181 protein-coding genes, 1 tRNA gene, 1 rRNA gene and 1 other annotated feature (2 of these 184 only partly in view) are annotated in these 230,568 nt (G+C 38.6%); of the genes, 164 read left to right on the top strand and 19 right to left on the bottom strand.

The features are described from left to right. The 6 genes from bsdcttw_RS16945 to bsdcttw_RS16920 all read left to right on the top strand — a co-directional run. Positions 1 to 1,783 (top strand): 23S ribosomal RNA (locus bsdcttw_RS16945); it begins 1,132 nt to the left of the window's first position. A gap of 218 nt (positions 1,784 to 2,001) precedes the next feature. Next, positions 2,002 to 2,892, top strand: coding sequence for a chemotaxis protein (locus bsdcttw_RS16940; protein ID WP_185256017.1), 891 nt, complete (start codon positions 2,002 to 2,004; stop codon positions 2,890 to 2,892). 109 nt (positions 2,893 to 3,001) lie between these two features. Continuing rightward, positions 3,002 to 4,474 carry a hypothetical protein gene (locus bsdcttw_RS16935; RefSeq protein WP_207726424.1) on the top strand — a complete coding sequence of 491 codons (1,473 nt, stop codon included), beginning with the start codon at positions 3,002 to 3,004 and terminating at the stop codon, positions 4,472 to 4,474. A 533-nt stretch (positions 4,475 to 5,007) separates the two neighbouring features. Beyond that, positions 5,008 to 5,613, top strand: a complete 606-nt coding sequence (hisH, locus tag bsdcttw_RS16930; RefSeq protein WP_185256015.1) for an imidazole glycerol phosphate synthase subunit HisH — start codon at positions 5,008 to 5,010, stop codon at positions 5,611 to 5,613. Positions 5,614 to 5,623: 10 nt separating this feature from the next. Further along, positions 5,624 to 6,403: an imidazole glycerol phosphate synthase subunit HisF gene (gene hisF, locus bsdcttw_RS16925; protein ID WP_185256014.1), complete on the top strand. Its 780-nt coding sequence runs from the start codon at positions 5,624 to 5,626 to the stop codon at positions 6,401 to 6,403. A gap of 79 nt (positions 6,404 to 6,482) precedes the next feature. Continuing rightward, the gene (locus bsdcttw_RS16920; protein ID WP_185256013.1) at positions 6,483 to 7,157 is read left to right on the top strand and encodes a uracil-DNA glycosylase; all 675 of its coding nucleotides are present in this window, start codon (positions 6,483 to 6,485) and stop codon (positions 7,155 to 7,157) included. A 33-nt stretch (positions 7,158 to 7,190) separates the two neighbouring features. Here bsdcttw_RS16920 and bsdcttw_RS16915 read toward each other — a convergent pair whose 3' ends face one another. The 4 genes from bsdcttw_RS16915 to bsdcttw_RS16900 form a co-directional block, all read right to left on the bottom strand. After that, complete coding sequence (locus tag bsdcttw_RS16915; protein ID WP_185256012.1) at positions 7,191 to 7,982, bottom strand: ABC transporter permease subunit; 792 nt, start codon at positions 7,980 to 7,982, stop codon at positions 7,191 to 7,193. Between the two features lie 78 nt (positions 7,983 to 8,060). After that, positions 8,061 to 8,864: an ABC transporter permease subunit gene (locus bsdcttw_RS16910; RefSeq protein WP_185256011.1), complete on the bottom strand. Its 804-nt coding sequence runs from the start codon at positions 8,862 to 8,864 to the stop codon at positions 8,061 to 8,063. 5 nt (positions 8,865 to 8,869) lie between these two features. Beyond that, on the bottom strand, positions 8,870 to 9,751 hold the full coding sequence (locus bsdcttw_RS16905; protein WP_185256010.1) for an ABC transporter ATP-binding protein: 882 nt from the start codon (positions 9,749 to 9,751) through the stop codon (positions 8,870 to 8,872). Positions 9,752 to 9,850: 99 nt separating this feature from the next. Beyond that, positions 9,851 to 10,459: a TetR/AcrR family transcriptional regulator gene (locus bsdcttw_RS16900; RefSeq protein ID WP_185256009.1), complete on the bottom strand. Its 609-nt coding sequence runs from the start codon at positions 10,457 to 10,459 to the stop codon at positions 9,851 to 9,853. 144 nt (positions 10,460 to 10,603) lie between these two features. Then, positions 10,604 to 10,861 (top strand) — a binding site (T-box leader). Positions 10,862 to 11,060: 199 nt separating this feature from the next. On the opposite strand from bsdcttw_RS16900, the gene bsdcttw_RS16895 reads away from it, so the two are divergent. Together bsdcttw_RS16895 and tyrS are read left to right on the top strand one after the other, a co-directional pair. After that, entirely contained in the window at positions 11,061 to 11,213 is a 153-nt protein-coding gene (locus tag bsdcttw_RS16895; RefSeq protein WP_185256008.1) for a hypothetical protein, read from the top strand. Positions 11,214 to 11,447: 234 nt separating this feature from the next. After that, positions 11,448 to 12,656 (top strand): tyrosine--tRNA ligase, encoded by a 1,209-nt coding sequence (tyrS, locus tag bsdcttw_RS16890; protein ID WP_185256007.1) that lies wholly within the window; start codon positions 11,448 to 11,450, stop codon positions 12,654 to 12,656. 230 nt (positions 12,657 to 12,886) lie between these two features. On the opposite strand, the gene bsdcttw_RS16885 is transcribed toward tyrS, so the two are convergent. Then, entirely contained in the window at positions 12,887 to 17,206 is a 4,320-nt protein-coding gene (locus bsdcttw_RS16885) for a 2-hydroxyacyl-CoA dehydratase (protein ID WP_185256006.1), read from the bottom strand. 393 nt (positions 17,207 to 17,599) lie between these two features. Here bsdcttw_RS16885 and bsdcttw_RS16880 point away from each other — a divergent pair, with 393 nt between their 5' ends. The 10 genes from bsdcttw_RS16880 (at position 17,600) to bsdcttw_RS16835 (ending at position 35,826) form a co-directional block, all read left to right on the top strand. Continuing rightward, positions 17,600 to 17,941: a lytic transglycosylase gene (locus tag bsdcttw_RS16880; RefSeq protein ID WP_185256005.1), complete on the top strand. Its 342-nt coding sequence runs from the start codon at positions 17,600 to 17,602 to the stop codon at positions 17,939 to 17,941. A 324-nt stretch (positions 17,942 to 18,265) separates the two neighbouring features. After that, the gene (locus bsdcttw_RS16875) at positions 18,266 to 19,201 is read left to right on the top strand and encodes a magnesium transporter CorA family protein (RefSeq protein ID WP_185256004.1); all 936 of its coding nucleotides are present in this window, start codon (positions 18,266 to 18,268) and stop codon (positions 19,199 to 19,201) included. 24 nt (positions 19,202 to 19,225) lie between these two features. Further along, positions 19,226 to 20,089, top strand: a complete 864-nt coding sequence (locus bsdcttw_RS16870; protein ID WP_185256003.1) for a rhomboid family intramembrane serine protease — start codon at positions 19,226 to 19,228, stop codon at positions 20,087 to 20,089. Between the two features lie 319 nt (positions 20,090 to 20,408). Beyond that, positions 20,409 to 21,209 carry an alpha/beta hydrolase gene (locus bsdcttw_RS16865; RefSeq protein WP_185256002.1) on the top strand — a complete coding sequence of 267 codons (801 nt, stop codon included), beginning with the start codon at positions 20,409 to 20,411 and terminating at the stop codon, positions 21,207 to 21,209. A 14-nt stretch (positions 21,210 to 21,223) separates the two neighbouring features. After that, positions 21,224 to 22,675, top strand: coding sequence for a hypothetical protein (locus tag bsdcttw_RS16860; RefSeq protein WP_185256001.1), 1,452 nt, complete (start codon positions 21,224 to 21,226; stop codon positions 22,673 to 22,675). Positions 22,676 to 22,788: 113 nt separating this feature from the next. Then, the gene (locus bsdcttw_RS16855; protein ID WP_185256000.1) at positions 22,789 to 23,094 is read left to right on the top strand and encodes a hypothetical protein; all 306 of its coding nucleotides are present in this window, start codon (positions 22,789 to 22,791) and stop codon (positions 23,092 to 23,094) included. A 45-nt stretch (positions 23,095 to 23,139) separates the two neighbouring features. Continuing rightward, positions 23,140 to 24,315, top strand: a complete 1,176-nt coding sequence (locus bsdcttw_RS16850; RefSeq protein WP_185255999.1) for a DUF2953 domain-containing protein — start codon at positions 23,140 to 23,142, stop codon at positions 24,313 to 24,315. Beyond that, positions 24,315 to 24,731: a GerW family sporulation protein gene (locus bsdcttw_RS16845; protein WP_185255998.1), complete on the top strand. Its 417-nt coding sequence runs from the start codon at positions 24,315 to 24,317 to the stop codon at positions 24,729 to 24,731. The genes bsdcttw_RS16850 and bsdcttw_RS16845 overlap by 1 nt, the downstream gene beginning before the upstream one ends. A gap of 343 nt (positions 24,732 to 25,074) precedes the next feature. Next, a complete protein-coding gene (locus bsdcttw_RS16840; protein ID WP_185255997.1) occupies positions 25,075 to 33,558 on the top strand; it encodes an immunoglobulin-like domain-containing protein in 8,484 nt (2,827 codons plus the stop codon). Between the two features lie 147 nt (positions 33,559 to 33,705). Then, positions 33,706 to 35,826, top strand: a complete 2,121-nt coding sequence (locus bsdcttw_RS16835) for a glycoside hydrolase family 3 C-terminal domain-containing protein (protein ID WP_185255996.1) — start codon at positions 33,706 to 33,708, stop codon at positions 35,824 to 35,826. Positions 35,827 to 35,919: 93 nt separating this feature from the next. Here the strand turns inward: bsdcttw_RS16835 and bsdcttw_RS16830 are convergent, their stop codons facing one another. Next, positions 35,920 to 37,104: a substrate-binding domain-containing protein gene (locus bsdcttw_RS16830; RefSeq protein ID WP_225903690.1), complete on the bottom strand. Its 1,185-nt coding sequence runs from the start codon at positions 37,102 to 37,104 to the stop codon at positions 35,920 to 35,922. A gap of 319 nt (positions 37,105 to 37,423) precedes the next feature. Here bsdcttw_RS16830 and bsdcttw_RS16825 point away from each other — a divergent pair, with 319 nt between their 5' ends. The 7 genes from bsdcttw_RS16825 (at position 37,424) to rpmB (ending at position 50,095) form a co-directional block, all read left to right on the top strand. Next, a complete protein-coding gene (locus bsdcttw_RS16825; RefSeq protein ID WP_225903689.1) occupies positions 37,424 to 38,395 on the top strand; it encodes an ABC transporter permease in 972 nt (323 codons plus the stop codon). A gap of 126 nt (positions 38,396 to 38,521) precedes the next feature. Beyond that, a complete protein-coding gene (locus tag bsdcttw_RS16820) occupies positions 38,522 to 39,409 on the top strand; it encodes a carbohydrate ABC transporter permease (RefSeq protein WP_185255993.1) in 888 nt (295 codons plus the stop codon). Between the two features lie 74 nt (positions 39,410 to 39,483). Then, a complete protein-coding gene (locus tag bsdcttw_RS16815; protein ID WP_185255992.1) occupies positions 39,484 to 41,010 on the top strand; it encodes a DUF3502 domain-containing protein in 1,527 nt (508 codons plus the stop codon). 92 nt (positions 41,011 to 41,102) lie between these two features. After that, complete coding sequence (locus bsdcttw_RS16810) at positions 41,103 to 43,808, top strand: alpha-mannosidase (RefSeq protein WP_185255991.1); 2,706 nt, start codon at positions 41,103 to 41,105, stop codon at positions 43,806 to 43,808. A 93-nt stretch (positions 43,809 to 43,901) separates the two neighbouring features. Beyond that, positions 43,902 to 46,520 carry a glycoside hydrolase family 3 C-terminal domain-containing protein gene (locus tag bsdcttw_RS16805; protein ID WP_185255990.1) on the top strand — a complete coding sequence of 873 codons (2,619 nt, stop codon included), beginning with the start codon at positions 43,902 to 43,904 and terminating at the stop codon, positions 46,518 to 46,520. A 61-nt stretch (positions 46,521 to 46,581) separates the two neighbouring features. Next, positions 46,582 to 49,785: a family 43 glycosylhydrolase gene (locus bsdcttw_RS16800; protein ID WP_185255989.1), complete on the top strand. Its 3,204-nt coding sequence runs from the start codon at positions 46,582 to 46,584 to the stop codon at positions 49,783 to 49,785. A 124-nt stretch (positions 49,786 to 49,909) separates the two neighbouring features. Beyond that, on the top strand, positions 49,910 to 50,095 hold the full coding sequence (gene rpmB, locus bsdcttw_RS16795) for a 50S ribosomal protein L28 (RefSeq protein WP_033166847.1): 186 nt from the start codon (positions 49,910 to 49,912) through the stop codon (positions 50,093 to 50,095). A gap of 131 nt (positions 50,096 to 50,226) precedes the next feature. Here rpmB and bsdcttw_RS16790 read toward each other — a convergent pair whose 3' ends face one another. After that, entirely contained in the window at positions 50,227 to 50,364 is a 138-nt protein-coding gene (locus bsdcttw_RS16790; RefSeq protein WP_185255988.1) for a hypothetical protein, read from the bottom strand. A 303-nt stretch (positions 50,365 to 50,667) separates the two neighbouring features. On the opposite strand from bsdcttw_RS16790, the gene bsdcttw_RS16785 reads away from it, so the two are divergent. From bsdcttw_RS16785 to bsdcttw_RS16735, 11 genes are all read left to right on the top strand, one after another. Further along, the gene (locus bsdcttw_RS16785) at positions 50,668 to 51,024 is read left to right on the top strand and encodes an Asp23/Gls24 family envelope stress response protein (protein ID WP_185255987.1); all 357 of its coding nucleotides are present in this window, start codon (positions 50,668 to 50,670) and stop codon (positions 51,022 to 51,024) included. Between the two features lie 32 nt (positions 51,025 to 51,056). Further along, entirely contained in the window at positions 51,057 to 52,763 is a 1,707-nt protein-coding gene (locus bsdcttw_RS16780; RefSeq protein ID WP_185255986.1) for a DAK2 domain-containing protein, read from the top strand. A gap of 155 nt (positions 52,764 to 52,918) precedes the next feature. Continuing rightward, positions 52,919 to 54,961 carry an ATP-dependent DNA helicase RecG gene (recG, locus tag bsdcttw_RS16775; RefSeq protein WP_185255985.1) on the top strand — a complete coding sequence of 681 codons (2,043 nt, stop codon included), beginning with the start codon at positions 52,919 to 52,921 and terminating at the stop codon, positions 54,959 to 54,961. A gap of 106 nt (positions 54,962 to 55,067) precedes the next feature. Then, a complete protein-coding gene (locus bsdcttw_RS16770) occupies positions 55,068 to 56,633 on the top strand; it encodes an AAA family ATPase (RefSeq protein ID WP_185255984.1) in 1,566 nt (521 codons plus the stop codon). A gap of 83 nt (positions 56,634 to 56,716) precedes the next feature. Further along, on the top strand, positions 56,717 to 57,811 hold the full coding sequence (gene glf / locus bsdcttw_RS16765) for a UDP-galactopyranose mutase (RefSeq protein ID WP_185255983.1): 1,095 nt from the start codon (positions 56,717 to 56,719) through the stop codon (positions 57,809 to 57,811). Further along, on the top strand, positions 57,804 to 58,511 hold the full coding sequence (locus bsdcttw_RS16760) for a glycosyltransferase family 2 protein (protein ID WP_225903688.1): 708 nt from the start codon (positions 57,804 to 57,806) through the stop codon (positions 58,509 to 58,511). The genes glf and bsdcttw_RS16760 overlap by 8 nt, the downstream gene beginning before the upstream one ends. A 31-nt stretch (positions 58,512 to 58,542) precedes the next feature. Then, a complete protein-coding gene (locus bsdcttw_RS16755) occupies positions 58,543 to 60,885 on the top strand; it encodes a DUF2298 domain-containing protein (RefSeq protein ID WP_185255981.1) in 2,343 nt (780 codons plus the stop codon). Between the two features lie 301 nt (positions 60,886 to 61,186). Next, entirely contained in the window at positions 61,187 to 61,390 is a 204-nt protein-coding gene (locus bsdcttw_RS16750) for an alpha/beta-type small acid-soluble spore protein (protein WP_185255980.1), read from the top strand. A 310-nt stretch (positions 61,391 to 61,700) separates the two neighbouring features. Further along, on the top strand, positions 61,701 to 62,273 hold the full coding sequence (gene rsmD / locus bsdcttw_RS16745; protein ID WP_185255979.1) for a 16S rRNA (guanine(966)-N(2))-methyltransferase RsmD: 573 nt from the start codon (positions 61,701 to 61,703) through the stop codon (positions 62,271 to 62,273). Further along, positions 62,273 to 62,764: a pantetheine-phosphate adenylyltransferase gene (gene coaD, locus bsdcttw_RS16740; protein ID WP_185255978.1), complete on the top strand. Its 492-nt coding sequence runs from the start codon at positions 62,273 to 62,275 to the stop codon at positions 62,762 to 62,764. Before rsmD ends, coaD begins: the two co-directional genes overlap by 1 nt. A 1-nt stretch (position 62,765) precedes the next feature. After that, on the top strand, positions 62,766 to 63,449 hold the full coding sequence (locus bsdcttw_RS16735; protein ID WP_185255977.1) for a FliH/SctL family protein: 684 nt from the start codon (positions 62,766 to 62,768) through the stop codon (positions 63,447 to 63,449). Here bsdcttw_RS16735 and bsdcttw_RS16730 read toward each other — a convergent pair. Beyond that, positions 63,446 to 64,336: a hypothetical protein gene (locus bsdcttw_RS16730; protein WP_207726423.1), complete on the bottom strand. Its 891-nt coding sequence runs from the start codon at positions 64,334 to 64,336 to the stop codon at positions 63,446 to 63,448. The two genes, bsdcttw_RS16735 and bsdcttw_RS16730, sit on opposite strands and share 4 nt — an antisense overlap. A 384-nt stretch (positions 64,337 to 64,720) precedes the next feature. Here bsdcttw_RS16730 and pepF point away from each other — a divergent pair, with 384 nt between their 5' ends. Beyond that, on the top strand, positions 64,721 to 66,526 hold the full coding sequence (gene pepF, locus bsdcttw_RS16725) for an oligoendopeptidase F (RefSeq protein WP_185255975.1): 1,806 nt from the start codon (positions 64,721 to 64,723) through the stop codon (positions 66,524 to 66,526). A 70-nt stretch (positions 66,527 to 66,596) separates the two neighbouring features. Here pepF and bsdcttw_RS16720 read toward each other — a convergent pair whose 3' ends face one another. Continuing rightward, a complete protein-coding gene (locus tag bsdcttw_RS16720; protein WP_185255974.1) occupies positions 66,597 to 67,841 on the bottom strand; it encodes a nucleotidyltransferase in 1,245 nt (414 codons plus the stop codon). Positions 67,842 to 68,122: 281 nt separating this feature from the next. Between bsdcttw_RS16720 and bsdcttw_RS16715 the strand changes: the two genes are divergently transcribed. The 9 genes from bsdcttw_RS16715 to bsdcttw_RS16675 all read left to right on the top strand — a co-directional run bounded on the left by bsdcttw_RS16715 (position 68,123) and on the right by bsdcttw_RS16675 (position 75,555). Continuing rightward, positions 68,123 to 68,860, top strand: coding sequence for a LytR/AlgR family response regulator transcription factor (locus tag bsdcttw_RS16715; RefSeq protein ID WP_185255973.1), 738 nt, complete (start codon positions 68,123 to 68,125; stop codon positions 68,858 to 68,860). An 81-nt stretch (positions 68,861 to 68,941) separates the two neighbouring features. Further along, positions 68,942 to 70,267, top strand: coding sequence for a sensor histidine kinase (locus tag bsdcttw_RS16710; RefSeq protein WP_185255972.1), 1,326 nt, complete (start codon positions 68,942 to 68,944; stop codon positions 70,265 to 70,267). 98 nt (positions 70,268 to 70,365) lie between these two features. Continuing rightward, positions 70,366 to 70,947, top strand: coding sequence for an accessory gene regulator ArgB-like protein (locus bsdcttw_RS16705; RefSeq protein WP_185255971.1), 582 nt, complete (start codon positions 70,366 to 70,368; stop codon positions 70,945 to 70,947). A gap of 188 nt (positions 70,948 to 71,135) precedes the next feature. After that, a complete protein-coding gene (locus bsdcttw_RS16700) occupies positions 71,136 to 71,282 on the top strand; it encodes a cyclic lactone autoinducer peptide (protein ID WP_185255970.1) in 147 nt (48 codons plus the stop codon). 399 nt (positions 71,283 to 71,681) lie between these two features. Continuing rightward, positions 71,682 to 72,677: a phosphate acetyltransferase gene (gene pta, locus bsdcttw_RS16695; RefSeq protein WP_185255969.1), complete on the top strand. Its 996-nt coding sequence runs from the start codon at positions 71,682 to 71,684 to the stop codon at positions 72,675 to 72,677. Positions 72,678 to 72,735: 58 nt separating this feature from the next. Then, positions 72,736 to 73,926, top strand: a complete 1,191-nt coding sequence (locus bsdcttw_RS16690; RefSeq protein ID WP_185255968.1) for an acetate/propionate family kinase — start codon at positions 72,736 to 72,738, stop codon at positions 73,924 to 73,926. 111 nt (positions 73,927 to 74,037) lie between these two features. Continuing rightward, positions 74,038 to 74,565 (top strand): YceD family protein, encoded by a 528-nt coding sequence (locus tag bsdcttw_RS16685; RefSeq protein ID WP_185255967.1) that lies wholly within the window; start codon positions 74,038 to 74,040, stop codon positions 74,563 to 74,565. A gap of 2 nt (positions 74,566 to 74,567) precedes the next feature. Next, positions 74,568 to 74,753 (top strand): 50S ribosomal protein L32, encoded by a 186-nt coding sequence (gene rpmF, locus bsdcttw_RS16680; protein WP_185255966.1) that lies wholly within the window; start codon positions 74,568 to 74,570, stop codon positions 74,751 to 74,753. 136 nt (positions 74,754 to 74,889) lie between these two features. Next, a complete protein-coding gene (locus tag bsdcttw_RS16675; RefSeq protein WP_225903687.1) occupies positions 74,890 to 75,555 on the top strand; it encodes a hypothetical protein in 666 nt (221 codons plus the stop codon). A 170-nt stretch (positions 75,556 to 75,725) separates the two neighbouring features. Here bsdcttw_RS16675 and bsdcttw_RS16670 read toward each other — a convergent pair whose 3' ends face one another. Together bsdcttw_RS16670 and bsdcttw_RS16665 are read right to left on the bottom strand one after the other, a co-directional pair. Next, a complete protein-coding gene (locus bsdcttw_RS16670) occupies positions 75,726 to 75,917 on the bottom strand; it encodes a hypothetical protein (RefSeq protein WP_185255965.1) in 192 nt (63 codons plus the stop codon). Positions 75,918 to 76,088: 171 nt separating this feature from the next. Further along, positions 76,089 to 77,306, bottom strand: a complete 1,218-nt coding sequence (locus tag bsdcttw_RS16665; RefSeq protein WP_185255964.1) for a ribonuclease H-like domain-containing protein — start codon at positions 77,304 to 77,306, stop codon at positions 76,089 to 76,091. A 243-nt stretch (positions 77,307 to 77,549) separates the two neighbouring features. Between bsdcttw_RS16665 and cls the strand changes: the two genes are divergently transcribed. The 13 genes from cls (at position 77,550) to ytvI (ending at position 96,874) form a co-directional block, all read left to right on the top strand. After that, positions 77,550 to 80,072: a cardiolipin synthase gene (gene cls / locus bsdcttw_RS16660; RefSeq protein WP_185255963.1), complete on the top strand. Its 2,523-nt coding sequence runs from the start codon at positions 77,550 to 77,552 to the stop codon at positions 80,070 to 80,072. 15 nt (positions 80,073 to 80,087) lie between these two features. Beyond that, positions 80,088 to 82,547 carry a beta-mannosidase gene (locus bsdcttw_RS16655; protein WP_185255962.1) on the top strand — a complete coding sequence of 820 codons (2,460 nt, stop codon included), beginning with the start codon at positions 80,088 to 80,090 and terminating at the stop codon, positions 82,545 to 82,547. A 155-nt stretch (positions 82,548 to 82,702) separates the two neighbouring features. Beyond that, positions 82,703 to 83,332, top strand: coding sequence for a Holliday junction branch migration protein RuvA (ruvA, locus tag bsdcttw_RS16650; RefSeq protein ID WP_185255961.1), 630 nt, complete (start codon positions 82,703 to 82,705; stop codon positions 83,330 to 83,332). A 20-nt stretch (positions 83,333 to 83,352) separates the two neighbouring features. Further along, positions 83,353 to 84,363: a Holliday junction branch migration DNA helicase RuvB gene (ruvB, locus tag bsdcttw_RS16645; RefSeq protein WP_185255960.1), complete on the top strand. Its 1,011-nt coding sequence runs from the start codon at positions 83,353 to 83,355 to the stop codon at positions 84,361 to 84,363. A 911-nt stretch (positions 84,364 to 85,274) separates the two neighbouring features. Beyond that, positions 85,275 to 85,688, top strand: coding sequence for a cell division protein ZapA (zapA, locus tag bsdcttw_RS16640; RefSeq protein ID WP_185255959.1), 414 nt, complete (start codon positions 85,275 to 85,277; stop codon positions 85,686 to 85,688). Positions 85,689 to 85,794: 106 nt separating this feature from the next. Continuing rightward, positions 85,795 to 88,239 (top strand): U32 family peptidase, encoded by a 2,445-nt coding sequence (locus tag bsdcttw_RS16635; RefSeq protein ID WP_185255958.1) that lies wholly within the window; start codon positions 85,795 to 85,797, stop codon positions 88,237 to 88,239. A 238-nt stretch (positions 88,240 to 88,477) separates the two neighbouring features. Continuing rightward, the gene (locus bsdcttw_RS16630; RefSeq protein ID WP_207726422.1) at positions 88,478 to 89,857 is read left to right on the top strand and encodes an FtsW/RodA/SpoVE family cell cycle protein; all 1,380 of its coding nucleotides are present in this window, start codon (positions 88,478 to 88,480) and stop codon (positions 89,855 to 89,857) included. Further along, entirely contained in the window at positions 89,796 to 91,343 is a 1,548-nt protein-coding gene (locus bsdcttw_RS16625) for a peptidoglycan D,D-transpeptidase FtsI family protein (RefSeq protein ID WP_185255956.1), read from the top strand. The genes bsdcttw_RS16630 and bsdcttw_RS16625 overlap by 62 nt, the downstream gene beginning before the upstream one ends. 249 nt (positions 91,344 to 91,592) lie before the next feature. Further along, complete coding sequence (locus bsdcttw_RS16620; protein ID WP_073274341.1) at positions 91,593 to 92,045, top strand: NUDIX hydrolase; 453 nt, start codon at positions 91,593 to 91,595, stop codon at positions 92,043 to 92,045. 364 nt (positions 92,046 to 92,409) lie between these two features. Beyond that, on the top strand, positions 92,410 to 93,420 hold the full coding sequence (locus bsdcttw_RS16615) for a DUF4349 domain-containing protein (RefSeq protein ID WP_185255955.1): 1,011 nt from the start codon (positions 92,410 to 92,412) through the stop codon (positions 93,418 to 93,420). A gap of 225 nt (positions 93,421 to 93,645) precedes the next feature. Next, positions 93,646 to 94,413 (top strand): 30S ribosomal protein S2, encoded by a 768-nt coding sequence (gene rpsB, locus bsdcttw_RS16610; protein ID WP_185255954.1) that lies wholly within the window; start codon positions 93,646 to 93,648, stop codon positions 94,411 to 94,413. A 72-nt stretch (positions 94,414 to 94,485) separates the two neighbouring features. After that, the gene (gene tsf, locus bsdcttw_RS16605) at positions 94,486 to 95,412 is read left to right on the top strand and encodes a translation elongation factor Ts (RefSeq protein ID WP_185255953.1); all 927 of its coding nucleotides are present in this window, start codon (positions 94,486 to 94,488) and stop codon (positions 95,410 to 95,412) included. Between the two features lie 397 nt (positions 95,413 to 95,809). After that, complete coding sequence (gene ytvI, locus bsdcttw_RS16600) at positions 95,810 to 96,874, top strand: sporulation integral membrane protein YtvI (RefSeq protein ID WP_185255952.1); 1,065 nt, start codon at positions 95,810 to 95,812, stop codon at positions 96,872 to 96,874. Between the two features lie 238 nt (positions 96,875 to 97,112). On the opposite strand, the gene bsdcttw_RS16595 is transcribed toward ytvI, so the two are convergent. Then, the gene (locus bsdcttw_RS16595; protein WP_185255951.1) at positions 97,113 to 97,706 is read right to left on the bottom strand and encodes a hypothetical protein; all 594 of its coding nucleotides are present in this window, start codon (positions 97,704 to 97,706) and stop codon (positions 97,113 to 97,115) included. Positions 97,707 to 98,039: 333 nt separating this feature from the next. Here bsdcttw_RS16595 and bsdcttw_RS16590 point away from each other — a divergent pair, with 333 nt between their 5' ends. The 14 genes from bsdcttw_RS16590 to bsdcttw_RS16525 all read left to right on the top strand — a co-directional run bounded on the left by bsdcttw_RS16590 (position 98,040) and on the right by bsdcttw_RS16525 (position 121,643). Next, complete coding sequence (locus bsdcttw_RS16590) at positions 98,040 to 99,263, top strand: polysaccharide deacetylase family protein (protein WP_185255950.1); 1,224 nt, start codon at positions 98,040 to 98,042, stop codon at positions 99,261 to 99,263. Positions 99,264 to 99,283: 20 nt separating this feature from the next. After that, the gene (locus tag bsdcttw_RS16585; protein WP_185255949.1) at positions 99,284 to 100,084 is read left to right on the top strand and encodes a bactofilin family protein; all 801 of its coding nucleotides are present in this window, start codon (positions 99,284 to 99,286) and stop codon (positions 100,082 to 100,084) included. 93 nt (positions 100,085 to 100,177) lie between these two features. Continuing rightward, positions 100,178 to 100,882, top strand: coding sequence for a UMP kinase (gene pyrH / locus bsdcttw_RS16580; RefSeq protein WP_185255948.1), 705 nt, complete (start codon positions 100,178 to 100,180; stop codon positions 100,880 to 100,882). A gap of 147 nt (positions 100,883 to 101,029) precedes the next feature. Then, a complete protein-coding gene (gene frr / locus bsdcttw_RS16575; protein ID WP_185255947.1) occupies positions 101,030 to 101,584 on the top strand; it encodes a ribosome recycling factor in 555 nt (184 codons plus the stop codon). A 57-nt stretch (positions 101,585 to 101,641) separates the two neighbouring features. Continuing rightward, complete coding sequence (locus bsdcttw_RS16570) at positions 101,642 to 102,394, top strand: isoprenyl transferase (RefSeq protein WP_225903686.1); 753 nt, start codon at positions 101,642 to 101,644, stop codon at positions 102,392 to 102,394. A 26-nt stretch (positions 102,395 to 102,420) separates the two neighbouring features. After that, positions 102,421 to 103,218 carry a phosphatidate cytidylyltransferase gene (locus bsdcttw_RS16565; RefSeq protein ID WP_185255946.1) on the top strand — a complete coding sequence of 266 codons (798 nt, stop codon included), beginning with the start codon at positions 102,421 to 102,423 and terminating at the stop codon, positions 103,216 to 103,218. Positions 103,219 to 103,268: 50 nt separating this feature from the next. Further along, entirely contained in the window at positions 103,269 to 104,408 is a 1,140-nt protein-coding gene (locus bsdcttw_RS16560) for a 1-deoxy-D-xylulose-5-phosphate reductoisomerase (protein WP_185255945.1), read from the top strand. A gap of 127 nt (positions 104,409 to 104,535) precedes the next feature. Beyond that, positions 104,536 to 105,885 carry an RIP metalloprotease RseP gene (gene rseP, locus bsdcttw_RS16555; protein ID WP_185255944.1) on the top strand — a complete coding sequence of 450 codons (1,350 nt, stop codon included), beginning with the start codon at positions 104,536 to 104,538 and terminating at the stop codon, positions 105,883 to 105,885. Positions 105,886 to 106,627: 742 nt separating this feature from the next. Further along, on the top strand, positions 106,628 to 106,828 hold the full coding sequence (locus bsdcttw_RS16550) for a hypothetical protein (RefSeq protein ID WP_185255943.1): 201 nt from the start codon (positions 106,628 to 106,630) through the stop codon (positions 106,826 to 106,828). A gap of 265 nt (positions 106,829 to 107,093) precedes the next feature. Next, positions 107,094 to 108,149 (top strand): flavodoxin-dependent (E)-4-hydroxy-3-methylbut-2-enyl-diphosphate synthase, encoded by a 1,056-nt coding sequence (gene ispG / locus bsdcttw_RS16545; RefSeq protein ID WP_185255942.1) that lies wholly within the window; start codon positions 107,094 to 107,096, stop codon positions 108,147 to 108,149. A 23-nt stretch (positions 108,150 to 108,172) separates the two neighbouring features. Beyond that, on the top strand, positions 108,173 to 112,651 hold the full coding sequence (locus bsdcttw_RS16540) for a PolC-type DNA polymerase III (RefSeq protein WP_185255941.1): 4,479 nt from the start codon (positions 108,173 to 108,175) through the stop codon (positions 112,649 to 112,651). Positions 112,652 to 113,214: 563 nt separating this feature from the next. Continuing rightward, the gene (locus bsdcttw_RS16535) at positions 113,215 to 119,919 is read left to right on the top strand and encodes a family 43 glycosylhydrolase (RefSeq protein WP_185255940.1); all 6,705 of its coding nucleotides are present in this window, start codon (positions 113,215 to 113,217) and stop codon (positions 119,917 to 119,919) included. 234 nt (positions 119,920 to 120,153) lie between these two features. Further along, a complete protein-coding gene (locus tag bsdcttw_RS16530; protein WP_185255939.1) occupies positions 120,154 to 120,516 on the top strand; it encodes a GNAT family N-acetyltransferase in 363 nt (120 codons plus the stop codon). A 47-nt stretch (positions 120,517 to 120,563) separates the two neighbouring features. Further along, on the top strand, positions 120,564 to 121,643 hold the full coding sequence (locus bsdcttw_RS16525; protein ID WP_185255938.1) for a serine hydrolase domain-containing protein: 1,080 nt from the start codon (positions 120,564 to 120,566) through the stop codon (positions 121,641 to 121,643). 66 nt (positions 121,644 to 121,709) lie between these two features. On the opposite strand, the gene bsdcttw_RS16520 is transcribed toward bsdcttw_RS16525, so the two are convergent. Continuing rightward, a tRNA-Glu gene (locus bsdcttw_RS16520) sits at positions 121,710 to 121,781 on the bottom strand. 305 nt (positions 121,782 to 122,086) lie between these two features. Here bsdcttw_RS16520 and bsdcttw_RS16515 point away from each other — a divergent pair. From bsdcttw_RS16515 to bsdcttw_RS16460, 12 genes are all read left to right on the top strand, one after another. Continuing rightward, positions 122,087 to 125,368 carry a leucine-rich repeat domain-containing protein gene (locus bsdcttw_RS16515; RefSeq protein ID WP_185255937.1) on the top strand — a complete coding sequence of 1,094 codons (3,282 nt, stop codon included), beginning with the start codon at positions 122,087 to 122,089 and terminating at the stop codon, positions 125,366 to 125,368. 176 nt (positions 125,369 to 125,544) lie between these two features. Next, on the top strand, positions 125,545 to 128,184 hold the full coding sequence (gene alaS / locus bsdcttw_RS16510) for an alanine--tRNA ligase (RefSeq protein WP_185255936.1): 2,640 nt from the start codon (positions 125,545 to 125,547) through the stop codon (positions 128,182 to 128,184). Positions 128,185 to 128,723: 539 nt separating this feature from the next. Further along, positions 128,724 to 130,217 (top strand): methyl-accepting chemotaxis protein, encoded by a 1,494-nt coding sequence (locus tag bsdcttw_RS16505; RefSeq protein ID WP_185255935.1) that lies wholly within the window; start codon positions 128,724 to 128,726, stop codon positions 130,215 to 130,217. Between the two features lie 158 nt (positions 130,218 to 130,375). After that, entirely contained in the window at positions 130,376 to 130,552 is a 177-nt protein-coding gene (gene rpsU / locus bsdcttw_RS16500) for a 30S ribosomal protein S21 (protein ID WP_033166800.1), read from the top strand. 139 nt (positions 130,553 to 130,691) lie between these two features. Then, a complete protein-coding gene (locus tag bsdcttw_RS16495) occupies positions 130,692 to 131,069 on the top strand; it encodes a YabP/YqfC family sporulation protein (protein ID WP_225903685.1) in 378 nt (125 codons plus the stop codon). 17 nt (positions 131,070 to 131,086) lie between these two features. After that, a complete protein-coding gene (yqfD, locus tag bsdcttw_RS16490) occupies positions 131,087 to 132,328 on the top strand; it encodes a sporulation protein YqfD (protein WP_185255934.1) in 1,242 nt (413 codons plus the stop codon). Continuing rightward, complete coding sequence (locus bsdcttw_RS16485; RefSeq protein WP_185255933.1) at positions 132,303 to 133,361, top strand: PhoH family protein; 1,059 nt, start codon at positions 132,303 to 132,305, stop codon at positions 133,359 to 133,361. Before yqfD ends, bsdcttw_RS16485 begins: the two co-directional genes overlap by 26 nt. Positions 133,362 to 133,376: 15 nt before the next feature. Next, positions 133,377 to 134,462 carry an HDIG domain-containing metalloprotein gene (locus bsdcttw_RS16480; RefSeq protein ID WP_185255932.1) on the top strand — a complete coding sequence of 362 codons (1,086 nt, stop codon included), beginning with the start codon at positions 133,377 to 133,379 and terminating at the stop codon, positions 134,460 to 134,462. Position 134,463: 1 nt separating this feature from the next. Further along, positions 134,464 to 134,964 (top strand): rRNA maturation RNase YbeY, encoded by a 501-nt coding sequence (gene ybeY / locus bsdcttw_RS16475; protein WP_185255931.1) that lies wholly within the window; start codon positions 134,464 to 134,466, stop codon positions 134,962 to 134,964. Between the two features lie 41 nt (positions 134,965 to 135,005). Further along, on the top strand, positions 135,006 to 136,100 hold the full coding sequence (locus bsdcttw_RS16470) for a DUF3048 domain-containing protein (RefSeq protein WP_185255930.1): 1,095 nt from the start codon (positions 135,006 to 135,008) through the stop codon (positions 136,098 to 136,100). 16 nt (positions 136,101 to 136,116) lie between these two features. After that, positions 136,117 to 137,778 carry a putative polysaccharide biosynthesis protein gene (locus tag bsdcttw_RS16465; protein ID WP_185255929.1) on the top strand — a complete coding sequence of 554 codons (1,662 nt, stop codon included), beginning with the start codon at positions 136,117 to 136,119 and terminating at the stop codon, positions 137,776 to 137,778. A 142-nt stretch (positions 137,779 to 137,920) separates the two neighbouring features. Next, positions 137,921 to 138,634 carry a BofC C-terminal domain-containing protein gene (locus bsdcttw_RS16460; RefSeq protein ID WP_185255928.1) on the top strand — a complete coding sequence of 238 codons (714 nt, stop codon included), beginning with the start codon at positions 137,921 to 137,923 and terminating at the stop codon, positions 138,632 to 138,634. 192 nt (positions 138,635 to 138,826) lie between these two features. Here the strand turns inward: bsdcttw_RS16460 and bsdcttw_RS16455 are convergent, their stop codons facing one another. Then, the gene (locus bsdcttw_RS16455) at positions 138,827 to 139,951 is read right to left on the bottom strand and encodes a tetratricopeptide repeat-containing glycosyltransferase family 2 protein (protein ID WP_185255927.1); all 1,125 of its coding nucleotides are present in this window, start codon (positions 139,949 to 139,951) and stop codon (positions 138,827 to 138,829) included. Between the two features lie 232 nt (positions 139,952 to 140,183). Here bsdcttw_RS16455 and leuS point away from each other — a divergent pair, with 232 nt between their 5' ends. Together leuS and bsdcttw_RS16445 are read left to right on the top strand one after the other, a co-directional pair. Beyond that, positions 140,184 to 142,595: a leucine--tRNA ligase gene (gene leuS, locus bsdcttw_RS16450; RefSeq protein ID WP_185255926.1), complete on the top strand. Its 2,412-nt coding sequence runs from the start codon at positions 140,184 to 140,186 to the stop codon at positions 142,593 to 142,595. A 141-nt stretch (positions 142,596 to 142,736) separates the two neighbouring features. Beyond that, entirely contained in the window at positions 142,737 to 143,099 is a 363-nt protein-coding gene (locus tag bsdcttw_RS16445) for a response regulator (protein WP_185255925.1), read from the top strand. Positions 143,100 to 143,236: 137 nt separating this feature from the next. Here bsdcttw_RS16445 and bsdcttw_RS16440 read toward each other — a convergent pair whose 3' ends face one another. Beyond that, complete coding sequence (locus bsdcttw_RS16440; RefSeq protein ID WP_185255924.1) at positions 143,237 to 143,716, bottom strand: flavodoxin family protein; 480 nt, start codon at positions 143,714 to 143,716, stop codon at positions 143,237 to 143,239. Between the two features lie 227 nt (positions 143,717 to 143,943). Here bsdcttw_RS16440 and bsdcttw_RS16435 point away from each other — a divergent pair, with 227 nt between their 5' ends. From bsdcttw_RS16435 to bsdcttw_RS16370, 14 genes are all read left to right on the top strand, one after another. After that, positions 143,944 to 145,146 carry a BaiN/RdsA family NAD(P)/FAD-dependent oxidoreductase gene (locus bsdcttw_RS16435; protein ID WP_185255923.1) on the top strand — a complete coding sequence of 401 codons (1,203 nt, stop codon included), beginning with the start codon at positions 143,944 to 143,946 and terminating at the stop codon, positions 145,144 to 145,146. A 17-nt stretch (positions 145,147 to 145,163) separates the two neighbouring features. Next, positions 145,164 to 146,783 carry an NAD(P)/FAD-dependent oxidoreductase gene (locus tag bsdcttw_RS16430; RefSeq protein ID WP_185255922.1) on the top strand — a complete coding sequence of 540 codons (1,620 nt, stop codon included), beginning with the start codon at positions 145,164 to 145,166 and terminating at the stop codon, positions 146,781 to 146,783. 141 nt (positions 146,784 to 146,924) lie between these two features. After that, the gene (gene proB / locus bsdcttw_RS16425) at positions 146,925 to 147,782 is read left to right on the top strand and encodes a glutamate 5-kinase (protein WP_185255921.1); all 858 of its coding nucleotides are present in this window, start codon (positions 146,925 to 146,927) and stop codon (positions 147,780 to 147,782) included. Between the two features lie 14 nt (positions 147,783 to 147,796). Next, positions 147,797 to 148,006: a DUF896 domain-containing protein gene (locus tag bsdcttw_RS16420; protein ID WP_185255920.1), complete on the top strand. Its 210-nt coding sequence runs from the start codon at positions 147,797 to 147,799 to the stop codon at positions 148,004 to 148,006. After that, complete coding sequence (locus tag bsdcttw_RS16415; RefSeq protein WP_185255919.1) at positions 148,006 to 148,575, top strand: 5-formyltetrahydrofolate cyclo-ligase; 570 nt, start codon at positions 148,006 to 148,008, stop codon at positions 148,573 to 148,575. The genes bsdcttw_RS16420 and bsdcttw_RS16415 overlap by 1 nt, the downstream gene beginning before the upstream one ends. A gap of 81 nt (positions 148,576 to 148,656) precedes the next feature. After that, a complete protein-coding gene (locus tag bsdcttw_RS16410) occupies positions 148,657 to 149,901 on the top strand; it encodes a glutamate-5-semialdehyde dehydrogenase (protein ID WP_185255918.1) in 1,245 nt (414 codons plus the stop codon). Between the two features lie 29 nt (positions 149,902 to 149,930). After that, entirely contained in the window at positions 149,931 to 150,437 is a 507-nt protein-coding gene (locus bsdcttw_RS16405) for a hypothetical protein (RefSeq protein WP_207726421.1), read from the top strand. 118 nt (positions 150,438 to 150,555) lie between these two features. Further along, positions 150,556 to 152,004, top strand: a complete 1,449-nt coding sequence (gene miaB, locus bsdcttw_RS16400) for a tRNA (N6-isopentenyl adenosine(37)-C2)-methylthiotransferase MiaB (RefSeq protein WP_185255916.1) — start codon at positions 150,556 to 150,558, stop codon at positions 152,002 to 152,004. A 226-nt stretch (positions 152,005 to 152,230) separates the two neighbouring features. Next, positions 152,231 to 153,745, top strand: a complete 1,515-nt coding sequence (gene rny / locus bsdcttw_RS16395; protein WP_225903875.1) for a ribonuclease Y — start codon at positions 152,231 to 152,233, stop codon at positions 153,743 to 153,745. Positions 153,746 to 154,218: 473 nt separating this feature from the next. Then, the gene (gene proC, locus bsdcttw_RS16390) at positions 154,219 to 155,019 is read left to right on the top strand and encodes a pyrroline-5-carboxylate reductase (RefSeq protein ID WP_185255914.1); all 801 of its coding nucleotides are present in this window, start codon (positions 154,219 to 154,221) and stop codon (positions 155,017 to 155,019) included. A 122-nt stretch (positions 155,020 to 155,141) separates the two neighbouring features. Continuing rightward, positions 155,142 to 155,684, top strand: coding sequence for an NUDIX hydrolase (locus bsdcttw_RS16385; RefSeq protein WP_185255913.1), 543 nt, complete (start codon positions 155,142 to 155,144; stop codon positions 155,682 to 155,684). 84 nt (positions 155,685 to 155,768) lie between these two features. Then, on the top strand, positions 155,769 to 156,377 hold the full coding sequence (locus tag bsdcttw_RS16380) for a stage II sporulation protein M (RefSeq protein WP_185255912.1): 609 nt from the start codon (positions 155,769 to 155,771) through the stop codon (positions 156,375 to 156,377). 97 nt (positions 156,378 to 156,474) lie between these two features. Beyond that, a complete protein-coding gene (locus tag bsdcttw_RS16375; protein ID WP_185255911.1) occupies positions 156,475 to 157,359 on the top strand; it encodes a tyrosine recombinase in 885 nt (294 codons plus the stop codon). A gap of 352 nt (positions 157,360 to 157,711) precedes the next feature. Next, the gene (locus bsdcttw_RS16370; RefSeq protein ID WP_185255910.1) at positions 157,712 to 160,036 is read left to right on the top strand and encodes a fibronectin type III domain-containing protein; all 2,325 of its coding nucleotides are present in this window, start codon (positions 157,712 to 157,714) and stop codon (positions 160,034 to 160,036) included. Positions 160,037 to 160,170: 134 nt separating this feature from the next. On the opposite strand, the gene bsdcttw_RS16365 is transcribed toward bsdcttw_RS16370, so the two are convergent. Further along, positions 160,171 to 161,199 carry a 3-deoxy-7-phosphoheptulonate synthase gene (locus tag bsdcttw_RS16365; RefSeq protein WP_185255909.1) on the bottom strand — a complete coding sequence of 343 codons (1,029 nt, stop codon included), beginning with the start codon at positions 161,197 to 161,199 and terminating at the stop codon, positions 160,171 to 160,173. 246 nt (positions 161,200 to 161,445) lie between these two features. Between bsdcttw_RS16365 and bsdcttw_RS16360 the strand changes: the two genes are divergently transcribed. Both bsdcttw_RS16360 and bsdcttw_RS16355 read left to right on the top strand, forming a co-directional pair. Further along, positions 161,446 to 162,051, top strand: a complete 606-nt coding sequence (locus bsdcttw_RS16360) for a hypothetical protein (RefSeq protein WP_185255908.1) — start codon at positions 161,446 to 161,448, stop codon at positions 162,049 to 162,051. Between the two features lie 177 nt (positions 162,052 to 162,228). Further along, entirely contained in the window at positions 162,229 to 162,495 is a 267-nt protein-coding gene (locus bsdcttw_RS16355) for a YmaF family protein (protein WP_185255907.1), read from the top strand. Between the two features lie 71 nt (positions 162,496 to 162,566). Here bsdcttw_RS16355 and bsdcttw_RS16350 read toward each other — a convergent pair whose 3' ends face one another. Further along, positions 162,567 to 163,484, bottom strand: a complete 918-nt coding sequence (locus bsdcttw_RS16350) for a winged helix-turn-helix transcriptional regulator (protein WP_185255906.1) — start codon at positions 163,482 to 163,484, stop codon at positions 162,567 to 162,569. A 93-nt stretch (positions 163,485 to 163,577) separates the two neighbouring features. Beyond that, the gene (locus bsdcttw_RS16345) at positions 163,578 to 163,952 is read right to left on the bottom strand and encodes a zinc ribbon domain-containing protein (protein WP_185255905.1); all 375 of its coding nucleotides are present in this window, start codon (positions 163,950 to 163,952) and stop codon (positions 163,578 to 163,580) included. A gap of 229 nt (positions 163,953 to 164,181) precedes the next feature. Here bsdcttw_RS16345 and bsdcttw_RS16340 point away from each other — a divergent pair, with 229 nt between their 5' ends. The 30 genes from bsdcttw_RS16340 to bsdcttw_RS16195 all read left to right on the top strand — a co-directional run bounded on the left by bsdcttw_RS16340 (position 164,182) and on the right by bsdcttw_RS16195 (position 199,847). Continuing rightward, positions 164,182 to 165,666: a UDP-N-acetylmuramoyl-L-alanyl-D-glutamate--2,6-diaminopimelate ligase gene (locus bsdcttw_RS16340; protein WP_185255904.1), complete on the top strand. Its 1,485-nt coding sequence runs from the start codon at positions 164,182 to 164,184 to the stop codon at positions 165,664 to 165,666. Positions 165,667 to 165,750: 84 nt separating this feature from the next. After that, positions 165,751 to 167,232 carry a UDP-N-acetylmuramoyl-tripeptide--D-alanyl-D-alanine ligase gene (locus tag bsdcttw_RS16335; RefSeq protein WP_185255903.1) on the top strand — a complete coding sequence of 494 codons (1,482 nt, stop codon included), beginning with the start codon at positions 165,751 to 165,753 and terminating at the stop codon, positions 167,230 to 167,232. Positions 167,233 to 167,253: 21 nt separating this feature from the next. Next, a complete protein-coding gene (gene priA, locus bsdcttw_RS16330; RefSeq protein ID WP_185255902.1) occupies positions 167,254 to 169,494 on the top strand; it encodes a replication restart helicase PriA in 2,241 nt (746 codons plus the stop codon). 119 nt (positions 169,495 to 169,613) lie between these two features. Beyond that, positions 169,614 to 170,087, top strand: a complete 474-nt coding sequence (def, locus tag bsdcttw_RS16325) for a peptide deformylase (RefSeq protein WP_185255901.1) — start codon at positions 169,614 to 169,616, stop codon at positions 170,085 to 170,087. 15 nt (positions 170,088 to 170,102) lie between these two features. Beyond that, positions 170,103 to 171,056 (top strand): methionyl-tRNA formyltransferase, encoded by a 954-nt coding sequence (fmt, locus tag bsdcttw_RS16320; RefSeq protein ID WP_185255900.1) that lies wholly within the window; start codon positions 170,103 to 170,105, stop codon positions 171,054 to 171,056. Between the two features lie 15 nt (positions 171,057 to 171,071). After that, positions 171,072 to 171,776 (top strand): zinc metallopeptidase, encoded by a 705-nt coding sequence (locus tag bsdcttw_RS16315; protein ID WP_185255899.1) that lies wholly within the window; start codon positions 171,072 to 171,074, stop codon positions 171,774 to 171,776. Then, a complete protein-coding gene (rsmB, locus tag bsdcttw_RS16310) occupies positions 171,769 to 173,181 on the top strand; it encodes a 16S rRNA (cytosine(967)-C(5))-methyltransferase RsmB (protein WP_185255898.1) in 1,413 nt (470 codons plus the stop codon). The genes bsdcttw_RS16315 and rsmB overlap by 8 nt, the downstream gene beginning before the upstream one ends. Positions 173,182 to 173,257: 76 nt before the next feature. After that, positions 173,258 to 174,298 carry a 23S rRNA (adenine(2503)-C(2))-methyltransferase RlmN gene (gene rlmN, locus bsdcttw_RS16305; RefSeq protein WP_225903684.1) on the top strand — a complete coding sequence of 347 codons (1,041 nt, stop codon included), beginning with the start codon at positions 173,258 to 173,260 and terminating at the stop codon, positions 174,296 to 174,298. A 49-nt stretch (positions 174,299 to 174,347) separates the two neighbouring features. Further along, positions 174,348 to 175,073 carry a Stp1/IreP family PP2C-type Ser/Thr phosphatase gene (locus tag bsdcttw_RS16300; protein ID WP_185255896.1) on the top strand — a complete coding sequence of 242 codons (726 nt, stop codon included), beginning with the start codon at positions 174,348 to 174,350 and terminating at the stop codon, positions 175,071 to 175,073. A gap of 14 nt (positions 175,074 to 175,087) precedes the next feature. Next, complete coding sequence (gene pknB, locus bsdcttw_RS16295; protein WP_185255895.1) at positions 175,088 to 177,241, top strand: Stk1 family PASTA domain-containing Ser/Thr kinase; 2,154 nt, start codon at positions 175,088 to 175,090, stop codon at positions 177,239 to 177,241. Positions 177,242 to 177,297: 56 nt separating this feature from the next. Further along, entirely contained in the window at positions 177,298 to 178,179 is an 882-nt protein-coding gene (rsgA, locus tag bsdcttw_RS16290; protein ID WP_185259847.1) for a ribosome small subunit-dependent GTPase A, read from the top strand. A 12-nt stretch (positions 178,180 to 178,191) separates the two neighbouring features. Continuing rightward, entirely contained in the window at positions 178,192 to 178,872 is a 681-nt protein-coding gene (gene rpe, locus bsdcttw_RS16285; protein ID WP_330602227.1) for a ribulose-phosphate 3-epimerase, read from the top strand. Beyond that, the gene (locus bsdcttw_RS16280; protein ID WP_185255894.1) at positions 178,869 to 179,525 is read left to right on the top strand and encodes a thiamine diphosphokinase; all 657 of its coding nucleotides are present in this window, start codon (positions 178,869 to 178,871) and stop codon (positions 179,523 to 179,525) included. Before rpe ends, bsdcttw_RS16280 begins: the two co-directional genes overlap by 4 nt. A 13-nt stretch (positions 179,526 to 179,538) precedes the next feature. Continuing rightward, positions 179,539 to 180,636 (top strand): redox-regulated ATPase YchF, encoded by a 1,098-nt coding sequence (ychF, locus tag bsdcttw_RS16275; protein ID WP_185255893.1) that lies wholly within the window; start codon positions 179,539 to 179,541, stop codon positions 180,634 to 180,636. Between the two features lie 17 nt (positions 180,637 to 180,653). Further along, positions 180,654 to 181,586, top strand: coding sequence for a prolipoprotein diacylglyceryl transferase (gene lgt, locus bsdcttw_RS16270; protein ID WP_185255892.1), 933 nt, complete (start codon positions 180,654 to 180,656; stop codon positions 181,584 to 181,586). Between the two features lie 343 nt (positions 181,587 to 181,929). Continuing rightward, positions 181,930 to 182,358: a division/cell wall cluster transcriptional repressor MraZ gene (gene mraZ / locus bsdcttw_RS16265; protein WP_185255891.1), complete on the top strand. Its 429-nt coding sequence runs from the start codon at positions 181,930 to 181,932 to the stop codon at positions 182,356 to 182,358. Positions 182,359 to 182,412: 54 nt separating this feature from the next. Further along, the gene (gene rsmH, locus bsdcttw_RS16260; protein ID WP_185259845.1) at positions 182,413 to 183,348 is read left to right on the top strand and encodes a 16S rRNA (cytosine(1402)-N(4))-methyltransferase RsmH; all 936 of its coding nucleotides are present in this window, start codon (positions 182,413 to 182,415) and stop codon (positions 183,346 to 183,348) included. A gap of 35 nt (positions 183,349 to 183,383) precedes the next feature. Further along, positions 183,384 to 183,947: a septum formation initiator family protein gene (locus tag bsdcttw_RS16255; RefSeq protein WP_185255890.1), complete on the top strand. Its 564-nt coding sequence runs from the start codon at positions 183,384 to 183,386 to the stop codon at positions 183,945 to 183,947. A gap of 83 nt (positions 183,948 to 184,030) precedes the next feature. Continuing rightward, positions 184,031 to 186,082, top strand: a complete 2,052-nt coding sequence (locus bsdcttw_RS16250; protein ID WP_225903683.1) for a peptidoglycan D,D-transpeptidase FtsI family protein — start codon at positions 184,031 to 184,033, stop codon at positions 186,080 to 186,082. Between the two features lie 71 nt (positions 186,083 to 186,153). Then, a complete protein-coding gene (locus bsdcttw_RS16245) occupies positions 186,154 to 188,103 on the top strand; it encodes a penicillin-binding transpeptidase domain-containing protein (RefSeq protein WP_185255889.1) in 1,950 nt (649 codons plus the stop codon). A 163-nt stretch (positions 188,104 to 188,266) separates the two neighbouring features. Continuing rightward, positions 188,267 to 189,235: a phospho-N-acetylmuramoyl-pentapeptide-transferase gene (gene mraY, locus bsdcttw_RS16240; protein ID WP_185255888.1), complete on the top strand. Its 969-nt coding sequence runs from the start codon at positions 188,267 to 188,269 to the stop codon at positions 189,233 to 189,235. Between the two features lie 153 nt (positions 189,236 to 189,388). After that, positions 189,389 to 190,744, top strand: coding sequence for a UDP-N-acetylmuramoyl-L-alanine--D-glutamate ligase (gene murD / locus bsdcttw_RS16235; RefSeq protein WP_185255887.1), 1,356 nt, complete (start codon positions 189,389 to 189,391; stop codon positions 190,742 to 190,744). 114 nt (positions 190,745 to 190,858) lie between these two features. Further along, positions 190,859 to 192,004 (top strand): FtsW/RodA/SpoVE family cell cycle protein, encoded by a 1,146-nt coding sequence (locus bsdcttw_RS16230; protein WP_185255886.1) that lies wholly within the window; start codon positions 190,859 to 190,861, stop codon positions 192,002 to 192,004. A gap of 179 nt (positions 192,005 to 192,183) precedes the next feature. Next, positions 192,184 to 193,440 (top strand): UDP-N-acetylglucosamine 1-carboxyvinyltransferase, encoded by a 1,257-nt coding sequence (gene murA, locus bsdcttw_RS16225; RefSeq protein WP_185255885.1) that lies wholly within the window; start codon positions 192,184 to 192,186, stop codon positions 193,438 to 193,440. Between the two features lie 27 nt (positions 193,441 to 193,467). Then, positions 193,468 to 194,190: a cell division protein FtsQ/DivIB gene (locus tag bsdcttw_RS16220; protein WP_185255884.1), complete on the top strand. Its 723-nt coding sequence runs from the start codon at positions 193,468 to 193,470 to the stop codon at positions 194,188 to 194,190. 151 nt (positions 194,191 to 194,341) lie between these two features. Further along, positions 194,342 to 195,544, top strand: coding sequence for a cell division protein FtsZ (gene ftsZ, locus bsdcttw_RS16215; RefSeq protein ID WP_185255883.1), 1,203 nt, complete (start codon positions 194,342 to 194,344; stop codon positions 195,542 to 195,544). 267 nt (positions 195,545 to 195,811) lie between these two features. After that, positions 195,812 to 196,735, top strand: a complete 924-nt coding sequence (locus tag bsdcttw_RS16210) for a sigma-E processing peptidase SpoIIGA (protein WP_185255882.1) — start codon at positions 195,812 to 195,814, stop codon at positions 196,733 to 196,735. A gap of 166 nt (positions 196,736 to 196,901) precedes the next feature. Continuing rightward, positions 196,902 to 197,642 (top strand): RNA polymerase sporulation sigma factor SigE, encoded by a 741-nt coding sequence (gene sigE, locus bsdcttw_RS16205; RefSeq protein WP_185255881.1) that lies wholly within the window; start codon positions 196,902 to 196,904, stop codon positions 197,640 to 197,642. A gap of 156 nt (positions 197,643 to 197,798) precedes the next feature. After that, on the top strand, positions 197,799 to 198,578 hold the full coding sequence (sigG, locus tag bsdcttw_RS16200) for an RNA polymerase sporulation sigma factor SigG (protein ID WP_185255880.1): 780 nt from the start codon (positions 197,799 to 197,801) through the stop codon (positions 198,576 to 198,578). Positions 198,579 to 198,785: 207 nt separating this feature from the next. Next, positions 198,786 to 199,847 (top strand): ComEC/Rec2 family competence protein, encoded by a 1,062-nt coding sequence (locus tag bsdcttw_RS16195; RefSeq protein ID WP_185255879.1) that lies wholly within the window; start codon positions 198,786 to 198,788, stop codon positions 199,845 to 199,847. 1 nt (position 199,848) lies between these two features. Here bsdcttw_RS16195 and bsdcttw_RS16190 read toward each other — a convergent pair whose 3' ends face one another. Continuing rightward, positions 199,849 to 200,112, bottom strand: coding sequence for a YlmC/YmxH family sporulation protein (locus tag bsdcttw_RS16190; protein WP_185255878.1), 264 nt, complete (start codon positions 200,110 to 200,112; stop codon positions 199,849 to 199,851). A 231-nt stretch (positions 200,113 to 200,343) separates the two neighbouring features. Between bsdcttw_RS16190 and nrdR the strand changes: the two genes are divergently transcribed. From nrdR to bsdcttw_RS16035, 31 genes are all read left to right on the top strand, one after another. Beyond that, positions 200,344 to 200,802: a transcriptional regulator NrdR gene (gene nrdR / locus bsdcttw_RS16185; protein ID WP_185255877.1), complete on the top strand. Its 459-nt coding sequence runs from the start codon at positions 200,344 to 200,346 to the stop codon at positions 200,800 to 200,802. Positions 200,803 to 201,719: 917 nt separating this feature from the next. Continuing rightward, the gene (locus tag bsdcttw_RS16180) at positions 201,720 to 203,294 is read left to right on the top strand and encodes a YifB family Mg chelatase-like AAA ATPase (RefSeq protein ID WP_185255876.1); all 1,575 of its coding nucleotides are present in this window, start codon (positions 201,720 to 201,722) and stop codon (positions 203,292 to 203,294) included. A gap of 11 nt (positions 203,295 to 203,305) precedes the next feature. Beyond that, a complete protein-coding gene (gene dprA, locus bsdcttw_RS16175; RefSeq protein WP_185255875.1) occupies positions 203,306 to 204,397 on the top strand; it encodes a DNA-processing protein DprA in 1,092 nt (363 codons plus the stop codon). A 59-nt stretch (positions 204,398 to 204,456) separates the two neighbouring features. Then, a complete protein-coding gene (gene topA / locus bsdcttw_RS16170; protein ID WP_185259843.1) occupies positions 204,457 to 206,517 on the top strand; it encodes a type I DNA topoisomerase in 2,061 nt (686 codons plus the stop codon). Between the two features lie 181 nt (positions 206,518 to 206,698). After that, the gene (gene codY, locus bsdcttw_RS16165) at positions 206,699 to 207,469 is read left to right on the top strand and encodes a GTP-sensing pleiotropic transcriptional regulator CodY (RefSeq protein WP_185255874.1); all 771 of its coding nucleotides are present in this window, start codon (positions 206,699 to 206,701) and stop codon (positions 207,467 to 207,469) included. Between the two features lie 309 nt (positions 207,470 to 207,778). Then, positions 207,779 to 208,171 (top strand): flagellar basal body rod protein FlgB, encoded by a 393-nt coding sequence (gene flgB / locus bsdcttw_RS16160; RefSeq protein WP_185255873.1) that lies wholly within the window; start codon positions 207,779 to 207,781, stop codon positions 208,169 to 208,171. Positions 208,172 to 208,412: 241 nt separating this feature from the next. Next, positions 208,413 to 208,853, top strand: coding sequence for a flagellar basal body rod protein FlgC (gene flgC, locus bsdcttw_RS16155; protein WP_185255872.1), 441 nt, complete (start codon positions 208,413 to 208,415; stop codon positions 208,851 to 208,853). Positions 208,854 to 208,867: 14 nt separating this feature from the next. Beyond that, positions 208,868 to 209,179 carry a flagellar hook-basal body complex protein FliE gene (gene fliE, locus bsdcttw_RS16150; protein ID WP_185255871.1) on the top strand — a complete coding sequence of 104 codons (312 nt, stop codon included), beginning with the start codon at positions 208,868 to 208,870 and terminating at the stop codon, positions 209,177 to 209,179. Positions 209,180 to 209,203: 24 nt separating this feature from the next. After that, a complete protein-coding gene (locus tag bsdcttw_RS16145) occupies positions 209,204 to 210,799 on the top strand; it encodes a flagellar M-ring protein FliF C-terminal domain-containing protein (RefSeq protein WP_185255870.1) in 1,596 nt (531 codons plus the stop codon). Between the two features lie 13 nt (positions 210,800 to 210,812). Continuing rightward, positions 210,813 to 211,823, top strand: coding sequence for a flagellar motor switch protein FliG (fliG, locus tag bsdcttw_RS16140; RefSeq protein ID WP_185255869.1), 1,011 nt, complete (start codon positions 210,813 to 210,815; stop codon positions 211,821 to 211,823). Further along, positions 211,807 to 212,631, top strand: coding sequence for a FliH/SctL family protein (locus bsdcttw_RS16135; protein ID WP_185255868.1), 825 nt, complete (start codon positions 211,807 to 211,809; stop codon positions 212,629 to 212,631). Before fliG ends, bsdcttw_RS16135 begins: the two co-directional genes overlap by 17 nt. 82 nt (positions 212,632 to 212,713) lie before the next feature. Beyond that, entirely contained in the window at positions 212,714 to 214,018 is a 1,305-nt protein-coding gene (gene fliI, locus bsdcttw_RS16130; RefSeq protein ID WP_185255867.1) for a flagellar protein export ATPase FliI, read from the top strand. Between the two features lie 40 nt (positions 214,019 to 214,058). Then, positions 214,059 to 214,505 carry a flagellar export protein FliJ gene (locus tag bsdcttw_RS16125; RefSeq protein ID WP_185255866.1) on the top strand — a complete coding sequence of 149 codons (447 nt, stop codon included), beginning with the start codon at positions 214,059 to 214,061 and terminating at the stop codon, positions 214,503 to 214,505. A gap of 11 nt (positions 214,506 to 214,516) precedes the next feature. Beyond that, positions 214,517 to 215,299, top strand: coding sequence for a MotE family protein (locus bsdcttw_RS16120; RefSeq protein ID WP_225903682.1), 783 nt, complete (start codon positions 214,517 to 214,519; stop codon positions 215,297 to 215,299). An 84-nt stretch (positions 215,300 to 215,383) separates the two neighbouring features. Beyond that, on the top strand, positions 215,384 to 216,808 hold the full coding sequence (locus bsdcttw_RS16115; RefSeq protein ID WP_185255865.1) for a flagellar hook-length control protein FliK: 1,425 nt from the start codon (positions 215,384 to 215,386) through the stop codon (positions 216,806 to 216,808). A gap of 93 nt (positions 216,809 to 216,901) precedes the next feature. Continuing rightward, complete coding sequence (locus bsdcttw_RS16110) at positions 216,902 to 217,654, top strand: flagellar hook capping FlgD N-terminal domain-containing protein (protein WP_185255864.1); 753 nt, start codon at positions 216,902 to 216,904, stop codon at positions 217,652 to 217,654. Positions 217,655 to 217,811: 157 nt separating this feature from the next. Then, a complete protein-coding gene (locus tag bsdcttw_RS16105) occupies positions 217,812 to 218,204 on the top strand; it encodes a TIGR02530 family flagellar biosynthesis protein (RefSeq protein WP_185255863.1) in 393 nt (130 codons plus the stop codon). Between the two features lie 85 nt (positions 218,205 to 218,289). Further along, complete coding sequence (locus bsdcttw_RS16100) at positions 218,290 to 219,726, top strand: flagellar hook protein FlgE (protein ID WP_185255862.1); 1,437 nt, start codon at positions 218,290 to 218,292, stop codon at positions 219,724 to 219,726. A 113-nt stretch (positions 219,727 to 219,839) separates the two neighbouring features. Then, complete coding sequence (locus bsdcttw_RS16095) at positions 219,840 to 220,040, top strand: flagellar FlbD family protein (protein WP_185255861.1); 201 nt, start codon at positions 219,840 to 219,842, stop codon at positions 220,038 to 220,040. Between the two features lie 102 nt (positions 220,041 to 220,142). Beyond that, the gene (locus bsdcttw_RS16090) at positions 220,143 to 220,646 is read left to right on the top strand and encodes a flagellar basal body-associated FliL family protein (RefSeq protein ID WP_185255860.1); all 504 of its coding nucleotides are present in this window, start codon (positions 220,143 to 220,145) and stop codon (positions 220,644 to 220,646) included. A gap of 70 nt (positions 220,647 to 220,716) precedes the next feature. Continuing rightward, positions 220,717 to 221,694 carry a flagellar motor switch protein FliM gene (gene fliM / locus bsdcttw_RS16085; RefSeq protein ID WP_185255859.1) on the top strand — a complete coding sequence of 326 codons (978 nt, stop codon included), beginning with the start codon at positions 220,717 to 220,719 and terminating at the stop codon, positions 221,692 to 221,694. Between the two features lie 4 nt (positions 221,695 to 221,698). After that, positions 221,699 to 222,814, top strand: a complete 1,116-nt coding sequence (fliY, locus tag bsdcttw_RS16080) for a flagellar motor switch phosphatase FliY (protein ID WP_185255858.1) — start codon at positions 221,699 to 221,701, stop codon at positions 222,812 to 222,814. Between the two features lie 142 nt (positions 222,815 to 222,956). Beyond that, positions 222,957 to 223,319 carry a response regulator gene (locus tag bsdcttw_RS16075; RefSeq protein ID WP_185255857.1) on the top strand — a complete coding sequence of 121 codons (363 nt, stop codon included), beginning with the start codon at positions 222,957 to 222,959 and terminating at the stop codon, positions 223,317 to 223,319. Beyond that, positions 223,319 to 223,756 carry a flagellar biosynthetic protein FliO gene (locus bsdcttw_RS16070; RefSeq protein WP_185255856.1) on the top strand — a complete coding sequence of 146 codons (438 nt, stop codon included), beginning with the start codon at positions 223,319 to 223,321 and terminating at the stop codon, positions 223,754 to 223,756. The genes bsdcttw_RS16075 and bsdcttw_RS16070 overlap by 1 nt, the downstream gene beginning before the upstream one ends. 11 nt (positions 223,757 to 223,767) lie before the next feature. Next, positions 223,768 to 224,688 (top strand): flagellar type III secretion system pore protein FliP, encoded by a 921-nt coding sequence (gene fliP, locus bsdcttw_RS16065; RefSeq protein ID WP_185255855.1) that lies wholly within the window; start codon positions 223,768 to 223,770, stop codon positions 224,686 to 224,688. 220 nt (positions 224,689 to 224,908) lie between these two features. Beyond that, positions 224,909 to 225,184, top strand: coding sequence for a flagellar biosynthesis protein FliQ (fliQ, locus tag bsdcttw_RS16060; RefSeq protein WP_185255854.1), 276 nt, complete (start codon positions 224,909 to 224,911; stop codon positions 225,182 to 225,184). Continuing rightward, positions 225,181 to 225,945: a flagellar biosynthetic protein FliR gene (gene fliR, locus bsdcttw_RS16055; protein ID WP_185255853.1), complete on the top strand. Its 765-nt coding sequence runs from the start codon at positions 225,181 to 225,183 to the stop codon at positions 225,943 to 225,945. The genes fliQ and fliR overlap by 4 nt, the downstream gene beginning before the upstream one ends. A gap of 22 nt (positions 225,946 to 225,967) precedes the next feature. After that, a complete protein-coding gene (flhB, locus tag bsdcttw_RS16050) occupies positions 225,968 to 227,068 on the top strand; it encodes a flagellar biosynthesis protein FlhB (RefSeq protein WP_185255852.1) in 1,101 nt (366 codons plus the stop codon). A gap of 29 nt (positions 227,069 to 227,097) precedes the next feature. Continuing rightward, a complete protein-coding gene (gene flhA, locus bsdcttw_RS16045) occupies positions 227,098 to 229,131 on the top strand; it encodes a flagellar biosynthesis protein FlhA (protein WP_185255851.1) in 2,034 nt (677 codons plus the stop codon). Next, positions 229,131 to 230,414 (top strand): flagellar biosynthesis protein FlhF, encoded by a 1,284-nt coding sequence (gene flhF, locus bsdcttw_RS16040; RefSeq protein ID WP_185255850.1) that lies wholly within the window; start codon positions 229,131 to 229,133, stop codon positions 230,412 to 230,414. Before flhA ends, flhF begins: the two co-directional genes overlap by 1 nt. Beyond that, positions 230,414 to 230,568, top strand: partial view of a MinD/ParA family protein gene (locus bsdcttw_RS16035; RefSeq protein WP_185255849.1) — the 5' end (the start) only. The gene runs 727 nt beyond the window's last position; only the first 155 of its 882 coding nucleotides appear in the window; its start codon is at positions 230,414 to 230,416; the stop codon falls past the right edge of the window. The genes flhF and bsdcttw_RS16035 overlap by 1 nt, the downstream gene beginning before the upstream one ends.

Below are 230,568 nucleotides of genomic sequence, written 5' to 3'. Positions count from 1 at the left end.
AAAGAGTGCGTAATAGCTCACTAGTCGAGAGGTCCTGCGCCGAAAATGTCCGGGGCTAAAACACGACACCGAAGCTGTGGATTGCAGTTGAACTGCAGTGGTAGAGGAGCATTCTTAAGACTGATGAAGCGGTACCGTAAGGAGCCGTGGAGGGATAAGAAGAGAGAATGCCGGAATGAGTAGCGAGATGAAAGTGAGAATCTTTCAGGCCGAATATCCAAGGTTTCCAGAGTAAAGCTGATCTGCTCTGGGTAAGTCGGGACCTAAGGCGAGGTCGAAAGACGTAGTCGATGGACAACAGGTTGAAATTCCTGTACCTTATAAAAACAGAACTGTGGGGACGCAGAGACGAAGTCAGAGCCGGGAGAGGAAGACCCGGTACAAGCGAGGTACCAGTGTGGCAGGAAAATCCGTCATGCAATGGGAAGACGTGATGTGGACCGAAATTTAAAGTAGGGAAGCTGATGAAGGCACTGCCAAGAAAAGCCGCTATTGCTTTTTATAAGCCCGTACCGTAAACCGACACAGGTGGATGAGGAGAGAATCCTAAGGCCGACGGGAGAAGCATTGTTAAGGAACTCGGCAAAATAACCCCGTAACTTCGGGAGAAGGGGTGCCTGTAGAAATACAGGCCGCAGAGAATTGGCCCAAGCAACTGTTTAGCAAAAACACAGGTCTATGCAAAACCGTAAGGTGAAGTATATGGGCTGACGCCTGCCCGGTGCTGGAAGGTTAAGGGGAGATGTTAGGAGCAATCCGAAGCGTTGAACTTAAGCCCCAGTAAACGGCGGCCGTAACTATAACGGTCCTAAGGTAGCGAAATTCCTTGTCGGGTAAGTTCCGACCCGCACGAAAGGCGTAATGATTTGGGCACTGTCTCGACAATGCACCCGGTGAAATTGAAGTACCAGTGAAGATGCTGGTTACCTGCGCCAGGACGGAAAGACCCCATGGAGCTTTACTCTAGCTTGATACTGGGATTCGGTATTGCATGCACAGGATAGGTGGGAGGCTATGAAGCGGTAACTCCGGTTGCCGTGGAGCCGATGTTGGGATACCACCCTTGCAGTATTGGGTTTCTAACATGCAGCCATTAGCTGGCTGGTGGACAATGTCAGGTGGGGAGTTTGACTGGGGCGGTCGCCTCCGAAAGGGTATCGGAGGCGCTCAAAGGTCCTCTCAGGATGGACGGAAACCATCCGAAGAGTGCAAAGGCATAAGAGGGCTTGACTGCGACACCGACGGGTGGAGCAGGTACGAAAGTAGGACTTAGTGATCCGGTGGTATAAAGTGGGATTGCCATCGCTCAACGGATAAAAGCTACCCTGGGGATAACAGGCTTATCACTCCCAAGAGTTCACATCGACGGAGTGGTTTGGCACCTCGATGTCGGCTCATCGCATCCTGGGGCTGTATTAGGTCCCAAGGGTTGGGCTGTTCGCCCATTAAAGCGGTACGCGAGCTGGGTTCAGAACGTCGTGAGACAGTTCGGTCCCTATCCGGCGCGGGCGTAGGATATTTGAGAGGAGCTGACCTTAGTACGAGAGGACCGGGTTGGACTGACCTCTGGTGTATCGGTTGCACTGCCAAGTGCACGGCCGAGTAGCCAAGTCGGGAAGGGATAAACGCTGAAGGCATCTAAGCGTGAAGCCCCCCTCAAGATGAGATATCCCATAGCATAAGCTAGTAAGACCCCTGGAAGACTACCAGGTGGATAGGTTAGAGGTGGAAGTGCAGTAATGCATGTAGCTGACTAATACTAATAGGTCGAGGGCTTGACCTAGAAATTAGATGAAATCAAGGAAATGTGTATGTTGAATCAATGGTATATAAGACTCTAAGTATCGTATAAGATATTTGGGGTCTTTTTTATATGTGTAATTGTTTATTGGATTTGTATAATAAGTTTGAAATTTGTAGAATTATATACTATAATATTAATAATTAAAGAAAAATATTTCGTCCATGCTATTTAAGGGAAGATGCAAAGGGAGGATAAATATGGAAAATGGTGTATTATTAGAAAGCGGAACGAATGAATTGGAAATATTAGAATTTAAGATTGGTGAGAATTTTTATGGAATAAATGTGGCAAAGGTAAGAGAAATACTGCCTTATCAGAAACCTACACCCATTCCTAATGCGCATCCCTATATAGAAGGTATCTTTATGCCCAGAGAAGATATCATAACATTAATTAACTTATCAAAAGCACTTCATGTGACCGAGAACAATGATAGTTTTGGGCATATGAATATTGTGACTAATTTTAATAAGTCGAATATTGCGTTTCATGTCGACGGTGTTGTTGGAATACATCGTGTTTCCTGGGAAGATATCAATAAACCTGATAAAACGATAAATGCATCAGCTACCGGTATTTTAAAGTTGAACAATAAATTAATTGTAATATTGGATTTTGAAAGAATAATAACGGATATAAATCCTGAGACTGGTCTTAAAATGTCTGATTTAAGCCATTTGCATAATAGGATAAATAATAACATGCCTATTCTAATTGCTGAGGATTCTCCTATGTTAAGCAAATTAATCAGAGATTTCCTTGAAAAGGCAGGTTATACTAACTTGATAATGACTGAAAATGGTGCTGAAGCATGGGAAATCATACAGAAATTTACCAATGAAGGTACTGTCTTTGATAAAATAAAATGCGTCATAACTGATATTGAAATGCCTCAAATGGATGGGCATCATTTAACTAAGCTGATTAAATCTGATAAAGAGTTAAAAGCGATACCTGTAATAATTTTTTCATCATTAATCAATGCAGAGATGAGAATAAAAGGTAAGTCAATCGGAGCGGATGCTCAGATAACAAAACCTGAGATTGGTACTTTAATTGAAGTAATGGATAGTCTGGTAAATGCATAAGTGGGGTTTAGAAAGGTACGGTTATTGCCGATATCTTATATATGAGTAATTATTATTGCTTTGTAAAATACGCAATAGAAAAGATAGTAAGAGAAAGGCTATAAACCATATGATGGATGAGAAAGATATATTTAACAATAATGGGGATACCAAAGATAATAATTTGAGACGGGATGATATCTATAGTCGCTTAGATGAATCTTCTGATATGGAGGATGCTGATGAAGATCTTTTAGCTTTATTAGATATGATATCAGCTCAGGATGAAAAGCAAAAAAGTGATATAAGTGGTGTACAGAATTCAGTTAATACATCCAGAAAGGATGATACACCGGCGGAAGTGACAAACGATATTTTCTCAATTGATGATTTTACCTTGGAGAATGAGGAGAGACAGCAAGAGGAAATACAACACGAAGAAAGCTTTCAGCAGGAAGAGGCAGTCGATAGCTTTGTGGCTGAACAGATACTTGAAGTAGATCAAAAAGCTTCTGCTCCTAAATTGAAGAGCCCGGATAATCTCGGAGATATTTTTTCAGATGCACTTAGTGCGATGGATAGTCTTGAAGATGTTAATGATGAACTGCTAGGAGACGTTAAAGCAGCACCTGAAAAGAAATTAGGTTTTTTTCAGAAATTATTATCGAGATTCAGCAAAAAAGATAAGAAAGAAGAAAAGAATAATTCTAATAAAAAAGCCTCAGAAAGTAAAGGTAAGGAAGAGGATAAAAAGCAGAATAAAAAGGAAAGTAAAAATACGAAAGCAGAAAAGGCCAAAAACAATGCTGGTAAAACGGCAAAGGCTAAGCCAAGTAAAAATACTAAAGATAAGAAAAAGGCTGCTGAAGATTCACTTACTGAGGAAGAAAAGCTAAAGTTAGCCAAGAAAAAGGAAGATAAAGCTAAAAAGGCTGCAGTAAAAGCAGAGAAGAAAAAAGCAGCAGATGCTAAGAAAAGTGAAAAAAAGAAAGCAGCAGCTGATAAGGCAGCAATAAAGAAACAAAAGAAGCAGGAAAAGAAAGACCTGACCCCGCCGGATCCTGATGACAATATTAAGCTTAATCCCCTTGGAGTTGTATTTATTCTTACCTTTTTTATATTGATTGCAGGAGTAATTATTGTAGGTACGAAAACCTATTCCTATGGACTTGATGTAAGAACTGCCAGTATTGAGTATTCAAGAGGAAGATATACGGAAGCTTATTATAGTATATATGGCATCAGTGTTAAGAAACAGGATTACAAGACTTATGATAAAATAATGACTACCATGTATGTGAATAAAGAATTAAATTCTTATTATAATTATATGGAAGTCAGCAAATATTCGGAAGCTTTAGATTCGCTTCTCAAAGGATTAGACCGTTATGATATACATATCGCTCATGCAAAAGAACTTGGTATTGAGAAAAATCTGAAAACTATTAAGAAACAGATATTAAAGGAATTAAAGGATACGTATGGACTTACTGAAAAGCAGGCGGATGCTATAAATGCTATAGAAGACCGTGCAAAGTATAGTGTAAAGGTTATCAATATCGCAAGTGAAAAAGAAAAAGAGAAAGAGCTAAGCAAAAAGTAAAAGGGTTAGAGGTTCGTAAATTACGAGAAAAGTAATATAAGAAAAAAGCAATATAAGAGAAAATGCAGTTGTAAGAATGGTAAAATGCTTACAACTGCATTTTAATTATGTATAATGTTTGAAGCAATTAAATAACACCAGCACTTAGTTGCATAAAGTTTCTTTTTGACTTGTTTTTATAAATAACCTATTATACAATAAGGATGTAAACAGTACTTGTAATGTAAACAGTACTTGTAATGTAAACAGTACTTGTAATATAAGCAGTACTTGTAATATAAGCAGTACTTATGATATAAGCAGTACTTATCATATAAATACTTATAATATCATTACAAATAAATAGGAAGAAGTTAGAGTATTTATATATATCTCCAATATGAATATATAAATTAAGTAAAAATTAAGATGCCACATAAAAGGAAGAAGTTAGAGTATTTATATATATCTCCAATATGAATATATAAATTAAGTAAAAATTGAGATGCCACATAAGGGAACGAAGTGGGATGACATTTCAGGAAGGACAGTACATGATAGCGATAATTGATTATGATGCAGGAAATCTAAAGAGTGTTGAGAAGGCTTTAAACTTTCTGGGAGAAGATACAATAGTAACCAGAGACCGAGCAGAAATATTGTCCGCAGATAAAGTGATTTTGCCTGGTGTTGGGGCCTTTGGAGAGGCTATGAAAAGACTTGAGAACTACCGGCTGATTGAAGTAATTCAGGAAGTAACAGACAGTGGGAAACCTTTTCTTGGTATTTGCCTTGGACTTCAACTTATGTTTGAATCCAGCGATGAAGCGCCAGGTGTTGCAGGTCTTGGTATTTTAAGAGGCAGAATACTTCGAATACCGGATAACGGAGAATTAAAGATTCCTCACATGGGATGGAACTCCCTCCAATTTATGAAGGATACCAGGCTATTCTCATCCATTCCTGAAGGCTCCTATGTCTATTTTGTTCATTCCTATTACCTAGAGGCTGAAAAGGAAGAGGAAGTTGCAGCCGTGACGGAATATGGAATTACTATACATGCAGCTGTGGAAAAGAATAATATCTATGCCTGTCAGTTTCATCCGGAGAAAAGCGGAGAAATTGGGCTTAAAATATTAAAGAATTTTGCTGAAATTTAGGAGGCAGGTAATGTTTACGAAAAGAATTATACCATGTCTGGATGTCCATAACGGACGTGTTGTGAAAGGAATAAATTTTGTTAATTTAAGAGATGCCGGCGATCCTGTTGAAGTCGGTAAAGAATATGATAAAGCAGGCGCAGATGAACTGGTATTCTTAGATATAACAGCTTCTTCTGATGCAAGAGCTATTAAGCTTGAGATGGTAAGAAGAGTAGCTGAGACCGTTTTTATACCATTTACAGTAGGTGGTGGGATCAGAACGATTGAGGACTTCAAAGTTATATTAAGAGAAGGTGCGGATAAGATTGCTGTAAATACGGCTGCTATTTTAAATCCTGAATTAATATCTGAAGCAGCGGATAAGTTCGGGCGTCAGTGTGTGGTAGTTGCAATTGATGCCAAAAAAAGAGAAGATGGTTCAGGTTGGAATATCTATAAAAACGGCGGTCGTGTAGATATGGGAATAGATGCAATTGAATGGGCTATGAAGGCAGACAAGCTTGGTGCCGGTGAGATTTTGATTACCAGTATGGACTGTGATGGGACTAAGGATGGTTATGATCTGGAGCTTACCAGGATGATTTCTGAAAATGTATCGATACCGGTTATTGCTTCTGGCGGCGCAGGTAAGAAGGAGCATTTTTTGGATGCATTCACAAAAGGGAAAGCGGATGCAGTGCTTGCAGCCTCTCTTTTTCATTATAAAGAACTTGAAATCAGAGAGCTAAAGGATTATCTTAGAAGTAACGGAGTTAGTGTAAATTATAGAAAAGAATTAATTTTATAAGCCTATGACAGTAAAGGCCGCGGTTAAAGCCGCGGTCATTAAACAGGCATAGCAGTTGAGTAAGAAAGGATTATTTGATATGAGTGCTATTACAAATGATTGGCTGGAAGCGATAGGAGATGAGTTTCGCAAGCCCTATTATTCAAAATTATATCGTTTTATTAAAGAGGAATATAGTAACTATGTGGTGTATCCTAATACCGATGATATATTTAATGCCTTCCATTTGACACCGCTGAATGAAGTTAAGGTGGTTATAATTGGACAGGATCCTTATCATAATGTTGGACAGGCACATGGATTGTGTTTCTCTGTAAAACCGGAGGTAGAGATTCCTCCTTCTCTCTTGAATATTTATAAGGAATTGAATGAGGATTTAGGACTTCGGATTCCCAACAACGGTTACTTGGTAAGTTGGGCTAAACAAGGAGTCCTTCTCTTAAATACTGTTCTGACCGTACGGGCACATCAGGCTAATTCCCATCAGGGACACGGTTGGGAAGAATTTACCGATGCTGTGATACATGCGGTGAATGCCATCGATAGACCCATAGTATTTTTATTATGGGGAAGACCTGCCGGACTTAAGAGACCGATGCTAACAAATCCCAAGCATCTTATTTTAGAGGCACCACATCCAAGTCCTCTGTCAGCCTATAGGGGATTCTTTGGCTGTAAACACTTTAGTAAGACAAATGAATTTCTAAAGGCTAACGGACTTACCCCTATTGACTGGCAGATTGAGGATGTTTAAAGTAAGCTTTAAATACATAATTATTTCGATAGTTTAGATACTGAATTCTCTTCTTTCATAGAAACGATAGGTAAATACTGCGAATGCAGCACTTAGGAGAAGAGAGAGTAATACAATTAGAAGATTTAATCCATCTTTATCCAAAATTCTTCCGTAATCAAAGTATTTAAAGGGAGATAGGATATTAAATACATTCAGTTTACTGGTGAAGTCAGTTAATCTGGCTATAAAGTAGGCAGCAAGCAGTATACTGGTAACAATTCCGGATGAAGCTTTTGGCTTTTTAAGCAAAGAAGCAAATAAGGTGCCAAGGGTAAAGAAAATGAGTTGAACAAGGAATTGACTGACCATAAATAGTAATATTGTCATATGAATATCCTTTCCACCTTTAAAATTGTCTACTGCGAGGATGGAAGATATTAATGTCACTAAATTAACGATAATCAGATTTGTAATTGCAGCAGCATATTTAGCTGTCAGTATGGCCCTTCTGGAGATTGGTTTAGCCATAAGGAATTCTGTGGTTTTATCTCTTTCTTCTTTGGATATGATACCACAGCCTAGAAGTGCCGCATGAATAGCTACGGTAAGGCAGATATAAACGAATAACAGGGCGTAGAAGCCATCAATTGCAGTTACATTAAAGTCTGAAAAACCTAACAATGCCTTGACAGAATGAGGCATTTGGTTAAATACCTCATTGTTATTACCGGAAGTATAGGCGCTGAATTTGCCCATTCCGCTGATTACAAGCAGAAAAATACAGATGCTCCATATCAATAGAGCTTTACTATTTGCTTTTAGCTCGCGAAAGAAAACATTCATAATTACCTCTTTTCTGAATATAAAAGTAAGATTATATTCTTTTCAATAGTTAATATTCATTACTTACGTTACTGCTTGTTAGCTGACAGCGTGAATGTCTTTTTTATTATATATGATATAGCTTACAGCTATTGATAAAACAGATACAGTCAATCCAGTTAGAAGATAAGATATTTCATATCTTCCGTGAGTAATGATATAAATGATGTCAAAATACTTAAATGGTGAAAAATAACGTACAATATCTGCATCATCTCCGGTGGCAAGCAATGAACCAATCATATAAAGACCAAATACAACGCCTAAAGACAGCGGCAGTACATTTTTTAATGTTTTAAAAAATACTGAGATTACCAAACCCAGAGAAAAGAATATTATCTGGATAAATAACAGAATAACATTTACCATTAGAAATAATTTGAAATCCAGGCTCTCAGTTTTTACTGCATTCGCGAGGAGAAAGGATGCAAGAAAAAACACCACATTTGTGAACACTAACGAGGTAAAGGAAGCTAAAAGCTTGTAGGTTGTTATGGACGTTCTTGATATAGGTTTTACGAGGAGAAAGTCCGCAGTTCTCTCTCTGGATTCCTTTGACAGCATGGATAACCCAAGATTCATAGCCTGAATGGAACCTCCTAATAGGATAAAAGCAAAAATCATGGAGTAAAATCCAAGAAGAGTTGAGATGTAGTCAAGCTGTATACCGAGCATATCTCTGACGGCCTGGGGGTAACCGCTGAGAAGATTTTTAAAATCTGTAGCATCTTTTGCAATACTTGGATACAGGGATAAATAAAGGGCCGCCAGTGCAAACAGGGAACAAGTCCATATGATGGTGTTCTTTCGCAGGCTTTTTAATTCAAAGCGATAGATATTCATAGCACTTAATCCTCCTTTGCGTAGTAATGTAAAAAGATTTCTTCCAAGTCCGGCTCGGTAATAGAGATATTTCGCAAGTCAATTTCTGATACTTTCTTCAGAATTTCATTAATATTCCCCTTGAATATAAAGTCTGCATTTCCCTGCTCCAGCTTTAGAGCACTGATTCCGGGTACATTAAAAACAGCATCTGAAATTTTTGCTTTGGATTCTAAGTGTATTTTCTTGTAACTGTTTTCTGAAAGGGTGCTCATTTTCTCCAGTTTTATAATTCTGCCTTCTTTTATAAATGCAACACGAGTACACATTCTTTGAACTTCACTCAGAATATGGGAGGAGAAGAATACGGTAGCTCCTTTTTTATTTTCATTTTCAATTAATTCAAAGAATTTTTGCTGCATCAGAGGGTCAAGGCCGCTGGTGGGCTCATCCAGTATTATGAGTTTGGGCTCATGAAGAAGTCCTTGTACGATACCTACTTTTTTCTTATTACCAAAGGAAAGGTCCTCTATTTTTTTCTTTAAGTCCAGATCCATAACTTCAGCAAGCTCTTTAATTCGAGTTGTACAATCTTTTCCATAAAAGCTGGCTGAATATTTCAAGAGGTCAATAACCTTCATATTATCATAATAAAACACTTCAGAGGGCAGATAACCAAGTTCTTTTCTAACACTGGGGTCTTCGATGCAGTTCTTGCCAAAAATTGTGGCAGTACCTCCAGTAGGATGAATAAGACCAAGAAGTGTACGGATGGTTGTGGATTTTCCGGCACCGTTAGGCCCGATAAAACCAAAGACTTCACCCTGTTCTACTGATAGGGTAACATCTGTAATTCCTCTGGAACTTCCATAGCTTTTAGTCAGATTTTTAATTTCAATAACGTTCATAATAGTTCCTCCCACATTTCATTTTAATTTATATAACAGTCGGATAGAAGTTGCTGTCACTGACTTGCATCTATCTGTACAAGGCAGCAGACTGACCGTTTACGGAGTTTTATATAAGTTTTCTTTTAATAAGTCTAAGCATTTGTAGAATTCTTTACACATCGTATCAAGATCAAATTCTCCCTTGAGATTTAAATCGTTGCTGAAACCCTCAGCCATCCATACCAACATTTTCATAACCAGATTCACATCAATATTCTCTTTGAATTTGGATGTGTCAAGATCGTCTAAAGCAAGATGGTTTCTGAATTCTTCCCCTTCTGCCAGCATAACCTCAATATCCTTTCTGACTTCCTCATCTGTTTCAAAGTAAATGCTAGTCAGGAAAGCAAGAATAGCCGTATGTTTTTTCATAGCAGCTATTTTAATATCGGAAGCTAAAGTAATGCGCTCAAAAAAGTCAGTTATGTTACGATTAAAATTTTCATTAATTTCATTTGTGATAATACTGTAGCATAACCGTATTAAGTACAAATATAATTCTTTTTTTGTGCCGAAATAATGAAAAACCATCGCTTTAGAGATACCGGCTTTTGTGGCAATATCGCTAATGGAAGCTTTTTTGTAGCCATTAGTGGCAAAAATTTTAAGTGCGGCGTCTATGATAGTGTTTTGTTTTTCATCTGGCAGATTTTCGAACTTTTCCAAAAGTTCACCTCCTGTTAACAGCATAAACCGAATCGGTCGATGTTATTATAACTCCATCGACCGATTCGGTCAATAGAAATATAAAATATATTTAACTTGACAAACTGAAAAAACCTTCCTATAATGTATACAATTTAATAAGTCTTAAAAGCTATGATAAGAAGAAGTAATAATCGGTAATCCAAACAGAAAGCAGCCGGTAGATGAGAGGCGCATGGCAGTCTGATTATGAATACATCTTTGAGCCGCGCACCGAACAATATAAGTAGGCTGCGACGTAACCTGCACACGTTATAGTGCTAGAGTATAACCCACTTAAAGTGGAGTACTTGAAGAGGTAAGCAATGTGAATTGTTTATAAAGAAATGGTGGTAACACGGAGTATATGCTCTCGTCCTTTCGTAAGAAGGATGAGAGCTTTTTTAATTTTGTAAATCAAATTGCTTTGGCTAAGAAGTTACTTAATATAACAAAGCTAAAGTATTATGGGATTTATGATTTTAAATATTACTTATCCTCTAACGTGTAATTAAAGGATGCTTAAATAAACTCTTGAACCATACAAGCTTATCTCAAAATCATTCACGAGATCTCAAAAGATATGGGACTTAACAGACATGGACTCCATGACGGTATGGAGTCAACAGGCGTGGAAACTAGGATGAGACGAAGCGCAGCCAGACGTGGAATCGGGATGAGACGAAGCGCAGCCAGACGAGAAATCCAGGATGAGACGAAGCGCAGTCAGACGTAGAACCCAGGATGAGACGAAGCGCAGCCAGACGAGGAATCCAGGATGAGATAGAGCTCAGTTAGGCGTGGAATACTGGATGACACAATCTCAGCAGACGTAGACTCCAAGAAGAGACAGAGCTCAGCAGATGCTTGATTTCAAGAATGGATGGAGTTCAAGTGATACATGGCCAATGTAAAACATGAGGTCTAGTGGAAGATAGGAAACTTAAAAAATGAGAAAGGACTGAAAGTAATGAAATCCGTAGAAGAGCAGATGAAGATAATTGCTAAGGGGGCAAAGGAAATCGTTGGAGAGGAGGAATTAAGAAACAAGCTTGCAAGAGCGGTTACAGAAGAAAGAGGGCTTATTATCAAGTTAGGACTTGATCCAAGTGCGCCGGATATTCATTTAGGGCACAGTGTTGTGTTGCGTAAAATCAGGCAAATGCAGGAACTAGGTCATAGAGCAGTTATTGTTATTGGTGATTTTACAGGGAAAATTGGAGATCCAACCGGTAAATCAAAAGGAAGAGTTGCCCTTAGTGATGAGCAGGTAAAAGAGAATGCAAAAACCTATACCGATCAGATTTTTGAAATTGTAGATAAGGAGAAGACGGAGGTCGTATTTAACAGCAGCTGGCTTAAGAAGTTGGATTTTGAAGAGGTTATACGATTAGCGGCTTCCGTAACCGTAGCAAGAATTCTGGAAAGAGATGATTTTTCCGAAAGATACAAGAACAATGTACCCATTGGTTTACATGAATTCTTTTATCCTCTTATGCAGGCTTATGATTCAGTTGCTCTGAAAGCAGATATCGAGATTGGAGGAACAGATCAAACATTTAATATTCTCATGGGAAGAAGTCTTCAGAAATGGATGGGGCTGGAACCTCAGGCAGCAGTATTTATGCCAATCTTAGAGGGATTAGATGGAGTGGAGAAGATGAGTAAGAGCCTTGGTAATTATATTGGTATTCATGAACCAGCCAGTATAATGTTTAAAAAGGTAATGGAAGTCCAGGATTCTCTCATTATCAGATACTACGAACTTGTAACCGATGAACATCCAGATAAGGTGATAGAAATAAAAAAAGAACTGGAGAAAGGGAAGAATCCCCGAGATGTCAAATATGAGTTAGCCAGAATTATTACAAGCTTATACCACAAAGAAGAAGTTGAGGAAGCCGAGAAATACTACCGGGAGGCTTTTATAAACAAAGGGATACCAGAGGATATACCGGAGCTTATAATAGATCTGGAGAAGGATAATCTCGCAGGGATTATCCCAAGATTAACGGAGGAAAAATATATTAGCAGCGGAAGTGACTTTAGGAGACTGCTTGCACAGGGCGGGATATCTCTTAACGGGGAAGTGCTTACTCAAGGAGATTTGGACCAGGTCTTAATATGCGGTGATGTATTAAAAATTGGAAAAAAGAAGTTTGCCAGAATCATTAAGTAGCTATGAGAAACTTCTATCTAAAGTGGTTAGATAATACCATGAGTTTATTTATAATAAGGTTCAGTTATTGAAACAAGACATAGTTATGAAACAGGACCATAATTATGAAGCAGGGCTATAATCCTAAAATAGAACCATAATAAAAGAGAAGCTATCTGTATCTTTTAAATTGATATACCAGATAGCTTCTCTTTATATAGTTTTATAGTCAGTGTTACAATACTGCAGTATTACATTCCTGTCTCCAAGCTGGTCTTTGAGGTAACAGGAAGGGTATGGTAGCTGTCCTTTACATCCATTGCATGAAGCTGTTGTTTATCCATATTTTTCACAGCGGTTGCCAGCATAAGCTTAATTCTGTTTAATTGGTTTACTTCACTGGCACCGGGATCATAATCTACAGCCACAATGTTAGAGTCAGGATATCTTAAGCGAAGTTCCTTGATAACACCTTTGCCTACAATATGATTAGGCAGGCAGGCAAAAGGTTGGGTACACACAATGTTGCTTACGCCGGAGTGTATTAATTCAACCATTTCACCGGTTAAGAACCATCCCTCGCCAGTCTGATTACCCACGGATACTATAGGTGATGCATAGTCAGCAAGGGTCTTAATGGGAACCGGTGGGGTAAATCGTTTACTCTTTTCAAAGGCAACTTTTGCTTCCTTTCTGCAGAGCTCCAACGCTTGAATTAAGACATTGCTTATTCTTGCTGAGGATTTTTTAAAGCCTAAATATTCAGCTTTAAAACTAGCGTTGTGGAAGGAATACATAAAGAAGTCCAATAAATCAGGAACCACTGCTTCAGCTCCTTCAGCCTCCAGGAGTTCGACTAGATAATTATTGGCGGCAGGAAGGAATTTTACCAGAATCTCACCAACAATACCGACTCTTGGTTTCTTGATATCTTTTAAAGGCAGATTGTCAAAATCCTCAATTATTCCTCTGATATTCTTCTTGAATTCTCCCCACTTGGCATTTGTAACTGAAGCCTTGCACTTCTCATTCCATTTCTGGTGGAGGGCATTTGCAGAGCCGGAAACCTCTTCATAAGGTCTTGTTCGGTAGAGGACTCTCATGAACACATCTCCGTATACCAAGGCCTGAATAGCACTCATAATCAGCTTAGGTGTGTACTTCATACCGGGATTCTTTTCGATTCCGGTAGCACTTAAGGAGATAACCGGAATCTGGCTCATACCGGCTTTTTCAAGGGCTCTTCGGATAAAGTTAATATAGTTTGTGGCACGGCAGCCGCCGCCTGTTTGAGTAATCATAACAGCAACTTTATTTAGATTATATTTTCCTGAAAGCAGAGCATCCATAATCTGTCCGACTACCATTAGGGATGGGTAGCAGGCATCGTTATTCACATATTTTAAGCCTACGTCTACGGCTGAACGGTTATCATTGGGCAGAATCTCCACATTATAACCTCCGGACTTTAAGGCACTCTGCAGGATGTCAAAGTGAATAGGAGACATTTGAGGGCAGAGCAGGGTGTAATCCTTACGCATTTCCTCCGTAAATACAACTCTGTTGTGTGCATCGGATACAATGGGAACTTCACAGGAAGTCTTCTTTCTATCCCTGTCTCTGACAGCAGAAAGGAGAGAGCGGATACGTATCCTAGCAGCACCTAAATTATTTACTTCATCTATCTTCAAAACGGTATAAACCTTACCGGATTTGGTTAGAATATCATTAACCATATCTGTGGTTACAGCATCCAGACCGCAGCCAAAAGAATTCAACTGAATTAGTTCAAGATTCGGCATGGTTTTGGTATAAGATGCAGCAGCATAGAGTCTGGAGTGGTACATCCATTGATCAACTGCTACAAGTGGTCTGTCAACTTTACCTAAATGGGAAATGGAATCTTCAGTTAATACAGCCACACCATAAGAATTAATCAGCTCAGGGATACCATGATTGATTTCGGGATCGATATGGTAAGGCCGGCCGGCTAGGACTATACCTTTTCTACCGGTTTCAACCAGATAGGCAAGGGTCTCTTCACCTTTCCTCTTGATGTCTTCCCTTTTCGCTTCAAGTTCAGCCCAAGCTTTGTGAGCAGCAGCTTTTACTTCCTTAGAGGAAGCATCATTTATGCCTTTCATAACTGCAACCAGACGAGTGGTCAGAATTTCTTCATTTTCAAAGGACATAAATGGATTTTCATAACGTATATTACCGCTTCTAAGCTCTTCCACATTGTTTTTGATGTTTTCACTGTAGGAAGCTACTATGGGGCAATTGTAATGGTTATTGGCACCTGGTACTTCACAGCGTTCATAAGGCACGCTTGGATAGAATATAAAGTCAATACCCTGTTTGATAAGCCACATGATATGCCCATGGGCAAGCTTTGCAGGATAGCATTCGGATTCACTTGGAATGGATTCAATACCCATCTCGTATATTTTTCTGGTGGATTCGGGTGAAAGTATAACCCGGTAGCCAAGTTCTGTAAAGAAGGTATACCAGAAAGGGTAGTTTTCATACATATTAAGTACTCTCGGAATTCCTATGGTACCTCTTTTTGCTTTGTCTTCTGACAGAGGTTCATAGGAGAAGAGGGCTTTTAATTTGTAATCAAATAGGTTAGGTACATTTTCAGCATTTTTAACTTTGCCAAGGCCTTTTTCACAGCGATTACCGCTGATAAATTGTCTTCCCCCATTAAAACGGTTGATAGTAAGGCGGCAGTTGTTGGTACATTGTTTACATCTTCCCATGGAGGATTCTATGGTTAACCCATTGATATCTTCAAGGGACAGGAGAGTAGTTTCTTCGCCCTGATAATGCTCTCTGGCAATCAGAGCTGCTCCGAAGGCACCCATTATACCTGAGATATCCGGTCTAACTGCTTCACAGCCGGTAAGTAGTTCAAAGCTTCTTAAAACAGCTTCGTTATAAAAAGTACCGCCCTGAACAACGACATGTTCGCCCAGGTCCTTTGGATCTGTTATTTTTATAACCTTAAAAATTGCATTCTTAATAACGGAGTATGCTAACCCGGAAGAGATATCTGCAACCTGTGCACCTTCCTTTTGGGCCTGCTTAACCTTGGAATTCATAAATACCGTACATCTGGAGCCTAAGTCCACAGGATTCTTAGCAAAAAGAGCTACATTCGCAAAATCAGCAACTTCATAATTTAAAGACTTCGCAAAGGTTTCGATAAAGGAACCGCAGCCGGAGGAGCAAGCTTCATTTAACTGTACACTGTCAACGGTTTGATTTTTAATCTTAATGCACTTCATATCCTGACCGCCGATATCCAGGATACAATCTACTTTTGGTTCAAAAAAGGCAGCTGCATAGTAATGGGCAACGGTTTCAACTTCTCCTTCATCCAGCATGAGAGCTGATTTTAAGAGAGCTTCACCATAACCGGTAGAGCAGGAGCGAACAATCTTAGCATCCTCTGGCAGCAGAGAATAGATTTCTTTTACTGACTTTATTGCAGTCTTTAAAGGGCTCCCGTTGTTATTACTGTAGAAAGAATATAGAAGTTCGCCATTTTCGCCGACAAGGGCAATCTTTGTTGTGGTAGACCCTGCATCAATGCCCAGATAACAATTGCCGCTATAAGTTTTCAGGTCACCTTTTTTAACAGCTTGTCTTGAATGGCGTTCCTTAAAAGTATCATATTCATTTTGATCTTTGAAGAGGGGAGTCATGCGGTTTACTTCAAAATCCATGGTGATTCCCTCTGCTAATTTTTGAATAACATCATCTACAGCGATTATGGTATCATATTTGCTGTTCATAGCAGCACCTATGGCAGCAAATAAATGAGAGTGTTCAGGAGCTATAATACTTTCATCTGTAAGGTTAAGGGTACGGATAAAGGCATTTTTCAATTCCGTCAGGAAATGAAGAGGTCCACCAAGAAAGGCAACATTTCCTCGAATCGGTTTACCACAGGCAAGACCGCTGATTGTCTGATTTACAACTGCCTGAAAAATAGAAGCAGATAAATCGGGCTTTGTAGCACCTTCATTAATTAAGGGTTGAATATCTGACTTTGCGAACACACCGCATCTGGCAGCTATGGGATAGATTGCCTTATACTCTTTCGCATATTCGTTGAGCCCGGATGCATCGGTATTAAGCAGGGTGGCCATCTGGTCAATAAAAGAGCCGGTACCCCCGGCACAGATTCCGTTCATCCTTTGCTCGATTCCGCCTGTAAAATATATAATTTTAGCATCTTCGCCGCCAAGCTCGATAGCTACGTCTGTTTTAGGAGCATAATCCTGCAGGGAAGTAGATACAGCGACAACCTCCTGCACGAATGGAATACCAAGATGTTTTGAAATGGTAAGACCACCGGAACCGGTTATTACTGGTGCTATTTTTATATTACCTAATTGCTCCTTTGCGTTTCCGAGCAGCTTCGCCAGTGTTTCCTGAATATTTGCGAAATGTCTTTCATACTCAGAGTAAAGGATTTTATTTTCTGTATTTAATACCGCAATTTTAACGGTAGTAGAGCCAATATCGATTCCCAAAGTGTATGGTTTTTTATAATCGCTCAAACGGTTTACCTCCTTACAAGAATTGTAACACTATAATATATGAGAGGAATAATAAATGATTACAACTCATACTTTTGTATGCATATTTTAACCTGTAACCCGCAGTACGCCCAACGCGGGGGAATATTGCCAGCGGAAATTAATTATTTTACTTCCATATTATAGCGTAATTCCGATAACCTATATTATACGACACAAAAATGGGAAGTTCAACACCGGAATTTAACTGTTACCTTATATTTGGAAATATATAGAACGATGAACATGGTATAAAGGAATATTTGGAACAATGACAGCTCCTTGATAATATAATATAGGGAAACGAAACATAAGCACACTCTAACCTGCTGTTAATATACAGACAATCAGGTATAGAAGGTGGAAGGATGGTAAATGAACTTTCAGGAATATCGATGCAGGAATTATGTAATCGGAAACGGGGATACCCTCTATAGCATCAGTAGGGAATACAATGTTCCGCTGCCCTTGATTTTAAGACTGAATCCCTTTGTGGATATATATAATCTTCAGGTTGGAGATGAAATCTGTATTCCGGTTATTGAAGGAGCAAGTCAGGATCAGGTAAGCGAGTATGTGGTAGCAGAAGGAGACTCTGTACAGACGGTTCTGGATAAGTACGCCATTGATATGGAGGATTTGATTCGGAATAACAGTCTGAGTGCTATGATGCTTCTCCCGGGGATTAAGCTTAACATTCCAAATAACAATGATTAAGCGGTCGGTTTATCTGTAATAAGGCGGGCTGCTTCGAAACGTTTATACAGAAGGAAGAGCAGCCCCACAATTTTCCGAAAATTTTCACGATTTTTTTAAAGATTTTTATTTGACATTAAATATGATAAAACATATAATGTAGTGGACACCAAATGACGATAAAAAAAGATGCCAATGGTATCAATTATGAAGAAAGGACGTATACACCGTATGGAAGCGGGACCCAGTTGTGAGTATCGACGATTAAAACAAAATAACGCACTGTACGGGGCAGTTTAGGTCTGAAACTTCTTCTGCTTTGCCGTGCAGTAGAAGGAGTGAATCATGATAGAGATTTTAAAGACATTTGAGGACGGAACACATTATCTTGATGCTATTGAGGCAGGATGCTGGGTGGTTATGACAGACCCCTCGGCTACAGAATTACTTGAAATATCTGAACGCTGCCACATTGATATTGACCATTTAAGAGCTCCTTTGGATGAAGAGGAACGCTCAAGAATTGAAGTAGAGGATGATTATACCCTGATTTTAGTGGACATCCCTACGATGGAAGAAAGAAATGATAAGGACAGGTATGTTACGATACCACTTGCTATAATTGTGGCAAAAGACCTGATTGTTACAGTCTGCCTGGAAGAGACCAAGGTTTTAAAAGGTTTTATGGATGGCAGAGTAAGAGATTTCTACACATATAAGAAGACAAGATTTATCTTGCAGATTCTTTATAAAAATGCCACGGTATTCTTACAGTACTTACGTATTATTGACAGAAGAAGTGAACAGATAGAACATAAATTACACATATCAACAAAGAACAGTGAACTGATTGACCTTTTGGAGCTGGAAAAGAGCCTTGTATACTTTACCACATCACTAAGGGCCAATGAAGTGGTACTGGAGAAGATGTTGAAGATTGATAGTATTAAACAATATCCAGAGGATACAGAACTCCTTGAGGATGTTATTATCGAAAATAAACAGGCCATTGAGATGGCTAATATATACAGCGGAATCTTAAGCGGAACAATGGATGCTTTTGCCTCTGTTATATCAAATAATTTAAATATTGTTATGAAGTTTTTAGCTACCGTTACTATTGTTATGTCTATTCCTACCATGATAGCAAGCTTTTTCGGCATGAATGTGGGAGGAATTCCTTTTGCAAATACTGGTTACGGATTTGTTGTAATAATTCTTATTACTTTACTTGTAAGTTCAGTTATTGCTATGGTATTTCGTAAGAAAGATTTGTTTTAGGATAAAATAAAGGGATGTGAATGAATGAGTTTCTTGAATAAACTGGAACGAAAGTTCGGCAGATATGCAATCCACAATTTAATGCTTTATGTATCAATCCTTTATGCAACTGGTTTTATTATTAATCAGATAAATCCTCAGTTTTACGATGAGTATTTAATGCTTGATATTGGGAAACTGTTGGAGGGACAGGTATGGAGAATTATTACCTTTCTAATTCAGCCGCAGTTTAGCAATCTCTTATTTGCCGCTATCGGTATCTACTTTTATTATATGATTGGCTCGGCTTTAGAGAATGCATGGGGAGCTTTTCGCTTTAACCTGTATTATCTGAGTGGCTTACTGCTGAATGTATTAGCAATGCTGGTATTCTACTTGGTTAAGGGTTACAGCCAGCCTCTTGGTATGGAGTATATTAATTATGCTATGTTCTTAGCTTTTGCCACTTTGTATCCGAATACCCAGATTCTCTTTTTCTTTATCATACCTATAAAGATTAAATATCTGGCTTATCTGGATGCCGTTTTTATCATGATACAGTTAGTACAGGCTATTCTTTCTGGACAGTATTTTCTGGCCATCGCCATTGTATTAGCTCTTGGTAATTTTCTGCTGTATTTCTTCTCCAGCAGAAATTATAGAAGGTTCTCACCTGGTGAGGTTAAGCGTAAAAGGCAGTTTAAGAGCCAGGTAAGAAGTGGTGAAAAAGGCAATAATGTTGTGGATTTTAATGGAAGAAGGCAGATAACCCGTCATAAGTGTGCTGTCTGCGGAAGAACTGAACTGGACGATGAGAACCTGGAGTTCAGGTTCTGCTCCAAGTGTGATGGAAACTATGAATATTGCATGGATCATTTATTTACGCATGAACATGTAAAAAAACCCTAAAAAATATTTCGTAATTTGAGCGTCAAAAAGTCAATTTTTCACAATGGGACGGCAATTTACACAAAGCAGAAAGACTCACACGCTGGTTCCAAGGCGCATCCGTTCTTTCTGCTTTGTGCAAATTGCCTGTAAGCATATTGAAACAGAGATTTTGATGTTCATTCATTTTATACTTTAAAAAGAAGAACAGGCAGATATGAGGTGGTGACAAACATATCTGTCTGTTTTCATAGTAAGATTGTAGATAACATGAGCAAAATCTCAGAGTGGGATTGCTCTTAAAATTTGAACTGCCAAAGGGCAGAAAATGGAGGATTTTATGGCTTTATTACATGTTGATTTTTTTTCAGGTGTATTAGGTATGAGTATGCAGATGGATGTAATTCTACCCCAGCAGACAAACGGGCAGATTGGTATGGAGGAAAAAGGGGTACAAGGCAAGATTCCTACTCTTTATCTTCTTCACGGAATGAGTGATGACCATACTATCTGGCAGAGAAGAACTTCAATAGAACGTTATGTCAGCGACTTAGGGATAGCTGTTGTTATGCCTACCACCCATCTTGGCTGGTATACAGATATGGCCTGGGGCAACCGTTACTGGACTTTTATATCAAAGGAGCTGCCGGAAATCTGCCGGTCTTTTTTTGCGAATCTGTCTGATAGAAGAGAAGATACATATGCAGCGGGATTGTCCATGGGTGGTTATGGTGCGTTAAAACTTGGACTTTCTGCTTCAGAGACTTTTGGTATGGCGGCCTCTCTTTCCGGCGCAATGGATGTCAGAGAAATTGGAAAATCTCTAGATGATGAAGATGGCAAACATTATTGGCAGAGTATCTTTGGTCCTGCTGATATGGTGGTTAACAGCAGTAATGATTTATTTGCAGAGGCTGTCAGATTAAAAGAATCCGGTAAACCACTTCCGAAGCTTTATATGTGGTGCGGTACGGAAGATTTCCTATATGAGCAGAATGTAGACATGAAAGAGCACCTTACAAAGCTAGGATACGACCTGACCTATGAAGAATCACCGGGAGATCATCAGTGGAAGTACTGGGATGAGAAGATTCAAAGTGTTTTAGATTGGATTATGAAAAACAGAAATAGCGGACTTTAGGAGGAACTATTGTTATGAATAAGCATTTAAGGGCGGTATGTGCTGACATAGAAAAGGGAAAAGAACTTGAGAAGAACCTGCCGGTCTTTATAAACCAACTGATTAACTTATACAGTCAGTATGCAGAGATTAAGTTTACGATACATTACTATACATTTTATGAGTATTTTACAGAGACCTTTCCCAGTGGATTTGAAGAAGAGGAACTTCTGATGGAATTCAATAGGCTGTTAAAGGAGTATTTTCTGGATGGTGAAGCCGGAAGAAAGACGGAAGAAGGAATCGCTAAATTAAATACTCTTCGTAATAACTGCATTAAAAAGATGCAAGTCCTTACTGCATATACAGATGTTTTCCAGGTGTATGAATATGTATTGAACCGTATTGAATACCGTTTTAAAGAAGAGATGGAAGAACTTTCGGAGGAGGTATTCATACAAAAAGCACTTGCCTATATCTTCGATACACAGGATAATGTGGTGGTAAATAGTAAAATCAAAGAAGTACTTGGTCAGCTTCCAATCAGAATGACGAAACAGAAATATTTTGAACTGTTAAAGAGCAGCCTCTCTCTTTATAAAGATGGGGATATGAGTTCTCTGGAAAGCTTTTTGTATATGATAAGAACCTGCTCTATGTTATATGATACGGAAGAAATGAAGAGTTACCCTTATTTATTAAACCTTAGAGAGGAATTTAGTAAAGAGAATTATAAAGATATATCCCAGGATCGTTATGAGGAACTTACAAAACTTTTAGAGGTTTCCTCTGTTTATATAAATACAAGAGTGGACTTTTATTTTGGTTTGCAGGAATGCATAAACAATATGTATGTAATGCTCTTATCCTCACCTTATATCTATATGGAAGGCGGATATAAGCTGGAGAATCTGAAAGGAGAAATGAAATACCTGATTCTCCCTCAGGATATGGATAAGTTAAGAGAAATTATCAGCGAGATAAATACAGGTTTTCTTAAGGGAGAACTTCTGCCCCTTGATAAAAAAGTTGAAGAGAAGATGTCCTACACGGAAGGAAAGCAGGAAATTCTAATCGAAGAGGTAAGCAAGATGGAAGCGTACCTTCCTGAAATCAAAGGCCGTTATAGGGATTTAATAGACAGCCTTATGTTAGGTTCGGTATTTAACAGTGTGTTGTTATCGGAAAAGCTCCTCTCCAGCAGTTTATTTGTTGATCTTGATAAACTGGAATCAAAAGATATGGTAGGAGAAGATGACATCATAAAAGCACAGGAGGAAGTACTTAGCGAACTTGCCGGCTTATTTTCACAAAATGAAAGAGCTGTCACACGTGCTGTTATGGCAAATACTCTAAGTAAGTTACCGGTTTTCTTTAAAAATCAATCAGAAATAAAAGATTTTATTGAAAGCAGTTTGGACCAGTGCCAGGATAAAGCGGAAAAAACCGCCTGTATTCGTATTGTACAGTCTTTTTTTGAGAATTAGTCTGTATTTTTCTATTCTATGTGTGGTATAATGTACACGTTAGGCGAATTATTCCAATAAAAGCCAATCAGGAATATCAAATCCAGGATTTCATATTCACGAAAGGGGTCATTATGATAAAGTGGGCAGACAAGCTTTATTTGGGAGATAGCATAAAGGGCAGAAAAACAAAGGTTATGAGAGCTGTTGAAGCTAATAAATTAGCCTTTTCTGTCTTTTGCATCACTTATGCCGTTAATCCGGGTAATCTGTTGGATATTATAAATGCCAATGAGCTTAGTTTCTCCTATTATCAAAAACAAGAAATTTATGTTATCGGTCTGGCAGGCTCGAAAAGTGAAGCTTTGGAGTTGGTTCGTAAAATGATAGAAGATATGTATAGAGAAACAGAAGGCTTTTTGGTTAGGGAATATTTTTAAATGTAAAGTGTTTATGAGTTTTTTCACAGGAGGATCCGGGAATATATGATCCATATTGTCTTACTGGTTTTAAAAATAATAGGGATAATTCTTGCTTCTGTCTTGGGATTACTGATAGCACTCTTATTAATAGTATTGTTTGCACCCATTCGGTACAAGTTGAAGGCAGAATATGAAGAGGCTTTTGAAGCTTCGGCAAAAATTACCTGGCTTTTACGGATAATAAGTTTTACAGCTGAATATGGTAATGATAGTGTAGCAGCTTCCGAATCGGAGACGTCTTACGAAGAAACAGACGGAAGTACAAATTTCCGAATGAGATTAAAGATTTTTGGAAGAATAATATTTGATAGTTCAAAAGTAAAAGAAGATTCAGAAGAAAAAAAAGGATTGTTTGCAGGAAGAGGTAAGAAACGCAGAAAATCCAAGGAACAAGCCCAAGAGAACAAAGTATCAGTATTAACGGCAGAACCTGCCAGCGTAGACAGTAAGAAGGTTCAGGTTGAAGAAAAGTCTGTAACAAATGAAAGAACAGAGACAGCCAGAATTGCGAAATCTGAGGCAGAAGCAGTGCCGGGCCTAGAAGAAGGAAGTAATAGTACAACTATAGAACAGCAGGTAAAAACTGAGATTCAAGTGAAAAGTGAAGTAATTGGAGAACTTGACATTTCGAAAGCTACTGAAAGTTCAACAAAGGCTGAAGAACCTATAGAAAAGAAAAAAGGGCTCTTTCATTTTATTCGTAAGGCTGGAGATTCCATCAGAAATTTCTGGGGTAAAATGAAGGCTTTTGTTTCTAACTTAAAAGAAAAAATAGAAGGTTTGACCTCTAATGTATCTAAACTTTACAGTAAATATCAGTTGATTCGATTGTTCTTCCAGGATGATAAGAATAAACTTGGATTTCAATATGGTTTTCGCAGTATAAAAGGAATATTAAGGCATGTAAGACCAAAAAAAGTGCAGGCTTATATTGAGTTTGGTACCGGAGACCCTTGTTCAACCGGACAGATTCTTGGTGTGGCGGCAGCCTTTATGGGATTATACAAAAATTCGGTTCAGATAATCCCGGATTTTGAAGAAGAAGTAATAAAGGGTAATTTTTATTGCAGAGGAAGAATTCAGACATTCATTTTTCTTATAATAGGAGTTAAATTAATACTTAACCGGGATATTAAGAATCTGATTAAAAACTTTCAAACATTGAAGGAGGAGTTCTAATGGCGGATAATAATTTTAATAACACTGTAGAGTCATTATTTAAGGGTATGGACAGTTTTATTACTACGAAAACAGTAGTTGGCGATGCTGTAAAGTTTGAAGATGGTACGGTCATTCTGCCTTTGGTTGATGTAAGCTTTGGCGTAGCCGCAGGTGCGTTTGCAAAGGACAATACGATAAATAATGCCGGCGGAGGTATGGGAGGTAAGATAACTCCCAGTGCAGTACTGGTGATTCAAAATGGATCTGCCCGCCTGGTAAATGTAAAGAACCAGGACAGTGTAACTAAGATTCTGGATATGGTACCGGATGTCATAAATAAGTTCAAAAAAGATAAGGATAAGACAGAGAAGCCGGAAGATGTGTCTGATAAGGTGGAGGAAGCCTTAAAGAGACAATCAAGTCACGTAGAGTAAATGAATAACAATAGACAGCCTGAGAGGCAGTTGTCCCGATTTATGGGGCAGCTGCTTTTTTTTACTCACATAATCCTTGTCAAAATACATATTTAATACTTTACTCTGTTTGATATATAGTCAATTTTAATATGATACATCAAACTAAGCCCATAATATGGCTAAAAATAAGGTAAAATGCTGAATAAATACTAATATAAACATTTAAATATATATAAAATTAATAAAAACAGATTGACATATCAAACGTCATATGATATATATGGTATAGCGGAGGAGTTGGGATGGTTAAGGATGCTCCCAATCAAATATGTTTCAAAAATATTTTTAAGGAGGGTAATTTATGATACGGAAAAGAAAAAGACGGATAACTGCAATCTTACTTATGGTATCAATGCTTTTTTCCTTGATTGATCCAAGTATGGCAGCCGGTGCAGCAGAGGAAGGGATTGTACAGCTTTTAAATGTAAATGAGGGTTCAGACGGAAACACAGCGACATTAGCCACTGCACCGGACGGACAAACAGCGTGGAGTTTAAACACCGGTACATCAAAAGCCGGAGGGCCTTGGGATAATCTCTTCACGCCCAGTGTGGCACCCAAAAAAGATTTATCATCCTATAAAGATGGTTATTTTGTTTTCGAGATGTATATTCCTAATGAAAATTTTAAAAAAATGACAGGGAATAACTGGTTGGTAATTGTGAGTGACAGCAACCCCTCCGGTGATAAATTCAATACAGATTCACGTCTCCAGCTTGATTTAAGCGGAGTCACGAATGCAGCAGTAGGTACATGGGCAACGGTCTATGTGAAACTGTCCTCTGCCAGTACTGTAGCTGGTAATTTTAATGATGCCTGGCTTGATCAGGTGACCAGACTTGCAATGCACCTGCAATGGGATACCTCAGTTCCGCCGACTGGTGTTTTTATTAAAAATCCGCGTTTACAGAAAAGTATTCTAGGTACTCCAGCTTCACCGTCAGTGGTTCCTTCATTTGATATAGCGACGAAAACAGCGACAGCGAATGCTCCGGCTACCGGACAAAGTGTGGAATTTGCAATAAGCGAAGATGGAACTGTTCCTGCTTCTGGCTGGGCTGAAGGAATTATTAAAGGTGGCAGTTATAGCTATACGTTTGACCAGTTGCCTTTGTCAGATACCTTTTATGTCTTTACCCGGGCGACGGCAAGTCTAGACTATCCATTTACAGGTGCGTCTTCGAGAATTACTGTTACAACAATTGGTGATCAGGCACTGGTTGATGCAGCATCGGAGTCTTTGACATGGGATACAATAAAAGGTGCCAATACTTCTAAGGATGATGTAAAATCACAGCTTTCTCTTCTGACAGCTATAGGTACAACAAATGTATCATGGTCTTCGAACAACCAGGCAGCCATAAACAATTCAGGAACTGTAGACCGTTTATTTGACAGGGAAAATGAAAAACAAGTAACCCTTACGGCAACAGTTACCAAGGGCAGTGCAAGTGCGACAAAAGATATTATTGTGATGGTGAAAGCTGCTCCGGCAGCTGAAGACGCCTGTACAGCGGAATATTTCCCGAATTCAAATGAGGGAACAGTCACAGCCGCACCAGACGGAAACATCGCATTGAAGCTGGGTGCGGGAAGAATAGGTGCTGGCGCTGAACGCATTTGGGACACCCGCTTTATCAGCAGCAGCGGCAATCAGGATTTGATTTCTTACGCTAATCAATATTTTGTCTTCGATATGTATGTTACACATGCTGATCTATTAAATTTGAGCGGCAACAATTGGCTTGCAATGGCTGTAGGCGGTAACAACATTGACACCAATTCCCGGCTTAACCTTAATGTCAGTGACATCAGAAATGCAAAAGCCAACGAATGGATAACTGTTTATGCCCAGTTATCAACATCAAATTCTTCGAATAACTTCAATCCTGCTAATTTGGATACGACAGAGGCAGGAAGACTGCAAATGCAGTGGGCTTCCAATCCACAGGGGGATATTTATATAAAGAACCCTCGTTTTCAGAGCAGTAATGTTTCGGTCAGACCTGTTCCTGCTATTGCTTCCACCAACGGAACAGGCATTATTGTTTCGGCAGCAGCTCCCTCTAATGGTCAGGCTGTGGAATTTGCAGTAAACACCACCGGCAGTGCACCTGCAGAAAGTGATTGGGTAACGGGTGCATTGAAGGAAGGGATTTATACCGCGTTATTGACAAAAACCGGCACAGACGAATATTACATATTTGCGCGTGCCGCAAAAAATGTACAATACCCTTTTGTGGGAACTCATACAAGAGTGAAAGTAGTGTATCTTAACGACAGTCAATCGGTAGCGGATGCAGCGGCTAAACTGACCTGGGACTCGATCAGAGGTATGAATACCTTGCAGACCGAGGTGAGAACGGATTTGAATCTGCCGACAGCAGGTGCGAACGATACTGTTATCAAGTGGTCAGTTGCGGCAGAGGCAGAGGGCATTATAAGTCCTGCTACAGGCAAGGTAACTCGTGACCCGGCTGAGGATAAAGATGTGACCCTTACGGCGACTATATCAAAAGGTACTGCAGCACCTGTTAAGGTTAACTTCAACCTGACTATAGCCGCAAAGACGAATGAACAAGCGGCTGTTTTCATTGATTTCAACGATCCTGCCACCTATGAGAAAACTGAAAAAATTGGAAGCGGATTCGGTGACGGTGGAGACCCGTTGGGTCCATACCCGGGACTTCAGGGCAATGGAATAGGGATTAGCCTCGTTGGTGACAGCAATACCCAAGTGACCGAAAACACACCGGCGCAAGGCGGCGGAGTAAAAGGCATGAAGATTGGAAACTATATGTATGTAATTGTAGATGACTCTAATCTCAAGCGGACAAACAAGGTCGAATTGGAAGTTACATATTGGAGACCAAGTGCAACAAACGGCATTTCCTTGCAATACAATACTATATATGCGGGTAATATTTCCGGATTGGAAGCCTATAGATCAGCCAGCATTCCTGCGACGGGAAGCGGCAGCAACTGGGTAACGTCGAAAACTACGCTTAGCGGTGCCAATTTTGCAATAGGGGCGCAAAACCAAGGTGCTCATATTCGTTTTAGCACCGCTGATGCGATTATCCGCAGTATACGTATAACAGAAATCTCTCCGACGAATGAAGAAGCGGTACAGCTTGCTTCGGACTCGCTGACGTGGGATGCTATTAAGGGAACAAACGCCAAGCAAAATCTGGTTGAGACGGATTTGACCCTTGCTAAAACCGGTTGGTATAGAACGAATATCAACTGGACCTCCACTGATGATACGGTAATAGACAGTGATACCGGTAAGGTAACCCGCAAAGAACTTAATGCGAATGTAACTCTAAAGGCTATAATTAGCAAAGGCTCAGTACAACCTGCGGAGAAAACATTCAATATCGTTGTCCGCGGAACCGGAACCGGAACTGACGAGAATGCGGTAGATACTACTCTTAGCAAGCTGACATGGGACTCCATAAAAGGTGTAAATGCTTCTGAAGCCAATGGTGGCATGAGTAACGTAACGACAAACCTAGTTCTTCCTTCCGTGGGTGAAAACATGACGGATATTTCCTGGGACACCAGTGATGCCACTCTCGTGACAGCTACAGGCATTATACCCACAAGTCGTCCGGACAATGGTGGTGTTGTAAAACTTACAGCGACAGTTAAAAGAGGCCCGTTGGCCAATCCGGTAGTCAAGACAAAAACATTTACGCTGACTATTCCGGACAGATACGATTATGCCAAGCATATAAGAAAAGCAATCGATTATAAGAATTCCAAGGATGGGGCAATATCTGATTTTAACGTACTTGCTTTCGGTGCAAAAACCGAAGCTATGGCAGAAGCTGAAGGGCTAAGTGACTTCTGTAATAGGGAAGCTTTCCAGGCTGCAATTGACGCAGCATATTCCGACGGTGGCGGAGTGGTATATATCCCGGCAGGAACATATGCGTTCCGTACTGAAATTGCAAGTACAATAAGTGTTCAAAATGCCAATGGGAATAAGACTTATGAGTATAAGCAAGTTTTGAATTTGAGAGCCGGAGTACAGCTTCGCGGAGAATGGGATAACCCGGATGCAGCAGACTATGACGGTAAAATCGACGGAACTATTCTTGCAGTTTATGCTGGGAAAAACTCGCCAAATTATGATACTTATGTTGATTCAGATGCAAGGGAAGCTCAAACCGGCGGTAAAAAAGTTGCCAATGTATCGGATAGATTTATCGCCATGGAGCAGGGTACTGGCGTAACGAATCTTTCTGTATGGTATCCTGAGCAGGATATTACAGCGAAAACCCGTGTTGAAAAAAGAGGTGAGGACGGGCAGAAGACCGGAGAATATGAGATAATCAACGGAATACCATATCCGTGGACCTTCTTCCAGAGAGAGGGAAACAGTGCAACCCTTGATAATGTCACTCTTGTAAATGCCTGGGGCGGGTTCATTTCACTTCCCAGCGAGATGCACTATGTATTAAACAGTAATATGACGGCTTTGTATAAAGGTATTGTGGTACATACCTGCACGGATATCGGACGCATTGAGAACGTCAATATAAACCCGAAATACTGGGCTGATTCAGGTCTGCCTGGCGCACCAAAACCCGCAGATGCAAAAGCATATACAAGATTAAATGCCGTAGGGTTTATGATGCACCGCTCTGACTGGGAATATGTGTCGGGTTTACATGTTTCAGGTTATAAGATGGGCATGTGGATAGGCAGAGAACCCGGTGGTGACGAAGCTCCAAATGCACAATTCTATGGGCTAAAGACAGAGGACTGCGGAACAGGTATATATGTTGATAATGTTAACAATTTTGGTCTGCTCTTCTCGAATTCCCAATTTGCAGGTGACAAAGCAGTAGAAGTCGGCGAACGCTTTAATGCATCCATTCAGTTCAATGGAGTCCAATTTGCAGGTCCGATCGTAAGCAATGCCAGGGGAGGAGTTATTTCCTTTGAGGATTGTACCTTTGATAAAGGCGGCAGCAGCTACGCGTTGAATTTCCTTAACAAAGGAACTGCGCTAGTCACTCAGAGCAATTTTATACAGCAAAACAAACATGTAAAACTTGCAGAGGGCTTCGGAACATTCAAATCTGTAAATTCCGGTTATAATCTGAACATAAACACTGATAACCTTGCCGCTCACCTTGACAGTTTACCTCTTGATATTGATAGAGGCGGAACCAATACTGTGGTGCAGATAGTGAATGACCCGGGATATCTATTTGATCCAATTCCGAAAGATGTAAAAACTGATATTGATTTACACCCGAAAGCAGCTACCGATGTTGTGCTAAGACTTGACTTCCCTCGTTCGCTGACTGGAAATGTACCTACTGCGGATATATCTGCAAGGCTGCAGGACGCACTTAATTATGTAAAGGAAAATTACGGAGGCGGTACGGTATATTTGCCTGGAGGACGATATAGGCTTAATAATCCTGTCATAATCCCTGAAGGGGTTGAACTTAGAGGTACTTGGGATGTGCAGCACCATACCCAGGGTGGCGGTACCGCAATCTTCACCTCTTACACCGGCGGTTCCCAGGGAAAAGACGGCGCGTCTCTTATACAGCTTAATGCAAACGCAGGAATCAGAGGACTTAGCATCGCGCAGCTGAACCTAAATGTTTCTTCTACCCCTACGGAAATCCCGTTCTTGGTGCAAGGACAAGGTACAGGCGTGTATGTTATCAATTTGACGATCCCGATTGGAGACAAAGGAATAGATCTTGCTTCTTATAAAACCGATCGCCATTATGTGGATTATTTGGGCGGTACACTCTTGCGAGCCGGTATTTGGGTAGGGGGCGGTGCTGTGGGCGGTTTTATAAGAAATATGCAATTTAATCCGCATTATGCATTAAGACGTCCTGCCGGACAGGGTTATCCGGAACCTAGCGGTGATTTGTATGCATATGTGCAGGGCAATTGTAGTGCTCTTAAATTTGCTGACGTGGAAGATGAGACGATCTTCAACAATTTCGTCTATGGTTCTGTATATGGAATACATTTCTTAAAGAGGGATCTGGGTAATGGCCAATATGCATATCCTGGAAAAATAACGATGATAGGTCACGGTTCTGACGGCTGCACATATGCCTTATATGTTGAGGACGCAGATGAGAAAACCAAAATTATGGCTATTAACTCTGAATTAGTTAATACAAACATCTCTACACAGCCTGATAGAGCTTATGTAAGAATGGGTGATGCAGCAGGTACTGCTAAAATAGACGCCAATTCTGAGCTGGTATTATATAATAGTGCATTCTGGGGAAGTCCTACTACAGCTGGGGCATTGGTAAACAAAGGTATTGTCCGTTTCCAGCAGGCAAACTTTACTCAGTTGCCAGGCAATAACCCGGGCATAGATGTTTATGGTGGTAAAGCATATGTATTCTCTTCTTACTTCCAACCGACTAAGAACGGACAGAACAACAATGTATACGCAATGCTGCGTGACGAAGGTACATCAATAGAACTAAGCAACAATTATTACTCCTCCAGCCTCATGACCAAAGCACCGGATAGCAATCCATACGGAATTTACGGAGCAGATTTGATGGCGGCACCCTTTGTGTTCAACTTTAACAAAACTGATGTAGGTTATAAGCTTGAATTCAAATATAATGTGGTAGGGAAAAAATCCGCACCGGGAAAAATGACGATATCATCACCTTCGAAATATGCAGGGATTTTCTCTCCAATAGCCTTTGATGCCCTTGCGACAGGACAATCCGTAACTGTAGATTTACCGAAATATGTTGCGGGTCTGATAACTTTCGAAATCCGCCTTGATAACGGAATGGCGTACACTTATACTACAAAAATAGATGAGGCATATGCAGAAAAGGTAAGCTCAAACGATGGTAATAATCCGGCTAAGAACTCATCAACTCCGGCATTTGTGATGGATACAAAGGACTATGTGACAATGGGAACAGTAGATGGTCCGCAGGATCTTAGTGCAGAAGCTCGCTATGCCTGGGATGATCAGAATTTATACGCATATATAACGGTTAGTGATGATGTTCATAATAATAGCCAGACAGGCGGAGATATATGGAAAGAAGATTGTCTGCAGTTTGGAGTTGATCTGACTAATCCGGCAACCAACAGCAATACCCGTAATGAGCTGGGATTCGCCCTTAATAACGCAGGAAAGACTGTAGTATATGCTTGGGCACGTCCTACAGGCAATAGCGCACCAACTGCTCCGATAACGGACATCAAGGCAAAGATCACCAGGGATGAAAAGGCTAAAACAACTACCTACGACTTAACAATACCGTTTAATACCGTTATGAAGGAACCTTCGGCAGCGATTGGAAAAGGAAGAATCGGCGTATCGATTATGCTTAATGAGTCTGACAGTCCAGCTGAATCCGATGGCGGGAGATCTACCTTTGAGGTTGAAAGCGGACAATTAAAGAATTCAACTTTATTCACAAACTTGTATTTGATGAAGAAAGGTGAATATAGCGAGATAATTGAAACTGCTGCCCGGGCAGCTGTTAAGAAAGCTCTTGAGACAAAAACGTCTGCAGATATCGCCGTAGCACGCAATTATGTTTCTATAATGACTGAAGGCCAAGCCAAGAATGAACTGGCTGCATTGTTAGGGCCTGTAGATTCTACACCACCAACTACGCCGCCGACTACACCAACAACTACGCCAATACCTGCACCTATTCCAGTGATTACATATAATGAGGATTTGTCAACTGTATCCACAGAAGTAACAGCAACAGGTGAAACAGCTCGGGTGGATGCTGCTACAATCGCTGCATTATGTAGTAATGCAGTTCAGAAAAAGGCTAAAGTAATAGAGCTTAATGTGAATGCTCCTGATGGTGTGAAGGAAGTTAAGGTTGAATTCAATCGTGATGCTTTCAAACAGTTAGCGAGCTCTTCGAAGGCAGGTGTAAAGATTGATGCCAAAATTGCTTCGGTAGCTTTTGATGATAAAGCGGTGGATTCCATTAGCAGCGCTGCTACCTCGGGAGATATTATAGTAGCTGTAAAAGAAGTAGATAAGTCAACACTGACAGCAGCAGCTCGAAGCAAGATTGGTAATCACCCGGTATATAATTTTACTGTTACAGCGGGCAATAAGATAATATCAGCTTTTGGCAGCGGCAAAGCAGAATGCAGAATACCGTATACCTTAAAGTCAGGAGAGAATAAGAATTCTATTGTTGTATATTACATCGATAATTCCGGAAAACTCATCACAGTAAATGGGAAATACGATGAGGCAACCGGAACTGTGAAGTTTACAGTAAAGCATTTCTCCAACTATGCAATTGCATATAATAAAGTGAATATCAATGATATCGATAGTAATAACAGCTATTACAATGCAGCCGAATACTTATCTGCAAGAGGTGTAATGAATGTAACAAACGGTAAGTTCTCGCCAGGGAAGAAATTAAGCAAGGCAGATTTTGTCATGGTAGTGATGAAGGCTTACGGAATTATACCGGATACTAAGATAACCAATAACTTTAGCGATGCAGGCAATAAGTATTACTCTTCTTATCTTGCAACAGCCAGGAGGTTAGGATTTATTAAAGGTTCCAGCAATAATACCTTCCAGCCGGAAGCAGTGATTACAAAGAAGGAAATGTTGGTTATTATCAACCGTGTGCTCAAATATCAAGGAGAAGCTGCAATTGGAAATCCTGAGATATTGTCTGCACATGGAAAGAAGCTGAATGACAAATCAAGTATAACCAGAGGGGATGCTGCGAAGCTGCTCTATGGGTTATTAACAAAATAGTATAATGGAATAGTTCATGTTATAGTAATAGTAAAGGAACTGTTGCAAAACTAACTAGACACTAGTGGGGCAGCAGTTTCTTCTTTACTGTAAAAATATTGATATATTAAATGTACTGTAATAGAAAGAAAAAAGAGGTGTTAAGGGATGAAAAAGTATTATGAAAGACTAGATGAATTCAGAGAAAAGGCAGAAAAATTAACAAAGCAGATGACATTGGAAGAGAAAGTGTTTCAAACTCTACATACAGCTCCAGCAATTGACCATTTGGGAGTGAAGGCTTATAACTGGTGGAACGAAGCTCTTCATGGAGTTGCCAGAGCCGGAGTTGCTACGGTTTTTCCCCAGGCTATCGGACTTGCTGCATCCTTTGATGAGGACTTAATATATGAGGTAGCAGAAGCAATATCTACTGAAGGCCGCGCCAAATTCAACATGCAGCAGAAACATAATGATAGGGATATTTACAAAGGTCTGACATTTTGGGCACCGAATGTCAATATATTCCGTGATCCAAGATGGGGAAGGGGGCATGAGACCTTTGGTGAAGATCCTTATCTGACCTCCAGGTTAGCTGTAAGGTATATAGAAGGGATACAAGGAAATGGCGAATTCATGAAGGCAGCTGCTTGCGCCAAACATTTTGCGGTACACTCCGGTCCTGAAAATCTTCGGCATGAATTTAATGCAGAAATTTCCGAACAGGATTTGAGGGAGACTTACCTGCCTGCTTTTCAGGCTTGTGTAGAAGAAGCACATGTAGAAGCGGTGATGGGAGCATATAACCGTGTCAATGGTGAACCATGCTGCGGCAGTAACCGTCTGCTGAATGATATATTAAGGGGAGAATGGAATTTTGCCGGCCATGTGACATCGGACTGCGGCGCAATAGAGGATTTTCACGAAAGGCATAAGGTGACTGACGGGCCGGTGGAGTCAGCTGCGATGGCTATGAAGAATGGTTGTGATTTAAACTGCGGAAAGATGTTTCTATATCTTATTAAAGCTGTGAAAGAGGGAATGTTAGAAGAAGAGCGCCTTAATGAAGCAGTAACAAGGCTGCTGATGACAAGAATGAAACTTGGACTGTTTAATGAGAAGGATATGCCCTATACTTCTCTGAATTACAGTTTGGTAGACTCAAAAGCAATGAAAATGCTGAATCAGAAGGCTGCTGAAAAAACGCTGGTATTATTAAAGAATCAGAATAATATTCTGCCCCTTGATAAGAAGAAGTTGAAAACGGTTGGTGTAATTGGACCCAATGCCAATAGCCGCAATGCCTTGGTGGGAAATTATGAAGGTACCGCCTCCAGATATATAACCCTACTGGAAGGTATACAGGAGTACCTGGGAGAAGAAGTTACTGTCCGATATTCGGAAGGCTGCCATCTGTATATGGAGCATGTCAGTGACTTTGGCCTTACCAATGACCGCATTTCAGAGGTGAAGGAAGTATGTGAGGAAAGTGATCTTATTATTGCATGTTTTGGTCTGGACGCAGGAATTGAGGGAGAAGAAGGGGATGGGAATAACAAATATGCCAGCGGAGATAAAACCAGTCTTGATCTGCCGGGAATCCAAAAGCAGGTATTAAGCACTATCTGTGACAGCGGCAAGCCGGTGGTGCTTGTGTTGTTATCTGGCAGCGCGCTTAGCTTGGGAAAAGATGAAGAGAGGATTCCGGCTGTTCTACAGGGATGGTATCCGGGAGCACAGGGAGGAGCTGCAATAGCAAAGATCTTGTTTGGAGAAAAAACACCGGAAGGGAAGCTGCCGGTAACCTTTTATCGCTCTCTGGAGGACCTGCCAGACTTCACTAATTATGCTATGAAAAATAGAACATACCGTTATATGGAAAAGCCTGCACTGTATCCATTTGGTTATGGACTTTCCTACACGAAATTCTCTTTAGAAGAGGTGGAACTTATCAAGAATAAGGGAAAGGCAAATGCTCTGATTCAGGTGAAAATCACCAATACAGGGAGTATGCCTGGGTCAGAAACTATACAGGTCTATGTAAAAGCACCTTATAAGACAGCGCCTATACATCAGTTAAAGGGATTGAAGAAAGTAAAACTACTGCCGGGAGAATCGAAAAAGATAGAGATAACACTGAAGGAAGAGGCCTTTCAAGTTTATGATGAAGGCGGCAAGAGCATTCTTTGCAAAGGAGAATATCTCGTATATATTGGTATTTGCCAGCCTGATGAAAGAAGCGTTGAACTGACCGGACAACATCCTGTATGCAAAAAGATTGTTTTTTAAAGGATAAGGCTAATTAAAAGAGGAAAGGGGGTGCCTTCGATATCATCGGAAGCACCCCTCTTATTAACATGTACTTTATAAAATATTATTTCATTACATTCCCTTTGGCGGTTGAGTGGAACCACGGGGGATTAATTTTACAGGAACAATTACTTTTTGGGGAGGATAGGAAGGGTCTTTTAGGGAAGATAATAAAATCTGGCTTACCTGCCTTCCAATCTCGGGAAAATCCTGGCTCACTGTAGTAATACCGATATCGGTTTTCTGAGCCCAAGCGGTATTGTCAAAACCGCATATGCTTATATCTTTGGGTACATTCAAACCGAGTTCCCTGCAAGATAAGATAACAGAGTAGGCAACCTGGTCATTTTCTGCTTCAATGGCGGTAACACCGCTGTCATATAAACCTTTGATTACTGCGTTTAACTGAGGATTGCTTGCTTGTGAAACAGCAGCGGACTCTGTTAAAAACCCCAGCCCATTTACAATATTCTCTGCGTTCGTCGAAATACCATATTTGCGAAGAGTATGTATATAGCCGCCAAAACGGTCACGGACAGAAGAAGTTTCATCGATAGAAGCATTTGATAAGAAGGTGATTTTTTTATGACCAAGGGAAATCAAATGTTCGGTGAGCAGTTTACCACCTTCAAAGTTATCGGATACTACATTGTGGATGTAAGAGCAATCCGTAGTTTTATCAATGATAATGACCGGTTTTCCGTTTATAACAAAATTATTTAATAAATCCAAATAAATTTTGTTGCTTTTTGGATAATAGACAATACCGGCGGTGTTTTGTTCCAGAAGTTGCCGGATTGTATATTTTTCTTTGGATGCGTTATCGCCTGTGATATACATTCCTATAAAATATCCAAAAGTATTCAGTTTTGCACTTATCTCAGTCACGGTATCAATCAGACCGCCTTTTGCAACATCGAAAGGAAGCAGGAAGGTAAAGGAATTGGAAGGCTGAGAGGCTGCAGGTGTATTTGGCCTTTTTACGGCAGAATCCCGTGCAACAAAACTTCCGACACCTCTTTTTCGGTAAAGGATACCTTGATGTTCCAAATCTGTAATGGCTCTTTTAGCAGTTATACGGCTTACATTGTACTGCAGAGATAACTGTTTTTCTGTGCAGATTGGTTCATCGTAGGAAAAGTCGCCTTTTTGAATTCTGGAATAAATGTCATCTATAATAATTTCGTATAAATTTTTTTTAGTTGTTTGGGTAATATTGCTGGGAGTGGTTTCGGTTTTCATAGTTGAATCCATCATACCGCCTTTTTTCTAATTTGATTTAGTAACTATAATTATAGTATATCAAAGTTACAATATTGTCAAACATTAGATAAAAATTTATAAAAATAATTCATATAAGAAAAAAATAGAAAAAATGAAATATGGTATATCAATGAATAGCACAAAATAATACAAGGAAATGAGAATGAAAGTTAAATTAAGTATAAAAATAGTAAATAAAAATAAGTTAATACATACAAAATATATAATAAAAAACAAAAAAATAAAAAAATCAATTGACATATCATGCATCATATGAGATAATATGATATATCAAAAGCGAGGAGGAAGCGGTTTGAGTAATTTTAAATCAAATGCACGTAAAAACGGAACTATCAGTAAAAGGCGTAAGTTATTTGTGGACATTAAGAATGGGTGGCAGCTTTATGTTATGGGATTGCCGGCAATGTTACTGCTCTTTCTTTTTGCCTATATGCCTATGGGGGGACTGGTTATTGCGTTTAAACAATATAACTTTAGAAAGGGTATATGGGGGAGTGACTGGGTACATCCCATTTTTAAGAACTTCGAAATCTTATTTAAGAATAATGCGGCTGCTATGCAGGCTATTCGCAATACACTGTTTTTGAATTTTCTTTTTATCATTGTGGGGACGGTATTTGCATTGGTGCTGGCACTCTCTTTGAATGAGCTGGCTAATAAATATATTAAGAAGCTTACACAGTCATTAACCTTTCTTCCGTATTTTATATCTACTGTAGTGGTAGGTATTTTCGTAAGCGGATTGTTGAGCTATGATAACGGAACCTTGAATAAGCTCATAACGAATCTGGGTGGAGAAAAAGTTGCTTTTTATATGCACCCCAGCTATTGGCCTATCATTTTACTTGTAGTTAATATCTGGAAAGGGGCAGGTTACAGTGCGGTAATTTATCTGTCAACCCTAAGTGGTATTGATGATTCCTATTATGAAGCAGCTCAGCTTGATGGAGCGTCCAGATGGCAGCAGATTGTAAATATCAGCCTTCCCTTAATGAGGCCGACAATTATTGTTATGACCTTATTGGCAGTGGGTAAGATTATGAACGCGGATTTTGGACTCTTCTATAATATTACCGGTTCTATGCCAACTCTCTATAGCACTACCGATGTTTTGGATACATATATCTTTAGAGCACTTAGACAGACAGGTGATATAGCTATCTCTTCTGCAACAGGCTTCTTCCAGTCCGTCATCTCCTTTATTCTTGTTGTAGTTTGTAACCAGCTGGCAAGGCGTTATGAAAAAGATGCGGCATTATTTTAATGAATACCAAATATGGACTTGGATTCGCCAAAATTTTATTTGAAAGGATGCCGCAAACAAATTTTTCGCTCCTATTTATTTGTGGCAGTATCGCAGGCTAGCCTGTGATATGCAATGGGTGTAAATATGAAAAAAAGTAAACTGACTATCGGCAAAGTATTAGTGTATCTGTTTGTCATCCTATTCTCACTTGCATGTCTGTATCCTTTTCTGATGGTTATCGGAGGATCACTGACAACAGATGCGGAGGCTGCGGCTTATGGTTTTAGTATAATACCAAAAAATCCGACCCTTGCAGCATATAAGATGTTATTTGCCAATAAAAGCACAATATTAAACGGATACAAAATAACCCTGTTTGTGACAATCGTGGGTACAGCGGTTTCCGTGATCGTAAATGCTATGATGGGATATGTTCTATCCAGGAAAGCCCTGCGTTTCCGAAGTTTTATAAATTTGTATGTGTTACTGACCATGCTCTTTAATGGCGGTATGGTACCTTGGTATATTGTCTGTACCAAATATCTGCACTTGAAGAATAATATCTGGGCCTTAATCGTTCCGAGTCTGGTAAGTGCCTGGTACATATTCCTTATCCGCAATTATTTCACCTCCGTTCCGGATGAGATGTGGGAGTCAGCTAAATTGGACGGAGCAGGTGAATTTATTATATTCAGAAAGATCTATTTAGCCTTGGCGAAACCGGTAATTGCAACAGTGGTTTTGTTTTCTGCATTGGGCTTTTGGAATGACTGGTGGCTGGGGCTTATGCTAATAGACAGCTCAGAAAAACAGCCTTTGCAGATGCTGCTGCGTACAATTGTTGCAAATATTCAATTTTTGCAGACCATGGGAAATAAATCTGCCGAAGCCCAGGCTTTGCTGGCTTCTGTCCCCAGTGACGGGGTAAAGATGGCAATGGTAATTATTACAACCGGCCCAATTCTGTTGCTGTATCCTTTCCTTCAAAAATATTTTATCAAAGGTATTATGGTTGGAGCGGTTAAGGGTTAAGAGGTTGTACTAACAGGATTACAACGGAAGATAATCATCTTCCTGTAATAAATTAAAAAAAGGAGAGAAGAGTTATGAGAAAACAAAAAAGTAAGATGCTCCAATGTTTATTGTGCATGTTACTGATTGTTTCAATGCTTGCCGGGTGCAGTAAAGAAACAAAGAGTACGGGCGAAACTGGGGGGAGTACGTCAGGCAGTTCTGATTTAAAACCGGTTACGCTGCACTTTATTTTCTACGGAGATAAGAAGGCTGCTACAGATGAGGTTTGGGATAAAATAGCAGAGTATACCAAGGATAAGTTAAATGCCAAATTCGATGTGCAGTTTATAGCAGGTACTGATTTTACACAGAAATTATTAGTAAAGGCAGCTGCCGGGGATGCATGGGATATGAACTTTGATAGTGACTGGACTTGTTATTATCAGATGATAGCCAATGATTCTTATATGGCACTGGATGATCTGCTACCGAAATATGCACCTGATTTATATAAGATATATCAGGATAAAGGTATTTTGGATGCGGCAAGATCGAAAGGAAAAGTAGTATCACTTCCCTGGACAATGTCTATGAATAATAGAACCTTCTTCCAGTGGAGAGGGGATCTTACTGAAAAAGCAGGCATAACAGTGGATAAAGCAAGCCTTAAAAACTGGGAGGGTGTGGATGCCTTCTTACAACAGTTAAAAACAGCGTATCCGGATAAATATATAATTGAAAATGCAGGTACAATCGGTTCCCAGGAAGGTTTGATGGAGCTTGGTCATGGTCTTGCCATCAATTTAAACGACCCAACCTGTAAAGTGGTAACAATGGAATCTACACAATCTTATATGGACAAAGCAAAATATGCTGAGAAGTGGCAGAAGGAAGGAATCATCTGGAAGGATATTCTGACGGATACCACAGACCACAACACTTATATCAATGAAGGCAAACTGATTACAAAATGGGGAACTCATGAATTCAGTAATCAGAAGAGAGCATGGCTGGAAGAAGGAGCACGTTGGGATTACACAGAAGTTTACCCTGATGGTTTATATGCAAACAGATCACCTTTGTCAAACCTGGTAGCAATACCGGCAACCAGCGAGAATCCTGAAAGAACGTTAATGTTCTTAAATCTCCTGGAAAAAGACCAAACCCTCTATGACATGGTGCAATACGGTATTCAGGGAAAGACCTATAATTTAAACGGTAAGGAAGCTGTATATCCTGAGGGTATGAATGCAGAAAGTTCTAATTATATGGATTGGGGCGGACGTTGGGCACTTTGGAAGCCGCAGTTTATGCGTCCGGATGCATCCTATGGTGAAGGTTTCTGGCAAGCAGAGGCTGACTATGCAGCATCCCTTCCTCAGAATGTAAACAGTCCTTTAAATGGTTTCAATTTTGATGTTACAAATGTTAAGACACAGGTTGCACAAAGAGATCAGATTTATGCTGATGCGAATAAACTGATTGAAGTAGGTCTTGCCGGAGATGCCGGGAAAGCGGTTAATAAATTAATCAGCGATGCAGATGCAGCAGGAACAAAAGATATACTTGCAGAATGCCAGAAACAGATTGATGCATTTTTAGCAGCAAAACAGAAATAACAAAACCGAAAACTCCTGGAAGCTTAAAGTCGTTGGCAAAATCGCCTCAGTTTCTCAGGCTTTCAGGAGTTTTTGATATAAGGGGTAGATCAATGAGAAAAAAAACAGTACATATAATATCCCATTCCCATTGGGATAGAGAGTGGTATATGCCATTTGAAAAACATCGCTTAAAGTTAATTGACCTTATTGATGATTGTTTGGAGTTGTTTGAGCATTCGGAAGGATTTAAGAGCTTCCATCTGGATGGACAGTGTATTGTGTTGGATGATTATCTGGAAATTAAACCGGAAATGAAAGACTTAATTACGAAAAATATTAAAGAAGGCAAATTTCATATTGGTCCTTGGTATATCCTGCAAGATGAATTTCTGACCAGCGGTGAGTCCAATGTGAGAAATCTTCTTGTTGGAATAGAAGAAGCAAAAGAATACGGCGGTTTAGCGAGGATTGGATATTTCCCGGATGCATTTGGCAATGCCGGGCAGATGCCTCAGCTGTTAAAGCAGGCCGGTATGGAAGCTGTAGTATTTGGCAGAGGAGTAAAGCCGGTAGGCTTTAATAATTTGGTGGAGAAGACCGGGGATTATGAGTCACTCTATTCTGAAATGCAGTGGAATTCTCCGGATGGCAGCGGACTATTAGGAGTACTTTTTGCCAACTGGTATAATAATGGTGCCGAGATTCCTGCAGAAGAGGAGGAGGCAAAAGTATTCTGGGATAATCGGCTGGAAGATGTAATACGTTATGCTTCGACAGAACATTTGCTGTTTATGAATGGCTGCGATCACCAGCCGGTACAAAAGGACCTGGAAAGAGCCATTGCTACTGCAAACCGTTTATATCCGGATTATGAGTTCGTACATTCTGATTTTGAGCATTATGTTCAATGTATTAAGGAAGTGCAGGATAATAATCTGTCAGTGGTAACCGGAGAATTGACCAGTCAAATGACGGATGGCTGGACCACTCTGGTAAATACCACTTCCTCCAGAAATTATATCAAACAGCTAAATCGTGAGAATGAAGTTCTTCTCCAGAATTTATCGGAACCTTTAGCGGTTTTTGCGGCACAAAGCGGAAAGGCTTATCCTCATGCAGTGTTAAAGTATGCGTGGAAAACACTGATGCAGAACCATCCTCATGATAGTATCTGTGGATGCAGCCTGGATGAGGTCCACAGGGAAATGGAAGGCCGTTATTATAAAAGTATGCAGGTAGCAGAAGAATTGATAAAGGAAAGTATGAGGCACGTAGGCTCTGATATTAATACCATAGCATTGGAAGGCCAGGAAGCTTATCCTTTTATGGTATTTAACACAACAGGCTGGAGCCGGAATTCGGTTATATCGGTTATACTTGATATAGAAAGAAAATACGACCAGAGTCTTAATGAAGCCTACGATGACATGAAGGCACTGAAAATAAAACAGTTTGTGCTTGTAGACAATAATGGAATAGAAATACCCTGTCGAATGGAAGATGCGGGAGTTCGCTTCGGTTATGATCTGCCGGAGGATAAATTCCGGCAGCCCTATATGGCAAGAAGCGTAAAGGTTAGTTTTGAAGCTTGTAAAGTTCCGGCTATGGGATATAAAGTCTATACGCTGGTCTCTAAAAAAACTCCGGTTATACAGCGGGAAACTCTGGTTATCCCTAACGGCATGGAGAACGAATATTTAAAGGTTACATTGAATGAAGATGGTACGATAGATCTTCTTGAGAAGTCCAGCGGAAAATCATATGGGCATATCTGCTATTATGAGGATACCGGTGATATTGGCAACGAATATATATATCGTCAGCCTAATGGTGATAAGGCGATTGTATCCAAAGACTATAGCTGTACAGTAGAACTGATAGAAGATGAACCTTACAGAGCAGGTTATAAGGTTACTCAGATCATAAATATTCCTGAGGCTGCGACAGAAACACTTCAGGAAGAGATACAGAGTATGGCAGATGTTAAGATAAGAAGGGCACAGCGAAACAGTAGAATTATGCCTTTGGAGATTACAACTTATTTGTCCCTTGAGAAACATGGACGCGGAGTAAAGGTGCGGACTGAATTCGATAACCGGATGAAAGACCACAGACTTCGTGTTATTATCCCTACCGGTATCGAAGCAGATTACCATTTTGCTGATTCTGTATTTGAAATAGTTGAAAGGCCGAACAAACATTACCAAGGCTGGACGAACCCAAGCGGCTGTGAGCATCAGCAATGCTTTGCCGGTATAAAAGATGAAAAGGCAGGCGTCCTTGCAGCAAATAACGGTCTGTATGAATATGAAATACTGCCGGAGCAAAATAACGCGATTGCGCTTACCCTTCTACGTGCCGTAGGGGAATTGGGGGACTGGGGTGTATTTCTTACTCCCGACGCACAGGTTCAAAGAAAATGCAGCGCTTCATTTGAAATTATACCTTTTAATGTTACTGACATTGAAAGTGATCCGGCAGCAGAGGCATACCAATTTCAGGTACCGATGCTGACTTGCCAGATTTCTGTCCAGGAGGGCAGCCTGCCGCTTCAGTACAGCTATCTGGAATGGGAAGGCAAAGGAATATATCTTACGGGATTGAAAAGGAAGAATGGCGGAGAAGATACAATTATCCGCTGGTTTAATGGCACCGGAAGGGATTCACACTTAATGTTTAGAGCATCAAAGAAATTCAAATATTATAAGAGCAATATAGTGGAAGAGCATCTTGAGGAATTAACGGGGGAGGAAGAAATTATCAAACTCAAGGTAAGACCTTATGAAATCGTAACAATAGGTATGGAAGAAATATAAAATCATGAACCGCGCAGTCCGGGAGAAAACTGGATTGCGCGGTAATTGGTATGAGGACATAAAAGATAACTAGGAATGAGAAGGAGAGAAAAAATGAAATATAAAGACAGCACACTTACTCCCAGACAACGAGCAGAGGATTTACTTAGCAGGATGACCTTGGAAGAAAAAGCTGCCCAGATGGATATGATTCGAGGTGTGGAATTGGCAACCAAAGTGCATGAAGCACACTTTTGCTCGGTGGATGAAAATTCGGATTTTGATTGGCAGAAAGTTGAAAAGAGTATTGGGAAAAAAGGAATGGGATTCGTGCATGATGTATACTCCGTACCTGCAGTATTAAATAAGCTGCAGCGGTTTATGGTGGAAGAAACCCGGCTTGGGATTCCCTGCATTTTTACGGGAGAAGCTCTTCATGGACTTTCTTATCCCGGAGCCACTATATTTCCCATGCCTATAAATCTAGGAGCAGCTTTTCATCCGGAACTTACAAACAAGGTAGGTGCTGCCATTGCGGCAGAGACCAGAAGTCTTGGAATACATGAGATACTTGCTCCCAATCTTGACCTTGCCAGAGAACCCAGATGGGGAAGAGTGGAAGAAACCTTTGGAGAAGATACCTATCTTTCTTCGGAAATGGCCTATGCTATCATTACGGGGGAACAGGGAGAAGATATCAGCCGTCCCGATAAGGTTATCTGTGAACCGAAGCATTACTGCGTTCATGGAATTCCGGAGGGAGGAACTAATTGTTCACCTGCCAGGGCAGGCGTCAGAGAGATTGAGACCTCCTATCTTCCGGTATTTGAAGCAGGTATTAAAAAGGCCGGTGCCTATAATGCCATGGCTTCTTATAATTGCATAGATGGTGAGGCGGTGATTGCCTCTGATTATTACTTAAGAAAGATTTTAAAAGAACGTTTTGGTTTAAAAGGATATGTGAGAGCAGATTTTGGAGCGGTAAGCCGTTTGAAAGGTTCTCACCATATGACGACGGATAATAAGGATAGTATCTGTATGGCAGTGAATGCCGGACTTGATGTACAGGGCTTTGATTTTTCCAATCAATACTGGGAAGAAACCCTCGTAGAATTGGTGAAGGAAGGCAGAATATCCATGGAAACCATTGACGAAGCAGTACTTCGCATTCTGCAGGTAAAATTCGAACTAGGTTTATTTGAACATCCCTACACAGAGGAAACTCGTTACAAAGAAGTAGTACGATGTGAGGAGCACCTTCAGATTAGTTATGAAGCTGCCAGAGAATCTATCGTAATGCTGCAGAATAAGAATAATCTGCTGCCGCTAAAAAAAGATATTGCATCCATTGCTCTTATCGGTCCCAGTTCCGGAAAGCAGCGTGTCGGCAGTTATTCCTCGGAACCCTATGGGTATCAGGTGGAATCTCTTACGGAAGCATGTAGAAGAAAAGTAGGAAAAGATACAGTTATTTACCAGCAGGATGGCTGCTCCATATCGGACAGGGATATTGCTCTTGTGCCCAAGGAGTGGTTTGTAGATGGAGTTACCCTTACCTACTACAATAACAGCAGTTTCGCCGGTAATCCGGTAGGGTCAGACAGAATGAACAGTATTAATTTTAACTGGATTCTTGCAAAGCCTCACAGGGACCTGGAATTTAAAGGGTATTCCATTCGAATGAGCGGAACTTTAAGAGTTAATACAAAGGATTTCACAGAAGCGGATGAAATTCACGGCAGGCTAGTGTTTACAACCGATGATAGTGTAAGAGTTTATATTGATGATAACTGTGTTATAGATAGTTTTGGAGAAAGAAAACAGAAGCTGCCTCAGTGTGAATTTACCTTCATGAATGGTGCAGAACACAAGCTTTTAATAGAATACCTTTGTGATGTGAATGGAAATAATGTTACTTTAAGCATGGATTTTCATGACAATTCCCTGGAAGGAGCTCTAGCGGCTGCCCGAAAATCCGAGGTGGTTATTTTGGTATGCGGGGATGATAAAGTAACCAGCGGTGAAGGAATGGACCGCAGTGAATTATGTCTGTATGGAAAGCAGAAAGAACTGATACGCCGTGTATGTGAGCTGCAAAAACCTACCATTTTGGTATTGGAGAATGGAAAGCCTGTTGATTTAAGCTATGAGACTACTCAGATTGATGCTATTTTAACTGCCTGGTTTGGAGGGGAAAGGGGAGCAAAAGCCATAGCGGATATTCTTTTTGGAGATGAGTGCCCTTCTGGTAAACTTCCTATCTCCTTTCCAAAGAATGTGGGTCAGGTACCCTGTTATTACAGCATGCTGCCAGGGGGAAGTACGGAATATCTGGAAGGCAGCAGGAAACCGCTCTTCTCCTTTGGACATGGACTGAGTTACTGTGAATTCCGGTATGAGAACTTATTGGTCAAAGCAGGAGATAATAAGTATGAGTATGAAGTCATACTGGAGGTCACAAATCTTGGCACAAGGACAGCGGAAGAAGTTGTACAAATATACGTGGAAGACCTACAAAGCACAATTGTAACTCCCGATAAGCTGTTAAAAGCCTTCAAGCGAATTAAGCTGCTGTCTGGAGAAAAGAAAGTTGTTAAGCTGAAGCTTGATTTTGATAGCTTTAAGCTTTTGGACAGGAATTATAACTGGATAGCAGAGCCGGGTGATTTTTGTATCATGGCTGGAAGCTCCAGCGATGATATTCGCTTATCACAGATAATATCCATTCAATAAAATATAGAAGAACAGCGTTTAATGTAATTACAATGTCAGAGGTTTGAGAGGAGAAGTTCCTATGGGTGAAATAGTTGTTTGTGGAATTCCATTTGAGAAGGGAGAAGCAGAAGCAAGAAAGGGATTAAATTTTGTAAAGGAAAATGGGTTTACCTCCGTACAGATTTATGTATATTGGAGAGAATTCGAACCCCTTAAGCGCTCTGGTTTTCAGTGGGAGCACTATGACGGTCAGGTGAGGCTTATTAAAGAAGCGGGGCTTAAATTTGTACCTTTTCTTCTGATGGGGCCGAAATATGCGGCTCCGGACTGGTGGCTAAAAAGTGAAGAGCATATGGGGCTTAAATGTTTGGAACACGACAAGGATAACCCTATTGAATCGGTTTGGAATCAGAAGTTCAGGACAGAAATATCCCGCGTCGTGAAGGCCTTTGCGGAACATTATAATCCTATGGAAGTACTTGAGAGTGTACAGCCAGGTATCTGCGGGGATTATGGTGAGGCAATCTTTCCGGTGGTAGGAAACTGGCCGGGGGATTATCACACTCACAGAGGCTTTTGGTGCGGAGGAGAGGATGCTATTGCAGACCTTCAATATTCCATGAAGGTAAAATATACAGATATTCAAGCGTTCAATAAAGCCTGGCGAACAGAATACCAAAGTTTCTCAGAGATAAAACCTTTTCTGAGAGCACATCAGCCAAGCCGGACTGCTTATATGGACCTGCTTCTCTGGTATCATAACTCTATGACGGAATACGCAGACTTCTGGATGGAGACCTGCAGAAAATATTTCCCTCAGATACCGGTATATTTATGTACCGGCGGAGTAGAAGAACCACAGCATGGTTCCGCCTTTTCAGATCAAGCTAGGATTGCTGCGAAACATCAGGGTGGAATCCGCTTAACCAACGAAGGAAATAATTATTATGAGAATTTATATCTAACATTACATATGTACAGTGCCTGTGAATTTTATGGAGCCTATCTTGGACTTGAGCCGGTTGGTCCCATCTTGCCTTCAGGAGTTGCAGTAAGAATGTATGGCAGTATTGTTTACGGGAATCGTCAGGTATTCCATTATTATGGGAATCTGCTGAACCAAAAGGGTGAAGCCATGGCCGAAGTTGCAGAAAAGGTAAAGAACTACGGCAGTTTTATAGAGGAAAGGAAGAACACGGCAGGTATAACTTTCTTTTGGCCTTTGGATGAAGCACTGCTTAACGGAACGCCGGTTCCTGAGAGTATCAGAGATTCTGTCTGTGCTATCCGTAAAAGTTATGAAGTAAATGCAGCAGATGAGCAGATGATACTGGATGGGGCACTAAAGAATAGTAAAGTGTTAATTATGCTTGATACCGCTGTAACTAGAAAAGAAGTTCTCTTAAAGGTGGCAGAGTGGGTGAAAGAAGGCGGTGTACTGCTGGCTAATTGCCATCCCCATGACTGGGAGGATGCTCCTGTCTACGAATTTGAAAAGGTATTTGGAATGAAGGAAGATTCCGAGGAAGTATGGGGACACTGTGAGTATTCCCTCTTTCCTCTGCCCTGGACGAAAAGGCTTGCTTCTCTAACCCGCCAGCATTCTATGATTGCATGGAATAAGCTTTTCGAGGACGTAATACCGATTATGAAGAATAAGGAACATATACAGGGAGCAGTTACTATCAGAGAAGCTTATTGTGCTTTTTTGTATAATTTAGGTAAGGGTAAGGGAATCTATTTTGCCGCTCCTCTTGATTTAGACGGCAAGGCCGATGCTATCTGGACACCTTCACCGGCTTTTTCTTATCTTCTGGAGGACTGCTGCAGGGAGTTTGGGGGGATAGAACCAATGGAACTTGAAGAGGGGGAGGAAGTAAAGAGTGTAATTGATGAAACAGAATGGACACTTATGAAAAATGGAGAAATAATAAAAAGGGATTTAACACGAAGCAAGGATAGTGCCAGCAAAGAGTATGCGTCAAATCCCGTTATTACCAGTATCTTTACAGCAGATCCTTCCGCACATGTATGGGAAGACGGCAGAATATATATCTACTCTTCCCATGATATGGACCCGCCAAGAGGCTGTGACCTTATGGATCATTACCATGTTTTTTCTTCCGAGGATATGGTGAACTGGAGGGATGAAGGGGAAATTTTAAGTTCAGCGGAGGTATCCTGGGGCAGAACAGAGGGTGGATTTATGTGGGCTCCTGACTGTGCTTTTAAAAACGGAACCTATTATTTTTATTATCCTCATCCTACCGGTGAATGGAACGAGACCTGGAAAGTTGGTGTAGCCACCAGTAACAGTCCTGCCGCTAATTTTAAAGACCAGGGCTATATAGAAGGCCTGGGTGGATTTGCCATGATAGATCCCTGTGTATTTGTGGATGAGGACGGCCGGAGTTATATCTACTACGGCGGTGGCGGAAGATGCCAGGGCGGAGAATTAAATGACGATATGATGTCATTAAAAGGAGAAATGCTGGATATGGAAGGTCTTGAGGACTTTCACGAAGCGACCTGGGTGTTTAAAGAAAAAGGAATTTATTATCTTACTTATGCAGACAATAATAACGGGGCCAATCAGATGAGGTATGCCATGAGTAAGAATCCTCTTGGCCCTTGGGAATATAAAGGTATATTTTTAGAACCTACCGGTTGTGATACTACCCATGGCTCCGTTGTAAAATATAAAGGACAATGGTATTTATTCTACCATGACCAGTCCTTGTCCGGACAGGGGAATTTAAGGACGGTATGCATTGATTATCTGAATTTTAATGAGGACGGAACGATTAAAACCGTAATTCAAACCAAAGAAGGAGTTAAAAAATTAGTAAAAGATACTTCTAATATGAGAGAAAAAAATAATAATAGAATTTCATCTGGGACAGTGAACATTTATAAAGCAGCAGATGCTGTACTTTCAGGGAATGCAGTTATAAATGTAACAGAACAGGGAAAAGCAATTGTTCTTATGAACGGAGAAGATGCATCTATAGAATTTAATCAGGTAGACGGTGTTAAAGGACAGAGAGCAGCTCTTAAGATTCATTATTTTACCCAAGAAAATCTGGCAAAAATTCAGTTGGAGGTAAATGGAATAAATCACTCTCTAATAAATGCCAAATATACCGGAGGCTTACAGGAAAATGCTGGAGTTACCTTCTTTACGGTTAAACTTAAGGCTGGTAAGACAAATAAAATAAGGCTCATAAATACAAAGGGGAAGATTCTGGTAGACGAACTTGAGGTGGAATTGCTGGATTATTGATAAAATAACGCTTTATTAATAGGACGACCTGATAAAATTTTTCTTGCAATATAAAATATCTTCTGCTATAATAGTTTTGTTTGCAGGTCGAAAGACTTAGAATATACCTAGGGAGGTGCTTTTAATGGCTAAATGTGCAATTTGTGAAAAAAGTGCTCACTTTGGAAATGCTGTGAGTCATTCTCATAGAAGATCAAACAAGATGTGGAAGGCAAATGTGAAGTCTGTTAAGATTTTGGTTAACGGTGCAGCAAAGAAAACTTATGTGTGTACTTCATGTCTTAGATCAGGTAAAGTGGAACGTGCATAATATTTTATAATCAAGACCATCGGCAAACCGGTGGTCCTGATTTTTTATGCAAAGATACATAAGCATCAGTAAAAGAAGCCTGCTGGAGACAGCGGGCTTGTTTTATGTCTATCGTCAGGTCTGCAAAACAGCTAGCAGGCAAATAAATTATATCCAAGGACAAGCAGCAGGATAATAATACATACAGCAAGAATACCATTGGTAATGAAAAGCATAATAGTCATACCAATTGCTATCCAGAAAAGGATAAAACCAATCATTCTTTTCATAGTAACCCCTTTCGTTAATCAGCAGCTGAAAAACTGTTGTACGCTCTGGCATACATGGAAATCCAGTTTTGAAAATGAAGAATTGAGAAAAAATGGTTAAAAAGTCTCTTACACACAATATATGCAGATAATTTTTTCTTTATATTAAAATAGGGATTATAAATAAAAAATTTATGGAATAATAAATAGAAGGATACATAATGCCTTACGAATAAAATTAGTATTCCATTTTATATAAAAAAAGGTTATAATAGAAACGAATGGAAACCTAGGTAGTTAATATAAATAGAATGGAGGATTCCTATGAAGGGACACATGAATACAAATATCGGTGAAGTATCAATAGATAATGATGTGCTGGCCAAATACGCAGGTTCATCAGCAGTTGAGTGTTTTGGCGTGGTAGGCATGGCATCAGTCAATATGAAAGATGGTCTTGTAAAACTTCTAATGCGGGAAAGTCTGAAGCATGGTGTTAATATTTTGCTGGAAGATAATAAGATAATCATTGATTTGCATATCATCGTATCTTACGGAGTAAGCATCTCAGCCGTTGCTGAGAACTTAATCAGTAACGTAAAGTATAAGGTAGAAGAATTTACTGGTATGGAAGTCATTAAGATCAATATTTTTGTCGAAGGCGTAAGAGTCATAGACTAGCGGAAGAATTACTGTTAAGGAGGAATAGATTTGTGGTTATAAATACTATAGATGCTGCAATGCTTCGTAAGATGTTTTTATCGGGAGCAAAAAGCATCGAATCCCAAAAAGAATATATTAATGAATTGAATGTTTTCCCTGTACCCGACGGTGATACAGGTACGAATATGACACTGACCATTATGTCCGCTGCTCGTGAAGTCAGCCAGATGGAGAATCCTACCATGGAAGGGCTTTCAAAAGCGATATCCGGTGGTTCATTAAGAGGTGCCAGAGGTAATTCCGGTGTTATCCTTTCCCAGCTCTTAAGAGGATTTTGCAAGGAAATTAAGGATTACCAGAAGCTTGATACCATAGCTTTATCCGCCGCTTTTCAAAAAGCTGTAGAAACGGCTTACAAGGCTGTCATGAAGCCGAAGGAAGGAACAATTCTTACTGTTGCAAGAGGCGGTGCAGAAAAAGCTGCAGAGCTTGCCACTGAGACAAAGGATCTTGTTTATTTCTGTGAGGAAATAATAAAGCATATGGAGGAAGTATTAGCCCAAACACCAGAGCTTCTTCCGGTATTAAAAGAAGCTGGAGTCGTGGATTCCGGCGGTCAGGGTCTTCTTGAGATTGTAAAAGGTGCTTTTGATGCACTTCTTGGCAAAGAGGTTGATTTTGATAAGGCAGTAGAAGGAACTACAGCAAAGGGAAGCCAGTCATCTGAAACTGTAGTCAACAGAGAGAATATTGATACCGCTAATATTAAGTTCGGTTACTGTACTGAATTTATTATTATGCTGGAGAAGGAATACAACGAAAAGACAGATGCTGAGTTTAAGGCATACCTGGAATCTATCGGAGATTCCCTGGTAGTAGTATCAGATGATGACATTGTCAAGGTTCATGTACATACCAATGACCCTGGACTTGCCATTCAAAGAGCTTTAACCTATGGTTCACTTTCCAGAATGAAGATTGATAACATGAGGGAAGAACATCATGAGCGTCTGATAAAAGATGCTGAGAATCTTGCGAAGCAACAGTCGGAAGATAGAAAGAGCAAAGAGCAGGAAAGCCAGAAGGATAAACCGAAAAAAGATGTGGGTTTTATCTCCGTCTCCATTGGTAAAGGCATAAATGAAATATTTAAAGGACTGGGTGTTGATTATATCATAGCCGGAGGGCAGACAATGAACCCCAGCACGGAGGATATGTTAAATGCAATTGAGGAAGTCAATGCAGATACTATCTTTATCCTTCCAAATAACAGTAATATTGTATTGGCCGCAAATCAGGCAAAAGAGCTTACACAGGATAAGAATATTATAGTAATCCCTACAAAGACAGTTCCTCAGGGAATTACAGCTATTATTAACTATGTTCATGACAAGACAGCGGAAGAGAACGAAGCACGTATGACTGCTGAGATGAAGAAAGTTAAGAGCGGTCAGGTTACCTATGCGGTTAGAGATACGAATATAGACGGTAAGGAAATCAAGCAGGGTAATATTATGGGTCTGGATGAGAAGACCATTCTTTCTGTTGGCTCAGATATTGAACAAACAACCTATGAGCTGGTATGCAGCCTAACAGATGAGAATTCTGAATTAATCAGTTTATATTACGGTGAAGAAATAGCAGAGGAGACTGCCGAAGCTTTAGCAGATCGTGTCAGAGAAGAATTCCCTGAAGTGGAAGTTGAAGTACATTTTGGCGGACAGCCGATATACTATTATGTTCTGTCAGTAGAATAAGGCGCTTCACCCTCTGATTCATAATAGAAAAACAAGGTTCTTGAAGCTGAATGAGAAAGTTTTCCTTTCTTATCTGTGGATAGGACCTTTTTTAGTTTGCGTCTTCAAAATTCACGGTACAACTTAAGGCGCAATGGAAAGGGCATGGTTACAGTATGAAGGAACTAAGGATTACAGATTCTGTTACGAAGATTAAGGGTATCGGTGAGAAAACGGAAAAGTCCTTGAATAAATTAGCCATCTTTACCGTATCGGATTTAATCCGACACTATCCAAGGGGGTATGATGCTTTTGAGCCGCCGATTCCTATTTCTTCTATAAGGGAAGGAGAAAAAGCAGCGATTGAGGCGTCTGTTATCACTTCCCCACTTGTAAAACAGGTAAGGAACTTAAAAATTATTTCTATCAGGGTGAAAGATGCCAGCGGTAGCCTGGTCCTTAGCTGGTTTAATATGCCCTTTCTAAAGAATAGGTTAATGTCAGGCTATCACTATATTTTCCGAGGAAAAGCCGTGTATAAGAACGGTGTGCTGGTAATTGAACAGCCGGATATTTATACCAGAGAAGAATATCAAAGAAAAATGAATATATTGCAGCCTCTTTATCCTTTAACAGATGGAATTACTAATAATCTCCTTACGAAAGCAATCAGGACAGCCCTTGACGAAGTGGAGTTAAATAATGAGTATCTGCCGAAGAGTATTTTGAAAGAGTACAAACTTATGAGCAGTAAGAATGCTCTTCTGGAACTGCATTTCCCAAAGGATAAGGAGTTGCTTTCTGAGGCGAGAAGAAGACTTATCTTTGATGAATTCTTCCAGTTTACTCTGGCTTTATCTTATTTAAAGGAAAGTAAGAAGGAATGGACAAATAACTTTGTGCTAGAGGAAAGGCAAGAATGCCTGGATTATGAGAAGAATCTACCTTATCAATTAACAGGAGCACAAAAAAGAGCTTGGGACGAGATAAAGAAGGATATAAAGTCAGGACATACCATGAACCGCCTGATACAGGGAGATGTAGGCTCCGGTAAGACTGTCCTTGCGGCTCTTTCGTTGTTGTTAGCAGCTGTTAATGGATATCAGGGTTCCCTTATGGTTCCAACAGAAGTTCTTGCCAGACAGCATTTTGAAACAATAAATAATGAATTTCTTAAATACGGTATCAGAACGGCACTCCTTACCGGCTCTATGACGGCAGCTTCTAAAAGGGATGTCTATGAGAAGATTAAGAACGGGGAAGTACAGATTATAATTGGTACCCATGCTCTTATCCAGGAGAAGGTGGAATATCAGAAGCTTGCCCTTGTGGTTACCGATGAACAGCACCGTTTTGGGGTAAGACAAAGGGAAATGCTATCGGGTAAAGGGGAACATCCCCATGTTCTTGTAATGAGTGCAACTCCGATACCCAGAACCCTTGCAATCATATTATATGGAGATCTTGATATCTCCCTGGTGGACGAACTTCCGGTGGGAAGACTGCCTATAAAGAATTGTGTAGTTAATACCGGATACCGAAGTACTGCCTACCGTTTTATTGGTAAGCAGATAGAAGAGGGACGTCAGGCATACATCATCTGCCCCATGGTTGAAGAAAGTGAAGTTATCGAAGCAGAAAATGTCATCGAGTACACGGAAAAAATCAAAGAAGCGCTGCCACATGCAGCAGTGGAATATCTTCACGGTAAGATGAAAGCCCAGGAAAAGAATGATATCATGGAGCATTTCTCAAGAGGGGATATACAGATATTAGTTTCTACTACGGTAGTAGAAGTTGGTGTTAATGTTCCCAATGCCACTGTTATGATGATTGAGAATGCAGAGCGTTTCGGATTGGCACAGCTTCATCAGTTAAGAGGAAGGGTCGGAAGAGGAAAACACCAGTCTTATTGCATATTAGTCTGTGGCAGAGAAGGGAAGGATATTAAAAAACGACTTGAAATAATGAATCAGTCCAACGATGGTTTTTACATTGCAGGAGAAGATCTAAAACTTAGGGGGCCCGGAGATATGTTTGGCATCAGACAAAGCGGAGATATGGAATTCAAGCTGGGTGATATTTATCAGGATGCCAAGGTGTTAATGGAAGCCAATGAAGCTGCTGCCAGATTATCAAAAGAAGAATTAGAAGAAGCATTCCTAAAATCACCTGAGCTCAAAATGAAAATAATTGAATTTAAAGGTGGGACTTTATGATTATTTTACCAAAGCCTGTTACTTTTCTCTTTTTATTTTAATTGGTATATTGTATAATATTTCTAGCATTTACCTGGACAGATTCAGAAAGCATGAGGGAGGTCATATGCAAAGCTGCTATTCGAAAGAAACCTTATACCGTATCGGACATGAAAGTTTTGACAAACTGAACCGCCTGTCCTCTGTTCTTTTAGAAGAGGGTTATTGGGAGACCCCCCAAAGTGTCCTCCATAGAAATATAGAGGATATGCTTATCCTGTATGTTCAGGCTGTATGTGTGTCGCTTAGCTTATCCTGCAAACTTCAACTGGAAGAAAGTATAAAATATATACTGACTATTACAAAAAAGGACATGCTTGGTATAGAGGGAGATGATGTCAGTCACCTTAAGAGTAGTGTAAAGGAAGCTGTGGGCAGAATGATTAATTCACCGCCTATCCTTATTCAGCTATGCAATCTTTATGACCGGGAGAAGAAGGAATGTATGGGAGCAGATTTTCTGGATGCTCTGTTTAACATTCTTCTAAGTCTTACGGACCTCTGTCAGGCCAGGAATAGGGAAAGTGCTTCTTATCTTATGTCCTTTTACAAAAAGGTCAATGTCTTTTATGACAGCAATAATACCTGTATATATCATATGAGCGAAAGAGAAGTCTTTCGTAAGATTAACAGTGAAGAATTTGGTTCGGCTTTTCTTTTTCTAAAGACCTCACAGAGAATGACACGAGAAGATAAACTCACTGACGGACGTATTAATTCAGGAGATACTCATATAGCGGACAGGAAGAAAGAGATAGGAACGGCAAAAGAGAATAGTCAAGAAATTTCCTGCGAGGCAGACTTTATAGCCGAAGAGGATAAGCTGAAGGAACTTTTGGCGGAGTTAGATGGTCTAATAGGACTTGAGCAGGTAAAGGAAGAGATTAATTCCCTTATTAATTTGATTAAAGTTAAGAAAATAAGAGAAGAATACGGTATGCCTGCTATGAATATATCATACCACATGGTATATACCGGTAATCCCGGCACTGGCAAGACAACAGTAGCAAGACTTGTAGCAGCCATCTATAAAGAGCTTGGAATCTTATCCAAGGGAAATCTTGTGGAGACGGACAGAAGCGGACTGGTGGCAGGTTATGTGGGCCAGACGGCACTTAAGGTAAAAGAAGTGGTAGAAGAAGCCTTAGGAGGTGTACTTTTTATCGATGAGGCTTATTCCCTTGCGGGAGATAATCTTCCCGGTGATTTTGGTAAGGAAGCAATTGATGCCCTGGTTAAACTGATGGAAGATAACAGGGACAATCTGGTAGTAATAGTGGCCGGATATCACGAGGAAATGAAGAGCTTCTTAAAGTCCAATACCGGACTGATATCAAGATTCAACCGTTTTATAGAATTTCCGGATTATACAGTGAAAGAATTAACGGATATCCTTATAAGTATGGCAGAAAAGACCGGACTTACCATGGAAGATGAGGCACTTACGAGTATCAGGAGCTTTTTAGAGGATATGGATAGGATAAAGATAAAAGAATTTGGTAATGCCAGAGGTATACGAAATATTTATGAAAAGATATTGATTAACCAGGCAAATCGTTTGGCGGCCTGCGATAAACCGACGAAGGAGCAGGTATCCGTGATTTGCAGGGAAGATATATATAAGCTGAATTAAAGTTTAAACCGGAATTATTATGAAGAATTAGGATAAACGAAGAGAAAAGCTTATCAAAAAACAGTAGAATAAAGGAGAAGCGTATGAAATACAAATACGTCGTAGTAGGAGCCGGATTGGCAGGACTGACAGCCGCAGAAAGAATAGCAGAAGTACTTGATGAAGAGGTTTTAGTAATTGAGAAAAGAAGTCATATCGGTGGAAATGTTTATGATTCTTATAATGAAGACGGTATCCTAATCCATAATTATGGCCCTCATATCTTTCACACCAATGATAAGGAAGTTTATGAATATTTAAGCCAGTTTACTCCCTGGTATCATTTTTGGCACAGAGTTTTAACCTATGTAGATGGTAATCTGATTCCCATGCCTATTACTGTTGAGACTATCAATAAAATGTATAACCTGAATTTGAGCTGTTTTGAGGTGGAGGAATTCCTAGAGAAACAAGCCGTAGCCGTAGATGAAGTGCGTACCAGTAAGGATGTGGCCTTAAGTAAGGTTGGAGAAGATATTTATAAAAAAATATTTGAGAATTATACGAGAAAGCAATGGGGCGTTGACCCAGCTGAGTTGGATACGGCTGTTATATCCAGAATTCCTATCAGAGCAAACAGGGATACCAGATATTTCAGTGACAAATATCAGGGTATGCCAAAATACGGCTATACTAAGATGTGCGAGAATATGATCCGCAATAAGAATATCAAGATCCTATTAAATACAGACTATAAAGAAATAATTGGTGATTTGGAATATGATAAACTCATCTATACCGGCCCGACAGATTATTTCTATGATTATAAACACGGAAAGATGGCTTACAGAAGCTTAGAGTTCCAGTTTGAGACCTATTCCAAAGACGAATACCAGGAAGCTCCCGTTGTAAATTACCCAAATGATTATGATTTTACTAGAATTACAGAATTTAAGAAGCTTACAGGACAAGAGCATACAAAGACCACTATCTTGAAGGAATTTCCTACCGGAGAGGGAGAGCCTTATTATCCTTTTCCTACGAAGGAATACCAGCAGCAGTTTAAGCTCTATCAGACAGAGATGGAAAAGGAAGAAAAGACGGTCTTTCTTGGAAGACTTGCAGAGTATCGCTATTATAACATGGATGGAGTGGTAAGGCGTGCATTAAATGCCTTCAGAGGAGGCTTCCGTGGATAAACTCTATATTGTAATTCCTGCTTATAATGAAGAGGAAACTATCGTAAGTGTAATTGATGAATGGTATCAGGTGGTAGAAAAAGTCGGTAACGGCAGCCGTCTGGTGATTATTGATGATGGCAGCAAGGATAAGACTTTTCAGATTATGAAAGATGCAGCAGCAGGAAGAGAAGCTTTTCTACCTCTTACCAAACCCAACGGAGGTCATGGCGCCACCATCCTTTATGGATATAATTATGCGATAAAAGAAGGCGCTGATTATATATTTCAAACAGATTCAGACGGACAGACACTCCCGGAAGAATTCTGGGAATTCTGGAAGAACAGAAAAAATTATGATATGATAATCGGTCACAGGAAAGGCAGACAGGATGGTTTTTCCAGGGTCTTTGTAACGAAGACCTTAAAATTCGTGCTCCAGCTGGTGTTCCATGTGTCTGTCAGAGATGCCAATACCCCTTTCCGTCTGATGGAGAGTAAAGTCCTAAAGGATAACATTAAATTGATACCAGAGAACTATAACCTTTCCAATGTTATAATATCTGTTATCTATGCAAAAAAACATAAAAAAGTAAAGTATATTCCTATTACTTTCCGGCCACGGCAGGGAGGAGTAAATTCAATTAATATGAAGAAGATATTCCGTATCGGCAAACAGGCTCTGAAGGACTTTTCGGCCATCAACCGGTATATTGGCTAATAGCAAAATTGTGGGAAGGACAGGCGTGCAGATGGATACAAAAAAGAACATGGTAGGAAATATCCTTCAAATGACTTTGACCATAATATTAATAATAGCTTTATTTCTTTGCGGCTTTTTTCTGCTTGGGAAGGACTTCACACCCTTTTTCAGATGGTGGGGAGTGCTGTTGTTATTAGGGTTTGCATTTTTACCGATTACAGGTATACTGTTTGAGAGTTTTCATGATAAAGGATATTTATTCGCTAAAACCATAGGAATTGCTATTACCGGATATTTAGTATGGCTGCTGTCATCTCTTAGAATATTGAAATTTACCGGTATTTCCTGTGTCGTGATTTTTATTCTCTTATTAGGTGTCAATATTTTGATGCTTAAGGTATGGAAGAAGAAAAAGATTACCTTTACGAAGTTGAATTTGAAAGCCGTATTGACAGAAGAACTTTTGTTTCTGTTTATCTTTCTGGTATGGACTTATATCAGAGGTTTTAAACCGGAAGCTCATGGGACTGAGAAGTTTATGGATTACGGCTTTATGGCTGCCATGATGAGAGCGGATTATATGCCGCCAAAGGATATGTGGTTTGCCGGAGGTACTATAAATTATTATTATGTGGGACAATTCCTGGCGACCTTTTTGACAAAGCTTTCATTTATCAAAGCCAATGAAGGTTATAACCTAATGCTTATGACGCTGGCTGCTTTTGGATTTGTACTGCCATACGCAATTGTATACAATGTGACCTTAAGATATCTAAAAGATAAAGGGGCGGCAAGCAGATGGAAGGCTCCATTTGCTGGTGTTCTATCCGGTGCCGGAGTATCTTTGGCAGGTAATATACACTTTGTAATATTCTATTGGGTAGTACCGGGGATTCGTTCTTTTCTTGGCATAACCGGAGATTTTAAGGATTATTGGTTTCCGAATTCCACAAGATATATCGGATATAACCCGGATACCCATGATAAGACCATACATGAATATCCAAGTTATTCTTTTGTATTAGGAGACCTTCATGCCCATGTATTAAACATTATGTTGGTATTGACAGTGACAGCGGTTCTTTTCGCCTGGCTGCTAAAGCGCAGGAAGCTCATGGATGAGGGTTATGGGGAAGAAAAGTATCCCAAGCTGTTGAAGGAAATCTTTGATCCCCATATTTTACTGGTAGGATTTTTTATTGGTGTATTTCATACTACGAACTTTTGGGATTATCCCATATATTTTGTAGTAGCAGGGGCAGTGATATTATTTTTCAATCTAATATTCTATGGGTTTCATATAAGAGCCTATGGAGTGACTGCGCTGCAAGGAGCGGTAGTGCTGGTACTGTCTGAAATTACGGCACTTCCTTTTACCTTGAATTTTGATCAGATATCGACGGAAATTAACATTGCCCAGACCCATACACCTCTATACCAGCTCATTATACTTTGGGGGCTTCCGGTTGCGGTTGTGCTTGGATTACTGATTGAACTTATAATGCTTCAAAGAAGAAGGGATAAAGGATTAAACCTTCAGATTTCAGAAAATAGTGAAATAATCTATCAAGAAGAGGTAAATAAGAATAAATATACCGGCATAAAAGGTTTTATGTATCACCTTACAATTTCGGAATTATTTATTCTGACTATTGGCCTTTGTGCTATTGGGTTGGTACTGATTCCGGAAATTATTTATGTAAAGGATATTTATACCGGAGATTATAAAAGAGCGAATACGATGTTTAAGTTAACTTATCAGGCGTTTATTCTCTTTGGTACCAGCAGCGGATTTATTTTTGCAAAATTTATTCATAAACCTGTTTTCACCTGGCAGAAGAAGTTTACTGTTATCACGTTGATTTTATTCTTATGTACTTTGTGGTACAGCGAAGTATCCATAAAAGCCTGGTATGGCAATATTTTTGCAGTGAAAAACTATAAGGGACTTGATGCTATTGCCTTTATGGAAAAAACAATGCCGGATGATTATGAGACAGTGAAATGGCTTAATGAAAATATATCCGGTACTCCTGTGGTGCTAGAAGCAAACGGTGACAGTTATACGGATAATGAACGCATATCCATGGCAACGGGACTTCCGACAGTTCTTGGCTGGTATGTTCATGAGTGGCTCTGGCGTGGCGATACGGCTGTTTTAAACGAGAGAATTGATGATATCAAGAATCTATATACAGCAACAGACAGAAGTATTGCGCAGGACATTATTGAAAAGTATCATATTCAATATATTTATGTAGGAAAGCTGGAGCAGGATAAGTTCCCTGAGATGAACCAAAGTTTCATAAAAAGTCTTGGCAGTATAGTTCTTGACTATGCTGAAACCTCGGATAAGAGTTATGAATCATTTTTAATTAAAGTTTCTGACTAAAGTAAAATTTATTTTTTATAGTTTTTAGATAAAAGAAAATCCAGGCAGTATTGTAGGTTCGCTTATGATTCTGCCTGGATTTTATGTTAATTTAAGACTTATTTTTATTGATAAAACAATATTAATAAGGAAAACAAAGCGTTATCATCCATAAAAAACATACTCTTAAAGAAACAACTAACATAAATTTCCTGAGTATTTCAAGATTTACGGAACATAATAATAGTGTAACAAACAACAACAAAGAATTATTTAAGCCGAAACAAAAGACGGCAAGAATAAGTAAATGGAGGAGTTTATTATGTCAAGTAGAAACAGAGCAGAAGTACCTCAGGCTAAAGAAGCCTTAAACAGATTTAAGTATGAAGTAGCAAGTGAAATCGGTGTACCTTTAAAACAGGGATACAACGGAGACTTAACTTCTTACCAAAACGGCAGCGTCGGTGGAATGATGGTTAAAAAGATGATAGCCGAACAGGAAAAGAAGATGTCCGGCCAGCAGTAATATAGAGGGATGAAAGTTGGGTTCTAAACCAAAGGCTCTAGACCATTGGTTTAGAGCCCTTCTTTCTTTTGCACAGAGTTTACGTGATTCATTATAATTCTAATTTATTCAAATACTGCCAATGTTTGGTTTTTTAACAGATTGATTGAATATTTTGCATTTGTGGAGTAGAATAGTATTCATATATAAACTAGGAAACTTGTACTAGGCCGTAAAATTGGGTTGACAAACCAAGAGAATAATATACAATATTATTAGATATTTTAGTGAAATCAAGCGCATCAGAAGTGCATTTGTAACAGGAGTTTATATGAGAGTAATTGCAGGAACAGCTAAGAGAATACCATTAAGAACAGTGGAAGGGTTAGAGACAAGACCGACTACGGACAGAATTAAAGAGACTCTGTTCAATATGGTCAATAACAGGCTGACTGACTGCGATTTTTTAGATTTATTCAGCGGGAGCGGAGCCATTGGGATTGAAGCATTAAGCAGAGGCGCGGGTTCCGCTGTTTTTGTTGAAAACAATAAACATGCCATGGAGTGCATAAAATATAATTTGAATGCAACCAGGCTTGACGAAAAGGGACAAAGGCTTTTAATGGATGCTGTTTCAGCCATCCGTGCTCTCGAGATTCAAGGGAAGGTATTTGATATTATATTTATGGATCCTCCCTATAACCATCTCTATGAGCAGCAGGTTTTAAATGCTTTGAAGAATTCAGGAATTGTCTACTGTGATACCTTAATCATCGTAGAGGCTTCTAAGGAGACAAGCTTTGATTATCTCTTAGAAACACCTTTTCGTATCACAAAAGAAAAAGTATATAAGACAAATAAACATGTTTTTATAGAGCCAGTGCAGCTTGGAAAGGAAATATAATGAGAATCGGGATATATCCGGGAAGTTTTGACCCGGTAACCTTTGGGCATATTGATATTATCAAACGTGCTTCCAGGCTGGTGGATATCTTAATTATAGGTGTTCTGACTAACAGCAGCAAGGCCCCTTTATTTACAACAAAAGAACGGGCAGAGTTTCTAAAGATTGCAACAGCAGATATCAGTAATGTAAAGATAGAAGAGTATCAGGGACTTTTGGTGGATTATGCCAGAGAAAAGCAGGCAAATGTTATATTCAGAGGTTTGAGAGCAGTGACAGATTTTGAATATGAACTGCAGCTGGCACAAACGAATCATATACTGAATGCGGCTGTGGATACGGTTTTCCTTACAACCAGCATGGAATATGCTTATCTTAGCTCCAGTACTGTAAAGGAAATAGCAAGCTATGGGGGGAATATTGAGAAATTTGTTCCGGCTCCTATTGTCCAGGCGATTTATGATAAATATCAAGAGTTAAGGAGAGTTTAGGATGGGTGCTAGTAGAATAGAACAATTAATTGAAGATATTTACGAATTTGTAGAAAGCTGCAGGATGCAGCCCTTATCATCCACAAAAGTAATCGTTCCAAAAGATGAACTCTATGATTTATTGGATGAATTACGTCTTCGTACACCGGATGAGATAAAAAGGTATCAGAAAATTATAGCAAACAGAGATGCGATTATCGCTGATGCAGAAGAAAAGGCAGCTGCTATTCTGGCCGAAGCCGGAGAGAGAGCAAATGCCCTTTTAGAAGAAAGTGAAATTATGCAGCAAGCCTACTACCACGCAGAGGTTTTGGCAAAGAATGCGGAAGAAGAGGCTGAGCGTCTTGTAAATGAAGCCAATGAAGATGCGGTTCAGATACGCCAGAGTGCTCTATCCTATACCTCCGATATGTTGACGGATGCTGAACAGATACTGGAGAATGCTTATCAGAGCAGCAAATCTAAATATGACAGCCTATTGACTACCCTGAAGGGAAATCTTGAAATTATTGCAAGTAACAAAAGAGAACTGGTAAATGAATCTGCCAGAAATGAAAGTCCCTATGAGCAAAGTGCCGCAGCGTCAGAAGCCGGTAGAGCATCACAGAGCAGAGAAGGTGTGACACAGGAGGAATTCGAAGAATTCGGCTTTGATGAAAACACTTTCTTAAATGGTATTGATTAAGTAATATATACATAAATGGCTGCTAATAGGAATGCTACAGTCATATGAAGCAGCTTTTGTATAATATATGTATGTATAGATAGCCTTGTATCATTGATTACACTTTTGGTCTGAGCCAGACCGGATAGACCGCCGAATGCTGTAATCATTGTAATCAGGGCTATTTTTATGTCCATGGGAAAGGCTGCGTTACTGATTTTGTTAATTCCCGTTGTAATCTCGATAAACCCTAATACTATAATCTTCAATGTACTGTTTGAGGAACCGATATCTGAGATAATCTGTGCACTGATGGAAAAGAGGATAACATAACCACCAACACGGGTTATGATATCAAAAGCATCCATAATGCTTTTATCCAGTTTCTTAAAATCAAAACGGCTGTTATCCTCTTGTGGGTTCACAAATCCGGCTAAATCCGCAGATTTCCTTGCCTGTATATTGAGGGCTGTGAGCTTTTTCCTATAATGAGACAGCTGCTTTTTTCGAATAGCACTCCAGAGGAAGGTGGAGAAAAGTGCAGAAGAATATAGTATCACGAGGAGAGCTATTCGGATATCCGGCCTGTTAAGCTGAGTAAGTGAGATATAGCTCATAATAAACATTGGGCTCGCATTGTTGCATAAACCTAAGAGATATTGTCCTTCTTCTACACTAAGCTCTCCTCTTTTTATCATATCGGAAGTTGTTTTGGCACCTACCGGAATTCCTGAAAGAAAGCCAATTAATACCGGATAACAGCCGTTTTTTGATACCCGGAATATTCGGTGAAAGATGGGATACAATATTCTGCTTAACAGCACAGAGATTTTCATCTGTACAATCAGGTTGGATAAGATCATAAAGGGCAGCAGAGTAGGAAGTAATGTATTAAACCATAGCAGCAACCCTTTTTTTGCTCCCTGGAAGGAAGAGATGGGATAGATCAGTATGATAGCTAGAAAAAATAAAACGATGGCTCTGGGGATATTTCTTTTTAATGTATTTTTAAGCTGCATGATAGGTTGATAAGAAATATATCTATCTCCTCCTTGTATTACTATAATCTATTTTAGAAAGATATAGGATATACCTTAAAAGCAATTTCTTTCATTTTGAAAAACAGGTATAATTTTCCGGAGGATTCATGATATAATGAAAGAGCAGTATGGAATTTGAAGTATACTAAAAATTCTGAGGGGATTGAAGAACATGAACATCTCTTAGGTTCATGAATGAATCATGGACGGGCTGTGAAATACTAAGAAATATGAAGCAGAAAGGAAAAACAGATGGAACAGGTTACGCTTAAAAAACGAAGTGAAGTGAATTCAGAAAACAAATGGTCCATAGAAGATTTATTTGCCAATGACGAATTATGGAAAGAAGAATATAGCAAAACCAAGGAAGAAATAGAAAAAGTAAAAAATTACAGAGGAAAATTATCTGAGTCCGGCAAAATCATGCTTGACTTTCTAAAACTTCAGGATAATATAAACTTTCATCTGCAGCGGGTATATGTGTATGCAAATGAAAAATACCATGAAGATACAAGTAATAGCTTATACCAGGGATTTTCCGAGCAGGCAGGAAATCTGGCGGTAGAGTATGATGCAGCAGTATCCTTTGCCAATGCAGAAATTCTATCTATGCCGGAAGAAATATTATTTAATTTTATTAAAAATACACCGGGACTTTCAGCATATGACTTCGCGTTAAAGGAAATCCTTCGCAATAAGCCTTATACCTTAAATGGTGAGATGGAAGAACTCTTAGCTATGGCCGGAGATATGGCATCCTCTGCTCAGACGATTTTTTCAATGTTTAACAATGCTGATATCAAGTTCCCATCCATTAAGAATGAAAACGGGGAGCTAACAGAACTTACCCATGGCAGATTTATTCTGTTTCTTGAAAGTTCAGACAGAAACGTTCGCAGAGAGGCTTTCCAGAGCATTTATTCTTCTTATATGAAGTTTAAGAATACATTAGCGGCAGTTTATAGCGCGAATGTTAAGAAAGAAGCCTTTTATTCCAAAGCCAGAAAATTTCCTTCCACTATGGCTATGAAATTATACGGAAGTAATATACCGGTAGAGGTGTATAAGAATCTGATTGAGACAGTACATGAAAAGATGTCACTTATGCACCGTTATGTGGCCTTAAGAAAGAAATTGATGGGCTTGGAAGAGCTTCATGTATATGATTTGTATACACCTATTGTAAAGGATGTAGACATAAAATATAGTTTTGAAGAGGCAAAAGACCTTGTGGTGAAAGCATTGGCTCCTATGGGCGAGGGTTATTTAAAAATCTTGCAGGAAGGCTTTGAGAACAGGTGGATTGATGTGTATGAAAACCAGGGAAAGCGAAGCGGCGCTTATTCCTGGGGAGCCTATGGAACTCATCCGTATGTATTGTTAAACTATAATAATAGTCTGGATAATGTATTTACCCTGGCACATGAGATGGGGCATGCTATGCACAGCTACTACTCATTTAATCACCAGCCGATTACTTATTCGGATTATAAAATATTTGTTGCAGAGGTTGCTTCTACCTGCAATGAGGCTTTGTTGATGGAATACATGCTTTCTTCCACAGAGGATAAGAAGGAGAAAGCATATCTGATCAATCATTTCCTGGAGCAGTTCCGTACAACCCTTTACAGGCAGACAATGTTTGCAGAATTTGAAATGCTTACCCATGGAATGGCACAGAGAGGTGAAGCATTAACTGCGGAGACTTTAAGTGCCAAGTATAAAGAACTGGTAGGCTTGTACTATGGGGAAGAACTTGTTCTGGATGAAGAAATTGCTTATGAATGGTCCAGAATACCTCACTTTTATACACCTTTCTATGTTTATCAATATGCTACCGGTTACTCTGCAGCCATTGCACTTTCCAGAAAGATATTAAATGAAGGGGAGAGTGCTGTAAAAGACTATATCGGTAAGTTCTTGCAGGGCGGCAGCTCTGATTACCCTATAGAGCTTCTTAAAAAAGCCGGTGTTGATATGAGCAGTAAAGAACCTATCAGGCAGGCCTTGGATCTGTTTGAGGAACTTCTTGATAAGATGGAAGAATTGCAGGGTTAGTAAAATCGGGCTATAGAAGAACCAAGACAGAATTAGAATATAAATAAAACAGGGAATCATCCTGCAGATATTAGTCCTGCAGGATGATTCCCTGTTTATATTCATCCTTTGGCATTACGCCAAATTTATGATATACCACCTCATTATAGAGGGCGGTTGAGAAAAATTCTTCTTTTAACATAGACTCAGCAGATTTTGGCAGTTTGTGCTCCATACCTCCGACTTTTGTAATTAGAGGAAGTCTGCTCTTTTTTGCTACCGTTCGAAGGAGAGGAGATGAATTTTTTTTAATTCCCAGGATTCGTGCGTACTGTGAATAGCCATTTACTTTATAATGATTCATGGAATCCTCTGTGATATTTAACAGTATATGAAGCAGAGAGCGGTTTATCCGGGTAAGGGTCCATTGCTTTGATTTCATAAGTTTGGCAGCTTCGGCAAAGGATAAACCAGGTTCCATCAGGCTCTTTATCCGGTTAGCGAGATCCGGTGTAACATCTAAATATCTTGAAAGGGATGATTTGGTCTCGTTCATAAGTTTGTATTGCAATAAAAGAGAAAAATCTTCTTCGAAAATCGGCCAAGTCTTTTTGTAAGAAGCACTCAATATATGAAATATTTCCTTTGGTACATGATTAATAAGATCCGTAAGCATCGAGCCGTTACGTACTGCCCCTCTTATAGCGGTAGCACTGCTGATAATGGTACCGTTGCCTTGGTTTAAAGTATCCTTATGATAACCGGAAGAAATCCTTGGAATTGTGATTGGTTCAATGCTGCTGTTTTGTGAAGTAAGAGCTTTTATATACTCCATTCCCAGGATATTGTTAGGAGAAGAAAAAAGGTCATCATCTGCCCCTTTCAGATATACTTTTAAGGCTTCCATACGGGCCTGAGGGAAGGTCTTGCCGGTTTTTAGGGCATCATTAAGAACCTTTTTAAACAGCGGCGGTTCCGCTAAAAGAATTTCAGAGGCTTCTTTCAGCGTCTGGATGTTTCCGCATTCACTTCCAAAGCATAGAGAGTCTACTACGCCGATACCTTCCAGAATGGAAACTGCACCCATAGAAAAATATTCAGCACTGGCACTGGCAAAGCATACAGGAAGTTCTAATACCAAATCGGCTCCGCAAGATAGTGCCATTTTTGTTCGACTGTACTTATCCATGAGAGCAGGAGCGCCTCTTTGTACATAATTACCGCTCATTACTACGATACAGTAATCTGCTCCGGTCAGTTTACGGGCTTCTTTTATATGATGATAATGACCATTGTGAAATGGATTATATTCGGTTATTAATCCTACGACTTTCATACGATTCTCCTTGGGACAGGTAACTTATTGATTATCCCTTTTCATTTATCTATCAATAAATATTACGATATTACACATTTATATTTCCTACTATAGAGGAAAAAACAATAGAAGTAAAGGCACGAATGAAATTTAATCCGAATTCTGCTCAGCTAAGGTTTTTTTAGGATAACTCCTAAGCTGCTTATAAGGAAAACGTAAGAATTTCAGCCTATAAAAGGGATGTACAATCAAGAAGTAATTGGTATAATAGAATTGATAACTAGTTAGGGGGGAACTACATGATTAGGATTGCATTGTGCGATGATGAGAGGGACGAACTTAATTTATTGGAAACAGTCATAAAGCAATATGAAGAAGAGAGAAATCTTTCATTCCGGATAACATCCTATAAAAGAGGGGAAGAACTTATAGGCAATTGGGAGAATTTTGACATTGTTTTTTTGGATATCAGAATGAGTGGAATGGATGGAATGGAGGCAGCAAAAAGCATTCGCAAGAAGGATATGCAGGTAGAAATTATCTTTATTACCAGCCATATAGGATTAACGAGAGAAGCTTTAGCTGTACATGCCTTTGAATATCTTGAAAAGCCTGTCAGTAAAGAAGTTCTTTATCAGCAAATGGATGAGGTTTTAGATAAGATTTCCCGTAACAAGCAGATTGAAGCAAAGCGGAAGGAGATTGTGGAAATTAATGCTGGTAAAAGCGTTATACGAATTGCTGTTGACGATATTTATTATTTTGAAAGAAATGACCGTAAGATTAAAGCAGTTACAAAAAAGGGCAGTTTTATTGTAAATGAGACCATATCTTCCTTAGAACAGAAATTGAAGACTTTTGATTTCGTGATGCCCCACCAAAGCTTTGTAGTAAATATCAACCAGATGCAGGATTATTATAAGGACGAAATTATAATGATGAACAGTGATACCATTCCGGTTGCCCAGAAAAGATCCTCGGAATTTAAAAAGGTAATGCGTGATTTTTTACAGAAGCAAATGAATAAGAGCTTATAGCACGATTCCAAATGAGAATTTGAAATAGAAAAATGAGATTGGAAAGGGCCAGAGAATGTCTTGGCTTATAAAGGTGTTCAAATGAGTGAAGCAATTTATGTGATAGGATTGCTACTGTCGGGGTTTGTTACAGTACATATTACAATGGATTTTTTAAAGACTTGTTTTGAGAGGAAATATACAAAGTGGGTATATGTACTTTATGAAGCTGTCTTTGTTTTGATTTTGGCAGGTGTAAACGCCATAGGAAATGCATGGTTAAATCTTATTACTGTATTTGCTTTTGCAGGATTTCTGGCAGTCAGGATGTACAAGGGGAAGATAATACATAAGCTTTCTTTTATAATCATACTGATTATTGGTATGAGTGCCTGCGAATCGGTCGGCTTAATTCTATTGCACAGTTTTTATCACTGGGCTGATGTTTCCATTGCCTCAGATAAATTGGGTAATTTCTATGATATGACAATAAGCCAGGTGTTTGTTATCCTGGTCAGCCATCTGTTCCTTATCCGGTTGGCCAGAAAAAAAGATATCAGTCATCTGAATTTACAACAATATCTATTTACCTTTATTTATTCCGTATTCAGTATTATGAATATTTATTGCCTTTCTGTTGGTCTGAAAATTACAAACAAAGTGGAATTCATCTGTGCTTTGGTTACCAATGTGGGAATTGTTATCATAAATATTTATTTTCTTAATATTTTGGAATATGAATCAGAAAATAACCGCCTAATATATGAAAACCGGTTATTTGAACAGCAGTCGAAAATGCAGTACCAGTACTATGATGCATTGGAGCTGCAATACCGGGAATCTTTAAGCATTATCCATGATGTAAAACGGCATATCCGCTCCATAGAAGAGCTATATAAGAATCAGGATACGGATGTGGCAAAGGAATATGCTATAACCATTAACAATAGACTGGATTCTTTTCGATTAAATGAATATACCTCCAACCGTATGTTAAATGTTATATTAAATGATAAAATGAAGCTTGCAGAAAGTCATAAAATTGATTTTCAATGCAAGATAGATGAGATTGACCTAAGTTTTATAGATAACATGGATCTTACGACGATATTTGCCAATCTATTGGATAATGCTATAGAGGCCAGTGCCAACGCACCCGGCAGTAAAAGTATTAATCTTAAGGTGGGATCTTTTAATAATTTAATTGGGGTAACTATAAAAAATACAATGGCAGAGACAACGGAACCCTGTGTGGGAGTAAGTGGAATTGAGCATAATATCAGGGCAAAACATAGAGGTATTGGTATCCCGAATGTTGAAGCTGTTATCGCAAAATATAATGGTGACATTGATATGGAAAAAGACGAAGGGGTTTTTACTGTAAGTATAGTTTTATCGAAAACAGGGAAAAGACACGGAGCAATGTAGAATAGACAAAAAACCTGTCGATTATGCATAAGCACTTGATTTTTTAAAGGAGAGAATTCTATAATAAAGCTGTATACATAGAATCAGGGGGGATTCGGGTGTTTAGCAAAGCAGCAGATAACATGGTGAATAAGTTGGTTAAAATGAAAATTATAGAGGCGGAAGACTGTGAACTTTACCGCTTTGGTATTGAAACGGCACTTTTAAAGGGAATTCACCTGATATCCTATCTTATTCTTGGCCTTCTCCTAGGTAAAACAATAGAGCTTATTATATTCCTTATTGCTTTCATACCTCTTAGGGAATATGCCGGAGGATACCATGCTGCAACAAAAAAGGGATGTTACATTATTTCCTGTTTATGCATACTTTCGATGTTGCTTATCCTAAGAGTATTTCCTGCAGCTTATTATTCTAATAGTATGTATCTGGCAGTATTTTCTGGGGTTTTGCTTCTGTTTTTAGTACCCGTGGAATCAAAGAATAAACCCTTGGATGATTCAGAAAGAGCATATTTTAAAAGTAAGGCAGGCTTTATCATAGTACTATTACTGACATTATCCTTATTTCTCTTTATGCTCAATCAGTTCTCTCTTAGCTTTTTGCTGGCATTAGTGTTATTTTACGAGATGATTGCAGCTGTAACTGGTAAGATAATTCTGCAAAAAGGAAAAAATTGACAGAACAATTTGGATATTCGAGCTAATATTCTGACAAAATGAAAAATAATTAGTATTAATTGGTACCTATTTATCGTAGAATAGACAAAAAAAATGTAGAATAGACATGGCATATTGATAAAAAATTCATTATCCTATATAATAACGATTGAAATAGTTATCACAGACAATTTTATAAGGAGGTTTTTGTGAAAAGTCAGCTTGAAAAAAGACTACTAAACGCAGTTTCGAAGATAGCTTTGGATAATGCCAAGAAATCAGCTAATTCTGCATGTGTGTTTGTTGGCTATCAGGCTAAACTTCCGGAGTCAGTGAAAAACTTAAGAAAATTTTAATTTGCTACAAAATTCACTCCTACAATTTTTTAGCAGCAAAAATACTGTTAGGCCATATAGCCTAACAGTATTTTTTTGTAGAAAAACAGCAATATCCCTCCTTGCCAGACTTTTCGTACTGTGTTACTATATGCCTAGCTTTAATCATTATTTTTTCCTGTTATAATACCGGTTAAAAGTGGGAAAAATGAAAGACATACCATAAATAGTACAAAAGTACATTAAAATAAATAATAAAAATGATGGAATTTGTTACTTGTAACGAAAAAAGTTTTAGTCTATAATGTATGCTGAGATATTATCGCTCATTTCCCATGGATTAATATACCTGGCAGGTGTATACATATTGGGCTGAGTATGCAAAGTACATTGTTTGTATTACGAAAGGAGATTTTTGTAATGGGATTCATTGACACTATTAAGGAAAGGGCAAAACAGAATAAAAAAACCATTGTTCTGCCGGAGACAAGTGACAGAAGAACACTGGAGGCTGCTGCCAAAATATTGGAGGAAGGGATTGCTAATATCATTCTTGTAGGTAAAAAAGAAGATATTGAAGCAGGCGCACAGGGCCTTAATATATCCGGGGCTACTATCGTTGATCCTTTTACTACGGAAAAGCTTAGCGGCTATGTTGACCTTTTGGTTGAACTTAGAAAAAGTAAAGGTATGACACCGGAAGCTGCAAAAGATGCACTTACGAAGGATTTTCTAACCTTTGGTGTAACAATGGTTAAAGCCGGTGATGCTGATGGAATGGTAGCAGGTGCTATCAATGCAACCGCTAATGTATTAAGACCGTCACTTCAGATTTTGAAAACAGCACCTGGAACGAAGTTAGTTTCTGCTTTCTTCGTAATGGTTGTACCTGATTGCGAATATGGTGCCAATGGTACCTTCATTTTCTCCGATGCCGGATTAAATCAGAATCCTAATGCAGAAGAGTTAGCTGCTATCGCAGGAAGCTCTGCTAAGAGTTTTCAGCTGTTAGTAGGAGAGGAACCTGTTGTTGCCATGCTTTCACATTCTACAAAGGGAAGTGCAAAGCATGCGGATGTGGACAAGGTTCTGGAAGCAACAAGGCTTGCTAAGGAAGCATATCCGGATGTTAAAATAGATGGTGAATATCAATTAGATGCTGCTATCGTTCCTAGCGTAGGTGCACAAAAAGCACCTGGAAGTGATATTGCAGGAAAAGCTAACGTACTTATTTTCCCTGATTTGGATGCAGGAAATATTGGATACAAACTTACACAAAGACTTGCTAAAGCAGAAGCTTACGGCCCTATTACCCAGGGTATTGCTAAACCGGTTAATGACTTATCAAGAGGCTGTACAGCTGAAGATATCGTAGGTGTTATCGCTATTACTGCAGTTCAGGCTGCTGCAAACTAGATTGGGAAAATTTTGCGAATATCCAATCGAGAATTGGATATTCAGGAAAGAGGTTAAAATGAAAATATTAGTGGTTAATTGTGGTAGCTCATCATTAAAATATCAGTTAATAGATTCAGAAACAGAAAAGGCTTTAGCAGTAGGTATATGTGAGAGAATTGGAATTGACGGAAGATTAGTTCATACACCTGCCGGTGGTGAAAAAATCCGTATGGAAGCAGATATGCCGGATCATAAAGCTGCTATTAAATATGTATTGGATGCTTTAACAAGCAGTGAGTATGGTGTAATTGGACATCTTGATGAAATCGGTGCAGTTGGCCACCGTGTTGTTCATGGCGGTGAGAAATTTGCTTCTTCCATCGTAATTACAGATGATGTTATTGCAGGAATTGAAGAATGCAGCGATCTTGCACCTCTTCACAACCCTGCTAACTTAATTGGTATTCGTGCATGTCAGCATTTAATGCCCGGTGTACCTATGGTTGCCGTGTTTGACACAGCTTTCCATCAGACAATGCCTCAGAAAGCATATTTGTATGGTCTTCCTTACGCATATTATGAAAACTACAAAATCAGAAGATACGGTTTCCACGGAACCAGCCACAGCTTTGTAGCAAAGAGAGCAGTTCAGTTATTAGGACTTGACCCCAATAACTCCAAAGTAATCGTATGCCATCTCGGAAACGGCTCCAGTGTATCTGCAGTATTAAATGGCAAATCTATTGATACCAGCATGGGTCTTACTCCTTTGGAAGGACTTATCATGGGTACCAGAAGCGGAAGCATCGATCCTGCCATTATTGAGTATCTTATGAAAAAAGAAGGCATGACCATTGATGAGGTTATGGATGTTTTAAATAAGAAATCCGGTGTTCTTGGTCTTTCCGGACTGTCCAGTGACTTTAGAGATTTGGAAGATGCTACGGCTGAAGGCAATGAAAAAGCAATAATGGCTGTTGATGTATTCAATTATCATGTTGCAAAAACCATCGGTTCCTATGTAGCAGCTATGAATGGTGTTGATGCCATTGTATTTACAGCAGGTCTTGGTGAGAATGATAAGGCTGTAAGAAAAGGAACTATGAGCTACTTAGGTTATCTGGGTGTTGAAATAAACGAAGCAAACAACAATACCAGAGGTAAGGAAATAGAGCTGTCCACACCTGAATCCAAGGTTAAAGTATATATCATTCCTACTAATGAAGAGCTTGCTATAGCAAGAGAGACTGTTAGTCTCTTAGCATAAAAATCTTGTACTCTGCCAAATATATCAGGAAAAGTTAAAATATACATTGACAAATAATAGACCACTGATTATAATAGTAACAGTGCGAATTTTTGAAGATAGGAGATTGTTATGATTATTAATTTGTCAGAGATTATGTCAGTCAAAGGCAATGTCGTGTCTGTACAAGCTCCCATCGAAGCAGAGAATTTTTGTATGGAAGGCGAATCCTATCCTTTTGTAAAAAAGGAACCGGTAGACTTAAAGATAACCCATTTAGGTGACCGTAAGGTTAAACTGGAAGGCAGAAGTGAAGTCTCTCTGTTAATTCCGTGCAGCAGATGCCTTAAAGACGTAACCATCCCTTTAAATCTTGAATTTTCCAAGGAATTGGATTTTATGAAGGATTCAGAGGAACGTATTAAGGAATTGGATGAAACAAATTATATTAGTGGATATAATCTTGATGTTGATTTACTGGTCTATGACGAAATATTAATAGACTTTCCCATGAAGGTTCTGTGCGACGAGAATTGTAAAGGATTTTGCAAGGTATGCGGGTCTGATTTAAATAAAGGTGAGTGTTCTTGTGAAAAACAGGTCCTCGATCCCAGAATGTCAGTAATCCGAGATATATTCAATAATTTTAAGGAGGTGTAATCATGGGAGCTATCTGTCCGAAGAATAAACATTCCAAAGCGAGAAGAGACAGCCGTAGGGCAAACTGGAAAATGTCTGCACCTAATTTAGTAAAGTGCAGCAAGTGCGGTGAATTAATGATGCCTCACAGAGTGTGCAAAGCTTGTGGTTCTTATAACAAGAAAGAAATCATTTCTACAGAGAAATAATTGAAAATCAAGGCCTCCAGGGATTCCTGGGGGCCTTATTTTTTGTGCACTTGTCTTACTAAATGTCGATAAAAGTCAATATATGGAACGAAAGTCTAGTCTCTTTCATAAATTATAATGAAAGGAGGTAAGGACAATGAGTGAAGAAATAGCTAAAAAAGCTATTATTGAAACAAAAGCTCAAGTATCTGATTTAGATTACGGCAGATATGAACCTACTGCTTTGATGAGAGAATCATCAAGACTATTATTTCGTATTCCGGTATTTTTAAGCCATCCCAGCAGATTGAATTCTGTTCAGCAAATGTTTGTTGATGCCATAATCCTGCAGATTAGGGAAGCTTTATTGTTCCCAAGGACATTACCCATATCGGAACAGTATCCGGAGACACCATTAACCAATATCCGACGGATGATATTATCAAGTTATGGAATGGTATCACTTAATTTACGTCAGCGTGAGGTAGCATTTATACAGAATAATCTGAACCAGCCATTAACAGGAACTATTTGGGAAGGGAGCCCATTTGCCCAGATAGAACCGGCTATGGCTTATCAATATGGTTTGCCGCTGCTGCTGATCAGAGAAACCGGAGTAGAACAGAATGGAATCTGGTCATTTGGGATTGGACCGTTCTTGATTCTAGAGTGGGACTCCACTGCACCGGATCCTATCAATAGCTTTTTTGCAAAGAATGATTGGAAATCTATCTTCCAGAACTGGACCGGACAGGTAAGAAATGGTTACTATATACAGACAGAACCGCCTTTTCAGTATTCCTGTTCAAAAGATTTCGATTAATAAATATTTATAAAAATAGTTTCTATAAAATAGTATCTATAAAAATAGTTTCTATAAAATAGTATCTAGTAAAATAGTTTCTATCAAGAGAAGGAGCTATAAAAAAGTATTAAATATAAATAAGACCTTCAGGTTGCCCTGAAGGTCTTAAATAATACCGGTTTGAAATGTTAATTTCCTCCCGGGCCGTCTCTGCGCTCGGATTCATCTGAAGATATCCCGTATGCCTGTGACACCGTATGCATATCATTCATAGAAGATTCTAAGCTGGTGTTTGATTTGTTGACACTCACATCTTGCATCTTACCAGTTGTCTTATTCTTAGTACTGTTTTTAGAATTACAATTTTTCGTGTTTGCCATCATAAACTCCTTCTGAGACTTTTTTCGTTCTTTTACAAGAACCATTCACCATTAAATGTTTTAGCTATTTTTTTCATTTGCATCGAATATGCCAGTGATTTAATAATAACAATTATGCATTTATTAGTGAACAATGTTAGTATGACCTGAACGCTCTTTTTTATGTATGGATTACAGATGGTAATAATTTTTAATAAATAAAAGTAATTGTTCTCCAAAAGCCGCAAGCTCTTTCTGAGTCATTTCTTTTAACTTTTCAGATTCTATATAAGTGATTTTATCCGAATAATTTTTTTTAAAAATGATTTCTTTTGAAGTCTCACTTGATATGCTGTAAGGAATAAAGCAACCATTCTTTTTAATATAACAGGTCGAAGGTGTCGCTTTTTTCCGGTACTCCTTATCCACATACTGGGACACGCTTTTATGCACTGCCATATCCTCCAGTGGAAGATAATAATAATCCGATGGCGGTGAAAGATAATATTTAAGAGTCCCTGTATATACCGGAATATGAAATATTATTGTATTATCTCTGAAATCAATAACAAGTTCCATGCCTTCTATAATCTCCTGATTGGCTTTTAGGGAGACTTTTTCTTTTAAGGGACAGGTTACAGTAAAGTCCGCCGGGAAGAGAAAGGGTAATTGGCAGAATAACAGAATGTGGTTTTGCTCATTCTTAATTCGGCAGGTGGTTAAGGACTGAGAATTTGTTAATGCATTGTATTCTAAAATATCTTTGTAGTACAGCAAACCGGATATTGCGGGAAGATTCTTAATATCCTCCAGATTATGTAAGAGTAATATGTCTTCCAACTCACCGGCACTTGGGTTACTGCTGTTATTGACAGAGGCAGACTGAAGTGCTAGTCTTTCATAGGTCAATCTTCCTAAATAAGAGGAATAGAGGGAGATTAGTTCTTCACCGGAATAGGTATCTAGTCTTTTCAGATGAAGATAGCTCTCTATTGCTTTCAGGCGTGCACTTTCAAAGGATAATAATTTTTTAAGTGGAAGGATCAGCTTATATAAATCAAGACTTTCTATGAGGGTAAAAGGGTCAGTTAATCCATACATTTCAGCTTTTTTCTGGAGATAAGGAATATCAAATCCACTGCCATTGTAATGGATTAAACGCCGGTAATCCTTTAAAAAGTCAAAGAAAGCAAGGATAAACTCAGACTCCTTTAAAGGTTCCGTGTTCAGCCATTGGATAATTTGCCAGGTTTCCTCCTTGTAGTACATACAGCCAATAAGATAAACATAGGATGTTTTGGCTGAAAAACCTGTGGTTTCTATGTCAAAAAACAAAACTTCTTCCTTACTATAAGGAGCATGAATCGGGTATGTATCTTCTATTTGCAGCAGAGTATTTTTTATTTTCATATTTTCAGCCCTTTTTACATATAATACTTATTTTATCATAAGATAACAGGTTTACAAGTGGGATAATTATCTGAATGGCGTAAGTATAAGGTGTATGCTGTATTACCGATTGTTTTTAGCAGAAGTAAAGGAATTCAGTAAATATCAATAGTAGTTCTCTGGAATAAGAGTAAAATTAGGCTATATTTTCTTATTTGGATATGCTAGAATGTTAACAGTACATTGAGGCAAGGGTGGGTTACCATGTTTGATGTTAAAATTTTCGGGTTAGATTTATTACATATCTTTTATAATTTCTTTTTATATTCTGTATTTGGCTGGGTTTATGAAAGTACGTTAGTATCAGTGAAGAAACGGTCTTTTGTCAACAGAGGGTTTTTAAATGGTCCTGTAATTCCGATTTATGGTTTAGGAGCTACAATTGTTTACATATTTTTCTGGCAGATAAGAAATGTCTTACCAGTTGTTTTTTTTGGTGGTATGGTACTTGCCAGTCTCTTAGAGTATTTCACTTCTTGGATTATGGAAGTGGTTTTTCATGCGAGATGGTGGGACTACAGTGACAATCGGTGGAATATAAAAGGAAGAATATGTCTGCTTTCGGCAACTGTCTGGGGTATTTTGTCGGTTCTTGAAATTTCACTGCTGCAACCTAAGGTAGTAGAGCTTTTTTACATTATTCCAAGAATTGCAGGGATATATGCTGTATCCATCTTGTCTATACTGTTTATAATAGATACATGGATAACGGTGGTTCAGACCTTGAGAATGGATAAGATATTTGCTGAGATGCTACGGCTTAAGGATGAATTTAATGAATACATAGAAAAAACCAGAATCTATGAGACAAAAGAAGAAATCAAGAAAAAACTTACGGGATATAAGATTTTTGAACTTTCAGACAGAATAAGAAAGTTTATGGATGAGAACAAAGAAAAGCTGTTGGAACGCAACCATAATCAGGTGGATTTTGATTTTAAGAGCCTGAGACAGGAAGTTGAACACCATATTGTTGAATATATTACGAAAATTCAAACCATGTCTGGGACGGCTACACATATACAAAGACGTCTATTGGCAGCTTTCCCTAATTTACAGATAATAAGAAGAAATAAGAAAGAAGATAAAAGCTCTTCTGGTGCGGACAGCGTGGTCGAAGCGGCAGAGTATACTATTGGGAAGGAAGAGAGAAACATCAGGTGGGCAGATATGAATACAAATGATAATTTGATAGGAACTACGAAAAGCTATATAAGCGGATTTTTTAGAGTTTCCCTGGTTGGCATCTTGGTTCTAATACAGATGGCAATTATTGTTGTGCTGGGATATTGGCTTAGCGGTTCCGGTGTATATATTTATCTTTTTATTGAAATTGCAAGTATTTTTATAATTGTAGGATTAGTGAATGATAACAGAAATTCATCCTATAAAATAGCCTGGATCTGCATTATATTATTACTGCCGGTAACAGGGCATATTATGTATGCACTATGGGGAAAATCCGGTTCTACAAAAAAAATCGAACGTAAGATATTAGCCTGTATCGAACATGGCAATACCTTTTTAAGCTATGACACTGAGACCGCTGTATCCTATGCGAAGAGATACCCAACCAAGAGCAGAATGTCAAGATACATGGAATCTCAAAGTTTTCCTTTGTATAAAAACAATCAGGTTACTTATTATCCTATGGGGGAAGATACCTTTGAAGCGATATTTAAGGATATAGCCCAGGCGAAGAAGTTCATTTTTCTCAACTTCTTTATTGTTGGAGAAGGGGTTTTATGGGATAGAATGAAAACTGTCCTTTTAAAGAAAAAAAGCGAAGGTGTAGAAATCCGATTTATGTATGATGATTTTGGGGCTTCTCTTCGTACCTCCAATGGTTTCAGAAAGAATCTGGAGGCAGAAGGAATTCAGACAGCGGTTTTTAATCCTATTCATAAATATACGGATAAACTTTATATGAACTACCGCAGTCATCAGAAAATCATTGTAATTGACGGTAACATAGGTTATACAGGCGGTATGAATCTGGCAGATGAATATGTGAATCTCATAGAACGCTTTGGTAAATGGAAGGATAATGCTGTTCGAGTAGAAGGTGATGCTGTATGGGGACTTACAGTTACCTTTTTACAGATGTGGGAGATTTGTAAGAGCGGGGAATGGATGGATTACAATACCTACCGGCCGACAGTAGTATTTCCGGAAAGTGAAGTATATTGCCATGTGATCTCCGATGGTCCAGCGAACAGGCCCAATAATCCTATTGAGAGCATTTATAAGCAGATAATACATTATGCCAAGAAATATGTTTATATCACAACACCTTATCTCGTTATTGAAGACGATATGAAGCAAGCATTGATTGAGGCCGCACAAAGCGGGATTGATGTAAGAATCATAACGCCGAATATTCCCGATAAAAAGAATGTAAAACGTCTTACTAATTATAATTACGGGCAATTATTAGAAGGCGGAGTAAAAATTTATGAATATACTCCCGGTTTTATCCATGCAAAGACCATTATTAATGAAGACTGCGGTATAGTCGGTACAATCAATATGGATTATAGAAGCTTCTTTCTTCATTATGAATGCGGACTTTGGATGTGTAACAGAGAGACAATAGATGTTATAAAGAAGGATCTGCTGCAGACTATGGACATCAGTAAAGAAATTACTCTAGATGAATGGAAACATCGTCCATGGCATTTGAAAGCCTGTCAAAGGGTATTAAATCTTTTTTCAACTTTAATGTAGACAAAGGAGATACAGATGAAGAAAATCAGTCTAAATGGCATGTGGGCTATGAAAATAAACGGAGAAAATGTGTATGGAATCAGCAATGATTATATGCCTGCCAAAGTACCGGGCTCAGTTTATGAAACATTAATGGATTTAGGAAAAATGCCGGATCCGTATTACCGGGATAATGAACTTAATGCTCTTAAACTGATGGAGCAGGATTTTACTTATCAGACGGTTTTTAATCTGACAGAGGATATGCTTGAGCTGGATGGACTTCTTCTTCGCTTTGACGGCATTGATACCTTGGGGGGAGTGTTTTTAAACGGTTCCTCTATTGGAAAAACAGAAAATATGCACCGTATTTGGGAATTTGATATAAAAGACCTTGTAAGAGCAGGGGAAAATGAATTAAGAGTTGTATTATATTCACCAACAAAGTTTATTAAGGAAGAACAGCAAAAATGCTATACCGGCGGCAGTCATGAGTGTATGGATGGTTTTCCTCATATTAGGAAAGCTCATTGTATGTTTGGTTGGGATTGGGGTCCTAGGCTGCCGGATGCGGGAATATTCAGAGATGTAAATGTATTAGGTATTCAAGAATGCCGTTTTGAACAAGTCTATGTAAGACAACAGCATAAGTCGGAAGGTGTGCTGCTTGATATCGATTGGAGTCTGGAGTTATTTGGTGAGGAGACCTTAACTGAGGTAGAATTTCAGGTAATCGGACCAAAGGGTGATATCTATAATCAGACCGAAGACGGTAATGTTCTCATAACGGAGCCTGACCTTTGGTGGCCTAACGGATATGGAAAACAGCCTTTGTATACCGTAAGAGGTGAAGTTAGGAATGAAAAGGGAGAGGTACTTGATCTTTGGGAGAAGAGAATCGGACTTCGCACCCTGACAGTAAAGAGAGAAAAAGATGAATGGGGAGAGAGTTTCTGTCATGTAGTAAATGGTGTACCGGTTTTTGCTATGGGAGCGGATCATATCCCGGAGGATAATATTCTTGGCAGAGTAACAAAAGAACGTACCAGAGCCTTACTTGATGACTGTATAGCCGCTAACTTTAATAGTATCAGAGTATGGGGCGGCGGTTACTATCCGGATGACTTTTTCTTTGATATCTGTGATGAATTGGGACTTATGGTTTGGCTTGATTTTATGTATGCATGTGCTAGCTATGAGCTGGATGATAAGTTTGAAGCAAACATCAGACAGGAAACCATAGATAATGTTCTTCGTATCAGACATCATGCCTGCCTTGCCCTTTGGTGCGGCAATAACGAGATGGAAACACAGGTACAGGATAAAGCCTGGAAGCCGTCTCCCAAACAGGTAATGGACTATATTAAAATATATGAATATATCATACCAAGCATTCTGAAAGAATATGACCCAATGACCTTTTACTGGCCCTCATCACCTTCTTCCGGAGGAAATTATGAGGATTCCTGGAATCCTAACAAGGGGGATACTCACTATTGGGATGTTTGGCATGGTAATAAACCTTTCTCGGAATATCGAAAGTTCCATTTCCGTTATGCTTCGGAGTTTGGTTTTCAGTCCTTCCCCTGCATACAGACAATTGAGAGTTTTACGGAAAAGAAGGATAGAAATATATTCTCCAGGGTTATGGAGATGCACCAGAGAAATACTGCTGCCAATGGAAAGATACTTAACTATATTTCTGATAATTACCTTTATCCTAAAGATTTTGACCATTTAATTTATACTTCACAGCTTCTGCAGGCGGACGCTATCCGTTATGGAGTAGAGCACTGGAGAAGGCATAGAGGCAGATGTATGGGTGCGATAGTATGGCAGTTGAATGATATCTGGCCAGTGGCTTCCTGGGCAAGCATTGATTATTATGGTAGATGGAAGGCTCTGCATTATTCTGAGAAGAGATTTTTTGCACCGATAATGATATCCTGCGAAGAAGAAGGGGAAATGACGAAGAGACCTCACTGTATTGAGGAGCCCCATGATATCGAGAAGTCTGCCAGACTTAACGTAGCCAATGAGACCAGGGAAGATGTAACAGGGACGGTACGTTGGGCATTAAGAAATCCCAAAGCAGAGATTATTTTACAGGGGGAAGAAGAGATAACAGTTCCTGCCCTTACCAGCGTATGGCTTAGGAAGCTTGATTTTAGCAGTTATGATGAACTAAAGGTGTACCTGACTTTTGAATTTATTATGGACAACAAAGTAAGCTCTAAGGGAAGCTGTCTTTTTACTGCTCCAAAGCATTTTGGATTTGAGGACCCGGAACTTAATGTAAGGACAGAAGGAGATAAGCTTTATATCAATTCAAAAGCTTATGCCAGAAGTGTGGAGATTTCCAATATAGCAGGTGATTTAAAGCTCTCTGATAATTATTTTGACGTGAATGGTGAAGAAATCTGTGTGGACATACTTTCCGGCAGTAAGGAAAATATCAGAGTCCGCTCAGTATATGACATTGGCAGTTTTATGTAGGAAGTATTAAAAAGAGATAATTTTTACGCAAACATAAGCTGACGATTATATTTTCAGTGCGTTGGAAGTGGTAGGATAGTAGGAATTATGAAAGGCATAATTCCTACACTGATACCCATAAGTTAGGCTAATGGCAGTATGGAGGTTTTGTAGAAGTGATAGCATATGTGAAGGGAGAGCTTATTCTGGTAGCGGAAGATGGAGTTATAGTTGAGGCGAGCGGCCTTGGTTATGACATTAAGATGCCTCTATCCAGTTTAAGCAATCTTCCCAGAATTGGAAATATAGTAACAATTTATACTTACTTGTATGTAAGAGAAGACAATGTGGGATTATTCGGTTTCCTGACAAGAGAGGACTTGAATATTTTTAAGCTCTTAATTACAGTAAATGGAATCGGTCCTAAAGGTGCACTTGGAATTCTTTCTTCTATTACACCGGATGATTTAAGGTTTGCAGTCCTTTCTGAGGATACCAAGACAATAGCCAAAGCACCTGGAATTGGAGCTAAAACAGCCGGTAAGCTGATAATTGAATTAAAGGACAAGCTAAAATTAAGTGATGCCTTTGAAGAACGGCTGGCAAAGAATCTTGGAGGAGACCTTCCCAATAAAAATGAGGGCAATGCTATTTATGAAATTAGAAAAGAAGGAATTGAAGCTTTAACAGCGCTGGGATATTCTGGGGCAGAAGCTGCGAAAGCCATAGGTGCTGTTGAAATAAAAGAAGATATGACGGTGGAGGATGTGCTTAAGCTGTCCTTAAAGAACTTGAATTTCTTATAGTTTTAAGGGTGGAGGTTTAAATGGAAAAGCGTATTATAAGCACAGAATTGACAGATGAAGATAAGCGAATAGAGAATACACTTAGACCCCAGCTATTAGAGAATTACATAGGGCAGGAAAAGGCTAAGTCAAATCTCAAGATTTATATAGAAGCGGCAAAACAAAGAGGAGAATCTCTGGATCACGTACTTTTCTATGGACCTCCCGGCCTTGGAAAGACAACACTGGCCGGCATTATAGCCAATGAAATGTCTGTAAATATGAAGGTTACCTCCGGTCCTGCTATAGAAAAGCCCGGAGAAATGGCTGCAATATTAAGTAATCTAAAAGAAGGGGATGTACTCTTTGTAGACGAAATCCACCGCTTGAACCGTCAGGTTGAAGAACTATTATATCCAGCCATGGAAGACTTTGCTATAGATATTGTCATCGGTAAGGGAGCGGCAGCCAAATCAATCCGCTTGGATTTACCAAAATTCACATTGGTAGGAGCAACTACCAGAGCGGGAATGTTAACACCTCCTTTAAGAGATCGTTTCGGAGTTGTAAGCCGTCTTGAATTTTACACCAATGAGGAATTAAAAGAAATCATATGCCGCTCGGCGGTTGTCTTAAAAGTGGACATTGACGGTGAAGGAGCCTATGAACTGGCGAGGCGTTCCAGAGGTACCCCAAGGCTTGCCAACCGGCTGCTTAAGAGGGTTAGAGATTTTGCCCAGGTAAAATATGACGGACATATCACGAAAGAAGTAGCCGACTTTGCTTTGGATTTACTGGAAGTAGACAAGCTTGGCCTTGATAATATGGACAGGGCAATCATTCTCGCCATGATTGAGAAATTTAACGGAGGACCCGTAGGTATTGAGACAGTGGCAGCTACCCTGGGTGAAGATCCCGGAACAATAGAAGAGGTGTATGAGCCTTATCTTGTACAGAATGGATTGATACTCCGGACACCCAGAGGACGAATGGTGTCGGGGCTTGGGTACAGGCATTTTGGGCTTGCGGAGAAGTCGGAGGGTATTGTATGACGGAAGTCTTTGGGGGCGGACGATGATTCCGGTTTATATTTTTTCATGTTCTTGTTCAGGACTTTAAATTCCACTAAAACGCCAACAATTGCTCCTGACAGGTGAAAGGATGCCAAACTCGCTTTGGAGGTTATCGCTGGATTAGGCTGTGAGCTCACACAATGGTACCCTTTCACCTAGTCGCAATTGCTGCCGTTTAAGTGTCATTAAAAGCCCTTCAATAGAACATAGAAAAATATAAACAAGAATCATCTGGGTATTTCTGAAAGACTAGTGTCATATTTCTGCACAGAGCTATGGGTACGGTTAATGGGATAAGCTGATTATATTGATGATATAAAAAATTGATAATTTGATAAAAGATAATATGATAAAAAGATAATATAGTAAAAAGATTATATAGATATACAGGGGCTTGAACTGGCTTAATGCTTTGTATTTAGAAAATTTAGCAACAGTTCAGCTTTATTTTACACAAAAGAATTCTATAGCCAAGAACAGATGGTTTCTGAGTCCATTCAGGCATTTTATATTGAGGGGCTGTGTATGACACTTAAATGGCAGCAGTTATGACTAGGTAAAATCACACCATGTCTGAGCTCACAGTGTCACATAGCCAATAACCTTTATGCGAGTTTGGTGTAATTTTACCTTCCAGGAATAGCTGCTGGCATTTTAGTGGAATTCGCAGCACAGAACGAGAAAATGAATGAATGGACTCAGAAACCATCGTCCGCCTTCAAGACACCTTGTATTAAAATATATGCAAAACTGTTACGTTTAAAGCCTTGCGGACAAGAAAAGCTTGCCTTCGTTTCGAGTATATATTATAATGAACAAATAGAAGAAAAACAGGAAATACAAGGAAGGTATGCTGTACCGGACAGGTTCAGATAGAATGAGGCAGCCACATGAATAAGATGAACAATATCGAAGTCATCATAAATAATAAAAAATATACACTGCGTGGTTATGAGAGCGAAGAGTATCTTCAGAGAGTGGCATCTTATATAAATAGTAAAAACAGTGAATTTAAAAAGCAGGATTTTTATAAAATGCTTGATTCCGATATGAAAAGCATCTTGATGGAGATTAATATAGCAGATGACTTTTTTAAGGTTCGGGAGCAGGTTAAAGAAATCGAACTGGAAAATGAAGAAAAAGCCAAAGAAATATTTGAATTAAAGCATGAACTGGTATCTCTTACTACTAAGTTAAATGAGGCGGAAAAAACCATAGCTGCCTTGAAAGAAGAGCTTAATGAGAACCAGAAAAAGATTATTAGGCTTGAAACAGAATTAGGAAATAAACATACAAAAGGTTAATTACAAGGCTGCTGCAATCACCAGGGGAATAACCCATCGTTGCACCAGCCTGTTTCTTATTTCGGATATAAATTACAATAGAAGATTATTTAGATAGGAGCATTAAATGAAAACAGTAGAAATATTGTCTCCAGCAGGTTCATTTGACAGTTTAAAGGCAGCAGTGAATGCTTCCTGTGATGCTGTTTACGTAGGAGGCGTGAAATTCGGAGCAAGGGCTTATGCCGATAACTTTACCCCGGATACCATGAAAGAAGCGATTGACTTTGTACATCTTCATGGAAAGAAGTTATATATGACAGTGAATACACTCCTTAAGAATACGGAGCTTGAAAAAGAGCTCTATGAATATATCAAGAGGTACTATGAATTGGGAGTAGACGCAGTCATTGTACAGGACCTTGGTGTACTTCATTTTCTTCATACTTACTTTCCAAAACTCCCCCTGCATGCCAGTACCCAGATGTCCCTTACCATGGGTGAAGGAGCCAATGTGTTAAAGGATATGGGGGTTACCAGAGTTGTAAATGCTAGAGAGCTGAGTCTTGCAGAAATCAAGGAGATGCGTGACAAAACAGAACTTGAGATTGAATCTTTTGTTCATGGAGCCTTATGTTACTGCTATTCCGGAAAATGTCTTATGAGCAGTATGATTGGAGGGAGAAGCGGCAACAGAGGCAGATGTGCCCAGCCATGCAGGATGCCCTATCAGCTGCAGATTGACGGCGTGAATAAGGGGAATGGTTATTTTCTAAGTCCTAAGGATATAAAAACCTTGGAAATTCTTCCAAAGCTGATTGAGGCCGGCATTGATTCCTTTAAAATCGAAGGCAGGATGAAAAGCCCGGAATACACTGCCGCAGTGACCTCGGCTTACCGAAAATACAGGGATTTATATTATGAGCTTGGAGAAGCTGGTTATGCGGAATATCAAAAGCATCGAAGCGGGGAACTTGAAAAAGATGTAAGAGAGCTTTCTGATATCTACAATAGAGGAGGATTTTCAAGAGGTTATTATGAGATGAGGAATGGTATCTCCATGATGTCTCTTGAACGGCCAAACCATAGCGGCGTACCCGTAGGCAAGGTTGTTAAAAATACCGACTATAATATGATAATTGAATTAACAGAAGACATTAATGCCCAAGATATTCTGGAGGTCAGAAAGGGTAATGAGGTACTCTATGAATATACTGTTAAAACCGGAGAGAGTAAGGGTAAGAAGGTAACAGCAAATTATAAAAAAGGATTAAAAATCCTACCGGGTTTGTCGGTTTACAGAACCAGAAATAATAGTTTATTAAGCAGGCTGAGTGAAAAATATCTGGAGGAGAAGAGCAGAATTCCTATAAAAGGGCACTTTATTGCTGCTGCGGGAGAACCCTTGTGCCTGATCTTAAGTGCTTATGATAAGGAAATAAGAGTGTATGGTGATATACCCGAACTGGCAGAGAATCAGCCAATTACCAAGGAACGACTATATAAGCAGCTAGATAAATTAGGAGATACAGAAGTTTACTTTGATACTCTGACAATAGACATAACAGGTAATCTCTTTATACCGGTAGGCAAGCTTAATGAACTAAGAAGAGAAGGGGTACAGACCTTAATCCGCGAACTAACCGATTACTATCGAAGAGAGGAAGTTACAGAGAAGAGTATATTCACTTATTCTGAAACGAATGAGCAGAAGAGTCTGGCGGTTTCTGTGCTGGTTCAGACAGAGACCCAGTTGGAAGCCGTATGGGACAACCCTCATGTTAAGGAAATTATACTAGAGAGTGATATGAATTCCTTTACAGAACTGACACATTATACCCAAGAAATAAAGAATAGGGGAAAACAAGCTATTATTGCACTTCCCCATGTGTTTAGGAGAAATAGCTATGAGTTGTTTCAAAAGAATAAATCCTATTTGGAAGATAATACTATAGATGGCTATCTTGTCAGAACGCTGGAAGAGTATGAACTACTTCACATGAATTTTCAAACCAAGAAAAGACTGATTGGAGACACCTATCTCTATGCAATGAATCGTCATGGGGCGGCGTATCTGAAAAAATTAGGTTTTCAGGGGATTACAGCACCCTTAGAGTTGAATTTTCAGGAGCTGTCTGAGATTTCGGAGATGTATCAGTATTATACCGTATATTCAAAGCTTCCGGTTATGATATCAGCCCAATGTCTTTATCTGACAGGAGATAACAGGGATAAGAAGCAGATAAATGGAATATCAGCAGAAGCCTGCTGTTTAAGGGATTCTAAAGAAGCTTATCTTTATGACCGTTTCCAAAATGCTTTTCCGGTTATGAGGCATTGCAGGGAATGTTATAATGTGATTTATAACAGCAAGACTTTCTCTTTACTATCTCTGGCAGGAGATGTGAAAAAGCTAAATCCAGCTTATATAAGGCTTGATTTCACCGGTGAAAGCAGAGCAGAAACCAAAAATGTCTTAAATAATTTTATAGATGCTTATATTTTGGATAAACCTTTCAGTGAAAAGGAGACAGATATAACCAGGGGGCATTTTAAGAGGGGCGTAGAATGAATTATAAAAAGCCTAATTCATTCATGAATTATAAAAGGCCTAATTCATTCATGAATTATAAAAAAGCCTAATTCATTCAAAATAAATTATTAGGAAGTATAATTCAATTCCATGTCGGGCCTGGGAAAGCCTTCGCTCAAACAAGAAGGCACATTGAAAGAACAAGCTTGTTAGTAAGAATTATTCGAAAGCATATTAAAAGAAATAGATTACGGGGACAGAAAGAGGGTGATACAAGATGGTTAATCTCTTATCGGAAATGTCAAAATACATTATTATTATTCTGGTAGCTATCTATACTTACCTATCTTACCGGGTGCTTGGCATTTCAGATAAAGTAAGACAAAGTGGAATATATACGAATATGAAGCTATTGATCTTCGTATTTCATTTTATCAGTTATGCAATTCTTTATATTAACATGAAAAGCACTTGGTTGATAGTACTTTATGTAGCTCAGATTATATCACTGTTTATGATTTTAGGCTTCTATCAATGGGTCTATGTAAATCTTTCAAAACCTCTTCTATATAATATGATCATCATGTTGGTCACCGGATATATCATGATAGCCAGACTGTCTGCAAAAACATATTATGAGAAGGCTTTCAAGCATCTGATTATTGCTACAGCAGCTCTACTGTTGTGTCTAGTAGTGCCGATAATCATAGAAAAGCTGGAATATTTAAGGCATTTGGGTTGGATATATGGAATTCTTGGAATTCTAATGTTATTAGCAGTTCTCTTTTGGGGAGTTGAAAATTACGGTGCAACTAATTGGATTAATATCAAGGGGTTTACTTTTCAGCCCTCGGAATTCGTTAAGATATTGTTTGTTTTCTGCTTCGCTTCCCTTCTTTCCAGACGGAAGGATTTTAAGTACATTGTAATTGTAACAGGGCTGGCGGCAGTTCATGTAATCATATTGGTAGCAGAGAAGGATTTGGGAGGCGCTTTTATCTTTTTCATAACGTATCTGATGATGCTTTATACAGCAACGGCGAAACCTCTATACCTTGCTGCCGGTTTCGTAGCGGGAAGTATGGCCTCTGTCCTGGCTTACCACTTCTTTTACCATGTCAGGGTCAGAGTAAAAGCCTGGAAAGACCCCTGGACTTTAATTGATAAAGAAGGCTATCAAGTGGCTCAATCACTTTTTGCCATTGGTACAGGAGGTTGGTTTGGAATGGGACTTACGAAAGGACTTCCAACCAGTATTCCTGTTGCAGACAGTGATTTCATATTTTCTGCCCTGGCAGAAGAAATGGGTGGCTTTTTTGCAGTCTGTCTGGTCTTAATATGCTTGAACTTTTTTATACTTACTATTAATATTGCCATGCATTTTGAAAAGGAATTTTATAAACTCATAGCTCTCGGCTTTGGTGTAATGTATGCAGTTCAGGTATTTCTCTCCCTGGGCGGTGCGATAAAGCTAATTCCCTCCACTGGTGTTACGTTACCCTTTGTCAGCAGCGGAGGAAGTTCGGTATTAAGCAGTGTAATTATGTTTAGTGTGATTCAGGGACTCTATGTTTTGAGTCAGGATAGGAATGAAGATGGAAAAACAAGAAAAAAACAAAAAAGAAAAGAAGTTCCTTCTGCTGCCAGCCAGAGTTAACCAAAGAAAAGGAAGGAAGGAAAACGGTACAAGGGATAAGGATATAAAAGACAGGAATAAAAATGAAAAATCCGTCAACAGAGAGATCATATTAATAACCTATCTATTTGCGGGACTATTTTTATTGATAATAGGATATTATGTGAATTTTATGCTAAGGGACAGTGAAGAAGTCATTAATAACCCTTATAATAAGCGGCAGGATTTATTGGCAGAGCAGATAGTCCGGGGAGATATTCTTTCTGCAGACGGAAAAGTCCTTGCACATACGCTTGTAGATTCTGACGGGAATGAAACCAGGGATTACCCCTTTAAAAATATGTATGCACATGTTGTCGGAAGGTTTTCCAAAGGTAAAACTGGCCTGGAGTCTTCCGAGAATTTTCATCTTTTAACTTCACATATCAACACAATCAGTAAGATTGTGAAAGAACTGTCCGGAGGAAAGAATATCGGTGACAGTGTAGTAACTACTTTGGATACCAGATTGCAAAAAGCAGCATATGATGCCCTTGGTAGCCATAGAGGAGCAGTTGTTGTAATGGATCCCTCCTCCGGTAAGATTCTGGCTATGGTCTCTAAGCCTGATTATAATCCCAATGAAATAAATGATATCTGGGATGAACTTACGAAGGAAGATACAGGGGACACAGATAAAGCATCACCTTTAGTAAATCGTGCCACACAGGGATTGTACCCACCGGGTTCAACTTTCAAAATTTTGACTACACTGGAGTATGTCCGGGAAAATCCAGATTATGAGGATTATCAATATGACTGTACCGGTAAGGGTGTATTTAACAGTGTAACAATCAATTGCTATAATAACAAAGCCCACGGAGAGGTGGATTTGAAGGAATCCTTTGCGAAATCCTGTAATTCCTCCTTTTCCAATATTGGCGTAACTTTAAATATGTCTTCGTTTCGTAAACTTTGTGATGCCTTTCTCTTTAACCAAAGTATTCCTATTGATATGTTATATAATAAAAGCAGTTTTGTATTAAACGGAAAGTCTCCCAAAGACCAGATCCCTCAGACAGCAATAGGGCAGGGACAGACGCAGATAACACCGCTGCATAATGCACTGATTGTATCTGCTGTTGCAAATGGTGGTGTCATGATGAAACCTTATGTAGTGGACCGGATAGAAAGTCAAAGCGGAGAAACAGTTAAAAAGTATTTGCCAGAGATGGTAAAGACCGTTATGACTCCCAAGGAATCCGAGATACTAACCTCCTTTATGACAGAAACCGTAAATAGCGGAACAGCAGTTTCACTAAAGAATAACCATTATACAGTAGCAGGGAAAACCGGATCGGCAGAGTTTATGGAAGGAAAGCCTGCTCATGCCTGGTTTGTTGGATTCGCTCCGGCTGAGAAACCGGAGATAGCTGTAAGCATTGTAGTAGAAGGTGTCGGTACTGGAAGTGATTATGCAGTTCCTATCGCAGATAAGATTTTTAAGACTTATTTTGGAAACAAATAATTGAATCAGCAGGAAATTATGAAGAAAATTTCCTGAATTAGCTAGTAACTGCCATATTTACAGCACAAATGTAAGGTGAAAATAAGATAAAAAGTGAAAAAATTTGTCTAATAAGCAGAAAAATATAGGGAATTTGTCTTTATGGTAAAGAGATTTGTAACTATTGCATAAATATCAGTTGAACAATTATGTAAAATGATGTATACTGAAATTAGTTATTTGACACACCATAATACAGGAGGAATTGCGATGATTGAAGCAACGAGCTGTGGCGGTGTAGTTATTTTCAGAGGAAAGATTTTACTACTGTATAAGAACTATAAAAACAAGTATGAAGGTTGGGTTCTACCGAAAGGAACTGTGGAGGAAGGAGAAGAATTTAAGGAGACGGCCATACGTGAAGTGAAGGAAGAAACAGGCACGGATGCTTCTATAATTAAATATATTGGGAAAAGCCAGTATACATTCAGTACACCACAGAATACAGTAATAAAGGATGTTCATTGGTATTTAATGATGTCTGATAGCTATTACAGCAAACCGCAAAGAGAAGAATATTTTATGGACTCCGGATATTATAAATTCCATGAAGCGTATCATATGTTAAAGTTCTCAAATGAGAAGCAAATACTAGAACGCGCTTATAACGAATATCTGGATTTGAAAAAGAGTAATTTGTGGGGAAATAAAAAGTATTTCTGACGTTTTACATTAATGGTAATAATACGAAATAAAGAAGAAAAGGAACCGGCAGCAGTTTTTCTGTAGCTTACGGTTCCTTTTTATATTGTGCAGAGAATAATTATAAAAAGATGATCTTAGAAAATTAATAAAGTAAAAAAATTATACGAATACAATAATCTGAAAATGCCTAAAATTCCTTACAATTTCCTTAAAACCCCTATTAAATATTGTAAAAGTATAACAATTTAATTATAATATAATATGGGGAAAGAATACTGCTAGTAAATAATTACTTTTAACAATGTAAGGTGATTAATGAGGAGGATAAACTTTCATTTTCACCAGTCTTTACGCGTGCTAAGCACGCAGACAGGAGCTAATTATGAAAAAAAGAAGTATTTGTTATGTACTTATACTGTTGTCAGTGCTGCTGACAGCCTGCAGTGCCGGTAAAAAGGACTCTGGCAGCGTGCGCTATGACTATAGCAGTACCGGGGAGAGTACTGGAATGTCCGCTGATAATGGCAAGGGAAGTGATGTCGGCTATACCAACTCAGTTGATACCACAGCAGCGGAAGAACCGAAGAATGCAGCCTCCGGTGAAATGGATAATCAAAGCACCTCTAATAATTCGGATACCAATAGAAAACGGATACGTAAAATTGATTTGTCGTTAGAAACTCTTGAATTTGATAAGACTCAAAAAGTGATAACAGAACAGATACAAAAGTCCGGCGGTTACGTCGAGAGTTCTTCCATCTATGGAAGCAAAGCGGAGGACAGAGATTCCAGGAGTGCACAATATGTACTTAGAATACCGGCAGACCAAGCTGACAGCTTTGTTGAAATTATGGGCAATAAGATGAATCTGATTCATAAGGAAGAGAGCAGTAAGGATGTTACACTTGATTATATTGACACAGAAAGTAAGATAAAAGCCCTAAAGGTGGAACAGGAAAGATTATTGGTTCTCCTGGAAAAGGCTACTAAATTGGAAGACATTATAACCTTGGAAGATAGAATGAGTACCGTAAGATATCAATTAGAACAGAATGCATCAACCTTACGAACTTATGACAATCTGGTAGAATATGCTACAATCACATTAAATATTGAGGAAGTCCTTAGAATATCACCGCCGGAGAGCAGAAGTAACGGAGACAGAATGAAGACCGGATTTACAAATTCTCTTTTAAATATGCGGGATGGTTTTGTTGAAGTAGTTATTTGGTTTGTAGTGAATCTGCCTTATATCGTGTTCTGGGGAATAATTATTGGTCTCTCCGTGTTTATATCAATAAAGGTATATTATAAAAAGGATAAAAAAGCTTCTCCGATTCAAAAAGTAAATTCAATTTCAAATCCAAAAGAAGAAGAGAAAGAAAATAAGTGAAAATAGAAAATCAATCAGTAAGCTATAAATCCCATGAATAAATAGAGAAAAACAAGGAAACAATGAAAAATAGTCGAAAAGCAGGAAAATTATACTTGCTATTAAAAAAAAGCTGTGGTATAATTCATATGCTAAATTGCACGTATGTTGATTTCTGACCTGGTGCCTACTGGTCTGTCAGAAAGATGATACATACGGAAGAAAACAACCAAATGGAGGTAATTTATGAGCGTTATATCAATGAAGCAGTTATTAGAAGCAGGTGTACATTTCGGACACCAGACAAGAAGATGGAACCCTAAGATGGCTGAGTACATCTACACAGAAAGAAACGGAATCTATATTATTGACTTACAGAAATCTGTAGGCAAAGTAGATGAAGCTTACTATGCAATTAAAGATATCGTTGCTGAAGGCGGAAAGATTCTTTTTGTTGGAACGAAAAAGCAGGCTCAGGATTCTGTTAAGTCCGAAGCAGAACGCAGCGGTATGTTCTATGTAAATGAAAGATGGTTAGGTGGTATGTTAACAAACTTCAAGACCATCCAGAGCAGAATTGCAAGATTAAAATTGATTGAAACAATGTCCCAGGACGGTACTTTCGAAGTTCTTCCCAAGAAAGAAGTTATCGAGTTAAAGAAAGAATGGGAGAAATTAGAAAAGAACCTTGGTGGAATTAAAAATATGAAGAATATTCCTGATGCTATCTTTGTAGTAGATCCTAAAAAGGAAAGAATCTGCGTTCAGGAAGCTCATGCATTAGGTATTCCTTTAATTGGTATTGCAGATACAAACTGTGATCCTGAAGAACTTGATTATGTAATTCCTGGTAATGATGATGCTATCAGAGCAGTTAAATTAATCGTTGCTAAGATGGCAGATGCTGTTATCGAAGCTAACCAGGGTGTTCAGATGACTGACAGTTCCGAAGATACTTCTGAAGCTGGTGTTGAAGCAGCAGAAGAAGCTTCCGAAGAATTCGTAGAGGCATAATAAGAAAGTCGTAAGTCTTGAAAGGCTTATAGCAGAAGAACAATATAATCAAAAAACGGAGGAATACAAACAATGGCTATTACAGCAGCAATGGTTAAAGATTTAAGAGAAATGACCGGAGCCGGCATGATGGATTGTAAGAAAGCACTTGCCGCTACCGATGGAGATATGGATAAGGCAGTTGAGTTCTTAAGAGAGAAAGGACTTGCCGCTGCTGAGAAAAAAGCAGGCAGAATTGCAGCAGAAGGTATTTGTGAAACTGCAGTAAGCGAAGACGGCAAAGTAGCTGCTATCGTTGAAGTTAACAGCGAAACAGACTTCGTTGCAAAGAATGATACATTCAGAAGCTTTGTTAAGGCAGTTGTAAATCAGGCAATGGTAACAGAAAATACTGAGATTGATGCATTTTTAGCTGAGAAATGGTCTCTTGATGCTTCCAAAACAGTAAAAGAGGAATTATCCAGCCAGATAGCAGTAATCGGCGAGAATATGAACATCAGAAGATTCCAGAAAGTAGTTGCTGAGAATGGTTTTGTTGAATCCTATATTCACGGCGGCGGAAGAATCGGCGTTTTAGTTGAATTTGAAACAACCGTATGCAACGATATTGCAAAAGAAGCAGCTAAGAATGTAGCGATGCAGATTGCAGCTATTTCTCCTAAATATGTTCAGAGAACAGAGATTCCTGAAGATTACATCTCTCACGAAAGAGAAATCTTAAAGGCTCAGGCTATGAACGAAAACACCGGAAAACCTGAAAATATCATTGAGAAGATGATTGAAGGCCGTTTAAACAAAGAATTAAAAGAAATCTGCCTTGTAGATCAGGTATATGTTAAAGATGGTGATTTAACTGTTCAGAAATATCTTGAAACAGTAGCAAAAGAAATTGGTGCTCCTATTACTGTAAAGAGCTTTGTTCGTTTTGAAACTGGCGAAGGTATCGAAAAGAAATCCGAAAACTTTGCCGAAGAAGTTGCAAAGCAGATGGGACAGTAATCAAAGTCTGGAGGCAACTTCTTCGAGAGAAGATTGCAAAGCAGATGGGACAGTAATCAAAGTCTAGAAGCAACTTCTTCGAAAGAAGATTGCTATATTTAATAAAATAAAAGAGTGTGTGAATTTATATTTGTTGATTCACACACTCTTTTTTGATGGAAAGGAAATATTTTCTTAACAGTATAAGTTTTTATCTTGTTTCATAAAAATGTGATTTATATTAAGAATTTATGAAATACTTATAAACACGCATGCTAATTGTTTCATATTATAAAAAATAATGATATAATAGCATAGCTGAAGAATAATTTCAGTATTTTTTGGTATAGACTTTAGTTACTAGATGAGTTTACATTACATAAGAAACATTGCGTATGCAGGAAGGGTAAATTGATTTATGAATTTGAACAAACAGAGAGCTTTTATTATCCATTTTTTCTTCTTTTTGATATTGACTTTACTGGTCTATGTTGGGATTAAATATGTATTTCCTTTACTAATGCCCTTTGTTGTCGGTATTGTGATTGCTATGACATTTCGTAATATTATTGACATGATCGAAAAGAAGACACATATAAAACGTGTTTTTGTTTCCTTGTTTATATTACTGGTTTTTTATAGCTTGCTTGGTTTTATTATTAGTATCATCGGAGTTAAGATGATTAATTTTATTAGCTCTTTATTCTATAGCCTGCCTTCCCTTTATAAAGAGACCTTCCTGCCTGCAGTTCAGACCGTAACAGACAACATGATTCAAAAATATCCAAGTACAAAAACATATATAGATAATTTCATGAACAATATTGATCAGTCATTATTTGACAGCCTTTCCAAAATATCAACGAAGGTAGTAGGCATGGCAACTGGCCTTGCCAGTCAGGTACCAACAATATTGATAAAACTGATATTTACTATTGTATCCTCCTTCTTTTTTACAATTGATTATTACAAGATAACCCGTTTTATCATTCGTCAGTTCCGAGAAGAACAGCAGAAAATGATTATAAAACTAAAAGATAACATTATTGGTTCACTTGGTAATTTTATAAAAGCTTACTCTGCAATTATCTCTATAACTTTTGCAGAATTATCGATTGGTTTCTGGATTCTAGGTATTCCAACACCTTTTCTTTTTGGTTTGCTGATAGCAATTATTGATATAATGCCTATCCTTGGAACCGGTGCGATATTACTACCTTGGTCAATTGTAGCGTTGATCATGGGCAATAGTAAGGTAGGAATTGGCATGCTTGTTCTATATATTGTAATAACTGTAGTAAGGCAGATTATCGAACCTAAAATTGTAGGGCAACAGATTGGACTTTATCCGATTGTTACACTGATACTAATGTATGTGGGAGCTCAATTAATGGGAGTTTTAGGACTTTTAATACTTCCTGTAACAGCCACAATTTTAATTAAACTGAATAAAGAGGGAAGTATTCATTTGTTTAAAATATAGTAGAGAATGATATTTAATCGCCAAAATAGAAGCTGATTATTCCTTTAGATGAATTAACACTTTGTGAATTATATCATATGATAAGTGTAAAAGATTAGCAAGGAGACTCTAAGTTGGATGATTATAGCTTCTTCCGTAAGCAAAGTTATGAAGAGGATAAATCCTTAGAAGATAATTATACTGTATCCGGCGAAGAATTTGTACTTCCACCTGGCTCAGACCAAAGACGTAATCCCAATCAAGGACCGGGACCGATGCAGCCGGGACCAGGACCGAGACCACCACAGCCAGGACCGGGACCGGGGCCAGGACCAAGGCCGCCACAACCAGGACCGGGACCAGGACCGAGACCACCACAGCCAGGACCGGGACCGGGGCCAGGACCAAGGCCGCCACAACCAGGACCGGGACCAGGACCAAGACCACCACAGCCAGGACCGGGGCCAGGACCAAGGCCGCCACAACCAGGGCCGGGACCAGGACCAAGGCCACCGTTCCCAGGACCGGGACCAGGACCGAGGCCACCACAGCCAGGACCGGGACCAGGACCAGGACCGAGGCCGCCGTTCCCAGGACCGGGACCGGGGCCAAGACCACCACAGCCAGGACCGGGACCAGGACCGAGGCCGCCATTTCCAGGACCGGGACCGGGGCCAAGACCGCCATTCCCGCCAGGACCACCGTTCCCGCCAGGACCGGGGCCATTTCCACCACCAGGGCCAGGACCAAGGCCGCCGCAGCCCATGACACCACCGCCTAACTTTATACCGGAATTACCTGCCGATATGAGAGGTCCGGATACTTTCAGGATCGGTGGGCAATTTGGTTCCAATAATATATGGACCTGTTTTAATCGTTTTACCTATGTTTGGTTAATCAATGGCAGTAATTTTTGGTTTTTCCCGACATTTATCGGACGAAATCATGTAGAAGGTTTTCGCTGGAGAAGGAATGGTTGGGTTTATGAAAGAATTAATCTTAGATTAATATTTTTCTTCCTATGCTTCTAAATTGTAAAGAGAGTATTGCTATTGCAATACTCTCTTTTGCGTTCTTAACCTGGGTTCATATGGGCCAATAGTACTAAAGAGCTTTCTTTCAATTTTCGATATATTGTGATAGAATATAACAAAGGGGCAATAAATGAGGGAGATATTTATTAAATATGGGAAATATTCAATCAGAATCAGAAAGTGTGCTTCGTAGAAAAAAACGTGTGAAGCATCTTAAGACTGCGATTATTATTATAGTAATTTTATGCTTGGTCCTTCCAAGTTTACTTTGTGCGGTTTTATTCGTCAAAATATATTCCTTAGAAAGAAAAATCGACAATTTAACAGAGAGACAGGTTGAAACGGAAGGAAAAGTAAGCAAAACATTTGAAAAAAATTTGTATTATGAGGCAGAAGATTATTCATCTTCACTTGAAGAATCAGAAAAAAACAGTTATAATGAGGAAGAGATATCTACTCCCAATTCAGTAGATGCTAACTTAAATAGTGAGAGCTCTAAGACTGCCAAAGATAGTCCGAGCTCTTCAAAGAATGCAGATGGGACTTTAGCAGCGGATAAAAAAACTATTATCTCATCGAATAAAAAAACTTCATCGGGAAAATCATCCGCTGGTAAGACCAATGCCATAGAAGCAAATGATAAAAGCCAGACAAAAAGTAAGGACAAACAATCATCCTCTAATACGGAAATTAAAAAAAACGTAGGTACTAAAGAAAAGGAAAAGTACGAAGGAAAAGAAGTTTATCTAACTTTTGATGATGGACCGAGTAGTTACACAGACGATATTCTTGATGTTTTAAATAAGTACCAGGTTAAGGCAACTTTTTTTGTAATTGGAAAGACAGATGAACAGTCCAGAAGATTGTATAAACGCATAGTAGATGAAGAACATTCTATTGGAATGCATTCCTATTCTCATGATTACAGCCAGATTTATAAATCCTTGAAGGATTTTGAAAATGATTACAAACGAATAAAGAAATTAATATATGATACCACCGGCTTGATGACAGACATTTACCGATTTCCCGGAGGAAGCGGCAATCAGGTTAGTGGTACAGATATGTCTGTATTTATTCGTTACCTAAATAAGGAAAATGTGGTTTATTATGACTGGAATGTGGCGAGTGGTGATGCTACCGGCATAACTTATTCACCTGAGCAGCTCTGCGATAATGCACTGGAAGGTATAGCAGATCATACAAGGTCTATTGTATTGATGCATGATACAGATGCTAAATTAAACACCGTCAAGTCACTTGATAGCTTATTAAGTACATTAACCCAAAGCGGTGCTAAGCTTCTGACACTTAATGATACAGTAAGACCAATCCAACAGATAAAGCTTAGTTCATCAGAACTTAATAATAACTAATTACATAGGAGGAACCGTAAATGGGCTTTTTTAAAGATTTTAAGGAAGATTTATCACAGGCTGTTAATGAATTACTGCCTGAGGATGTTTTAGCAGGCGAGACAGAGGGAAATACTACTAAGGAAAAAGATGAGGCGGCTAAAGAGCAGGAGACTTCTGAAACTTTGCAGGCTGACGCTTTGGAAGAGAAAGAGACGAAAAAAACTCAGACGGAAATTGAAGATACTCAGCCAGAGGAAGATAATGTAGACAAAGAACTTTTAGAAGCTTTACTTACTTCTGATGTGGATTTATTAAAGGAAGAGAAACAGCTTGTTGACGAAGAACAGACTATGGATGAGAAGCCGAATAAAAGCGGCAATGATGGTACAGACGTATCAGATGAAGTAACTGTCATAGCAAAAAGCACGATTCTTACTGGTAATATCACTACAGATGGATCCTTAGAAGTAATTGGTACGATTAAAGGTGATATTGACTGTAAAGGAAAGTTATCCATTATTGGTACGGTGAATGGTAACTGTTCTGCTCCGGATGTATATATTGGAGCAAAGAGGTTCGAAGGTACGGTTACCAGTGAAGGGAATGTAAGAATCGGTCTTGGTACGGTTATTATCGGAGATATCCTTGGCACAGCAGGATTTATTGCAGGAGCTGTTAAAGGAGATATTGATATTACCGGCCCTATCGTAATCGACTCATCTGCTATAATCAAAGGCAATATAAAAGCAGCCTCTATTCAGATTAATAACGGTGCTGTTATTGAAGGTTACTGCTCCTTATCTTACGCTGCTGTTAACATTGATAACATATTTGAATAATTGAAAGCAATGTGGAAAAATACAGTTTCCACTTTTGATTGAAGCGCCACCGGGTTGTTTTAATCAGCCGGACGCAGATGGAGGTTATTATTAATGAACAGATATAAAAGAGTCTTACTGAAACTGAGCGGAGAGGCTCTAGCCGGTGATAAAAAAACAGGATTCGATGAAGCTACTTGTATCCGTGTTGCCAATCAGGTAAAGCAGTTGGTAGAGGAAGGAATTCAGGTCGGTATTGTAATTGGTGGTGGTAACTTCTGGAGAGGAAGAACCAGTGAAACGATTGACCGAACAAAAGCAGATCAAATTGGTATGCTCGCAACAATTATGAATTGTATTTATGTTTCCGAGATATTCCGTTTTACCGGAATGAAGACTCAGGTACTTACACCTTTTGAATGCGGCTCTATGACAAAGCTTTTTTCAAAAGATAGAGCCAATAAATATTTTGAAAAAGGTATGGTTGTATTTTTAGCCGGAGGAACAGGGCACCCTTATTTTTCAACCGATACAGGTGTGGTTCTAAGAGCAGTGGAACTGGAGGCAGATATCATCTTGATGGCAAAGGCGGTAGATGGCGTTTATGACAGTGATCCTAAGAAGAATCCAAATGCGAAAAAATACAGTGAAATAAGCCTTAAAGAAGCTTTAGACAAGCAGCTTGCTGTTGTGGATTTATCAGCTACGGTACTTGCAATGGAAAACAAAATGCCAATGCTTGTGTTTGCTTTAGAGCAGGATGAAAGTATCATCAAAGCAGTTCATGGCGAATCTGACGGAACCATTGTAACGGCTTAAAAGAGGTATATTAGTAAACTATAAGTAATATTATAGGAACATAAGACGTTCCTATAATCGATGCACAGCAGTAGAATGAGCTGCTTTTTATCAGAAGATTGATATGCAATTTCTGATAAGCTATATTATGATAGAGGAGAAAGATTTATGGATGCTAGATTGGAACAATACGAAAGCAAAATGACGAAAACACTGGATAATTTAAAAGAAGAATATTCTACAATTCGCGCAGGAAGGGCAAATCCTCATCTGCTTGATAAACTTAGGGTTGATTACTATGGAACTCCTTCTGCTCTTCAGTCCGTTGCAAACGTTTCCGTTCCTGAACCCAGAGTAATTCAGATTCAGCCTTGGGAGAGCAAGCTGATTAAGGATATCGAGAAAGCAATTATAGCTTCCGATTTGGGACTGACACCCAATAATGATGGAAAGGTTATCAGATTAGTATTCCCTGAGCTAACAGAAGACAGAAGAAAAGATCTGGTTAAGGATGTTAAGAAAAAAGCGGAGAATGCCAAGGTTGCCATTCGTAACATCAGAAGAGATGGAAATGATGCAATCAAGAAAATGAATAAAAACAATGAAATCTCCGAAGATGAGGTTAAAGTATTAGAAGACAGCATTCAGAAAGCAACAGATAAGTTTATTGTTGATGTAGATAAACTTACTGAGGAAAAATCCAAGGAAATACTTACGGTGTAAGCTTAAGGATATTTTACAGGGACTGCTCCAAGCAGTCCCTTTTGGTTGGAGGAGTCTATGGGAGATAGTATTATGGAGAATTTATTTGGTGATTCATCCTCAAAACAAATTCCAAAACATGTTGCAATTATTCTGGATGGTAACGGCCGTTGGGCCAAAAAGCATATGATGCCAAGAAATTATGGGCATGTGCAGGGAAGTAAAACAGTTGAAAACATATGCGAAGAAGCATATAATATGGGAGTGGAATATCTTACAGTTTATGCCTTTTCTACTGAAAACTGGAAGAGACCCAAAGAAGAAGTAGATGCTCTTATGAAACTCCTTAGAAGTTATCTTAAGAATTGTCAGAAGACCAGCAGTAAGAATAATATGAAGGTCCGCGTTTTAGGAGAACTGGACGGATTGAATAAAGATATTCAAGATAGTGTGATAGAACTTGAGAAGGTTTCAGCTGCAAACACCGGGCTTAATTTTCAGGTTGCACTTAATTATGGCGGCAGAGATGAAATATTAAGAGCAGCCAAGAGGCTTGCAGAAGATTACAAAAGCGGTAAGGTTAATCTTGATAGTATAAAAGCGGATGATTTTTCCGGTTACTTGGATACCCGTGGAATTCCGGATCCGGATTTAATGATAAGAACAAGCGGTGAGAAAAGAATATCTAATTTTTTGTTGTGGCAGCTGGCGTATACAGAATTTTATTTTACAGATACCTTATGGCCGGACTTTAACAAGGCAGAATTACGAAAAGCCATTGAATATTACGGAAACCGGAAAAGAAATTTTGGCGGTATCAAAGAAGATTGAAATATCGAAATATCGGGAGGAAATACATGTTTTGGGTAAGATTTCGCAGTTCAGTCATACTGATGGCAATCACATTAGCGGTAATAATATTGGGAGGAGATGTATTATTTACCGTGGTACTGGGCATTTCAATAATAGGGATGACAGAGCTGTATAAAACAACAAAGCTGCAAAAGACACCTCTTGGTATAATTGGCTATATAGCAGCTGTCGGATTCTTTTTCATGCTGCGCTTTGGTTTAACAGAGTATAATACTTTTCTTTTCATTGGCTTTTTATTAGCGCTTATGATTTTATATGTTATCCGATATCCTAAATATAGAGTAGAAGAAGTAACCGCTGTCTTTTTTGGACTTTTCTATGTGACGGTTATGTTAAGCTTTATATATCAGGTCAGGATGTTAGAGAGTGGTTTTTATATTGTATGGCTCATATTTATTGGAGCCTGGGGTTCTGATACCAGTGCTTATTGTGTAGGAATGCTTTTCGGAAAACATAAGAATTTTACATCATTAAGTCCTAAGAAATCCATAGAAGGCTGTATAGGCGGAGTGATTGGAGCTGCTTTAATTGGCTTTTTATATGCTCTGATTATAAGAAACCGTATTACCGGATTTGATAATATTGGACCTATTTTTGCATTGATTTCAGCTACTGCCAGTGTGATCTCTCAGCTGGGAGATTTAGCGGCTTCTGCAATTAAGAGAAATCATGATATCAAAGATTATGGCACGTTAATACCAGGACATGGCGGAATTTTGGACAGATTTGACAGTATCATTTTTGTTGCGCCTATTGTTTATTTTATGGCAACTATATTATAATAGGGATATTCGGTATGATCCCCGGCGGGTTAGAAAGGCGTGGTTTTAATATGAAATATATATCCATATTGGGCTCTACCGGGTCTATTGGTACTCAGACATTAGAAGTTGTAAGAGAAAATCCTGAAATACAGGTTAGAGCGCTTGCGGCGGGCAGTAATATTGCATTGCTGGAAGAGCAGATAAGGGAGTTTAAGCCTGCTATAGCGGCTGTCTATTCAGAAGAAAAAGCACGGGAGCTATCACTTAAAGTAAAGGATACAAATGTTCAGATTCTTTCCGGTATGGAAGGTTTAATCGCATGCAGTACAGAGGTACATACTGGTATTGTCGTAACGGCACTGGTGGGCATGATTGGTATTGTTCCTACAGTGGAAGCAATTAAGGCAGGTAAAGATATTGCTCTTGCCAATAAAGAAACCTTGGTTACAGCAGGACATATTATCATGCCACTTGCAAAAGAGCACCGTGTTAAAATACTTCCTGTAGACAGTGAACATTCTGCTATTTTTCAAGCTTTAAACGGAGAAGGCAGGAATGAGATTGAAAGAATTATACTTACAGCCTCAGGCGGACCTTTCCGAGGTAAAAAAAGAGAAGAGTTAAAGAATATCAAAGTAGAAGATGCGCTGAAGCATCCGAATTGGACTATGGGAAGAAAGATAACAATTGATTCTTCTACCATGGTAAATAAAGGCCTCGAAGTTATGGAAGCCAGATGGTTATTTGATGTGGATTTGGAGAAAATACAAGTAGTTATTCAGCCTCAAAGCATTATTCATTCTGCTGTTGAATATGCTGACGGGAGCATTATTGCACAAATGGGTATGCCGGATATGAAGCTTCCCATTCAATATGCTCTATATTATCCTGAAAGAAAGCCGCTTCCGGGAGAGCGAATTGATTTTTTTAAGCTGGGACGTCTGGATTTTTATGAACCGGATTATGAAACATTTGAGGGACTGGCATTGGCATATGAGGCAGCAAAAAAGGGTGGCAGTCTTCCGACGGTCTATAATGCAGCCAATGAGTATGCTGTAGCGAAGTTCTTAAACAGGGAGATATCCTATCTGGAAATTACAAAGATGATAAGAGAAGCTATGGAGGAACACAAAAACAGAATGAATCCTACGGTTTCTGAGATTCTTACGGTAGAAAAGGAAACTTACGAATTCCTCAGGCGAAAATAGACTGTGTTAAGTTTGAATGGGATAATTTCTGATAATGTAAAAAAGATAATAGGGTGGAACGGTTTTATTCATTTTCTGTTACCATTAACAATAAATATGGTGTAGATACACTAAGATAGGAGAATGCATGAATATAATAATTGCAATTTTGATATTTAGCGTCCTTATTGTTATCCATGAATTAGGACATTTTCTTCTGGCCAAATCCAATGGAATATATGTGACAGAGTTTTCTATTGGTATGGGACCCAGAATTCTTTCCATGGTAAAGACCGTTAAGGGTTACCGGCTGAGAGCGTTTATGACACCGGGAGACTTCGCCGCTGCAAACAGAGAACTGGAAGCAACCGTTTATTCCATCAAGCTATTACCAATCGGCGGTTCCTGTATGATGCTTGGTGAAGATGAGAATGTCGAAGATGAAAGAGCCTTTAATAAAAAGGGTGTATGGGGAAGAATCTCCGTTGTTTTAGCAGGACCCATCTTTAATTTTGTTTTAGCTCTGATTCTGGCACTTATTATTGTGGGAATGCGCGGATATGATCCGGCTAAGGTGGTTAATGTGGCCACCCCGGCAAAAGAAGCAGGTCTTCAGGATGGCGATGTTATAACCCAAATAAACGGAAAACATATAAACCTTGCCAGAGAATTGGATCTTTATCTTTTTGTCAATCCCTTAAGTGAGGCGAGTGTTAACTTAACTTATGTGAGGGATGGAAAAAAGCATACTGCGACTGTCAATCCTGAATATATTAAGGATTATAAATTGGGGTTCTATTATGATGACGGTAACAGCACAGCTATAAAAGACGTAATAGATGACTATCCCATGAAGGCAGCCGGTTTACAAAAGGGTGATATTATAACTGAAATCAATGGCACCGGGGTTCAGAAAAAAGATGATATCATGAATTATTTTAAGCAGAATCCCATGACAGGAGAAGTTATTAATATTACTTATACCAGGGATGGGGTCTCCAATACCGCCTCGGTCACTCCAAAGCTTACAGGCCAGGGGTATTCAATGGGCTTTAGTATTGACGGCAGAAGAGTTAAAACTAATGGAGTTGGAGTTGTAAAGTACAGCATAGCAGAAGTAAAATATGTAATTGTATATACTATTGATAGTCTTAAGATGTTGGCTACTCATCAAGTTAAGGCAAATGATTTGTCTGGTCCGATAGGTATTGTGGATATGATTGGAAGTATTTATAAAGATAGTGCTCCAGATGGTTTCGTTACTGTATTTTTAAGCCTTGCAAGCTTTAGCATTTTGCTTAGTGCTAATCTTGGAGTTATGAATCTTTTGCCTATTCCTGCTTTGGACGGAGGCCGACTGGTGTTTCTTATAATTGAGGTATTCAGAGGAAAGCCGGTGGATCAGAATAAGGAAGGCATTGTGCATATGGTAGGCTTTATTGCTCTAATGATTCTTATGGTATTTGTAATGTTTAACGATTTAAGTAGGATTTTTTAATATGTAGGGAAACACTGAGTAATTAGTGTTTCCCTACATATATTTTATATAACAAAAATGTACTCTTTTAATATTTTTGTTGAATACTTGCAGAAAAACATGGAAACACCACAATTAAAGTATCGCAGAGAAGCATATCCAAAGGATAAAAGGATAGAGTTACGCCAATCCTGTAAGGAAGATAAAAACTTATGTTTTTTATTGACTAAAAACGAAAAAGCATTTTTTCTTACTTGTGGTGCTTGGATTATATAGTCCATAATAATGAAGTATTTTAAGGTGCTTTTCGTTTATCATCTTAATAGTGTTTATAGTGAAAGTTATCAATTCACAATTATCAATATGTGAAGAGGTAATTACAGCTCTACCAAGATGGTGGGAGATTTAGTTTATTGTGATATCCGTTTTACAGGAGTTAGGTTTAGCGCGAACATAAAAATTAATTAAGTGGTTTTTATAAAAAAAAGAAACACCTTTCCCTTATGAATGAGGGGTCAAGGGAGTTGAGAGTGTCGAAGATACTTTATTCTTTTAGACTATTAGTTCTACTAATTTTATAATAGAAAATAAATATTTAATTAATGTTTAAATATGTAATAATAAAGTTTATAATGTAAATATAATATATATATTGACAAAAAAGTAAAAATGAGGTAATTTATAATAACAAATAGTTTTAGTACTAAACACGTGTAAAGGCTATTTGTACATAGACAAAATAGTTTAAATGGAGGTAAATAGCTTGAATAATGTATTAGAAACAGTTAATCTTGAAGAAATAACACTTGAAGAAATGGAAAAGATTGATGGTGGTGGTATTGGGGAAGTCTTGTATCAGGGAATATATGGTTATATGCTAGGAAGACTCATTTGGACACCAGCCAAAGTAAGTTATGAAATTAGTCAGAAGGCAAACTTAGTATACGGTCGTGACTATCAATAACTAGAAATTTTGAAAGGATACATTACTAACTCTTCAATTAGAAAGTAATGTGTCCTTTTTTAATTATCCTAAAAGATATTTGCGTGAATTAAGAATATGAGAAAGTACTTGACTAAAACATCTAAAATGATAATATTGATAATGAAGATTAAAAATGTAGCAGTTTTAGTTTTGGGGTATTACGACGTATTTTGTAAGTCGAATTTATTTTGATTTATTAGATTATTAATAGACTTAAGGCTTATTATTAGTAGATAGGAGTATTATGTATAGAGTGACAAGAAGTATAAAGATTGGAAATAAGGTTATAGGAGGCGGTAATCCTATCTTAATCCAATCCATGACTAATACAAAAACAGAGGATATCATAAGTACCACAGACCAGATCTTAAAACTGGAAGCGGCAGGCTGTGATATTATACGCTGTGCGGTCCCTACAATGGAAGCCTCGCTGGCTATAAAAGAGATAAAGAAAAACATTCATATTCCCTTAGTAGCGGATATTCATTTTGACTATCGCCTTGCTATTGCAGCTATTGAGAATGGTGCAGATAAAGTGCGGATAAATCCGGGCAATATCGGCGGGTACGAGAAGTTAAAGGCAGTGGTCGATGCTGCAAAGCTAAGAAATATTCCTATTAGAGTAGGAGTCAACAGTGGTTCTCTCGAAAAAGAATTGGTTGAAAAGTATGGCGGTGTTACACCGGAGGGGCTGGTAGAAAGTGCCTTGGATAAAGTAAAAGCCATTGAAGAGATGGGCTATGATAATTTAGTAATCAGTATTAAATCCTCCGATGTCTTAATGTGTGTAAAAGCCCATGAGTTGATTGCTGATAAGACAAATTATCCTCTGCATGTCGGAATTACAGAATCAGGTACCCTATTGTCCGGAAATATAAAGTCAGCTGTAGGACTTGGAATTATGCTATATGAAGGAATTGGCGATACCATAAGGGTGTCTTTAACCGGTGACCCCGTAGAAGAAGTGAAGTCAGCCAAGCTTATCTTGAAAACATTGGGGCTTAGAAAAGGCGGGGTAGAATTGGTTTCCTGCCCTACTTGCGGAAGAACCCAGATAGACTTAATTGGCCTTGCAGAACAAGTAGAAAATATGATACAGGAATTTGATATGGATATTAAGGTCGCAGTAATGGGATGTGCAGTCAATGGTCCCGGAGAAGCCAAGGAAGCAGATATAGGGATAGCCGGCGGCAGAGGTGAGGGTATCCTGATAAAGAAGGGACAGGTTATCAGGAAGGTTCCGGAGGATAAGCTTTTGGAAGCTTTAAAAGAAGAACTTCTGACAATGCAAGAGTTTTAGTGATAGGAAAAGAGGCGTAAGTAATGGGAATGCTTTTTTTTGAAGTGTTTGACCAATTGAATGAAGTTCCCCAGGACTTGATACAGCTTTTTAAAGAAGTGGTGATTGAAAAAGTTTGTGTCTCCAAAGTCAGAAGTGAAATCAGAGTTCATATGGAAAGTGGAAGGCTGATACAGAGAAAAGATATCATCAGAATGGAACAGTTAATTAAATATACTCTTTTTTCAGAGACCAGCGAAAAACTGAAATTAAAAGAAAGCTACCATCTATCTGCTCAATATACCCCGGAGAATCTCTATGAGGTATATAAAGAGAGTATCTTTGCTGAGTTTCGGGAGAGAAGTATATTAGAATATAATATCTTTGAACTCTCTAAGATAACCTTTGATGGAAACCGGATTATTTTTCGATGTGAGGAAAGCTTTCTGATTCGAAAATTGGCAGAGGAGTTTAAACGGCATCTGACATCAATTTATGAAAAATTTAACTTGCCGGTTACGATATTGTTTGATTATTATGAACCGGTAAAGAGGGAAAATGCACCAGAATATGAGTTTGTCTCTGTTGGTAACGATATACATAAAGTGATGGGAAATGATGAAGCAGGTGGAGATGAGGGAATGGCGCCGCGTTTGGATGAGAACAGCGGGGAGCACCTGCAGAATAAGAATCCTGCAAATGCTGCCAAGTCCTTTCGAGATGAGAAAAAGAGTGATAAGTCTTATACGAAATCAGAGTATACAGCCAAGAAAGTCATACATGACCCGGATACAATCTTTGGAAGAGGTTTTGAAGGAGAAGCAATACCTATTTCGGACATACAGGATGAAATAGGAGAGGTAGTCATAAGAGGTAAAATTCTGAATACAGAAAGCCGGGAACTTCGCAATGAAAAGACCTTATTTATCTTTACCATTACGGATTTTACGGATTCTATATCTGCTAAGCTGTTTTTGAAGACAGAAGAGGCTGAAGAGGTTACAAGTACATTAAAAAGGGGAAAGTTTATAAAGCTGAAAGGCATGGCATTATTGGATAAGTACGACAGAGAGGTATCCATCGGTTCAATTGTCGGAATAAAAACCATACCCTCCTTTACTGTTAAACGAATGGATAACAGTCCTGAAAAGCGGGTGGAACTTCATGCTCATACAATGATGAGTGATATGGATGCAGTTGTTGATGTAAAAGATTTGGTAAAGCGTGCCTTTGAATGGGGACATAAAGCTGTAGCCATTACAGACCATGGTGTAGTGCAATCTTTCCCGGAAGCCAATCATACCTTAAGCAAGAAGGACTATCCGGAATCCGAGTGGGACAGACTAAAAGAATTCAAGGTCATATATGGAGTTGAGGCTTATCTGGTTGACGATTTGAAAGAGATTGTTGTAAACCCCAGAGGACAGACGCTAGATGGCACCTTTATTGTTTTTGATATTGAAACCACCGGTTTTGGACCTGTAAAAGATAAAATTATTGAGATTGGTGCCGTAAAGGTAGAGAATGGAGTTATAGTTGATAAATTCAGTACCTTTATAAATCCGGAGATTCCAATACCGCAAAAAATTGAAGAGCTGACCAGCATTACGGATGATATGGTAATTGGATATCCCAAGATTGATGTAATCTTACCGCAATTTTTGGAATTTTGTGGAGATGCCGTATTAGTAGCCCATAATGCATCCTTTGATACCAGTTTCATTCGTAAAAAGTCAGAAATGCTTGGAATTCAGACGGATTTTACCGTAGTGGATACAGTAGGCATGGCAAGAATGCTAATTCCGGATCTAAATAATTATAAGCTTCACACCGTAGCAAAGGCATTAGGAGTATCTCTTGAAAATCATCACAGAGCAGTGGATGATGCTGGTGCGACTGCGGAGATATTTGTAAAGCTGCTGCCTAAACTTACGGAACTTGGCGTTCGTGTATTGGAAGATATTGATCCTATGGGAAAGCTGTCAGCGGATGCTATTAAGAAGCTCCCTACCTATCATGCTATTATATTGGCTCAGAATGATATCGGCAGAGTCAATTTGTATAAATTAATATCCTTATCGCATATTGAGTATTATCAGAAAAGACCCCGTATTCCAAAAAGTGTTTTTATGGAGAACAGGGAAGGACTACTAATAGGCTCTGCCTGTGAAGCAGGAGAGCTGTATCAGGCTATCTTAAGGGAGCAGCCTCAGGAGGAGATTAACCGACTGGCGGAATTTTATGATTATCTGGAGATTCAACCCCTTGGCAACAATGATTTTATGATCGAAAGTGAGAAAATCAATATCAACTCCAGAGAAGAGTTAATGGATATTAACCGCCGGATAGTAAGACTTGGCGAGGAATTTAATAAGCCGGTGGTTGCTACCTGTGATGTACACTTTATGGACCCGGAGGATGAGATTTACAGGCGAATTCTTTTATATGGCAAGGGTATGAAGGATGCAGATAACCAGGCACCGCTTTTCTTTCGGACTACAGAAGAGATGCTGGAGGAATTCACTTATCTGGGAAAAGATAAAGCCTATGAAGTGGTTATTACAAATACCAATCTAGTTGCTGACAGAATTGAGAAAATCTCACCGGTACGTCCGGATAAATGTCCGCCCGTTATTCCGGATTCGGATAAAACCTTAAGAGAAATCTGTTATAATAAGGCACATTCCATGTACGGACCGGACCTTCCGAAACAGGTGGAAGAACGTCTGGAGCATGAGCTGCATTCTATTATTACTAACGGTTTTGCAGTTATGTATATCATAGCCCAGAAATTAGTGTGGAAATCTAATGAAGACGGTTATCTGGTTGGTTCCAGAGGCTCAGTAGGTTCTTCCTTTGTTGCCACTATGTCAGGAATAACAGAGGTAAATCCATTAGCAGCTCATTATTATTGTACCCATTGCCACTACTCAGACTTTGATTCGGAAGAGGTTCGGGCATATGCCGGCAGCAGTGGCTGTGATATGCCGGATAAGAACTGTCCGGTATGCGGACAGCCTTTGAGTAAGGATGGACATGATATTCCATTTGAAACCTTCTTAGGGTTTAATGGGGATAAGGAACCGGATATTGACTTAAATTTCTCCGGGGAATATCAAAGTAAGGCACATGATTATACGGAAGTAATCTTTGGGGAAGGGCACACCTTCCGTGCAGGGACTATCGGTACATTAGCGGATAAGACAGCCTACGGCTTCGTATTAAAATATTATGAGGAGCACAGCCAGCACAGAAGGAAAGCGGAAATTGAACGTATTGTATCCGGGTGTGTGGGAGTGCGAAGAACTACCGGACAGCATCCCGGCGGTATTATTGTTCTGCCTCATGGAGAAGAGATTTATTCCTTTACACCCGTACAGCGTCCTGCTAATGATATGACAACTAAAACCATAACCACTCACTTTGATTACCATTCCATTGATCATAACCTATTAAAGCTGGATATTCTGGGGCATGATGATCCTACTATGATAAGGATGCTTGAAGATCTTACTGGCCTTGATGCAAAGGCTATTCGATTGGATGATGAGAAGGTCCTTTCTCTCTTTGACAATCTGAGCGCCTTAGGGGTAAGAGCAGAGGATCTTGGTGGCTGTGACCTTGGCTGCCTTGGAATTCCGGAATTCGGTACAGATTTCGTTATGCAGATGTTAAGAGATACAAAACCAAAGAATTTCTCTGACCTTGTACGTATATCTGGATTATCCCATGGAACCGACGTTTGGCTGAACAATGCTCAGACTCTTATTACGGAAGGAAAGTGTACTCTGGGTTCGGCTATTTGTACCCGTGATGATATTATGACTTACCTGATTAATATGGGGGTAGACAGCGGACACTCCTTTAAGATAATGGAAAGTGTTCGTAAGGGAAAAGGTCTGACACCGGAGATGGAAGAGGAAATGTTAGCCTCAGGAGTACCGGACTGGTATATCTGGTCCTGTAAGAGAATTAAGTATATGTTTCCGAAAGCTCATGCAGCAGCCTATGTTATGATGGCCTTTCGTATCGCTTATTTTAAAGTATATTATCCTCTGGCATACTATGCCGCATATTTTTCTATTCGTGCTTCTGCCTTTAATTATGAGCTTATGTGCCTTGGAAGAGAAAGGCTTGAGAGGCATATGGCAGATTATAAACGCAGAGGAAACGAACTTAGTAAAAAAGAACAGGATACCTACAAGGATATGAGAATTGTTCAGGAAATGTATGCAAGAGGTTTTGAATTTCTGCCTATTGACATTTATACTGCAAAAGCACATCATTTTCAGATAATAGATGGTAAACTAATGCCATCTTTAAGTACGATTGACGGACTTGGAGATAAGGCCGCCGATGCGGTAGTAGAAGCAGTTAAGGATGGAAAGTTTCTTTCTAGGGATGATTTTAGAAGCCGCAGTAAGGTAAGTTCCACGGTAGTGGATTTGATGAATGATCTTGGCCTCTTTGGAGACTTGCCGGAGAGCAACCAGATATCCTTGATGGATTTTTTACAGCAATAAAAAAATAGGCTCCAGGCCTTTACAGAAGCGATATTTGCTTTTGAAAGGCCTGGAGCTTTTTTATTGCCGGAATGTAGTTATAAATCACCACTGCTGGTAAATTTATTGAATAACGAAAATAATGTTGTGAAAACGGTTGCATATAAATGGAAAACAATGTATAATGTACATGATGTAAAAAGTAACAATTTGATTTGAAAATAATCCGATAATATATACAATAGTAATATGGATTAGATTTGTTCTGATGGATTTCTTTTGGTATATCCCTAAAAACTATTTATTTAATATTTGATAAATGGTGATATTCTACAATATTCTGATTTTTCACCAAGGAAGAAATTTTTGTTGGATAAAATTAATCTTATTTTTATTATAATTATGAAATCGGTTACATTAATAAGCTGAAATAATCATAGACTAAAATGGTGGTTAAGGTATATTTTAAGGAAAAATTCAAAAAGCTTTATGCCTGTTTATGAAACCGGTTACAAGTATTATACGGTATCTTTGGCTGGTATTTTAGCCAATTATATAATTTATTTTAATTGGAGGAGGAAAAAATGTTGAAAGGCAAAATCAACAAAATGTTATCATGGGTCATAGTTGCAGCACTGATGGTAGGTGTTATAACACCGGTATCTCAGGTAGCAGCAGCTTCCACAGCGCCGGCAGTCTATTTCCAGGATGATTTTTCGGACGGGGATTATTCCAATCCTGCTTGGACCGCAGCTTCTGGTACATGGACCATAGCCAATGACCCTAAAGATTCCAGTAACAAGACTCTGTCACATGCCTATACCTCTGGGGAAGGTATTATTTCCGCGGGAGATTCATCCTGGACTGATATTACAGTGACGATGCGGTTCAATACGGCAGGGGGAGGTGCTTATCCGGGAATTCTGACACGTTTTCAGGATTCCAAGAATTTTTATTATTTTCAGATGCAGACAACATCAAAATTGGTACTGAGTAAACGAGTAAATGGTACGGATACAACTTTAAAGTCGGTCGACTACAGTATGAGCAGCAATACCTGGTATACATTGAAGATGGTATTGATAGGAAGCTCTTTAAAAGGTTATATTGTAAAAAATGGTATTGATACCCTGGTATTCGATGTGACAGATACCCAATTTACATCGGGGAAGATCGGAGTAAGAAATAATTGGCAGACGATGTATTTGGATGATGTCATGGTTACAGAGGCTCCGGTACCGAATGCATCCGTAATCACCTCACCATCCCAGACAACAACTACTATTGACTTGAATTGGGATGCAGTAGAGGGAGCTACAAGCTATAATATATACCGTTCAGCCACTTCCGGCAGCGGTTATACATATGTTGGGAACAGTACAACAACGAACTTTACGGATTCCGGATTGACCTTTGATACGAAGTATTATTATAAAATAGCATTTCTATATGGGGGTATAACAGAATCCCAGAGTTCGGCAGAGTACAGTTTTACCACAGCTCTGGCTGCGCCAGCGGCTCCTTCAGGACAGTCGGCAACAGCAATCAATTCATCAAAGATAAAACTGAACTGGGCAGCCGTGACAAAGGCAGAGGGATACAGGGTTTACCGAGCTGTTTCCGGCAGCGCGTTATCCATGGTTTATGAAGGCAGCAATTTAACCTATACGGACACCGGTTTAGCTCCTGATACCGAATATGCATATAATATCATGGCCTATAATAAAGTGGGGGAATCAGCCCCGGCAGCAGTTCAGTCTAAAACTTACCGATATGACGCCCCAGGTAATTTTAAAGCAGCAGCATTGGATGCTTCGTCTGTAGCGGTAAGCTGGGATTCGGTAGCCACCGGAAGTGCTATTACCTATAATCTTTCAAAATCCACCAGTGTGTCGGGAACATTTACAACCATCTATAGCGGAACGAATACTTCCTTTCAAGATACTGGCTTAACGCAGGGAACAGGATATTATTACAGACTTACAGCTATAATTGATGGAGTTTCCTCTGCAGTATCCGATACTATCGGAACCAGTACGCTAAGAACTGCATTTACGCCGAATACCTTATGGACAGATATGAATGGAAATGCAATCGATGCTCACGGAGCCGGAATCATGTACGATGATTTAACAGGGAAGTATTACTGGTATGGTGAGCATCATGTGGGAACCTGGCCCGGTTCCTCCGTTAGAGTATATTCCTCTACGGATTTAATGAACTGGGTGGATGAAGGTGATGCACTTACCATGATTCCATCTATGGACTCCTTTACAAAGGATCCTCTGATTTCGTCTATCTATGCAGGAAGAACGGATACAGCTGATATATTCGAGTCAATGAGAGTTGGCAGAATCGTAGAAAGACCGAAAGTTATTTATAATGATAAGACCAAAAAGTATGTTATGTGGATGCATATGGAAGGTTACACCAATGCAGACGGAACCCAGAATACAAGTTATGGCAAGGCACAAGCCGGAGTTGCAGTCAGTGATTCGCCTACCGGACCCTTTGAATACATCGATGATTACCGGCTGGATATGTGCCCTGCGGATCAAACAGATTATCATCCCAGCAGTAAGGGATATGCCCGTGATATGAACTTATTTAAGGATGATGATGGTACGGCTTACATTATTTATTCCAGTGAAGAAAATCTTACCATTTATATATCAAAATTGACGGATGATTATCTGGATGTTACTGGATGGCATAAAGATGATAACGGTTATAATGATAATGGTGTTCCTATTCGTGATAATACCTATAAAGCAGTATATGGCGTGGACTATACCAGAGTATTTCCCGGTGCGCAGCGTGAAGCTCCAGCCATTTTCAAATACAGCGGAAAATATTATATGCTGACATCCGGAGCAACAGGATGGAGTGCAAATCAGAATAAATATACCACGGCGGACAGTCTTTTTGGAACCTGGTCAACTTTGACAGACCCCTTTGTCAGAACATTACCTTCCGACCCGAATCCATTATTGGCCTTTAACTCTCAGACCACCTGTGTTATTCCGGTGGACGCCAAAAACGGTAAATTCATCTATGTGGGTGATAACTGGAATGGCGGCAATTTTGCCAATGATGCTGCCAAATACATCTTTTTGCCGATTGAATTCGGCCAGGGCTCCGATATGGCCATCAAATGGTATGGCAGCTGGGATCTGAGTACATTAAATTATGCAGCAAGTGTAGCGGTTCAAACAAAATTACCCGAAACCTTTGCAACCGGAGGGACCTTATCTCTGCCGGACCACCTTCAGGTAACAATGAATGGAAATAACCTATTAACACCTGTAACCTGGTCATATAATTCTTCCGTCTTAAACGGCAGCATTACGTTCTCCAATCCAGGATTATACACCTTACAGGCATCCCTTACGGAAATGAACAATAAGACAATAACTTTCAGGGTCTATTCCATCCCGGATAAAACCATGTTCTTTGTTAACTGCAGCGGTGCAAAAACAAACGATTATCTCTTGATGGCTTCCTACCTTCAGGATACACTTATTAATACGGATGTGGTAGACCAGTCCTACAGTACTATTAATTCCAATCCATGGGGTTATGGTGCTAACACCGCAACCTCCGGTACGGCAACAGGAGATCTGTTTACAACGCTTCGGTATCTTGCGGGTAATAATACCGGTAATGACAGTGCCGGTAAGGATTTGACCTATACCTTTACTGTAAAGAACGGAACCTATACGGTTTATACAGGTTTTAATGATATTTGGAATAATTCCACAAGGAAAGCCGACCTGTATATTAATGGTGTGAAGAAAAATGCCATTACTTTTATATCCAACACCGTATATCGTAATACGGTAGATGTAACAGATGGAAAAATCAGTATCATAGTAAGGAATACTGCTGCTCAGGATCCTCTGATTAACTGGATTATGATTACTGACAGTACCCTGACCCATGATCCTTTAGCAGGCTTAAAAGTATTATCAGGCTCAACCTTGTCTTGGAATAAGGTAATAGGTGCCATGTCCTATACGCTTTACAGATCAGAGACGCCGGATGGAACATATAAAGCAGTATACAGCGGAAGCGATGCTAACTTTACTGACAAAGAACTTACTGCCGGCAAGAAATATTATTATAAAGTAAGCAGTACGGTCAATTCAGCAGAATCTTCATTGTCAAACGCTTATGGAGCAATGAAGCTTCAGGAAACAGCGACCTTCGGAATAAGTGCAACTCCCTTCCTGTTATCAGGGGAAGACACCGTAACCAGTGTAAAACTTCAGTGGCCGGCTGTGACTGTTGCAACGAAGTATGTGGTATCCCGTTCAAAAGATAAGGGAGATTACACCATACTGCAAACACTTAAAGGTACCTCACTGGATGATTATAATCTGGCTATGGGAAGTTCCTACCAATATAAAGTAGAAGCTTATAAAGGGGATATACTTCTGGACACAGCGAAATCTTCCGGCTGCCAGGCTTATACAGTACCACAGAATTTAAAAACTTATGATAATACCGTTGCTTCAACACTTGAGGTTCTTACAAAGCTGAAAGTAGGTGATACCTATTATCGTTTCAATTATGAACAAAAGGACAGTGGCAGCGGATTCAAACAATTGGTTCAACAGACGTCAAAGGACGGTATACATTACGGCAATGATAAAGTGGTTCTAAGTTATACCGATCATGTAGATTTGAATGATTGTAAGTTTGAATCTACTAGTATTGTTTATAATGAGCAGACAAAAAAATTTGTTTTATGGACCCATTATGAAAACAGTTCGGACTATACCTTGGGAAGGGTGGCAGTGGCAGTAGCTGCTCCTGGCGAAAACTTTACATTTTTAAAAAGCTTCCAGCCATTTAATAATGATTCCAGGGACCTTGGCTTCTTTGAAGAGGAAGATGGTACAGCATATCTGATTTCTTCCGCCCACACCAATACGGATACAATTCTGTACAAGTTGACGCCAGACTGGCTGGATGTAAAGGAAAAGGTAGCGACAATCTATGATGACCAGAACCGTGAAGCACCGTCCATGATAAAAAAAGACGGTATTTACTACTTATTTACCTCCCAGGCAGCAGGGTGGTATCCAAGTACCGCCATGTATTCCTCCGCACCTTCTTTAAAAGGCCCCTGGTCCGAGCTTCGTTCCATTGGCAATACCTCCACGTTTTCAGCACAATCCGGTGGAAGCGTTCATCTTGCAGGAACAAATGGGGATAATTATGGTGTGATGGCGAACCGCTGGATGTTTGGTTGGAAAGACGCTGTCAATACTACCGCAGAGCAGAGAATGCTACCTATTTCCTTTGTAAATGGATTTGCCTTTTGGGATTTCTATGAGAATGTTCTCTATAATGGAGAGGATGGTACAATAATTCCGGTTCAGAACGGCAAACTCCTGTCCCAGGGAAAAACGGCAGTGGCCTCCACCAATTCGGAAACAGCATTATATGCCAATGATGGTTCATATCAGACAGAATGGGTGGCTTCATCAGGCACATGGCCGGCTTCCTGGACGGTTGATTTAGAAAAAGCAAGTAAATTAAGCAGCATCCAGATATCCTGGTATATGATGAAAGGCTCAGAAGCCTACTATCAGTATACTATCGAGGGAAGTATTGATGGAGTAGCCTATACCACATTACTAGATAAATCAACAGGATATAATGATTATGGCTTTACCGTGGATGGACTATCCGGCATAGCAAGGTACGTCAGGGTAACTCTGGTTAATGCAAAAATCCAGAATAATACCTCTAACTGGTATACACCACAGATTTATGAAGTGAAAGTCTTCGGCGAGAATGTGAAAGTCGATGAGCCGGTTATCTCGACGGACCCTGTTCAGACGGCCGCACTGGCGAATAATGCAATTGTCCATGTGACTTTAAGCACCGCTACATCAAGCGCTGCCATCTATTACACAACTGATAATACAGTGCCGGATGAAAACTCTATATTATATGAAGGAAAATTTGATGTAACCAATACGTCAGGGACAGGGAAGACAGTTAAAATCAGGGCTATAGCAATCTATGCAGGTGTTACTTCCCCCATTGCAGAGAAATCAATTACTTTCAAAGCAATTCCTGTAACACCGACACCTACAACACCAACACCCGATCCTGAAACGCCGACCACGACTCCTGCAACACCAACGACAGCGCCTGTGACCCCTACACCTATAGCGGATAATGGGAAGGATAATGTTAACAATGTACCGGTGTCCATTATTAGTACGGTGGATAAAGGTACTCTGAAGGCATCTGTATCTGTTACGGACACAGATATCCAAAAGATACTTGAAGGAGCTGGCTCGGATAAAGCTATTGAACTAAGTATCCCTGTTGCAAATAAGGAATTGATGAATCAGATTAGCAGTAAGAATATCAACAATATTGTAATTAATGTTAATTTGCCGAAAGCAATTCTTGCTAATGAACAGGTGGTAAATAATGCTGTCATTCATTTAGAAGCGGAGCTTTTAAGTGCTGCAGCAAATGGGAAAAAGGATGTTACTATTGGCGTTAAAGATGAAACTGGCAGAGAACTTTATACTTGGAAGTTCAGCGGAGTGGATTTATCGAATTCTAGCAAGAAGATGACCGATGTCAACCTGTTCTTAACAGCAGAAAAGATCAAAGAGAATGCAGAGATAAGCCAGCTCTTTAAGAAGGGATCCGCACAAGAGAATATTCGGAATGGAATTGTAATTCATTTCAATAATAAAGGCACTTTACCTTCCCAGGCATCTGTTCGGATCTATGTAGGCAGCCTTGCAGACAATACATTACGAAATAAAAAAGTATATGTATACTATTATAATCCGGGCACCGGAAAGCTCGAAACATTGCCATACAGCTCCGGATATAAAGTGGATAAGGATGGATATGTCACGATTAATATTGTGCACTGCTCCGAGTATGTCATTTTACCGAAACAAGCGGATAAGAATTCGGTTACTTCCTTAAGCGACCAGATATCAGTAACACCGGAGAAGAAAACTCTCTATATTGGCGGAACGAAAGGAAGTTCTGCGAATATGAAAATTACCCTGCCCGATACCCTTGAACTGGTTTCGTCGTTAAAAGTGAAAACAGCAAGTAGTACGGTTGGAGCCGTAACAGTTTCTTACAAGTCAGACAATAAAAAGGTTGCGACAGTTGATAAGAATGGAAAAATCATTGCAAAAGGCATTGGAACGGCCACTATAACCAGTACGGTTACACTTTATGATAATACGAAGATTACCGTAAAAACTAAAATTACTGTAAAAAAGCAGGGCTAATAATTAAGTCTTTGGAAATATGGTTTTTGTCGATCGAATAACAAATAATAGGCTCTATGTCTGCCGCAGAAGTATTAGTCTCTGTGAAGGCATAGAGCCTTAATTTTTCTGGAATCAGAAATATATAATAATTAAAATAAATTGACTTGATAATCTTTAAAAAGTATAATAATGGAAGTTAAATACAAGTACGGAATATTAGAAATCAAGTAATAAATTTTGATGAGGTTATTTATGCAGGTACGTTTGAAAAATATAAATCCGGATAACAGTAGGGTGTATGCTGTTTACCATGAGAGTCTGCCGGTTGGCTTGCTGATGCAGCGGGACTTTGAAAGGGATGGGCAGATGCTTTGTATACTTGACCAGTTTATGATTGCAGAACAATATCAAGGAAAAGGTATTGGGAAGCTTGCCATACAGCAATGGCTTGGGATGATTAAAACAGCAAATAAATATGAAGCTGTTATTCTCTGCTATGTAGAGGGAGATGATACTGCCCGTAATTTGTACGAAAACATGGGTTTTATTCATACAGGTGAAAGAGAAGAAGACGAGATAATCATGATGTACAAACTGAAAGAAGCGAATTTCTAATTCAATAACATCTCTGTATGAGAAAGAACGCATAAGGAGCACAATAAATGAAAAAAAGGACTGTTATATGCATTATACTTGTTATCTTGCTTTGTATTCTAGCAGGTATTTATGGATATTATCTATATGGAAATTATAAGATAAGTAAAATACCGGCTCTAACCTTTGAAGAGGCATTAAGATACACTACAGATAACAATGCGGATGCTGTAATTACAGTGGGAATTATCAAAAACGGAGAAGCCACATATACAGTTTACGGAGAAAATGGGCAGGTACTGCCATCAGAATTGCATACCTATGAAATTGGTTCCCTTACAAAGACATTTACTGCATCATTCATAAGTAAAGCAATACAGGACGGTAAAATCAGTTTGTCTGATACTATAGATAAATATCTAAGTCTTCCGGAAAAGAAGCACTATCCTACGATAGAACAGCTGCTTACACATACTTCCGGCTATAAGGCTTACTATTTTGAGAAGCCTATGATTTATAACTTCCTCCATGGTAGAAATGACTATTGCGGTATTACTAAAAGTATGCTTTTGTCTAAAATTGCAGACATTAATTTAAAGGAAAAAGACTATTCCTTTCGATATTCTAATTTTGGGTATGCTGTACTGGGGCTTGTTCTTGAAGCAGTATATCAAGAGGATTATTCTTTTTTGATGAACTCATATATACAACAGGAACTAAAGCTGTCTGATACTAGGATATCGGATGGAAAAGGTGATTTGATTAATTATTGGAAATGGAATAAACAGGATGCATACATACCGGCCGGAGCTTTAGTTTCTAATATTTCCGATATGCTCTCCTATGCAAAGATGCAGATGGAAAGCAATACAGCGTATATTGAGAAAAGTCATGAGGCTTTGAAGGTAATTAATGCCTCGTCGCAACCCTATAAAAAAATGGGAATCCATATGGATGAAATCGGGATGAGCTGGATTACTGACAGTGAAAACAATATCATTTGGCATAACGGCGGAACAGGAGATTACAACAGCTATATTGGTTTTAATTTAGGCACACAGACGGCTGTTGTGGTATTATCCAACCTTTCGCCGGACTACAGAATTCCGGCTACGATTTTAGGAATCAAATTGTTGCAAAACAAGTAAAGACTTCACAGTTTATCTGTATAAACAACAAAAAAGCTGTTTTCATATAGAAAACAGCTTTATAAGCAGCTCATAGGGGAGTCGAACCCCTGTCTCAGCACTGAGAATGCCACATCTTGACCACTTGACCAATGAGCCTCATCACATTTAGTATTGTACAACACTCATAAACAAAATGCAAGTATTATTTTTAAAATTTTTCAAAAAGTTTTAAAAATAGCTTCAATATTTGGAAAAGTGCTCTAGATAATTTAAGAGACCTTATGGATGTGTTAAGAATTCTTCTATATATACTAAGAAAAACGTAATACCTTCATAATAGAAATTAGATTTAAAACATTTTATAATGAAATAGATACTAGATAATATGCAAACTATGATTAATTATAGTTTCACAAAGGAAATTATGAAGAAAATCATAATTTTCAAGAAATGGGGTAAACATGGGAAATGGAAAGTGTAAAAAATTACGGTTAAGTATGCTGCTATTTATAGTTGCGATGATGCTCCTATTGGGAATTAGCAGCAGTACTGCAGCGGCAAAGAATATAAAAATAGTTGATGCCGGAAATATGAAATTAGAATTCCAGGATACATATACAGTAGTGATTAAAAATACTGTAAATTCGGCAGCCAGTGCTATTAAGACTGCTTATCCGAAGGTGACAAGAGTAATAGTGGCAGAAGGAGTTACTCAGCTGCCGGAGGGTTTATTTCGGTGCTTTCCAGGGGTGGAAACTCTTGAATTGCCTTCTTCTTTAAAATCCCTTGGTTCAGATAATGAGAGGTACGCCTCTAACTACAGCGCTTATATTAATTCTAATCTTAAGAATCTGAAATATGTCACTGTAAAAAGCTCTAATAAGACCTATAAATCTCTGGACGGGGTTCTATACACAAAAGGCGGAACCAAGTTATTGCTCTATCCGTCCCAAAAGAAGAGTACCTACTATAAAGTACCTGATTCTGTGGCATATTTTTACCTGGCGAATTCCTATGTAAAGGAAATTTACCTGGGTAAAAAAGCGGCATTGTTTGGTCTGGATACTCCTTCTCTTACGAGTTTTAAGGTAAACAGTCAGAATAAGGATTTTACCGCCGTAAATGGTATACTTTACTCCAGAGATAAAAAGACATTATTATACTATCCACAAGGTAAAAGGGATACAAGCTTTACAATACCTAATGCGGTCCAAGTAGCGAATATAGCCAATAAGTATCTAAATGTACTTACTCTGGGCGACAAGGTAAGCAGCTTTAGTACCTACAATTCACTGGACCAGAACCAGGCGCTGCCGGCTCTCTCGGCTTATAAAGTCAGCTCTGAAAATAGTGTTTATAGTGTCATAGACGGTGTTTTATACTCGAAAGATAAGAAGTTCCTTATAGATTATCCAAACAGCAAAGGAAGCAGTTATCAGGTACCTGAGGGTACTACAAAGATTCAAGACAGAGCTTTTGCCAATAAGAAACTTACCAGTATAACTCTTCCGCAAAGTTTAAGGGTCATTGGAAGGAATGCTTTCTCAGGTACGGGTATTACCGCCGTAACCCTTCCAGCTAATTTCACATATTTTAGTGAAGATGCTTTTGATAACACAGAGATCACTGCTGTAAATGTAGATTCCGGTAATCAGGTATTATTTTCAAAAGACGGCGTTGTATATACGAAGACCCAATGTCAGATATTTTATTGGCCAGAAGCCAAGGCAGAGGAAAATCTAACTTTTCCGAATAATTTGAATCTTCTGAATCTGTCCCAAGTAAAACACTTGGAAAAAGCGAAGACAATTGCTATTCCAAAGGCTCTCGATAGTATTGTTAATACTGGAAATAATAATTTAAAGAAGATAACTCTTGCGGAAGGGAATACTTCGTTTGTATTAAATCAAGGAATACTGTATGCAAGTAATTTAACAGCTGTTAAGCTGTATCCGAATGACAATCCTGTTACAAAGGTTATATTGCCGGAGCAAGTCACATCTCTTGATTTAAAGATGTTTCTTCATGAAAATACGACTACCTCAATAACCCTGTCCAAGAATTTAAAATATTTCATGAATGTTGAGGGGTTGAAGTATTTGGATAGTAAATATTCTGGCTTTTATCATCTTAAAGAAGTCCTGGTACCGGAAGAGAATCCGTATTTTAAATCTGTAGATGGTGTTTTATATGCAAAAGATATGTCCTACCTATGGTGGTACCCCCAGAATTCATCCAAAGAAACATATGTTATGCCAAGTACTGTTACAGGAATAGCACCGATGCAGCTTGTAAATGCTGCGAATCTTACAGAACTTGAACTGCCGGCTGCTTTCTCTATGGGCAGTTCAATTTATGAAACATCATGGGACAAGGTAGTGAATGAAGAAATAATTGGAACCTATTGTCCGAAACTGGCCAGTATAAAGGTTGATGAGGCAAATAAAGAGTTAAAGGCTGTTGACGGTGTTTTATATACCAAATCTCTGGGGACATTGCTCTTATATCCTTCTGCCAAGACAGATAAAACTTTTATAGTGCCGGAAGAAGTTGAGGCAGTAAATAATATGACCTATAACCCATACCTGGAGGAGATTACGTTGTCTAAGAACACGTATTATCTGCATGGATATGAATCGGACGAGGATTACGCTTTTGCAAACCATAACTCTTTTCTTTATTTTACTGCCTTAAAGAGTATTAAGGTGGATTCGGAAAATAGATATTATCAGAGCATAGACGGCGTTCTTTATGACAAGGGGTATAAAGCATTAACGGCTTTTCCGGTTGCCTGGAGCTCGAAAACATTAAAGATTCCTACGGATATAAAATACATTCAATGCAAGGACAATTTGGAGGCTGCAGCCAATTTAGAAGAAATACAAAAAACAGGATATATAATGGCTACTTCTGATCAGGGAATAAGCAGTTACAATATTAATAGCTTTATTTTGCCTGGTTCTACTAAATATATTCTGACAGACTATGTAACAAAACTGCTTCAATTAAACAGAACTCTGGAGGAAGTGAGCAGCCCGGAGGGAGAAGGAACGAATCCGATTGAGTCCAAAACTTTGGTTGACTGGAGTCTTTCGGATACCTACTATGTATCAAAAGACAACACCAAGGCTTATGCCGGTGAAAAGACGGTTTATATCACAGATGAAGCAGTTGACCTGAAGCAGGTTTTTGCCGGGAAGGCAGAGCAGGCTGAAAGAGTCATCTGGGCAGAAGGTATCGTTAAGGTGCCTTCAGATATACTGACATTGTTTCCGAATGCCAGTCAGTTGGATTTTCCTTCTACCTTCTACAGCCTGCAGGATGAGAAGTCAGGGGAACTTCATAATGTACTTTTAGTTGCCAGAAAGATAAGAAATGCATTCCCCAGGTTAGCTGCCGTAAATGTCAATGCGGAAAATGACTGGTTTGCTTCTGCAGATGGCATATTATATGATAGAGAGCTTAGCCTACTTTATTTGTATCCCGCCAAAAAAGAAGCAAGCAGTTATGTGGTTCCGGATACTGTAAAGGATATATCCAGTATAAATGAAACAAATGATGATGGAAGTTCTCTTATAAACCAGAACCTCAAGGAAGTCTATATGGGAGCATGGTATAGGAATACTACTTATTCTATAATGAAGAAACATTTTGTGAATCTTGAGACTGTGAAGATTAGCCCCTATAACGTTTATTTTAAACTGATAAACGGAAAGCCGGTTACTTTGGAGGCTTACCGCTAATTTGCAAACTGTGCTATTTTATTGACAAAAATCTAATATCTGCTTATAATAATATACTAGCGTGAATTATTGAGAAGCATAATTCACATCCGGCACCCCGTGGCCTTACGGCCAAAATGTCCATTAGTGGATTATTAGGTTTTCGGACCATTATTTATACACAGGAGGCAAATAGAGTGAAAGCTTATGGAGTAAATGAACTAAGAAAAATGTTCCTGGACTTTTTTGAAAGTAAAGGTCATCTGAAGATGGACAGTTTTTCTTTGGTTCCTCAGAATGATAAGAGTTTGTTGTTAATTAATTCAGGTATGGCACCTTTAAAGCCGTATTTTACAGGACAGGAAATTCCGCCTAGAAACCGCGTTACCACCTGCCAGAAATGTATCCGTACCGGTGATATTGAAAATGTCGGCAAGACCGCAAGACATGGTACTTTTTTTGAAATGCTCGGTAACTTTTCTTTCGGAGATTATTTTAAAACAGAAGCGATTCACTGGTCCTGGGAATTCCTTACAGAGGTGGTGGGAATTGATCCTAACAGACTTTATCCTTCTGTTTATGAAGAAGACGATGAAGCTTTTGAGATATGGAATAAAGAAATTGGGATTGCGCCTGAGAGAATCTTCCGTTTTGGTAAAAAGGATAATTTCTGGGAACATGGTGCAGGTCCCTGTGGTCCCTGTTCTGAAATCTATTATGACAGAGGCGAAAAATACGGCTGTAACGAGCCCGGCTGTACCGTAGGCTGCGACTGTGATCGTTATATTGAAGTTTGGAACAATGTATTTACCCAGTTTGAAAATGACGGAAATGGCCATTATACAGAATTGGTTCAGAAAAATATTGATACTGGAATGGGACTGGAAAGACTTGCAACCGTTACCCAGGACGTAGATTCCATCTTTGATGTGGATACCATCAAAGCACTTCGTGATAAAGTATGTGAAGTAGCTGGTGTAACTTATAAAACAGATTCTAAGACAGATGTATCTATTCGTTTAATTACAGATCATATCCGTTCCGTAACCTTTATGATATCTGACGGTATTATTCCTTCTAATGAAGGAAGAGGATATGTACTTCGAAGATTATTAAGACGTGCAGCACGTCATGGAAGACTTCTTGGAATAAAAGACCGCTTCCTTGCGACTTTAAGCACAACAGTTATAGCTGAATCCAAAGATGGCTATCCCGAATTGGAGGAGAAAAAGGATTATATCTTAAAGCTTCTTACCATAGAAGAGGATAACTTTAATAAGACCATCGACCAGGGCTTGAAACTGTTATCTGATTTGGAAGAAGTTCTGGTGAAGGAAGGAAAGAACATCCTTTCCGGAGAAGATGCCTTTAAACTCTATGATACTTACGGCTTCCCTCTGGACTTAACAAGAGAAATCTTAGAAGAAAAAGGCTTTGTAATTGATGAAGAAGGCTTTACAAAAGCTATGAATGTTCAAAGAGAGACTGCCAGAAGTGCCCGTGCAGTTACAAATTACATGGGTGCTGATGAAACTGTTTATTTACAGTTGGATCCGTCCCTGACTTCAAGCTTTGTAGGTTATGAGACAGATGAAGCAGATTCGAAAGTACTTGCCCTAACTTCTGATACAGAAGTGGTAGAAGAACTTATTGCAGGACAGAAGGGTACTATCTTCACAAAAGAGACACCTTTCTATGCTACCAGTGGTGGACAAGCAGCAGATACCGGCTTTATTACAACCGCTGGTGCAGAGTTTGAAGTGGAAGATACCATTAAGCTGCAGGGTGGTAAGATTGGCCATGTCGGTATTGTTACAAAGGGAATGATTAAAGCAAATGAAACCGTTCATTTGGCTATCAACAAAGAGCAGAGAGGGGATACCAGAAAGAATCACAGTGCTACCCATTTACTCCAGAAAGCTCTTCGTATTGTACTTGGCTCCCATGTAGAGCAGGCAGGTTCCTTTGTAAATGAAGACAGGCTTCGATTTGACTTTACCCATTTTTCTGCTTTAAGCAAGGAAGAAATCGTAAAGGTTGAAGAAATTGTAAATGAACAGATTCAGAATGGTTTATCTGTAAATACGAATATTATGACCATTGATGAAGCTAAGAAAACCGGTGCAATGGCATTGTTTGGTGAAAAGTATGGCGACAGCGTAAGAGTTGTAACCATGGGAGAGTTCAGCAAAGAATTGTGCGGTGGTACCCATGTTGCCAATACTGGCTCTATAATGATATTTAAGATTGTATCAGAAACCGGTGTTGCTGCAGGTGTAAGACGTATTGAAGCCCTTACCGGCAAAGGCGTGTTCCGCTATTACGAGCAGTTGGAAGCAGAACTGAATCAGGCTGCAAAAGTTGCAAAAACTGAACCCGCACAGCTTTCAGCAAAAATCGAAAATCTTCAGGAGGAAATTAAAACCCTTCAGTCCGAAAATGAAAAATTAAAGAGCAAGCTTGCTAAGGATGCCTTAGGTGACGTTATGAATCAGGTAACAGAGATTAAAGGTGTTAAACTTCTAGCAGCCAGAGCAGACGGAGTGGATGTAAACAACTTAAGAAACCTTGGAGATCAGTTAAAAGATAAATTAGGTGAAGGTGTTGTAATACTGGCATCTTCTGCAGAGGATAAAGTAAATCTAATTATCATGGCTACAGATGGGGCTATAAAAGCAGGTGCCCATGCTGGTAATCTGGTTAAAGAATTAGCAGTTCTTGTAGGCGGAGGCGGTGGCGGACGTCCGAATCTTGCTCAAGCCGGCGGCAAGAATCCAGCAGGCATTGATGCCCTCATTAAAGCTGCACCTAAAGCATTAGAAAAGCAATTAAATTAATAGATTAAGGTAAAAGACCTTGTTAATGAAGCCATCTAGTCTGCTTCATTAACAAGGTCTTTTTCAAATTCCTAAACAGTTCAAACTCTCAACTTATAGAAGAAAATTTATTCCTATACACAGATGGCAGTTGATTCCTTTGGTGCATTTTCTATTGAGGAATTTCGTATGACACTTAAATGGCAGCAGTTATGACTAGGTTAAATTACACCATGTTTGAGCGCGCTGCATTACATAACACCAAAAAAGCAGAAGCGAGTTTGGCGTAATTTAACCTACCAGGAATAACTGTTGCAATTTTAGTGGAATTCGAAATACCGAACGAGAAAATGCACCAAAGGAATCAACTGCCATCGTCCGTTCCCAAGTTTTCTTTATCCAAGATCAGATGAACCGTTTAAGATATTGACAAAGCAGATACTATACAATACTATTTAACATAGAAAGCTAATGTAAAAATAACAGTATATCGTACATAACTAACAGAGAAAGCCGGAAGAAAGTACTTTCAACCGGCAAAGATACAACAGGAGGATAACGTGAAGGTAGGGTTAAACAGTAATAGAGTAAATAACTTTAATGTCATTCTTATATGGGGACTGTCCACACTATTAATTATTCAGTCCTTTATCAGTAAAGGTACAGAATATGGAAGAAATGTTCTTATTGCAACCTATTTGGCGGCTTTGTTTTCGACGATATTAACACTGATCTGCAAGAAATTTGAAAAGCTCTCATATCTAACAGCAATACTGATTCCTTTATCGGTTACGATATCCTCAAGCTTCTTAAATCATATTGAGGGCGGTGCCATAACTGTAAGAGTGTTCCTTATCTATACCGGCAGCTTTGCCATGGCCACCCTATACTTTAACCGTTATATCCTGATTGGATATACCGCTGTTTTTAATTTCTTTATTATTGGTTTCTTCCTTTATGATCCTCAGGGATTACTGGGAGATATCCATACACCAACTGAATTTGTAACAAGATTATTTTGCCTTGACCTTATGATGTTTATATTTTATTTCTCAACAAAGTGGGGGAGCGAGTATATTAACTCTGCTGTTTCAAAAGAGACCGAAGCAGTGAAAATGACAGAAAAGCTAGGAAATACTCTAGATGTAATAGAAGAGAACACCTCACAGCTTAATAATGCAATTGCAAGAATATTTCAATACATAAAGAATATTGAGGAGGTCAGCAATCAGACGACACAGGTTGTTGATAAGATTGCAGAAGGAGTTTCAAGAGAGGCAGAAAGCACCGGCGAGATTGCGAAAATGGCTGCGAATGCCAGAGGAACAATTAAGGAAACCAAGATAATTTCGGCAAATACTATTGGTAATTCAAGCGAGATGCAAGAAATCATTTCTTCGAATTCAGAAGGTATTGAAGAAATGCTGCATCAGATGCAGACTATTGAAAATGCAGTTGGAACCGCAATGGAGACAGTTGTTGATTTAAAGGACAGTATGGAGCAGATAAATCAATTTATGGCAAATATTACAGCCATTGCAAGCCAGACCAATCTGCTGGCTTTGAACGCAGCCATTGAAGCCGCCAGGGCAGGTGAAGCGGGTCAGGGTTTTGCAGTAGTAGCTGAGGAAGTCAGAAAACTTGCTGAAATGAGTTCAAAAACTGTGAAAGAAGTCCTTATGGTTGTAGAGAAGCTGCAGGGAGCAGCCACGCAGACCCATGATAAGGTTTTGGACGGCAGAGAAGCGGTTACAGCAGGTACTAAGGTCATTGAAGAAGTAAAAGACCGTTTTGTCAAGCTTAAAAAGAATTCCGAGCAGATTAACAATCAGATAGAACAGCAGGATTCCAAGATTTCTGAGATTAATAGTACTTTTTCCTTAATTCTGGATCAGCTTGAGAATATATCCGGTTTATCCTCGGAGCATGCAGCATCTACGGAGGAAATTCTGGCCTCTATGGAAGAGCAGAATCAAAGTATTCATATAGCTACAGGAGAAATAACAGAAATGCAGTTAATAAGCACCAGCCTAAGGAATGAGCTTAAAGCATAGAAAGTTTATGAATGGATTCAAGGAATAAAGTCAATTTATTAAAAAACATATTGACAAAACCTATCTTAAACAATATAATTACTTTAGTGCTATTCAAAAAATACCCAAACAGTTGTATAGGCACAATACACAACTGGAGGGAGGTTAGGTGTGAGACTATGTCAAATGTTATTGTAAAAGATAATGAGACTTTAGATAGTGCTCTACGTCGATTCAAGAGAAACTGTGCGAAGGCAGGCATTCAGCAGGAAATCCGTAAAAGAGAGCATTATGAGAAGCCGAGCGTAAGACGTAAGAAAAAGTCTGAAGCAGCTCGTAAGCGTAAATTCAAATAAGTAGTTTAGCTACTTAAATTAACCTCTGAACATTGAGTTCAGGGGTTTTTATTTTGCCCTTTAAACAGTATTTTAAGCATAACTAAACAAATCTATCCATATATTCTATCATAATCCAGAATAATATGGAGTATTTCGGATGCAGCATAAATTCAAATCCTTACATGAAAAGAATAAGCAAACTTCCAATAAAACATTATATAGCAGTATGGAGAAAAATAAGAAAAAAGAAGAGGCGGCCAGAAGGAGCTTTCTAGAAACACTATCGGACCAGTTAAAATTACCGGCGGATATGTTGGTAGGGGCTCCTATTGTAACAGCTATGGGAAGAAATGAAGTATGCATTGAGAATTATAAGGGTATCCTGGAATATAATGACACATTTATAAAGATACTATCTAAGATCGGCACCATAAGGATTGAAGGAAAAAACTTAAATATTTCTTACTTCACAAATGATGAAATGCGCATAACCGGCTTGGTATCTGCCATAACTTATATAACACAGAAAGAGTAGGAATATGGAGGTATCAGATGATAATAAAGCTGATTTACTGGCTCCGGGGATATCTTCTGGTTCGGTTAAAAGGAGTATCTGCTGAGCGTTTTATTAATTTATGCAGTAAGCACTATATTTATTTATGGGATTTAAAGCCGAATGGTGATGATTATGAATTTCTAATTAAGCTAAAAGATTATTATAAATTGAAACCACTTGCAAGAAAAACAAAAACTTTGCCGCTTATCAAAAAAAGATATGGTCTTCCCTTTGTCATACAGCGTTACAAGAAACGAAGCGGGTATGTATTAGGTTTTTTGCTCTTTTTGGTGATTTTATACATATTATCCTTATATATTTGGGATATAAATGTTACTGGTGGCTATACTTATACCCAGGAGGCAATGGTAAAATTTCTGCGAAACAATGAGATACAGCCAGGACTTCGCAAGAAGGATATTGACTGTCAGGGAATTGAGGATTTAATTCGCCACAGTTACAATGATATTGGCTGGGTTTCAGCCGAAATAAAAGGTACAAGACTAATTGTAAAAATAACAGAGACCAATATGCCTTCACCAGCTGTTACAGCCACGAAGGAATGCCATATCATTGCTTCTAAAGATTGTATTATTACTAAAATAGTAACAAGAACCGGGACTCCTAAGGTGCATGTCGGAGATGTCGTAAAAAAAGGAGATATATTGGTATCCGGCGTTGTTGATATTATAGGTGATAACGGATTGCTTGTCAGAAAACAACCGGTAATTGCAGATGCAGATATTACCGGGAAAACATTTTATGATTATTCTGATAAATTCTCCTTATACTATAATGATAAGCTCTATACCGGAAATGAAAAAAAGGCTTATGTACTTTCCATTTTATTGAAGAAAATAAATTTGTTCAGACCTAGAATTCCATATGATAAATATGATATAATTGGGAATGAATTTACGCTGCATCTGAATGATGAATTTTATCTACCGGTTTCTTTGACAGCAAACCGATATTTGGAGTTCAAGGAAGAAAAGAAAAAATATTCAAAAGAGGAAGCAAAAGCTTTGGCAGAAAAGAGATTGGAACGCTTTAAAGCGAAGCTTATAGAAAATGATGTGGTTATACTGGAGAATAATGTCACATTTGCTGAAAAAGGGAATAATTATATAGCAAGCGGTAAGATAGTGGTGTTAGAATCCGTGAAGAAGTATAAAGCAATTGATGACAGTGAGTGGAGGATTATTGATACGGATGAGTCTGATGGAAACGATAATTGATGTGCCTCTTGAGCATGAAAAGAATGTATTTGGACAATTTGATGCCTATGTCAAGATAATAGAAAGAACCCTTGGGGTTACTATCATTGTCAGAGACGGTGAGATAAAGCTTATAGGCGAAAATGATAATGTTGTGAAAGCGAAAAGTGTATTTATGAACCTGCTGGAATTATCAAAGCGGGGAAATGTAATAACAGAACAAAACGTAAGTTATGCCCTGTCCTTAAGCCAGGACAATAAAGAAGCTGCTATTGTTGAGATTGATCAGGATTTAATCTGCCATACGATTGCTGGTAAACAGATTAAACCTAAGACCTTAGGACAGAAATCCTATGTGGATTTTATTCGAAAGAAGATGATTACTTTTGGAGTAGGTCCGGCTGGAACAGGTAAAACCTATCTGGCTATGGCAATGGCAGTAACGGCATTTAAAAATGATGAAGTGGGTAAGATAATTCTTACCAGACCTGCCATAGAAGCCGGAGAAAAGTTAGGTTTTCTGCCCGGAGACTTACAGAGTAAGGTTGACCCCTATTTAAGACCGCTCTATGATGCCCTTTATCAGATAATGGGAGCAGAAGGGTATTTGAAAAACACTGAAAAGGGATTAATCGAGGTTGCCCCCTTAGCATATATGAGAGGCCGTACACTGGAAAATGCATTTATTATTCTGGATGAGGCACAGAACACCACGCCTGCACAGATGAAGATGTTCCTGACACGTATCGGTTTTGGTTCGAAAGTAGTTATAACTGGTGACTTGACCCAGAAGGACTTACCGAGCGGGACTCAATCAGGGCTTGATATTGCACTAAGAGTATTAAACAAGATTGAAGATATCGGATTTGCATACCTTACTGGTCAGGATGTCGTAAGGCATCCCCTTGTTCAAAAAATTGTTATGGCTTATGATGCATACGAAAGCAAGGTAAATAAGACAGAGTTAAAACGTGAAAAATTTACCAGAAGGGGTCCGAAAGGAACCGTATCAAAGGATTCCGATAGAGGGTACCACAGGAAGAGACAAGGCTGAATTTAGGTGGAACATATGATAGGAGCTATTGGGCTTTTAAAAGCAGGAATACTTGGTATACTCTTAGCGATTCTGATGATTTTATATATAGGTAGAAGTAAGAAGGATTATTTGGCTGTTATAAGTGCTGTTCTTTTATCAATCCCGGGTATCATGTGGGGGAATACAGACTTTATGCCGGTGGTCTTTCTTAGTTCCGCCTTTATAGCAGTTGTATTAGGCAAAGAAATCAGTATATTTTATACCTTAATCCTTTATATTTATGTGAATTCTCTTGGGTTTATGGGGAAGAAGGAAGGAATATTTTTTCTTGTAACCGGTCTATTGATCAGCCTGCTCATTGAAAATGTTAAAAATAAAAGGTTATTTTTCTACTTTTTGCTGATAATATTATCCGCGGATACGATCCTGCTACTTATTAGCTGCAATTTATCAATCACTGTATTTGTAAAGACCCATCCAGCTGTAATGATTGTATTGACAGCAGGATCAGTAATACTAGGGTGCATGGCTGGAGATTATTACAGAAAGAAAGTAACCATCCAAGTAACGAATTCTGCAAATGATGTAATCGAAACGAATCTCGATAATTTATTAAATGATAATTTTGAATTATATCGTTTATTAAAGGCCTCTGATAAGCTTTATCATCATTCGGAAATGATTGGGGTTATATCAGAAAGTGCTGCCTTAGCTGCCGGTCTGAATGGCACTCTGGCAAAAGCCGGAGGGTTTTACCATGAAATCGGAAGGCTTAAAGGGAAGGATTATGTAAGTACAGGTGTTGCGATTGCAAAAGAATACCAGTTACCGGAGAGCATTATTAATATCATTCAATCCCATAACCTGAAATTGGACAAACCCACCTCACCGGAAGGTGCAGTTGTTATGTTTACAGTAAGTTTGGTGGCTGCGGTGGAATATTTTCAGTCCAGTAAAAGTCATGAAGAAAGTATTCCAAGACTTATGAAGAAATTTACGGAGAATCTATTTGCCATGAGACTTGAAAAGGATAGCCTCGCTAACTGTAACCTGACAGTAAATCAATACATAAGATTAAAAGAATTTTACATGGACTATTTTGGAAACGAGGAGGAGTAACTTGACACTGAATTTTGAATATGAAACAGAAATAGAATTAAAGCTTGACTATGAACCTCTTATCCGCAGAGTTGTGGAAAGGTCTTTAGATACAGAGAATTGTCCTTATGAAGTGGAGTTAAATATAATACTAACAGACAATACCGAGATACAGGCAATTAATAAAGAGTATCGTGGTATTGACTCACCGACGGATGTCCTGTCTTTTCCAATGGTAGATTATGAGACACCTGCCGATTTTTCCCACTTGGAAGAGGAAGCGGATGATTATTTTAATCCGGAAACAGGAGAGCTTCTCCTTGGAGATATTATCATTTCTGTGGAGAAAGTTATGGGACAGGCAAAAGAATATGGTCATTCTGAAGAAAGAGAATTAGGCTTTTTAACTGCCCACAGTATGCTTCATTTATTTGGATACGATCATATGGAAGAGGAAGAGAAGGCTGTAATGGAAGAAAAACAGAGAGAGATTCTAGACAGCCTTGAGATAACAAGAGATTAGTAATGTTAGAGTACCTGAAAAAAGGAGGCCTAAATATCCATATGAAGAAAGTGATTGTAATTATGTTGGCGGTATTAACCGCAGTTTCATTAATTGGATGCAGTAAAGGAGATAAGAAAGGGAATGCGGAAGTTACTCCACAGGCAACACCCACAGTGGAAAGTACCCCTACGGATACACCGGAAGTTACTGCGACCCCTACCGAAGAGAGCCACGAAGGGCAGATGAAGAGCTATCTTACCGGCTTATGGGTACCAGAGGAAGTTGGTAATAAACGACCTTTTGCTATTATGTTTAATAATATAGAATATGCTTCTCCCCAAAGCGGCACAAAGGAAGCTTCCATTCTTTATGAGGCTCTGGCAGAGGGCGGTATCACAAGGCTTATGGGTGTTTTTGAGAAATTAAATGATAAAAGAATTGGTTCCATAAGAAGTGCCAGGCATTATTTCGTAAGTGTTGCTGATGAATATGATGCTATTTTTGTCCATTATGGTCAAACCACCTATGCTACGAAGAAGATAGCGCAATTGGGCATTGATACACTTAGCGGCCTCAGCAGTATTGGTGAAACCGTATTTTACCGCGATAACTCTATTAAAGCGCCCCACAATGCATTTACCTCCAAAGAAGGTATTGAAAAGGGAATGAAGATAAAGAAATATGAGACCGAGTATCCATCGGATTACAAAGGACATTTCACATTCTATGATGAAGATACTATTCCGGTCAGTGAAAATGAAGTTTCTAAATTAAGCCTTGAATTCTCCAGTATATCAAAGCCTTATTTTACTTATGACGACAGCACAAAGACCTATTTAAGATATCAGTTCGGTAAAGCTCATATTGATAAGAATACAGGAAAACAGCTGGCATATAAGAATATTATCATTCAGTTGGTAAAAGAATGGAACAAAGATAAAAATGGTTACCAGACAATGGATATTGAAAATGCCGAAGGCAAGGGGTATTATATTACGGATGGAAAAATGACTAAGATAACCTGGAAGAAGAACGAGAGCACCAAGAAAATGAGATATTACAATAATTCAGGTGAGGAACTTACCATTAATCCGGGAAAAACTTATATTGCCCTGTTTCCGTTAAACAGAGAAGAATATATCGAAATAAATTGAAAGGTTTTTAGCCGAAATGGAATCATACAACAGGATATACCAGGGTAGTACCAGGGGAGAAAATAAAAGCAATAACTTATTAGTTCAGGGAAGTATATTAGCCGCTGCATCCATAATAGTCAGAATCATCGGAGTTGTTTACAGAATACCTTTGACTTATCTGATTGGGGATGAGGGAATGGGATATTACAGCTATGCATTTAATATTTATAATATAGCTTTAATACTATCCTCTTATAGTCTTCCTCTGGCAGTGTCCAAATTAATAGCTGCCAGGGATACAAAAAAGCAATATAAGAACTCTTATCTGGTATTCCTCTGTGCTCTTGGATTTGCCGTTGCAGCAGGAACAGCCTTTGCATTGATCTTATACTTTGGAGCGGATTTCTTTGCCGCTGTCATTTCAAAGCAGCCGGCAGTTGCCATTCCTTTAAGAGTATTAGCGCCTACCATACTGGTTTTTGCAATTATGGGAGTGCTAAGAGGATTTTTTCAGGGGAAGAAAACCATGCTTCCCACCTCTATCTCTCAGATAATTGAGCAGGTAGTGAATGCGGTGGTCAGTGTTGTAGCAGCCTATTACCTCATGCATAGCCACAGTGCCTCTGAAAATATTGCTGCTTACGGTGCGGCAGGAGGTACTTTAGGAACTTTAATCGGAGCTATGGCATCCCTGATTTTTCTGGCCTTTATCTTTTCACTGTATAAACCAATTGTAGATAAACAGCTTAGAAAGGATAAAAATACCTCAGAGGAGTCGGTGTCTGATATCGTAAAAGTATTTGGGTTTACAGTATTACCGGTAATATTAAGCCAGACAGTTTATAATATCAGTTCGGTTATTGATGGTTCCGTTTTTTCACATGTTTTAGCCGGAAAGGGATTAGCGGATACGGGACGTTCCGCACTTTGGGGGATATACTCCAATAAATATAATATTCTTGTAAATGTACCTATTTCTATCGCTTCCGCCATGGCAGTGGCGATAGTTCCAAGTATTGTTTCCTCCAGAGAAGAAGGATTACATCTGCTGGTAAAGGAAAAAATACATGATTCCATCAAATTTAATATGCTGATAGCCATACCAAGTGCCTTTGGAATAGGGGTTTTGGCTTCACCTCTTCTGCAGCTGCTCTTTGGGGATGCCAGTACTTTACCGGCTGCTATGCTTTCCATAGGCTCTGTTGCAATCGTATTTTATGCACTTTCAACACTTACCAATGCTGTATTGCAAGGAATTAACAAGATGCATCTTCCGGTTATACATTCGGTGATAGCTTTAGTATTACATATCATTGTATTATACGTTTTATTGCAATTTTTTAACCTTGGAGCTTATGCGCTTGTAGTAGGCAATGTGGTATTTGCCCTGATTGTGAGCGTATTGAACTGGATATCGGTGGCTAAGTTAATAAATTACAAGCAGGAAATCAAAAAAACTTTTTTGATTCCGGCAGGCTGCTCGGTATTTATGGCAGGAGTGGCTTATCTCGTGTACTGGTTAGTGTTTAATGTCACAAAGAGCAATGCTCTTAGTACACTGCTAGCAGTTATGTTAGCAATGGTCGTATATGCAGTGCTTCTTCTCCTTTTTAAAGTTGTTACCGAAACAGAATTGATTAAGATGCCGTTGGGAAGAACCCTGGCACGTATTGCCGTTAAACTGCATCTATTGTAAATTGCACGCCTTAAGATTGTGCCCTATATCCTGGACCCGATTTTGAGGCGTAAACTATGTCCTTCAAAAATTCATACTAGCTCCTTTACGGATGTATAAACATTATTTTTAGGTTCATACTTAAGGCAAAGGAGTGATTACAGTGAGATATAAAAAGGTTGTAACTTATTTTCTTACCTTTTCGGCTTTAGCCTGTATGTTTACTGCTTGTTACTATTTTAGTTATAAACAGGCATTGAGGGATTTTAATGAGAATGCAATAGAAAGAAATAATGACCTTATTAAGGAACTTCAAAAACAGGGATATTTGAATACCGTTAAGGCAGCAAATATTGGCGATTCAAAAGAAAAAGAAGAGAATGTGACGGGAGATAATACGAGCAAGGATTCAACAGAGACAAGTGCTACTACAGGCAAAGTGCTTCCTTCGACTCAGTATACACTTCAGACCTATGATATGAAAACTAAAAATTTGACGGAGGAAAATCTTCCTACTCCAAGCTACCTCATAGGACTCAGCAGAGAAGAAGTAATAGATTACTTAAAGGATTACCAGGCCGATTTACCGTTAAGCGAATTTGAAAAGGGTTTGGTATCTTATGAATTGATTTCTTTTTCACCGGATAGCATTGTTCTTCGCAGAACCTACAATCCGGATTCGGTGGAATATAAATACTATTTAAAAGCGGTAGATGGCTATATAGTTGCTTATTATGGAGATCAGAAAACTGTTTTTTATTATACCGGCGTATCTACACAAGACCTTCCGACATCTGATAGACTTCAATTAGAGGATGGTATTTTTGTAAAAGATTTGGATGAACTATATTCGGTGTTAGAGAGTTATTCCAGTTAACTGACTGATTAAATTCTTGTCATTATAAAAACGAATAGCATCTGCGTATGGTCCAGGAGTATCGGCAGGTCCTGCAAAGGTCTGCCTTGCTCCTTATACTCCATATATTTAATCCTTATCAACTTTGTGGCCCTGACCCATGAATTTCCAGGGTTTAACCTTGGTATTGAAACATCGTCTCTTATGCGGAGCTTAGTCAGAATCAATTTTTTGATTCTGACTCTTTTTTTTATACTGCTGAGAGGTTACCTTATCTTGCAGATATCTTTGATTCTTCTGAGCAGAAAGAGAGTCTGGCTTTTCCTTTAATGCCCGGGTATTGAATTTTAATGCCTTTTTATAATTACCTAACCGGTCATAGCATACAGCGCATTCTATAAGAGGAATATAGGACCAGCAGTCATGCTGAAGAAAACCCCAGCATTTTTCCGGTTTTTTAAGTGTTAGTATAAATTCAAACCAGTAAGCAGCTGTTTTATAATCATTTTTCTCCTGATAATAATAACCTATCTGGCAGCATATTTCAGCTCTCGGAGTGCTGTAGATAAAACTTTTAAACAAGCAGGCCAGAGCACGTTTATCCTGATTCAGCATAAGATAACATTTAGCAAGCTCACTGCAGGCACTGATATTATCCTCAACCCAGCCCATGTCAGTATCTAAAAATAATTCGAATTGCCCTGCAGCTTCTAAAAATCTATCATGGTCTTTTAATTCCCTGGCATAATAAAAGACACCCCGGGGGGATAAAAATTCTTTGTTTTTAATTTTATTTTCATAAATCTGTAGATTTCTGTCGCTGCTTTTATCTGTTTGTATTTTTCCGTGGGTTATACAAATATCAGATTCCAGGATTGGTTCAATAGTTAACATATATTCATGGACTGGTTCATTCCATCTGAATTTTAAAGCTCTTTTAGTCATCCGTTCCCGATAATAGGAAAAGGTAACGTTTCCCTGCAAATCCAATCCGGTTGCATATTTCATCATAACAGTATTAATACCAGGGTCCATCGTTTCTTTTAGTTTAATAAGCTTCTCTCTGTCTTCCGGTAATAAATAATCATCTGCATCCAACCAAAGGATATAGTCCATTGTAGCAAAATCATAGGAAAAATTCCTGGCGGCGGAAAAGTCATCAATCCATTTAAAATCATAGATTTTGTCAGTATAAAAAGAACAGATTTTTTTTGTTTGATCCGTAGAACCGGTATCAACAATTATTATTTCATCTACTACGCCGAGCACCGAATCCAAACATCTCTTTATGTTATTTTCCTCATCCTTTACAATCATTGCTAAACTAATAGAAACCATTTTTTTCTCCGCCTTTCAATTAAATGTTACTATAATATATGGGATAATTTTAATCAAAGTGCTATTGGGTTTTGAGCATTTTTTATAAAATGGAAATAAACCAAAGATGTGTCTTTTATTTTTTTGCAGGTAGTGGTATTATGAATAACAGGTTATTACACTGATGTGTTGTTAAATATGGAAATAATGTGTATAATTTAAAAGATAAGTTTATTTTAGGAGGTCATTCAGAGTGACAGAGGAATATTCACCGAAGAAAATTGAGAAAAAATGGCAGGAAATCTGGAAAGAAGAGAGTGCTTTCAGAACAGGAATTGACAAATCAAAGCCTAAGTTCTATGCCTTAGTTGAGTTTCCTTATCCATCAGGACAAGGACTTCATGTTGGACATCCAAGACCCTATACGGCTCTTGATATCATTGCCAGAAAAAGAAGACTGGAAGGCTACAATGTGCTATATCCTATGGGATGGGATGCTTTTGGACTTCCTACGGAAAATTATGCAATTAAGAATAAAATCCATCCCCGTGTTGTAACGGAGAATAATATAAAGCATTTCAAAGAGCAGCTTGAGTCTCTTGGTTATTCCTTTGATTGGGACAGGGAGATAAACACAACGGATACAGGGTATTATAAGTGGACCCAATGGATTTTCTTGAAATTATTTGAAAAGGGACTGGCCTATAAAGCCGAAATGCCTATAAACTGGTGTACTTCCTGTCAGGTAGGACTTGCCAATGAAGAGGTGGTAAACGGCGTATGTGAACGCTGCGGCAGTGAAGTTGTTCATAAAGTTAAGAGCCAGTGGATGTTAAAGATTACTGCCTATGCGGACCGATTAATCGATGACCTTGACTTGGTGGATTATGCAGACCGTATCAAGAATCAGCAGAAGAACTGGATCGGACGCTCAGAAGGTGCAGAAATTGATTTTAAATTAAAGAGTAAAGAAGAAACTTTAAAGATCTTTACCACAAGACCGGATACCCTTTTTGGTGCAACTTATATGGTTATTTCACCGGAACATGGTTTACTGGACAAATACAAGAGTGATATTACGAATTGGGATGAAATCACTGCATATAGAGAAGCAGCGGCAAAGAAATCCGATTTTGAGAGGGCAGAGCTGGCTAAGGATAAAACCGGTGTTGAGATTCAAGGTGTAACTGCCGTTAACCCTGTGACAGGTAAGGATATTCCTATCTGGATATCTGATTATGTTTTAATGACCTATGGAACCGGTGCTATTATGGCGGTACCTGCCCATGATACCAGAGACTGGGAATTTGCTAAGAAATTTGATCTTCCGATTATTCCTGTTATTGAAGGCGGTAATGTGGAGGAAGAAGCATTTACAGATTATAGCGGAAAATTGATTAATTCTGAATTCCTTAATGGCTTGTATGTGACGGAAGCGAAGAAGCGTATGACAGAATGGGTGGAAGAAAAAGGAATCGGAAAGAAAACCGTGAACTTTAAATTAAGAGACTGGGTATTCTCAAGACAAAGATATTGGGGAGAACCGATTCCACTGGTACATTGCGAGAAATGTGGGTATGTACCCGTTCCTGAAAGTGAGCTTCCTTTACTGCTGCCGGAAACAGAAAGCTATGAACCGGGAGAAAACGGAGAATCTCCGATAGCCAGAATGACAGACTGGGTTGAAACTACCTGCCCTCATTGCGGCGGTCCTGCTCACAGAGAGACGGATACCATGCCTCAGTGGGCTGGATCTTCCTGGTACTTCCTGCGCTATATCGATCCGCATAATACAGAAGCCTTTGCCTCAAAGGAAGCTTTGGATTACTGGCTGCCGGTAGATTGGTATAACGGTGGTATGGAGCATACGACGCTGCATCTTCTTTACTCCAGGTTCTGGCATAAGGTTCTTTATGATTTGGGTTATGTCAGTGAGCCGGAGCCTTACAGGAAGAGAACCTCTCATGGTATGATTCTTGGTGAGAACGGTGAAAAGATGTCCAAATCCAGAGGAAATGTAATTAATCCGGATGATATCGTAGATGAATTCGGTGCAGATACTTTACGTACTTATGAGATGTTTATCGGAGCTTTTGAGTTAAGCGCAGCATGGTCCAATGACGGTGTAAAGGGCTGCAGACGTTTCCTTGAAAGGGTATGGAAGCTTCAGGATATACTCACAGAAGAAAGCGGTTATTCCAAGGAATTGGAAGTTAAGATGCATCAGACCATAAAGAAGGTCAGCCTTGACTTTGAAGGACTCAAATTCAATACTGCTATAGCTGCATTAATGTCTTTAATTAATGATTTTAATAAACAGGGCAAGGTTACCAGGGATGAGTACAGAACGTTCCTGATATTGTTAAATCCGGTAGCACCTCATATGACAGAAGAGCTTTGGAGTAAAGCGGGCTTTAAAGGCAGACTTTATGAAGTTTCCTGGCCGGTATGGGAAGAAGAGAAGACAACTTCGAATCAGGTTGAGATAGCAGTGCAGGTCAATGGTAAGTTGAAAGCAACTATATTGATTGGCAGAGGGGAAGAGCAGGATTCCGTAAAAGATAAAGTAATGAATTCGGATGCCGTTAAGCAATTCCTGGAAGAAAAAACTATTGTAAAAGAGATTTATGTGAAAGATAAAATCTACAATATTGTAGTACGTTAGCAAAAATACGAAGCACTTTTGCTTTCTATATTAGGCGGATTCGCAGAAAAAATTGCGAGATACAGGAATGCTGGTATATAAAACAGTATTTATGGGGAGAATGCCTGTGAGCTTAAATTGGGCAATACTGTAGGAGGTCACATGAAGAATGTTTTAATTGCTGACGATGCCATTTTTATGAGAAAAGTACTGGGAGATATACTTAGAAGGAACGGTTATGAAGTCGTAGGAGAAGCATCCAATGGCAGAGAAGCTGTGGAGCAATATCTCCTGGTTAAGCCTGAGTTTGTGACTATGGACGTTACAATGCCTGGTATGGACGGACTGGAAGCCCTTAAGGTTATTAAGAATATAGATAAGAACTGTAAAGTTTTAATGGTTTCGGCTATGGGACAGGAAGCCGTAATAATGGATTGTATCCGAGCCGGAGCCAAGGGATTTATAGTGAAGCCGTTCAGTGAAGGCGATGTTTTAGAACAGGTAAAGAAGCTTAATTTTCTCTGATTAAAATTTATTATAAAAATTTTAGATCAAATGATGTGGTATAAATAGTTAAATATAAAAGGCTTAAGAAAACATAATTGTCTTCTTAAGCCTTATTCTTAGCATAATTGGTATTGAATAAATGAATAGAGATTATATTAGGTGATTTCATGCAGCCAGTGCTTTAACTGAGCCTTGATTTTTTCGCGTTCTTCTTTACCGGGGTCTGTAAATGTTATAGTGCCAATAATTTGATTGTCGTTTAGCTGAGATTTTAATTTTTCGAAGCATTTCTCAGCGCCGCCTCCGGCATGACAAGCAAAGAGAGCTATTTTCTTGCCCCTTATGGATACCTTTTCAAGGAAGGATGCAATAGGTGGTGTATAGGAACTTGCCCATATAGGAGTGCCAATGAATATTGTATCATATTCGTCTATGTCAGGAAATTCATTCGTAAGGGTTGGTTTCTCATGAAATAAAACGCTTTTACCGCCCCAGAGAAACTTGGTAAAACCTCCCTTGGGTATTTCCTTGTCCGGCTTTAACTCTATGCATTCAGAATCTAATTCCTCTGCAAGGATATCTGCAATGATTTTTGTGTTTCCTTCAAGCGAATAGAAAACAATTAATGTTTTCATCATTTGCTCCTTTCTAAGCATTTAGAGTATATGGCATAGGTCATAGTGCCTACTTGTATCTTAAAGCAAATCGAAATGTTTGTCAAGTTTATGTTAATTTGTGGAAGGAGCGGAGACAGCAGTATAACAAACCACATTGTTGGAGTGCAGGATATATGCTATAATATTTAAAGTGACTGATAATTCCTATAGGATTTAACATAAAGAGAATTTAGGAGGATTGCCATATGAGCGGAATATATGTTATTGGAGGCGGTGCATCCGGACTTTTTGCCGCTATATGGGCGGCAAGACGGAATAGAAAAGTAACGGTGCTTGAACACAAGGATAAACCGGGAAAGAAGATTCTTGCGACAGGTAACGGTAAGTGTAATTATACGAATCTTGTACAGGAGGGAGATTGCTACAGAAGTGATAATCCTGCCTTTGCACCGGAAGTGCTAATGAATTTCGATGTGAAGAAGACGATAGATTTCTTTCAGGAGATCGGTATTTATCCACATGAGCGAAATGGGTATCTATATCCAAACTCAGGACAGGCTTCTTCTGTCCTTGAAGTACTGTTATTGGAGGCAGAGCGCCTGCATGTGAAGATAGAATGCGGGATTCATGTGAATAGTATAAATCGAAATCTTACGATATTTACGGATAAGGGGCAGTTTCAGGCAGATAAAGTACTTTTGGCAGGAGGAGGTATGGCAAATCCGGCACTTGGTTCTGACGGAAGCAGCTTTCAGCTGGCAGGTGCTCTGGGACATCGAATTATTAGACCTTTACCGGCATTGGTTCAACTAAGAGCGAAAGAGAAATATTTTAAAACTCTCTCAGGAGTGCGGACGGAAGCGGAGGTTAGTCTCTATACCGGAAGCCGGTTTGTTGCAAAGGAAAAAGGAGAGATACTTTTTGCTGATTATGGAATATCAGGTATTCCGGTGATGCAGGTAAGCCGTTATGCTGCAAAGGCTTTGAGTGAAGGAAGGGAAGCAATTCTGGTTCTTGATTTCTTTCCGGCTCTTTCAAAAGAGGAAATAAAAAATATATTGGCAGGCAGATTAAACAGAAATCCGAAAGAAACAATCGAAGAGGCATTTATCGGGTTTATGAACAAAAAATTGGCGTATGCTGCCTTGCGGGAGACAAAAATAGATGTAAGTCTTACTCTGGCGCAATTAAAAGAAGAGCAGTTGGAGAAGATTGCCTTAAGACTCAAAGAATGGAAAATCTTCATTACAGAAACCAATCCCTTTGAGCAAGCCCAAGTGACTGCGGGAGGGGTTGATACCTTGCAGATAAATCCGTCAACCATGGAATCAAAACTGGTAAAGGGACTTTTTTTTGCAGGAGAAATCGTAGATGTGGATGGTACCTGCGGAGGATATAACCTTCAATGGGCTTGGTCCAGCGGTTTTGTAGCCGGTAATCACATATAAAAGAAAAGAGGTAATTTGTGTTACAGATATCCCAGTTAAAACTCAAATTGGAACAGTCAGAGAAAGAATTATATAAACTGGCTGCGAAGACCCTGAAAATAAAGGAAGAAGAAATAAAAAAACTTATAATTACAAAGAAATCCGTTGATGCCAGAAAAGAAGAGGTCTGTTATGTGTATCAAATAGAAGTTATGGTAGACGATGAGGAGAAAAAGGCAGCTAGATTAAAGAATGTGAATGTAACGATTGCAAAGAGGAATGCTTATCAATTTAAACCGACAGGAGATGAAAACCTTGAGAAGAGGCCGATTATAGCCGGTTTTGGCCCGGCAGGCCTGTTTTGCGGACTTTTGCTTGCACGCCATGGCTACCGTCCTATTATCATAGAACGTGGAGAAGCAGTTGAAAAAAGAGTAGTCAGTGTAGAAGAATTTTGGAAAAACGGTAAGTTAAATACCAGGTCCAATGTACAGTTTGGAGAAGGCGGTGCAGGTACCTTTTCAGACGGTAAATTAAATACCATGATAAAGGACCAGTTCGGCAGAAACCATTTTGTTTTACAGGTTTTAGCAGAACATGGTGCACCGGAGGAAATACTGTATCTGAATAAGCCCCATATCGGAACAGATAAGTTAAGGGAGGTAGTAAAAGCAATCAGACAAGAGATCATATCTCTTGGCGGAGAGGTTCGCTTTCAAACCTGCCTGACAGATATTCTGATGAAAGAAGGACGGGTTACCGGAATTGAACTGGAGCATAAGGAAGTCCTTGAGTGCAGTGTCTTAGTATTAGCCCTTGGACACAGTGCCAGAGATACCTTTAAACTACTGCATGAAAAAGGAATGAATCTTACACCAAAGTCTTTTGCCATCGGCCTTCGTATGGAACATCCCCAAGAGTTAATAAGCAGGAATCAATATGGAAGCCGCTATGATAAACTCCCTCCTGCCGATTATAAATTAACTCATAATGCTGTAAATGGGAGAGGAATATATTCCTTTTGCATGTGTCCGGGCGGATTTGTAGTCAATGCCTCCTCTGAGGAAGGTCATACAGCTGTTAATGGAATGAGCAATCATGGGAGAAACGAAAAGAATGCCAACAGTGCTTTGATTGTTACAGTAACACCGGAGGATTATTTTAAGGAGACCGGTATGAACAATTATCCTCTCGCAGGAGTTGAATTTCAAAGAATATGGGAAGCAAAAGCCTATGAGAGGGGGAAAGGAGCAGTGCCTGTCCAGCTCTATGGAGATTTTAAAAACAATAGAGTCAGTAACGGCTTTGGTGCCATAACCCCCAATCTAAAGGGCAGCTACAGTCTATCTAATTTAAGAGAATGTCTGCCGGATTATGTTTCGGCTGCATTAATAGATGGTATAGAGAATTTTGAGCGGAAAATCAAGGGATTTTCAAGAGAAGAGATGATCTTATCCGGTGTGGAAACGAGAACCTCCTCCCCTATCCGTATGGAGAGAGATGACGGCTATGAAGCCAATATTGCAGGAATATATCCCTGCGGTGAAGGAGCCGGTTACGCAGGTGGAATTACCTCTGCCGCAGTGGACGGAATTAAGGTATTTGAAGCGATTGCCTCAAAATATAAGTATCCAATATTTACAGAAAATCTGAAATAAGTTAGAATAGATGTAATTTTACTGCAATCTATAAGATTGCATAAGCTGAAAGATAGCAAAAGCTGAAAAATTACAGAAGCTGAAACGTTGTATAATCTGAAAGATTATATATGCCCCTAATAGCGCAGAGAGGAAGATTGGATGTCAGGAAGAGAATTGTTAAAGGATAAGAAGCGTATTGTTATAAAAATAGGTTCATCCTCTTTAACTCATCAGGAGACCGGAAGGATTAACCTTACAAAGATGGAAAAATTAGTTCGTATACTAACGGATTTAAGGAATCAGGGAAAGGATGTAATATTAGTATCATCAGGTGCAATTGCAGTTGGAAAGGAAACTCTTGGCATCAGAAACCGTCCTTCAAAGAAGGCTGTCAAGCAAGCCTGTGCCGCGGTAGGTCAGGCAAGATTAATGATGGTGTACCAGAAGTTATTTGCAGAATATAATCAGGTACCCGCACAGATACTAATGACTAAGTATACAATGATTAATGACATCAGCAGGGAGAATGCCCAAAATACTTTTCATGAACTCTTTGATATGGGTGTAATTCCTATTGTTAATGAAAACGATACGGTTACTACAGATGAGATTGAATTTGGTGACAACGATACCCTGTCAGCAATTGTAACCGCACTTATTCATGCAGATTTACTGATCCTGCTTTCTGATATTGACGGCCTATATACGGATGATCCAAGACAGAATGAGAATGCGGAATTCATAGATTGTGTGGAACATATAGATGAACGACTGAACAGTATGGCAAAAGATTCCTCTTCTCTTGTGGGTACGGGAGGAATGGCAACGAAGATCAGTGCTGCGAAGATAGCCACAGCCTCCGGTGCAGATATGATAATTGCCAATGGAGAAGAGGTTGGTATTATCCAGTCAATAATGGCCGGAGATAAAAAAGGAACCTTCTTTTTAGCACAAAAAGATGAGAATTTTAAACTGCTTGATTATATCAGTACGAAACAATACTCGAACAAAGCATAATAAAAGGAGCATACATGGAAGAATCAAGGTTAGCAAGAATCAATCAATTATATAAAAAATCCCAGGAGGAAGGCCTGACAGAAGAAGAAAAAGCGGAACAGGCAGAACTTCGAAGTGAATATATACAGTCTGTTAGAAATAATTTAAGAGGAACACTTAACAATATATCCTTATTAAACCCGGATGGAACAGTGACTGAGCTTTCAAAAAAGGAAAAAAACTAATGACAAAAGATGAAATAAGGCAGGAAATAAAACAGCAGAAAGAAAGGCTGACAAAGGAACAGATTACAGCTAAGAGTGAAATTATAGTGCATCAATTTACTACGTTAGCTGAATACTGTAATTGCAGTCAGATTATCCTTTATGCTGCCTTTAACCAGGAAGTGAATACTCTGCCTTTAATCAATCAGGCTTTAAGAGATGGTAAGAAAGTAGCTTTACCGAAAGTAATGGGTAAGGAGATTGAATTCTTTTATATAACAGCTTTTTCTGAGACTGCTGTAAGCACCATGGGAATACCGGAACCGGATCCCCTGAAAAAAATTGAGCTATTAGCAGACAGTACCAATCTAATACTGGTACCCGGTCTAGCATTTGACCGCAAGGGGAATCGAATCGGTTATGGTAAAAGTTATTATGATGCCTATTTTACTGCTAATTCCGGTAAGGCGAAGTTTTTAAAAATAGCTTTGGCATATGACTTTCAAGTATATGATAATATTCCGGCTGAAAGTCATGATGTGAAGATAGATTGGCTAATTACTGAAAACTGTTCAGAGAAATTAGTTTGAAAAATGGATTATCATGCGTTGGGGTAGGGGTACTTTAATAATTGCTTTAAGGGCACTTGAATAGAAGGAAAGGGTGATTACATGGAACTACTGGAGATTGGGCAAAGAGCTAAAAAGGCAGCAGCTGTTTTGAACACTCTGAGTCAGGAAAGAAAAATTAAAGGATTACAAGTTGCTTCTTACGCGTTGAAAAATCACAAGGATGAGATTCTGCTGGCGAATCAGGAGGATGTAAAAAAGGCGAAAGCAAATGGTATGTCGGAAGCTTTAGTTGACAGACTTACCTTAAATGCGGCAAGAATTGATGCCATGGCAGAGGGACTTCTGGAGATTTCATCTTTGGAAGATCCGATAGGAGAAGTTATCTCAATGAAGGAAAGGCCGAACGGACTGGTAATCGGGCAAAAAAGGGTTCCAATAGGTGTCATCGGTATTATTTATGAATCCAGGCCTAATGTTACGGCAGATGCCTTTGGTTTATGTTTTAAGACCAGCAATGCGGTAATATTAAAAGGAGGCAGTGATGCTCTTAATTCTAACATTGCAATTGTAAAGATTATTAGGGAAGCATTAACCACCAGTGATATAACAGAGGATGCCATACAGTTAGTGGAAGACACCAGCAGGGAAACTGCCAAAGAACTGATGCGACTGAATAAATACATCAACCTGCTGATACCAAGAGGCGGTGCAGGCTTGATTAAAACAGTGGTGGAAAACAGTACAATTCCAGTGATTGAAACCGGAACCGGCAATTGTCATGTCTATGTGGACGAATCAGCTGATTTTGATATGGCACTGCGCATTATACATAATGCCAAAACCCAAAGACTTGGAGTATGTAATGCCTGTGAATCTCTTGTTGTACACAGCGGTGTTATGGATGCATTTTTACCATTATTATATAACATGTTAACGGATAATCATGTAGTAATCAGAGCAGATGAAAGAGCCAGAGCAGTTTGTTCTGGAATGGAAGCGGCTACGGAAGATGATTTCGGAAGAGAATACCTGGATCGTTTGATTTCCTTAAAAATTGTAGACTCCATAGAGGAAGCCATAGAACATATCAATAATTATAATACAGGACATTCCGAATCTATTATTACAAAGGATTATAATAATTCAATGAAATTTTTAAATGAAATTGATGCGGCAGCTGTGTATGTCAATGTATCCACCCGTTTTACAGATGGAGGCGAATTCGGATTTGGGGCTGAAATCGGTATAAGTACCCAAAAACTGCATGCCAGAGGCCCTATGGGACTTCTCGCACTAACTTCAACTAAATACATTATTTTCGGAAACGGTCAGATTAGGCCTTAACTAGTAGAGAATGACATAATGAGTGAAATGTGAAAGTGAGATTGATGAGAAGGCTTGAAAGACTGTTGAAGAAATGCAGGAAATTGAAAGAACCGGGAGCAGGGACTGCTCAAGAGTATAATGATAACCTCAGGCAATTAGGTTATCAATTGTTAGAACTATATATTAAAGGAAAAATTAGTATCGAAGATGATATTATTCAGATAGCGGCGGAGGCTGACCAGCTAAATATCAGCGGTTTTATTAAAGAAGCGGGAAAATATTTCTCGTATAAAAAGAATAATGGAGAAAATGCAAAGTTTTCAGAAGCCATTGCTTCCTGTTTGATGGATTTTTACAATATTGTCGTAGAGTCTGATAATGGGTACCATGTGAGTTATTATTACTATAGAGGAGATAATAAGCCCCAGGGGGTACCTGGGGCTTTGTCGGATTTAATACTAAAATTATTCGGAATATGTTATGAATATGAAATCGATATTGAAACAGTTATGACAGAGAAATACGAGCTGTGTAAGAAAAATTATTTAAATTAAGGGGTGAGTGGTTTACCACATGACATTATACTCTAAGTGTTGTAATTTAGGCTTGTATAAGCTATAATTTTAGGTTGTGGCACCTAAAAATAAGTATTTTGAAAGTAGAGAATAGAAAATGAGCAGTTTACTTATGAATCTTGATGAGATAGATTTGGAGGGCAAGGAACCTCTTACAGAACCTGAGCGTCAGTATTATTTTATGGCAAAGTGCAGAAAGTGGGTAAGACACAAGGAAAAGGAACTAAACAGAGCCTTAACCTTTTCAGTAGTTACTTTTGGCTGCCAGATGAATGCGAAGGATTCAGAAAAACTTGCCGGTATTCTTGAGAAGATCGGGTATGTACAGGTAGAAGGAGAAGAAGTGGATTTTGTGGTCTATAACACCTGTACAGTAAGGGAGAACGCCAATACCAGAGTATATGGAAGATTGGGTTATCTTAACGGTCTGAAAAGAAAAAATCCTAACATGATGATTGCACTCTGCGGCTGTATGATGCAGGAAGATGCGGTAGTGGATAAAATTAAGAAAAGCTATCGTTTTGTAGATATGATATTTGGTACCCACAATATCTTTAAACTGGCAGAGCTTATGGATACCAGACTACACTCAAAAACCATGATAATTGATATTTGGAAGGATACAAATCTGATTGTAGAGGATCTTCCCAGTGAGCGAAAATATTCTTTTAAAGCAGGCGTTAATATAATGTACGGCTGCAATAATTTCTGCAGTTACTGCATCGTGCCTTATGTACGAGGAAGAGAAAGAAGCAGAAATCCTGAAGATATCATAAAGGAAGTCAGGGAATTAGTAGCAGACGGTGTAATTGAGATTATGCTATTGGGTCAGAATGTGAATTCCTATGGTAAGAATCTGAAGGAACCCATAAGTTTTGCTGAACTTTTAGTGCAGCTGGAACAGATTGAGGGACTTAAGAGAATACGTTTTATGACCTCCCACCCGAAGGATTTATCGGATGAATTAATAGAAGTGATGAAGAATTCCAAGAAAATATGCAGACATCTGCACCTTCCGGTACAATCCGGAAGTACGGATATCTTAAAGAAAATGAATCGGAATTATACAAAGGAATCTTACCTTAAGGTAGCGGAGAAAATAAAGACTGCTATGCCGGACATTTCACTCACTACAGATATTATTGTGGGTTTTCCGGGTGAGACAGAAGAAGATTTCCTTGAAACACTTGATGTGGTAAAGAAAGTCCGTTATGACAGTGCCTACACCTTCCTTTATTCCAAACGTTCGGGAACACCTGCTTGTGTGATGGAAAATCAGGTGGAAGACCCAGTGGCAAAGGAGCGCTTTGACCGGCTTTTAAAAACTGTTCAGGAAATTGCAGGAGAACTGACCGGTAAATTGGAAGGCATGGTGGAGGAAGTTCTGGTAGAAGAGGTTAATACCCAGGATTCTTCCTTTTTAACAGGAAGGTTAAGCAATAATACGCTGGTTCATTTTAAAGGAAGTGATGAGCTCATCGGCAAGTTAGTTTCTGTTAAATTGTCACAATGCAAAGGATTCTATTATTTTGGAGAATTAATATAGGATTAATAGACTTTTTCCCCCTTGTTTGAATCGTGTAACTTTTTGTATTTCTTTTGATTATTTTCGTTGAAATATGACATAATGCATAAAAATTTAATGGGGATACTTGACATTGTCATGAAAACAGTATAAAATTTATATGTTGTATATTTGTACAATGAAAATTCAATAAGGAGGTGCTCCAGTGCAGGATATATTACCTATAATAGCAAGTATATTAGTTACCCTGCTCATCGCTGTTCCTCTTGTCTGGAAATTTGCTATTTCCTACCATGTTAAGGTTGTAGAAGCTAAGATTGGTTCTGCTGAGGAAAAAGCAAGGGAAATCATAGATGAAGCTTTAAAAACAGCTGAAACTAAGAAAAGAGAAGCCTTACTTGAAGCAAAGGAAGAGTCTTTAAAGACTAAGAATGAGTTAGAGAAGGAAACCAAGGAAAGACGAGCAGAAGTTCAACGATATGAGAAAAGGGTTCTGTCAAAGGAAGAAACCTTAGACAGAAAGATCGAAGCACTTGAGAAGAAAGAATCCAGACTTTCTGCAAAAGAAGCTGAGCTTGATAAAATCAAGGTAGAAGCAGAAGCACTACATGCACAGCAGCTGCAGGAACTGGAGAAAATTTCAGGACTTACCTCCGAACAAGCGAAAGAATATCTTTTAAAAACAGTTGAAGACGAAGTAAAACATGAAACTGCAATGTTAGTTAAGGAACTTGAAAGCAAAGCAAAAGAAGAAGCAGACAAAAAGGCAAAGGACTATGTTGTTACCGCTATTCAGAAATGCGCAGCAGATCATGTTGCGGAAACTACTATATCCGTTGTACAGCTTCCGAATGACGAGATGAAAGGAAGGATAATAGGAAGGGAAGGAAGAAATATCCGTACCTTAGAAACCCTTACAGGAGTAGATCTAATTATAGATGATACCCCAGAGGCTGTTATTTTATCCGGCTTCGATCCTATCAGAAGAGAAGTGGCAAGAATTGCCCTTGAAAAGCTGATTGTAGATGGAAGAATTCATCCTGCCAGAATTGAAGAGATGGTGGAAAAGGCTCAAAAGGAAGTTGAAGTCATGATTCGTGAAGAAGGTGAAGCGGCAACTCTAGAAGTTGGTGTTCATGGAATTCATCCAGAACTTGTCAGACTTCTCGGTAAGATGAAGTTCCGTACAAGTTATGGACAAAATGCTTTAAAACATTCGATTGAAGTAGCTCAGTTATCCGGATTACTTGCCGGAGAGATAGGCGTAGATATCAGAATGGCAAAGAGAGCCGGATTACTGCATGATATTGGTAAATCTGTTGACCATGAGATGGAAGGCTCACATATTCAAATTGGTGTTGATTTATGCAGAAAGTATAAGGAATCAGCGATTGTTATTAATGCAGTGGAATCACATCATGGTGATGTTGAACCCGAATCCTTAATCGCTTGTATTGTACAGGCTGCGGACACCATTTCAGCTGCGAGACCAGGTGCTAGAAGAGAAACATTAGAAACATACACAAACAGATTGAAACAATTAGAAGATATCTCCAATAGCTTTAAGGGAGTAGATAAGTCATTCGCAATACAAGCAGGCAGAGAAGTTCGTATTATGGTAGTGCCGGAACAGATTTCCGATGCAGACATGATATTACTTGCCCGCGATGTATCTAAACAGATTGAATCTGAACTGGAATATCCGGGTCAGATTAAAGTAAATGTAATCAGGGAATCAAGGGTTACAGATTACGCAAAATAATAAGAATTATAGATGGCCGAAATTCCGGTAAAAGGAATTTCGCCATCTTTTTTTAATGGAAAATAATTTAATGAGTTAAACTGATGAAGCCAGTATGAGGGACGGACGATGACCGGAAGGTTCGTTTTAAAACTTGGTTACTCGAGATTCTAATTCCACTAAATCGCCAGGAAACGTAACTGGCAGTCAAAAAGGTGCCAAACTCGCTGAAACATCGCGGGAGCGGATGGGTTCTGCGCTCAAACAGTGGCATCTGTTTTTCTAGTTACGTTTCCTGCCGCTTAAGTGTCATAAAGAATCTCTCGAGACGAAGTTTTAAAACAAACCTTCCGGTCATCTGTTTATCTATAATATTGGTTTTATGAGGTTGCCTGTGTAAGCATATTCTTTCTTGCATAATAGGGAGTTATATACTACAATTACTAATAAATTCTTTGGAATTAAGAGACGAATTAGATAAAGGAGGCAGTCGAATGGATAAGGTAGGATTTATCGGAGCGGGTAATATGGGACTCCCGATGATTTTGGGAGCTGTAAAAGTGTTTGGAACAGAATCTATTCTTTTTACAACGAAAAGAGAAGAAAGAAAAGTAGTGGTTCATAAGGAAACGGGAGCAGATTATGCATGGAATAATAAAACATTGGTGGAATCATGTAAATATGTTGTGCTTGCTGTGAAACCGCAGTTTTTTGGGGATGTTTATAGGGATATAAAGGACAGTCTGACAGAGGAGCATATTGTTATCTCCATTGCTGCCGGTATTACGATAGAGTCTATGAAACAGGCTCTTGGGGAGCACATCCGTGTGGTTAGGTCCATGCCGAATACACCGGCTCTCGTAGGAGAAGGAATGTCTGCTGTGTGCTTTTCAAAGGACGGGTATAGTGAGTCGGAAAAGGAATGGATTGACCGGTTTTTTAATTCCTTTGGTAAATATGAAGTGTTTGAGGAAAGTCTTATGAATTCCATCGTTTGTGCCAGCGGTAGCTCCCCCGCATATGTTTATATGTTTATTGAAGCTCTGGCAGACAGTGCTGTTAAATATGGTATTCCAAGAGATAAGGCTTATAAACTTACGGCTCAGACAGTACTTGGTGCTGCAAAGATGATCTTGGAGACAGGTGAACATCCGGGTAAGTTAAAGGACCAGGTCTGCTCACCGGGCGGTACGACAATTGCAGCAGTAGAAGCTCTGGAGGAGTATGGTTTTCGTAATGCTATTATGAAAGCCTCGGATGCTTGTTATGAAAGAGCGGTATCGCTTAATAAATAAACATGGGATATTATGTTAAAAAACAGTTATCAACATAATATTCACGAAAGAGTCCGTGGAAAAAGAGAGAACATTTTCGCTTTGATTTTAAATATGAGCTAAAGTGCATCATGGAGGGTTAAATGGAAAAGAGAGAATACAAGAGGCTAAAAAGAACTTTATGCCATAAAGGGCACATTATAGATTTTTATACGGACACCATGGAATTACCAAATGGGAAAACCGCCGAATGGGATTTTATCGGACACAAAGGAGCTGCAGCTATTGTGCCCGTAACCGACGAAGGAAAGATATTAATGGTTAGACAATATCGTAATGCGGTGGAAGAGTATACCCTTGAAATTCCAGCAGGAGGACTAAATCCAGGAGAGGATATGAAGACTTGTGCAGCCAGAGAATTAGAAGAAGAAACCGGATATAGGGCTGAGCATACAGAGCATTTGCTGGATCTTTATACTACGGTAGCCTTCTGCAATGAAAAAATCGGTATCTATTTCACAGAACATCTAATACCCTCAAAACAGCATTTAGATGAAGATGAATTTGTAACGATTGAAAGCTACTCAATAGATGAACTTGTGAACTTTATTTTTACCGGGCAGATTAAAGATGCGAAAACCATTGCGGCTATTCTGGCTTATAAGACAAAAAAAGAGATGAAGTAACCTTAGCATACTATTTCAGATACGGGCATTATTTTTACAATAGTCTCATATGCTATTTTATAGACAATAGTATCAGGTGCCGGTATGAACTTTTTAAAACAGCAATTGCATAGATTAGGGGAAATAAAAACAGGCTTGTTATTGGCAGCTTTTGGAGCAGTACTTGGTGTAGTTTTTGCAAGGGTTTTTAAAAGCTTTTATTGGGGAAATATTAATATCTTAAATACGGAGTACCTTACACAGATAAAGGATACACCTATTAATTATTCAGAACTTTTAAAGTATGTTTATTGGGATATTTTTAAAAGTTATATAATACTTTGGATGGTTTGCATTACCACCTTTGGCATTCCTTTTATAGCCCTATGTCTTACCTATTTCGGATTCCAAAGCAGTTTTTTTATTTCGGTCATTTTAATGAAATTTAAAGTAAAAGGAATTCTCCTTATTATAGGTTATACCTTTCCCCAGTATTTAATTTACATACCGGTGATTTTTATTAGCTTTCGCCTGGCTTTTTGGCTTAATAAAAGCTTGCGTTACGATAACCTGGGCAAGAAGGGAAAAAGAGAAAAGACCACTAAATATCTTGCCCTGGCGGTACTTTTAGGAGTAGTACTTGCAGCAGGCGGATTATCGGAAGCATACATTGGTTCGTTTGTTTTAAGAAAGATATTGAATATTTTCTTATAGGAATATATTTTTAATTGCAATTCCCAAATTCAACAATTATAATGAGAATATGAAGAGGAAACGTTGTTCTGATAATTGATTGAAGGAGAATTGCTGTATGAAGGCTGAACTGCAGGAATTTATTACATATATGAAAGAAGTAAAAAATGCAAGTGTAAACACTTGCCTGTCTTATCGAAATGATTTGACAAAGTTAGTGAATTATATGTACAAGCAGAATATAACCGAGGAGGACAAACTGAGCGAAACCAGTCTGAATTCTTATGTATTGACACTGGAGAAGGAAGGAATGTCTCCCGCTACTGTATCAAGAAATATCGCATCGATTAAGGCATTTGTATTATATCTGATAAAAAAAGGTAAGTTAAACCACGATCCTACAGAGCGGATGAAATCACCAAAGGTAGAAAAGAAGCCTCATTCATCCCTTTCGGCGGAAGAAGTCAACGGGCTTTTGGAACAGCCGGATCCTGATACTGTAAAGGGAATGAGAGATAAAGCAATGCTGGAGCTGTTATATGCCACAGGTATCAGAGTGACAGAGCTCATCTCCATTAAACTGGAGGATCTTAATTTAAAGAACCGTTTTCTTCGCTGCTGCAACAGTAAGAAAGAGCGATTAATCCCTTTCGGGAATATGGCAAAGCATGCACTTGAGAATTATTTTAATATTGGCAGACCGGCTTTAGTAGGAGAAGTCAAGACGGATTTCCTGTTTACGAATCTGTCAGGAGAACCCATGAGCAGACAAGGCTTTTGGAAGATTATGAAAGCTTATGGGAGAAATGCAGGGATTGCCATGGAAATCACCCCTCAGATCTTAAGAAATTCCTTTGCGGCGCATATGATAGCAAATGGAGCAGATTTAAAGAGTATTCAGGAATTCCTAGGACATGCAGATGTTACCACTACCCAGTATTATGTACAGGGAACAGATAAGAAGCTTACCAAGGTATATTCTGACACACATCCAAGAGCTTAAAGATATCCATATAGGCATAATTCTACTTTGATATTGAAATGAAAGAGATAAGTTATGAGGTCATAGGGGATGATGTGTGGTAACAGGGTAGAATTTGCGATGAATATGAATAAACAATAACAGAAATATCAAGAAGCTGTGACACTAAATATTAGTGCGCAGCTTTTTTGACTGTAAAAAATAAATTCGAAACCTTGAAAAGTATGGAATTTATTAAGTGAAAATAATTATTGGAATTATGCTCCTCTATTTTTAAGTAGTTGTTTGCTTTATAATTAAAGGGACCATTCATTTTAAGAGTGGGAATGTTTGTGACTAAGAAAGCAAATTTAAAACTTGATAGGGGAATTTTATGGGATCATATAGAATACTTAGAAAATCATTCGGAATGTTATTAATCGTAATACTTTTAGTTGTACAAATTTTTAGTAGTTCCGTACAGGCAGATACAGGATATGATAAAACAGCGCCAATTCTGAACAGATTAACAATCTCAAATGCAGATAATATTGACACCGAGAAAGGAATGAAAATTACCTTTGATTTGAAAGAGGACGGAGTAGGTGTAAATAATATAATTATCATTTTTAAAGGTCAAGAAAGTGGAAAGAGAAAATCTTTACAGTATTTCACATTTCCAGAGGATGGAATAAAACCGTTATATTCGGGAATGACGACGGTGACTTTATCATTTGATGGAGAATTCTTCTATGAGGAGATGTATTATTTAGAAGATATCTATTTATCTGATGCAAATGGAAATAGTAGTGAATACAGTGCTCAACAAGGCGCAGAATGTTTAAAAAACTCAACATCTAAAATAATCGTTACACATTCAACAACTACAGATTTTACAGAACCTAAACTTAACAATATGACGATAGAAAACGCAGACAATATTGATTCTTCCACTGGATTAATTAACATAAACGTAGATGCGCAAGAGGATGGAAGTGGGATAAGTGATATTTCTCTAACCTTTAGAAATGAAGGAACTGCCCTTTTCTATGTAAACTGGTCGGATTACAGCGGATACCCTGATGGAAATGAACTACATACTGGTAAGTATAATCTAATAGCTATGATTCAGGATCCTTTCGTAGTGGGTACTTATACACTTGAAAGTGTCATTTTGTCTGATCATGGCGGCAATTACAAAAAGTATACTCCGGACTCTCCTGAATGGAGTAAGTTCACTCAGAAAATTACTGTTACGAAATCAAACTATGTAGAAAGTACATCACCTACGATTAAGTCTATTAATCTTGATAACGTGGCAATAGTAACACCGGATTGTCTTGAGGTTCCTATAACAATAACTACAGGTAAATATGGTGTGAACTGTATCTTTATTGACTTAATTAATGAAGAAGGAAGAAAAGCATTCCTATCATGGTACTCGGATACACCAATAATGAGCGGAACCCATAGATTGAAGTTTCCTATAGACCCATTTCAAGGAGAAGGAAAATTTAAAATTGATTATATTCAAGTTATTCCATCTGTGGGAAGCAACGACATAGGGTATGATAGAAAGCATTTAAATAAGATAAGCGGATTTATTGATCCAACAATAACCATTAACAGCGCTTTCGATATAACTTATTATGGAGCAACTGGTAATGTTGATGCGGCAGTAAATGCAATTAATTCTATGATTGAAGGGCAGACTGCAGTATTGGATTATCGCAATAACAATAAAGCAGATAAAAGACTTTTTCAAGCAATTGCCGGAAAAGATAAGACAGTAGTATTTGAGAATAATGATGTTCAATGGATATTTAACGGCAAGGACATTAATCTAGATAATTGTAAGACTATCAATCTGAATGTAAATATCAGCAAGCAGAAGGGTTCGGATTATGGATTTACAAATGATGATTATATCCTTTATATGCGATATGCTGAGAATGGGGTTCTTCCAGGAAAAGTTCAGATGCGTATAAATAATGAATTTTTAAAGGAAAAATATAAGGTCACATCGGATATGATATTAACTTATTATGATCAATCTCCTGATGTGCTTGATACAGACGTTGAATTTGCCGGCGATGGCTATACTGAATATGAGATTAGTCATAATTCTACTTACTTATTATCAGCAAATATGCCGTTATTAAACTCTCCTCAATTAGTAAAAGCTAATTGTGTAAAATATTCATATATTAAACTAAATTGGAATAGGGTAGCTGGAGCAAATGGATATAATATTTATCGCTCTTCTAGCAAGACAGGTAGCTATAAAAAAGTTGGCACTGTTACAAAAGCTAATCAATTAACATGGTCAGATAAATCTATTTCAATCGGTAAAACATATTATTATAAGATTCAAGCACTAGGGGCTAAGAATAATATTAAAGCAAAATATAGTGCTGTAATCTCTTGTACAAATGCTCCGTCTGTTACGAAAGGTCTGAAGTTGTCCAGTAAAAGTAAAACATCCCTGAAACTTACCTGGGAAAAGCAGGCTGGCGTTACTGGTTATAAAATTTATCAATATAAAAATTCAAAATGGATTGAGATAGAAACAATAAAAAATTATTATACAACATCAAGTACAATGAAAGGTCTTAAGTCCCGAACAGCATATAATTTTAAGGTTAGAGCGTATAAAACGAGTAATAAAAAGATAACCTATGGTGCCTATAGTGAGATAATTACTGTATCTACAAAGTAATCAAAACCGCAATTAAAATATATAAAAGTGTAAGTTTTTATAACCCCCGAATGTAGATAAGAAAAGGGTATTTTTGCAGAAAAGGGAGCTGCCACTTCACGATTTATCAATCGTTCAAGCGACAGCTCCCTTGTTTAGATATGATCAGCTATAGTATAGATGAGTTTTTCTGATTCTGCCCAACCCAGGCAGGCATCGGTTATGGACTTACCATAAGTATGTTCTGAGACTTTCTGATTACCGGGCTCGATATAACTTTCTATCATAACACCTTTTACTAATCTCTCAATATCCGGATTAACAGACCTGCTGTGGAGGATTTCCTTTATAATACGGGGTTGTTCATTGTACAGCTTATTGGAGTTGGCATGATTCGCGTCTATAATGGCTGCCGGATAGGATAAATCCCTTTCGTTATACATATCTAACAGATGGACTAAATCTTCATAATGATAGTTAGGGAGTGCTTGTCCATGTTTATTCACAGCCCCTCTTAAGATACAGTGGGCAAGAGGATTTCCTGTTGTCTTTACTTCATAAGCCCTATATAAGAAGGTATGGGAGGCTTGAGCTGCCACACAGGAATTTAACATAACGGAAATATCACCACTGGTCGGATTCTTCATGCCGGCAGGGCAGTTGATGCCGCTTATCGTAAGGCGGTGCTGTTGATTTTCTACGGAACGCGCACCTACCGCCACATAGGAGAGAATATCTTCTACATAAGGCCAATTCTCAGGATAGAGCATTTCATCTGCTGCAGTAAGGCCGGTCTCTTTAATAGCCCGCAGATGAATCTTTCTCATTGCAATCAGACCTTCCTGTAAGTCCGGTTTCTTTTCAGGATCCGGCTGATGGGCAATTCCTTTATAACCTTCACCTGTGGTACGGGGCTTATTTGTGTAGATACGAGGAATCAGGATTAATTTATCCTTAACTTTTTCCTGAACCTTGGCAAGCCTGCTTATATAATCGCAGACGGAATCTTCATTATCTGCAGAGCAAGGGCCGATTATAACCAGGAATTTACCTGACTTTTCTATAAAAACATCCTTAATCTCATTATCTCTTTCTGCTTTGGCCAGGCGTTCTTTTTCTGTCAGAGAATAAGTACTCAATAGTTCGGCAGGAGATATAACTTCTTTTCGATATTCGAAACTCATAACAATACTCCTTTGCTTCATGTAATTACTTCTTGTTAAAGAGCATTGTAGCCGTTTTTCAAAATGAAGTCAACATTTTTCATAATTATACAATTAATATAATAAAAATAAGACAGAAAACGCCTTTGTAATTCAGTTTACCATAGGGATTGTAACGGTTGAAGTTGAAGAATTGTCGATAAAAGGATATAATAAATAAAAGATGGGCTATACTTTAGTAAACCGTCCTATGGAAGGAGAATCCAAATGGGAGATCGAACAATACCGGCAGCCGGACAACAATTTATAGATAGAAATAATAATCTTGTACAGTTTATTGCATTGGCTGCTTATGAGAGTGTGAATACCGAAATGGCAGTGTATCAGGCATTATTTGGAGAATATAAAATTTATGTGATGCCTTGGATTGATTTTATAAAAGAAATGCAGCCTATTGCTGCACAGTATCAAAAAGTTCCTTTAGGTTTTTCAGAAGATTACTCTGGAGCTTCAAAAAGGGATGAATCATTAAAAGCAGCAGAGAAGGTAACGTCAGAAGAAGAAAATATAAAAACTGAAAAAGTATGGGGAGAACCAAGTGTTCAACTTTCCAGACCAGATATAAGTTACGAAAGAAGAGAAGCAGCAGGAGGTGTAAATCCTGTGCTTATGGAGTTCCTGGATGCAAAGAATTATGAAGATAAGCTCAATGTATTGGCAGGAAGCCGCAAATACTTAAATGAAAGCATACTAAACCATATGGCATTATCTGTTGACTGCAACCTTGGAGAAGGAGATATTGAAGATAAGATCAATAGTTTGATATATTGTTTAAAGACTCATGCCAGATTTGAAAACAGAAGGCTCCGATAGTATGGAAATTAAAAAAACGAACTCTTTTAGATAAGCTGCATATGATACTTTTAGGCATGATTGCAAATAGGATGTTGTCTTAAGGAGCTGAGCAGTTTGGGTTATATTAAAATAAAAATAAAAAAAAGTAATTCTCAATATAAAAGTCATGTGCATGAGGTGCAAGGGTACCTTAAAATGGCTGAAGATAAGCATTATCATCGTTATTCCTTTATTACAGGGGAAGCCATATTTTTAGAAAATGGTAATCATTGTCATGAAATTGTATTCCAAACGGATAATACCGACGGACATTTTCATGAATATAAGGGGAGGATATGCGGGGCAATACCCATGGGAGACAAACATGTACACTACCTGGAGGGTATTACAACAGATGCGGATGGTCATGCTCATGGCTTTCGTCTGGTTACCCTTATGGATAATCCAACAGATGTTTTATAAATTTAGGCAGGAAAGGTGAAGGCAACAGGAGATAATCCTGGTGTCAAATCATATATTCCTGCCTAAAACTTTTACATAGGGCTATAATGAATACGTATATTAATATTCTGATTATAGTTTCCGAAATTGCGGCCGAAGATAGTTATTCCCCCGGTATGCTCTGCTTCAGAATCGATACTGAAACGGAATTTGATAGTACTTTTGTAATCCAGCATGAAATCTTTTAAAGAAACAGAGGATATTTTAAGACCATCCAGAAAAGTACCGTTATTATTAATTGTTATGTTTTTAAGCATACCATACTGCTTCCAATTGCGGTACCACCAGTCAGGAGTAAAAATACCTGAGGTATTATCAGCAAAATCACCAGGACTTCTCCAGGAACCAATGGGGGTGTCATTTAACATAAAGTCTATGACAGCAGGAACAGAGGAACTGGTTTCAGGAGCCTTCGTGCCAATTTCCGCACAGATGGATAACTGGTCAATCTTTTGATAGGCAGGAACAAAGTTGGGTATTACATATTCAATGTAACCCTTATTAAACCATAAAATATCTGCATCTACCCTGTCCGGATGAGTAAAATATCTTGGGTCGTCCACTTCACCGACGAATCGGTAAGCTGTGGCCAAACCGCAGATAGGATGTATCTGAAAGTTCGTATAATGGCCGATACGGATTTCAGTTTCATAAATATTCTTATGAGTATCTGTTGTATCAAGATCAATAAGAATCTTATCCAGCCAAACCATGCAAGTCTTCTGGTTACCGTGTACCGCAGGCTCATTTACAATAGATACAATACCGCAATCCTCTAATTTTTTAATATGACTTGTCAAAGCTCCATTCGTTATATTGAGACTTGCAGCAAGTTCGTTCATACTCATTCCTTTATTTTTTAAAAGAAGTTTTATGATATCCACTCTAATATCAGAACCCAAAGCCTTAAAGACTTCCAGCCCTTCATCCAAACTCTTTATGTGCAGCATTCGAAACCTCCATTATATTAGCAGCATAAGTGCAGATAAGCTGCAGTTATGCTGATTGGGAATTTTATTGCAGTGCCATAATCTTAAAGGTTCTTATAGCTTTCTTCCGCATTTGGGACAAAACTCAAAATCTTTACTGACAGGATAACCACAGGAAGGGCAGTTTGAGGCTTCACTTCTTTGAAAAGGACTCCCGGTTTTTAGTAAATCATTGTCGTTAAAGTGTATTTCTTCCCCCTTTTGAATACGCTTTCCAAGGGCTTTATCAATGGAATAAACTGTTCCGCAGCAGGAGGATACAACATAATATTCCGTATTCCAGCGAAATAAAGGTATAAAGAATAATGTAAAATACGTATAAGTCATATAAACTTCTAAACGCCCGAATTTTCCGCAGGCAGAACAAACAAAAGTCTGAACAAAATTAAGTTTTCTCTCACCCTTTGAGATCCCCATAATAAAAAACATAAGAAACAATCCTTTCTGATTTGATTATGACACCTTAGTATACCATGACTTCCCTTTCATTGACAAGGTATGCCTAGTGTTATATAATGAACAAAAGCATGGGTATTGCCGCCTTGAAATGAGCCCATCCGGGGCAGCCAGGATGGGCTTTTCTTTCGGGGAAAATGCAGCTATCCAAAGATTGGAATATGGGTAATAGGTTATCATATATTTATATGGGAGGTATAATATGCTGTTAGGAAAGTTATTAGAAAAAATAGAATATACAGTCGTTAAAGGAACCCTGGACGTAGAGATCCTCAATCTGGTATATGACTCCAGAAAGGTAACAGATGGTTCCGTTTTTGTTTGTATTAAAGGATTTAAGACAAACGGACATGAATACGCAAAGGAAGTAGTGAATAAAGGAGCAAAAGTCCTTATTATATCCGAAGAGGTTGAGCTAGAGGGAGAAGAAGTCACTTTAATTAAGGTAAGTGATACCCGCCTTGCATTGGCATGTATGTCAGCGGCATATTTTGATTATCCGGCAGAAAAATTAAAGACCATAGGAATCACCGGAACAAAGGGGAAGACTACTACTGCCTATATGGTGCGCTCTATTTTGGAAAATTCCGGTTTAAAGACCGGATTAATCGGGACCATAGAAGTCATTATTGGGGAAACGGTAATACCGTCAGCCAATACTACCCCGGAATCTTATCAGATACAGGAATATTTTGCGAAAATGGTGGAAGAAGGCTGTCAGTGTGTAGTCATGGAAGTATCCTCTCAGGGACTTATGCTTCACAGAGTTGCCGGCTTTGTTTTTGATTATGGTATTTTTACAAATATTGAACCGGATCATATCGGACCAGACGAACATAAGGATTTTGAAGAATATATGCATTGCAAGGGATTGCTTTTTAAGAATTGTGTCGTAGGCATTGCAAATGCAGATGATTCACATATGGAAGAGGTACTAAAAGGTCACACCTGTAAGCTTGAAACCTATGGTATTGAAGAGAAGGCAGATTTAATGGCCGTTAATATCAACCTTCACAGCAGGGACGGCAGCTTGGGTGTAACATATCAGTTAAAGGGATTATTGGATTACGAGGTATTTGTAAATCTTCCCGGTAAATTCAATGTATATAACTCATTAACTGCGATTGCTATCTGCAGACATTTTGGAATACACGAAGAAGAAATCCAAAAAGCCCTTACGATGGTCAAAGTAAAAGGCAGAGTGGAACCGGTGGCTATTTCTTCCAAATTCTCTATGATGATAGACTATGCGCATAATGCCATGAGTCTTGAGAGCTTATTAACTACACTAAAAGCCTACGAACCCAAGAGACTTGTCTGCTTGTTTGGCTGCGGAGGCAACCGTTCTAAGTTAAGACGATATGAGATGGGTGAAATCTCCTCCAATCTGGCTGACCTTACGGTAGTAACCTCGGATAATCCAAGATTTGAGGAACCGGAGGATATCTTAAATGATATTATAACAGGTGTGAAAAAGGGGAAAGGCGAATATGTGTCTATCATAGACCGAAAAGAAGCCATTAAATACTGCATTGAGAATGCAAAAGAAGGAGATGTGGTTGTTCTTGCCGGTAAGGGCCATGAAGATTATCAGGAAATAAAGGGCGTAAAGTATAAGATGGATGAGAGAGACCTTATCAGGCAGGCAGTGGAAGAAATCCAAGCAGAAGGAAAGACGATAATTTAATAAACTTCGTATTAAGTTATAGAAATTTGGTTGATTAACGGATGTCTGATTACAGATTAGATATTCGGAAAAGAGGATATTACAATGGAAGTATTGACAATAAAAGAAATAGCCCTTGCAGTAGGGGGAAGAATCCTTTGGGGAGACGAAACCTTAAAAGTAGAAGAGGTATTTACCAGTTCTAAAAGCGTTACACCGGGCTCTCTTTTTGTACCTATTGTAGGGGAGAGAGTTGACGGGCATGATTTTATTAAGGATGCTCTTGCAGCCGGTGCGTCTTCCTGTCTGTCAGGGAAGGAAATTGATAAGATAGAAGGAAAGGCCTGCATATTAGTGGAGGATACCTTTAAAGCCCTGCAAAACCTTGGAACTTATTATAGAGATAAGTTTCCTATACCAATTGTAGGAATCACTGGCAGTGTAGGGAAAACAACTACAAAAGAAATGGTGGCGGCAGCTTTTGGTACAGCGCGGTGTGTATTAAAAACTGAGGGAAATATGAACAGTCAGATCGGACTTCCGCTGATGATGTTAAAATTGTCTAAAGAGCACCAAGTAGGAATTATTGAGATGGGTATGAGCGAAGAAGGTGAAATGGCAAGATTGTGTAACATTGCCCAGCCGGAAGCTGCTATTATGACCAATATCGGAATCTCTCATATTGCCCAGCTAAAGACCAGGGAAAATATCCGTAAGGAGAAAATGAATATTATAAACTCCTTTAAAGAAGGCGGCTGTCTTGTATTAAACAGAGATGACGATTTATTGGGGGAGGCAGCACAGTGCCTTAAGAATGGACAGATAACCATCGACCTGGCAGAGATTACAAAGAAGAAGCTTGCGGCCAGTCAGGTTATCACTTATGGAATCAGTGAAGACTGTGACTTTCGTGCCACAGATATTAGAACGGTATCCGAAGAGACTGTCTTTACCCTGACTTACCCCAAGGAGAAGAATAACTTATGGCTTACTCCCAATGGAATAAGTGATGATAAGGCAGTAAGAGAAACTTTGACAGAAGAAATCCACTTAAAGGTACCGGGACTTCATAATGTATACAATGCTCTGGCAGCTCTTGCCATTACCTGGTTCTATAATATACCTGTAAGTCTTGCTAAAACTGGCCTTAAGGAGTACCAGCCTATTGCAATGAGAGGACAGATTATTCTTTCAAATGGTAAAAAGATAATCGATGATTCTTATAACGCAAGTCCTGATTCCATGAAAAGCGGCATTGGTGTTTTAAAGGAATTAGAGAATGTGAGCCGTCGAATAGCGGTATTAGCGGACGTGAAAGAGTTAGGTGAGATTTCAAAGCAAAGCCACTATGAAGTAGGAGAGTTTATAGCGGAAAATAGCTTGGACTGTGTGGTAACCATAGGGGAAGAGGCTTTATATATAGCAAAGGCAATTAAGGACAGGGGAGTTCCAACAGAAACTTATTCCTTTACAAATAATCAGGAGGCAATTTCCTTCCTGAAAACCTATCTGAAAAGTGGAGACGGCGTTCTCATAAAGGGTTCCAGAGGTATGAAAACAGATGAAATTGTAAAAGAACTTAAGTGAAAGAAAGGCGGGAGTTAGGTAATGAAGTATGCGGATATCATAGTTGACATTTCACATGAAGACCTGGATAAAACCTACCAATACCTGATTCCGGAACAGTTACGGGACAGAGCAGTTATCGGCGCACAGGTTCTTATTCCATTCGGCAAAGGAAACAGGCAGATAAAAGGATTTATCATCGGACTTTCCGATAAGCCTAAATGGAAGGAAGATGCCATCAAGCCCATAACCGCCCTGGCGGAAGACGCCTTAGTGATGGAAAGTCAGCTTATCAGCCTGGCGGGATGGATAAAAGATACCTTTGGTTCTACCATGAACGAAGCCCTTAAGACGGTATTGCCTGTAAAACGTACTGTAAAGCAAAAAGAAAACCGAATGATTAAAGCAGCTCTTCCGAAAGAAGAGCTTGTTATAATTTTGGAAACGGAAAGAAAGAAAAACAATAAGGGAAGAGTCCGTTTACTGGAAGCATTGATAAGAACTCCTTCTCTTGATTACAATTGGGTTATTGATACTTTAAGACTTTCCTTAACGACCATAAAGGACATGGAGAAGCTCGGTATTATTGAAAAGGAATCCAGCGTTCTATACCGGAATCCGATAAAGGAGACTTCTTCTACTGGCAGAACAATTGTCTTAACCCCGCCTCAGCAGGAAATTGTGGAAGATTTCTTAAAGGAATACAGAGAAGGCACCAGGCAGACCTATCTTTTACATGGAGTTACCGGAAGCGGTAAAACAGAAGTCTATATTAACATAATTGAAGAAGTAGTAAGCACAGGCAGACAGGTAATTGTTCTGATACCTGAGATTTCCCTGACCTATCAAACAGTTCTTCGCTTTTATCAAAGATTCTCCGACAGGGTATCGATTATGAATTCCAAGCTTTCCCAGGGGGAAAAGTATGACCAGTATATAAGAGCAAAAAATGGTGATATTGATATTATAATCGGACCAAGATCGGCTCTTTTTACTCCTTTTCAGAAGCTTGGTCTTATTATTATAGATGAGGAACATGAAGGCAGCTATAAGAGTGAGAATCCTCCAAAGTACCATGCCAGAGAAACAGCCATTGAAAGAGCCAGGCTATGCGATGCGAGTGTCATCTTAGGCTCAGCTACGCCTTCGCTGGAATCCTATAAGAAGGCGCTGGATGGAGAATATAAATTATATCGCCTTACGGACAGAGAAGGAAAGAGGCAGATGCCCCATATCTGGACAGTGGATTTGAGGGAAGAATTAAAGGCGAGAAATAAATCCATTTTCAGCAGGAAATTAAAAACGCTGATAGAAGAGAGACTTCAAAGAAAAGAGCAAGTAATGCTCTTCATCAACCGCCGGGGATATGCAGGGTTTATTTCCTGCCGAAGCTGCGGGCTGGTATTAAAGTGTCCCCATTGTGATATTTCTCTGACTTCCCATAATGGCGGGAAGCTTATCTGCCATTACTGCGGATATGAAGAAAATTTTCCGGAGAAATGTCCTTCCTGCGGGTCGAAATATATTGCTTCTTTTGGTACCGGTACACAAAAGGTGGAGGAGATGGCAAGAAAAGAATTCCCTGCAGCCAGGATACTTCGTATGGATATGGACACTACCAGAAAAAAAGGCGGACATGAGGAGATTCTTTCTGCCTTTGCCAAAGGACAGGCTGATATCCTGGTAGGAACCCAAATGATAGTGAAAGGGCATGATTTTCCAAAGGTCACTCTTGTTGGCATACTGGCAGCAGATTTATCCCTTTATGCAGCGGATTTCAGGGCTTCGGAGAGAACCTTCCAGCTTCTTACCCAGGCAGCCGGAAGAGCTGGAAGAGCAGAGCTTCCGGGAGAAGTTGTCATACAGACCTACCAGACAGAGCATCATAGTGTTGTTTGTGCCGGAAAGGGAGACTATGAAGAATTCTATAATCAGGAAATGGTCTACCGAAAGTTAATGTCCTATCCGCCGGCATCTCATATCATGGCTGTCCTTATAGCCTCGAAAGAGGAAGAAAAAGCACTCAAAGCATCAGAGCTCCTGACAAATGCCCTAAAGCAGTGGGAGGAGAGAGAAGAACTTTTAGAGTACCATGTTATCGGACCTGCTCCTGCAAGACTTTCCAAGGCTAACGATATCTTCCGCTTTTGCTTTTATATAAAAGAGGAGGATTATAAAAGACTGGTAGCCGCAAAGGATTTTCTGGACGGTTTTTACCGGTTCAGTGAGGAATTTCAAGGAACACAGGTGCAATTTGACTTTGACCCTATGAACAGTTATTGATTTTCATTCTAAAAATGGGTAAAATAAATATATACTTAAAGATAAGAATTCGGTTGATGTGATTCAACTTAATGTAAGAATATCCAATAAAAGATTGCATATTCAGAAAAGAGGTTTAGATGGCAATAAGAAATATCAGAAAAATTGGAGACTCTATTTTAACAAAGAGAGCCAAAGAAATAACAGAAATGACTCCAAAACTAAAAGATTTAATTCAAGATATGTTAGATACAATGTATGATGCATATGGAGTAGGATTAGCAGCTCCCCAGGTTGGCATATTAAAGAGGCTGGTGGTGATTGATGTATCAGAAGAGAATGATACGCCTATCATATTAATTAATCCTGAAATCATTGAAACAGATGGAGAGCAGATTGGTGAAGAAGGCTGCCTTAGCGTACCGGGTAAATCAGGAGTTGTAAAAAGGCCCAATTATGCAAAAGTCAAAGCTTTGAATGAGAACATGGAAGAAATCATAGTAGAGGGTACTGAGCTTTTGGCTAGGGCCCTGTGTCATGAAATCGATCATTTAAACGGTGAACTTTATGTGGATAAAGTAATCGGAGAACTTCATTCAAATACGGAAGAATAAAGGAGGGTCAGACCTATGAATATTGTATATATGGGAACACCCGAAATTGCAGCAGTTATTCTGAAGGCTCTGCATGAAGCCGGACATCATATATTGGCCGCAGTAACACAACAGGATAAACCCAAGGGAAGAGGCAACCAGGTTCAATTCCCTGCTGTAAAGGAAGTTGCTTTAAGTCTTAATATTCCGGTATATCAGCCTAAAAAGGTAAGAGAACCTGAATTCATAGAGGTATTAAAAGAACTTAATCCTGAGGCTATTGTAGTGACTGCCTTCGGACAAATCCTGCCGAAAACAGTTTTAGAACTGCCTAAATACGGCTGTATTAATGTACATGCATCTCTGCTTCCCAAATATAGAGGTGCAGCTCCTATACAATGGAGTATTATAGAGGGTGAGGAAAAGACTGGAATTACTATTATGCATATGGATCCAGGCATTGATACCGGGGATATGATAAGTAAAGTAGAAGTTCCGATTGCACCAAAAGAAACCTTTGGAAGCTTACATGATAAGCTGGCAGAGGCAGCAGGGCCGATACTATTACAGTCCCTTGCTGATTTAGAAGCCGGAACGGCGGCAAGGATTAAACAGGAGGATGAAAAATCTACTTATGCCAAGATTCTTGACAAATCCCTGGGCCATATTGATTTTAACCAGCCGGCAGTAAAGATTGAAAGGCTAATAAGAGGCTTAAATCCCTGGCCCAGTGCGTATACTACCTTAGAGGGCAAGATGTTAAAAATCTGGGAGGCTGATGCTTTAAAAGAGAGTGAAGTACTATCTGAAATACCACTTTCTGAGGCAGTTCCGGGGGAAATTGTTGATATCAGAAAAGATGCTCTCTTAATTCAGACAGCAGAAGGGATTCTGGCTGTAAAAGAACTTCAGTTAGAGGGAAAGAAAAGGATGACAGCAGAAAGCTTTTTGAGGGGATACGAAGTTAAAACGAAAACCTTGCTTCAATAAGAAAGGAGAATGTTTATGTATCCACATTATTACGGATATTTTGATCCGACTTATATTTTAGTTATAATAGGTGCAGTACTATCATTGTTAGCATCCGCACTGGTTAATTCCACCTTTCGTAAGTACTCTAGGGTGAGAAGTCTCTCCGGTATGACTGGTGCTCAGGCGGCGGCGAAGATATTAAATAGGGCGGGTATATATGATGTCAGCATAGAGCATATAAATGGAAACCTGACAGACCATTATGATCCCCGTGCCAAAGTTTTAAGGCTGTCAGACAGTGTATATGGCGGAACCTCCGTAGCCTCCATTGGTGTTGCTGCACATGAGTGCGGACACGCTATCCAACATCAGAACAGCTATGTTCCGTTAAAGTTACGTACCGCTATCTTTCCGGTTGCCAATTTTGGTTCCAAACTAGCTTGGCCTTTAATTATTATAGGTGTATTACTAAGCAGGACACCAACCTTGATTTATGCAGGAATAATCTTGTTCTTTTTCGCGGTTTTGTTTCAAATTGTAACACTTCCGGTGGAATTCAATGCTTCCAGCCGTGCAGTTAAGATTCTGGATGAATCCGGAATTCTATATGGCGATGAAGTAAATATTACAAAAAAAGTACTTGGTGCAGCAGCCCTAACGTATGTAGCCGGAGCAGCAGCATCCATACTTCAGCTTCTAAGGCTGCTTTACCTGTTTGGAGGAAGAAATCGTGACTGATGAAAAAACAGCCGGTAAAAAAAAAGCTGATAAAAACAGCCAAAAGCAAAACACCGTAAAATTACCCAGGGAACTTGCTCTGGATACGCTGATAGAAATTCTGGAAAAGGGTGATTTCAGCCATACGCTGTTAAACAAAACCCTTAAAAACCAAAAGAACCTGACAAAGCAGGACAGAAGCTTTATAACCAGACTGGTTGAAGGGACGTTGGAAAGGCTCATTACCCTTGATTATATTTTAGATGCTTATTCCAAAGTGAAGGTTAAAAAAATGAAGCCCTTTATCCGGAATCTTCTTCGGATGTCTCTTTACCAGTTAAAATATATGGATCAGGTACCGGATAGTGCAGTTTGCAATGAATCGGTAAAGCTGGCTGAGAAGCGAGGATTTAAAACGCTTTCCGGATTTGTAAACGGTGTTTTGAGAAATATTGCAAGAAGTTCTGAGAATGATATATTACCTTCAGAAGAGAAGGACAAAATTACTTTCTTAAGCGTTTTCTATTCCACTCCCCAGTGGATAATAGAGAAATGGTTAAGAGAATATGACTATAATACAGTTAAAAAAATGCTGTCTGCTCAATTTGAGGAAAAAAGTTATACTACTATTCGCGTAAATACTGCTATGAATACATCAAAAGAACTTGCAGAGATATTAAAAACAGAAGGGATTGAAGTGGTAGAGGGGAGTTATCTTAGCTGTGCCCTTAAAATAAGAGAGTTTGACAGTTTGGATGCAATTAAGGCCTTCCAGGAAGGAAGGTTTACAGTCCAGGATGAAAGTTCTATGTTTATAGGCCTCATTGCTGGAATAAAAGAAAATAACCGTATTATTGATGTATGCGGAGCACCCGGCGGAAAAGCACTTCATGCTGCAGAGCTCCTTGGGGGCACCGGAATGGTAGAAACCAGGGACGTGTCAGATTTTAAAGTAGCTTTGATACAGGAAAATATTAAGCGTATGGGCTTTCATAATATGAAAGCAGTTAAAAAAGATGCTACCGTAAAAGACGAAGAAAGTATGGATCAGGCTGATATTGTTATAGCAGATCTGCCTTGTTCCGGTCTTGGTGTTATTGGTAAGAAGCCGGATATTAAATACAATATGACAGAAGAAAAGCAGCAGGAGTTAGTGAAGCTGCAAAGAGATATTCTTTCTGTTGTTAACGGCTATGTAAAAAAAGGCGGTACTCTTATTTATAGTACCTGTACGATTAATCCTGATGAGAATCTTAAAAATGTGGAATGGTTCACAGAAAATTATCCTTTTCAGCTTACAAGTATAGAAGACTGCCTTCCGGATGAGTTTCCCTGTGCTTCAAAAAAAGAGGGTTATCTCCAGCTATTACCCGGAGTGAATGATACAGACGGCTTTTTTATGGCTAAGCTTAAGAAACAACTTTGATGTACTCAGTACTTAAAGGTGCTGTGATATCCTTGGTACAAACATGCAGTGAGTTAGAAAGGGCATGGTAGTTATTGTGAACAAATTAGATATAAAATCTTTGAATAAACAGGAATTAACGGAATATCTAAAGCTTAATGGTGAAAAGCCTTACAGAGCCTCCCAGGTCTATGAATGGCTTCATGTAAAGCTGATTCAAGACTATGAGGAGATGAGCAACATTCCCAAAAATCTTCGAAGCTATTTAGCGGAAAATACAGATTTAAAGAATTTAAAGTTAATTCGGACGCTCACCTCCAAAACAGGAGAAACAAGTAAGTTTCTATTCCAACTGGAAGACGATAATCTTTTAGAATGTGTCCTTATGAAATACCATCACGGTAACAGTGTATGTATTTCATCCCAGGTAGGCTGCAAGATGGGCTGCCGGTTCTGTGCTTCAACACTAAATGGGTTCGAGAGGAATCTAACAGCATCTGAGATGTTGAATCAGATTTATATGGTGCAAAGGATTACCGGTGAGAGGGTATCCAATGTTGTAGTAATGGGAACAGGCGAACCTCTTGATAATTATGCAAATCTGGTGACCTTTATTAAGCTCTTGTCGGATGAAAATGGTCTTAATATCAGCCAGAGAAACATTACGGTATCAACCTGTGGTCTTGCTGACAAAATCAGAGAATTGGCGGAAGAGAATTTTCAAATTACACTGGCACTTTCTCTTCATGCTTCCAATGATGCTGTCAGAAAAGAACTAATGCCCATAGCTAACCGGTATTCGATTGCAGAAGTACTAAAAGCCTGTGATGATTATTTCCAAAAAACCGGACGAAGAATGACCTTTGAATACAGTTTAATCGCAGGTGAAAATGATACGCCTGATCTGGCAAAAGAGCTGTCAGCCCTCCTAAAAGGCAAAAATGCTCATGTAAATCTTATCCCTGTAAATCCAATAAAAGAGCGGGATTATAAGCAATCTCAGGGCGAAAGTATTCAAAAATTCAAATTAATACTTGAAAAATACGGAATTAATGTTACTATTAGAAGAGAAATGGGTACAGATATAAATGCTGCCTGCGGCCAATTAAGAAAAAGTTACATGGAGGAAACTTCCTAATAATGTGGGATTGAATTAGAACCGTAAGGAAGTTTTAGGAGGTACAAACATGAAATCATTTTCTATAACAGATACAGGAAAGACCAGGCTTGTAAACCAGGATTATGTATTTGCCATGGAAGAGCGGATAGGGAGTTTAGAGAACCTGTTTGTAGTTGCCGATGGCATGGGCGGACACAATGCCGGGGACTATGCTTCCAGATTCTGTGTAGAAGCTTTTACAGAAATAATAAGAACAACAGATGATGGTATGCCGGTTAGTATTCTGTCGAAAGCACTTGGTTTAACGAATCAAAAACTGTTAGAGGAAGCGAAAAATAAGGATGAGCTGACCGGGATGGGCACAACCTTTGTGGTGTCCACAATTTCAAATAACATACTGTACGTTGCTAACATAGGGGATAGCCGGCTCTATCTGATTCGAAACAAGGAAATAAAACAAATAACCGAAGATCATTCCCTGGTGGAAGAGATGGTCAGAAATGGTGAGATTGAAAGAGAGCAGATGCGCTTTCATCCCAATAAAAATATTATTACCAGGGCGCTTGGAGCCAGTGAAATAGTAGTGCCTGATTATTTTGAAGTAGAGCTTAGTGAGAATGACTTGATAGTAATGTGTTCTGATGGGCTGACGAATATGATGGATGATAAGGATATACTTGATATAACTGAAAAATATCCGGATGATTTAGAAAAAGCCGGTACCAAGCTGGTAAGTGTAGCCAATGACAACGGTGGAAAAGACAATATTTCTATTGTTATGATCAAATTGTAAGAAGAGGTGAGAATATGTTAAAACCCGGAATGTACATCAGCGACCGATATGAAATCATCGACAAGGTTGGGTCCGGCGGAATGGCAGATGTCTATAAGGCAAAATGTCATCGACTGAACCGTTATGTTGCGATTAAGGTATTGAAACCAGAGTTTAGTGATGATACGAACTTTGTAAAGAAATTCAGAGGGGAAGCACAGTCAGCAGCAGGTTTATCCCACCCGAATATAGTTAGTGTTTATGATGTAGGAGATGACAATGGCCTATATTATATTGTTATGGAGTTAGTGGAAGGAATTACCCTGAAGCACTTTATTGAGAGAAAAGGTAAGCTTGAAGTAAAGGAAGCAGTAGGAATTGCGATTCAGATAGCAATGGGTATGGAAGCTGCTCATAACAATCATATTATTCATAGAGATATAAAACCGCAAAATATCATTATTTCCAAAGAAGGAAAAGTAAAGGTTACAGATTTTGGAATAGCAAAAGCGACTAACTCCAATACTATAACCTCTAATGCCATGGGTTCCGTGCATTATCTGTCACCGGAGCAGGCAAGAGGCGGATACAGTGATGAAAAGAGCGATATTTATTCCCTTGGTATCACCATGTATGAAATGTTATCAGGCCAGGTGCCTTTTGCAGGGGACAATACTGTTTCCGTAGCACTTTTGCATATACAGGGAGAAGCGATTCCGTTAAGAGAGATAGACCCCTTAATTCCTCCCAGTGTAGAAAAGATTGTACAGAAATGTATGCAGAAAAAACCGGAGAGACGCTACCTTTCCGCTTCAGAACTTATCGCTGACTTAAAGCGCTCCATCTCTAATCCTAATGGGGATTTTGTTGTGATTCCTGCGGCGGTTGCTTCGGATTCTCCAACCATAACCATTTCGGAAGATGAAGTCAGCCATATAAAGAATGCAGCGGTGCATCCCGGAAAGAGTTCCGGCAATACTAATCCTGATTTGAGATATACCAATCCTAATCTGAATAAAAAGGTGAAAGAAGAGGAAGAAGACATCGATCAGGTTGACCCCCGGGTTGAGAAGATTATTCTGATTGGTTCTATAATAGCAGGTATAATACTGGTAGCACTTATTATCTTCTTTACGGTTAATATATTCCATCTGTTCCCTGGAAACAAGGAAGAGAATGGGTCGAATCAGGCGGAAACAACTTTAACACCAACCGCTACACCTACTGAGGAACAAGTTGAGACAGTAACTATGCCTTATGTAGTTGGCTATAAGCTGGAAGATGCTCAAAAGATGCTTCAAGAAAAATCGGAAGATTTGCAGATTACCACGGATGAGAAGACCTCTGATACCTATGAAAAAGGATTTGTTATCGAACAGTACCCAGCCAAAGGAGCAGAACTTGCCAGTGATGGGGAAGTGAAGCTGGTAATTAGTCTCGGACCGGATAGCTTCCAATTACCGGATGTAAGTAATAGCTCATCAAAAGATGCCGAAACTACTCTAACAGGCCTAGGTCTGAAAGTAGATTCAAAAATAAAGGAACAATTTGATGATTCAGTAGAGGCTGGAAAAGTCATTGCTACAGAGCCAGCCAGAGGAAATATGGTTAAAGAAGGCGATACAATTGTTTTAGTTGTCAGCAAAGGACCCGAAAAAACCAATACCGTAGTTCCCAATGTGCTTGACTCTACCAAAGATGCTGCTATTAAAAAGCTAAAGGATAATGACCTGACAGCCGGAAATATAACCCAGGATTATTCTGAAACTTATGCCAAAGGAAAAGTAATGAGCCAGAGTCAGGCAGGCGGTTCTGAAGTAGCAAAAGGCACAGCGGTTGACCTGGTAATTAGTTTAGGCAGTGCCGGAAATGACAATCCTTCTTCCTATACGGGATCTGTTACCATAGATGAGGATCCTTTTGATTATCCTGGCGACAGCGGAATTGTTAAAGTACAAATGGTACAGGATGGTAAGACTACCACTTTACAAAAACAGCAAATGGATTATGACAGTTTCCCCTTCAGCATTCCGATTACCAGTAAAAGCGGTTCGGATGCAACCGTAATCATGTTCATCGGGCGACCTGCAAATCAAGGAGATCCTGGTGCTGTGAAAGAAAATGGTGCATGGGTTGTATATGAAGAATATGGAACTACCTGGCAGGTAAGTTTTACTCCGGAACGTTAAGTAGCGGGTGAAGGTAGTTTTGTTCTAGAAAACTTGCGATATACATGGAGTATAATATGACAGGTAAAATAATAAAAGGCATTGGCGGATTCTATTATGTCTTTGCAGAGAATGGACAAATCTATGAGTGCAAGGCAAAAGGAATCTTCCGTAATCAGAACATCAAACCCCTGGTGGGGGATGATGTTCTGATAGACGTTTTAGAGGAAGAAACCATGAAAGGGAATATAACGGATATACTTGAAAGAAGGAACGAGCTTATCAGGCCGGCAGTAGCAAATGTGGATCAGGCAATGATTATATTTGCAGCTGCTAAACCAGCTCCCAACCTTAATCTTTTGGACCGTTTTCTCATATTAATGCTAAGGCAGAAGGTCGACACAATCATTTGTTTTAATAAAAAGGATGTTGTATCGGAAAAAGAAATAGCGCTGCTGGAAGAAACCTATAGGAACTGTGGATATCATACTTTGTTTACCAGTACCTATACGGAAGAGGGAATTACAGCCTTAAAGGATTTGCTTGCTCATAAGACTACGGTTTTAGCCGGCCCATCAGGTGTAGGAAAGTCATCTATTGTAAATCTTGTATCTCCTGATGCGAATACGAAGACAGGAGAAATAAGTGAGAAGATACAACGAGGAAAACATACCACCAGGCATTCTGAACTGATATCCATTGGGGAAGATGGATTTGTCATGGATACACCTGGTTTTAGTTCTTTGTATCTGAGCGATATGGAAAAGGACGAATTAAAGGATTTCTTTCCTGAGTTCATGGAATATTCTGATGAATGCCGATTCCTTGGATGCATGCATTTAAATGAACCTGACTGTAAGGTAAAAGAAGCATTAAAACAGGGAAAAATCAGTAAAATTCGTTACAAGAACTACAAAGATTTATATGAAGAATTAAATCAAAAGAAAAAGAAATTCTAATATGGAAAGGTCATGGTTATCAGAATGTATAAATTGGCACCTTCAATCCTTGCCGCTGATTTTTGGCGCCTTGGTGAATATGTAAAAGCTGCGGAAGAAGCAGGGGCAGACTATCTTCACATCGACGTAATGGATGGAGCCTTTGTACCCAGTATTTCTTTTGGAGCACCTGTTATGAAGTCTCTCAGAAAAGAATCCAAGCTGATATTTGATGTGCATCTTATGGTTGAGGAGCCCATCCGCTATCTGGAGGATTTTAAAGAGGCTGGTGCCGATATCATTACAGTTCACACGGAAGCCTGTAAACACTTACATCGTACAGTGTCCAGAATAAAAGAATTGGGGTTAAAGGCCGGAGTCTCCTTAAATCCATCCACGCCTCTTACTGAACTTGAATATATCTATCAGGATATTGATATGGTGTTAATCATGAGCGTGAATCCGGGGTTTGGAGGACAATCCTTTATACCACTTGCTCTTGATAAGATAAAGAGTTTAAAAGAAGTAATTACTCAAAAACAGCTGAATATTGACATTGAGGTTGACGGAGGAATTAATCTGGTAAATGTAGCAGAGGTGTTAGAAGCCGGAGCGAATGTTATAGTAGCAGGAACTGCAGTATTCAGCGGTGATATTAAAGAGAATGTTGCAGCTTTTAAGAGTACCTTTACAAGAGTGGGGGCACAGTTATGAGGGATATACGGGTACTGATTGTAACAGGAGGAGATATTTCTCTCACCTTTATGAAGGAGTATCTGAAAAATAAAGAATTTGATAAAATTATCGCAGTGGATAAAGGCCTGGAGGCAGTATCAGCACTGTCCCTGACGCCTGATTATGTTATTGGCGACTTTGATTCTGTATCAAAGGATGTAATAGATTATTACAAAACCCTGGAAGGCGTCAAAGTTGTTGAGTACAATCCAATGAAGGATGCAACTGATACAGAATTGGCGATACAGACAGCAATGGAAGTAAAGCCTGCAGAGATAGTCATTCTCGGTGCAACAGGAACCAGAGCAGACCATATGATTGCAAATATTTCTCTTTTATGCTTGCCATTAAGGGAACATATTAAGACTTATATGATAGATGAACATAATAAGATTTATATGATTGATGAGGATATGGTAATACACCGTAAAAATCTTCATGGTCCATATATCTCACTGCTCCCTTTTACGGAAAAAGTAGAGAGGGTTACCTTAAAGGGATTTTTATATCCTTTGAAAGACAAGACCTTTACTTTAGGAACCAGTCTGGGAGTTAGTAATGAAGTGACAGAAGAACAAGCGAGCATACAGATAGGAGCCGGTATCCTATTGGTAATAGAGGCAAAAGATTGAGAGGAAGAAATATATGAAACTTGGCATAGTAGGTTTACCAAACGTAGGTAAGAGTACCTTATTTAACTCACTTACAAAGGCAGGAGCAGAATCAGCAAATTATCCCTTTTGCACCATAGATCCTAACATAGGTATTGTTGCAGTTCCGGATGAGCGTTTAAAAGTATTAGGTGATCTTTATCATACAGAGAAGATAGTTCCGGCAGCCATTGAATTTGTTGATATTGCAGGACTTGTAAAAGGTGCATCTAAAGGTGAAGGGCTCGGTAATCAGTTTCTCTCCAACATCAGAGAGGTAGATGCCATTGTACATGTTGTACGCTGCTTTGAAGATAGTAATATTATTCATGTGGATGGCAGTGTTAATCCTTTAAGAGATATTGAAACCATTAACTTGGAATTGATTTTTTCAGATATGGAAATCTTAGAGCGAAGAATTGCCAGAACTTCAAAGGGTGCAAAAAATGATAAAGCACTTGCAAAGGAACTGGAATTATTAGAAAGACTGAAGGCACATCTGGAAGAAGGAAATCTAGCAAAAAGTTTTACAGCTTCGGATGAGGAAGAAGAAGCTTTGCTCTTAAGCTATAATCTGCTTACGTTTAAACCGGTAATCTATGCCGCTAATGTAAAAGAAGAGGATTTAGCGAACGACGGAGCTGATAATGAAAAAGTAGCTACGGTTCGGGAATTTGCGAAAAAAGAAGGTTCTGAAGTATTTGTAATATGTGCTCAGATCGAGCAGGAAATTGCAGAACTGGAAGAAGATGAGAAGAAAATGTTCTTAGAGGAACTAGGGTTAAAGGAATCCGGACTTGAGAAATTGATTGCAGCCAGCTATCAAATTCTTGGACTTATAAGTTATTTAACCGCCGGACCAAAGGAAACGAAAGCATGGACCATTACGAAGGGAACCAAGGCTCCTCAGGCTGCCGGTAAGATTCATTCGGATTTTGAAAGAGGTTTCATCAGAGCTGAGATTGTAAGTTATGACAATCTGACGGAATGTGGAAATTTCAACCTAGCAAAAGAAAAAGGGTTGGTACGTTCGGAAGGTAAGGAATATGTCGTACAAGACGGAGACGTGGTTCTTTTCCGTTTCAATGTCTAAGAAAGTGGTGATGAAGAATGCTGTTAAGTGCAGGTACAAATATTAATTTCCCAAACCTTGGGATTGAATTAAAAGATGTTGGATCGTCCATTCATATATTCGGAATTTCCATTGCCTTTTATGGTATGATAATAGCTCTAGGTATGGTTATGGGATATCTGGTAGCTGAATGGCAGGCTAAAAGAACAGGACAGAACCCTGATTTGTATCTGGATTTTGCATTGTACGCCATTGTGCTTTCTGTAATAGGAGCAAGGGTATATTATGTCGTATTTAACTGGAAGGAATATCAGAACTCTCCTTTGGAGATCTTTGATATTCGAAACGGCGGACTTGCTATCTATGGTGGCGTTATTACAGCTGTTTTAACAGCATTTATTTATTCGAAGATAAAGAAGATTTCTTTTGGACTTTTAGCTGATACAGGCTGTCTTGGATTGATTACCGGACAGATTATCGGCAGATGGGGTAATTTTTTTAACCGGGAAGCCTTTGGTGAATATACTAACGGACTTTTTGCAATGCAGCTGAACATTAAAGATGTAAGCAGTGATTATACAATGTCTTTAGCAAACCTGGCACAGAAATTTGCCGGTAAAGAACAGGCATATAATAAAATACTTGAGATTCGTAATCATACTGTAGATATTGCAGGTGCTACCTATATTCAGGTGCAACCTACCTTTCTTTATGAATCTGTAAGCAATCTGATTCTGCTTATCTTTCTTATTTTTTACTCAAAACACAAGAAATTTAACGGTGAGGTCATTCTTCTCTATTTGTTAGGCTATGGTTTAATAAGAGTATGGATAGAAGGGTTCAGAACAGATCAGTTATTCCTGTTTAATTCACCGATAGCGGTTTCACAATTGCTGTCAGGAATATTGGTTGTAGTATCTTTTCTCATCATTATGTACAAGCGAATTCAAATAAAGAAGAAAACTGCATAAACATACAAGAACCGAAAGAGGGTGGGACTAATTTCCCACTCTCTTTTTTTGTCGCTTTTTGCGGCAGATAAAGTGAGTAGAAGCAGGACTAATACAATATATGGTGGGAGTGATATACTACTACACAAAATTTCTAAAATATGTAAAAAATGGAAGGTAATTTTATTCAGAAGTGCTTGCCATATTAAATAAAGTGGTATAAAATAGCTGTATAAGTGGCACAAAGTGGTGGAAAGTGGTTGTAAGTGGTGACTTATTTGTAAAACAACAAGCATTTTACATTTACCATTTGGGATATAATGTAAATTCAAAATGGTATTAATGGATTTAGGCGGTGAAATTCATGTTCATGGGAGAATATATCCATACAATCGATACAAAGGGAAGAATCATAATGCCCTCCAAATTCAGAGAAGATTTGGGGGACGATTTTGTGATGACTTTGGGATTAGACGGATGCCTTTTTGTATATCCTAATGAAGAATGGATGAATTTCGTAAACCAGTTAAAAACTTTGCCTGGAACCAAAGAAGCAAGACAGCTGCAGCGTTATTTTATGGCGGGGGCTGCTAATTGCGAAGTGGACAAGCAGGGAAGAGTACTGATACCGTCAAAACTAAGGGAAAGTGCAGCCTTGGAGAAGGATATTGTTTTGGTAGGTGTTTTGAGCAAAATTGAGGTTTGGAGTAAGGAAAGATGGGATAGCAACAACAATTATGAGAATATGGATCAGATTGCCGATCATATGGCCGACTTTGGTCTAAGCTTTTAACCTGAACACGAAACAATAAAAGTGGAGGACATTACGAACTTGGAAACTAAAAACTTGGAATTCAACCACATATCCGTACTGCTGAACGAAACCATAGAGATGTTAAATATAAAACCGGAAGGTATATATGTTGACGGAACCTTAGGCGGAGGGGGGCATTCCTATGAAATCTGCAAAAAGCTTAACAGCAAAGGAAGATTGATAGGAATAGACCAGGATGAAGCAGCAATACAGGCAGCTGCCACAAGGCTTCATGAATATGAGAACCTGGTTACAATTGTAAGAAGTAATTATGTTAATATGAAAGAAGTCTTAAGAGCACAAAAGATTGATAAAGTTGACGGTATCTTACTGGATCTTGGGGTATCTTCCTATCAGCTGGATACAGTAGAAAGAGGATTTTCCTATAGGGAAGACGCACCTCTTGATATGAGAATGGATACCAGAATGGATATCTCCGCAAAGGATATTGTTAACGGATATAGTGAATACGATTTGTACCGTATCATAAGAGATTACGGTGAAGATAAATTTGCAAAGAACATTGCGAAACACATTGCCAGAGTAAGGGCAGAGAAACCAATTGAAACAACAGGTGAACTGGCAGAGGTAATTAAAGCTGCAATACCTGCAAAATTAAGAGTAAATGGGCATCCAGCCAAGAAGACCTTTCAGGCCATCAGGATAGAGTTAAATAAAGAGCTGGAGGTCTTAAGCAGAGCTTTAGAGGATATGATGGGTCTTTTAAATGATGGAGGAAGGCTTTGTATTATTACCTTTCATTCACTGGAAGACAGAATTGTCAAAGTATTTTTTAAAAACCAGGAGAATCCTTGTACCTGCCCACCGAATTTTCCGGTATGCGTTTGCGGGAAGAAACCTTTGGGAGCAGTTATAAGCAGAAAAGCTATTCTGCCTTCTGATGAGGAAATTCAATTTAACAAAAGATCAAACAGCGCCAAATTAAGAGTATTTGAGCGCCGTTTATAAATGACTTAAGCGAATGACTATAAAGGGGGAGAAAAATGGAGGAAAGTAGAAGAAAATACAATCAACAAAATACTTACTACGATGGTAATGCTGTAAGGAAATTAAAAGAGTATCCTGATGAAGAATATTATCAGGAACAGGAACCAGAAAGAACTTATCCGGGAAGTAATCCGGAAGTAAGAAGTAATCCGAGAGTACAAAGAAATCCCAAGGTACGAAAGAGAGCAAAAGAGAAACAGGCTTTGAATATTTTTTCTGTGCTATTTCTCACAGTTGCAATCTGTGCGACATTATATACCTGTATCGGATATTTGAAAGTACAGATGGAAATTACACAAAAGAATGATAAAATTGCCAGCCTGGAGCGAAAATTAAGTAAGCTTGTGAATGATAATGATGCCAGCCTGGCTAAAATAGACACATCTGTAGATTTAAATTATATCTATAATTATGCTACAAAGGAACTTGGGATGGTATATCCTGATGATAAACAAGTTATTACCTTTAAGGAAAATGAAAGTGATTATGTAAAGCAATATGCTGATATACCTCAGGCTGAGAGCAATTCTCTTTTGGACAAGTTAAAGAAGCAGCACTAGCTGAGGTGATGTGAATTAGAATCTACTGTTGGTTATCCAATCGGCAGTAAGCTCGCTATCTGCAAGGCATGTATGGAGGTTATATGAAAAAACAGGGGGTTAATACTAGAAAAGTAAAGCCTTTAAAAAAATTTACACACCGCATGAGTGCTAGATTGATGTTTATCTTTACAATTATACTTGTATTAATGGGAGTGCTGATTGTAAGGATTGCAGAGCTTAATCATACAGACGGAGTACGTTATGAGAAAAAAGTTCTTTCTCAGCAGACCTATACCAGTACTGCAATTCCGTTTCAGAGAGGAAGTATACTTGACCGGAATGGTACGGTGCTTGCTTACAGTGAAAAGGTCTATAATGTTATTCTGGATGTATATTATGCTCTTTCTGATGATAAGTATAGTGGACCTACTAAAAAAGCACTGCTTGACTCCTTTAAAGATTTAAAAGAAAGCGATATAGAAAATCTTTATACAAAGAAACCTAACAGCAGGTACAGTATCATAAAAAAAGGTATTAGTTATGATGCGATGGAAAAGTTCAAAGAGCTGGAGAAAAAGGACGAGAATATTCAAGGTGTATGGTTTGAAGAAGACTATAACAGGAAATACCCATATAAGACTCTTGCAAGTAATGTTTTAGGTTTTACAACCAGTGGAAACGTTGGAAACTGGGGAATAGAGCAATACTATAGTGATACCTTAAACGGGACAAACGGTATTGAATTTGGTTACATAGATTCTGATTTAAAACTTGAAAGAACAGTAAAACCTTCTATTAACGGCAATTCAATAGTATCGACCATTGATGCCAATGTACAGAAGATTGTTGAAAATCATATCAAATCCTTTAATGAGGAAGCCGGAAGCAAGAATATGGGTGTGGTAGTAATGAATCCCAATAATGGAGAGATTCTTGCCATGGCCTCCAATGATACTTATGATCTGAATAAACCTACAGATTTAACTCCCTTTTACACAAAAGATGAAATAAGTAAAATGTCAGATAAAGAAAAGACAGATGCATTAAGTAAGATTTGGAGAAACTATACGATCAGCGATACATATGAGCCAGGATCTACCTTCAAACCTTTCACGATTGCAGCTGCACTTGAAGAAAATATCATAAAGCAGAATGATACTTATTATTGTGACGGAGGAGAAGAAGTTGCAGGCAGCTATATTAAATGCAGCAGCTATAGCATTGGCGGACATGGAGAGGTAAATCTTACTCAGGCCCTTATGAAGTCCTGTAACGATGCACTTATGCAGATAGGGGCCAAGGAGGGAGGCAACTTATTTCTTGGTTACCAGAAGTTTTTTGGATTTGGGGCTAAAACAGGAGTTGATCTACCAGGTGAAGCAATCGGAATACTGAAGGAAAAAAGTGGTTATGGCAAGGTAGATCTGGCTACTAATAGTTTTGGACAAAATTTTACAACTACTATGATACAGCTGGCGTCAGGATTCTCTTCATTAGTCAATGGGGGATACTACTATGAGCCTCATATAATGAAAGAAGTTTTAAATGCAAGCGGCAGCATGGTATCATCATTTGATAAAAAACTGGTGAAACTATCCGTTTCCAGTGAAACATCCAAATTTTTGGATAATGCCTTATATATGACTGTTCAGGAAGGAACAGCAAAAGGCGCTCAGGTGCCCGGTTATAAAGTTGGTGGGAAAACTGGTACTGCTGAAAAAATTCCCAGAGGTGCTGGAACTTATCTGGTATCCTTTATAGGCTGCGTTCCAACAGATAATCCACAAGTTGTTATTTATGTGGTAATTGATGAACCTCAGAATGTAGTTAAGCAGGCAGACAGCTCTCTTGCTACAAAGACTGCTGGGGCCATATTGACAGAAATACTTCCTTTATTAGAAATATATCCCACAGAAAACAGTTCTGACAATACAGTCACAACAGAGAATAGCACGGGTCAAACTACCGGTAAACAATCAACGGTAGAGGGGAAGACCAACGAAGAAAATTCTTCTGGACAAAATACCGAAGAAAACGGAGATACTGCAAATACGGATAAGCAGGTTACAAACGGAAATGACCAGACAGGGCAGGATAGTACTTATGAAGAAACAGTAGATGTATTACCAAATACAGAGGAAACTTCACCTTAAACCTATTGTATTATCATAACCCGGGAAGGATTGTCATAAAATGAAGCAATCAGATAATTGAGGCATCCTTTATGGCACGAAACAAGTCCTTCAATCGCAGGAATGTATTCATTATAGTTACCGTAGTGATAGTAGCAGCAGCACTGTTAACGGTAAGGCTTTCTTACCTAATGATTGTAAAATCAGCAGATTACGCAAAAAGAGCAGAAGAGCTCCATGAAAGAGAAAGAGCTATTAAGGCGGAGAGAGGAATCATTTACGACAGAAATGGAGTGGTACTGGCAGACAATAAGCCTGTTAGTACAATTTCAGTAATACATAGCCAGATTACAGAACCTGAAAAGGTAATTAAGCAGTTATCTGAGACCTTAGGACTCAGTGAGGCTTATGTAAAAAAAAGAGTTGATAAAAATTCTTCTATAGAAAGAATTAAATCCAATGTAGACAAAGCAGTTGCAGATACCATCAGAGAATATAATCTGGATGGCGTTATGGTAGATGAGGATTATAAGAGATATTATCCTTATGGTGATTTGGCTTCCAAAGTTATTGGTTTCACAGGAAGCGATAATCAGGGTATCATCGGACTTGAAGTAGAATATGACAATTACCTGAAAGGAAGCGATGGGACTATACTTACGCTCACAACAGCCAATGGTGTCGAGATTGAAAATGCAGCTGAAGACAGAATAGAACCGGTAGCCGGCAAAGATTTAGTTACCAGTATAGATGTTAATATACAAAAGTATGCAGAACAGGCTGCTATGAAAGTACTGGAAGCTAAGAATGCCAATAATGTTAAAATGATTCTTATGAATCCTCAGAATGGTGAGATATATGCTTGCGTCAATGTACCGGAGTTTAATCTGAATGATCCCTATACACTGACGGATTCCGCACTAAACGGTCTTGATCAAGCTACACTTACCGATAAGCAAAAAAATGATCTGCTTAATAATATGTGGCGTAATGCCAGCATCAGTGATACTTATGAACCGGGTTCTACCTTTAAGGTAGTTACTGCGACAGCAGCTTTAGAAGAAAAGGTGGTTAAGCTTACGGACAGATTTTATTGCCCGGGTTATAAGATAGTAGAAGATCGCAGAATCCGGTGCCATAAAGTCGGCGGACATGGAAGCGAAGATTTTATTGATGGCATTAAGAATTCCTGCAACCCTGTTTTTATGGAAATTGGTGCAAGGGTTGGAGTTACCAATATTTATAAATACTATTCTAAATTAGGTCTTATGAAAAAAACCGGTGTGGATCTTCCGGGAGAAGCAACTTCTATTATGCATAAACCTGCTAATGTTGGAGCTGTTGAACTTGCCACTATGTCTTTTGGGCAATCCTTTCAGATAACACCCTTGCAATTATTAGTAGCTGCAAGCGCCATTGTAAATGGTGGAAATATAGTTACTCCACACTTTGGAGTAGAGATTAAAAATAAGGACGGTTCTGTAGCTAAAACTCTGAAATATAATAAAACAGATGGGGCCGTAACAAAAGAAACTTCTGATTTAATGAGACAGCTTCTTGAAACTGTTGTATCCAAAGGAACTGGAAACAGAGCATACCTGGCTGGATATCATATCGGAGGGAAAACAGCTACTTCTGAAAAATTACCCAGAAGCAGCAATAAATACATATCCTCCTTTTTAGGATTTGCACCTGCTGATAATCCACAGATTATCGGTATTGTATTGATAGATGAGCCGGAAGGAATTTATTACGGCGGAACCATTGCAGCCCCTGTTATGGCGGAAGTTTACGAAGACGCGCTTCCCTATCTTGGTATTCAGCCTTCTTATACGGAGGAGGAAATCAAGAAAAATAATATCGGTACCATGAGAATGCCGGATTTGACAGGATTAAGCAAAGCAGATGTAAAGAAAATGCTAAAAGATTATACTTTTAAGGAGGTATATTACGACGGAGAAGGGGATACAGTAACCAGTCAATTCCCTTTAAAAGGTGAAGAAATTAATAATAACAGTAATTTGATTCTATATATGAAATAGTTGAATTATTAAAAGTATAAGTCACACAAGATTATGCCTGGGAAATCCTCGGCCAGGACTTACGGCTCGTTGGATATGACATGGCTGTAGTTTAACAAATCCGTAGCCTTACAGAAGACAGCATACAAAAGAATGAATAGGCATTTTTACGGAGGAAACAGGAATGAATGCTAGGATACTAATGCCGGTTGTCATAGCTTTTATTATAAGCTTAATATTATGCCCCATACTAATACCTTTTCTAAGAAAGTTAAAGTGGGGGCAGTATGTACGGGGCGACGGTCCTAAAAGCCATTTTAAGAAGTCAGGCACACCTACTATGGGTGGAATTGTAATACTTCTAAGTGTTACAATAACTTCAGTGATTTACATAAAAGCAAATAAGGATATGATTCCTGTTTTGTTCGCAACAGTGGGTTTTGGCTTAATTGGATTCCTGGATGATTACCTGAAAATTATTATGAAAAGATCCTTGGGCCTTAAAGTCTGGCAGAAACTGCTGGGGCAGTTACTGGTATCAGTCGTATTTATTCATTATTTTATAAATGATACGGATATCGGTACTTCCATTTTGATTCCCTTTACCGGTGGATTTGAAGATGGTAAATTTTTAGAGCTTGGAGTATGGTTTATACCTTTTATGCTTTTTTGCATGCTTGGTACAGTGAATGGAGCCAACTTTACCGATGGATTAGATGGTCTTGCGGCTAGTGTCACTCTGCTAATTACTACTTTCTTTTCGGTGGCAGCAATCGTGCAGAACAATGGTATTATTCCTATTAGTAATGCAGCTGCAGGGAGTTTGCTTGGATTTCTTGTTTTTAATATTTATCCTGCCAGAGTATTTATGGGGGATACCGGTTCCTTAGCTTTAGGTGGTTTTGTAGCAGCTTCAGCTTTTATGCTTAAGATGCCGTTGTTTTTAATAATTGTCGGATTAATTTATCTGATAGAAGTAATTTCAGTTGTACTACAGGTAGTATATTTTAAGCTGACTAAGGGAAAACGTATTTTTAAGATGGCACCCATACACCATCACTTTGAATTATGCGGTTGGTCGGAAATGAAAGTAGTAACAGTATTTACGGTAGCAACAGCAATTTGTTGTATTATCGCACTGTTAGGAATATAATTATGAAGGCGAATTTTCAGTTTTGCAGGTTTACCTGCAAAATACACATGAATAAATGAAAGAAAACATTAGAAAAGTAAAGAATGTCTGCCAGCCCGGCGGCATTTTAAGAGATATCAGTTGAGTACATTGATATCGGTGAAAGGAGTTAAGATGAAACTAGATAATAAAACAGTGTTGGTATTTGGAACAGGACTTAGTGGTATATCGGCAGTTGGTTTTTTACAGGATATAACGAAGAATATCATCGTATATGATACAAATTCCAAACTGGAGGCAGAACTGGTCAGAGAAAAGCTCCCCGAGAATTTCTTCGGTGAAATTATTTTAGGAGATTTAGCAGAGGAATATTTAAATAAAATAGACCTTGCTGTTCTTAGCCCGGGAGTACCAACAGATCTTCCTGTTGTGAATAGAATGAGAGATAACAGTATCCCTATCTGGGGAGAAATAGAGCTTGCATATTATAAAGCACAAGGAAAGATTGCTGCCATTACCGGTACCAATGGTAAGACAACAACAACTTCACTTGTGGGAGATATCATGAAAAACTTCTATCAGGAAGTTTTTGTAGTAGGTAATATCGGAATACCTTATACAGATGTATCGAAAAACACAACGAAGGATTCTGTTACTGTAATTGAAATGAGCAGCTTTCAGCTTGAAACTATTATCGATTTTAAGCCCAATGTCAGCGCTATTCTAAATATTACCCCGGATCATCTTAACCGCCATCATACAATGGAGAATTATATTGCTGCAAAGCTTGCTATTACAAAGAACCAAGGTACAGAAGATGTCTGTATTTTGAATTATGAAGATGAAGTCCTAAGAGAAGCAGGAAAAGTTTTAAAAACAAATGTTATGTACTTCAGCAGTTTGCGGAAACTTGACAAAGGAATCTACCTGGATGGTGATAACATTGTTTATAATGATGGCAATACGAGTCAGGTTATAGTTGATGTAACCCAGATGAATATATTTGGCAGACACAGTTATGAAAACACAATGGCTGCTATAGGTATTGCTATTTCTCTTCAAGTTCCTTATGAGTGTATCAACAAGGCAGTAAGAGAGTTTGTTGCCATAGAACACAGAATAGAATTTGTAACTACAAAAAATGGTGTCAAATATTATAACGACTCTAAAGGAACTAATCCGGATGCATCCATTAAAGCAATAGAATCCATGCCTTCTCCTACCTGCCTGATAGCGGGAGGATATGATAAAGGATCTGAGTACGATGAGTGGGTTGATGCATTTGGAGAAAAAATCAAAGCACTTATTTTGATAGGACAGACAAAAGACAAAATTGAGGCAGCTGCAAGAGCCCATGGTTTTACTGAAATATATAAAGTAGAATCACTTGAAGAAGCTGTTGTGACCTGCTATAAACTATCACAGGAAGGAGACTGTGTTCTTCTCTCCCCTGCCTGTGCAAGCTGGGATATGTTTCCCAATTATGAAGAAAGAGGACGTCTCTTTAAAGAATACGTAAGAAATCTATAGAATTTATGTGTTAAATAGGTTGAAAAAACAAAAAACAATTTTTCAACTACGGATTCAGGAATATCAAATCGAAGATTTGATATTCACGAAAGGGGTAAGAAGAGAGAGGTCGGCATGACAAGAGAAGACAGAGATAAAGGAAAATCGAATAAACTTCATAGCTATTATGACTACAACCTTCTGTTTCTCACTATCTTTTTAGTATGTTTCGGATTGGTAATGGTGTATAGCACCAGTTCCTATAACGCTGCCAGAGAAACAGGAAATCCTGCGTTTTATCTGGAGAAACAAGGGGCATTTGCTATATTTGGTGTGGTTGTAATGCTTATAGTATCAAAGATTGATTATAGAATCTATAAACATAAACTGCCTGTGTTAAAAATAAGGCCGATTATTGCTTTATATTTTGTCTGTATACTGTTGCAGATAGCGGTTTTAATCTTTGCAAAAGAAATAAATGGTTCAAAACGGTGGCTGTCCCTTGGGCCTCTTGGTACTTTCCAGCCTTCAGAATTATCAAAAGTTGGTATTATTCTTTTTACAGCATATGTAGTCAGCTTGGCACCTAAAAAGCTTGATAAATTTACTGGATTTATTAGAATTTTAATTTTGGTCCTTCCCCTTATCGGGCTTGTCTTATCGCAGAATTTCAGTACTGCTTTGGTAATGGGTCTTATCATGGTTGCAATTTGTTTTGTAGCCAGTAGAAAAAAGCTGTATTTTTTTGTATCAGGTGGTTTACTGGCAGGACTTGGTTCCATCTTTATCTTCTTTGTAAGTTATCGAAGCGAAAGAATTGAGGTATGGAAAAATGTTGAGACACATCCAAAGGGCTATCAGATACTTCAGGGTTTATATGCCATAGCCTCCGGAAGAATCTTCGGCAAAGGTCTTGGCGAAAGTATGCAAAAGCTTGGTTTTATACCAGAATCACATAACGATATGATATTTGCGGTTATATGTGAAGAACTTGGTTTGTTTGGAGCGGTTGCGGTTATTCTGCTCTTTGTACTTATTATTTGGAGACTTTTTGTTATAGCAGTTAACGCTCCTGACTTATTTGGCGGCCTTATCGCTACAGGCGTTCTGACACATATAGCAGCACAAGTACTTATTAATGTTGCAGTAGTAACAAATACAATTCCCTCAACAGGAATCCCACTACCCTTTATATCCTACGGAGGCAGCTCGCTGCTGGTATTGCTGGCGGAGATGGGGATTGTTCTAAGTGTTTCGAATCAGATAAAATATGAAAGATAGGTATTTTCTTCACCCTTAGCTGCAGCTTAACATTGACCAGCGGATTTATATTAAATCTGCCGGTTTTACGAATCTGATGTTTAAAAATTAATCTACAGGTTTATTTTAATCCAAATCTGTAAGGCACAATTTTTTTGAAAATAACATATAGTAATACTATATCAGGTTTGAGGTGCACCATGACATATATTGAGATTATGGGTGGTAAAAAGCTAAGCGGTGAGGTTAACATACAAGGTTCTAAAAATACGGTTTTACCTATTTTAGCAGCGACATTATTAATTAATGGAGTCACGAAGTTAAAACATTGTCCGAAGATACTGGATGTAGAGCACATGATCAAGATACTGATAGAAATCGGCTGTACTGTTACCTGGGAAGGTACCTCTGTTATAGTGGATACCAGAGGGTTAAACACGGAAGTCGTGCCTACAGATTTGGTAAAGAAAATGCGTTCTTCCATCATATTATTGGGAGCACTTCTTGGCAGAAGCCACCGGGCAGTAGTATCGTATCCGGGAGGTTGTACCATAGGAGCCAGACCAATTAATTTTCATCTTGATGCATTTCAGCAAATGAATGTTAGTCTGGAAGAAGAGGACGGGCTGATTACCTGTGTAACTAACGGTATTAAGGGAGCAGACATCTATTTGCCCTCTCCCAGTGTTGGTGCTACGGAAAATGTAATTCTGGCTGGTGTTTTAGGCCATGGAAAGACTAGAATCTTTCAGGCAGCCAGAGAACCGGAAATATTGGAACTATGCAAGTTTTTAAATTCTGCAGGAGCTAAAATCTATGGAGCCGGCACAAGCAGAATCGAAATTGTAGGAGTATCCTCCCTGCATCAGACGGAATATACGGCACCTTCAGATCGCATCGTAGCAGGTACTTATCTGGCAGCCGCCGCCGGTACCGGCGGAGATATTACATTAAAAGGAATAGGCTGCGGAAGTCTCTATGCAGTCATTCAAACATTACGAGAAATTGGATGTCATATACGGTGTCAGCAAGATTCCATTACTCTCCATTCAGATGGCGTTATCAAGGCTGTTCCGGAAATTAAAACGGCTCCATATCCGGGATTTCCAACAGATATGCAGTCGCAGATTATGTCAGTGCTTTTAAAAGCTTCTGGCAGCAGTAAGATTATTGAAGAAATATTTGAAGGCAGATATCAGAATGTACCGGAACAGGCCAGATTCGGTGCGCAGATATGTTTACAAGACAGAGTAGCTTTTATTACTGGTGTTCCTGTTCTAAAAGCATCTGAGGTATCTGCAGGTGAATTAAGGGGGGGAGCAGCACTGGTGATAGCGGGTCTTATGGCAGAGGGAAAAACCATTGTCAAAAATCCTTATCATATACAGAGGGGTTATGAGGATATATGCAGAGATTTAAGAGCTTTGGGAGCGCAGATTGAATATAAAGAAGATTAGAACTTCATAATGAAAGGATAGGAACTCTTGAAAACACGACCGGATAAAAAAAGAAAGATAGTAATACTGTTTGTTCTTTTTATTCTGCTTGGAGGATTCCTGCTTTATTCAACCTGTAGTCTGAAGACGGTAAATATAACCGGCAGTACTCATTACAGTGAGAAAGAGTTAAAGCAGGAATTACTTACAAGTAGGACAGATGGAAATTCCATTTTATTCTATCTGAGGATGAAGTATGGCAGTAAGCAAATAATTCCCTTTGTTGAGGATGTTACTGTTAAGCTCATTAATAGCCATACGGTAAATATTCGTGTATATGAAAAACCGGTTATTGGTTGTATTCAATATATGGGGAGTTATATGTATTTTGACAAAGATGGTATCATGGTAGAAAGCTCAGAAAAGAAACTTAAGGGTGTACCTTTTGTTACAGGTCTTCATTTTAATAGCTTTGTACTCCATGACAAGATTGACACCAGTAAAAAAGAATTATTTCCAGTAATCCTTGAACTTACCAGATTGATTCAGAAATTCAGTCTGAAGGTTGACACAATACAGTTTAATGAGGAGTCAGAAGTATTGATAAAAAGCGGGAAAAATGAAATTCTTTTAGGTAACAGAGATACTTATGATGAGCAAATGGCGCAGCTGGAAACTATACTGCCGAAAGCAGATGGAAAAAGGCTACTTATTGATATGAAGAATTTTGTGGTAGGGCAGGAAAAAATTGTTGCCAAGCCTATCGAATAAAAAGCAAAAAAGGGTTGATTATTTGAGTAATAAAAGATATGATATTTATTAGAATATCTAGCCTTATATTACTAGAACAGTAATATTGTATATGTGAGAGAAATCGTTTATAATTAATATAATTTAGGTGTATAGTGAAGGAGGAAGTACCTTGCTTGAAATAAGAACGAGTGAAGCAGAATCTACTGCAAAAATACTAGTTATCGGAGTAGGAGGTGCAGGAAATAATGCTGTAAATAGAATGATTGAACAAAACATAATAGGCGTGGAATTTATCTGCGTGAACACGGACAAGCAGCACTTAAAAAACTGTAAGGCTCCTCAATGCGTTCAGATTGGAGAAAAGCTTACCAAAGGTCTTGGTGCAGGAGCACAACCGGAAATCGGAGCTCAAGCTGCTGAAGAGAGCAAGGAAGAACTGATAGAAATTATTAAAGGTGCTGATATGGTATTTGTAACCTGTGGTATGGGCGGCGGAACTGGAACCGGTGCAGCGCCTGTAGTAGCTCAGATTGCAAAGGACATGGGTATCCTTACTGTAGGAATTGTAACAAAACCGTTTAAGTTCGAAGCTAAGGCCAGAATGAACAATGCACTTAGTGGTATTGAACGTTTAAAAGAACATGTAGATACATTGATTGTTATACCGAATGATAAGTTGTTAGAAATTGTGGACAGGCGTACTACAATGCCGGATGCTTTAAAGAAAGCAGATGAGGTATTACAACAGGGTGTTCAGGGTATTACAGATTTGATTAATGTTCCAGGACTAATTAATCTGGACTTTGCAGATGTTCAGACAGTTATGAAAGACAAAGGTGTTGCCCATATTGGTATTGGTGTTGGTAAAGGTGATGATAAATGTATTAGTGCAGTGAATCAGGCTATTACCAGTCCCCTTCTTGAAACTACTATACAAGGGGCTTCTCATGTTATCATTAATATCTCCGGAGATATCAGTTTGATTGAAGCAAATGAAGCTGCAACAATGGTTCAGGAGTTAGCAGGTGAAACAGCCAATATTATCTTTGGTGCGATGTATGATGAAACTGCTCCGGATTATGTTACTATAACAGTTATTGCTACCGGTCTTGAAGGAGCGGCAGGTAATGTCAGAGCAGAATCCAAAGGCCCCAGCTTTTTAAAACAGCCGATGGGAAGACCGGAGTATAAATTTGGAAGCCAAAATTCAGTATCTCCCTTTGAAAAAGCTCAGTCTCAGGTTGCTGCTGCAAGCACAACTCCTGTATCACCTTACGGAAGCAATCTTTCCCATCATTCCACAAGAGAGAACAACGATGCGGGAAGTATTAAGATACCTGAATTTCTTCAGAAGAATCGGAATCATAAGTAATATTAAAAGGATGAATACTATAAATCAATAAAAATAACCTGTATTGGGTCTTAAAACCTGGTACAGGTTATTTTTTTGTATATCAATACCCAATAATTTACATATTTGAAGATTTTCTAACAGGAAAACAAATTATATCGTTGAATAGGAGGGGATATTGTAGGTGTAGGTAAATGAAAACTTAAGTATAAATACCAGTTTATGACAAATTTAACGGCATAATAAAGCTATAATAGGATTTATTATAAAGGAAATGAGGGGGTGGAATTGCAGGTAGAAGTCTATGTGGATGTGATTTTTTTAATAAATTTCATCCTGGATTTCGTTCTATTAGTAACAGTAAAAAAAGTATTGAGGTATGTTTGCCCTCTCTTAAGGGTTATGCTGGGAGCGGCTGTTGGAGCCGCTGGTGCCTGCCTGTTTGCAGTGATTCCTGAAATAAATCATATTCTCAGATTTCTTTTAGCCTATCTGCTGCTAAGCTACTTCATGATTTTAACTACCTTTGGAAGAAAAAAACTGAAGGAACAGTTAAGAGCAGTGGTGTTATTATACATATCAACTTATTTTTTAGGAGGACTGCTTAACAGTCTATATTATTATACTGATTTTGGCATATATCTTATGCATAGCACAAACTCAATCTGGTTTTTTATAGCATTTCTAACAGGAATAGCTGGAATGTATGTGTTTATCAGATTCTTAAAAAGACTAAGAGTAAAAGTGTCAGAGCTTTATCAAACAGACCTTATGCTAAACGGTAAGACAGTAAAGGCAGTCGGCTTCCTGGATACGGGTAATTGCTTAAGGGACCCATATTTTGGTAAGCCTGTGATTATAACGGATTATACGGTGATTGAACCCTTATTGACGACTTCACAGAATACTATGTTGCAAAAATTATTGGATGGCTCAAAAGATAGCACAGCTATTAATAATAACACGAGTTCATCTATGGACATTGGCACACTATTCGATATGCAGAGAAAGGAAGATTATCTTCCTATAAGGTTAATTCCTTTTCACTCGGTTGGAAAGGATGGAATGCTGCCTGCCTTCGAGCTGGATAAGATTATTCTGAAGGAAGAAAAGGAAGAAACCGTTCGGGAAAAAGTTCTGATTGCGGTCAGCAAACAGAAGTTATCCGTCTGTAAGGATTATCAAATCATTTTACATAAGGAGATTATGTGAAAACTTAGAACAATTTTTACTTTTATCGCAGGTATTGCATTAATCTTTTGCAGTACATAGTGGTATTAGGTAAAAGTTAAAGCAATTTTCACTTCTTATACGGGCCATATCGCAGACGGGCGGTATGCAAGGGGTATTATGTGATTGAAAGGGAGGAAAGAGATTCATGCTTTTAAAAATAACAATTCCGAATAAGTTTACTTTTCGGTTGATTCCTGACTTTAGGAGTATTTTATTTAATGGGCGCGGTGAGATTCATTATATCGGCGGAGCGGAAGTTCTTCCTGCACCTCTTGATTCCGTTAGGGAGGCCCAGGAAATAGCACGGCTTGGAACAGATGATGATACCGAGGCAAAATCAATATTAGTGGAACATAATCTCAGATTAGTAGTTTACATAGCAAAAAAATTTGACAATACCGGTGTCGGTGTGGAGGATTTAATATCGATAGGAACGATCGGATTAATTAAGGCCATAAACACATATAATCCGGACAAAAACATAAAACTTGCAACTTACGCCTCTAGGTGTATTGAAAATGAAATATTAATGTATCTGAGGAGGAACAATAAAACCAAGCTGGAGGTATCTATTGATGAACCTCTTAATGTGGATTGGGATGGGAATGAGCTTCTCTTGTCCGATATACTTGGGACAGAAGAGGATGTTATCTACCGGAACATTGAAGAGGAAGTTGACAGAAAACTCTTAGGAAAAGCACTTTCAAAATTAAGTGAGCGGGAGAGGATAATTGTCCAGCTAAGGTTTGGAATTAACACAGAGGACGGCAATGAAAGAACACAAAAAGAGGTAGCGGACCTGCTTGGAATTTCTCAATCTTACATATCACGTTTGGAAAAGAAAATTATTAAGCGATTGAAAAAAGAAATGCTCCGGCTAGAATAAGGGAAAGAGGCAGGTTTCGAAAAAAAGGAAATTATTACATCTAAATATATCGTATAAAGATGACCAGAATAGTAAATCATTTACTTATGCAATGAGTGGAAGAAATGTTTACAGCCACTTCGATACATGACGAAAAAATGATTTGGAGGTTTTCATATGGCTCTTTATAAGGTAGAAATATGTGGTGTAAATACATCGAAATTGCCATTACTGAACAATAGTGAAAAGGAAGAATTATTTAAACGCATTTTAGAAGGAGATAAAGAGGCAAGGGAATTGTATATAAAGGGTAATCTGCGTCTTGTACTTAGTATAATTCAAAGATTTTCAGGCAGCAATGAAAATGTTGATGATTTATTTCAAATAGGTTGTATCGGCCTTATGAAAGCAATAGATAACTTCGATATCACCCAGAATGTGAAATTCTCCACCTATGCAGTCCCAATGATTATCGGGGAGATCAGAAGGTATCTAAGGGATAATAATAGCATAAGAGTAAGCCGTTCTTTAAGAGATACAGCCTATAAAGCTATCTACACGAAAGAAGCCCTGCTGAAGAAAAATGACAAAGAGCCAACGGTTGTAGAAATAGCAGCTGAAATCGGAATTTCAAAAGAAGATGTAGTGTATGCATTAGATGCCATTCAGAGCCCGGTATCATTATATGAACCTGTATATTCAGAAGGCGGTGATACTCTCTATATAATGGACCAAGTCAGTGACAAAAAGAATAAAGAAGAGAACTGGGTGGAAGAAATCGCATTAAAAGAAGCTCTTTCTAAGTTGTCCGAGCGGGAAAGAGGGATTATTGAGCTGCGCTTTTATGAGGGTAAGACCCAAATGGAAGTCGCAAAAGAAATCTGTATTTCACAGGCACAGGTATCAAGACTTGAGAAATCTGCTCTTAAGAATATGAAGAATTATTTGAATCAATAACTATGATAATAAGAAGAGGGTGTTTCAGAAGACTATCAGATTATAAGTCTTTTGAATCATCCTCTTGTTGTTATTATACAGGGCAGTTACAACCATAGTTGTAGTATTGCATTTTGGATTGATTTTTAGTAAGCTATAGAGGCACATGTTGGGGAAGAAATTAAAGTAATAATTTTTATAATTTACATAGGAAGAAAAGAGATTCTAATGAAAAATAAAACGAATAATACTAAAAATAGGTATCTTAAATATCTTTTCGTTACGCTGCTTTTTTTATCCGCCTTAAGCGGTTGCTCTTCAAGTATAGGGAATAATACTGCAAAAGACAGTAACTTAAAGGTTATGTATCTGGACGTGGGACAGGGGGACTCTATTTTAATTGAAAGTGGTGAAGATGCTATGCTTATCGATGCCGGGGAAGTTGAAGAAGGGGATAAGGTCGTAAGCATATTAGAGAAAGAACATATAAATGAGCTTAAATACATAATTGGAACGCATCCTCATAGCGACCACATCGGAGGCTTAGAAAAAGTAATTAAAAGCTGCGATACAGATGAGATATTTCTAAGCAATGTTGCATACAGTTCAAAAACATATGATAATTTGTGTAAACTAATAAAAAAGAAAGATATAAAAAAAACTCTGCCCGCTGCCGGTAATACTTATACGCTGGGAGATGCTTCCTTTACTTTTGTCACCCCTCTTGATAAAGATTATGGAGATAATATTAATAACTACTCTTTGGGAATACGACTTATCAATGGTAAGAATTCTTTTCTGTTTACCGGCGACTTGGAAGAAGATGCAGAAAAGGATTTAGTAGCTAGCAAAAGAGAGATTGAAGCGGATGTATTAAAAGTAAATCATCATGGTTCTTCCACCAGCAGCTGTTTGGAATTTCTTAGAGCGGTAGACCCTGTCTATGCAATAATTTCTGTAGGCAAAGGAAATACCTATGGACATCCGGCAGCAGCCACTCTTGCAAACCTTGAAGAGGAGGATATTCAAACCTATCGTACGGATGTGGCAGGAACCATTATAATTACCAGTGACGGTAAAAACTTATCATTTAAAACGGAAGGTAAACAAGAATCAGAGGCAGCAGATAAAAACAATCAAGTAGTGTATATCACAGAGAAAGGTACAAAATACCACAGAGCAGGATGCCAATATTTGAAGGGAAACTACAGGTCTTTATCGCTAAAAAAGGCAAAAGAGGAAGGATATGAGCCTTGTAGTATCTGTAAACCTGACCCTAATATCAAATAAATTATACATATGCAGATTTAATAAGAACTTTTTCCGCATCAATATCAACAAGAATTACATCCGTTCCAATTTGTTTTATACAGTTATAATTAATAACATACTCTGTGTCCCTTCCGATAATACCCCAGATTTTACAGGGGCCGGGGACAATTATATGAGTAATTATACCTGTATTAACATCGAAATCCAAGTCACAGACATAGCCAAGCCGCTCTCCGTCTCTGCAGTTAATAACTTCCTTTTGCCTTAATTCACACAGTCTCATAAGGTAGCCTCCCATGTCTTGATATGCCATTATTAATAAATATATGTAATGGATAAGAATAAAATATCTTGACCGCAGGAATATCTTTCAATATAATCAACTTAAATAGCTAAATAACAAGTAGCGGTTTGAGGGAAAGATAAAGTAATTAGTAGGAAATACATAGTGCATTTTCCTACACAAATTTATGCCGGCGCCTAATATGGCAGTGTTGGCAGTAGGAGGTTAAATATGAGGTGCCCCTTTTGTGGTGACGAAAATACAAGAGTAATTGATTCCAGACCGGCGGAGGACGGAAGTTCCATTCGAAGAAGACGGCAGTGCGATGAATGCTCCAAACGGTTTACTACCTATGAAAAAGTGGAAGCTATTCCTTTGGTAGTAATAAAAAAAGATAACAACAGAGAACCATATGACAGATCTAAAATTGAAGCAGGTGTATTCAGATCCTGTCATAAACGTCCCATATCCGTTGATCAGATGAAATCCTTGGTAGATGAAGTAGAAAATACCATATTTAATAAGGAAGAAAAAGAAATCAAAAGCTCAGCCATTGGTGAAATTTTGATGGATAAACTAAAGGATCTGGATGCGGTGGCTTATGTAAGATTTGCTTCTGTGTACAGGGAATTCAAAGATGTAAATACCTTTATGGATGAACTGAAAAAAATATTGGATTCAAAGCAATAGAGGAAGAAAAATATTGGATTCTAAATAATACAGGATGAGAATTAGGTTGTGGAAGCGGACGAAGAATTAGACTTACTGTTCATGTGTTTTGTTTTCAAGGTTCCTTATTCCACTAGAAACGCCGACAGCTATGACTGGCAGGCAAAACAACTCCAAACTCGCTGGTACTTCTGAGAGAGACGATTATGTATTGTGCTCAGACAGTGGAGTTGTTTTGTCTAGTTATAGTTGCCGGCGTTTAAGTGTCATTAAGAAACCTCTCAAGACAATACACATGAACAGTAAGCCCAATTCTTCTGCGCATTCCAAACATATTTTTATAATTAAACAAATAGTTATAGGATGTAAAAGGATGTTCAAATGATAAGGATGCAAGCAGGTTAACTGTTTTTAACAGATGATATACCTGAGGCAATTGCATATCAATCAGACTTGATAATCTGTCTGAGGGGCAGGTCTTTTTGCCTGCACTGCCAAAGGTAAAGCAGTGAAAACGAAGTTGAGATATGGGATTCTAATAAATATGTTGATCTTGGTCTACTACAATAACCAGATAATTAGGGCTGTGTTCTTTGGGGTTCTATTGAAGGACTCCTAATGATACTTAAAAGGCAGAAATTATGACTAGAGAAAATGATACCATTGTTCGAAGCTCTCATCGCTCCACTATAAAAACAGTCTCAGCGAGTTTGGTATCATTTTCTCTTCCAGGAATAGTTTCTGGCTTTTTAGTGGAATTTGGAGCCCTGAACGAGAAAACCCAAAGAACACAGCCCTAATTATCGTCCATTCCCACAAACTGTCCTTATATCATAATTATATTACAACAATAAGTTTATACTTGTAACCAATCCCAGATTTTGCTATACTACTTATGGATGATGTTCCTTCACATGGAGAGATGTGAAAGGAGCTTAATGTTTAGTAAAGTCTTTAGCGGAGCTGTTCATGGAATTGAGAGCAGGATTGTCACGGTGGAAGCAGATATCAGTGACGGGCTGCCTGTTTTTGATCTGGTAGGGTACCTTGGCTCAGAGGTACGGGAAGCCAGAGAGCGGGTTCGTATTTCTCTGAAGAATTCTGGTTATCGTTTACCGGCCAAACGAATAACCATCAATCTTTCGCCGGCAGATATGCGTAAGGAAGGCACGGCTTTTGACCTGCCCATAGCAGTATCTGTTCTTGTTTCTCTTGGATTTTTAACGGAAGAAAGTCTTGAAAGCACCCTTTTTATCGGAGAACTAAGTTTAAATGGTGAGATAAAGAAAGTTAACGGTGTCCTGCCTATCGTGTATATGGCCTATGAACAGGGCTTTAAAAGGTGTGTCGTTCCGGCTTGCAATGTCAGAGAGGGTGCCGTGGTTCAGGGCATAGAAGTATATGGAGCAGACAGTTTGACGCAACTGGCAGGGTATCTAAACGGAACTCTTCCTATGGAGCCATGTATACTGCGGCAGGAAGAACTTGCACCTGAAAAAGAACCATATGAAGTTGATTTTTCTGATATTTCCGGTCAGAAATTGGCAAAGCGTGCAATTGAAATAGCAGCTTGCGGAATGCATAATATACTTTTAATCGGTCCCCCGGGGTCCGGGAAAACTATGCTTGCAAGAAGGATTCCCACTATTTTACCGGAACTCTCTTTTGAAGAAAGTCTGGAAATATCTAAAATATACAGTGTTTCAGGTCTTCTGAATAATAATCAGTCTTTGATTCGTAACAGACCATTTCGGTCACCACATCACACAATAACCACAACTGCTCTAACGGGCGGCGGTAGATTTCCAATGCCTGGGGAAATTAGTCTTTCTCACCTGGGTGTTTTATTTTTGGATGAGTTTCCGGAATTTAACCGCGGAACGATTGAAATATTAAGGCAGCCTTTGGAAGAGAATGAGATAACCATTACCAGGCTAAACGGAACTTATCGGTATCCGGCTAATCTGATGTTATGTGCCGCCATGAATCCATGTAATTGCGGGTATTACCCTGACAGAAATAAGTGTACTTGTTCTCTGTCACAGGTAAAACATTACTTGGGTAAAATCAGCCGCCCTCTCTTGGACCGGATTGATATCAGTATTGAGGTGCCGCAAACTGATTTTAAAGAACTTAACAAAAGTGCAGGAAGCGTCAATACAGTAGATAAAATATCTGCAGATGAAACTTCAGCAGATGAAACATCTGCTGAGATAAGGGAACGCATCAAAAAGGGAAGACAGATGCAAAAATCGAGATATCAAAAGGAGAATATCCAATTTAATTCTCAGATTACTCCTAAGATGCTCTCTGTCTACTGCAGACTTGGTAAAGAGGAAGAAAGAATAATGGAAGAAGCTTATAAAAGGCTGAATTTAAGTGCCAGGGCTTATCACAGGATATTAAAGGTAGCAAGAACCATAGCTGACCTGGAAGGGGCTGAGGTGGTAAATGTTAATCACTTAAGTGAAGCAATTTGTTACCGCAGCATGGATAAGAAATATTGGGAGTAAAGGAGCAGAATATGACTGAGAAAGAGTATTGGTTTTGGCTGTGTGCTATGACTGAATTGGGACAAAAGAAAAAAGAAGCAATTCTTTCGTTTTTTGTGTCTCCGGAAGCAGCTTTTTGTGAGAAAATGGAAAGTTATTCTAGGATCGAATGTTTAAATGAAAAGGATTTACAAAGGATAGATACAAGCCGAAATAAGAGTAAGATTTCTGAAAGCTATGCTAAACTGGCTGAGAAAAGCATATATTTTGTAACAATAGAGGACGAGGAGTATCCCAGGAAGTTAAAGAATATATATGAACCACCATTGGGTTTATTTTATAAAGGGAGGCTTCCCGCACAAGACCGTATCAATATTGCCGTAGTTGGAGCAAGAAATTGTTCGGATTACGGATTTGATACTGCGAGATTTTTTGCAAAAGAACTAACAATTGCAGGTGCAGGAGTTATAAGTGGCCTTGCGTCAGGCATTGACAGTGCGGCTCATACAGGTGCCATTATTGGAGAGGGAGAGACCTTTGCAGTACTTGGCTGCGGTGTTGATATTTGCTATCCGGTAGAAAATTTCAATCTTTACCTAAAAATTGAAACTAATGGAGGAATTATTTCTGAATACAGTCCCATGACCCAACCAAGGGCTTTTCATTTTCCTATGCGGAACAGAATTATCAGCGGCCTCTCAGATGGGATATTAGTAGTAGAAGCCAGAGAGAAAAGTGGTTCTCTCATTACTGTAGATTATGGGTTGGAGCAAGGAAAAAATATTTATGCTATTCCTGGAAGGCCGGGGGACAAACTTAGTGACGGCTGTAACAATATCCTGAAAATGGGAGCAAAAGTATGTACTAGCCCAGAGGATATCATGGAAGACTATAATAGTCTCTGTAAAAAAATTACTAAAGTCGTGAAAAAAAATGATAATTTACTTGATGCAAATGAAAAAATAGTGTATGCTTGTTTAAGTCGTATCCCAAAACATATAGACGACATAGCAAAGGAGGCTGGTTTTCCAATCGGAACATTGGCTTTCGTGTTATTTCTATTGGAAAGTAAGAATTATATTAAACAAACAAGAGCAAATTATTATGTGACTGATATATTATAGGAAAAGGAGAATGCAATCTCCTTTTATCAAAGCAGGAAATGAGAAATTCAGATAGGGGAGTGCGCATGAATCTAGTTATTGTAGAATCACCGGCAAAGGCGAAAACGATTAAAAAATTTTTAGGTGCAAATTATGAGGTTGTGGCTTCTAACGGGCATGTCAGAGACTTACCCAAAAGCCAGCTTGGCATAGATATAGAGAATGATTTTGAACCCAAGTATATCACTATCAGAGGAAAGGGCGATCTCTTGGCCAAGCTTCGAAAGGAAGTTAAAAAAGCTGATAAAATATATTTGGCAACTGACCCTGACCGTGAAGGAGAAGCCATATCCTGGCATCTTACAAAGACCCTGAAACTGGATGAAAAAGTCAGCAGCCGTATTACTTTTAATGAAATAACTAAGAATGCGGTAAAATCCTCCATTAAGCAGGCAAGAGAAATCGATATAAATTTAGTGGATTCACAGCAGACTCGAAGAATGCTTGACCGTATGGTAGGATACAGTATCAGTCCGCTGTTATGGGCTAAAGTTAAAAGAGGCTTAAGTGCCGGACGTGTTCAATCCGTTGCTCTGCGCATTATCTGTGACAGAGAAGATGAGATTAACGCATTTGTTCCAGAAGAATATTGGACCTTAGAAGGGAACTTTCAGGTAGAAGGTGAGAAAAAGCCGCTGGTAGCAAGGTTTATGCCATCTTCTACAGATAAGAAAAATATTTCTTCTGAAGAAGAAGTAAATAAAATTATGAATGAGCTAAAGAATGCGAAATTCAAAGTCTCTGAAATAAAAAGAGGAGAAAGACAGAAAAAGCCTCCTTTACCCTTTACAACAAGTACCCTACAGCAGGAAGCTGCCAAGACTCTGAATTTTTCTACCTCAAAGACAATGAGACTGGCACAGCAATTATATGAAGGTATAGATGTTAAGGGGCATGGGACTATCGGTCTTATTACCTATTTAAGGACGGATTCCATCCGAATCTCAGAAGAGGCCGATGCCTTTGCGAGAGAATTTATTGAAAAGAACTACGGGGTAAATTATAAGTCTGATACAGAAGAGAAGAAGTCTAACAGCAAGAAAATTCAGGATGCCCATGAAGCTATCCGTCCTACTTACACAGATCTTACACCTGTAATTGTAAAAGAGTCTCTTAGCCGTGATTTATTCCGCTTGTACCAGCTAATATGGAAGAGGTTTGTAGGAAGCAGAATGACACCTGCAAGATATGAGACTATAAATGTGAAGTTAGAAGGAGGAGGTTACAAATTCAGCACCTCCGCTTCAAAGATGGTCTTCGATGGTTATTTAAGTGTTTATTCCGAAGAAGAAGAAAGCGAAAGCAATGCTATGCTTAAGGATATTACCGAAGATTCCAGCGTTAAGCTACTGGACTTCAATCCGGCTCAGCACTTTACACAACCGCTGCCACATTATACGGAAGCTTCTCTTGTTAAGACTCTTGAAGAGCTTGGTATCGGAAGGCCAAGTACCTATTCACCTACCATATCAACCATCCTTGCAAGACGATATATTGTGAAAGAAAATAAGAATCTGTATGTTACGGAAATCGGAGAAGTAGTTAATAAAATAATGAAAGAAGCATTTCCAAGTATAGTAGATGTGAATTTTACAGCGAACTTAGAATCTCTGTTAGATAAAGTTGAGGATGGAAGTGTTACCTGGAAAACAGTAGTACGTAATTTTTACCCGGATCTTGAAGAAGCTGTTAACAATGCAAAAAACAGTCTGGAAGAAATTAAGATCGAGGATGAAAAAACCGATATCATATGCGAAGAATGTGGCAGAAATATGGTTATAAAATATGGACCCCACGGAAAATTTTTAGCCTGCCCTGGATTTCCGGAATGCCGCAATACAAAACCTTACCTTGAGAAAATTGGAGTTTCCTGCCCTTTATGCGGAAAAGAAGTCGTAATCCGAAAGACAAAAAAAGGCCGTAAATACTATGGCTGTGAGAATAATCCGGAATGCGAATTCATGTCATGGCAGAAACCTACAGATAAAAAATGTCCTAAATGCGGGAATGTCCTAATAGAAAAAGGCAATAGTCTGGTTTGTTCCGATGATAAATGTGGCTTTATTGTTGTTAATAAATGAGAAATATAAGAAAAACAGATAAATTTAATTAAAATGTGCGTCAAAAACGAGAAAAAGCTATTGTTTTTATGAAAAAGGTATGATAATATTTATCTATTATAAATGACCGGTATCACTTGTATACTTTTACTGGTTATTTTAAAATCAGGTCAACAAGCGGGGGGTACTGGGAGGTTATAGCATGAGTGTACAATTACTGGATAAGACGAGAAAGATTAATAAGTTGCTGCACAATAACAATTCTCATAAAGTTGTTTTTAACGACATCTGTGAGGTGTTAAGTGAGATTCTGGAGTCCAATATTCTGGTAATCAGCAAAAAAGGCAAAGTTTTGGGGATTAAAAACAGAGAAGATATTGTGGAAATCAAGGAATTAATTAAGGATGCAGTTGGCGGTTATATTGACCAGATGCTGAATGAAAGACTTCTGAATATTCTGTCCACGAAGGAAAATGTCAATTTGTTGACTCTTGGATTTGAATTAGATACAGATATCACCTACCAGGCAATAATTATTCCGATTGATATTGCCGGAGAACGTCTGGGAACATTGTTCCTGTATAAGAGCCAAAAGCCTTATGATTTGGATGATATCATTCTCAGTGAATATGGAACAACAGTAGTAGGTCTTGAAATGATGCGTTCCGTAAATGAAGAAAGTGCAGAGGAAAATCGTAAAGTGCAGATTGTCAAGTCTGCAATTAGTACATTATCTTTTTCAGAACTGGAAGCTATCATTCATATTTTTGAAGAACTGGAAGGAAATGAGGGCATACTGGTTGCAAGTAAGATTGCTGACAGAGTCGGTATCACAAGATCCGTAATCGTAAATGCCTTAAGAAAATTCGAAAGTGCGGGAGTAATTGAATCACGTTCCTCCGGTATGAAAGGAACCTATATTAAGGTGCTGAATGATGTTGTTTTTGATGAATTAAGGAAATTAAATAAATAATTGGATAAAGGATAACTGGGAATGGCTGGTTTGTAAATATAAGATTAAACTTGCAAATTATTGTAATTTGCAAGTTTTTTTATTTGTCTATTTTAGTGTTGTGCAATGTGCTGTATGTCGAATTAAGTCAGGTCAAAAAACCCGTGATTTCTACAAATAAAAATGCAAAATTTGCTTTAAATAGTATATCTGAGCCTGTATTAGAAGAATTTACATTATATGATATAATAGTACTAATTTCAAAAAATTAACTTGTTTTTTTGTCGTAATATATTTATAATTGAATCTAGTTACGAAAGGAGTGTAAGTATGATAAATTCAGATGTATTCAACTATGTAAACATACTAAACAAAGCGGCCGATGCTACTTGGACAAGAGGCAAATTGTTGGTTAACAATCTCGCTAATGTCAGTACTCCGGGATTTAAAAGACAGGACATTGAATTTCAGTCATATTTGGCTAATGCACTACAGCAAGGGGCAGGCACTCTCGACAAAAAGGTAGCTAGCGTGAATTTAGAATCTATTCAGCCAACAATATATACAGATAATGCAAATCTAAGCTATAAACTTGACGGTAATAATGTTGATATAGATACAGAATCAGCAAATGTTGCAGAAAATCAGATTACAAATAGTGCTTTGCTGGAAGCAATGACGCAAGAGTTCAGTAGAATTAGAACAGCATTATCAAACGCCTAAAGTAAGTTATACACTGAAACCATGAGAGTGTTAACTTGGCGGCGTGAGATTGAATCTGGATATTTAATTATTGGTATTAAATAAATTAAAGTGTGTTGCAGAAAAGATTAAATTCTGTCGGAAGTAAATTATGGGGAATAAAATTTTCTGGCAGAACAAAAAGGTTAAGCCGAAAAAAGAAGTATTCTGTTAGAACTAAAACTTTCTGTTACACACCATATGATAGCTAGGAGGAAAACAGATGTCCGTTATTGACGCAATGAATATAAGTGCAAGCGGGATGACAGCGCAAAGGCTCCGCATGGATATTATATCTCAAAATATCGCCAACGTAAATACGACAAGAGATGAGAATGGAAACCCTTACAGGCGAAAAATTTTAGTATTTGAAGAAAGGCAGCAAACACCTTTTGCTCAGATTCTTGGGGGGAAGATTAGTCAGGCGGCAGGTTCGGGAGTAAAAGTAACAGAAATCAAAGAGGATACAAAGACGGCCATGAACAAGGTATATGATCCTTCTCATCCGGATGCTGATGAAAATGGTTATGTAACATATCCAAATGTAAACACCGTGACAGAGATGGCTAATATGATTGATGCATCTAGGGCTTATGAGGCGAATGTTACTGCTTTTAATTCAATAAAGAGTATGGCTTTAAAAGGTCTTGAAGTAGGAAAATAACGGGGGATTAACAAATGAATGTTACACTTCTGAATGGGATATCAAATCTCAATGCATTTAAAAATGAAAATATGGGAGTAGAAAAGACCACAAGAAATAATGCTTTTGAAAATGTGTTTCAATCTGCTCTTTCTATGTTAAATGAAACTAATGACTTGTCGAATGCTGCAAAAGAAGCAGAAGTATCCTATGCCTTAGGGTTGTCTGATAATACTTATGACCTTCAGGTTGCGCAGGAAAAAGCCAATCTATCATTGCAGTATACTGTTCAGGTGAGAAATAAAGTATTAGAAGCCTATAAAGAGATTATGAATCTCCAATTCTAACAATGAAACTTAAGGAGCAGTATAATGGTTGACAGACTAAAACAAATACCGGTGCAGTTACTTAACCAATGGAATAAGTATACCAGTAAACAAAAGACAATCATCATCTCAGTGGTTGCGGTAATATTTCTTGCACTGGTCATTCTGGTTACTGTGATGAACCGGACGGATTATAAGAAATTAATGACAGGGGAAACTACAAAAGATGTAAGTACTGTTGTAGGTCTGTTGAAAGATGAGGGAATCGGTTATAAATTAAGCAGTGACGGTATGACCATCAATGTTGATAAGAAAAAGTTTTCGGATGCGCTACTTGTGGTCTACGGCAGCGATATTCCTACAAGCGGACTTACTTTGGATCAATTGGTAAGCAATGATTTAAGTACAACAAACAGTGACAGAAATCTTAAGAATCACTTATATGTACAAACTGAAATCAGAAACTACCTTATTAAAATGAAGGGGATTAAGGATGCTCAGGTTACCTATGTACCGGAAGAGTCAACTTACAGTGTTCTTTCCGAGAAACAGGATTTGCCGGCAAGCGTAGCCCTTACTGTCACAGATGAATTTGATGCAGGAAATGCTTCTGCCATAGCAGAATATGTTGCAGCGGCTATTGGCAATGAAACAACTGATAAAATCAAGGTTATAGATCAGGATGGCAATCTTTTATTCGGTGGAAAGGATGACCTTTATACAGGAACTGCCAATTCTGTGCTGGAGTATAAGGAAAAACTTCAGAATACCTATAATAATAATATTTACATGCTCATGTTAAAGCTTGGCTATACCGATGTTCAACCGATGTTTAACTGGAAACTCAATATGGATAGAGTAAACCAGCAATATAAAGAAATGATTGCAGCGGAAGGACAGGATCAAGGTCTATACGGAAAATATTATACTTATGATACGAAGAATAGTAGTTCAACCAGCGGCGGTACGCCGGGAACAGATTCTAACGATGAAACATCTTATGATACCACTACAGGTACGGATAATGGTTCCTCTTCTTCTACAGTTCAAATCGAATATTTGCCCAATGAACGTGTTACCAATACGGAATATGAAGTAGGTGCAGTAGTGCCGGGAGAATCATCAGGCAGTATTGTTTGTACCAAAGTCGTTACTTATAAAGAAGAAGATTTAAAACTTCAGGGTTTATTGAAGGGTACAACCTTTGACAAATATGTTTTAGCAAATAAAAATCCCAAGAAAATTACTGTGGATAATGAAGTTTATAAAGCTGTTTCTCTTGCAACAGGAATACCGACCAATGCAATATCTATTATTGCTTATGAACAGCCGGTGTTTATTCCTGCTGAAAAAACTCCTTTGAATTGGTCCTTCTATTTACAGATTCTTTTAGCTGTTGCAATTGTTGGCCTTTTAGTCTTTGTAGTATTTAAAGGAACAGCACCTGCTGAAGTTACAGAACTTGAACCAGAATTATCTGTAGAACAGCTTCTTGCAACAACGAAGGAAAATCAGACCTTAGAAGATATTGAATTTAGTGATAAGTCGGAAGCAAAGAAGATGATAGAAAAGTTTGTGGACGAGAATCCGGATGCTGTTGCTCAGCTTTTAAGAAATTGGCTGAACGACGAATGGGGTTGATAAGGAGGAGAAGATGGCAAAAAATACAGAAATATCGGGAGTACAAAAAGCCGCTGTTCTCTTAATATCCTTAGGGCCTGAGAAATCAGCGAGTATATTTAAACATTTAAAAGAAGATGAAATAGAACAACTAACCCTTGAAATCGCTAATACCAGAAGCATATCACCTGCTACTAAGGATCAGGTATTGGATGAATTCTATGAGATTTGTCTTGCACAGCAGTATATCGCAGAAGGCGGTATTGCCTATGCAAAAGAGCTTTTAGAGAAAGCTCTGGGTGAGGACAAAGCTAAGGATGTTATTGGTAAACTGACAGCTTCTCTGCAGGTACGTCCTTTTGAATTTGTCAGAAAAGCAGACGCCAGTCAGATGCTGAACTTTATTCAGGATGAACATCCTCAAACAATAGCCCTTATCCTTTCCTATCTTTCCTCAGGTCAGGCTTCGGCAATTATATCAGCTCTTGCTCCGGATAAGCAAGCAGACGTAGCGAAGCGTATTGCTCAAATGGACCGTACATCTCCGGATGTAATTAAAGAAGTGGAAAGGGTACTGGAACGTAAATTATCCTCCCTTGTTAATCAGGATTATACCATCGTGGGTGGTGTGGATTCCATTGTTTCCATCTTGAATACTGTTGATAGAGGTACAGAAAAGCATATTATGGAAACTCTTGAAATTGAAGAGCCAGAGCTTGCAGATGAAATCAGAAGAAAGATGTTCGTATTTGAAGATATCCTTACACTGGATGACCGCTCAATTCAGAGAGTACTTCGTGAAGTTGACAACAATGAGTTGGCAGTTGCATTAAAATCATCTGGTGAAGAAGTACAGAATGTTATCTTTAATAACCTGTCAAAACGTCTTGCTGCTATGATTAAGGAAGATATGGAATTTATGGGCCCTGTCCGCTTAAAGGATGTTGAAGAAGCACAGCAGAAGATTGTTAATATAATTAGAAAATTAGAGGACTCCGCTGAGATTATTATTTCCAGAGGTGGAGGTGATGAGATTATTGTCTAATCTTATTAAATCCCGTTATGTAACACTAGGCAAAGAAGATAAGTTTGTAATTGATTCAAATGAAAAAAGTGAAGAGTTCAGACTAATTAATTTTGCTAATAATGCTCAGATTCATGTTGTTAAAACAGAAGAAATTGAACCGGCAGAAGGCTTTATTCCTGGTATCGAAGCAACTGTAATAGGAACCGAAGAGGAAAAGATAAGTGAAGAGGAATTAAAAAACCGCCTGGAAGATATGATTGCAAAGGCGGAAGAAGAAGCAGCACTTATCAGAAAGATAGCAGAAGAAGAAAGTAAATCCCATAGCAGAAAACTTTACGAAGATTCTACCAGAAGGGGTTTTGAAGACGGCTATCAAAAAGGACTGGAAGAAGCTCTTAAAAAACAAAAAGAATATGAACAGCAAAAAGCAGAGCTTTTAAAAGAATATGAAGAGAAAGTCAGAGCCCTGGAGCCTGAATTTGGAAGTATAATGGCGGCTGTGATTGAAAAGGTTACAGGGGTTATCGTTGAGGGAGAAAAGAATGTAATAACACACCTCCTTCATAAAGCTATTCTCCACAGTGATAACAGCAAATTCTACCATATTAGAGTATCGAAGGAAGATTATGAAGAAGTTGCGGCATATAAGCCAAAGCTTATTGAAATTCTTGGAACAACAGTAGAGCTGGACATTGCTTTGGATAAGAATCTCCTTAAGAACCAATGCATCATAGATATGGAAACAGGAATTATTGATTGCAGCCTTGATACACAGCTGGAGAACCTGAAGAAGGATATTATGCTTCTTTCCATGGACTTATTGTAGATTATTGCCGAGATAGGGAGAAAGATTTAATAGAAATTCCCTCATGATATTATAGAGCTGTGTTGGCAGAATGGAGGTTTGGGTGTTTAATCTTGAAAAATACGATATTCTGCTTGATCGAACTTATGAAAGAAATTTAGGTAAAGTGGTTAAAGTTGTTGGATTAACCATTGAATCCATAGGACCGAAAGCTAATTTGAATGATTTATGCACCATAACCTCATCTGATAAGTCTCAGATAATTATGGCTGAAGTAGTTGGTTTTCGCGAAAACAGGATACTCTTAATGCCATATGACAGCATAGAAGGTGTTGGTGTCGGGAGTACTGTTGAATCTACCGGCAAACCTTTAAGTGTTTCGGTAGGCGATAATCTCTTAGGGAAAACTTTGGATGGACTTGGGAGACCTATTGACAACTCAGAATTAATGATAGAGGCCGAGTATTCGGTTGAAGCGCAGCCGCCTGACCCATTAAAAAGAAAGATTATTGATGAAGCTCTTCCTCTGGGTGTAAAAGCTGTAGATGGGATGATAACAGTAGGCAAGGGTCAGAGAATTGGGATTTTTGCAGGCAGCGGTGTTGGTAAAAGTACTTTGCTTGGAATGTTTGCCAGAAATACAAAAGCAGATATCAATGTAATTGGCTTAATTGGCGAACGTGGCAGGGAAGTAAGAGAGTTTTTGGAAAGAGATCTTGGTGAGGAGGGTATGAAGCGCTCAGTAATTGTTGTTGCTACCTCTGACAAACCGGCTCTCATTCGTAAAAAAGCTGCTCAAACTGCTACAGCGATAGCAGAATATTTCAGAGATCAGGGAAAAGATGTACTGTTAATGATGGATTCCCTTACTCGTTTTTCAATGGCACAAAGAGAAATCGGATTGGCTTCCGGTGAACCGCCGGTTTCCAGAGGTTATCCGCCAAGTGTATATTCTGAAATGCCTAAATTGTTAGAAAGAGCAGGAAACTCAGATACAGGTTCTATCACCGGACTTTATACCGTACTGGTTGATGGTGATGATTTCAATGAGCCGATTACTGATACTGCCAGAGGTATATTGGACGGGCATATTATGCTGACGCGTAAGATGGCAAACAAGAATCATTACCCCGCAATAGATGTTTTACAAAGTATTTCCCGTGTTATGTCCTCTATAGTAGCCGCGGAGCACAAAGCTGCTGCCGGTAAATTAAAGAATGTTTTAGCTACTTACATGGAGGCAGAGGATTTGATAAACATTGGAGCTTATAAAAATGGTTCCAATAAAAATATAGATTATGCAATATCCAAGATAGAATCTGTTAACGCATTTTTACGTCAGAATGTAGATGAGAAAATTGATTTTGATTTGATTGTTGATAAATTAATTAATTTGTTTGAAGATTAAATTAAACTGACCTAAAGAGAAAAGCGAGGAAAAATGGGTTATGGCTAAATTTATTTATAAGATGGAAAATATCTTAGGAATAAAGTACAAAATGGAAGATCAAGCAAAAACTTCTTATGGAATAGCCCGCAGAAAGCTAATAAAGGAAGAAGAACTTCTCTATGAGCTAAAAGACAGGTTGGAAGGATATCAGATTAGAAGCAAAGAGCTAAGAATGCGAAAGCTGGATATTATGAAATTAAAAGAGTATACAGAAGCTTCTGAGATGATGAAAAAAGAAATCAAATTACAGGAATTGAATGTAAAAAAAGCTGAACAACAGGTTGAGCTTGCCAGAGTAAGACTTAACGCAGCAATATTAGAGCGAAAGACTCATGAAAAACTAAAAGACAATGCAAAAGAAATATTTTTCCTTGAAGTAGCTCAGACAGAAAGAAAAGAGATAGATGAATTGGTAAGTTTTCGATTCAATAATCCTACCAATTAGGAGGAAAGAAAATGGCTAAGAAAAACAAAGGGGCAGAAGGTACTGAGAATGAGAAGAACGTCGGCAGTAAGATTGTAATTGCAGTTATTGTACTGTTGGTAATTCTGATTTGGCTAGTAGTGTTCGCACTTTTAATTAAATTGGATGTTAACGGGCTTGGATCTACGGTACTAAGACCTTTGATAAAAGATATACCAGTTGTAAACAGGATTCTTCCGGATGTCTCTGAAGAACAGTTGGCATATGAAAATGATTATCCCTATAAAACACTGGAAGAAGCTATAGATAAAATTAAAGAGCTGGAAAAGGAAAATGCTGCCCTCAGTAAAGGTAAAACCAGTGCTGAAAAGACGGCAAAGGAGCAGGCTGCTGAAATTGATAAGTTAAAGGTCTATGAAGAAAATGAGAAAGCTTTTGAAGCAAGAGTCAAGGAATTTGATGAAAAGGTAGTATTTGCAGACCAAGCTCCGAATATTGAGGAATATAAGAAATATTATGAAAGTATTGAGCCTGCCAATGCAGAAGAAATATATAGACAAGTGGTTGAGCAGCTTCAATATTCTAATGCAATAAAGGAAAAGGCAGATATCTATAAAAAGATGAAGCCTGATGCAGCAGCAGCAATCTTAGAGACTATGACAGCGGATATTGATACTGTAGCCCAGATGCTACTTAGCATGAATGCGTCCCAGAGTTCTGCTATCTTAGCTGCAATGGACCCTACTGCGGCAGCTAAAATTACAAAGAAGATGATAGATATGGATGCAGAGTTGGCAAGTTCCAATAGCAAATAGGCTTTTAGTAGAAACAGCCTTGTATCGTTGCAACAAGGCTGCCTGCTTTAAGTATAAATATTATGAAAGAAAGGAGGAAAAGGTATGATGCAGAATGTTAAAGCTGGATTTATCGAACGGTATACCGCACGTACAAGTGGCGCACAATCAAAAACAACAGCAAGCAGCGGTAAAAAATCTTTCGAAGATATTATCTTCGGCAATCTGAATACAGGTAAAGCAGATGCAAGCAATAGTGCCAGCACTGTGAAAACTGCAGGGAGTAAAGATGCCAATGCCAGTAAGCAGGATGTAAAGGTGAGTGATGATGTTAATTCCGGTCAGGATAAAACTCCCATTAAACCTGATAAGCAGGACAATGTAATAGAAACGAAGACAGATAATGCCAAGCCGGCTGAGAATGTCGTTCAGTCAGGAAATACACCTGAAACAGTTTCAGATGACAAAAATCTCTCAATGAAATCTGAGGATACGAAGCTTATTGATATCAATAATATCAATATACAGGAACTTCTGAATGCGATTAAGAACGGAGTTGGACAAAAACTAGGGATTTCCGAAGAGGATCTTAATAAAGCATTAGAATCTCTTGGTTTTACCCCCCTTAGTCTGCTCGATGTTAATAATCTCAAGCAATTTCTTTTAAAGGTAAGTAACAATGAGGATATGTCAGCCTTTTTAACGCAAGATGGTTTAGGGAATTCACTGAAAGAGCTGATGAATGTATGTGATACCATCAAAAATCAATTCTCCATATCAAAAGAACAGCTTTCCGTATTAACCCAACCGGCTGCGGCGGAAAACAAGCTGATTCCTGATATTCAAACAGAATCAAATACGAATGTAAATGATATTGCAAAACCAGAAAAAGAAATTGATATCACGGTAGTTAAAACAGTACAGACAGAGAGTAAACGTTCCAATGAAGAGAACAAAACCGGCAGTCAAAAGGCAGAGCAAAACCTAAATGCTACCGAGCTTCTTATTCACAATCTGGCGGTAAATTCAGGTAGTGAAGAAGCACTATTTACAAATCAATTATCGAAAGCGCAGCAAATCAGAGAAATAACCAGCCAGATACTAGATGCTATCCGCATTAATATTAAGCCGGATCAAACCTCTATGGAGCTTCAATTAAACCCTGAGAATCTTGGGAAAATTAATCTTGTTGTTGTCTCAAAAGAAGGTGTTTTAACAGCCAAATTCGTAACCGGCTCTGAGACTACAAAAGAAGCAATTGAAAGTCAGCTCCAAACATTTAAGGAAAACCTGAATAATCAAGGTTTGAAGGTTGAAAATGTAGAAGTTACTGTTTCTTATTCAGCTTTTGACCAAAGGGAACAAGGATTTCAGAATAGTACAGGCGGTGAAAATCAGGAGAAGCCCAGAAATAGAGTATTTAAAGGATTAGATGAGCTTAACGACACAACTCTTGATTCCGCGAAAGAAGATTCCGTAAACCTTGTAGGATTGGAACAGAGCACCAGCAGTGTAAATTATACTGCATAAAGTAATTGTAACATAGCAAAGCAGGATTACTAATATGGGTAATGTGATAATTGAGACATGTTCTCACAGTACCAGAAAGGATATAATCAATCTATGAGTAGTGTTTTACCAGTTAAAGATGGTAAAGTTGTTGATAACACATCTTCAAAAACAACTACCACAAGCACTTCAGGTACATCCTCTCTTGATAAAAATGCATTTCTGCAGCTTTTAGTTGCTCAGATGAAATATCAGGATCCGTTAAATCCTAGTACGGATACGCAATTTGTTCAACAGTTAGCAACTTTTTCACAATTGGAACAGATGCAGAATCTGAACAGCACGACAGCCAATAATCAGGCCTTCGGACTTGTTGGTGCCCAAGTGGAGGTATCCGCTACCGATTCTGCCGGTAAAACCACAACGACCAACGGACGTGTAGATTATGTGGTTATAGCCAATGGATCTGCAAAGTTATCTGTAAATGGAAATCTTTATTCAATGGATCAGGTTTCAACAGTTCTCTCCGGTGAATTTGTATTGGAAAAGGGACTCCCTTATCTTACTAAGAAAGTGGATGAGACCTTTGATAAGGATAATCAGAAAGATATCAGTTTTACCGTTAATTTAGGTTCAGGTCAGACGGTCGCAACGGACGTAGCAGTTATTATTAATAACACTGTGATTGATACCAAATATGTTACTTTGGACGGAACGAAGGTTACTATCAGCAAAGAAGCTTTAGCAAAACTGGATAATGGTACATATAAACCAACTATCATGTTTAATGATGCGAACTATACAACCATATCAAACCAGGTTAGTATTACAGTAAAGGGAACAGGAACAACAACCCCTACCCCATAATCTGAAGTACGACAGATGGATCAGACAGGATTGAAGAACAGATACAAAAGATGTAACAGCAATGGAACGGAGGCCTTAGCTGTAAAGGTTATGATAAAGGACATTTAAACAATCTTCCATAATGTTCACATGGACGTGAGCATAGAAAGAGGTTAATATGAATCATATCTCTCAAACAAAATTTACTACCATCGAGCAGATGACAGGGCAGCTGTTACAAAAAAAACCACTGCCGGTAAAGCAGGTGGCACCGGAGAATTCCTTTAGTAAAATTCTTGAAAATCAATATACCAAGCAAAACACAGAGTTGAAATTCTCTAAGCATGCTAATGAGAGGCTGCAGAATCGGAATATTGAGTTGTCAGAGAAACAGTTAGAAAAACTGTCAGAAGGGACAAAAAAAGCGCAGGAAAAAGGAATTTCAGAGTCACTTGTAATGGTAGACAATATAGCTTTTATTGTGAATGTTAAGAACAGTACCGTTATAACAGCGCTTGATGAAGGGGAAGATAAGATTTTTACAAATATTGATGGTGCCGTAATTATGTAATATGCCGGACCTTAGGGAGGCATTTTAAGTCCTTGACTGACAGAGAGGACAAATCTAGGCACAATAATAAGGAGGTCATTTCATTATGATGAGATCATTGTACTCCGGTATTTCCGGATTGAGTGTTCACCAGACTAAAATGGATGTAATCGGTAATAATATTGCAAATGTAAACACAGTTGGTTATAAATCCAGCAGAGTAGCTTTCTCGGATATATTCTACCAAACAATACAGAGTGCTACCGGACCGAATGAAGCAACAGGAGCGGCTGGACAGAATGGTATGCAGATTGGTCTAGGAAGTACAGTATCATCCATTGTGTCATCCATTACAAAGAATGGTGGTGCTCAGAGAACAGATAATCCCTTTGATATTATGATTAACGGAGATTCATTCTTTGTAGTTAATCAGGGAGGAACTAATTATTTCACAAAAGCCGGAGATTTTAAGGTTGACGCCGACGGAACTCTTTGTACTTCAAGTGGTGCTACGGTTATGGGATGGCAGGTAGATCCTAAGGACCCTACAAGAACAGTTGCAGACATGGTGTCTCCTTTGAGGATTATGGCACCGGAGAATCAGTATTCTGCGCCGGTAGCTACAACGAATTCCTATATCTCAGGTAATATTGACAGCAAGGATACACAGATTGCCTATGGAGCTTCAGGAAAAACTGTTACTGTATCTTTTTATGATAATCTCGGTCAAAGTTATAATGCTACGCTGAAATTAAATCAGGTAAGTGCAACTGATACTCATGATTATACGGTTCAATTAGTAGATATTACAGATTCAAAAGGAAAATCTATTTTAGTAACAAAAGATGCTAGTGGTAATTATACTAAATCTGGAGCAGAGTTATCAACTTTTAAATTTGGAAACAGTTCTTATACAGTGGATTCAGCTACAGGAGCTGTTACATTGGATACTCCACCGGTTCTTTCATTTGATCCTACAACTGGTAAATTTCATGGGATTGGAGCTGATGCCTCAGCAACTGGTAAGTCTATCAAAATGATTTCGGGTATGTCAACAGCAACCAATCATTTCTCAGATATTAATATAGATTTCTCTACGATTACCATGTTTGCAGGCAGCGGTAATACAACCTTAAGCTCTACACCCGGTGATTTAGACGGGCTTGGTAAAGGCCGTAAAGCCGGACATATGACAGGCCTTAGTGTTGATACCTCCGGTAAAATTTATGGTAGTTATGATAATGGAGACAATAGACTTTTAGGACAGATAGCGGTAGCATCATTCTCAAATCCGGCTGGTCTTGAGGCTAAGGGTGGTAACATGTTTGCAGAGACACAAAACTCCGGTAAATTTGATGGTATCGGACATGATGTCAGCAGCGACGGCGGAAGCTTCACTACCGGTGTTTTAGAGATGTCCAATGTGGATCTTGCTTCTGAGTTTACCGAAATGATTACTACCCAGAGAGGATTCCAGGCGAACTCAAAAATTATTACAACTTCAGATACTTTATTAGAGGAACTTATCAACCTGAAAAGATAAATAAATTAATGGCGGCCTAACCCGCCGCCATCTTTTATTATTAAGAAGAGAGGGTTTGGGCTGAAAAAACCAAAAGCAGTTTTTTCAACTACGTATTCACAAAAGGAGTTAAAATGATTAATTTAACGAAAATGAGCGGAGTAGAAATTACGCTTAACTGTGATTTAATTGAATCAATAGAAGAAGTACCGGAAACGGTAATTACCCTCTCCAATGGGAAAAAAATACTGGTAAAAGAGAGTAGACAAGAGATTATAAATCTTGTAAAATGTTACAAAAAAGAACTTTATTCTGGTGGTATACCTAAATTATGACACTATAAACCTTAACCTTAGGGAGGGAAAAAGGTGTTAAGAATGAAAGTCATACAAATTAATTCAGAAGGGACATGCCTTTCATAGGCAGAGGGAAAGGGTATGAAAAAGAGTTTCTTAACGGTCATTATCCTGGCTTTAGGAATAGTTAATATGATTCTGACAGCGGTCATTGTATTTGCCGTTGTACCGACCACAATGAGAACAAATGAGTTGATATCTAAAGTAGCTTCCACTATTGATTTGGAGATTAACGGGACTCCGGACAATAAAGAAGTAAGCATTGAGGATATAGAAAATTATAATTTAAGCAAAGACCTCACTATTAATTTGAAGAAAGGCTCTGATAACGCAGCTCATTACGCACTTGTTACGGCATCCTTATCGCTTAATAAAAAGTCTGAGGATTATGCAAAGTTGCAGCCCCTGGTAGCAACCAATGAAACAAAGATTAATGAAATTATCCAGAATGAATTTGCAAAATATACCATGGATGAGCTTTATGATAAAAAAGAGCAAATTAAAAGTAATATCTTAGCAGCAATTCAAGAATATTTTGGTTCTGAATTTATAGTTGGTGTTACTTATGAATATACAGCACAATAAAGAATTTTGATGATTTCGATAGAACTTTATGATATTATGGTATTAAGTAATCACCCGGGAGGTAGTGGCAATGGGCGACGTCTTGTCTCAAAATGAGATTGACAATTTGCTTAAAGCGTTAAGCAGTGGGGAACTGGATGCAGAAGAGTTTAAAGGCAGTGGCGAAAAGCAAGTAAAGAACTACGATTTTGCAAGACCCTCCAAGTTTTCAAAAGAACATCTTAGGACATTAGAAATCATATTTGAACATTATGGGAGATTGCTTTCTACAAATTTACCGGCTTATTTTCGAAAAAATGTCCAAATAGAAGTGGTAAGTTCAGAAGCGGTTGCTTATTCCGAGTTTACCAACGCCCTCTCTAATCCCGTATTATTGGGAATTGTAGATTTTTCACCTTTAGAGGGCAATATTATTATAGAAATCGCGGACAATCTAGGTTATGCAATGGTGGACCGTATGCTTGGCGGAACTGGAATGCCGTTAGAAAAAGCAAGAGATTTTACAGAGATTGAGTTAATTATAATGGAACGTATATTTAATGTCTGTACAAATCTTCTGAGTGAACCATGGGAAACAGTAATTCATGTTGAACCAAGACTTACCAGAATTGAAACAAATTCACAGTTCGCACAAATTATTGCTCCCAGTGAAATGACTTCCATTATTACCATGAATATAAAAATCGGTAATGTGGAAGGTATGATGAATATATGTTTACCATATGCTTGCCTGGAGAGTGTTATAGATAAATTAAATACAAAGTATTGGTTTTCAACAATGCAGGTTAAAGATGATAAGTCATATCAGGAACTTATTGAGATGGCTATATCGAAAGCAAAGATACCAATCAAAGCAATATTGGGAAGAAGTTCTATCTCAGTTAATGACTTTTTAGGACTTCAAGCAGGGGACATCATCAAACTGAATACAAAGATTGATGATGAGCTAGATATTTATGTTGGTAATCTTGATAAGTTCAAAGCACTGCCAGGTGCATCTTCTGATGCATATGCAGTGAGAATTACATCAATAATCAGGGAGGAGTAATAATATGGATGGTATGTTATCTCAGGAGGAGATTAACGCACTTCTAAGTGGGATGAGTTCGGACATAGGCAGTGTGGAACCAGATAATAGTGATTCACTGTCAGATGCTGAAAAAGATGCAATTGGTGAAGTTTCAAATATCAGCATGGGTACAGCTGCTACAACCCTTTCATCGCTTGTTAATCAAAAAGTTGTCATAACCACGCCGGTAGTGTCATATGCGACATGGACTGATTTGACGGAATCATATGACAGACCATGTGTTTTTATACAGATATATTATAAGGATGGTTTAGATGGAAACAATATTTTAATATTGAAGGAGTCGGATGTTAAGATCATTACGGATTTGATGATGGGCGGTGACGGAACCAATGTAGCCGGAGAATTATCAGAACTCCATTTGAGTGCCATCAGTGAGGCTATGAATCAGATGATGGGTTCGGCATCTACTTCTATATCAGCAATGCTTGAGAAAAGGGTTGATATTTCTCCCCCTATTTCAACCTTGGTAGACATGAACGAATCGATTGACGGATCAGATATTGCACCATTCTTAAAAGGGCACTTTGTAAAGGTATCTTTTAAGATGGAGATTGGTACTCTGGTTGATAGTGAATTGATGCAGCTTTATCCTTTTGAACTGGCTAGGGAATTATATAGTAATTTTGTAAAGGAAGAGCCAAAGCCTGAACCTAAAGTTCAGCCAAAGCCGCAGGCTCAGCCAAAGGCAGCAGAAGCAGTGCCCCAGGCGGTACCGCAAATGCAGATGCCAAATAATCAAATGCAGTCACCTATGTACCAAATGCCTTATGTAGCTCCAGATATTAATGTTTCACCTGCACAGTTCCAGAACTTTACGGTATCGCAACAGTTAACACCACAGCCGGAGAACATTAACCTGATTATGGATGTTCCACTGGAAGTTACTGTAGAACTTGGCAGAACAAACAAATCAATTAAAGAGATATTAGATTTTACACCAGGCACAATTATCGAGCTGAATAAACTTGCAGGAGAGCCCATTGATGTTCTTGTAAATGGTAAGTTTGTTGCAAAAGGTGAGGTTGTTGTAATTGAAGAGTCCTTTGGTATCAGAGTGACTGAAATCATTAAATAACAGGTCTATGAGAAACCATGAATCATGTGATGTAAATCATCTATACATGAAATTAACATAATAATTGGTTCTAGAGGGTTTAATTAAAGGGTGAATGTGATCTAATTAATTATAAAATCCAACACATGATAGGAGAATAAAAATGGGTAAGAGTATTTTAATTTGTGATGATGCCGCTTTTATGAGAATGATGATTAAGGATATTTTAAGTAAAAATGGCTATACAATTGTAGGAGAAGCTGAGAATGGTGCGAAGGCTGTTGAAAAATATAATGAAACAAAGCCGGATTTAGTAATGATGGATATTACTATGCCTGAGATGGATGGTATACAGGCACTTAAGAAGATTAAATCAACAGATCCTTCCGCTAATATTATTATGTGTTCCGCCATGGGACAGCAGGCGATGGTTATCGAATCCATACAGTCAGGTGCAAAAGATTTCATAGTAAAGCCTTTTCAGGCTGATAGAGTCTTGGAAGCGGTTAAGAAGGCTGTGGGTTAATGGACATTTTGTTAACTAAGCTGTCGGGGGGCAATAATTTTCTGCAGCTTCTTGGTGTAATTGTTCTTTTTCTTATAGTGTTGGTTATTACCTACCTGACAACAAGATTTGTCGGTGGCGTCAAAATGGGAACCTTAAGGGATACTAATTTTAAGGTGATTGATACTTATAAACTTACGCAGAATAAATTTCTGCAGATTATTAAGATAGGTACCAGATATTTTGTAATTGCAGTAGGAAAAGATGAGATAAGGCTTCTTACAGAAATAGCTGAAGATGATATTTTTGTAGCAAGTAAGAACACCAGGCAAAATGTTACCTTTCAGGATATTTTGAAAGGTTTTAAGAAACAACTAGAGAAAGAAGATAATAGTGGTGATATTTCTGCGAATCTGCCGGAAAGTCCTGAAGATGCAGAGAAAAATGATTACCTCTAAGGTTGGTATGCATGGAGAAAAGGAATAAAAGGATATTAAAAAAGCTGGTATATGTATTCTTCATTTTATTCATTACTGGTATATTAACCAATAAAACAGATTATGTATATGCAACTCAGAACAATGGATCAGCAGTGACAGATACGAAGGATGCTAATCAGACGAAAAACGGCACCACCAGTAATCAAACTGATAAAAGTGGAACCTCAGGGACTGATGGAACAGCAGATAATAATTTAAGCGGCCAGATAGGGCCGTTTAAATTTAATTTGGATACAAATCCAAATGGAGGAGGAATAACCTCCACGTTACAGATAATGCTGGTAATCACTTTGATTTCCCTGGCTCCATCAATTTTAATTATGGTAACATCTTTTACCAGAATTATAATTGTACTGCATTTTGTCAGGTCAGCCTTAGGAACACAGACTACACCTCCTAATCAGGTACTCATAGGTATTGCCTTGTTTCTTACTTTTTTCATTATGTCACCGGTAATAACGCAGATTAATAATGATGCAGTAAAACCTCTTTCAAATGGAGAGATTACACAGCAAGAAGCTTTTACGGCAGGAATTAAACCTTTAAAACAATTCATGTTAAAAGAGGTAAAACCTCAGGATTTAAAACTGTTTATTGACATTTCTGAAGTAAATAAAGACAACAGCATTACTAACGTTGAGGATTTGCCTATTACTGTTATTATTCCTTCGTTTATTATTAGTGAGTTACGTACTGCTTTTATTATCGGATTTGTAATATATATACCATTTATTATTATTGATATGGTAGTAGCATCTACCTTGATGTCTATGGGTATGATGATGCTTCCTCCAACGACAATCTCCATGCCGTTTAAAATTCTTCTATTCATTTTAGCAGACGGTTGGAATCTTGTAATTGGAGAATTAGTTAAAACTTTTTATACGTAGAAGAACAAAGCGATTTTTATACCTACAAAAGATAAAGTCTGTTACGTTGGAATAAGATTCATCTGAAAAGAAAGCTTCTTATTTTTATTTAATAATAGCAAGCTTGCAGTATGCATAGGAGCTGGTGTGATAATAAAACAACAACTTTCACAAATATGTTTGTGCCTATGAAAACCTCGGCTTAAACATGAGATGTGTTGGAAAGGGAATGATTGTTAGTATGAATGAAAATGTAGTAATTGATATTATCAGAGAAGCACTATGGATCATTATAAAGGTTTCAGCACCTATGCTATTAGTGTCACTGGTTGTTGGGCTTATAATTAGCATTCTGCAGACCATAACTTCCATTCAAGAGCAAACTCTCACATTTGTTCCGAAGTTCATCGCAATCTTTTTGGTTATTATGTTGTTTGGTGGTTGGGTAATGTCTGAAACCAAAGATTTCTTTATTGAACTTATCAACAACCTCCCTTACTATATTAGAAGTACATGACTTTTACAGTTGAGGGATTCGATGTTCTTTTGTTGATTCTTGTGAGGGTATCAACATTTGTTTTTGTAGCTCCTTTCTTTAGTCTTCCCAATGTACCTTTTAGAGTAAAAGCAGGCTTTTCATTTATTTTTGCTCTTATTATTTTTCAGGTATCGGGAACTAATATTCAGTATAGTACAGTGATTGAATATGCTATTCTAATTATGAAAGAAGCATTAACAGGTCTTATTATCGGTTTTTTTACAAATGTCAGTTATTATATCCTGAATTTTGCAGGTCAATTAATGGATATGGAGATTGGCTTTTCTATGGCAAATGAGTTTGATCCGATAACTAGAATTGAAAGCACCATAACCAGTAATTTATACTCTTATTCTGTTATTTTAATGCTTTTAGTTACTGATATGCATCTTTATATTCTAAAGGCATTTGCCGATACTTTTCAGATAATACCTTTAGGGGAAGCTCACATTAAATCAAATATGTATCTGCTGATGGTAGATTTTATTAAGAATTATTTTATTATAGGTTTTCGAATCGTATTGCCAGTTTTTGCTGCAATGCTGATTGTTAATACCATACTGGCCATATTAGCAAAAATTGCCCCTCAGATGAACATGTTTGTCATTGGTTTTCAATTAAAGATATTTACTGGTTTGTTAATTTTATTCCTACTGGTTAAATTCTTACCTACTGTATCAGGATTTATTTTCAATCAAATGGCAGATATGATGAAAGCAGCCGTTCGAGTACTGGAATAGCTTTATGAGTGAAGGGAATAAAATGGAAAGATTATTAACTTACAATCTGCAGTTATTTGCAGAAGGCGGAGAGAAGACAGAAGAACCTACCGCTAAAAAGTTAACTGACGCGAGGGAAGAAGGTCAGGTTGCCAGAAGTACAGATTTAATTTCTTCTTCTGCTCTTATTGCCTTATTTGCTGGTTTGAAGCTTTTTGTTGGAAGGATTGGCAAGCAATTTATTGATTCTTTTAATAATTTTTACAATAATATTGTAAAAACAGCTGCAGATGATTTTAATATTGGTTCAGCATCTGCGCTTATGAAAGAATGTTTTTTAAGTATATTTCAAATAATAATACCTATATTTATAATTTCAGTTTTCGTCGCTATTGTAATTAATATTTTTCAGGTGAAATGGAAGATTACTACAAAACCTCTGAAACCTAAGTTCAATAAATTCAACCCGATTACCGGTTTTAAGAAAATATTTTCAAAAGACAAATTGGTGGACATGTTAAAAGAAGTCCTTAAAATTACAGCCATTATATATATTGCATATAATACTTTGACTAACTACAGTGAAAACCTTCAAAAGCTCTATGGTATGGAACTGATGCAAGCAATACAGTTTATAGGGAATATTGTTATAAAACTGGGCTTAAATATCAGTATCGTATTTCTTATTATAGGTGCTGCCGATTATATTTATCAAAAATTAAAATTTAGAAAAGACATGAGAATGTCAAAGCAAGAAATCAAGGATGAATACAAGCAGTCGGAAGGTGATCCCCAGATAAAAGGGAAAATCAGGGCAAAGATGAGGGAAGTTTCACAGAGAAGAATGATGCAGATGCTTCCACAAGCGGATGTTGTTATTACAAATCCAACACACTTTGCCGCTGCTATTAAATATGATAAAGAATCCAGCGAAGCACCAATGCTTATTGCAAAAGGAGCCGATTATCTGGCACAGAAAATAAAAGAAGTAGCAAAAGATAATAATATTGAAATTGTTGAGAATAAACCTCTGGCCAGAATGCTTTACTATAACGTGGATGTTGGTAACGAGATTCCGCCTGAACTATATCAAATGACAGCGGAAGTTTTAGCCTATGTTTATAATTTGAAAAATAAAACATGATTACATTATAGATTCAGGGGGCATTGTTAATGAAAAGAACAGACATGGCTGTAGGAATTTACTTGCTGGCAGCAATTATATTTTTAATCGTACCCATACCTCATATTTTATTGGATTTATTATTGGCTCTTAATATCTCCATTGCATTGATTGTCCTATTTAATGCTTTATTTTCAAAAGAAGCTCTCAATATGTCAGCTTTCCCAACAATCCTGTTGTTTTCAACTATATTCCGAATTTCCTTAAATGTATCAGCTATGAGATTGATTCTAAGAGATGGTTATGCCGGTGGTGTAATTCAGACTTTTGGTAATTTCGTAGGCGGTGGTGATGCAATCATCGGTATTATTGTATTTATTATTCTTATTTTAGTACAGTTTATCGTAATAAATAAAGGTTCTGAACGTGTTGCTGAAGTAACTGCCAGGTTCACTTTGGATGCGATGCCCGGTAAACAGATGGCCATTGATGCAGACTTAAACACCGGAGCTATAAATGATAGCCAGGCAAAAGAAAGAAGAGAGAAAATTCAAGCAGAAGCCGGATTCTTTGGAGCAATGGATGGTGCTACCAAGTACGTAAAAGGTGATGCTATTGCAGGTCTTATTATTGTTTTAATTAACTTTATCGGCGGAATTGCAATTGGAGCATTTCGCGGCGGTATGGGAATGGGTGAGGCCTTTGATAAATATACAATACTGACCATTGGTGAAGGTTTGGTTAGTCAGATTCCTTCCCTTTTAATTTCCCTGTCTACAGGTATAATTGTAACCAAGGCTACAAAAGAAGCTGATGTTGGACAAACCTTATTTAAACAGCTCTTCTCTATTCCAAAAGTTCTCTATATTGTTGGTGGAGCATTAATATTTCTTGGAATAGTAACCCCTCTTAATACACTTGTATTTTGTTCTTATGGAGTTGTATTCGTTTTATGCGGTAGAAGTATAGCCGGAAAAATGGAAGTTGAAAACATTGAAAGCATGGCGGAAATGGAAGAGAGCAACGGAGATGAGATACGAAAGCCGGAAAATGTAGTTTCTCTGTTACAGGTTGATCCCATCGAGTTAGAGTTTGGTTATGGTATTATCCCTCTTGCCGATGTAAATCAAGGCGGTGATTTACTTGACCGTGTTGTTCTTATCAGAAGACAGATTGCTCTTGAATTAGGTTGTGTTGTGCCGATCATAAGATTAAGAGATAATATACAGCTTAATCCTAATCAATACCTTATTAAAATTAAGGGAGTGCCGATCAGTGAGGGAGAGATTTTATTTGATCATTACATGGCTATGAATCCAGGTTATGTAGAAGAGGAAATTACAGGTATACCTACTTTTGAACCATCTTTCCATTTACCTGCTATCTGGATAACTGAAAACCAGCGTGAAAGAGCGGAATCCTTAGGATATACGGTAGTTGATCCACCCTCAATTATTGCTACGCATCTTACAGAAGTTATCAGAAGTCATATCTTTGAATTACTTACTAGACAGGATGTACAAAATCTTATTAATAATATACAGGAAGCCAATCCAACACTTATACAGGAACTTGTTCCAAAGCTAGTCAGTGTCGGAGAAATACAAAAAGTATTACAGAACCTGTTAAAAGAAGGAATATCAATCAGGGATCTTATTACTATATTTGAAACTCTTGCAGATTATGCGACTAATACAAGGGATACGGATGTGCTTACAGAATATGCAAGGCAAAGTCTTAAAAGAGCAATTAGCAGTAAATACTTTCCTGTCTCTGAAGTTACAAGTGTCGTGACCTTGGATCCAAAGGTTGAGCAAGATATTATGAATAGTGTAAAGCAGACAGAACAGGGTGCTTATTTAACACTGGATCCTGAAAAAACAAGAAGTATCATGAATTCAGTCGAAGAAGAAGTACAAAAACTAGAGGATATTGGTAAGAATCCTATTGTTATAACTTCTCCCATTGTCAGGATGTATTTTAAGAAACTGACACAGGATTATTTTAAGGATTTGATTGTTATATCTTATAATGAAATTGAATCCAATGTTGAATTACAATCGGTAGGGATGGTGACGGTATAGTGATAATAAAAAAATATCAGGCAAATACGGAAACAGAAGCAATTCTCTTAGCAAAGAATGAGCTGGGGAAAGACGCCATAGTTATGAATATCAAGACGGTTTCACCGAAAGGTGTATATCGTTTATTCAGAAAACCTACCGTTGAAATCACTGCGGCTGTTGATGATAATGGTGTTTTATCAGGAATATCAAAGGATTCACAAGCGCAGAAATCAAAGCCTTCTTTTTTTACAAATACCTTGTCAGCAGCTTATGAGGAGGAGAGTATTACTTCTCCCGGTAAAGTAAAAGATACTTATGCATTAAAAGACAACTATACCGGTAAAGAGGCTTATACTTCAAAAGAACCTTATAATGTGAAAGAAGAGGCTTCTGCCATTGAAAAGAAGCTGAATAATCTTCAGGAGTTACTGGAAAAGCAGCTTTTAGAACAGCAGGAGAATAAAAAAGAACAAGATGCACCAAGGCAGAAAGATCCTGAAATTCAAAAAAGAGAAGAGTGTATTAAACTGGTATATGACCAGTTAATAAAAAATGAAGTGGACGAGAAGTTTGTTGCACAGTTGGTAAGTGAAATAGAATCAAAGCTTACAAGAGACATCACGATAGATAATATTTTGTCCCATGTATATCAAAAGATAATTCTTAAATTGGGACAGCCTAAAGTAATCGAAACCGCGGAGGACAGGTGTAAGTATATATTTTTTATAGGTCCTACCGGAGTAGGAAAGACTACTACAATTGCAAAGATTGCTTCTGATCTGAAGTTGAATAAAAAGTTAAAAGTAGCTATGCTTACTTCCGATACTTACCGAATTGCTGCAGTAGAGCAACTAAGAACCTATGCAAATATCCTTGGTATACCCATGAAGGTAATCTATACGGAAGAAGAAATGGCAGTAGCTAAGGAAGAATTATTGGGTTATGACGTAGTACTTGTAGATACAGCCGGACGTTCCCATAAGAACAGAGAACAAAGGGATGATATCGTGAGACTTCTTAGTACGGTAGAAAAAGAGGAAAGTGAAATATATCTTGTTTTAAGTGCTACCACCAAATACAAAGACTTAATCCGTATTACGGAAAGCTATTCTGAAATAACTGATTACCGTATTATATTCACTAAGTTAGATGAGACTATATCGGTAGGAAATATACTAAATATCAGGATGTACACCAACGCTGAACTTTCTTACGCAGCTTATGGTCAAAATGTTCCGGATGATATTGGAAAACTTAATACGCAGGAAACTGCAAAGAAACTACTAGGAGGTTTTGATTGATGGATCAGGCGGAGCAGCTTCGCAATATAGTAAAAAAACACAGTATGCCTGACCAGCTCTCCAGAGTTATAACCGTTACCAGCGGAAAGGGCGGCGTCGGTAAATCGAATCTTTCAGTAAATCTGGGAATCCAGCTTAGCAGAATGGGTAAGAG

The sequence above is a fragment of the Anaerocolumna chitinilytica genome, from assembly GCF_014218355.1.
Lineage (GTDB): Bacteria > Bacillota > Clostridia > Lachnospirales > Lachnospiraceae > Anaerocolumna > Anaerocolumna chitinilytica.
This window is presented reverse-complemented; position numbering and strand designations above follow the sequence as displayed.

Coding starts and splice junctions, on each gene's coding strand:
- bsdcttw_RS16615 (WP_185255955.1), top strand. CDS start 92,410: ATGAAAAAAAGAAGTATTTGTTATGTACTTATACTGTTGTCAGTGCTG.
- bsdcttw_RS16785 (WP_185255987.1), top strand. CDS start 50,668: ATGAAGGGACACATGAATACAAATATCGGTGAAGTATCAATAGATAAT.
- proC (WP_185255914.1), top strand. CDS start 154,219: ATGGATAAGGTAGGATTTATCGGAGCGGGTAATATGGGACTCCCGATG.
- bsdcttw_RS16560 (WP_185255945.1), top strand. CDS start 103,269: ATGAAATATATATCCATATTGGGCTCTACCGGGTCTATTGGTACTCAG.
- bsdcttw_RS16685 (WP_185255967.1), top strand. CDS start 74,038: ATGATTATTAATTTGTCAGAGATTATGTCAGTCAAAGGCAATGTCGTG.
- bsdcttw_RS16750 (WP_185255980.1), top strand. CDS start 61,187: ATGTCAAGTAGAAACAGAGCAGAAGTACCTCAGGCTAAAGAAGCCTTA.
- rpsU (WP_033166800.1), top strand. CDS start 130,376: ATGTCAAATGTTATTGTAAAAGATAATGAGACTTTAGATAGTGCTCTA.
- ychF (WP_185255893.1), top strand. CDS start 179,539: ATGAAACTTGGCATAGTAGGTTTACCAAACGTAGGTAAGAGTACCTTA.
- pknB (WP_185255895.1), top strand. CDS start 175,088: ATGTTAAAACCCGGAATGTACATCAGCGACCGATATGAAATCATCGAC.
- lgt (WP_185255892.1), top strand. CDS start 180,654: ATGCTGTTAAGTGCAGGTACAAATATTAATTTCCCAAACCTTGGGATT.
- bsdcttw_RS16515 (WP_185255937.1), top strand. CDS start 122,087: ATGGGAAATGGAAAGTGTAAAAAATTACGGTTAAGTATGCTGCTATTT.
- bsdcttw_RS16855 (WP_185256000.1), top strand. CDS start 22,789: ATGATAAAGTGGGCAGACAAGCTTTATTTGGGAGATAGCATAAAGGGC.
- bsdcttw_RS16935 (WP_207726424.1), top strand. CDS start 3,002: ATGATGGATGAGAAAGATATATTTAACAATAATGGGGATACCAAAGAT.
- murD (WP_185255887.1), top strand. CDS start 189,389: ATGAAACTAGATAATAAAACAGTGTTGGTATTTGGAACAGGACTTAGT.
- bsdcttw_RS16690 (WP_185255968.1), top strand. CDS start 72,736: ATGAAAATATTAGTGGTTAATTGTGGTAGCTCATCATTAAAATATCAG.
- sigG (WP_185255880.1), top strand. CDS start 197,799: ATGGCTCTTTATAAGGTAGAAATATGTGGTGTAAATACATCGAAATTG.
- bsdcttw_RS16410 (WP_185255918.1), top strand. CDS start 148,657: ATGGAACTACTGGAGATTGGGCAAAGAGCTAAAAAGGCAGCAGCTGTT.
- bsdcttw_RS16675 (WP_225903687.1), top strand. CDS start 74,890: ATGAGTGAAGAAATAGCTAAAAAAGCTATTATTGAAACAAAAGCTCAA.
- pyrH (WP_185255948.1), top strand. CDS start 100,178: ATGAACAGATATAAAAGAGTCTTACTGAAACTGAGCGGAGAGGCTCTA.
- codY (WP_185255874.1), top strand. CDS start 206,699: ATGAGTGTACAATTACTGGATAAGACGAGAAAGATTAATAAGTTGCTG.
- pepF (WP_185255975.1), top strand. CDS start 64,721: ATGGAACAGGTTACGCTTAAAAAACGAAGTGAAGTGAATTCAGAAAAC.
- bsdcttw_RS16530 (WP_185255939.1), top strand. CDS start 120,154: ATGCAGGTACGTTTGAAAAATATAAATCCGGATAACAGTAGGGTGTAT.
- tsf (WP_185255953.1), top strand. CDS start 94,486: ATGGCTATTACAGCAGCAATGGTTAAAGATTTAAGAGAAATGACCGGA.
- bsdcttw_RS16415 (WP_185255919.1), top strand. CDS start 148,006: ATGACAAAAGATGAAATAAGGCAGGAAATAAAACAGCAGAAAGAAAGG.
- bsdcttw_RS16620 (WP_073274341.1), top strand. CDS start 91,593: ATGATTGAAGCAACGAGCTGTGGCGGTGTAGTTATTTTCAGAGGAAAG.
- bsdcttw_RS16865 (WP_185256002.1), top strand. CDS start 20,409: ATGGCTTTATTACATGTTGATTTTTTTTCAGGTGTATTAGGTATGAGT.
- bsdcttw_RS16125 (WP_185255866.1), top strand. CDS start 214,059: ATGGCTAAATTTATTTATAAGATGGAAAATATCTTAGGAATAAAGTAC.
- bsdcttw_RS16110 (WP_185255864.1), top strand. CDS start 216,902: ATGAGTAGTGTTTTACCAGTTAAAGATGGTAAAGTTGTTGATAACACA.
- bsdcttw_RS16920 (WP_185256013.1), top strand. CDS start 6,483: ATGAGTGCTATTACAAATGATTGGCTGGAAGCGATAGGAGATGAGTTT.
- rsgA (WP_185259847.1), top strand. CDS start 177,298: ATGACAGGTAAAATAATAAAAGGCATTGGCGGATTCTATTATGTCTTT.
- bsdcttw_RS16300 (WP_185255896.1), top strand. CDS start 174,348: ATGAAATCATTTTCTATAACAGATACAGGAAAGACCAGGCTTGTAAAC.
- bsdcttw_RS16570 (WP_225903686.1), top strand. CDS start 101,642: ATGGGAGATAGTATTATGGAGAATTTATTTGGTGATTCATCCTCAAAA.
- yqfD (WP_185255934.1), top strand. CDS start 131,087: ATGATAATAAAGCTGATTTACTGGCTCCGGGGATATCTTCTGGTTCGG.
- bsdcttw_RS16655 (WP_185255962.1), top strand. CDS start 80,088: ATGAAGAAAATCAGTCTAAATGGCATGTGGGCTATGAAAATAAACGGA.
- bsdcttw_RS16485 (WP_185255933.1), top strand. CDS start 132,303: ATGAGTCTGATGGAAACGATAATTGATGTGCCTCTTGAGCATGAAAAG.
- recG (WP_185255985.1), top strand. CDS start 52,919: ATGAAGGAACTAAGGATTACAGATTCTGTTACGAAGATTAAGGGTATC.
- bsdcttw_RS16830 (WP_225903690.1), bottom strand. CDS start 37,104: ATGATGGATTCAACTATGAAAACCGAAACCACTCCCAGCAATATTACC.
- bsdcttw_RS16805 (WP_185255990.1), top strand. CDS start 43,902: ATGAAATATAAAGACAGCACACTTACTCCCAGACAACGAGCAGAGGAT.
- frr (WP_185255947.1), top strand. CDS start 101,030: ATGGATGCTAGATTGGAACAATACGAAAGCAAAATGACGAAAACACTG.
- bsdcttw_RS16420 (WP_185255920.1), top strand. CDS start 147,797: ATGGAAGAATCAAGGTTAGCAAGAATCAATCAATTATATAAAAAATCC.
- fliM (WP_185255859.1), top strand. CDS start 220,717: ATGGGCGACGTCTTGTCTCAAAATGAGATTGACAATTTGCTTAAAGCG.
- bsdcttw_RS16630 (WP_207726422.1), top strand. CDS start 88,478: ATGGTTAATCTCTTATCGGAAATGTCAAAATACATTATTATTATTCTG.
- rseP (WP_185255944.1), top strand. CDS start 104,536: ATGAATATAATAATTGCAATTTTGATATTTAGCGTCCTTATTGTTATC.
- def (WP_185255901.1), top strand. CDS start 169,614: ATGGCAATAAGAAATATCAGAAAAATTGGAGACTCTATTTTAACAAAG.
- hisF (WP_185256014.1), top strand. CDS start 5,624: ATGTTTACGAAAAGAATTATACCATGTCTGGATGTCCATAACGGACGT.
- flgB (WP_185255873.1), top strand. CDS start 207,779: ATGATAAATTCAGATGTATTCAACTATGTAAACATACTAAACAAAGCG.
- bsdcttw_RS16720 (WP_185255974.1), bottom strand. CDS start 67,841: ATGAAAGTCGTAGGATTAATAACCGAATATAATCCATTTCACAATGGT.
- bsdcttw_RS16445 (WP_185255925.1), top strand. CDS start 142,737: ATGAAGAATGTTTTAATTGCTGACGATGCCATTTTTATGAGAAAAGTA.
- bsdcttw_RS16075 (WP_185255857.1), top strand. CDS start 222,957: ATGGGTAAGAGTATTTTAATTTGTGATGATGCCGCTTTTATGAGAATG.
- bsdcttw_RS16625 (WP_185255956.1), top strand. CDS start 89,796: ATGGAAAAACAAGAAAAAAACAAAAAAGAAAAGAAGTTCCTTCTGCTG.
- coaD (WP_185255978.1), top strand. CDS start 62,273: ATGAGAATCGGGATATATCCGGGAAGTTTTGACCCGGTAACCTTTGGG.
- rpmB (WP_033166847.1), top strand. CDS start 49,910: ATGGCTAAATGTGCAATTTGTGAAAAAAGTGCTCACTTTGGAAATGCT.
- tyrS (WP_185256007.1), top strand. CDS start 11,448: ATGAAATCCGTAGAAGAGCAGATGAAGATAATTGCTAAGGGGGCAAAG.
- bsdcttw_RS16375 (WP_185255911.1), top strand. CDS start 156,475: ATGAAGGCTGAACTGCAGGAATTTATTACATATATGAAAGAAGTAAAA.
- bsdcttw_RS16860 (WP_185256001.1), top strand. CDS start 21,224: ATGAATAAGCATTTAAGGGCGGTATGTGCTGACATAGAAAAGGGAAAA.
- dprA (WP_185255875.1), top strand. CDS start 203,306: ATGACTGAGAAAGAGTATTGGTTTTGGCTGTGTGCTATGACTGAATTG.
- bsdcttw_RS16815 (WP_185255992.1), top strand. CDS start 39,484: ATGAGAAAACAAAAAAGTAAGATGCTCCAATGTTTATTGTGCATGTTA.
- fmt (WP_185255900.1), top strand. CDS start 170,103: ATGAATATTGTATATATGGGAACACCCGAAATTGCAGCAGTTATTCTG.
- bsdcttw_RS16345 (WP_185255905.1), bottom strand. CDS start 163,952: ATGTTTTTTATTATGGGGATCTCAAAGGGTGAGAGAAAACTTAATTTT.
- murA (WP_185255885.1), top strand. CDS start 192,184: ATGACATATATTGAGATTATGGGTGGTAAAAAGCTAAGCGGTGAGGTT.
- sigE (WP_185255881.1), top strand. CDS start 196,902: ATGCTTTTAAAAATAACAATTCCGAATAAGTTTACTTTTCGGTTGATT.
- bsdcttw_RS16230 (WP_185255886.1), top strand. CDS start 190,859: ATGACAAGAGAAGACAGAGATAAAGGAAAATCGAATAAACTTCATAGC.
- bsdcttw_RS16875 (WP_185256004.1), top strand. CDS start 18,266: ATGATAGAGATTTTAAAGACATTTGAGGACGGAACACATTATCTTGAT.
- rpmF (WP_185255966.1), top strand. CDS start 74,568: ATGGGAGCTATCTGTCCGAAGAATAAACATTCCAAAGCGAGAAGAGAC.
- bsdcttw_RS16335 (WP_185255903.1), top strand. CDS start 165,751: ATGGAAGTATTGACAATAAAAGAAATAGCCCTTGCAGTAGGGGGAAGA.
- bsdcttw_RS16070 (WP_185255856.1), top strand. CDS start 223,319: ATGGACATTTTGTTAACTAAGCTGTCGGGGGGCAATAATTTTCTGCAG.
- flhB (WP_185255852.1), top strand. CDS start 225,968: ATGGAAAGATTATTAACTTACAATCTGCAGTTATTTGCAGAAGGCGGA.
- bsdcttw_RS16455 (WP_185255927.1), bottom strand. CDS start 139,951: ATGGTTTCTATTAGTTTAGCAATGATTGTAAAGGATGAGGAAAATAAC.
- bsdcttw_RS16910 (WP_185256011.1), bottom strand. CDS start 8,864: ATGAATATCTATCGCTTTGAATTAAAAAGCCTGCGAAAGAACACCATC.
- bsdcttw_RS16280 (WP_185255894.1), top strand. CDS start 178,869: ATGAGGGATATACGGGTACTGATTGTAACAGGAGGAGATATTTCTCTC.
- bsdcttw_RS16870 (WP_185256003.1), top strand. CDS start 19,226: ATGAGTTTCTTGAATAAACTGGAACGAAAGTTCGGCAGATATGCAATC.
- bsdcttw_RS16370 (WP_185255910.1), top strand. CDS start 157,712: ATGGGATCATATAGAATACTTAGAAAATCATTCGGAATGTTATTAATC.
- bsdcttw_RS16525 (WP_185255938.1), top strand. CDS start 120,564: ATGAAAAAAAGGACTGTTATATGCATTATACTTGTTATCTTGCTTTGT.
- bsdcttw_RS16770 (WP_185255984.1), top strand. CDS start 55,068: ATGCAAAGCTGCTATTCGAAAGAAACCTTATACCGTATCGGACATGAA.
- bsdcttw_RS16385 (WP_185255913.1), top strand. CDS start 155,142: ATGGAAAAGAGAGAATACAAGAGGCTAAAAAGAACTTTATGCCATAAA.
- priA (WP_185255902.1), top strand. CDS start 167,254: ATGAAGTATGCGGATATCATAGTTGACATTTCACATGAAGACCTGGAT.
- mraZ (WP_185255891.1), top strand. CDS start 181,930: ATGTTCATGGGAGAATATATCCATACAATCGATACAAAGGGAAGAATC.
- bsdcttw_RS16365 (WP_185255909.1), bottom strand. CDS start 161,199: ATGAGTTTCGAATATCGAAAAGAAGTTATATCTCCTGCCGAACTATTG.
- bsdcttw_RS16315 (WP_185255899.1), top strand. CDS start 171,072: ATGTATCCACATTATTACGGATATTTTGATCCGACTTATATTTTAGTT.
- bsdcttw_RS16470 (WP_185255930.1), top strand. CDS start 135,006: ATGAAGAAAGTGATTGTAATTATGTTGGCGGTATTAACCGCAGTTTCA.
- bsdcttw_RS16435 (WP_185255923.1), top strand. CDS start 143,944: ATGAGCGGAATATATGTTATTGGAGGCGGTGCATCCGGACTTTTTGCC.
- cls (WP_185255963.1), top strand. CDS start 77,550: ATGTTTGATGTTAAAATTTTCGGGTTAGATTTATTACATATCTTTTAT.
- fliP (WP_185255855.1), top strand. CDS start 223,768: ATGGAGAAAAGGAATAAAAGGATATTAAAAAAGCTGGTATATGTATTC.
- bsdcttw_RS16350 (WP_185255906.1), bottom strand. CDS start 163,484: ATGCTGCACATAAAGAGTTTGGATGAAGGGCTGGAAGTCTTTAAGGCT.
- bsdcttw_RS16340 (WP_185255904.1), top strand. CDS start 164,182: ATGCTGTTAGGAAAGTTATTAGAAAAAATAGAATATACAGTCGTTAAA.
- bsdcttw_RS16715 (WP_185255973.1), top strand. CDS start 68,123: ATGATTAGGATTGCATTGTGCGATGATGAGAGGGACGAACTTAATTTA.
- pta (WP_185255969.1), top strand. CDS start 71,682: ATGGGATTCATTGACACTATTAAGGAAAGGGCAAAACAGAATAAAAAA.
- bsdcttw_RS16665 (WP_185255964.1), bottom strand. CDS start 77,306: ATGAAAATAAAAAATACTCTGCTGCAAATAGAAGATACATACCCGATT.
- rpe (WP_330602227.1), top strand. CDS start 178,192: ATGGTTATCAGAATGTATAAATTGGCACCTTCAATCCTTGCCGCTGAT.
- bsdcttw_RS16135 (WP_185255868.1), top strand. CDS start 211,807: ATGAGATTATTGTCTAATCTTATTAAATCCCGTTATGTAACACTAGGC.
- bsdcttw_RS16145 (WP_185255870.1), top strand. CDS start 209,204: ATGGTTGACAGACTAAAACAAATACCGGTGCAGTTACTTAACCAATGG.
- bsdcttw_RS16255 (WP_185255890.1), top strand. CDS start 183,384: ATGGAGGAAAGTAGAAGAAAATACAATCAACAAAATACTTACTACGAT.
- bsdcttw_RS16845 (WP_185255998.1), top strand. CDS start 24,315: ATGGCGGATAATAATTTTAATAACACTGTAGAGTCATTATTTAAGGGT.
- bsdcttw_RS16670 (WP_185255965.1), bottom strand. CDS start 75,917: ATGGCAAACACGAAAAATTGTAATTCTAAAAACAGTACTAAGAATAAG.
- bsdcttw_RS16880 (WP_185256005.1), top strand. CDS start 17,600: ATGAACTTTCAGGAATATCGATGCAGGAATTATGTAATCGGAAACGGG.
- bsdcttw_RS16940 (WP_185256017.1), top strand. CDS start 2,002: ATGGAAAATGGTGTATTATTAGAAAGCGGAACGAATGAATTGGAAATA.
- ytvI (WP_185255952.1), top strand. CDS start 95,810: ATGAATTTGAACAAACAGAGAGCTTTTATTATCCATTTTTTCTTCTTT.
- bsdcttw_RS16735 (WP_185255977.1), top strand. CDS start 62,766: ATGGGTGCTAGTAGAATAGAACAATTAATTGAAGATATTTACGAATTT.
- bsdcttw_RS16465 (WP_185255929.1), top strand. CDS start 136,117: ATGGAATCATACAACAGGATATACCAGGGTAGTACCAGGGGAGAAAAT.
- fliE (WP_185255871.1), top strand. CDS start 208,868: ATGAATGTTACACTTCTGAATGGGATATCAAATCTCAATGCATTTAAA.
- bsdcttw_RS16895 (WP_185256008.1), top strand. CDS start 11,061: ATGGGACTTAACAGACATGGACTCCATGACGGTATGGAGTCAACAGGC.
- bsdcttw_RS16440 (WP_185255924.1), bottom strand. CDS start 143,716: ATGAAAACATTAATTGTTTTCTATTCGCTTGAAGGAAACACAAAAATC.
- bsdcttw_RS16585 (WP_185255949.1), top strand. CDS start 99,284: ATGGGCTTTTTTAAAGATTTTAAGGAAGATTTATCACAGGCTGTTAAT.
- bsdcttw_RS16360 (WP_185255908.1), top strand. CDS start 161,446: ATGGGAGATCGAACAATACCGGCAGCCGGACAACAATTTATAGATAGA.
- bsdcttw_RS16710 (WP_185255972.1), top strand. CDS start 68,942: ATGAGTGAAGCAATTTATGTGATAGGATTGCTACTGTCGGGGTTTGTT.
- bsdcttw_RS16820 (WP_185255993.1), top strand. CDS start 38,522: ATGAAAAAAAGTAAACTGACTATCGGCAAAGTATTAGTGTATCTGTTT.
- bsdcttw_RS16190 (WP_185255878.1), bottom strand. CDS start 200,112: ATGAGACTGTGTGAATTAAGGCAAAAGGAAGTTATTAACTGCAGAGAC.
- bsdcttw_RS16635 (WP_185255958.1), top strand. CDS start 85,795: ATGAAAACAGTAGAAATATTGTCTCCAGCAGGTTCATTTGACAGTTTA.
- fliR (WP_185255853.1), top strand. CDS start 225,181: ATGACTTTTACAGTTGAGGGATTCGATGTTCTTTTGTTGATTCTTGTG.
- hisH (WP_185256015.1), top strand. CDS start 5,008: ATGATAGCGATAATTGATTATGATGCAGGAAATCTAAAGAGTGTTGAG.
- bsdcttw_RS16355 (WP_185255907.1), top strand. CDS start 162,229: ATGGCTGAAGATAAGCATTATCATCGTTATTCCTTTATTACAGGGGAA.
- bsdcttw_RS16480 (WP_185255932.1), top strand. CDS start 133,377: ATGATAGGAGCTATTGGGCTTTTAAAAGCAGGAATACTTGGTATACTC.
- bsdcttw_RS16245 (WP_185255889.1), top strand. CDS start 186,154: ATGGCACGAAACAAGTCCTTCAATCGCAGGAATGTATTCATTATAGTT.
- ruvB (WP_185255960.1), top strand. CDS start 83,353: ATGGAAAAGCGTATTATAAGCACAGAATTGACAGATGAAGATAAGCGA.
- glf (WP_185255983.1), top strand. CDS start 56,717: ATGAAATACAAATACGTCGTAGTAGGAGCCGGATTGGCAGGACTGACA.
- bsdcttw_RS16195 (WP_185255879.1), top strand. CDS start 198,786: ATGAAAAATAAAACGAATAATACTAAAAATAGGTATCTTAAATATCTT.
- bsdcttw_RS16095 (WP_185255861.1), top strand. CDS start 219,840: ATGATTAATTTAACGAAAATGAGCGGAGTAGAAATTACGCTTAACTGT.
- bsdcttw_RS16790 (WP_185255988.1), bottom strand. CDS start 50,364: ATGAAAAGAATGATTGGTTTTATCCTTTTCTGGATAGCAATTGGTATG.
- bsdcttw_RS16250 (WP_225903683.1), top strand. CDS start 184,031: ATGAAAAAACAGGGGGTTAATACTAGAAAAGTAAAGCCTTTAAAAAAA.
- bsdcttw_RS16800 (WP_185255989.1), top strand. CDS start 46,582: ATGGGTGAAATAGTTGTTTGTGGAATTCCATTTGAGAAGGGAGAAGCA.
- bsdcttw_RS16180 (WP_185255876.1), top strand. CDS start 201,720: ATGTTTAGTAAAGTCTTTAGCGGAGCTGTTCATGGAATTGAGAGCAGG.
- bsdcttw_RS16905 (WP_185256010.1), bottom strand. CDS start 9,751: ATGAACGTTATTGAAATTAAAAATCTGACTAAAAGCTATGGAAGTTCC.
- miaB (WP_185255916.1), top strand. CDS start 150,556: ATGAGCAGTTTACTTATGAATCTTGATGAGATAGATTTGGAGGGCAAG.
- bsdcttw_RS16755 (WP_185255981.1), top strand. CDS start 58,543: ATGGATACAAAAAAGAACATGGTAGGAAATATCCTTCAAATGACTTTG.
- bsdcttw_RS16810 (WP_185255991.1), top strand. CDS start 41,103: ATGAGAAAAAAAACAGTACATATAATATCCCATTCCCATTGGGATAGA.
- bsdcttw_RS16915 (WP_185256012.1), bottom strand. CDS start 7,982: ATGAATGTTTTCTTTCGCGAGCTAAAAGCAAATAGTAAAGCTCTATTG.
- bsdcttw_RS16565 (WP_185255946.1), top strand. CDS start 102,421: ATGTTTTGGGTAAGATTTCGCAGTTCAGTCATACTGATGGCAATCACA.
- flhA (WP_185255851.1), top strand. CDS start 227,098: ATGAAAAGAACAGACATGGCTGTAGGAATTTACTTGCTGGCAGCAATT.
- nrdR (WP_185255877.1), top strand. CDS start 200,344: ATGAGGTGCCCCTTTTGTGGTGACGAAAATACAAGAGTAATTGATTCC.
- bsdcttw_RS16380 (WP_185255912.1), top strand. CDS start 155,769: ATGAACTTTTTAAAACAGCAATTGCATAGATTAGGGGAAATAAAAACA.
- ispG (WP_185255942.1), top strand. CDS start 107,094: ATGTATAGAGTGACAAGAAGTATAAAGATTGGAAATAAGGTTATAGGA.
- bsdcttw_RS16100 (WP_185255862.1), top strand. CDS start 218,290: ATGATGAGATCATTGTACTCCGGTATTTCCGGATTGAGTGTTCACCAG.
- proB (WP_185255921.1), top strand. CDS start 146,925: ATGTCAGGAAGAGAATTGTTAAAGGATAAGAAGCGTATTGTTATAAAA.
- bsdcttw_RS16495 (WP_225903685.1), top strand. CDS start 130,692: ATGCAGCATAAATTCAAATCCTTACATGAAAAGAATAAGCAAACTTCC.
- bsdcttw_RS16590 (WP_185255950.1), top strand. CDS start 98,040: ATGGGAAATATTCAATCAGAATCAGAAAGTGTGCTTCGTAGAAAAAAA.
- bsdcttw_RS16850 (WP_185255999.1), top strand. CDS start 23,140: ATGATCCATATTGTCTTACTGGTTTTAAAAATAATAGGGATAATTCTT.
- bsdcttw_RS16535 (WP_185255940.1), top strand. CDS start 113,215: ATGTTGAAAGGCAAAATCAACAAAATGTTATCATGGGTCATAGTTGCA.
- flgC (WP_185255872.1), top strand. CDS start 208,413: ATGTCCGTTATTGACGCAATGAATATAAGTGCAAGCGGGATGACAGCG.
- bsdcttw_RS16840 (WP_185255997.1), top strand. CDS start 25,075: ATGATACGGAAAAGAAAAAGACGGATAACTGCAATCTTACTTATGGTA.
- fliY (WP_185255858.1), top strand. CDS start 221,699: ATGGATGGTATGTTATCTCAGGAGGAGATTAACGCACTTCTAAGTGGG.
- mraY (WP_185255888.1), top strand. CDS start 188,267: ATGAATGCTAGGATACTAATGCCGGTTGTCATAGCTTTTATTATAAGC.
- fliQ (WP_185255854.1), top strand. CDS start 224,909: ATGAATGAAAATGTAGTAATTGATATTATCAGAGAAGCACTATGGATC.
- bsdcttw_RS16115 (WP_185255865.1), top strand. CDS start 215,384: ATGATGCAGAATGTTAAAGCTGGATTTATCGAACGGTATACCGCACGT.
- zapA (WP_185255959.1), top strand. CDS start 85,275: ATGAATAAGATGAACAATATCGAAGTCATCATAAATAATAAAAAATAT.
- rsmD (WP_185255979.1), top strand. CDS start 61,701: ATGAGAGTAATTGCAGGAACAGCTAAGAGAATACCATTAAGAACAGTG.
- rpsB (WP_185255954.1), top strand. CDS start 93,646: ATGAGCGTTATATCAATGAAGCAGTTATTAGAAGCAGGTGTACATTTC.
- bsdcttw_RS16120 (WP_225903682.1), top strand. CDS start 214,517: ATGGCTAAGAAAAACAAAGGGGCAGAAGGTACTGAGAATGAGAAGAAC.
- bsdcttw_RS16105 (WP_185255863.1), top strand. CDS start 217,812: ATGAATCATATCTCTCAAACAAAATTTACTACCATCGAGCAGATGACA.
- fliG (WP_185255869.1), top strand. CDS start 210,813: ATGGCAAAAAATACAGAAATATCGGGAGTACAAAAAGCCGCTGTTCTC.
- bsdcttw_RS16090 (WP_185255860.1), top strand. CDS start 220,143: ATGAAAAAGAGTTTCTTAACGGTCATTATCCTGGCTTTAGGAATAGTT.
- bsdcttw_RS16835 (WP_185255996.1), top strand. CDS start 33,706: ATGAAAAAGTATTATGAAAGACTAGATGAATTCAGAGAAAAGGCAGAA.
- bsdcttw_RS16540 (WP_185255941.1), top strand. CDS start 108,173: ATGGGAATGCTTTTTTTTGAAGTGTTTGACCAATTGAATGAAGTTCCC.